The 230,686-nt window shown below is 49.6% G+C and carries 176 protein-coding genes, 3 tRNA genes, 3 rRNA genes, 4 pseudogenes and 1 riboswitch (1 of these 187 cut by a window edge); of the genes and pseudogenes, 84 read left to right on the top strand and 102 right to left on the bottom strand.

Annotated features, from left to right (window positions below):
- From MCB1EB_RS00925 to uvrA, 7 genes are all read right to left on the bottom strand, one after another.
- A protein-coding gene (locus MCB1EB_RS00925) for an EscC/YscC/HrcC family type III secretion system outer membrane ring protein (RefSeq protein WP_232034130.1) crosses the window boundary here: on the bottom strand, window positions 1-417 show its 5' end (the start). The gene continues 1,149 nt to the left of window position 1, outside the view; 417 of the gene's 1,566 nt are visible here — the first part of the coding sequence; its start codon is at window positions 415-417; its stop codon lies off the left edge, out of view.
- 7 nt (window positions 418-424) lie between these two features.
- Complete coding sequence (locus MCB1EB_RS00920) at window positions 425-703, bottom strand: EscE/YscE/SsaE family type III secretion system needle protein co-chaperone (RefSeq protein ID WP_232034129.1); 279 nt, start codon at window positions 701-703, stop codon at window positions 425-427.
- An 11-nt stretch (window positions 704-714) separates the two neighbouring features.
- Complete coding sequence (sctD, locus tag MCB1EB_RS00915) at window positions 715-1,980, bottom strand: type III secretion system inner membrane ring subunit SctD (protein ID WP_045363594.1); 1,266 nt, start codon at window positions 1,978-1,980, stop codon at window positions 715-717.
- 224 nt (window positions 1,981-2,204) lie between these two features.
- The gene (locus MCB1EB_RS00910) at window positions 2,205-2,567 is read right to left on the bottom strand and encodes a hypothetical protein (protein WP_045363597.1); all 363 of its coding nucleotides are present in this window, start codon (window positions 2,565-2,567) and stop codon (window positions 2,205-2,207) included.
- Window positions 2,568-2,610: 43 nt separating this feature from the next.
- The gene (locus tag MCB1EB_RS00905) at window positions 2,611-2,961 is read right to left on the bottom strand and encodes a hypothetical protein (RefSeq protein WP_045363600.1); all 351 of its coding nucleotides are present in this window, start codon (window positions 2,959-2,961) and stop codon (window positions 2,611-2,613) included.
- A 92-nt stretch (window positions 2,962-3,053) separates the two neighbouring features.
- The gene (locus MCB1EB_RS00900) at window positions 3,054-4,145 is read right to left on the bottom strand and encodes an AI-2E family transporter (RefSeq protein ID WP_232034128.1); all 1,092 of its coding nucleotides are present in this window, start codon (window positions 4,143-4,145) and stop codon (window positions 3,054-3,056) included.
- 25 nt (window positions 4,146-4,170) lie between these two features.
- The gene (gene uvrA, locus MCB1EB_RS00895; RefSeq protein ID WP_045363603.1) at window positions 4,171-7,080 is read right to left on the bottom strand and encodes an excinuclease ABC subunit UvrA; all 2,910 of its coding nucleotides are present in this window, start codon (window positions 7,078-7,080) and stop codon (window positions 4,171-4,173) included.
- 117 nt (window positions 7,081-7,197) lie between these two features.
- On the opposite strand from uvrA, the gene MCB1EB_RS00890 reads away from it, so the two are divergent.
- Window positions 7,198-8,376: an MFS transporter gene (locus MCB1EB_RS00890; RefSeq protein WP_026922120.1), complete on the top strand. Its 1,179-nt coding sequence runs from the start codon at window positions 7,198-7,200 to the stop codon at window positions 8,374-8,376.
- A gap of 17 nt (window positions 8,377-8,393) precedes the next feature.
- Entirely contained in the window at window positions 8,394-8,900 is a 507-nt protein-coding gene (locus tag MCB1EB_RS00885; protein ID WP_026922121.1) for a single-stranded DNA-binding protein, read from the top strand.
- On the opposite strand, the gene aat is transcribed toward MCB1EB_RS00885, so the two are convergent.
- Window positions 8,897-9,625, bottom strand: coding sequence for a leucyl/phenylalanyl-tRNA--protein transferase (gene aat / locus MCB1EB_RS00880; RefSeq protein ID WP_045363606.1), 729 nt, complete (start codon window positions 9,623-9,625; stop codon window positions 8,897-8,899). The genes MCB1EB_RS00885 and aat overlap by 4 nt on opposite strands.
- A 56-nt stretch (window positions 9,626-9,681) precedes the next feature.
- Window positions 9,682-10,227: an NUDIX hydrolase gene (locus MCB1EB_RS00875; protein ID WP_026922123.1), complete on the bottom strand. Its 546-nt coding sequence runs from the start codon at window positions 10,225-10,227 to the stop codon at window positions 9,682-9,684.
- Between the two features lie 139 nt (window positions 10,228-10,366).
- Here MCB1EB_RS00875 and MCB1EB_RS00870 point away from each other — a divergent pair, with 139 nt between their 5' ends.
- Entirely contained in the window at window positions 10,367-11,446 is a 1,080-nt protein-coding gene (locus MCB1EB_RS00870) for a quinone-dependent dihydroorotate dehydrogenase (protein ID WP_045363609.1), read from the top strand.
- Here the strand turns inward: MCB1EB_RS00870 and MCB1EB_RS00865 are convergent.
- Window positions 11,422-11,640, bottom strand: coding sequence for a hypothetical protein (locus tag MCB1EB_RS00865; protein WP_051214320.1), 219 nt, complete (start codon window positions 11,638-11,640; stop codon window positions 11,422-11,424). The two genes, MCB1EB_RS00870 and MCB1EB_RS00865, sit on opposite strands and share 25 nt — an antisense overlap.
- Before the next feature lie 27 nt (window positions 11,641-11,667).
- Complete coding sequence (locus MCB1EB_RS00860; RefSeq protein WP_052393856.1) at window positions 11,668-12,369, bottom strand: RpnC/YadD family protein; 702 nt, start codon at window positions 12,367-12,369, stop codon at window positions 11,668-11,670.
- Window positions 12,370-12,566: 197 nt separating this feature from the next.
- Here MCB1EB_RS00860 and MCB1EB_RS00855 point away from each other — a divergent pair, with 197 nt between their 5' ends.
- Window positions 12,567-13,358, top strand: a complete 792-nt coding sequence (locus MCB1EB_RS00855) for an IclR family transcriptional regulator (protein WP_045363612.1) — start codon at window positions 12,567-12,569, stop codon at window positions 13,356-13,358.
- 76 nt (window positions 13,359-13,434) lie between these two features.
- Here MCB1EB_RS00855 and hrpA read toward each other — a convergent pair whose 3' ends face one another.
- Entirely contained in the window at window positions 13,435-17,319 is a 3,885-nt protein-coding gene (hrpA, locus tag MCB1EB_RS00850; RefSeq protein ID WP_431311520.1) for an ATP-dependent RNA helicase HrpA, read from the bottom strand.
- 175 nt (window positions 17,320-17,494) lie between these two features.
- Between hrpA and argA the strand changes: the two genes are divergently transcribed.
- The 4 genes from argA to galU all read left to right on the top strand — a co-directional run bounded on the left by argA (window position 17,495) and on the right by galU (window position 23,011).
- On the top strand, window positions 17,495-18,853 hold the full coding sequence (gene argA / locus MCB1EB_RS00845) for an amino-acid N-acetyltransferase (RefSeq protein WP_081953591.1): 1,359 nt from the start codon (window positions 17,495-17,497) through the stop codon (window positions 18,851-18,853).
- Window positions 18,854-18,953: 100 nt separating this feature from the next.
- Window positions 18,954-19,229 (top strand): oxidative damage protection protein, encoded by a 276-nt coding sequence (locus tag MCB1EB_RS00840; RefSeq protein ID WP_026922127.1) that lies wholly within the window; start codon window positions 18,954-18,956, stop codon window positions 19,227-19,229.
- Between the two features lie 10 nt (window positions 19,230-19,239).
- Window positions 19,240-22,080: a valine--tRNA ligase gene (locus MCB1EB_RS00835; protein ID WP_045366038.1), complete on the top strand. Its 2,841-nt coding sequence runs from the start codon at window positions 19,240-19,242 to the stop codon at window positions 22,078-22,080.
- Window positions 22,081-22,114: 34 nt separating this feature from the next.
- Window positions 22,115-23,011 carry a UTP--glucose-1-phosphate uridylyltransferase GalU gene (gene galU / locus MCB1EB_RS00830; RefSeq protein ID WP_026922129.1) on the top strand — a complete coding sequence of 299 codons (897 nt, stop codon included), beginning with the start codon at window positions 22,115-22,117 and terminating at the stop codon, window positions 23,009-23,011.
- 115 nt (window positions 23,012-23,126) lie between these two features.
- Here the strand turns inward: galU and MCB1EB_RS00825 are convergent, their stop codons facing one another.
- The 4 genes from MCB1EB_RS00825 to MCB1EB_RS00810 all read right to left on the bottom strand — a co-directional run bounded on the left by MCB1EB_RS00825 (window position 23,127) and on the right by MCB1EB_RS00810 (window position 29,353).
- A complete protein-coding gene (locus MCB1EB_RS00825) occupies window positions 23,127-23,354 on the bottom strand; it encodes a sulfurtransferase TusA family protein (RefSeq protein WP_026922130.1) in 228 nt (75 codons plus the stop codon).
- 8 nt (window positions 23,355-23,362) lie between these two features.
- The gene (gene alaS / locus MCB1EB_RS00820; RefSeq protein ID WP_045363616.1) at window positions 23,363-26,029 is read right to left on the bottom strand and encodes an alanine--tRNA ligase; all 2,667 of its coding nucleotides are present in this window, start codon (window positions 26,027-26,029) and stop codon (window positions 23,363-23,365) included.
- 144 nt (window positions 26,030-26,173) lie between these two features.
- The gene (locus MCB1EB_RS00815) at window positions 26,174-27,478 is read right to left on the bottom strand and encodes an ABC transporter ATP-binding protein (protein ID WP_126353812.1); all 1,305 of its coding nucleotides are present in this window, start codon (window positions 27,476-27,478) and stop codon (window positions 26,174-26,176) included.
- A gap of 102 nt (window positions 27,479-27,580) precedes the next feature.
- The gene (locus MCB1EB_RS00810; protein WP_045363622.1) at window positions 27,581-29,353 is read right to left on the bottom strand and encodes an ABC transporter permease; all 1,773 of its coding nucleotides are present in this window, start codon (window positions 29,351-29,353) and stop codon (window positions 27,581-27,583) included.
- Window positions 29,354-29,667: 314 nt separating this feature from the next.
- Between MCB1EB_RS00810 and MCB1EB_RS00805 the strand changes: the two genes are divergently transcribed.
- The 10 genes from MCB1EB_RS00805 (at window position 29,668) to nusB (ending at window position 38,041) form a co-directional block, all read left to right on the top strand.
- The gene (locus tag MCB1EB_RS00805; protein ID WP_045363624.1) at window positions 29,668-30,441 is read left to right on the top strand and encodes an ABC transporter substrate-binding protein; all 774 of its coding nucleotides are present in this window, start codon (window positions 29,668-29,670) and stop codon (window positions 30,439-30,441) included.
- 19 nt (window positions 30,442-30,460) lie between these two features.
- The gene (locus tag MCB1EB_RS00800; RefSeq protein ID WP_045363627.1) at window positions 30,461-31,150 is read left to right on the top strand and encodes an ABC transporter permease; all 690 of its coding nucleotides are present in this window, start codon (window positions 30,461-30,463) and stop codon (window positions 31,148-31,150) included.
- Window positions 31,147-31,845 carry an ABC transporter permease gene (locus MCB1EB_RS00795; protein ID WP_045363630.1) on the top strand — a complete coding sequence of 233 codons (699 nt, stop codon included), beginning with the start codon at window positions 31,147-31,149 and terminating at the stop codon, window positions 31,843-31,845. Before MCB1EB_RS00800 ends, MCB1EB_RS00795 begins: the two co-directional genes overlap by 4 nt.
- Before the next feature lie 38 nt (window positions 31,846-31,883).
- On the top strand, window positions 31,884-32,663 hold the full coding sequence (locus tag MCB1EB_RS00790; RefSeq protein WP_045363633.1) for an ABC transporter ATP-binding protein: 780 nt from the start codon (window positions 31,884-31,886) through the stop codon (window positions 32,661-32,663).
- A 62-nt stretch (window positions 32,664-32,725) separates the two neighbouring features.
- Window positions 32,726-34,009, top strand: a complete 1,284-nt coding sequence (gene hemL / locus MCB1EB_RS00785) for a glutamate-1-semialdehyde 2,1-aminomutase (RefSeq protein ID WP_045363636.1) — start codon at window positions 32,726-32,728, stop codon at window positions 34,007-34,009.
- A gap of 5 nt (window positions 34,010-34,014) precedes the next feature.
- A complete protein-coding gene (gene ribD / locus MCB1EB_RS00780; protein WP_045363639.1) occupies window positions 34,015-35,172 on the top strand; it encodes a bifunctional diaminohydroxyphosphoribosylaminopyrimidine deaminase/5-amino-6-(5-phosphoribosylamino)uracil reductase RibD in 1,158 nt (385 codons plus the stop codon).
- Between the two features lie 28 nt (window positions 35,173-35,200).
- Window positions 35,201-35,836 carry a riboflavin synthase gene (locus MCB1EB_RS00775; RefSeq protein ID WP_045363642.1) on the top strand — a complete coding sequence of 212 codons (636 nt, stop codon included), beginning with the start codon at window positions 35,201-35,203 and terminating at the stop codon, window positions 35,834-35,836.
- Window positions 35,837-35,918: 82 nt separating this feature from the next.
- Window positions 35,919-37,043, top strand: coding sequence for a bifunctional 3,4-dihydroxy-2-butanone-4-phosphate synthase/GTP cyclohydrolase II (gene ribBA, locus MCB1EB_RS00770; RefSeq protein ID WP_045363645.1), 1,125 nt, complete (start codon window positions 35,919-35,921; stop codon window positions 37,041-37,043).
- Between the two features lie 63 nt (window positions 37,044-37,106).
- Window positions 37,107-37,613 (top strand): 6,7-dimethyl-8-ribityllumazine synthase, encoded by a 507-nt coding sequence (gene ribH, locus MCB1EB_RS00765; RefSeq protein WP_045363648.1) that lies wholly within the window; start codon window positions 37,107-37,109, stop codon window positions 37,611-37,613.
- Window positions 37,610-38,041, top strand: a complete 432-nt coding sequence (gene nusB / locus MCB1EB_RS00760) for a transcription antitermination factor NusB (RefSeq protein ID WP_045363651.1) — start codon at window positions 37,610-37,612, stop codon at window positions 38,039-38,041. The genes ribH and nusB overlap by 4 nt, the downstream gene beginning before the upstream one ends.
- A 44-nt stretch (window positions 38,042-38,085) precedes the next feature.
- Here the strand turns inward: nusB and MCB1EB_RS00755 are convergent, their stop codons facing one another.
- Window positions 38,086-39,132: a lytic transglycosylase domain-containing protein gene (locus tag MCB1EB_RS00755; RefSeq protein WP_431311519.1), complete on the bottom strand. Its 1,047-nt coding sequence runs from the start codon at window positions 39,130-39,132 to the stop codon at window positions 38,086-38,088.
- Between the two features lie 424 nt (window positions 39,133-39,556).
- Here MCB1EB_RS00755 and ubiD point away from each other — a divergent pair, with 424 nt between their 5' ends.
- Window positions 39,557-41,107, top strand: coding sequence for a 4-hydroxy-3-polyprenylbenzoate decarboxylase (gene ubiD / locus MCB1EB_RS00750; RefSeq protein WP_045363654.1), 1,551 nt, complete (start codon window positions 39,557-39,559; stop codon window positions 41,105-41,107).
- A 197-nt stretch (window positions 41,108-41,304) separates the two neighbouring features.
- Here ubiD and MCB1EB_RS00745 read toward each other — a convergent pair whose 3' ends face one another.
- The gene (locus MCB1EB_RS00745; RefSeq protein ID WP_045363657.1) at window positions 41,305-41,880 is read right to left on the bottom strand and encodes a hypothetical protein; all 576 of its coding nucleotides are present in this window, start codon (window positions 41,878-41,880) and stop codon (window positions 41,305-41,307) included.
- Window positions 41,881-42,159: 279 nt separating this feature from the next.
- Here MCB1EB_RS00745 and rsxB point away from each other — a divergent pair.
- From rsxB to MCB1EB_RS00725, 4 genes and pseudogenes are all read left to right on the top strand, one after another.
- A pseudogene (rsxB, locus tag MCB1EB_RS00740) lies at window positions 42,160-42,822 on the top strand (electron transport complex subunit RsxB); the annotation flags it as partial.
- 14 nt (window positions 42,823-42,836) lie between these two features.
- On the top strand, window positions 42,837-43,523 hold the full coding sequence (gene nth, locus MCB1EB_RS00735) for an endonuclease III (RefSeq protein ID WP_045363660.1): 687 nt from the start codon (window positions 42,837-42,839) through the stop codon (window positions 43,521-43,523).
- A 47-nt stretch (window positions 43,524-43,570) separates the two neighbouring features.
- Window positions 43,571-43,996, top strand: coding sequence for a DUF1841 family protein (locus tag MCB1EB_RS00730; protein ID WP_045363663.1), 426 nt, complete (start codon window positions 43,571-43,573; stop codon window positions 43,994-43,996).
- Window positions 43,997-44,038: 42 nt separating this feature from the next.
- Window positions 44,039-44,797: a 16S rRNA (uracil(1498)-N(3))-methyltransferase gene (locus tag MCB1EB_RS00725; protein ID WP_034957448.1), complete on the top strand. Its 759-nt coding sequence runs from the start codon at window positions 44,039-44,041 to the stop codon at window positions 44,795-44,797.
- On the opposite strand, the gene MCB1EB_RS00720 is transcribed toward MCB1EB_RS00725, so the two are convergent.
- Together MCB1EB_RS00720 and MCB1EB_RS00715 are read right to left on the bottom strand one after the other, a co-directional pair.
- Window positions 44,774-45,346, bottom strand: a complete 573-nt coding sequence (locus MCB1EB_RS00720) for a barstar family protein (RefSeq protein ID WP_431311518.1) — start codon at window positions 45,344-45,346, stop codon at window positions 44,774-44,776. The two genes, MCB1EB_RS00725 and MCB1EB_RS00720, sit on opposite strands and share 24 nt — an antisense overlap.
- A 268-nt stretch (window positions 45,347-45,614) precedes the next feature.
- Window positions 45,615-47,921 (bottom strand): NADP-dependent malic enzyme, encoded by a 2,307-nt coding sequence (locus tag MCB1EB_RS00715; protein WP_045363669.1) that lies wholly within the window; start codon window positions 47,919-47,921, stop codon window positions 45,615-45,617.
- Window positions 47,922-47,998: 77 nt separating this feature from the next.
- Here MCB1EB_RS00715 and thiL point away from each other — a divergent pair, with 77 nt between their 5' ends.
- From thiL to MCB1EB_RS00655, 12 genes are all read left to right on the top strand, one after another.
- Window positions 47,999-48,991 (top strand): thiamine-phosphate kinase, encoded by a 993-nt coding sequence (gene thiL, locus MCB1EB_RS00710; protein WP_045363672.1) that lies wholly within the window; start codon window positions 47,999-48,001, stop codon window positions 48,989-48,991.
- Complete coding sequence (locus tag MCB1EB_RS00705; RefSeq protein ID WP_045363675.1) at window positions 48,981-49,523, top strand: phosphatidylglycerophosphatase A family protein; 543 nt, start codon at window positions 48,981-48,983, stop codon at window positions 49,521-49,523. The genes thiL and MCB1EB_RS00705 overlap by 11 nt, the downstream gene beginning before the upstream one ends.
- A gap of 27 nt (window positions 49,524-49,550) precedes the next feature.
- Window positions 49,551-50,051: a CinA family protein gene (locus MCB1EB_RS00700; protein WP_045363678.1), complete on the top strand. Its 501-nt coding sequence runs from the start codon at window positions 49,551-49,553 to the stop codon at window positions 50,049-50,051.
- Between the two features lie 104 nt (window positions 50,052-50,155).
- A tRNA-Met gene (locus tag MCB1EB_RS00695) sits at window positions 50,156-50,232 on the top strand.
- Between the two features lie 174 nt (window positions 50,233-50,406).
- Entirely contained in the window at window positions 50,407-51,615 is a 1,209-nt protein-coding gene (locus MCB1EB_RS00690) for a tyrosine-type recombinase/integrase (protein WP_045363681.1), read from the top strand.
- A complete protein-coding gene (locus MCB1EB_RS00685; protein ID WP_052393863.1) occupies window positions 51,602-52,423 on the top strand; it encodes a hypothetical protein in 822 nt (273 codons plus the stop codon). The genes MCB1EB_RS00690 and MCB1EB_RS00685 overlap by 14 nt, the downstream gene beginning before the upstream one ends.
- 133 nt (window positions 52,424-52,556) lie before the next feature.
- A complete protein-coding gene (locus MCB1EB_RS00680) occupies window positions 52,557-52,778 on the top strand; it encodes a helix-turn-helix transcriptional regulator (RefSeq protein WP_045363683.1) in 222 nt (73 codons plus the stop codon).
- On the top strand, window positions 52,768-53,115 hold the full coding sequence (locus MCB1EB_RS12275) for a helix-turn-helix transcriptional regulator (protein WP_232034126.1): 348 nt from the start codon (window positions 52,768-52,770) through the stop codon (window positions 53,113-53,115). Before MCB1EB_RS00680 ends, MCB1EB_RS12275 begins: the two co-directional genes overlap by 11 nt.
- Window positions 53,112-54,023 carry a PriCT-2 domain-containing protein gene (locus tag MCB1EB_RS00670; RefSeq protein WP_052393866.1) on the top strand — a complete coding sequence of 304 codons (912 nt, stop codon included), beginning with the start codon at window positions 53,112-53,114 and terminating at the stop codon, window positions 54,021-54,023. The genes MCB1EB_RS12275 and MCB1EB_RS00670 overlap by 4 nt, the downstream gene beginning before the upstream one ends.
- Complete coding sequence (locus MCB1EB_RS00665) at window positions 54,020-55,552, top strand: DUF3631 domain-containing protein (protein ID WP_052393869.1); 1,533 nt, start codon at window positions 54,020-54,022, stop codon at window positions 55,550-55,552. The genes MCB1EB_RS00670 and MCB1EB_RS00665 overlap by 4 nt, the downstream gene beginning before the upstream one ends.
- Entirely contained in the window at window positions 55,549-55,998 is a 450-nt protein-coding gene (locus tag MCB1EB_RS00660; protein WP_045363686.1) for a hypothetical protein, read from the top strand. The genes MCB1EB_RS00665 and MCB1EB_RS00660 overlap by 4 nt, the downstream gene beginning before the upstream one ends.
- 586 nt (window positions 55,999-56,584) lie before the next feature.
- Window positions 56,585-58,051 (top strand): transposase, encoded by a 1,467-nt coding sequence (locus MCB1EB_RS00655; protein WP_126353811.1) that lies wholly within the window; start codon window positions 56,585-56,587, stop codon window positions 58,049-58,051.
- Window positions 58,052-58,371: 320 nt separating this feature from the next.
- On the opposite strand, the gene MCB1EB_RS00650 is transcribed toward MCB1EB_RS00655, so the two are convergent.
- The 5 genes from MCB1EB_RS00650 to MCB1EB_RS12610 form a co-directional block, all read right to left on the bottom strand.
- Entirely contained in the window at window positions 58,372-63,549 is a 5,178-nt protein-coding gene (locus MCB1EB_RS00650) for a HEAT repeat domain-containing protein (protein WP_126353810.1), read from the bottom strand.
- Between the two features lie 618 nt (window positions 63,550-64,167).
- Complete coding sequence (locus tag MCB1EB_RS00645) at window positions 64,168-67,260, bottom strand: NACHT domain-containing protein (protein WP_045363691.1); 3,093 nt, start codon at window positions 67,258-67,260, stop codon at window positions 64,168-64,170.
- 129 nt (window positions 67,261-67,389) lie between these two features.
- Window positions 67,390-72,330 carry a pentapeptide repeat-containing protein gene (locus MCB1EB_RS00640; RefSeq protein WP_052393872.1) on the bottom strand — a complete coding sequence of 1,647 codons (4,941 nt, stop codon included), beginning with the start codon at window positions 72,328-72,330 and terminating at the stop codon, window positions 67,390-67,392.
- A 36-nt stretch (window positions 72,331-72,366) separates the two neighbouring features.
- Complete coding sequence (locus MCB1EB_RS00635; protein ID WP_045363694.1) at window positions 72,367-73,140, bottom strand: YggN family protein; 774 nt, start codon at window positions 73,138-73,140, stop codon at window positions 72,367-72,369.
- 230 nt (window positions 73,141-73,370) lie between these two features.
- Entirely contained in the window at window positions 73,371-73,730 is a 360-nt protein-coding gene (locus tag MCB1EB_RS12610) for an ISAs1 family transposase (RefSeq protein WP_126354045.1), read from the bottom strand.
- 504 nt (window positions 73,731-74,234) lie between these two features.
- Between MCB1EB_RS12610 and MCB1EB_RS11935 the strand changes: the two genes are divergently transcribed.
- Window positions 74,235-74,582, top strand: a complete 348-nt coding sequence (locus MCB1EB_RS11935; protein ID WP_161566158.1) for a hypothetical protein — start codon at window positions 74,235-74,237, stop codon at window positions 74,580-74,582.
- A gap of 142 nt (window positions 74,583-74,724) precedes the next feature.
- Here the strand turns inward: MCB1EB_RS11935 and MCB1EB_RS11930 are convergent, their stop codons facing one another.
- Entirely contained in the window at window positions 74,725-74,895 is a 171-nt protein-coding gene (locus tag MCB1EB_RS11930; RefSeq protein ID WP_161566157.1) for a hypothetical protein, read from the bottom strand.
- A gap of 189 nt (window positions 74,896-75,084) precedes the next feature.
- Between MCB1EB_RS11930 and MCB1EB_RS11925 the strand changes: the two genes are divergently transcribed.
- Both MCB1EB_RS11925 and ltrA (MCB1EB_RS00620) read left to right on the top strand, forming a co-directional pair.
- The gene (locus tag MCB1EB_RS11925; RefSeq protein WP_161566156.1) at window positions 75,085-75,246 is read left to right on the top strand and encodes a hypothetical protein; all 162 of its coding nucleotides are present in this window, start codon (window positions 75,085-75,087) and stop codon (window positions 75,244-75,246) included.
- A gap of 20 nt (window positions 75,247-75,266) precedes the next feature.
- Window positions 75,267-76,907, top strand: coding sequence for a group II intron reverse transcriptase/maturase (gene ltrA / locus MCB1EB_RS00620; protein WP_232034125.1), 1,641 nt, complete (start codon window positions 75,267-75,269; stop codon window positions 76,905-76,907).
- Between the two features lie 304 nt (window positions 76,908-77,211).
- Here ltrA (MCB1EB_RS00620) and MCB1EB_RS00615 read toward each other — a convergent pair whose 3' ends face one another.
- The 4 genes from MCB1EB_RS00615 to MCB1EB_RS00600 all read right to left on the bottom strand — a co-directional run bounded on the left by MCB1EB_RS00615 (window position 77,212) and on the right by MCB1EB_RS00600 (window position 83,229).
- Window positions 77,212-79,224, bottom strand: a complete 2,013-nt coding sequence (locus MCB1EB_RS00615) for a HEAT repeat domain-containing protein (RefSeq protein WP_284271686.1) — start codon at window positions 79,222-79,224, stop codon at window positions 77,212-77,214.
- Window positions 79,202-81,817, bottom strand: coding sequence for an NACHT domain-containing protein (locus MCB1EB_RS00610; RefSeq protein WP_161566155.1), 2,616 nt, complete (start codon window positions 81,815-81,817; stop codon window positions 79,202-79,204). Before MCB1EB_RS00610 ends, MCB1EB_RS00615 begins: the two co-directional genes overlap by 23 nt.
- 852 nt (window positions 81,818-82,669) lie before the next feature.
- Window positions 82,670-82,954 (bottom strand): type II toxin-antitoxin system RelE/ParE family toxin, encoded by a 285-nt coding sequence (locus tag MCB1EB_RS00605; protein WP_045363710.1) that lies wholly within the window; start codon window positions 82,952-82,954, stop codon window positions 82,670-82,672.
- A complete protein-coding gene (locus MCB1EB_RS00600; RefSeq protein WP_045363713.1) occupies window positions 82,951-83,229 on the bottom strand; it encodes a hypothetical protein in 279 nt (92 codons plus the stop codon). The genes MCB1EB_RS00605 and MCB1EB_RS00600 overlap by 4 nt, the downstream gene beginning before the upstream one ends.
- Window positions 83,230-84,064: 835 nt before the next feature.
- On the opposite strand from MCB1EB_RS00600, the gene MCB1EB_RS00595 reads away from it, so the two are divergent.
- Window positions 84,065-84,463 carry a hypothetical protein gene (locus tag MCB1EB_RS00595; RefSeq protein WP_045363715.1) on the top strand — a complete coding sequence of 133 codons (399 nt, stop codon included), beginning with the start codon at window positions 84,065-84,067 and terminating at the stop codon, window positions 84,461-84,463.
- Here MCB1EB_RS00595 and MCB1EB_RS00590 read toward each other — a convergent pair.
- The 5 genes from MCB1EB_RS00590 to hemH all read right to left on the bottom strand — a co-directional run bounded on the left by MCB1EB_RS00590 (window position 84,458) and on the right by hemH (window position 91,486).
- Window positions 84,458-86,356, bottom strand: coding sequence for a chorismate-binding protein (locus tag MCB1EB_RS00590; RefSeq protein WP_045363718.1), 1,899 nt, complete (start codon window positions 86,354-86,356; stop codon window positions 84,458-84,460). The two genes, MCB1EB_RS00595 and MCB1EB_RS00590, sit on opposite strands and share 6 nt — an antisense overlap.
- 79 nt (window positions 86,357-86,435) lie before the next feature.
- Entirely contained in the window at window positions 86,436-87,557 is a 1,122-nt protein-coding gene (gene dnaJ / locus MCB1EB_RS00585) for a molecular chaperone DnaJ (RefSeq protein WP_045363721.1), read from the bottom strand.
- 135 nt (window positions 87,558-87,692) lie between these two features.
- Window positions 87,693-89,627, bottom strand: a complete 1,935-nt coding sequence (dnaK, locus tag MCB1EB_RS00580) for a molecular chaperone DnaK (RefSeq protein WP_045363725.1) — start codon at window positions 89,625-89,627, stop codon at window positions 87,693-87,695.
- Between the two features lie 102 nt (window positions 89,628-89,729).
- The gene (grpE, locus tag MCB1EB_RS00575) at window positions 89,730-90,308 is read right to left on the bottom strand and encodes a nucleotide exchange factor GrpE (RefSeq protein ID WP_045363732.1); all 579 of its coding nucleotides are present in this window, start codon (window positions 90,306-90,308) and stop codon (window positions 89,730-89,732) included.
- Window positions 90,309-90,424: 116 nt separating this feature from the next.
- Window positions 90,425-91,486 (bottom strand): ferrochelatase, encoded by a 1,062-nt coding sequence (hemH, locus tag MCB1EB_RS00570; protein WP_045363734.1) that lies wholly within the window; start codon window positions 91,484-91,486, stop codon window positions 90,425-90,427.
- A 244-nt stretch (window positions 91,487-91,730) separates the two neighbouring features.
- On the opposite strand from hemH, the gene MCB1EB_RS00565 reads away from it, so the two are divergent.
- Window positions 91,731-92,327: a coiled-coil domain-containing protein gene (locus MCB1EB_RS00565; protein ID WP_126353808.1), complete on the top strand. Its 597-nt coding sequence runs from the start codon at window positions 91,731-91,733 to the stop codon at window positions 92,325-92,327.
- Between the two features lie 63 nt (window positions 92,328-92,390).
- On the opposite strand, the gene hrcA is transcribed toward MCB1EB_RS00565, so the two are convergent.
- Window positions 92,391-93,422 (bottom strand): heat-inducible transcriptional repressor HrcA, encoded by a 1,032-nt coding sequence (gene hrcA, locus MCB1EB_RS00560; RefSeq protein ID WP_045366068.1) that lies wholly within the window; start codon window positions 93,420-93,422, stop codon window positions 92,391-92,393.
- A 199-nt stretch (window positions 93,423-93,621) separates the two neighbouring features.
- On the opposite strand from hrcA, the gene MCB1EB_RS00555 reads away from it, so the two are divergent.
- Both MCB1EB_RS00555 and recN read left to right on the top strand, forming a co-directional pair.
- On the top strand, window positions 93,622-94,545 hold the full coding sequence (locus MCB1EB_RS00555) for an NAD kinase (RefSeq protein WP_045366071.1): 924 nt from the start codon (window positions 93,622-93,624) through the stop codon (window positions 94,543-94,545).
- 129 nt (window positions 94,546-94,674) lie between these two features.
- A complete protein-coding gene (gene recN, locus MCB1EB_RS00550; RefSeq protein WP_045363737.1) occupies window positions 94,675-96,351 on the top strand; it encodes a DNA repair protein RecN in 1,677 nt (558 codons plus the stop codon).
- Here the strand turns inward: recN and glnE are convergent.
- Complete coding sequence (gene glnE, locus MCB1EB_RS00545) at window positions 96,348-99,215, bottom strand: bifunctional [glutamate--ammonia ligase]-adenylyl-L-tyrosine phosphorylase/[glutamate--ammonia-ligase] adenylyltransferase (protein WP_045363740.1); 2,868 nt, start codon at window positions 99,213-99,215, stop codon at window positions 96,348-96,350. The two genes, recN and glnE, sit on opposite strands and share 4 nt — an antisense overlap.
- A 153-nt stretch (window positions 99,216-99,368) precedes the next feature.
- On the opposite strand from glnE, the gene MCB1EB_RS00540 reads away from it, so the two are divergent.
- Genes MCB1EB_RS00540 through proC form a run of 5 tightly spaced genes read left to right on the top strand, consistent with a single transcriptional unit; the run spans window position 99,369 to window position 107,472 of the window.
- A complete protein-coding gene (locus tag MCB1EB_RS00540; protein WP_045363743.1) occupies window positions 99,369-103,295 on the top strand; it encodes a YhdP family phospholipid transporter in 3,927 nt (1,308 codons plus the stop codon).
- A gap of 9 nt (window positions 103,296-103,304) precedes the next feature.
- Window positions 103,305-104,771 carry a metalloprotease TldD gene (tldD, locus tag MCB1EB_RS00535; RefSeq protein WP_045363746.1) on the top strand — a complete coding sequence of 489 codons (1,467 nt, stop codon included), beginning with the start codon at window positions 103,305-103,307 and terminating at the stop codon, window positions 104,769-104,771.
- 33 nt (window positions 104,772-104,804) lie between these two features.
- Window positions 104,805-105,881 carry a 3-deoxy-7-phosphoheptulonate synthase AroG gene (gene aroG, locus MCB1EB_RS00530; protein WP_045363749.1) on the top strand — a complete coding sequence of 359 codons (1,077 nt, stop codon included), beginning with the start codon at window positions 104,805-104,807 and terminating at the stop codon, window positions 105,879-105,881.
- Window positions 105,882-105,912: 31 nt separating this feature from the next.
- A complete protein-coding gene (locus MCB1EB_RS00525; protein WP_045363752.1) occupies window positions 105,913-106,608 on the top strand; it encodes a YggS family pyridoxal phosphate-dependent enzyme in 696 nt (231 codons plus the stop codon).
- Window positions 106,609-106,659: 51 nt separating this feature from the next.
- Entirely contained in the window at window positions 106,660-107,472 is an 813-nt protein-coding gene (gene proC, locus MCB1EB_RS00520; protein ID WP_045366074.1) for a pyrroline-5-carboxylate reductase, read from the top strand.
- A gap of 3 nt (window positions 107,473-107,475) precedes the next feature.
- On the opposite strand, the gene MCB1EB_RS00515 is transcribed toward proC, so the two are convergent.
- From MCB1EB_RS00515 to MCB1EB_RS00465, 11 genes are all read right to left on the bottom strand, one after another.
- A complete protein-coding gene (locus tag MCB1EB_RS00515; protein ID WP_045363755.1) occupies window positions 107,476-107,742 on the bottom strand; it encodes a hypothetical protein in 267 nt (88 codons plus the stop codon).
- 375 nt (window positions 107,743-108,117) lie between these two features.
- Complete coding sequence (locus MCB1EB_RS00510; RefSeq protein WP_052393880.1) at window positions 108,118-108,558, bottom strand: cupin domain-containing protein; 441 nt, start codon at window positions 108,556-108,558, stop codon at window positions 108,118-108,120.
- Between the two features lie 573 nt (window positions 108,559-109,131).
- Complete coding sequence (ubiA, locus tag MCB1EB_RS00505) at window positions 109,132-110,019, bottom strand: 4-hydroxybenzoate octaprenyltransferase (RefSeq protein WP_045363758.1); 888 nt, start codon at window positions 110,017-110,019, stop codon at window positions 109,132-109,134.
- A gap of 62 nt (window positions 110,020-110,081) precedes the next feature.
- Window positions 110,082-110,570, bottom strand: a complete 489-nt coding sequence (locus tag MCB1EB_RS00500; RefSeq protein ID WP_026922167.1) for a Dps family protein — start codon at window positions 110,568-110,570, stop codon at window positions 110,082-110,084.
- Window positions 110,571-110,650: 80 nt separating this feature from the next.
- The gene (locus MCB1EB_RS00495; protein WP_045363761.1) at window positions 110,651-111,631 is read right to left on the bottom strand and encodes a LysR substrate-binding domain-containing protein; all 981 of its coding nucleotides are present in this window, start codon (window positions 111,629-111,631) and stop codon (window positions 110,651-110,653) included.
- Window positions 111,632-111,877: 246 nt separating this feature from the next.
- Window positions 111,878-111,990 (bottom strand): 5S ribosomal RNA (rrf, locus tag MCB1EB_RS00490).
- Between the two features lie 88 nt (window positions 111,991-112,078).
- A 23S ribosomal RNA gene (locus MCB1EB_RS00485) occupies window positions 112,079-114,959 on the bottom strand.
- Between the two features lie 216 nt (window positions 114,960-115,175).
- Window positions 115,176-115,251 (bottom strand) — tRNA-Ala (locus MCB1EB_RS00480).
- 32 nt (window positions 115,252-115,283) lie between these two features.
- A tRNA-Ile gene (locus tag MCB1EB_RS00475) sits at window positions 115,284-115,360 on the bottom strand.
- 46 nt (window positions 115,361-115,406) lie between these two features.
- Window positions 115,407-116,937: ribosomal RNA gene (locus MCB1EB_RS00470) — 16S ribosomal RNA — on the bottom strand.
- Together the 16S, 23S and 5S rRNA genes with 2 tRNA genes alongside form the textbook arrangement of a ribosomal RNA operon.
- Before the next feature lie 286 nt (window positions 116,938-117,223).
- Window positions 117,224-119,497: an NADP-dependent malic enzyme gene (locus MCB1EB_RS00465; RefSeq protein WP_045363764.1), complete on the bottom strand. Its 2,274-nt coding sequence runs from the start codon at window positions 119,495-119,497 to the stop codon at window positions 117,224-117,226.
- Window positions 119,498-119,717: 220 nt separating this feature from the next.
- Here MCB1EB_RS00465 and MCB1EB_RS00460 point away from each other — a divergent pair, with 220 nt between their 5' ends.
- Together MCB1EB_RS00460 and argC are read left to right on the top strand one after the other, a co-directional pair.
- Window positions 119,718-120,401: an orotate phosphoribosyltransferase gene (locus tag MCB1EB_RS00460; protein ID WP_026921795.1), complete on the top strand. Its 684-nt coding sequence runs from the start codon at window positions 119,718-119,720 to the stop codon at window positions 120,399-120,401.
- Entirely contained in the window at window positions 120,401-121,345 is a 945-nt protein-coding gene (gene argC / locus MCB1EB_RS00455; RefSeq protein ID WP_045363767.1) for an N-acetyl-gamma-glutamyl-phosphate reductase, read from the top strand. The genes MCB1EB_RS00460 and argC overlap by 1 nt, the downstream gene beginning before the upstream one ends.
- A gap of 53 nt (window positions 121,346-121,398) precedes the next feature.
- Here argC and glmS read toward each other — a convergent pair whose 3' ends face one another.
- The 4 genes from glmS to MCB1EB_RS00435 form a co-directional block, all read right to left on the bottom strand.
- The gene (gene glmS / locus MCB1EB_RS00450) at window positions 121,399-123,216 is read right to left on the bottom strand and encodes a glutamine--fructose-6-phosphate transaminase (isomerizing) (RefSeq protein ID WP_045363770.1); all 1,818 of its coding nucleotides are present in this window, start codon (window positions 123,214-123,216) and stop codon (window positions 121,399-121,401) included.
- A gap of 63 nt (window positions 123,217-123,279) precedes the next feature.
- Window positions 123,280-124,653 (bottom strand): bifunctional UDP-N-acetylglucosamine diphosphorylase/glucosamine-1-phosphate N-acetyltransferase GlmU, encoded by a 1,374-nt coding sequence (gene glmU, locus MCB1EB_RS00445; protein WP_045363774.1) that lies wholly within the window; start codon window positions 124,651-124,653, stop codon window positions 123,280-123,282.
- 51 nt (window positions 124,654-124,704) lie between these two features.
- Window positions 124,705-125,712 (bottom strand): tRNA 2-thiocytidine(32) synthetase TtcA, encoded by a 1,008-nt coding sequence (ttcA, locus tag MCB1EB_RS00440; protein ID WP_045363777.1) that lies wholly within the window; start codon window positions 125,710-125,712, stop codon window positions 124,705-124,707.
- Window positions 125,709-126,110, bottom strand: coding sequence for a dihydroneopterin aldolase (locus MCB1EB_RS00435; protein WP_045363779.1), 402 nt, complete (start codon window positions 126,108-126,110; stop codon window positions 125,709-125,711). The genes ttcA and MCB1EB_RS00435 overlap by 4 nt, the downstream gene beginning before the upstream one ends.
- A 76-nt stretch (window positions 126,111-126,186) precedes the next feature.
- Here MCB1EB_RS00435 and MCB1EB_RS00430 point away from each other — a divergent pair, with 76 nt between their 5' ends.
- Window positions 126,187-127,389: a class I SAM-dependent methyltransferase gene (locus MCB1EB_RS00430; RefSeq protein ID WP_045363782.1), complete on the top strand. Its 1,203-nt coding sequence runs from the start codon at window positions 126,187-126,189 to the stop codon at window positions 127,387-127,389.
- Window positions 127,390-127,463: 74 nt separating this feature from the next.
- On the opposite strand, the gene MCB1EB_RS00425 is transcribed toward MCB1EB_RS00430, so the two are convergent.
- Both MCB1EB_RS00425 and MCB1EB_RS00420 read right to left on the bottom strand, forming a co-directional pair.
- On the bottom strand, window positions 127,464-128,717 hold the full coding sequence (locus tag MCB1EB_RS00425) for a multifunctional CCA addition/repair protein (protein ID WP_045363785.1): 1,254 nt from the start codon (window positions 128,715-128,717) through the stop codon (window positions 127,464-127,466).
- A gap of 57 nt (window positions 128,718-128,774) precedes the next feature.
- Entirely contained in the window at window positions 128,775-130,802 is a 2,028-nt protein-coding gene (locus tag MCB1EB_RS00420; protein WP_045366080.1) for a lytic transglycosylase domain-containing protein, read from the bottom strand.
- 34 nt (window positions 130,803-130,836) lie between these two features.
- On the opposite strand from MCB1EB_RS00420, the gene MCB1EB_RS00415 reads away from it, so the two are divergent.
- The 6 genes from MCB1EB_RS00415 (at window position 130,837) to MCB1EB_RS00390 (ending at window position 135,914) form a co-directional block, all read left to right on the top strand.
- Window positions 130,837-131,436: a 5-formyltetrahydrofolate cyclo-ligase gene (locus tag MCB1EB_RS00415; RefSeq protein ID WP_045363788.1), complete on the top strand. Its 600-nt coding sequence runs from the start codon at window positions 130,837-130,839 to the stop codon at window positions 131,434-131,436.
- A 137-nt stretch (window positions 131,437-131,573) separates the two neighbouring features.
- Window positions 131,574-132,236, top strand: coding sequence for a 5-oxoprolinase subunit PxpB (pxpB, locus tag MCB1EB_RS00410; protein WP_045363791.1), 663 nt, complete (start codon window positions 131,574-131,576; stop codon window positions 132,234-132,236).
- A 68-nt stretch (window positions 132,237-132,304) separates the two neighbouring features.
- On the top strand, window positions 132,305-133,351 hold the full coding sequence (locus tag MCB1EB_RS00405) for a 5-oxoprolinase subunit C family protein (RefSeq protein WP_045363794.1): 1,047 nt from the start codon (window positions 132,305-132,307) through the stop codon (window positions 133,349-133,351).
- A gap of 21 nt (window positions 133,352-133,372) precedes the next feature.
- Window positions 133,373-134,122, top strand: a complete 750-nt coding sequence (pxpA, locus tag MCB1EB_RS00400) for a 5-oxoprolinase subunit PxpA (protein WP_045363797.1) — start codon at window positions 133,373-133,375, stop codon at window positions 134,120-134,122.
- Between the two features lie 104 nt (window positions 134,123-134,226).
- Window positions 134,227-134,958: a DUF969 domain-containing protein gene (locus MCB1EB_RS00395; RefSeq protein WP_045363800.1), complete on the top strand. Its 732-nt coding sequence runs from the start codon at window positions 134,227-134,229 to the stop codon at window positions 134,956-134,958.
- Window positions 134,955-135,914 (top strand): DUF979 domain-containing protein, encoded by a 960-nt coding sequence (locus MCB1EB_RS00390; protein ID WP_045363803.1) that lies wholly within the window; start codon window positions 134,955-134,957, stop codon window positions 135,912-135,914. Before MCB1EB_RS00395 ends, MCB1EB_RS00390 begins: the two co-directional genes overlap by 4 nt.
- A 15-nt stretch (window positions 135,915-135,929) precedes the next feature.
- Here the strand turns inward: MCB1EB_RS00390 and MCB1EB_RS00385 are convergent, their stop codons facing one another.
- Genes MCB1EB_RS00385 through MCB1EB_RS00370 form a run of 4 tightly spaced genes read right to left on the bottom strand, consistent with a single transcriptional unit; the run spans window position 135,930 to window position 139,362 of the window.
- Window positions 135,930-136,868, bottom strand: a complete 939-nt coding sequence (locus tag MCB1EB_RS00385; RefSeq protein ID WP_045363806.1) for a tyrosine recombinase XerC — start codon at window positions 136,866-136,868, stop codon at window positions 135,930-135,932.
- On the bottom strand, window positions 136,856-137,551 hold the full coding sequence (locus MCB1EB_RS00380; protein ID WP_045363809.1) for a DUF484 family protein: 696 nt from the start codon (window positions 137,549-137,551) through the stop codon (window positions 136,856-136,858). The genes MCB1EB_RS00385 and MCB1EB_RS00380 overlap by 13 nt, the downstream gene beginning before the upstream one ends.
- A gap of 5 nt (window positions 137,552-137,556) precedes the next feature.
- Window positions 137,557-138,447 (bottom strand): diaminopimelate epimerase, encoded by an 891-nt coding sequence (gene dapF / locus MCB1EB_RS00375; protein WP_045363812.1) that lies wholly within the window; start codon window positions 138,445-138,447, stop codon window positions 137,557-137,559.
- A 21-nt stretch (window positions 138,448-138,468) separates the two neighbouring features.
- Complete coding sequence (locus MCB1EB_RS00370) at window positions 138,469-139,362, bottom strand: lipid A biosynthesis lauroyl acyltransferase (RefSeq protein ID WP_045363815.1); 894 nt, start codon at window positions 139,360-139,362, stop codon at window positions 138,469-138,471.
- Between the two features lie 261 nt (window positions 139,363-139,623).
- Here MCB1EB_RS00370 and metK point away from each other — a divergent pair, with 261 nt between their 5' ends.
- On the top strand, window positions 139,624-140,802 hold the full coding sequence (gene metK / locus MCB1EB_RS00365) for a methionine adenosyltransferase (RefSeq protein ID WP_045363818.1): 1,179 nt from the start codon (window positions 139,624-139,626) through the stop codon (window positions 140,800-140,802).
- 612 nt (window positions 140,803-141,414) lie between these two features.
- Here the strand turns inward: metK and bcaP are convergent.
- Window positions 141,415-142,812 carry a branched-chain amino acid transporter BcaP gene (bcaP, locus tag MCB1EB_RS00360; protein WP_045363821.1) on the bottom strand — a complete coding sequence of 466 codons (1,398 nt, stop codon included), beginning with the start codon at window positions 142,810-142,812 and terminating at the stop codon, window positions 141,415-141,417.
- Window positions 142,813-143,017: 205 nt separating this feature from the next.
- Window positions 143,018-143,111, top strand: a riboswitch (S-adenosyl-L-homocysteine riboswitch).
- Window positions 143,112-143,142: 31 nt separating this feature from the next.
- Here bcaP and ahcY point away from each other — a divergent pair.
- Together ahcY and metF are read left to right on the top strand one after the other, a co-directional pair.
- Complete coding sequence (gene ahcY, locus MCB1EB_RS00355) at window positions 143,143-144,576, top strand: adenosylhomocysteinase (protein WP_045363824.1); 1,434 nt, start codon at window positions 143,143-143,145, stop codon at window positions 144,574-144,576.
- Between the two features lie 12 nt (window positions 144,577-144,588).
- On the top strand, window positions 144,589-145,425 hold the full coding sequence (gene metF / locus MCB1EB_RS00350) for a methylenetetrahydrofolate reductase [NAD(P)H] (protein WP_045363827.1): 837 nt from the start codon (window positions 144,589-144,591) through the stop codon (window positions 145,423-145,425).
- Window positions 145,426-145,524: 99 nt separating this feature from the next.
- On the opposite strand, the gene MCB1EB_RS00345 is transcribed toward metF, so the two are convergent.
- Window positions 145,525-146,772, bottom strand: a complete 1,248-nt coding sequence (locus MCB1EB_RS00345; protein ID WP_045363830.1) for an ATP-binding protein — start codon at window positions 146,770-146,772, stop codon at window positions 145,525-145,527.
- A gap of 148 nt (window positions 146,773-146,920) precedes the next feature.
- Complete coding sequence (locus MCB1EB_RS00340) at window positions 146,921-148,354, bottom strand: efflux transporter outer membrane subunit (protein ID WP_045366082.1); 1,434 nt, start codon at window positions 148,352-148,354, stop codon at window positions 146,921-146,923.
- Between the two features lie 230 nt (window positions 148,355-148,584).
- Here MCB1EB_RS00340 and MCB1EB_RS00335 point away from each other — a divergent pair, with 230 nt between their 5' ends.
- The gene (locus tag MCB1EB_RS00335) at window positions 148,585-150,153 is read left to right on the top strand and encodes a DHA2 family efflux MFS transporter permease subunit (protein ID WP_045363833.1); all 1,569 of its coding nucleotides are present in this window, start codon (window positions 148,585-148,587) and stop codon (window positions 150,151-150,153) included.
- A gap of 36 nt (window positions 150,154-150,189) precedes the next feature.
- Here MCB1EB_RS00335 and MCB1EB_RS00330 read toward each other — a convergent pair whose 3' ends face one another.
- From MCB1EB_RS00330 to gspG, 8 genes are all read right to left on the bottom strand, one after another.
- A complete protein-coding gene (locus tag MCB1EB_RS00330; RefSeq protein ID WP_045366083.1) occupies window positions 150,190-150,969 on the bottom strand; it encodes a type II secretion system protein N in 780 nt (259 codons plus the stop codon).
- 68 nt (window positions 150,970-151,037) lie between these two features.
- Window positions 151,038-151,541, bottom strand: coding sequence for a type II secretion system protein M (locus MCB1EB_RS00325; RefSeq protein WP_045363836.1), 504 nt, complete (start codon window positions 151,539-151,541; stop codon window positions 151,038-151,040).
- Complete coding sequence (gspL, locus tag MCB1EB_RS00320; RefSeq protein WP_045366085.1) at window positions 151,538-152,845, bottom strand: type II secretion system protein GspL; 1,308 nt, start codon at window positions 152,843-152,845, stop codon at window positions 151,538-151,540. Before gspL ends, MCB1EB_RS00325 begins: the two co-directional genes overlap by 4 nt.
- Window positions 152,846-152,870: 25 nt before the next feature.
- Window positions 152,871-153,977, bottom strand: coding sequence for a type II secretion system minor pseudopilin GspK (gspK, locus tag MCB1EB_RS00315; protein WP_045363839.1), 1,107 nt, complete (start codon window positions 153,975-153,977; stop codon window positions 152,871-152,873).
- A gap of 4 nt (window positions 153,978-153,981) precedes the next feature.
- The gene (locus tag MCB1EB_RS00310; RefSeq protein ID WP_045363842.1) at window positions 153,982-154,647 is read right to left on the bottom strand and encodes a PulJ/GspJ family protein; all 666 of its coding nucleotides are present in this window, start codon (window positions 154,645-154,647) and stop codon (window positions 153,982-153,984) included.
- Window positions 154,625-154,993, bottom strand: coding sequence for a type II secretion system minor pseudopilin GspI (gene gspI / locus MCB1EB_RS00305; RefSeq protein ID WP_232034124.1), 369 nt, complete (start codon window positions 154,991-154,993; stop codon window positions 154,625-154,627). The genes MCB1EB_RS00310 and gspI overlap by 23 nt, the downstream gene beginning before the upstream one ends.
- Window positions 154,994-155,000: 7 nt before the next feature.
- Complete coding sequence (locus MCB1EB_RS00300) at window positions 155,001-155,522, bottom strand: prepilin-type N-terminal cleavage/methylation domain-containing protein (protein WP_126353806.1); 522 nt, start codon at window positions 155,520-155,522, stop codon at window positions 155,001-155,003.
- Window positions 155,491-155,946 (bottom strand): type II secretion system major pseudopilin GspG, encoded by a 456-nt coding sequence (gspG, locus tag MCB1EB_RS00295; RefSeq protein WP_045366091.1) that lies wholly within the window; start codon window positions 155,944-155,946, stop codon window positions 155,491-155,493. Before gspG ends, MCB1EB_RS00300 begins: the two co-directional genes overlap by 32 nt.
- Window positions 155,947-156,067: 121 nt before the next feature.
- Between gspG and MCB1EB_RS00290 the strand changes: the two genes are divergently transcribed.
- Window positions 156,068-156,484, top strand: a complete 417-nt coding sequence (locus MCB1EB_RS00290; RefSeq protein ID WP_045363848.1) for a hypothetical protein — start codon at window positions 156,068-156,070, stop codon at window positions 156,482-156,484.
- Between the two features lie 4 nt (window positions 156,485-156,488).
- Here the strand turns inward: MCB1EB_RS00290 and gspF are convergent, their stop codons facing one another.
- Genes gspF through gspD form a run of 3 tightly spaced genes read right to left on the bottom strand, consistent with a single transcriptional unit; the run spans window position 156,489 to window position 161,499 of the window.
- Window positions 156,489-157,706 (bottom strand): type II secretion system inner membrane protein GspF, encoded by a 1,218-nt coding sequence (gene gspF, locus MCB1EB_RS00285; RefSeq protein ID WP_045363851.1) that lies wholly within the window; start codon window positions 157,704-157,706, stop codon window positions 156,489-156,491.
- Between the two features lie 53 nt (window positions 157,707-157,759).
- Window positions 157,760-159,244 (bottom strand): type II secretion system ATPase GspE, encoded by a 1,485-nt coding sequence (gene gspE / locus MCB1EB_RS00280; RefSeq protein ID WP_052393886.1) that lies wholly within the window; start codon window positions 159,242-159,244, stop codon window positions 157,760-157,762.
- Window positions 159,241-161,499, bottom strand: a complete 2,259-nt coding sequence (gene gspD / locus MCB1EB_RS00275) for a type II secretion system secretin GspD (protein WP_045363854.1) — start codon at window positions 161,497-161,499, stop codon at window positions 159,241-159,243. Before gspD ends, gspE begins: the two co-directional genes overlap by 4 nt.
- Window positions 161,500-161,619: 120 nt before the next feature.
- On the opposite strand from gspD, the gene MCB1EB_RS00270 reads away from it, so the two are divergent.
- A complete protein-coding gene (locus MCB1EB_RS00270) occupies window positions 161,620-162,063 on the top strand; it encodes a lytic transglycosylase domain-containing protein (protein ID WP_034957214.1) in 444 nt (147 codons plus the stop codon).
- 76 nt (window positions 162,064-162,139) lie between these two features.
- Here the strand turns inward: MCB1EB_RS00270 and MCB1EB_RS00265 are convergent, their stop codons facing one another.
- Window positions 162,140-162,427 carry an HU family DNA-binding protein gene (locus tag MCB1EB_RS00265; RefSeq protein ID WP_026921745.1) on the bottom strand — a complete coding sequence of 96 codons (288 nt, stop codon included), beginning with the start codon at window positions 162,425-162,427 and terminating at the stop codon, window positions 162,140-162,142.
- Between the two features lie 375 nt (window positions 162,428-162,802).
- On the opposite strand from MCB1EB_RS00265, the gene mnmC reads away from it, so the two are divergent.
- From mnmC to MCB1EB_RS00225, 8 genes are all read left to right on the top strand, one after another.
- Window positions 162,803-164,722, top strand: a complete 1,920-nt coding sequence (gene mnmC / locus MCB1EB_RS00260; RefSeq protein WP_045363857.1) for a bifunctional tRNA (5-methylaminomethyl-2-thiouridine)(34)-methyltransferase MnmC2/FAD-dependent 5-carboxymethylaminomethyl-2-thiouridine(34) oxidoreductase MnmC1 — start codon at window positions 162,803-162,805, stop codon at window positions 164,720-164,722.
- Window positions 164,723-164,787: 65 nt separating this feature from the next.
- The gene (bioA, locus tag MCB1EB_RS00255) at window positions 164,788-166,188 is read left to right on the top strand and encodes an adenosylmethionine--8-amino-7-oxononanoate transaminase (protein WP_045363860.1); all 1,401 of its coding nucleotides are present in this window, start codon (window positions 164,788-164,790) and stop codon (window positions 166,186-166,188) included.
- Between the two features lie 2 nt (window positions 166,189-166,190).
- Window positions 166,191-167,387, top strand: a complete 1,197-nt coding sequence (gene bioF, locus MCB1EB_RS00250) for an 8-amino-7-oxononanoate synthase (protein ID WP_045363863.1) — start codon at window positions 166,191-166,193, stop codon at window positions 167,385-167,387.
- Complete coding sequence (gene bioD / locus MCB1EB_RS00245; protein ID WP_045363866.1) at window positions 167,387-168,103, top strand: dethiobiotin synthase; 717 nt, start codon at window positions 167,387-167,389, stop codon at window positions 168,101-168,103. The genes bioF and bioD overlap by 1 nt, the downstream gene beginning before the upstream one ends.
- Before the next feature lie 14 nt (window positions 168,104-168,117).
- The gene (bioB, locus tag MCB1EB_RS00240) at window positions 168,118-169,146 is read left to right on the top strand and encodes a biotin synthase BioB (protein ID WP_026921740.1); all 1,029 of its coding nucleotides are present in this window, start codon (window positions 168,118-168,120) and stop codon (window positions 169,144-169,146) included.
- A gap of 193 nt (window positions 169,147-169,339) precedes the next feature.
- Complete coding sequence (locus MCB1EB_RS00235) at window positions 169,340-170,290, top strand: NAD(P)H-dependent flavin oxidoreductase (RefSeq protein WP_045363869.1); 951 nt, start codon at window positions 169,340-169,342, stop codon at window positions 170,288-170,290.
- Between the two features lie 9 nt (window positions 170,291-170,299).
- Window positions 170,300-171,298, top strand: coding sequence for a bile acid:sodium symporter family protein (locus tag MCB1EB_RS00230; RefSeq protein WP_232034123.1), 999 nt, complete (start codon window positions 170,300-170,302; stop codon window positions 171,296-171,298).
- A 54-nt stretch (window positions 171,299-171,352) separates the two neighbouring features.
- Entirely contained in the window at window positions 171,353-172,249 is an 897-nt protein-coding gene (locus tag MCB1EB_RS00225) for a DMT family transporter (protein ID WP_045363875.1), read from the top strand.
- Window positions 172,250-172,383: 134 nt separating this feature from the next.
- Here the strand turns inward: MCB1EB_RS00225 and MCB1EB_RS00220 are convergent, their stop codons facing one another.
- From MCB1EB_RS00220 to MCB1EB_RS00145, 16 genes and pseudogenes are all read right to left on the bottom strand, one after another.
- Entirely contained in the window at window positions 172,384-173,499 is a 1,116-nt protein-coding gene (locus tag MCB1EB_RS00220) for a branched-chain amino acid ABC transporter substrate-binding protein (RefSeq protein ID WP_431311534.1), read from the bottom strand.
- A gap of 126 nt (window positions 173,500-173,625) precedes the next feature.
- Window positions 173,626-177,330: pseudogene (putA, locus tag MCB1EB_RS00215) on the bottom strand (trifunctional transcriptional regulator/proline dehydrogenase/L-glutamate gamma-semialdehyde dehydrogenase); the annotation flags it as partial.
- A gap of 121 nt (window positions 177,331-177,451) precedes the next feature.
- Complete coding sequence (locus tag MCB1EB_RS00210; protein WP_232034122.1) at window positions 177,452-177,610, bottom strand: helix-turn-helix domain-containing protein; 159 nt, start codon at window positions 177,608-177,610, stop codon at window positions 177,452-177,454.
- Between the two features lie 166 nt (window positions 177,611-177,776).
- The gene (locus MCB1EB_RS00205) at window positions 177,777-179,849 is read right to left on the bottom strand and encodes a primosomal protein N' (RefSeq protein WP_045366101.1); all 2,073 of its coding nucleotides are present in this window, start codon (window positions 179,847-179,849) and stop codon (window positions 177,777-177,779) included.
- 408 nt (window positions 179,850-180,257) lie between these two features.
- Entirely contained in the window at window positions 180,258-181,352 is a 1,095-nt protein-coding gene (gene hemE / locus MCB1EB_RS00200) for a uroporphyrinogen decarboxylase (RefSeq protein ID WP_045363881.1), read from the bottom strand.
- Window positions 181,353-181,609: 257 nt separating this feature from the next.
- Window positions 181,610-183,007 (bottom strand): class II fumarate hydratase, encoded by a 1,398-nt coding sequence (fumC, locus tag MCB1EB_RS00195; RefSeq protein ID WP_045363884.1) that lies wholly within the window; start codon window positions 183,005-183,007, stop codon window positions 181,610-181,612.
- Window positions 183,008-183,141: 134 nt separating this feature from the next.
- Window positions 183,142-183,561, bottom strand: coding sequence for a F0F1 ATP synthase subunit epsilon (locus tag MCB1EB_RS00190; protein WP_045363887.1), 420 nt, complete (start codon window positions 183,559-183,561; stop codon window positions 183,142-183,144).
- A 24-nt stretch (window positions 183,562-183,585) separates the two neighbouring features.
- Complete coding sequence (gene atpD, locus MCB1EB_RS00185; RefSeq protein ID WP_045363890.1) at window positions 183,586-184,977, bottom strand: F0F1 ATP synthase subunit beta; 1,392 nt, start codon at window positions 184,975-184,977, stop codon at window positions 183,586-183,588.
- 82 nt (window positions 184,978-185,059) lie between these two features.
- Window positions 185,060-185,968 carry a F0F1 ATP synthase subunit gamma gene (gene atpG / locus MCB1EB_RS00180; RefSeq protein ID WP_045363893.1) on the bottom strand — a complete coding sequence of 303 codons (909 nt, stop codon included), beginning with the start codon at window positions 185,966-185,968 and terminating at the stop codon, window positions 185,060-185,062.
- 82 nt (window positions 185,969-186,050) lie between these two features.
- On the bottom strand, window positions 186,051-187,589 hold the full coding sequence (gene atpA / locus MCB1EB_RS00175; protein ID WP_026921732.1) for a F0F1 ATP synthase subunit alpha: 1,539 nt from the start codon (window positions 187,587-187,589) through the stop codon (window positions 186,051-186,053).
- A gap of 39 nt (window positions 187,590-187,628) precedes the next feature.
- Window positions 187,629-188,171, bottom strand: a complete 543-nt coding sequence (locus MCB1EB_RS00170; protein ID WP_045363896.1) for a F0F1 ATP synthase subunit delta — start codon at window positions 188,169-188,171, stop codon at window positions 187,629-187,631.
- Between the two features lie 2 nt (window positions 188,172-188,173).
- Window positions 188,174-188,644 (bottom strand): F0F1 ATP synthase subunit B, encoded by a 471-nt coding sequence (locus MCB1EB_RS00165; RefSeq protein WP_045363899.1) that lies wholly within the window; start codon window positions 188,642-188,644, stop codon window positions 188,174-188,176.
- A 33-nt stretch (window positions 188,645-188,677) separates the two neighbouring features.
- Entirely contained in the window at window positions 188,678-188,950 is a 273-nt protein-coding gene (gene atpE / locus MCB1EB_RS00160) for a F0F1 ATP synthase subunit C (protein ID WP_026921729.1), read from the bottom strand.
- A 33-nt stretch (window positions 188,951-188,983) separates the two neighbouring features.
- A complete protein-coding gene (gene atpB / locus MCB1EB_RS00155) occupies window positions 188,984-189,835 on the bottom strand; it encodes a F0F1 ATP synthase subunit A (protein WP_026921728.1) in 852 nt (283 codons plus the stop codon).
- 69 nt (window positions 189,836-189,904) lie between these two features.
- The gene (locus MCB1EB_RS00150) at window positions 189,905-190,255 is read right to left on the bottom strand and encodes an ATP synthase subunit I (RefSeq protein WP_045363902.1); all 351 of its coding nucleotides are present in this window, start codon (window positions 190,253-190,255) and stop codon (window positions 189,905-189,907) included.
- 85 nt (window positions 190,256-190,340) lie between these two features.
- Window positions 190,341-190,550 carry a hypothetical protein gene (locus tag MCB1EB_RS00145; RefSeq protein ID WP_045363905.1) on the bottom strand — a complete coding sequence of 70 codons (210 nt, stop codon included), beginning with the start codon at window positions 190,548-190,550 and terminating at the stop codon, window positions 190,341-190,343.
- Between the two features lie 105 nt (window positions 190,551-190,655).
- Between MCB1EB_RS00145 and MCB1EB_RS00140 the strand changes: the two genes are divergently transcribed.
- The gene (locus tag MCB1EB_RS00140; RefSeq protein ID WP_052393891.1) at window positions 190,656-191,297 is read left to right on the top strand and encodes a leucine-rich repeat domain-containing protein; all 642 of its coding nucleotides are present in this window, start codon (window positions 190,656-190,658) and stop codon (window positions 191,295-191,297) included.
- A gap of 72 nt (window positions 191,298-191,369) precedes the next feature.
- Entirely contained in the window at window positions 191,370-191,996 is a 627-nt protein-coding gene (locus MCB1EB_RS00135; protein ID WP_045363908.1) for a hypothetical protein, read from the top strand.
- Between the two features lie 25 nt (window positions 191,997-192,021).
- Here the strand turns inward: MCB1EB_RS00135 and MCB1EB_RS00130 are convergent, their stop codons facing one another.
- The gene (locus MCB1EB_RS00130) at window positions 192,022-192,273 is read right to left on the bottom strand and encodes a transposase (RefSeq protein ID WP_126353803.1); all 252 of its coding nucleotides are present in this window, start codon (window positions 192,271-192,273) and stop codon (window positions 192,022-192,024) included.
- A gap of 170 nt (window positions 192,274-192,443) precedes the next feature.
- Between MCB1EB_RS00130 and MCB1EB_RS00125 the strand changes: the two genes are divergently transcribed.
- Window positions 192,444-192,890, top strand: coding sequence for a plasmid pRiA4b ORF-3 family protein (locus MCB1EB_RS00125; RefSeq protein ID WP_052393894.1), 447 nt, complete (start codon window positions 192,444-192,446; stop codon window positions 192,888-192,890).
- Window positions 192,891-193,856: 966 nt separating this feature from the next.
- Here MCB1EB_RS00125 and MCB1EB_RS00120 read toward each other — a convergent pair.
- On the bottom strand, window positions 193,857-199,373 hold the full coding sequence (locus MCB1EB_RS00120) for a HEAT repeat domain-containing protein (RefSeq protein WP_126353802.1): 5,517 nt from the start codon (window positions 199,371-199,373) through the stop codon (window positions 193,857-193,859).
- Between the two features lie 303 nt (window positions 199,374-199,676).
- Between MCB1EB_RS00120 and MCB1EB_RS00115 the strand changes: the two genes are divergently transcribed.
- Complete coding sequence (locus MCB1EB_RS00115; protein WP_045366109.1) at window positions 199,677-199,931, top strand: recombinase family protein; 255 nt, start codon at window positions 199,677-199,679, stop codon at window positions 199,929-199,931.
- Between the two features lie 175 nt (window positions 199,932-200,106).
- On the opposite strand, the pseudogene MCB1EB_RS00110 reads toward MCB1EB_RS00115, so the two are convergent.
- A pseudogene (locus MCB1EB_RS00110) lies at window positions 200,107-201,257 on the bottom strand (IS3 family transposase); the annotation flags it as partial.
- A 73-nt stretch (window positions 201,258-201,330) separates the two neighbouring features.
- A protein-coding gene (locus MCB1EB_RS00105) for an IS3 family transposase (protein WP_438819611.1) occupies window positions 201,331-202,697 on the bottom strand; the annotation gives its coding sequence in 2 pieces (ribosomal slippage) (window positions 201,331-202,226 and window positions 202,226-202,697; 1,368 coding nt in all).
- A gap of 192 nt (window positions 202,698-202,889) precedes the next feature.
- Between MCB1EB_RS00105 and MCB1EB_RS00100 the strand changes: the two genes are divergently transcribed.
- The 3 genes and pseudogenes from MCB1EB_RS00100 to MCB1EB_RS00085 all read left to right on the top strand — a co-directional run.
- Window positions 202,890-203,486, top strand: coding sequence for a hypothetical protein (locus tag MCB1EB_RS00100; protein ID WP_045363954.1), 597 nt, complete (start codon window positions 202,890-202,892; stop codon window positions 203,484-203,486).
- Window positions 203,476-204,444, top strand: coding sequence for an ExeA family protein (locus MCB1EB_RS00095; RefSeq protein ID WP_045363957.1), 969 nt, complete (start codon window positions 203,476-203,478; stop codon window positions 204,442-204,444). The genes MCB1EB_RS00100 and MCB1EB_RS00095 overlap by 11 nt, the downstream gene beginning before the upstream one ends.
- Before the next feature lie 361 nt (window positions 204,445-204,805).
- A pseudogene (locus MCB1EB_RS00085) lies at window positions 204,806-205,003 on the top strand (HepT-like ribonuclease domain-containing protein); the annotation flags it as partial.
- Here the strand turns inward: MCB1EB_RS00085 and MCB1EB_RS00080 are convergent.
- From MCB1EB_RS00080 to mnmG, 4 genes are read right to left on the bottom strand one after another with little or no spacing between them, the layout of a single operon-like run.
- Window positions 205,000-205,890: a ParB/RepB/Spo0J family partition protein gene (locus MCB1EB_RS00080; protein ID WP_045363963.1), complete on the bottom strand. Its 891-nt coding sequence runs from the start codon at window positions 205,888-205,890 to the stop codon at window positions 205,000-205,002. The pseudogene MCB1EB_RS00085 and the gene MCB1EB_RS00080 sit on opposite strands and share 4 nt — an antisense overlap.
- A gap of 17 nt (window positions 205,891-205,907) precedes the next feature.
- Window positions 205,908-206,675: a ParA family protein gene (locus MCB1EB_RS00075; protein WP_026921722.1), complete on the bottom strand. Its 768-nt coding sequence runs from the start codon at window positions 206,673-206,675 to the stop codon at window positions 205,908-205,910.
- Window positions 206,676-206,691: 16 nt separating this feature from the next.
- Complete coding sequence (gene rsmG / locus MCB1EB_RS00070; RefSeq protein ID WP_045363966.1) at window positions 206,692-207,354, bottom strand: 16S rRNA (guanine(527)-N(7))-methyltransferase RsmG; 663 nt, start codon at window positions 207,352-207,354, stop codon at window positions 206,692-206,694.
- Window positions 207,355-207,411: 57 nt separating this feature from the next.
- Window positions 207,412-209,355 carry a tRNA uridine-5-carboxymethylaminomethyl(34) synthesis enzyme MnmG gene (gene mnmG, locus MCB1EB_RS00065; RefSeq protein ID WP_045363969.1) on the bottom strand — a complete coding sequence of 648 codons (1,944 nt, stop codon included), beginning with the start codon at window positions 209,353-209,355 and terminating at the stop codon, window positions 207,412-207,414.
- An 874-nt stretch (window positions 209,356-210,229) separates the two neighbouring features.
- Between mnmG and MCB1EB_RS00060 the strand changes: the two genes are divergently transcribed.
- The 4 genes from MCB1EB_RS00060 to MCB1EB_RS00045 all read left to right on the top strand — a co-directional run bounded on the left by MCB1EB_RS00060 (window position 210,230) and on the right by MCB1EB_RS00045 (window position 213,724).
- Complete coding sequence (locus tag MCB1EB_RS00060; protein WP_045363972.1) at window positions 210,230-211,420, top strand: cation:proton antiporter; 1,191 nt, start codon at window positions 210,230-210,232, stop codon at window positions 211,418-211,420.
- A gap of 56 nt (window positions 211,421-211,476) precedes the next feature.
- A complete protein-coding gene (locus MCB1EB_RS00055; protein WP_026921718.1) occupies window positions 211,477-212,592 on the top strand; it encodes a YbdK family carboxylate-amine ligase in 1,116 nt (371 codons plus the stop codon).
- Window positions 212,593-212,687: 95 nt separating this feature from the next.
- Window positions 212,688-213,137, top strand: a complete 450-nt coding sequence (locus MCB1EB_RS00050) for an SET domain-containing protein (protein WP_045363975.1) — start codon at window positions 212,688-212,690, stop codon at window positions 213,135-213,137.
- Window positions 213,134-213,724: a 3'-5' exonuclease family protein gene (locus MCB1EB_RS00045; protein ID WP_045363978.1), complete on the top strand. Its 591-nt coding sequence runs from the start codon at window positions 213,134-213,136 to the stop codon at window positions 213,722-213,724. The genes MCB1EB_RS00050 and MCB1EB_RS00045 overlap by 4 nt, the downstream gene beginning before the upstream one ends.
- Before the next feature lie 77 nt (window positions 213,725-213,801).
- Here the strand turns inward: MCB1EB_RS00045 and MCB1EB_RS00040 are convergent.
- Window positions 213,802-215,006, bottom strand: a protein-coding gene (locus MCB1EB_RS00040; protein ID WP_126353800.1) for an IS3 family transposase whose coding sequence is annotated in 2 segments (ribosomal slippage) — window positions 213,802-214,715 and window positions 214,715-215,006 — 1,206 coding nt in all. Because the reading frame shifts where the segments join, the coding sequence is not laid out codon by codon here.
- 489 nt (window positions 215,007-215,495) lie between these two features.
- Between MCB1EB_RS00040 and ltrA (MCB1EB_RS00035) the strand changes: the two genes are divergently transcribed.
- The gene (ltrA, locus tag MCB1EB_RS00035; protein ID WP_045363980.1) at window positions 215,496-217,217 is read left to right on the top strand and encodes a group II intron reverse transcriptase/maturase; all 1,722 of its coding nucleotides are present in this window, start codon (window positions 215,496-215,498) and stop codon (window positions 217,215-217,217) included.
- Between the two features lie 397 nt (window positions 217,218-217,614).
- Here the strand turns inward: ltrA (MCB1EB_RS00035) and MCB1EB_RS00030 are convergent, their stop codons facing one another.
- Window positions 217,615-222,192, bottom strand: a complete 4,578-nt coding sequence (locus MCB1EB_RS00030; protein ID WP_161566154.1) for a HEAT repeat domain-containing protein — start codon at window positions 222,190-222,192, stop codon at window positions 217,615-217,617.
- A gap of 1,004 nt (window positions 222,193-223,196) precedes the next feature.
- Here MCB1EB_RS00030 and MCB1EB_RS00025 point away from each other — a divergent pair.
- Entirely contained in the window at window positions 223,197-224,645 is a 1,449-nt protein-coding gene (locus MCB1EB_RS00025; protein WP_052393896.1) for a recombinase family protein, read from the top strand.
- 244 nt (window positions 224,646-224,889) lie between these two features.
- Window positions 224,890-225,201 (top strand): hypothetical protein, encoded by a 312-nt coding sequence (locus MCB1EB_RS00020; RefSeq protein WP_045363989.1) that lies wholly within the window; start codon window positions 224,890-224,892, stop codon window positions 225,199-225,201.
- Between the two features lie 15 nt (window positions 225,202-225,216).
- Here MCB1EB_RS00020 and gyrB read toward each other — a convergent pair whose 3' ends face one another.
- The 3 genes from gyrB to dnaA all read right to left on the bottom strand — a co-directional run bounded on the left by gyrB (window position 225,217) and on the right by dnaA (window position 230,440).
- Complete coding sequence (gene gyrB, locus MCB1EB_RS00015; RefSeq protein WP_045363993.1) at window positions 225,217-227,694, bottom strand: DNA topoisomerase (ATP-hydrolyzing) subunit B; 2,478 nt, start codon at window positions 227,692-227,694, stop codon at window positions 225,217-225,219.
- Between the two features lie 81 nt (window positions 227,695-227,775).
- Window positions 227,776-228,885 (bottom strand): DNA polymerase III subunit beta, encoded by a 1,110-nt coding sequence (gene dnaN / locus MCB1EB_RS00010; RefSeq protein ID WP_026921713.1) that lies wholly within the window; start codon window positions 228,883-228,885, stop codon window positions 227,776-227,778.
- Between the two features lie 103 nt (window positions 228,886-228,988).
- Window positions 228,989-230,440, bottom strand: a complete 1,452-nt coding sequence (gene dnaA / locus MCB1EB_RS00005; RefSeq protein WP_045363997.1) for a chromosomal replication initiator protein DnaA — start codon at window positions 230,438-230,440, stop codon at window positions 228,989-228,991.
- Window positions 230,441-230,686 lie beyond the last annotated feature (246 nt).

Raw genomic sequence — 230,686 nt, 5'->3', positions numbered from 1 at the left:
GAAATTACTTATGGTGCGCAATGAGCAATACTTTTGCTCTTTTGCACCACCTTGACTAAGGTATCGGATAAGTTTCTGCGTAGACAAATAACGTGGCGTAATAATCTGACTCTTGAGTTCATGCCCCTTATATACATAGAGAGCTTGGCCGTCATAATAGGTGGCCAGGTTAAATAGTTGGGTAAAACGCTCGATAATTGCATCCGGCATTTCATTGCGAATCGTGCCGACAAAATGATCGTTTACTTTAGGGCTTACAATCACGGGAACCCCGTAATTTGCGCCAATGTCTTTTAAAACATCGGCTACTTTTGCGCCACGCGTCGTAATAAAGTACGGCTCACCCTTCCATTGAATACGCGCCTGCACTGACCCGAAAGCTAGCAACATAGCTAGCAGCAACACCCATTGTTTCACGCTATTCCTATTTTTTTCTTACTGAAAGGGAAGAACCTACCTGAGCGTCTCTTCGCGCAAGCGGTTTATGATAAGTACGCCAAACTGCATCAATCACTGTTTGCGCATGTTCCACTGCCGCATGCTGCTGTTTGTAGATACGATATTGAGCCGGAGGACAAGATTGGCGCAAAAACCGCTGCAAACGATTTTTTTCGCGCTCAAGTTGAGCCGCGAGTTGAGCCCGATGCACGCCGTCCTGATCGGCGAATAAGCGCTCTTCAAGCTGCGTCACTGGACTACCCATTGGATTGCAGCTCATAAGTCAAGCGACAGATGAATCAACTGCCCTTCTTTGCGCAGCTCAACCCCGCCTTCGTCTAGCTGGGACACCACATAGCCACTCGGCAAGATACTGCCGATCTGTACTTTCATGCCATTGGCAAGTTGCAGAAAGGCCGTTTTATGATTGCCGCTAAACCCCGTTATGGCGGCAGGCAGTATGCTGAGCTGAAGCTTTGAGGTTGGGATATCCTGATAGACTACGCGGATACGTTCTTCATGCTGTTTTTGCCATGTGTCTAACACTTGCCGCAGTTGCTGTTGGCGCGCAACCGGCAACTGGCCTGTGACTGTCAAAATATCGCAGCCCTGGCGCGCCACGCTTAGCTTTGTCAGCAACTTGCATTCACGCAAAGTATCCACTAAATTTGTGATAATCGCGTCGGCGTCGTTACTGACCATCCAAGATGCCAAACCCGGCATTTGATTTAGCTGCTGGCTCACAGTTTCCCAACGTTTACCTGCATAGATGTTACCCGTAATTACGACCGAGCCTAGCGACGAACCTGCGCTTACCCGCGCATCCCGATACCCATTAGCTCGCAGTAGATAGGCAACGCCCTGCTGCAGGTCGTCTGCGCAGACGACCTGATTGCTATATGGAATGCGCGCATCGTCAAGCCGCACTAAAAACGGCGCTAATTCAAAGGTATGCTGGCATAAACCAGATAATGTCAACACGCCGCTTTCAGCGCGGACCACCTTTATTTGCTCAAGTCCGGAATTTAAGCGCAGCGCCTCTTGATAACGCTCTAGATTAAATGGCATATATTGCGACACTGAAGCGCGCAATTCTTGTCCTGCTTGCAACAAGCCGGCCACCAAGCCCGCCGCTATGATGCAGGGCAAGCCAACGCCCCATAAACGCAAACCGCGCACACGCGCAGCAGCATGCACTGGGGCAGCGGGCAAGGTTTCAACTGAACTTGCTGCATCTTCAGCCACTCGCGCCAAATTAAATTTGCAGCCGGCCAAATTTATGGTTTGCCCCACCTCCAATTTAACTTCATCCATTTTTAAGCGGCGGCCATCAATTTTGCAACGTATTCGCAAAGGTCGTAACGTAACACCATGCTCATCAACGGATAGCACGCAATGATCCCCCGGGGTATTCGGCAGAGGGAAATTTATATCGCACCCAGGCTGGTCGCCCACGGTTAACTCACCAGCAGGTAGATGTAATATTTGCCCAGCCAGGGGCCCCGATTGGAAAACTAACTTCCACAGAAAACGGGCTGTCATATTAATAAGCTTTGCCCTTCATTATCTTTAAATTGCTGCACCATAACATTCTCATACCTCAGCAGCGCACGTTATACTCGACAGCTTTCCAATTAAAAAAGCTTATTCTAATTTTACTACTTTTTTAGAGTCTTGGTCTCACTCATTACCGTTGCTACAACAACAATTTTAGCCTGCGCGCTCTATGCAGGCACGAGCAGAAGGACATGCTCTACATTCCGATTTTATCGGATTGCATCGAGGATTCTAGTGTTTAACTGTTGAATCAATTGCATGACTGTGTTCCATGCAGCCTCGTAATCCGAGAGAGCCTTTTCTGCTTGCGAAAGCTTCATCTGCTCTTGTTGCGAAACAACATCATTTGCCGTTAAGTTTTTTTTCGATGCCTCAACCTTTTCTCTCGATTCCTGAACCAATTGCTGCTGAGTGGCGCGTAATTGGCTTAATACTTCCAACACTAATCCAAATGGACCTTTGTCTCCAAAGGCAGAAGAAATACCCCAGTCAGCCGTTCCCTGCGAAGCCCTATGCTGGCTTACAGAAGTGGCGGCATTAAAAATCGGGGAGAGCGGAATACTATTCAGCATTTAAATACCTTTTTCGATAAAGTTATATCAAGAGCGTCATGCATCAGGCGAATTGCCGTGCTTTTTTACCGGGGGTCTTATCTGAACTTGCATTCTGGTCGGCAATTTCAGACTTATCCGCCTTAGCGCGCACCGCTTGCGTATATTCTTCACCGCAAGCAATGGCACGCTGCATATGTGCTTGAATCTGCTGAATCTGCTCCGGCACATTGCTGTTGCTATCGCTCCACTCTTGTTGCAGCTTGGCTAAACGCTCTTGCGCCTTAGGGTCACGCGCTGCATTTTCAGTCAAGCCGGCAACTTGCGCGCATAATTCACTTACACGTTCTGCTAGTTTATCCATATCTGACATCTGACGCAGCAGCACTTCGGTCTGGTTTGGTTCGCGGTTCATCCAAAATCCTTTGGTTAAATTGGTCTAATGAAACCCGTGCATATTTATTTAAATAATCTATATTCGCTTTAAAAATCCGGCGTATAAGCAGGCTAAATCAACTTCGCCGCAGAGAGTTCATATTTCAAATAAGCATAATAAATCGGCGCAGCCACTACGCCTGGCAAACCAAAGCCCGCCTCCATGACAAGCATTGCTAACAATAACTCCCAGGTACGAGCTTCTATTTCAATACCAATAATACGTGCATTTAAAAAATATTCAAGTTTATGAATCACCACTAGAAATATCAACGAAGCAAACGCCACCGTCGCCCCAGCCGCTGATAATGAAACCACGATAATAACGGTGTTTGAAATCAAGTTGCCCACTACCGGCAACAACCCTACCACAAAAGTCAATAGAACCAGCGTTTTGCCCAGCGGCAGGTTAATCTGGAACAGGGGCAACGCGAGTAATAAATAAATGCTGGTTAAACTCGCATTAATCAACGAGATTTTTACCTGTGCAAAGACAATCCGTTTAACCGCATCACTAAAATGGCTAATCCGCGCTACCAGGGCGGCGGCAAATGGCAAACGATAAACGCGGCGTGTGACGCTGACCGCAACAATTGCACCCAGAATGATGCCTAGCGCAATCCGCACGAAACCTAACACTACATTTTTGCCGCCTTGTCGCAATTCGCTAATATGCGCTCTCAACCACTCAAGAGCGCCGACGCGAATATCCTCTATGTCATCTGGCAAGTAATTTTGTAACCAAACTGGCAATTGGCCGCGCGCGCCATCGATGATTTGCAAAGTTCGCTCAAGCAGTTTTTGTTCACTTGGCGCACTATGTTGAAAATACGAGATAGCAGCAACAATCGCCGCGCTTAAAGCGCCCGTTACCAAAATAGAAAGCAACATGACTGACAACCAGCGCGCGCGTTGGCTGGACAAACGCTTTTCCAATAAGGGGGTCAACGCATGAATCAGCTGAAAGGTAAATAAACCAGCCAGGAGGCCGCCTAGCAGCTTTAACACCAGCACCAACCAAAGTGCAATCCCCGCCAGGATGTAGCTGGCCACCTCTACCGCCACCCATTTAGCTGGCGCATGGTTTATTTTCCGTCCTGGCGCATCCAGCATAGCACTGGCATGAGTATGACGTTTAGGCTGATGAGTTCGATTACCTTCCATCTTAATTTCCTTTCCCCTTCATACGCTACACATTAGACCCAACTGCAAGCTCACCCTCTCTAGGTTTTTTGCGCCGGTTTAATTTTAAGAGTGGAGCTAAATATTTTCCGGTAAAACTGACTTTTGATTTGGCAATTTGCTCCGGCGTACCGCAGGCAATGATCTGGCCGCCGCCGGCCCCGCCTTCTGGACCTAAATCTACCACCCAATCCGCTGTTTTGATGACATCCAAATTATGCTCAATAATCACGACCGTATTGCCTTGATCGCGCAGCCGGTGAATCACCTCAAGGAGCAACGAAATATCATGGAAATGCAGGCCCGTTGTGGGTTCGTCGAGAATATACAGGGTCCGGCCAGTATCGCGTTTAGAAAGCTCTAGCGACAACTTCACCCGCTGTGCTTCACCGCCAGATAAAGTAGTCGCTGCTTGTCCCAAACGAATATAACCTAGCCCAACATCTAGTAGTGTCTTCAGTTTACGCGCAACTAGCGGCACCGGCCGAAAGAATTCATGCGCAACTTCAACGGTCATCTCCAAGATTTCGCTGATATTTTTGCCTTTATACTGAATCTCAAGCGTTTCACGGTTGTAGCGCTTGCTATGACATACATCGCATGGCACATAGACATCTGGCAAAAAATGCATTTCAACTTTGAGCACCCCATCGCCTTGACATGTTTCGCAGCGCCCACCTTTGACATTAAAGGAAAAACGGCCCGGGCCATAGCCGCGCTCCTTCGCTGCCGGCACGCCCGCAAAAAGCTCACGAATAGGTGTGAAAAGACCCGTATAAGTCGCTGGATTCGAGCGCGGCGTGCGGCCTATTGGAGATTGGTCAACGTTAATGACCTTATCAAAATGTTCAAGCCCTTCAATTTCTTGGTAGGCCGCAGCTTCAGTGGTTGAACCATACAAATGGCGAGCGGCGGCGCGATATAACGTATCATTAATCAAAGTCGATTTGCCTGAGCCCGAAACCCCTGTAATACAGCTTAATAGTCCAATTGGCAACTCAAACGTCACCTGTTTTAGATTATTGCCCTGCGCGCCGATAATTTTTAAGCGATTGGCCCCCATTTGTTTACGCTCAGTTGGCACGGCAATTTGACGCTGGCCCGCAAGATAGGCACCAGTTAATGAATCATGCTGCGCCTCAATTTGCGCGGGCGTGCCTTGCGCAACTACATAACCACCATGCGCGCCTGCCCCTGGCCCCATATCTACAACGTAATCAGAAGCACGAATCATATCTTCGTCATGCTCCACTACAATCACCGAATTGCCCAAATCGCGCAGATGCTTTAGGGTTTTAATTAAACGGTCGTTATCGCGTTGATGCAGACCAATTGAAGGCTCATCAAGCACATACATGACTCCGGTTAAACCGGAGCCAATTTGTGAAGCCAGTCTAATACGCTGCGCCTCGCCACCCGATAAAGTATCCGCGCTTCGCTCAAGCGAAAGATAATTCAAGCCAACATCATTCAAAAAGGTTAAGCGCGCGGTAATTTCTTTAATCACGCGCTCCGCGATGCCTTGTTTGGCTCCGGTTAAATGCAAATTCTGGAAGTAATGCAGCGTATCTCGCAACGGCCAAGCGCCGATTTCGTAAATTGCGCGCGCGTTGTCGCCTTCGCCAAGTTTTACATAACAGGCTTCACGCCGCAAACGCGCACCCGCGCAAGCGGTACATTGCTGATTATTTTGGTATTTTGCTAATTCCTCGCGTACTGTCGATGACTCAGTTTCATGATAGCGACGTTCCAGATTCGGAATAATGCCCTCGAACGAATGCTCGCGAATCGTGGTGCGCCCACGCTCATTAAGATAGGAGAAAGGGATCACCTGCCGCTGTGAACCGAATAAGATAACTTTTTGGGTATCTTCTGGCAGATTCTCGAAGGGAACATCAAGTTCAAATTTAAAATGCGCCGCCAGACTTTGTAGCATCTGAAAATAAAAAGGATTACGCTGTTCCCATCCCTTAATTGCCCCTGAAGCTAACGACAGCGAGGGATAGGCAACCACTCGCTTAGGGTCAAAGAATGTAATTTGACCCAGGCCATCACATTCCGGGCAGGCGCCCATTGGATTATTAAACGAAAAAAGACGCGGTTCGAGCTCTGGCAGCGAATAAGAACAAATCGGGCAAGCAAATTTCGAGCTAAACGAATGTTCATGCTCACCCTCCATTTCAACCGCAATTACCCGCCCCGCAGAAAGCCGTAACGCGGTTTCAAATGATTCTGCTAAGCGCTGCTTTATATCTGGATGAATTTTGATCCGATCGACCACTACATCAATCGTATGTTTATCGTTTTTTTTCAGCTTTGGCAGCTCATCAACTTCATAAATATGGGCTTTGCCTTCATTTGCAGTCCCTCCGCCCGAACGTATGCGAAAGCGGACAAACCCCTGAGCTTGCATTTGCGTGAATAGCTCCGCATGCTCGCCTTTACGGTTAGAAACCACTGGAGCTAAGATCATCAATTTGGTTCCAGATGGCAAAGCTAGCACCGCATCAACCATTTGCGCAACGCTTTGCGCCGTCAACGCAAGGGCGTGGTCTGGGCAGTAAGGCGTACCGACCCGCGCGTACAGTAAGCGCAGATAATCGTGAATCTCCGTCACCGTACCTACCGTTGAGCGTGGATTATGTGATGTAGCCTTTTGTTCAATTGAAATCGCCGGCGACAATCCTTCGATCAAATCAACATCGGGTTTTTCCATTAACTGCAAAAACTGGCGCGCATAGGCGGACAAACTTTCTACGTAGCGCCGCTGGCCTTCAGCATAGAGCGTATCAAAAGCCAACGACGATTTACCTGAGCCAGAAAGTCCCGTAACCACAATTAAACGGTGGCGGGGCAAATCAAGGCTGATATTCTTTAAATTGTGCGTGCGCGCCCCACGAATGCGGATTTCTTCCATGACCAGTAGCAAAAAGAGAGCTTAAACCTGTTACTATAATCGTTTACTGAGCATGGTGCTCAATTCTAAAATTTATCTACTGCATTTGTTCGTCTTCCTTTGATTGCCTCCTTATCTATGAGCGCACAAGAAATTCGCGCTACCGTCTCGTTGGCGGCGATTTTTGCGCTGCGTATGCTGGGCCTTTTTTTAATTCTGCCGGTCTTCTCAGTGTATGCGAAAACCGTGCCAGGTGGCGATAATGCGCTACTGGTCGGGCTTGCGCTAGGGATTTATGGACTGGCCCAAGCGGTTTTTTATATTCCATATGGTTGGGCATCCGACTGGCTGGGACGCAAACCGGTGATCATTGCCGGTTTACTCATCTTTGCATTAGGTAGCTTAGTGGCGGCGCTAGCCACAGATCTCCGTTGGATTATCCTGGGGCGCGCTTTGCAAGGCGCCGGCGCGATTTCATCCGTGCTCGTCGCGTTGTTAGCCGACCTCACCAGCGTAAAAAATCGCACTAAGGCGATGGCTATGGTCGGGGCGAGCATTGGCCTATCGTTCACTGCGGCGCTGGTTATTGCGCCAGCCTTATTTAACTGGCTCGGCATGAGCGGCTTATTTGCTGTGATTGGCCTGCTCGCGATGGCCGCGATCGGCGTGACGCTATGGGTTGTTCCTACGCCCACCGCCCCGCCTACTCCGAGCCGAACCCCATTTGCACAAGTGCTCCAGAATGCGGAATTGCTGCGCCTCAATTTTGGTGTATTTGTTTTGCACTTCTCTCAAATCGCGCTTTTTATTGTGGTGCCACGCTTGCTAGAGGCCGCGGGTCTGCCCGTTGCCGCACATTGGAAGGTTTATCTACCTGTCATGGGGTTATCTTTTGTGCTGATGATCCCCGCAATTATCGTGGCGGAAAAATATGGCCGCATGAAAACCATCATGCTCGCGGCAATTCTGTGTATCCTATTTAGCCAATTGTTATTTGCCGAATTTCCGCCTACTCTATGGTGGCTGGGCACGATACTGCTCATCTACTTTACCGGCTTTAACATACTTGAGGCGGTGCAACCTTCGCTCGTTTCAACTTTGGCGCCTGGTGCGCGCAAAGGCGCTGCCATGGGTATTTACAATACCGTGCAAGCGCTTGGCTATTTTATGGGCGGCGTGCTGGGCGGCTGGTTGCTTAAAAATGCGGGGCAGCACACATTATTTATAAGCTGCGCGGGGCTTGTTATGTTGTGGCTTATAATCGCCGCCCATATGCAATACTCACGCGCAGCGCGCTTTCCTGAATCCATACACTGAATCAACAGGGGAAATGAATGGCATCTGTTAATAAAGTCATCCTGGTTGGCAATCTTGGCGCCGATCCTGAAATACGTTCTCTGCCGAATGGCGACCCCGTCGCAAACATCCGGCTGGCGACCGCAGAACGTTATAAAGACAAGAGCAGCGGTGAGATGAAAGAAATCACCGAGTGGCATCGCGTGGTTTTTTTCAACCGGCTCGCGGAAGTGGTCCGGGACTACCTCAAAAAAGGCTCCTCCGTTTATATTGAAGGACGCATTCGCACGCGGAAATGGCAAGACCAAAGTGGGCAAGATCGCTATTCAACTGAAATTATGGGCGATCAAATGCAAATGCTGGGCTCACGAAGCTCTGGCACAGCAGCCATGGATCAGGGAGGTTATGCGCCCGACCCTCAAGCGGCTCCGCGCGCTAGCAGCTATACGCCGGCCAACACAGCGGCAAACCGCCCGAGCAGCACGCCTCATAACGCTCCGGCTAGCGGCGGGTTTGATGAAATGGATGACGATATTCCGTTTTAAGCGACAACATCGCGCAGCAGGGTTTTATCAAAGCGCCACGGAATAGGTGTCTCATCAACCGCTTGGCGCAGATGGGCGATAAATCGAATACGGGGAATTTCACGCCCGCCGAGTGAAGCCAAATGCGCTGTATTTTGCTGGCAATCGATCATTTTTACATCATGCCGTCGCAAATGGCTCACCAGTGCGGCCAGCGCAATTTTTGATGCGTCAGCGCGTAATGCAAACATTGATTCGCCGAAAAACATGCGGCCAATGCTTACTCCATATAAGCCGCCCACGCATTGATCTGCGTACCAAGTCTCAATGCTATGCGCAAATCCTAACTGGTGTAGCGCTCCATAGGCAGCGAGCACATCAGCCGTAATCCAAGTCCCGTTTTGCGCGCGCCGCGCGACGCGAGCACAGGCTGTCATGGTATGAATAAAGTGGGTATCTACGCGGATTTCCCAAGCGGGCTCATGCAGTATGCGTTTGAGTGTTTTTTTAAGTGAAGTAGATACTTTAAACTCTGCCGGAACCAGAACCATACGCGGATCTGGACTCCACCATAATACGGGTTGACCTTCTTCGTACCAGGGAAAAATACCCTGCTGATAAGCCGTAAATAAGCGTTGCATATCTAATTTTTCACTGGCCGCAAGCAGGCCAGACGCGCCGCTATGGGTGCTCAGCGCACACTCAACGCTTGGAAACGGATCGTTATCGTGCAGCCAAGGCAACATAGTTTAAGCAAGGAAAGTAATGAACGCCAGCTCAGTAGAAGGCGCATGACTGAATCTTAGTCGGCATGCAAACTATGGACGACATCCCCGGTATGTAGACCGAAGTTTCCACTAGCGCTATCCGCAAAGAAAAAACGCAGGGTCTGTTCAACGCTTGCAAAAGCGAGTTCAGACCAAGGAACACTTGCTTCATCAAAAAGTTTCACCTCTAAACTTTCTTCGCCCGCAGCAAAGTCCACATCTAACAAGCGGGCGCGATAGAAAATATGGACTTGACGCGCACGAGGTACATTTAATAATGAAAAAAGTTCTTGTATTTCAACTCGGGCTCCCGCTTCCTCAAGCGTCTCTCGGGCCGCCGCTTGGGTTGTCGTTTCGTCAAGCTCCATAAAGCCGGCCGGCAGAGTCCAAAAACCGTAACGTGGATTTATAGCGCGGCGGCACAGTAAAACTTTACGGTCCCAGACCGGTACTGTGCCAACTATATTGCGTGGGTTTTGGTAATGAATTTCACCGCACTGAGCGCACACAAAACGCTCTCGGTTATCGCCAGGTGGAATCGCTAAATTCACCTGATTGCCACAGGCAGGACAAAATTTCATAATAGGTCGGTTGTTTGTTAAAGTGCTTGCAGTTTGACGGTTTCTCTTGCTTGCAGGCAAATTGCGTCTTTAATATAAAGAACTGACGACTGAAGCAATTCGTTCATAATAGCGAACTTTCATCATTTAATGGTCAATTGTGTTGAGTTCACTTTATCCATTTGCACGCTCATGTCTGTTCCGTATGGATGCAGAAACAGCGCATCATTTGACGCTTTCTATGTTGCGTACGGCTGGCCGTATTGGCTTCGCTAAACTCCCGGGTTTATGTACCGTCCACGCACCACGCACCGTCATGGGCCTCCATTTTGCTAACGCAGTGGGTCTAGCGGCAGGATTAGATAAGGACGGCGGCTGTATCGATGGCCTCGCTGCGCTTGGCTTTGGCTTTATTGAGGTAGGTACGGTAACGCCGCGGGCGCAACCTGGCAATCCGCGCCCGCGCTTATTTCGCTTGCCTGAGGCTGGGGCCTTGATCAATCGGATGGGGTTTAATAACGGCGGCGTTGAACAATTTGTAAAAAATGTTCAGGCGGCGCACTTTACAGGCGTACTTGGACTAAATATTGGCAAAAATGCTGACACTCCGCTTGAGCGGGCGGTTGATGATTATTTGTACTGCCTAGAAAGAGTGTATCCATTTGCCAGCTATGTAACGCTTAATATCTCATCGCCCAATACAAAAAATCTGCGTCAATTACAAGATAAGACGGCCCTTGACGCGTTACTGTCTACATTAAAAGACAAGCAACAACGCCTCGCCGACCAACATAAAAAATACGTGCCTTTGGTGTTAAAAATTGCGCCTGATCTTGATGATGAACAAATCAAATTAATCGCTGATTTGCTGCTACGCTACCGGATTGATGGAGTCATTGCAACCAATACTACATTAGCGCGCACATTGGTTAGCGAGCTTCAATATGCGGACGAAGCAGGAGGGTTATCCGGCAAACCGTTATTAGAGGCTTCTAATGCGGTTATTCGTCAGCTTTATGCCGCTTTAGGCGATGCGATTCCTATTATTGGCGTTGGCGGAATCTTTTCGGCAGAAGACGCGCGCGCAAAGCTGACCGCAGGCGCGTCACTCGTACAATTATATACAGGGCTGATTTATCAAGGCCCCGCACTAGTACGGGAATGTGCACAGGCGCTTGCAGAAACGCTATCCCCCGCCGCATCAAACGAAGCTCTTCAAAAAACTTCGTCGAGCGTTTGAGCGGTAAGAATACGTTGGCCCCACTGGCGCAAAGTCTTTATATTTGCCTTATCCAAGTAGCGCCGGTAAGGTTCGGTTAAAGCGCCAAACTTACTTTCTAATTGAGTTTTTAAAAACTCAGATTGGCCTCGCTGTAAACCTTCTGCAAGGCCCTGTTCTCTGCCGATGCGCTCGAAACTTATCATATACGGCATGTTACGTTCTCCTTCAAGCTGTTTAATTTAACTATTGTAGATAATTTCAAACTCTTTAGGCAATGTCAATACCCCTTCGATAAAATGACACAGATTGAAAATCGCTTCTCGCGTTAGCCCTTTTTGGTATAACTGCCGCATTAACGCAAATTTATGCTGGTAACGCGCATTCGGATCAGTACGCGTCTCTAACGCCGCAAGATGCGCGGCCACGATCGTGCCAAATGGGTTAGCGTGTTCTAATAAAGTGGCGCGTTGCGCTCGATAGTCGATGAGTTTGCTGGTTAGAAAGTGAAAATGGTTCACCTTATGACCGCAGACTTGCATCGGATAGCTTTTAGGGCGCCAGTTACAGCGCTCATCGGTTAAAACCGCCATCGTGAGGACCGGCTGTCGGTAACGATCATATAAGCGGTAAAAATATTCAAAAAGCCGCTGCGCAAAGTCAACCTCATAGTGGCCCTGAAACTCGACATGTAATAGCACGAAGCAGGTTGCCCCACTTTTTAAGCGCACTCTAAGCAATTTATCTACGAACTTTTTGCCCACTTGGCTTTTTACGCTCAGGCTTTGCAGCTCCTTATCCAACGTTTGATACTGGGCGTCCCAGGCAATTTGAGCCGCAATTTCCTGGTAGAAAAATTGCATGAACTCTCGAAAGTAGACATCTAATGCGCCCTTCCAGGCTTCATCGGCATGGGAACGGGGCGTACTGATTAAATTCGCCATTAGAATTTTTTAAGAACTCAGTGAATGGATGATTTAATCTACTGTATATGCTCGGCTTTGATTTTGATATATACCAAAAGGTTATAGTGTGTGCCGGCCTCAAGCATGAAGCTCCCGCCCCCAATATAAATCAAACGCAAAGACAATGCTCTTATGGTATAAGAAGAGCTCTCTTTTCATTCTTTTTGCACAAGCCAATGAGCGATAGTCATTCGCCAACCAAAACTTCGATTCAGGTGATTGAACGTATGATGTGGTTGTTAGACGCACTTGCCACACATGCTAAACCCGTTAGCCTAAAAGAACTGGCTCAGCAGACTCAATTGCATCCATCCACCGCGCACCGAATTTTGAACGATATGGTGAGCTGTCGCTTTGTGGATCGTTCCGAGCCAGGGATATATCGACTTGGGATGCGGTTATTGGAATTGGGTAATTTAGTTAAAGCGCGGCTCTCAGTACGCGATACCGCACTGGGACCTATGCACGAGCTGCGCCAACTCACCGGACAAACGATTAACCTGTCAGTCCGCCAAGGGGATGAAATTGTTTATATTGAACGAGCTTATAGCGAGCGTTCAGGGATGCAAGTCGTACGCTCTATTGGCGCGCGGGCGCCTCTCCATTTGACTTCGGTGGGCAAACTTTTTCTTGCCATGGATGAAGCAGAAAACGTACAGGCTTATATCGCCCGCACTGGATTAGCCGGCCACACGCAAAATAGCATTACCCATTCAGCTAAGCTCGCCCGTGAGCTAGAACATGTACGCCAACATGGCTATGCGCGTGATAATGAAGAACTTGAGCTAGGCGTGCGTTGTGTTGCAGCAGGCATTCATGATGATACGAACCAATTGGTTGCTGGGCTATCGCTTTCCGCACCTGCTGACCGCATGCAAAATGCTTGGCTCGCCCAGCTTAGTGAAACAGCGTCACGCATTTCACGCCTGCTCGGCTATCAAAAAGAAGCCGAAGATCACGCTCAGTAACGACCACGCACCAACCTGAGTGCGCGCTTTCAAGCCACATATTTTAGATAAAAAATTAGCAGTGGCAGGACGTTATTTAGCGCTCGATCGACTCCCAAACTGTATGCAGCCGTTTGATTGAGACCGGCATAGGAGTGCGTAGCTCCTGTGCGAAAAGCGATACGCGCAACTCTTCGAGCAACCAGCGAAAAGCTTGTAATTGTGGATCAACGGCATCGGCGCTTTGACGCCGCTGTGCCTGGGTGCGTGAATAACGCACCTGTAATGGAGAAAATTCAGTCCAAAGCCGTGCATCTCTCACGGCATCATTTTTTAATTTATCGCTGCGTAACGCTATCGCTTGTAAGTAGCGAGGGAAATGAACCAGCTGCTCATAAGGCGTGTCGGTCAAAAAATATTTCCCCATCAAAGCGTGTAATTGCTGCGTCATATCCGTATGGGCAGCCGTAAAGCTTTTTACTGAAGCGAGTTTTTTTACTACGGTTGTGTAAACCGTAAAAATTTGCGCCGCTAAGCGGCTAATTTCTTGAGCAAGTAGTGTAAAGCGGCTGCGCCCTTCATCGCAGCGTGTTGCAAAAGTTGTTGCATCGGTAGGTAATGGCTCGCGCAAGCACGCGCGCTCAAGCGCACATGTAATAATTTGCGCGCGCAGTTCATCTGCGGTGCCAAGCGGCATGTATTGCATCGCCATTTGCTGAAAGTTGGGTAGATTTTTCTCGATAAAACGAATGGCGTCACGCAATTGTAGTGTAAAAAGCCGCCGTAAACCGGTCCGATGAACACGCACAGCCTTTTGCGGTAAATCAAAAAGCTCCAGGTCGCAAACCTCACCGCGATCAACCAGCGCTGGATAGCCCATCAAAGTTTCACCGTCGCGCTCAATCTCCATGATTTCTGGCAAGCTGCCAAAACTCCAGTGAGTTAAGTTTTTGTAATGAACCGTCGGCGCCACCGATTTTTGCACTTCTTGGTGATTTTCTGCGTTGACTTTTTCTGCGGTCGCGCCAGTTATTGTTTTAACCGCAATTTTCTGGAAACTCTGCTGCGCTTGAGCCCCTAATTCGGCCCGCAATTGTGCAAGATTGCGGCCTGCGGCAAGCTGCCGGCCATATTCATCGATCACCTTGAAATTCATGAAAAGATGCGCCGGCAAGGTCTCAAGTTTAAAATCCGTAGGATGCAAAGTGAGCTGTTTTTGCGCGCGAATATCCGCACTTAGCGCCCCAATTAAATCGCCCACACCAAACGTTGCACGCTCAACAAAACTAGCCGCATAAGCTGGCAGAGGAATGCAATGCCGGCGCAATTTTTGCGGCAATGATTTAAGTAATAAATGAACTTTTTCTTTAAGCATCCCCGCAACTAACCATTCGCAACCATGTGCATCGACTTGGTTTAAAGCAAAAATGGGCACCGCCAAAGTCACCCCATCTCGTGGCGAGCCTGGCTCAAAGTGATATGACACCGCCATTTCAATGCCTGCCAGGGTCAGTTTTTTGGGAAAGAGCTCAGTGGTCACGCCCGCGGCTTCATGCCGCATGAGGTCATCGCGGCTTAAGAAAAGTAGCTTTTCGTTTTTAACTTGTTTACCACGCAGCGCTTGACGATACCAATGCTCAAAATCAGCTCCCGTATAAATATCAGCCGGAATAGCCTGGTTATAAAAAGCATAAATCAATTCATCGTCAATCAAAATATCTTGCCGCCGAGAACGATGTTCAAGTTGCTCAATTTCAGCGATCAATTGCCGATTATGTTTAAAAAATGGCAATTTAGTGTCAAATTCGCCTTCAACCAAGGCGGCACGGATAAAAATATCCCGTGCTTGCTGCGCAGCCTGCGCCGACTGTTTCCCAAAACTTATGCGGCGGCGATGATAAACCGTTAAGCCATATAATGTTGCGCGCTCGAAGGCGACAACCTGGGCGGCTTTCTTTTCCCAGTGTGGTTCACCGATGGAGCGCCGCAGCAAATGTGCGCCGGCACGCTCAACCCAAGTTGGCTCGATGATTGCGATGGTGCGCGCAAATAAGCGGCTAGTCTCAACTAACTCAGCCGCCATCATCCAGCGCCCGGCTTTTTTGGCTAAATGAGAACCAGGCCACAGATGAAATTTAATGCTACGAGCACCCAAATAATGAGGTTCACTCTCAGCTTTAAGTCCAAGATTTCCCAATAACCCGCTTAACAAAGACAGATGGATTTGTTCAAACGTTGCGTTTGCCTGGTTAATCCGCCAGCTTTGCTGCCCCACAACGGTTAACAGTTGACTATGCACCTCACGCCATTCACGTAAACGTAAATGTGACAGGAAGTTGGCGCGACATAGATCCAGCAACTGCCGGTTTGATTTTTTATGCGTCAACGCTTCGTCGAACCACTGCCAGATTTTTAGAAAAGATAAAAATTCTGATTTAGGATCAGCAAATTTACGGTGGGCGGCATCCGCCGCGCTCTGTTGCTCGAGCGGACGATCGCGTGGGTCTTGGACCGACAAGGCACTCGCGATAATCAATATCTCGTGCAAAGCGTGTTGTTCTTGCGCCGCAAGAATCATCCGACCGATGCGCGGGTCCAACGGCAATTTCGCCAGCGCTTGGCCCACCGCTGTCAACTCATGGGCGTTATCCACCGCGCCTAATTCAGCCAATAACTGATAGCCATCGGCAATAGCCTTAGCCGGCGGTGGTTCAAGAAAAGGAAATTTCTCGACCTCAGCTAAGTGTAGCGACTTCATTTTTAAAATGACGGCCGCCAGTGAAGAGCGCAAAATTTCTGGATCAGTAAAGCGCGGCCGCAATTGCCAATCCGCTTCATCGTATAAACGAATACAGATGCCATCCGCCACTCGCCCGCAACGACCCGCGCGTTGTTGTGCGGCAGCTTGCGAAATTGGCTCAATGCGTAATTGTTCGACCTTATTGCGATAAGAATAGCGCTTAACCCGCGCTAAGCCGGTATCGATTACATAACGGATACCAGGCACCGTTAACGAAGTTTCAGCTACGTTCGTGGCAAGCACAATCCTACGCGCATTGCCTGCTTTAAATACACGCTCTTGCTCAGTCATTGAGAGACGTGCAAATAGAGGCAAAATTTCTGTATGTGCCGGGTGATGTTGGCGCAGCGCTTGCGCTGTATCACGAATTTCACGCTCGCCCGGCAAAAATACCAGTACATCGCCAGACCCTGCGCGCGCGAGTTCATCAACCGCATCCACTATAGCGTCGGTCAAGTCACGCCCAGCAGCCCCTCCCTTTTCAAGTTTATCGGGCTCAGTCGCGGGCGTCTTACGCGCTGGCTCATCCGCTCCCCGTCGGACCTCTTGTTGCAGCGGGCGATAACGTATTTCAACGGGGTACAGGCGGCCACTTACTTCAATCACTGGCGCATTAACCCCCGCGTGACTAAAGTGTTTTGCAAAACGCTCAGCATCTAATGTAGCGGAGGTAATGATTAACTTTAAATCCGGCCGACGCGGCAGAATTTCTTTTAGATAGCCCAATAAAAAATCTATATTTAGGCTGCGCTCATGCGCTTCATCAATAATTAAGGTGTCATAAGCGCGCAGCAGAGGATCCGATTGCGTCTCAGCTAACAAAATACCATCCGTCATCAGTTTGACGGATGTGCTGCGACTGAGCTTGTCAGTAAAACGAACTTTATAGCCGACGACCTCTCCCACTGGCGTTTGTAGCTCTTGCGCAATGCGCCGTGCGGTAGCACTCGCCGCCAGACGCCGTGGCTGAGTATGGCCAATCAGCCCCTTGCCGCCTGCGCCTAAACCACGTCCAAGCGTCAGACAAATTTTGGGTAATTGGGTGGTTTTGCCAGAACCGGTCTCACCGCACACAATCACGACCTGATGCGCGGCAATGGCGGCCGCAATCACGGCGCGTTTGCCCGATACCGGCAATTCAGCAGGAAACTCAATCGGCGGCAAGCGACTCGCTAACCCTATGTCAGTTTCTTGCGCGAGCGCGGGCTTTTCCTGTAACGAAGGGGGAACAACTATCGACAATTTGCTAAAACCTGAGTAGTTTGCTTGAGACATAAATCTCAAGCCACGATTCAATCACTGAATGAAGCATTATAATCTGCGCATGAATTCTTTTAGCTCCTTTACTAACGACAAAATGCCCCCTCAGAAAGTGTCTGATGAAATAAATGAGAAAGCGCTCGAAATTGCTGATCAACAAGCTCGTTTTGTTGATTGGCTACGTTCTGTCGCACCTTATATCCATGCTTTTCACAATAAAACTTTTGTGGTCGCATTTGGTGGCGAGCTGGTGCAGCGGGGAGCGCTTAACGCCTTAATTCAAGATATTGCTTTTCTGCATGCCATGGGGATGCAAATTGTGCTCGTGCATGGCTCACGCCCACAGGTTGAAGAGCAATTACGCTTGCATCAAGTTGAATCATCGTTCTTTAATGGGATGCGCATTACGGATGCAGATGCCCTTGAATCCGCCAAGGAAGCCGCCGGCGAAGTGCGCCTAGATATCGAAGCGGCCATCAGTCAAGGACTACCCAATACGCCCATGGCTCATGCGCATATTAGCGTGGTTTCAGGCAATTTTGTCACGGCGCGGCCAGTAGGTATTTTAGATGGGGTGGATTTTCAGCACACGGGCATTGTGCGTAAAATCGATGCCAACTCAATTCATCACTCTCTCTCTCATCGTAAATTAGTGCTGCTCTCACCCTTGGGTTTCTCGCCCACCGGGGAAGCATTTAATTTGTCGATGGAAGATGTTGCTTCGTCTGCCGCAGTTGCACTGCATGCAGACAAGCTTATTTATCTGACCTCGATGCCAGGGATTGTCGAGGATAGCGATTTACAACGCGAATTGTCGCTTAACGAAGCTCAGCAGCTCCAAACTTCAAACACCTTAGATACTGAGACAGCAACTTATCTAACCCATGCAATTCGCGCGTGCCGCGGGGGTGTGACGCGTGTGCATTTAATTCCCTTCACGTTGGATGGCAGCATTTTGCTTGAGCTTTTCACTCATGATGGCGTCGGTTCGATGATTTCCGATAAAAATTTGGAAAGTCTGCGCGAAGCGGTAATCGATGATGTTGGCGGGATTTTGCAGTTGATTGAACCACTCGAATCTGATGGTACTCTGGTGCGGCGCGGACGTACTCAAATTGAACGGGATATTAATTATTTCTCCGTCATAGAGCATGATGGCGTGCTTTTTGGCTGTGCTGCGTTGTATCCATACCCGCAAGAAAAATTAGGCGAAATGGCGTGTTTAAGCGTCGCCTCAGACTCCCAAGGAGTCGGCGACGGTGAACGACTGCTAAAACATATTGAGCAACGGGCGCGGGCGCAGGGACTTACGCGTATATTCGTGTTAACGACCCGCACCGAACACTGGTTTTTAAAACGGGGGTTTAGAAAAGCCAGCATTGATAACTTGCCTGAAGATCGCCGCCGCCTTTATAACTGGCAACGTAAATCGTTGGTGCTGATGAAGCAGCTTTAACCAGCGGAAAATGCCTGCATAAAATATAGGTAGGTTATACATTGCAGGTCCAGCGCACCTGCTCCCTACCCTTAGACATTAATTTAATAGGATGTACTTTATGACTCGTACCGTTTATTGCGTAAAACTTGGCAAACAAGCTGATGGCCTTGATTTCCCACCTCTGCCGGGAGAATTAGGTCAACGCATTTATCAAAATATATCGAAAGAAGCCTGGCAAAGCTGGCTTAAACAGCAAACCATGCTGATTAACGAAAATCGTCTCAATATGGCCGATGCACGCGCGCGCCAATATTTACTCAAACAAACCGAGAAATTCTTTTTTGGCGAAGGTGCAGATACAGCCTCTGGCTATGTGCCCCCCGAAAATGCTTGAGAATATTGTAATGAATAAGATTGACACCACGCTAAGCAAAAGTTTTGAGCCCCACGCCATCGAAGCCCACTGGCGGCCGCAGTGGGAACAAAAAGGTTACGCCAAACCCACGTTCTCGCCTGGGTGTGAAGATTTTTCGATTTTACTGCCGCCCCCCAACGTCACAGGCACGCTGCATATGGGGCATGCGTTTAATCAAACGATTATGGATAGCCTGACGCGTTATCATCGAATGCAGGGTGCCAACACGCTTTGGGTACCCGGCACCGATCATGCCGGGATTGCCACTCAGCTTGTGGTCGAGCGCCAACTCAAGCAACATAATCTGTCGCGCCATGAACTTGGCCGACAGGCGTTTGTTGAACGAGTTTGGGCTTGGAAAGAAACTTCTGGCTCGATCATTACCCAGCAAATCAAACGTCTAGGCGCTTCGACTGATTGGAGCCGTGAGTATTTCACGATGAGTCCGCATATGTCGCAAGCGGTGGTCGAAGTATTCGTCCGTTTATATGAGCAGGGATTGATTTATCGTGGCAAAAGATTGGTTAATTGGGATCCCAAGTTAGGCACTGCCGTCTCCGATTTAGAAGTGATCAGCACCGAAGAAGATGGCTCGCTTTGGCATATCCGCTATCCTCTGGTTGACGATAGCTCTACTTACTTGACGGTCGCCACCACCCGTCCAGAGACCATGCTGGGCGACGCAGCCCTTATGGTGCACCCACAAGACGAGCGCTATCAAGCCTTTATTGGCAAAATGGTGCGACTGCCGTTGAGTGAGCGCGAGATCCCGGTGATTGCGGATGATTATGTGGACCCTACTTTTGGTAGCGGCGTAGTTAAAGTAACGCCAGCCCACGATTTTAACGATTACCAAGTCGGCCAACGGCACCAACTGCCACTCATCAATATTTTTACGCTTGACGCTAAAATTAATGAGAACGCCCCGGCCCGCTGGCGCGGCCTTGAGCAGCACGAGGCGCGGCGCTTGATTGTCGCCGAGCTTGAAGTCCAAGGACTGCTCGCTGCCGTCAAACCCCATAAATTAATGGTGCCACGCGGCGATCGGACGCAAGCGGTGATTGAACCTATGCTGACAGATCAATGGTTTGTCGCGGTGAATAAACCGGCCCCTGCCGGTAGCCTGCACCCGGGTCAGTCAATGGCTGCCACTGCGATTGAAGCCGTGCGCCAAGGGAAAATTAAATTTACTCCGGAGAATTGGTCCAATACTTACTATCAATGGCTGGAAAACATTCAAGACTGGTGTATCTCTCGGCAACTTTGGTGGGGCCATCAAATTCCCGCTTGGTATGGTGCAGAGGGACAAATTTATGTTGCACGCAATGAAGATGAAGCGCGTGAAGAAGCCCGTGCGCAGGGCTATACTGGGCCACTGACGCGGGATGCGGATGTGCTAGATACCTGGTTTTCGTCAGCCTTAGTGCCTTTTTCAGCCCATGGTTGGCCCAATCAGACTAAAGAGCTAGCGCATTTTCTGCCCTCCTCCGTGCTCGTCACCGGCTTTGATATTATTTTTTTCTGGGTCGCGCGCATGGTGATGTTGACCCAACATTTTACTGGCCAAGTCCCGTTTCATACCGTTTATATACACGGCCTTGTACGGGATGCCAATGGCCAGAAAATGTCAAAATCAAAAGGCAATATACTCGATCCAATCGATTTGATCGATGGCATCGACCTAGACGCACTGATTGCCAAACGTTTAGCCAGTTCGCAAGATCCCCAGCAGGCGGCTGAGCTTGAACAAAAAACCCGCGCCGAATTTCCGCATGGCATTCCGTCCTTTGGCACAGATGCGTTGCGCTTTACTTTCGCCTCACTGGCAACCCCGGGGCGCAATATTAATTTTGCGCTCGCCCGCTGCGAAGGGTATCGTAATTTTTGTAACAAGCTGTGGAACGCGACGCGCTTTGTGTTGATGAATTGCGAAGACCAAGACAGCAGCATAAATTTAGCGCATAACGAATCATCGCTAGCAGATCGTTGGATTCTCTCTTTACTGCAACAAGTCACGGACGAAATCGACAAAGGCTTTACTGAATTACGCTTCGATCTTATTGCAAACGCTTTATACAAATTTGTCTGGGACGAATACTGCGATTGGTACCTTGAATTCGCTAAGGTGCAACTGCAAACGGGAACGCCAGCCCAACAACAAAATACACGGTATACGTTGTTATATGTACTTGAAACCGTTTTGCGGCTAGCGCATCCGATTATTCCTTTTATCACCGAAGCACTGTGGCAAAAAGTCGCGCCACTGGCTGGCCGCTATCCGACTCCCGCTGCGTCGGAAGAAGCTTCTATCATGGTCCAGCCGTATCCTCGCGCACTAAAAGAAAAAGTCGATTTAGCCGCGGAACAATGGGCGACGCAACTCAAAGCCGTGATCGATGCATGTCGCAATTTGCGCAGTGAAATGAATCTCGGGCCGGCGCAGCGGGTACCGCTTTTCGCCAGCGGCGATACTCAATTACTCACCACCTTCGCGCCTTATGTGCGCGCCCTCGCGCGTCTCTCTGAAGTCACTCTCAGCGCGGATGAGGCAACTCTGGACGCCGCCACGGCCGGCGCTCCCGTGGCACTGGTTGGGGCGCTGAAACTCGCCCTAAAAGTTGAAATTGACATCGGCGCTGAACACGCGCGCCTCACCAAGGAAGTGCAACGAATTGAGCTAGAAATCTCAAAATGTAACGCTAAGCTACAAAATAATCACTTTGTTGCAAAAGCACCTGCAGAGGTAGTTGAACTCGAAAGAAAAAGGCTGTCAGAATACGCGTTAATACTCTCTAAGCTGAATACTCAGCTAACCCGGCTCGCCGGCTGAGCCTTATTTTGAATCGTCTGAAAGGATCGTAGTAATGTTAAAAGTCACTAAAGCAGTATTTCCCGTCGCAGGTCTTGGCACGCGCTTTTTGCCTGCAACTAAGGCCAGCCCCAAAGAGATGCTGCCGATTGTCGACAAACCGTTAATTCAATATGCGGTCGAAGAAGCTATCGCGGCTGGGATTACCGAAATGATCTTCGTGACTGGGCGCGGCAAGCGCGCAATTGAAGACCATTTTGATAAATCCTATGAAATTGAGGCTGCGCTTGAAGCGCATGGCAAAAAAAAATTGCTTGAAATCGTGCGCGGTATCAAACCGGCTCATATTAATTGCTTTTATGTGCGCCAACCTGAAGCGCTGGGCCTGGGCCATGCGATTTTATGCGCGGAAAAATTAGTTGGCGACAGCCCATTTGCCATCTTACTGGCAGATGATTTATTAGATGGCGCGCAACCGATTTTGAAGCAAATGATAGAAAAATTTAACCACTATCACAGCTCATTAATTGGAGTTGAGGAGATTCCACCTGAAGATTCACGCTCATATGGCGTGATAGAAGGCAAAGAATGGGAAGACAACATCATTAATTTATCCGGCATCGTCGAAAAACCTGCACCAGAGGAGGCTCCCTCTAGCCTTGGGGTAGTCGGCCGCTATGTTTTAAAGCCGCGCATTTTCGATCACCTGCGAGCGCTGCGCCCAGGCGCCGGCGGTGAATTGCAACTGACCGACGCGATTCAATCTTTAATGCAAGATGAACAAGTTCTTGCCTATCGTTATAAAGGCACGCGCTTTGATTGCGGCAGTAAATTGGGCTACCTAAAAGCAACCGTCGAATTCGCTTTACGCCATCCAGAAGTGAAAGATGAATTTGAGGCCTATTTACATGCACGTATGCCAATGCTGGCAGAAATGGATGCCAAGGCCTAAGAGTTTTCGTCTAAGTTACATGAACTTATTCGACTTGATCGAATTTATAAGGGTGAGCGCTTTTACAGGACGAGCGTCAGCCCTAAATCAAGGCGGCTAACCAACGACGTTGGACCTAACGTCGACGCATCAAAAAAGTAAAAACTTTATCCTGCGTCGATACTTCAATTATTTGATTACCGGTTTGCTTCGCAAACGCAGCAAAATCACGGGGCGCGCCAGGATCAGTTGCGAGCACTTTTAAAATCTGCCCGCTTTGCATATCAGCGAGCGCTTTTTTGGCGCGCAAAATCGGCAATGGGCAGATTAGCCCACGTGCATCAACTTCTTTATCAAAATGCAGCGCTTGCTTCATAATTGGTGCTCAACCCACTCCTTCACGGTAGCCAGTGCTGCGGGCAAAGCCGCTGGATGGGTGCCACCGGCCTGCGCCATATCCGCGCGACCGCCGCCTTTGCCGCCGACTTGCTGCGCAACAAAATTAACCAGCGCGCCGGCTTTAATTTTGCTATTCACCTGCGGCGTTACACCAGCAATTAGGTTGACTTTGCCGCTATTCACACTCCCTAATACAATCACCGCATTGATTAATTTATTTTTTAATTTATCTACTGACTCACGTAATATTTGCGTATCAGCGCCATCAAGTTGGGCAGATAACACATTGACTTCGCCCACTTTGACTGCCAGCGCCGCCAATACATCGAGTTGCTGGCCAACCAATCTTGATTTTAATTGCATCAGCTCTTTTTCAAGCGTTTTAGAGTATTCTTGGAGTTGTCCAATGCGCTGATTAAGCTCGGCAGGTTGTGCTTTTAATAAGTCAGCGGCACTAGAAATGCGCTCATCCAAGGCTTGCACAAAATGCAGCGCTTGCACTCCAGTAATCGCCTCAATGCGCCTAATGCCAGCTGCCACACCGCCTTCAAAAACAATCTTAAATAAACCAATATCGCCAGTACGGGCAACGTGTGTACCGCCACATAATTCACGCGAAAAGCCAATCTCGAGCACCCGCACCTGATCACTATATTTTTCGCCAAATAACGCCATCGCGCCACTTTTTAGCGCATCATCATAGGCCATTGTCTGCGCCTGGGTTGGCGCATTACGCAGAATTTCTGCATTCACAATGGTCTCGATGCTTTGAATTTCAGCTTGGCTGAGCGGGGCATGATGAGAAAAATCAAAGCGCGTCTTATCCGCGTCAACCAGCGAACCTCTTTGCTGCACATGCTCCCCAAGTACGTCGCGTAGCGCTTTATGCAGTAAATGGGTGGCTGAATGATTACGCATTATGTGTAGGCGGCGCTGACTATTTACCACCGCCTGCACCACATCACCCAGCTTTAATTCGCCTTGCTCAAGCAAACCATGGTGACCGATGACTTCCGCCTGAATTTTTGCCGTATCCGTGACCACAAAATGCACGCCCTCAGCCTGCCCTGCGCTGCTTTGCATCAATGTGCCTTGGTCGCCCGCTTGGCCACCTGATTCTGCATAAAATGGCGTGGCGTCAAGCACCACAATACCACTTTGTCCCGCTTGCAAACGTGGGCTAGAAACTCCATCTAAATAAAGTGCCGTAATTCTCGCCTCAGCTATGTTAAGCGCCTCATATCCCTTGAAAAGGGTTTTAGTTCCGCTATACCCAAGCGCGCTTGACAGATTAAATTTACCTGCGGCCCGAGCTTGTTCACGCTGACGCTGCATCGCTGCATCAAAAGCAGCTGCATCGACTTGCACCCCTCTCTCACGACATACATCAGCGGTCAAGTCGAGTGGAAAACCATAGGTATCATGGAGCTTGAAGGCGATCTCCCCCGCGAGCGCAATTGAATCCGGCTGGGCTTGAACGCTCGCCGCGTTAGCTTGGAGCTCATTGAGCGCGGTTTCAAGTAGCTGCATGCCATGCGAGATCGTCTCAAAAAAACGCTCCTCTTCTTGACGCAGCACATCGGTCACCCGCTCTTGTGCAGCGCTCAGCTCTGGATACGCCGACCCCATTTCAGCAACCAGATCTTGCACTAGCTTATGAAAAAATGGTTGGACGCAACCCAACTTATAACCATGGCGGATCGCACGCCGAATAATCCGGCGCAAGACATAACCGCGGCCTTCATTACTGGCAATCACGCCATCAGTAATCAAAAAGGCGCAGGCGCGAATATGGTCAGCAATAACTTTAAGCGAGTTATTCTTTATATCAGGAACTCCGGTTTCACGCGCCGCGGCCCGAATCAATACCTGAAATAAATCGATTGCATAATTACTATGCACGTTCTGCAAAACGGCGGCGATGCGCTCCAGACCCATGCCCGTATCTACGCACGGTTTAGGCAATGGCGTCATAACGCCTTGCTGATCCCGATTGTATTGCATGAAAACCAAGTTCCAGATTTCAATATAGCGATCACCATCCTCATCCGGGGAACCGGGTGGCCCACCGTCAACCTCAGGGCCGTGATCATAAAAAATTTCGGAGCAAGGTCCGCACGGACCCGTGTCGGCCATCTGCCAAAAATTATCAGACGCATAACGCGCCCCTTTGTTGTCACCGATGCGCACAATCCGCGCGGCCGGCACGCCAATTTCTTGCGCCCAAATCTGATAGGCCTCATCGTCTTCTTGGTAGACGGTAACCCACAGTTTTTCTGGCGGCAATTGATAAACTTGAGTTAACAACTGCCAGGCAGATTGGATCGCCTCGCGCTTGAAATAATCACCAAATGAAAAATTGCCAAGCATTTCAAAAAAGGTGTGATGCCGCGCGGTATACCCTACATTCTCTAGGTCATTATGTTTGCCGCCGGCGCGCACACAACGTTGGGAGCTAGTAGCACGCACATAAGGACGCGCATCCGTGCCAAGGAAAACTTCCTTGAATTGCACCATGCCAGAGTTGGTAAACAATAATGTTGGATCGTTAGCAGGGATCAAACTCGAGGAGCGGACAATCGTGTGTTTCTTTGATTCAAAGAAGCGTAAAAATTTCTCGCGGATTTCGGCAGCTTTCATAACGGCAGGGGTAGATATACGGTAAAACGTAATGGGTTTTAGTAAGCTATAGATTATACGAGATAGCATACTCGTTTCCGATGCGATCAAACACTCATCGGCATCTTCAATCGCCAGCCGCGCGTAGAGCTAGCTAGATTTTTTTCAATCATCTTCTAAACTGAAGGCCTCAGATTGATCGTCGTAAGAAAAAATTTCTGCGTAGCGGCCCCAATTGATGACTGCGTCCAGCGTCTGTTCAGCCGCGCTGTCCGATAAAAAATCCTCTAATTCTTGCTCAAATCGCACACGTGGCGCGCGGCGGCCAGGTCTCTCATGCAAGACACGTTTAATCCAAGCAGCCAGCGGTACATTGCGCAACAAATGCTCAGCAAAGAGCTTTTTGCGTTCCTGAGTACCGTACTCAGCAAATTTCTTGCCGGGCTGCGTGAGCAAAATATCGCCTTCGCGGACATCTGCAAAACCCAGGTATTGCATCATTTCAGCGACGGGAAATAGATCATCCACTTCAAGGTGAAGAGTGCGCGCAATTTCAGGCAAATCTGCTTTACCTCCGTAGGGAGGCGCCGCGACTGTTTCGATCAGACCCGCCATCAAGTTAGTGGAGACTTCTGGCAACCAACTCCCCAAGGTTAAACCTTTACGCATTGCGTCGGCACTCGGGCGAGCCGTCATGCGCGCATAAATATCATCAACCAAGCGCCTAAAAGCCGGGTCAAGCCGGTTACGTGGATGCTTAAAAGGTACCGGAATTTCAGCCATAACCCGGCCGGGATTGGAGGACAGCACTAAAATACGGTCGCACATAAAGACCGCCTCTTCTACATTGTGCGTGACGATCAATACGGCTTTAATGGGTAAGCTTTTTTCACTCCATAAATCCAATAAATCAGTCCGCAAAGTCTCGGCCGTCAATACATCAAGCGCTGAAAATGGCTCATCCATTAACAGTAAAGTTGGGTTAACCACGAGCGCCCGCGCAAACCCTACGCGTTGCCGCATCCCACCTGATAACTCACGCGGATAAGCGCTTTCAAAACCATCTAGGCCAATTAGATCAATCGCAGCAAGCGCGCGTTGGCGTCGTTCACGCGCGCTCACCCCAAGCGCCTCCAACCCAGCTTCGACGTTTTGCAACACGGTCAGCCAAGGAAATAGCGCAAACGTCTGAAACACCATCGCAACCCCCTCAGCCGGGCCAGTCAAGGGTTTGCCTAAATACTCAATTTCACCGCCGCTGGGTTCGATCAAACCCGCAATCAGACGCAGCAAAGTCGATTTGCCAGACCCCGAACGGCCAAGCAAGCCAACAATTTCACCACTTTTTAAGGTTAGGCTTGCACCATCAAGTACCAGTAGCTCTCCCTGCGATTTTTTAAAACCGCGCCGTACATTGGTTACGCGCAAAATTTCATCAGGTTGATTGAGGGCTGAATTGTGCATGGGCATCTATATATAAATCTTTCTAAAATGAAGCAAAATGAAGCGGCCGCTTAGCGCTAGCGCGTTGAGCAGTATATCGCGCCAGACCAACCGCATTTTGCGCCGTCCCTAGTTAAGACGAAACTTATTTTCAGCATAGGCATACAGTGGGCGCCATAACAGCCGGCTGAATAAAGTGACAAATAACACCATCACTGCGATCCCCAAAATAATCCGGGGATAATGACCCGCGGTAGTCGCCTCAGCAATATACGCGCCTAAACCATGTGCAACAAACTTCGTATCGCCCCATGAAACCACCTCAGCCACGATACTCGCATTCCATGCGCCACCCGCAGCGGCGATGGCACCTGTGACGTAATAAGGAAAAATGCCCGGCAGCATCACTTGCCGCCACCATTGCCAGCCACGGATCCGAAAGTTAGTTGCGACTTCTTTGAAATCATTGGGATAAGCACTCGCGCCAGCCACCACGTTAAAAAGGATATACCATTGCGTGCCTAAGATAATCAGCGGAGAAAGCCAGATATCCGGGTTGAGCTGAAAACGCGCAATCGTGACCACAAAAACCGGAAACAAAAGATTAGCCGGGAACGCGGCTAAAAACTGCGTCAATGACTGGACTTTTTCCGCCAAGGCGGGCCGCAGCCCAATTAAGACACCGATTGGCACCCAAACAATAGAGGCCAATGCAATTAAAATCAGCACTCGCAAAAAGGTGGCGAAACCCAGGCTTAATACGAGTAGCAAGTCGCTCCAGCCTACATCTGCGCAGATGTAATTTGATACTCGATAGACAAGATAGCCGGTGATAAAGAGTATCGCCCCTCCCCAGATCATGTCTACCGCCCGAGTACTTAAGCTAAGCGGGGCAAATTGGGTGAAGAACTTAGGCGTCAGCGCAAATGCCGGCTTTCTAAACGTAAACCGAATTGGCAAGCGCGCGATCTTCGCCAAAACCCAGCCGACCGGCACGAGCAAGCAACTAATTAAGCGCGTGCGGTGAATCAAATCAAGCAACCAAGATTCAGGCGCCAACCCCGAACTCGTCGTTTCAAGTCGGAATTTATCCGCCCACGCGACCAACGGACGAAACAGAAGTTGGTCATACGCCAAAATCACCGCCGCCATGGTCAAGATTACCCAGCCGACCGCGGTTAAATCACGCTGATTAATTGCCTGCGCCAGATAAGCGCCAACGCCGGGCAACGTGATAGTGTGATTTCCGACTGTAATCGCTTCCGATGCCACGACAAAAAACCACCCGCCTGACATTGACATCATCATGTTCCACACTAAGCCAGGCATTGAAAATGGAACTTCGAGCTTCCAGAAACGTTGCCACGCACTCAAATGAAAACTGCGCGAAACCTCATCCAAATCCCGCGGTACTGTACTCAGGGATTGATAGAAACTAAAGGTCATATTCCACGCTTGGCTGGTAAATATGGCGAAAATAGCCGCACACTCAGCCCCTATCACACGCCCCGGAAAAAGCGCCAAGAAAAAAGCCACGGTAAATGAGATATAACCCAACACCGGTACCGACTGCAAAATATCGAGTATGGGTATCAGGATTTTCTGCGCGCGGCGACTTTTAGCTGCGAGCGTGCCATAGATCAGGGTAAAAATAAGCGCTGCCACCATCGCCGCTAGCATACGCAACGTTGTGCGCAACGCATATTCGGGCAAATTGGCCGGATCAAGCGAAATCGCTTGGGTTTTTAATGTGGCGAGAGGCGCCATGGTTTGCTGAAAACCAAGCGCTGCCATTGCTATGACGCAAATGATTAATGGGAAAACCACGAAATCCCAACGATTTGGCAGCAACCGCCATGCCGAAGCAGCAGGCATCGGCAGCTTAAGAACAGGCAATTTCATGCACTCACCCGTTAAAATAGGTTAAACATAAATAACTGAAGGCCTAAAGCTAGCGATTACCTCTGGATTGATTCAAAGGCAATCTTCAAGCGTTTAGGCAAAATACGATGGATTATATTTTCTAAACTACCGCTGTCGCCGCCAATTCGATTGACGGGGCAGCGATTTCAGCATTAAATAAACTCTTTGCTAAGCGAACACCCCCCCATAGCGCCGGAATTTACCGATATTTGTTTGCATTATGCGACAGCATATGTCATCGCAGGCGCTCCTAGCTACGGTAAAATGCCGAGCTTTAATCAGAGATACCGATCATGAAAAGGCTGGCTATTTATCTAGCGCTCGCACTTGCCACTGCTAGTGTAAACGCGAAAGACTGGAAAGTCATTCGTTTCGGCGTCGACCCAAGTTACCCGCCGCTTGAATCTAAAGGCCCCGATGGTAAAGTGCAAGGCCTTGATATAGAACTTGGCGCAGCACTCTGCGCTCAATTGCAAGCACAGTGTATTTGGGTTGAGCAAGATTTTGACAGCATGATTCCGGCCTTAAAGGGACGCAAATTCGATGCTATTTTGTCCTCTATGACTATTACCGAGCCACGCAAAAAGCAAATCGATTTTTCCAATAAACTATTCGATGCTCCTGCCCGCATGGTAGCATTGGCGGATGCTAAACTAACGCCAGATGCCAAAGTGCTAAGAGACAAGCGGATTGGCGTGCAACAGGGTACCACCGCAGAAACTTATGCAAAACGGCAATGGGCGCCTAGAGGAGTTACCATTATCTCCTATGCAAACCAAGACCAAGTCTATGCCGATCTTTTGTCCAAGCGACTTGATGCCTCGTTGCAAGATGAAATACAAGCTGAGGTTGGCTTTCTAAAAACCCCGCGGGGCCAAGGTTTTGCCTTTGCCGGGCCATCTATCAAGGACCCTGAAACGTTGGGACAGGGCATTGCGATTGGCTTGCGTAAAGGAGATACGGATCTGAAGGAACAGCTCAATCAAGCACTTGCTGAGATTCGTCAAAACGGTACATATCAAAAGTTAACCCATAAATATTTCAACCGTAGTCACTATAGCAATTAAGTCGATTTTTTAAACTCTCATGCTTTTACAGGGATACGGCCCGCTTATTGCACAGGGCACATGGCAAACGATTCAGCTCGCGGTACTATCGCTGGCGGTCTCATTCGTGCTCGGGTTAGCTGGCGCCAGCGCCAAATTGTCAAAAAACCGGCTTGCCTCAGCCTGCGCCACCGCTTATACGACATTGATTCGCAGTGTGCCGGATTTGGTGCTCATGCTACTGATTTTTTACAGCATTCAAATTTGGCTCAATAACTTAACGGATTTGATTGGTCTTAATCCGCTAGAGATCGATTCGTTTTCCGCCGGCGTGCTAACCCTCGGTTTTATTTATGGCGCTTATTTCACCGAGACTTTTCGCGGCGCTTTTCAAGCCGTGCCGCGGGGTCAGCTAGAGGCGGGCGCGGCGTATGGCATGACGCGCTGGCAAATCTTTCGACGCATTCTTTTTGCGCAAATGATGCGCTTTGCGCTACCCGGTATTGGCAATAACTGGCAAGTGCTATTAAAAGCCACTGCACTGGTCTCAATTATTGGCCTTTCAGACCTTGTCAAAGCGGTACAGGATGCCGGCAAAGGCACATACAATATGTTTTTCTTTGTACTCATCGCCGCCCTCATCTATCTTGTGCTTACAGCGCTTTCGAATCTTGTGCTAATCGCTTTAGAGCGCCGTTATTTGGTTGGGGTCCGTAAAGCGGCGCTATGATCGAACTTCTACACGATTACTGGCGCGCTTATCTTTTCACGGATGGCTACCAAGCTACGGGGTTAGTCATTACGCTATGGCTATTAGTGGTGTCCATCGCTTTTGGTTTTTGCTTAGCGATCCCGTTGGCAGTCGCGCGGGTGTCGAGCCGGCGTTTGATTGCTGCGCCCGTGCGACTCTATACCTATGTATTTTGTGGCACGCCACTGTATGTTCAGTTGTTATTTTTTTATACTGGCATCTACACCCTGAATGTAGTGCAAACAACACCTCTGTTAAGCGATTTTTTCCGCGATGGCATGAATTGCACCTTACTCACCTTCGCGCTGAACACATGCGCCTATACCACAGAGATTTTTGCCGGCGCAATTAAAACCAGCTCACCCCATGAGATCGAGGCAGCGCGCGCGTATGGCATGAGCCAATTTACATTGTATCGGCGCATTATTCTGCCCTCAGCGCTTAGACGAGCTTTGCCGGCTTATAGTAACGAAGTGATTCTCATGTTGCATGCGACAACCATCGCTTTTACCGCAACCGTGCCGGATATTTTAAAAATCGCGCGCGACGCAAATGCGGCGACTTATCTGACTTTTCAGGCGTTTAGTTTAGCCGCGTTCCTTTATCTCTGTATTTCGTTTGCGCTAGTTTGGCTCTTTAGGCGAGCCGAGCGACGCTGGCTGGCTTATCTGTAAACGCGATACTACTCACTCTCTCTACCCATACGCTTCCTATGGACTCAGCTCACTATAAATTAGTCGTTACCGATTTGCACAAAAGATACGGTGCGCAAGAGGTCCTTAAAGGCGTATCGTTGCAGGCTAAGGCGGGGGATGTAATAAGTGTCATCGGCTCTTCGGGCTCCGGCAAAAGCACGCTTTTGCGTTGCATCAACTTCCTTGAGCAGCCCAACGCTGGAGGCATCATTATTGATGGCGAAGAAGTACACACCATCGCTAATCAGCAAGGCCAGTTGCAAGTTGTTGATCATAAGCAATTACAACGCCTGCGCACGCGGCTAGCAATGGTATTTCAGCATTTCAATTTATGGGCGCATTTAAACGTCCTGGAAAATATCACCGAAGCACCCGTGCATGTACTCGGCCTATCGCGCGCGCAAGCGCAAGAGCGCGCTCGTCTCTATCTGGATAAAGTCGGGCTCGGCCGCGAAATTGAAAAAAAATATCCAACGCATCTATCCGGCGGGCAGCAGCAACGCGTGGCGATTGCCCGCGCTCTTGCGATGCATCCAGATGTGCTACTCTTTGACGAGCCTACTTCCGCGCTTGACCCAGAGCTCGTCGGCGAAGTGCTCAAAGTGATGCAGACTTTGGCGAACGAAGGCCGCACCATGATTGTTGTCACGCATGAGATGGGCTTCGCGCGCCATTTATCCAATCACGTGATTTTTCTGCACCAAGGACGGATTGAAGAAGAAGGCCCCCCTGATGAGATCTTCTTGCATCCAAAAAGTGACCGGTTAAAGCAATTTCTGGCAGGCAGCCTTAAGTAAACTGTATCTTGTGCAGACGAATTTGACTTGTTCTTAAGCGCTTTTTTTCGAGAAATAACCTTATGTCCCGTAACCACGAACTGTTCGCGCGAGCCCAAAAAACCATCCCCGGTGGAGTTAACTCTCCCGTCCGTGCTTTTCGCTCGGTGGGCGGCACCCCTTGTTTTATCAAACGCGCGTTAGGACCTCATTTTTGGGATGCCGACGGTAAGCGTTACGTTGATTATATTGGCTCATGGGGGCCAATGATTCTCGGCCATTTAGATGCGCAGGTGCTGGCAGCAGTTGAAACTGCATTAACTCACGGATTTAGTTTTGGCACACCGACTGAGGCTGAGATTGAAATCGCGGAAGAGATTTGCAAGCTCGTCCCTTCAATTGAACAAGTCCGGCTTGTCTGCAGCGGCACCGAAGCCACCATGAGCGCGTTGCGGCTTGCGCGTGGTTTTACCAAACGCCAGCGCATTATTAAATTCGAAGGGTGTTACCACGGCCATGCAGATAGCTTGCTCATCAAAGCAGGATCGGGACTCTTAAGTTTTGGCCAGCCGACTTCGGCAGGCGTGCCGGATACGGTTGCGCAGCATACAACTGTGCTTGAATATAACAATCTAGAGCAATTGAGCGAAACTTTTGCGTCCATCGGGGCAGAAATTGCTGCTGTGATCGTTGAACCCATCGCTGGTAACATGAATTTGGTACGCGGCGCGCCTACCTTTCTTCAGAAGCTGCGCGAACTATGCACGCAACATGGCGCGCTTTTAATTTTTGATGAAGTGATGAGCGGCTTTCGCGTGGCGCTAGGTGGCGCGCAAGCACTCTACAACATTACACCGGATTTGACCTGCTTAGGCAAAATTATCGGCGGCGGCATGCCCGCCGCTGCATTTGGCGGGCGCCGCGAGATTATGGCGCATTTAGCCCCGCTTGGCGCGGTCTATCAAGCAGGTACGCTCGCTGGCAACCCACTCGCTGTGGCCGCCGGACTAGCAACCTTAAAGCGCCTGCAAGCACCTAATTTTTATGAACAGCTACAAACTCAAACCGCGCGCTTAACGGAGGGCCTCGCGCAGGCCGCTCGCGCCGCAGGCCTTGCCTTCTCAACCGATCATATAGGAGGGATGTTTGGCTTATATTTTACGGCTCGCCCTCCCACTTGTTTGGCTGAGGTTGCAAATTGCAATCTAGAGCATTTCAATGCTTTTTTCCATCATATGCTCGCTGCGGGGTTTTATTTCGCTCCATCCGCCTATGAAGCAGGCTTTGTCTCCATTACACACGATGCTGCAGTGATTGATGCAACGCTTACGGCAGCACGTGCCGCATTCTCAGCCTTAAATGACTAGAGTTCATGTTTTCTAACGCTGATTTCATGTATATGCAGCGAGCTTTGGCGCTTGCTGCGCGTGGCATGTATACGACGACGCCCAACCCGCGCGTCGGCTGCGTGCTGGTTAAAGATGGCGCGGTGATTGGCGAAGGATTTACGCAACCGGCAGGAGGCGCCCATGCGGAAATCCAAGCACTACACGATGCGCGCACGCGCGGACATGATCCCAGCGGCGCTACCGCTTATGTTTCATTAGAGCCATGCAGCCACTTCGGCCGCACCCCACCTTGTGCAAAGGCCTTAATTGAAGCGCAAATCGCCCAAGTCGTTAGCGCGTTGGAAGATCCGAACCCGCTAGTATCAGGTCAAGGCCTGGCTTTGCTGCGCGCAGCGCAAATTGATGTGCGTTGCGGTTTGCTCGCGCACGAAGCGTATGAGCTCAATCTGGGCTTTATTTCACGCATGACCCGCCACCGGCCATGGGTCCGCGTAAAAATTGCCGCCAGCTTAGACGGTCGCACCGCTTTGCCCAGCGGAGAAAGCCAATGGATTACAAGCTCTGCAGCACGCGCTGATAGCCATCTCTGGCGCGCGCGGGCGTGTGCCATCTTGACGGGCATTGGGACGGTACGCACGGATAATCCGCAATTGACCGTGCGTGGCGTTGACACGCCACGCCAACCACTACGGGTCTTAGTCGATAGTCGGCTTGAGGTGCCGCTCGATGCCCATGTATTAAATGGCCATGCTCCGCTACTGATTGTCTGCGCCTCGCTTGATGCTACGCGAGCGCAAAAAGCGCATGCATTACGCGCGCGCGGCGCCGAAGTCATTTCGCTTGCCAACCATTCTTCGGCTCAAGTTGATCTGCCTGCGTTGCTACACCTGCTGGGCGAACGTGGCATTAATGAATTACATGTTGAAGCTGGCCCAAGTCTAAATGGCGCACTTTTACAGCAGCATTGCATTGATGAACTGCTCATCTATTTAGCGCCCAGCTTATTATGCGATGCACTGGGTATGTTCAAACTTGCCGCACCCGCCTCCTTAGCGCAACGCGTCACGCTTTCATTTCAATCCGTTGAGCGAGTTGGCCGTGAGCTACGCATCCTGGCGCGAGTTGGCGCACTAGGCGATAACGATAAAACCGAGCGTGAGTGCGCCATCGATACCGCTTAACCCTTTTATTTTCAGAAAATTAAATCAAATGTTTACAGGCATAGTCGCTGCAATCGGTCAAATTGAAACGGTCAGTCCGCTTGGCGATAGCGCCGCCGGCGTGCGACTTGCGGTTAATCCAGGTTCTCTTAGCCTTGACGATGTTGCTCCGGGCGATAGCATCGCTCTGCAAGGGGCATGTATGACGGTTGTCGCAAAACAGCATACAGTCGACGGTCCGCGATTTATCGTTGACGTATCGCGAGAAAGCCTCGCGCGCACCGCAGGGCTCGATACACCCGGCGCAGTCAATCTTGAAAAAGCGTTGCGCGCTCATGATCGTCTTGGCGGGCATTTAGTGGCGGGGCACGTCGATGAAGTCGGCGCCGTGACTCACTTTGCGCCGGTTGGCGAATCCTATGAATTGCGTGTGCTTGCGCCCCCTGCACTAGGCCGCTACCTTGCCTATAAAGGCTCGGTCACCGTAAACGGCGTAAGCTTAACGGTTAACAGCGTGCACGATCGGGTTGATGGCTGTGAATTTTCAATCAATCTGATCGCGCATACGCTCTCGGCTACCACGTTAAAGCTACTCAAAGTAGGCGCCCGCGTCAATCTTGAGATCGATTTAATCGCCCGTTATGTTGAGCGTATTTTGAGTTCTTCAAAAGCCTCCTCACAATAAGCTAAAGCCTTACTAGAGCCAACAGCAATATCTCTTTTGACGCCAATAGCGTAAGATTCATATTTTACGTTTGCCCATCGTTATGTCCATTGCTTCTACTCAAGAAATTATTGCCGAGCTTAAAGCAGGTCGGATGGTGATTCTGGTTGATGAGGAAGATCGTGAGAATGAAGGCGATCTAATGCTCGCGGCAGACTTTGTAACCCCCGAAGCGATTAATTTTATGATCCGCTTTGCGCGGGGTTTAGTCTGCCTAACGCTTACGCAAGAGTGCTGCGAGCGGCTCAATTTGCCGCTGATGACCCCCAATAATGGGACGCAATACAATACCGCCTTCACCGTTAGCATTGAAGCCGCGCAGGGCGTCACCACTGGGGTCTCCCCAGCAGACCGCGCGCGCACCGTGCAAGCTGCCGTGGCGCGCAATGCGCGGGCGACAGATATTGTACAGCCGGGCCATATTTTCCCGGTAGCGGCGCAGCCTGGCGGCGTGCTCGTGCGCGCTGGCCACACTGAAGCGGGCTGCGACCTTACCCGACTAGCGGGCCTTACGCCGGCCGCGGTCATTTGCGAGGTCATCAATGACGATGGCAGCATGGCGCGTTTGCCCGATCTGATTGATTTTGCAGCCAAGCACTCCCTTAAAATCGGCACCATTGCAGATTTGGTGCAATATCGCAGCCTGACTGAGTCGATCATTGAACGTGTCGCCGAACGCCCCATGCACACCCCGCACGGGGCATTTCATGCGGTTATTTATCGAGACAAATCCAACGGAGCACCGCATATCGCACTTGTGCGTGGCACCCCCCAGCCTGACCGCACGACTTTCGTGCGCGTCCATGAGCCTATGTCGGTACTGGATTTACTTGAAATCGATGGCGCCACCCACTCTTGGACCCTGCATGCCGCTTTGCAAGAAATCGCGGCCAGTGAATGCGGCGTCATTGTATTGATGAACTGTAGCGCCTCAAAAGAGTATTTATTTAATGCGTTTGAAGCGTGCAATCAGCCAGAAAAAGCTGCGCAGCTTAAGCATCGACCAGCAGATTTCAAAACTTATGGCGTAGGCGCACAAATCTTGCGCGATTTAAACGTAGGTAAAATGCATGTGCTTTCGAGCCCACGCAAACTGCACGCTATGTCGTGCTACGGCTTAGAAGTGACAGGCTTTGCCCCGATGCCAGGGGTAACTGCTGTACAGTAAAAGCGATTGTCTATTGAGACATTCTCCAGGCTTCATAAACTACTATTTTTATAACCCGAAATTATGGAAATTAACCAATATCAACCCGATCTAGACGGTAATGACCTTTCGATTGGCATCGTGCAATCGCGTTTTAACGAAGCGGTTGGCAATAGCCTAACGGATGCTTGCCTTGAAGAGCTTGAACGGCTCGGGGTAGAGAGCGAGAATGTGCTCTGCATTACTGTTCCTGGCGCACTTGAAATTCCCTATGCTCTGCAAAAACTCGCTGTCAGTGGAGAGTTCGACGCCTTCATCGCTCTTGGCACAGTCATTCGTGGTGAAACGTATCACTTTGAAATTGTTTCAAATCAGAGCAGTGCAGGCATTCAGCAAGTTGCTCTTGAGTTTCAAATTCCGATTGCTAACGGAGTGCTCACGACAGATACGGAAGAACAAGCGATCGCCCGTATCGCGGAAAAAGGCCGTGACGTGGCGCGCGTTGCCGTTGAAATGGCAAACTTATCGACTGCGATTGATCTCTCTTTAATCCCCGAGGAAGGAGACGAAGACGAGGAAGACTTCGAATGAAAAGCGCCCGTCGCCGCTCCCGCGAATTTGCGGTACAAGGACTATATCAATGGCTGCTCTCTGGAACGGATGCTAGCGCTATCGTCGCCCAGTTACAGTCGGCCCCAGGGTTTGGCAAAGCTGATCGAGAGCATTTCGATACGCTATTGCAAGGGGTAATCCGCGATGCTAAAGCCCTGGATACACAGTTAACTCCCTGTATCGATAGGCCAAGCGCAGAATTATCCCCAATCGAGCACGCCGTCTTGCTAATTGGCGCATATGAGCTCATGCATCATATTGAAATTCCATACCGTGTGGTGATTAATGAAGCCGTCGAAGTAACAAAGACTTTTGGTGGCACGGATGGCTATAAATATGTGAATGGCGTGCTGGATAAACTCGCCGCACAGCTACGCGCGGTTGAAATACAACCGGCGAGCCGCTAACTTTATATGCACGCAGCACAGGCGCTATTGTTAGAATTTTTTTGCTATACGCCCAGCTCAGCAGACTCTCCCCTGCCATCGACTTTCTGATGGTTCTCACCGAGTTCAAGCTGCGCTGGCCTTGAGGCTGGGACAATCACGATCTTAGGGGGCTGAGCTGCCGTTGCTGCGACAACTTTCTTGGAATTTTTAGGCGCGGCATAAGCCGTTGCCACAAGCGATTTTTTGGGACGCGACAGTGCGGTGCCATTGGGCGTTTTATTATATGCTTGGATTACGGAGCGGCTGGGCTTTTGCGGTAGATGAATAGATATATCATGCCCTTGCGCAACACTGCGTAAACGCTCGCGCTCGGCTTGGACTTTAGCACCATAAATACCGTCATACTTTGACGTAGCGCCAACATATAAGCGCAGCCCTTGGGCCAGCGACCCACCTCTTATAATACAATCTTTTAAAATCAAAGCGCCGACCTTAAGATTAGCCAGCGGGTCAAAGGCCGCCGCAAGCCCGCCAAAATGGTCGAATTTATCCGCATGTAACTTAGACATGACCTGCATCAACCCTTGTGCGCCCACTCCACTTTCCGCATACGGATTAAATCTGGATTCAATCGCAATCACAGACAATAGGAGTAAAGGATCAAGGCCAAATTCTCGGCCCGTAATAAAGGCCTCTTTTACGAGCTTTTTGAGTGGCTCGCGCGCAACACGATAACGACGCGCAAGATAATCAACCACCCATTTCCGTTCCTCTACCGAAGCCAAAACTTGCGCATCGCATGCATCGGGCGCAATGCGGGCAGAGGTAATTTTACGTACGCGCGCTTCAAATGCAGAAAGTGGCATTGCCTTAGCCAGTTTTTTGACCTCAAGCACGTCGCCAGCCGGTTTATTAGAATGCAAAGACGGCTTAGCCTGCTGAGAAATTTCAGGCACTGGCGCGAGCCGCGCCATAAACGCTTGCCGCGAGGCCGGTGACAACCAACCTAGGATGACGCCCGCAATAACGACAAAACAGACTGAATAAGCAAAGTAACGACTGATATAGGCACTATGATGCAGGATTGCGCGCACCGCAGGCACAGACATCAGTCTCACGGCACCTCTTGCCGCAAGAGGCGAAAATTTCACATATAGCAGGCGTGCTGCCTGAATGCCCCACATGCCCAATTGGAAAACCCATTTCCGCTCCAGCCGACAAAGACAGCCATAACATACCCGCAGTCCCCTCATAAAGGCCGCGGCGAACGGAACTCTAAGGGTCGGTTGGTTAGAAGGAGGAGGTAAGTGAGCGTTCATGTAGAAAATTTTAGCAGGCTTTTATGTCCAGTCAATCTTACCAATAGACAAAATAATTACTTTTAGTAATAAAAGGAGGGTTTTTGAATAAATTACCTGCGTTTCTCTTGGCTTGATTTCGCCTCTCTGTCTGTCTTTTTTCTTCCACAATGAGCCTATTTAATTTTCCGCGCCTGAGCGAATACTCAGGGCTAGGGCAGGTTAAAATGACGCCATGAAATATAAAGACCTGCGCGATTTTGCCCACCAACTCGAAGCGCTTGGCGAGCTGCGCCGTGTAAGCGCCCCGGTTTCTCCGGTTCTTGAAATGACCGCGCTATGCGATCGCGTGCTACGCGCAGGCGGCCCCGCTCTACTCTTTGAAGCACCAACTGGCTATGCAATACCGGTACTCGGCAATTTATTCGGTACCACGCGGCGCATTGCGCTTGGCATGGGTATCGACGCAGCGCAGACAGAGACCGACGCGCTCACCTCGCTACGCGAGATCGGGCATCTACTCTGCGCGCTAAAAGAACCCACTCCACCGCAACGGCTTAAAGACGCTGGCAAGCTATTCACGCTGGTTAAAGCGGTATGGGATATGGCGCCTAAAACCATCAGCGCGCCGCCCTGCCAAGAAATTGTGTGGGAAGGCAACGACGTTGACCTGGCTCGGCTACCCATCCAGACCTGCTGGCCGGACGATGTTGGCCCACTGATTACATGGGGCCTCACAGTAACGCGCGGACCTCATAAAGCCCGGCAGAATCTCGGCATTTACCGTCAGCAAGTGATTGGGCGCAACCAGGTAATCATGCGCTGGCTTGCGCATCGAGGTGGGGCGCTGGATTTTCGGGAATTTGCGCTGGCCTTTCCGGGTCAGCCTTATCCCGTCGCCGTCGCGCTAGGCGCTGATCCAGCTACTTTGCTTGGTGCTGTGACTCCGGTGCCAGATACCCTCTCCGAGTACCAGTTTGCCGGCTTGCTGCGAGGGGGGCGCACTGAATTAGCCAAGTGTATAACGCCTGGCTTAAACGCACTACGTATACCAGCGCGCGCCGAAATTGTGCTAGAAGGCTTTATCTATCCCAAAGCGGATGCAACCGCGCCCGGTCCGGCAAGCTATGAGCACGCGCTCGAAGGTCCTTTTGGCGATCACACCGGTTATTACAATGAAAAAGCTTCATTTCCGGTGTTGACTATCGAACGCATCACGATGCGGCGGCAGGCACTGTATCACTCCACGTACACCGGTAAACCACCAGATGAACCCGCGATACTAGGGGTTGCCCTCAATGAAGTGCTGGTGCCTCTGCTGCAAAAGCAATTTACAGAAATCACGGATTTCTACCTACCGCCAGAAGGGTGTAGTTACCGTATGGCGCTGGTTCAAATTAAAAAAAGCTACCCCGGTCACGCTCGGCGCGTCATGTTCGGCGTTTGGGGTTTCTTGCGGCAATTTATGTACACGAAATTCATCATCATCGTAGACGAGGATGTGAATCTGCGCGATTGGAAAGAAGTCATTTGGGCCATCACCACGCGCGTTGATCCAACGCGCGACACGTTACTCGTAGATCATACGCCAATTGACTACCTTGACTTTGCATCGCCCACCGCCGGCCTCGGCTCGAAAATGGGACTTGACGCCACCCACAAATGGCCGGGCGAGACGCAACGCGAATGGGGACGACCCATCACGATGGACCCAGCCGTCACACGCCGGATCGATGCTCTATATGAAGAGCTAGCGCTGGCCGCTGCTGGCAACGCACAAAAATGAGGTGGAATACGCAATCAGCCACTTGATGGCGCTACACTTCATACCAAGCGCATCGACTTTCTCACACACGTGGTCCGTAAAACTGGCTCCCACAATACGAAATGGCAAATCGACTGAGTTCCGAGAATTCAGCCATGGCTACGACGTAACGTATGTAACACTAGTCATGTCATGAGCGCACAATATCAATTTGCCGCCTAATCTGGATAACTCGGTATCATTTTTGAGTACGCCGGATGTGATAACAAATAAATCGAAATCCAGGTAATGTCGTCTCCTTTCATATAGCTTATGTCTTGCTCTGACAACCCGTAAATTACCCCTCCTTCCACATTGGTTTTGTGTTGATCTAACAGCCCGTAGACGCTCTCTTGATCGAAAGGGGACATCGCTACTTCTATACTATCTGGTATTATCGACGTGGTTAGCGTGAATCCAAATTCAGTTTCGTCAGGATCATTCTGCAGTGACACCGAACTGGGCAGGTTGATTTTCAGGATAGCAGGACATTGATCAGTTGATACGCACCCTCTTTTTTCCAACAGCTTAAAATAATGGTCGACATAGCGTTTGGCCGTTGGATACGAGGAAGTCAGATGGATTTTTCCAGCCGAATTTTCCAGGAATTGCGTTGAGCCGTGCAAAGCGGATATTCCTCCGCTTCCGCCACCAAAACTTGGTTGAAGGCCCGAGTCCGCTATACTTTTCAGGTGACACTGTCTCGTTATGTGATAGAAAACAGAGGTGCTGGTGCTGGCATCGAGTCTTAGCATTTCGTATGGTCCTAAAAGGTGTGCCTAGCTTCCTGCCACGAGCACGTTAGCTTCAAGTGTTAGGTATAGATTCGTCCTGCAAGCAAAGAAGAAGGTTAAAGGTTTCTACGAATAAACCACCAGCTCTTATACAGAAGCTACCACAGCCCCGTTTGGCCCGTCAATTAGGTGTTGAATCGGAAACGCTACAGCAAAAAACTCGCGCTAGAATATCTATTTGAGTCTAAGCGAAAATTAGACGCTTTCTAATTAACATTATTTTTCTCGCCGCTTTATCCCGTGACACACGCCCAAACTCTTGCTGATTCAATCGAAGATCTACTGCCGCAAACACAGTGCACTAAATGCGGTTATGCGGGCTGCCGCCCGTATGCTGAAGCCATCGCCCACGGCTCAGCCAATTACAATCAATGCCCCCCAGGCGGCTTAGAAGGGATTCAACGGCTCGCCGCGTTATTGCATCAGCCCGTGATTCCGTTAAATCCAGTCAATGGCGTCGAACGACCTCGCCCGTTAGCCATAATTGATGAAAACATTTGTATCGGTTGCACGCTCTGTATCCAAGCTTGCCCGGTCGACGCGATTATCGGAGCCCCCAAACAAATGCATACAGTGATGGCGGCGCTATGTACCGGCTGCGATCTATGCGTTGCCCCCTGCCCAGTCGACTGCATTACCATGCAACCGATCACAGGAGCCACCACCGGCTGGCGCGCATGGTCACAAGAAGCTGCCGCTACGGCGCGCACCCGCTATCAGTTTCGGCGCGCACGAAAAGCTCGCGAGCAAGCGCCACGTGAAGCGCGCATAAGCGCCCGCCAGGCCACGGCCCAATTAGCCAGCCCAACCGCTGCGCAAACCGCTAACCCCAGCGCAGATCCGGCCGCCCAAAAACGCGCAATTATTCAAGCCGCGCTTGAGCGCGCACGCCAAAAGAAAGAAACCGCAAAAAATTCATGAATCTAGCCAAACGCCGTGCCATCTTTGAAACGCTGCAAAGTCTGAACCCACACCCAACGACTGAGCTTGAATATACAACACCGTTTGAATTATTGATTGCGGTTATGCTCTCTGCACAAGCAACGGATATTTCCGTGAATAAAGCGACGCGCCCTATGTTTAAGGTCGCCAATACACCACAAACCATACTGGAGCTTGGTGAAGCAGGGGTGATTCACTACATCAAAACCATTGGCCTTTTTCGCACCAAGGCAAAGAATCTAATTGCAACCTGTAAAATGTTGCTTGAGGATTATGCGGGTCAGGTTCCGGCCCAACGGGAAGCGCTTGAATCGCTCCCTGGCGTGGGCCGAAAAACCGCAAATGTGGTTTTAAACACAGCTTTTGGTCAGCCCACGATTGCCGTTGATACGCATATTTTCCGGGTCGCGAATCGCACCGGTTTAGCGCCAGGCAAAGATGTACGAGTTGTGGAAGCTGCGCTTGAGAAATATACGCCCAAAGAATTCCAGCATGATGCGCATCACTGGTTAATTTTACATGGCCGTTATGTCTGTAAAGCGCGCCGCCCAGAATGCTGGCACTGCATGATTGAACCCTTATGTGAATATAAAACCAAGACCCTCGCCCCGGATTTAGAGCTTAAAGCCTCCGCTCGGCAATCCCGAGTAAAGATAAATTGAAGCGCCCAGAGTTGAAATTAATTTTGCTTGTAGAATGAAACCAATCCATGTTTAACCCAAGTCAAACCGAAGTCCGCCAATTTTTTTGCGAAACCTGGCACAAACAATCTACTGGGGCGCTGCTCACCCCGCTTGAGAATATGGCGGCGCACTGGATTAGTGAGCACCCTGAATATCACAAGCTGCTTTCGGCGGCGGATGCACAACAGCAATCCTACCTTCCAGAGCAAGGCCAAACCAACCCATTTTTGCATTTATCGATGCATCTTGCCATCAGCGAGCAGCTCTCTATCGACCAGCCTCCAGGCATCTGCGCAGCGTATGAGCGACTTGCCGTCAAATTGGGGACCGCACATGCCGCTCAGCACAGTATTATGGAATGCCTTGGAGAAACCTTATGGCAAGCCCAGCGCAACCAAGCGCCTCTAGATTCCACCGCTTATCTTGCCTGCATTAAGCGGCGAGCCTCATAAAATTTAAACCTTTTTTCACGAGCGCAAAAGACCGGATTCGCCATGCCTGCCATACCTCGCTTCTTTGTAGCAATGCCGCTCGCCGCCGATACACCTATTAGCTTACCCAATGATGTGGCCCGCCATATGCGCGTCTTGCGCTTAGCTGCAGGCGACCCAATTATTTTATTTAACGGCACCGGCGGCGCATTTAAAGCCACCGTGTTAACGATTGATAAAAAGCACATCCTGGCGCAAGTGACCGCGCCTGATACCGGCAGCCTACAAAATACCGAGCCGCCCTATCAATTGATCCTGGCGCAAGGCATTGCCGCGGGCGACAAAATGGATTGGCTGATTGAAAAAGCGGTTGAATTGGGGGTACACCAGATCATCCCCATCGCCACCGCAAAAAGCGTCGTACGGCTAGTCGGTGAACGTGCAGCACGCCGCCATCATCACTGGCAGGCCTTAGTGCATGCTGCCTGCGAGCAATGCGGCCGGAACCGGCCACCGCTGGTTGCTGCGCCAGTTGAGTTCACGGCTTGGCTCAATGCCCTGCCCGCAACCGCGCCCGCCAACGAGGCGACCCGCTTTATGCTATCGCCACGCGCCACACGCAGTTTTCAGACGCTACCTGCCACACCTCCTAGTACGCCCATTATCATTCTAATCGGCCCTGAAGGCGGCCTCACTACAGAGGAAGAACAAGTAGCGGCCGCGCATGGCTTTCTTGAGCTGTCTCTTGGGCCTCGCATATTGCGCACCGAAACCGCCGGCATTGCGGCGTTGGCCGGCTTAGCTATACGCTGGAGTAGCTGATGAAGATAAGGCAAACGAGAAAAATACTCGAAAATCAACATCGCATTTAGCCCAAAATTCCGCCGCTTCGCGAAACACGTCAAGTAACGTCTCGCGCGCTTCTTTGTCAAATTTTTGTGTAGCGGGCAATCCTTCGAGCACAATCACAAATCCAGGCTGCGGGCCAGCTTTTCGAATCAATTCCGTTAGATTGTCATACAGCGCATCATAATTCTTGCTCTCTGGCTTAGGCAGCAGAAATGAAGCCGTGATCGTACTCAGCAGCTCCGCTTTCGTTTGCACATCAGAACAGGATGCATATAAAAAATGCTGGCCCAACTGCGCCGCTTCTTGCGCCAGATCAAGCACCCGAAAGGCGCGAATTGACTGCACAATATTAGGGCGCACGTTCTTAAAAAGACACAGGGTGGCTTTTTCGGGCAAAGGCTCACTACAAACGATGCTTTGGCGGCTCGACAAAATATATTGAAAATGATTAGCACTGCGCCCAGACAAGCCGCTCACGACATGCGTGTCGTGAGCCGTAAAGTTGTCGCTCATACGATTGATTCCATTATGCGCGTGAATATCGACTTCATCCTCATGCGGTGAATCATTGCTAACGGATGCATGCTAAGCGCTGTGAAAACCTGCGCACCGCACTCTTTTGCGTGATTGACATTCGTCAAGCAAGATTCGACCTTTGGGCACTTTCTTCTGTTAAAAGAAAAAGGATCCTTCCATTATGGCGCTTAACTCTTTCGCGCCAATAGATGAAATGCAATTTCAATTGCCGTTAAAAGCATAAGAGTAACGTTATTAGGGGCCAGAATCAACACTAACCCACTTCGCGACTAGCCGCGACCACATCCGCTACGACCAGCGCGGCCATATTAATAATCCGCCGCACCGTAGCCGACTCAGTTAAAATATGAACCGGCTTAGCCGCCCCCAGCAAAATCGGGCCAATCGCAATATTGTTACCCGCAGTGGTTTTTAGCAGATTGTAGGAAATATTGGCTGCGTCAATATTTGGCAACACCAATAAATTTGCCTCCCCGCTAAAAGTCGAGTCCGGCAAAATTTCCCGGCGCAAACGCTCATCCAGCGCACAGTCGCCATGCATTTCACCATCCACATCCAGCTCAGGAGCACGTTCCTGCAAAATTGCCAAGACTTCGCGCATCTTCTGCGCAGAAGGCGCATGACTTGAGCCAAAATTAGAATGCGAAAGCAGCGCAATCTTGGGCTGAATGCCAAACCGAGAAACCTCTTCTGCCGCCATTAAAGTAATTTCTGCGAGCTGGCTAGGGGTTGGATCCACATTAACATGCGTATCAACCAAAAAAATTTGCCGGCCAGGCAAAATTAAACCGTTCATCGCCGCATACACTGAGCACTCTGGGCGTTTGCCGATAACTTGATCAATAAAATGCAAATGACGATGTGTGGTGCTAATCGTGCCGCAAATCATGCCGTCGGCTTCGCCTTTATGCACCAACATCGAACCAATTAATGTCGTGCGCCGGCGCATTTCAACTTTGGCAAGTTGCTCAGTAATGCCTTTGCGCGCCATTTTTTTATAATAAGTCTGCCAATAGTCGCGATAACGTTCGTCATGCTCTGGATTAACAATACTACAATCTTGCCCAGGCGTTAAGCGCAATCCATAGCGCGCAATCCGCTGCTGAATCACAGCAGGCCGCCCCACTAAAATCGGGTAAGCAATTTTTTCATCGATAATAATTTGCACCGCGCGCAAAATCCGCTCTTCCTCGCCTTCACAAAATACAATGCGTTTTCTATTCGCGGCCGTGCTGCGGGCAACCGCAAAAACCGGCTTCATAATAGTGCCGCTATGGTATACAAATTGCTGCAGATGCTGCTGATAGGCATCCATATCCTCAATTGGCCGCGTGGCAACGCCAGCCGCCATTGCGGCACGGGCTACGGCAGGCGCGATTTTTACAATTAAACGCGGATCGAATGGCTTCGGGATCAAATATTGCGCCCCAAACGATAGATCTTGAATCCCATAAGCACTTGCCACAATATCGCTTTGCTCTTGCCGAGCCAGCTCAGCCAGCGCGTCGACCGCGGCAATTTCCATTTCACGCGTAATGGTGGTTGCGCCAACGTCGAGCGCCCCTCTGAAAATGAATGGAAAACAGAGCACGTTGTTGACTTGATTGGGATAATCCGTGCGCCCGGTCGCTAAGATCGCATCAGGACGTACCGCCAGCGCCAACTCGGGCAAAATTTCTGGCGTAGGATTCGCTAACGCTAAAATCAACGGCTGTGGAGCCATATGTTTGACCATTTCCGCTTGCAGCACGCCCGCGGCTGACAAACCCAGAAAAATATCAGCCTCGGCCATCACCTCAGCCAAGCTCCGCGCTTCAGTCGCTTGAGCAAAGCGCGCCTTATCTGGATCCATGAGTTCCGTTCGACCTTGGTAAACTACTCCGGCAAGATCGGTAACCCAAATATTCTTGAGTGGCAAACCAAGGTCCACCAGCAGGTCCAAACAAGCCAGCGCCGCCGCGCCCGCGCCAGACGTAACCAATTTGATCTCGCTGATTTTTTTGCCAACTACTTTAAGCCCATTAATAATCGCAGCCGCGACCACAATTGCCGTACCGTGCTGATCATCATGAAAAACCGGAATTTGCATCCGTTTACGGCATTCACGCTCGACAATAAAACAATCAGGCGCTTTCACATCTTCGAGATTAATACCGCCAAAAGTAGGTTCAAGCGCAGTAATGATTTCAACCAGTTTCAATGGATCTTTTTCATTGATCTCAATATCGAAAACATCAATCCCAGCAAATTTTTTGAAGAGAACCGCCTTACCTTCCATAACTGGCTTAGAAGCCAGTGGACCAATATCGCCTAAGCCTAATACAGCCGTGCCATTAGTCACAACCCCAACAAGATTGCTACGCGCAGTAAAACGCGCTGCGTTAAGCGGATTCGCTTTAATTTCTTCGCATGCAGCAGCCACGCCTGGCGAATAAGCCAAGGCCAAATCACGCTGATTCAGCATTTGTTTAGTAGGCGTAACAGAAATTTTTCCAGGAACGGGAAATTCGTGATAATCGAGCGCGGCTTCGCGCAGTTTACTGTTGTATGGAGTCGACATGAAAGAGCCAATTATTTGAATAAAGTCCTAATTCAGGATTCTTACCCAGCATTTTAGCGCTATTCTTCACTTTTCTCATGCTAACTGAATTTGACGTTATCGAGCGCTTCTTTACGCGCTCCCACTTAACCCGCCACACGCCAGGGATTACGCTTGGCGTGGGGGATGATTGCGCGCTGCTTAACCCTGCTCTTGGCTATCAGTTAGCCATCTCGACTGACATGTTAGTCGCGGGCCGTCATTTTTTTGCAGATACAGATCCACGTGGGCTAGGGCACAAAGCGCTCGCGGTGAATTTATCTGATCTGGCCGCAATGGGCGCCACCCCACGCGCCTTTACCCTGGCTCTAGCGCTGCCCGAAGCGCACGCACAGTGGCTCGCCCCGTTTAGCGAGGGTTTATTCGCCTTAGCCGATGAATACGACTGTGCATTGATTGGCGGTGATACGACTGCAGGCCCACTCAATCTTTGTCTCACTGTATTTGGCGAAGTCAAACATGGGCGCGCACTCACTCGCGCAGCAGCCTGTGTGGGCGACGATATTTGGGTCTCCGGCAGGTTAGGCGATGCCCGCCTCGCATTAGGCGTTCTTCGTCAAGAGTGGGCGCTTGCTTCTGATGATTGGCCTGCGGTGCAACGCGCGCTTGAATGGCCGCAACCGCGCATTCAATTAGGTCAGGCGTTAACAGATCTTGCCCATGCCGCCCTTGACTTATCGGATGGCCTCGCCGGTGATTTAATGCACCTGGTCAAACGCTCTAAAGTTAATGCCGTGGTTGAAGTTGAACAACTGCCGCGCTCCGCCATTTTAAAAAAGCAGCCTCTTGCCATCCAACAACACTGCACGCTCAGCGGCGGCGATGACTATGAACTCTGCTTTACCGCGCCCCCCAATGCCCGCGCTGCGATTACCGCACTTGAAAAAAATCTGGGCCTACCGCTCACTCGCATCGGTACAATAACCCCCTTTGATCCATCTCAGGCACCGATTATTTGGCGGACCGCCAATCATGCCCCATTGCTTACGCCATTGCGTGGATTTGACCATTTTGCACCTCATGCACCCTAAAACCTCAACCCACACCGCCAATCAGTCGAATGCTAAAAAACCTAGCCAACGGCTTACTGTGCGTTTTTTATTTTCACATCCGGCCCATATACTCTCGCTTGGCCTAGGCAGCGGGCTCTCGCCCATTATGCCTGGCACCTTAGGCACGTTATTAGGATGGGTATCATTTGTTGCCCTTGATCGGTATCTTACGCCAGGGCATTGGGTAGCCTTGATTTGCCTAGGTTTTTTGATCGGCATTCCAGCTTGCGCCTACACTGCGAAAGCACTGAATATGTCAGACCCAAGCGCCGTGAATTGGGATGAAATGGTCGCTTTTTGGTTGATTCTCCTATTTATCATGCCTGCCTCCTTTGGAGTGCAATTGGCCGCCTTCTTAATTTTTCGATTTTTCGATATGGTTAAACCCCCGCCAATCCGCTATTTTGATCGGCACGTTAAAGGCGGCTTCGGTATCATGCTAGATGACATCATAGCTGCGCTCTGTACTTTGCTGACTTTTGCAATATGGGTGCGATTAACCTCTTTTTGAGCTCTATTTATAACTGGCAATTTCTTCATGGAAACAGACAGCGTCATTCATCAGCTTGCGATTCGGGTCGGCAACCAACTCCGAGCTGAACGGCTTTTGCTCGCTACCGCAGAGTCCTGCACGGGCGGACTCGTAGCCACTGCAATTACAGAAATTTCTGGTAGCAGCCAATGGTTTGAGCGTGGCTTTATTACCTACTCCAATCAATCAAAAGCAGAAATGATTGGGGTACCAACTGAACTCATAGAACGCCACGGCGCAGTCAGCGAGCCGGTTGCTCGCGCCATGGCTGAGGGCGCGCTACGCAATAGCCGCGCGCAAATTGCCGTCGCCGTCACGGGCATCGCTGGGCCGGGTGGCGCAACTGAGCGCAAACCCGTTGGCACCGTTCATTTTGCCTGGAGCAATCGTCTGCATACGACCAGTGAAATGCTGCTATTCAAAGGTGAGCGTCAGCAGATTCGCCTACTCGCGGCAATTCATGCCTTGCGTGGCGTGTTGAAATTGTTAGACGAACAAGAAGTTTAAGGGCTTATTCGAAGCTTTTTTAAAAATAAAGGTGGCAAAAACCTGCCTGTCTAACGCATGCAATTTACATGTACCAAGGATTTTTGCTATACTGCCGGCTCGTTGGCGAATTAGCTCAGCCGGTTAGAGCGACGGAATCATAATCCGCAGGTCCGGGGTTCGAATCCCTGATTCGCCACCAAAGATACTTCAAGCAACACCCAAGTTTGACCACTAACCCGAATATCCATAAGGATTTTCGGGTTTTTTATTACATACAACGCCAAAGTTTACCAACTGACAACAAGCCAAAAGTGCGGGTAACTTCGAGACATGTTACCCTCACCCGTGAGAAAGTTACCCTCACGGACTCATTATGGCACTTACAGATACTGTAATTCGCAATACAAAACCAACCGCAAAGCCTATCAAACTAACCGACAGTGGCGGACTGGTGTTACTCGTGCAACCGAATGCTGCGCGTTGGTGGCGGCTACGTTACCGCTTCGCTGGAAAGGAAAAAATGTTGTCTTTGGGAACGTACCCCAACGTCAGCCTTAAAGATGCCCGCCTTCTTAGAGATCAGGCCAAGTCTCAATTGGCGAAAAATATAGACCCGTCATTGGCTAGGCAAGAAGCAAAGCTAACCAAGACCATGGCTTTCACCAACAGTTTTGAAGCCGTAGCAAGGCAATGGTGGACGGACTGGCGCGGAACGAAATCGCCGTCCTATGCCGAATGCCTTCTGCGTAGATTAGAAGTAGATATTTTTCCTGTTATTGGGTCCAGGCCGGTCACCGAAATTACTGCGCCATTGCTACTGATGGCAATTAAGAAAATAGAAGCGCGAGGCGCATTAGATATTGCTAAGAGAGCATTTCAGACCTGTGGGCAAGTTATGCGCTACGCAATTGCCCATGGTTTGGCCGAGCGTAATCCAGCAGCAGAGGTAAGGCCTTCTGATGTACTGAAACCTGCTAAAAAGACCAATTATGCTCGTTTAAACGCTAAAGAATTACCCGAGTTATTACGCAAAATCGACGCTTACGACGGCCAACCCTTGACTCGGCTTGCGATGCAGCTAATGGCGCTAACCTTTGTTCGTACCGGTGAATTGATTGGCGCTCAATGGAGCGAATTTGAGATGGATGCGAAAGTTTGGCGTATTCCTGCTGAGCGTATGAAGATGAGGACGCCTCATATTGTGCCGCTCTCTAAACAATCGATTGCAGTGCTGGAACAAATATATAAATTCTCTGGCGGGAAGACTTTGCTTTTTCCGAGTGAACGGGGCTATGGCAAACCTATGAGCAACAATACCATTCTGTATGCTCTCTATCGCATGGGGTACCATTCACGGATGACAGGGCATGGATTTAGAGGTATCGCCTCGACTATTTTGCATGAACAAGGGTATCCGCATGATCATATCGAGCTGCAATTAGCGCATCAAGAGCGCAATGCTGTTAGCGCATCATATAATCATGCTTTATATCTAAAACAACGCACTGAAATGATGCAAGCATGGGCGGATTATTTAACGGCGATGAAAGCAAGTGAAGAGAGTTCAAATGGGAATTCTTGAAGAGCTTAAAGAGCAAGATTATGCTTACGTGCTCATCGAAAATGCGGTCAAGATGTTAGCTGACATGGAGAAAATAGAAGTTGAAGATGCAGCGCAATGGTTATTTATGAATCATGCTTTTGAACAAATCGAATCGTTCGAATTCACTAATGGACGAGCAATTGCTTCAAACCAATATGTCCGAGATCTCTATTATCAATATCAATCAGATGTTAAAGCCATACTTGAATTCATAAAAGAACATGGCAAAGGTTTTCATAATGTAAAAAAATCGCCTAAGGTTGGACTATACAGATGGCGGCGTGATGATTTTTGGCGATGGGTAAAAACTAAAGGAATAAAGATTTCAAGAAGTTTCTTTACCGAGCCGTTCGATTGCCCAACATTCCTGCGGTCTAAAAATGCCAGAGAATCTGAAAAAGAAAATACTGAAACTCATCAAGCATCCAATAACTTAGTGCAAAAGCTTACCGATGCGGAAGCAAAAATTAAACAATTAACAGCAGTATTGCAAGCAAAAGAAAAAGAAAACTCTACCGAAAATATAATTGCTGGCGTGTCTATTACACTCCCTCATATAACAAAAACTCTCAACGCGTTATTTAACGTGATGCATACTCATTGGACAACTTATGATGTCCGTCACCCTCCAAAGTCAGTTGTTATTGCTTCCGATATTGATCATGCACTGGGATGGAAGGCTCAAAAAGATGGAAGTCCATCTCGGAGCGCTCAAACACTTGCCGCAGCGATTCGCCCGGATAATTTGAGCGAAGCAGATTTACGAAATCAAAAGCGTCGTACTTGACGCAACTCCCAGACGGTATTGACTGACGAGACTTAGCGACGATAAGACGGGTTTCCCCGTCAGTTTGCAATACCGTTTAAATACAGCCATGCCGCGCCATTCCGGCGCGCACCTAACTTAATGGAGGTGAAGCATGGCTGACCAAGCCGTCCCTATTCTTATTCCACGATGGAGAGTTTGCCAAATTACGGGCATGAAGCGCTCAGCATTATATGACCGTATTAAGCGCGGCGAATTTCCGAAGCCAGTAAAAATCGGCCGTGTAGCTGTGCGTTGGATCGAATCAGAAATCATTACCTGGGTACAGCAGCGTATCGACGTTAGCCGCAGCGTAGAGGTAAGCCATGAAAAATAGAAGGCTATCTGGCAATGCAAAATATTCCCAAGAGGATTCGCCAAGCTTAGAACCTAAACGGCAGCCTGCTCGCATCGTTGCCGGACATTCGATTGAGCACCCCTCGAGTTTAAGTTTGCCAATGGTCGGTTTGTTCCGTTTTGGACAAATTGGACCATTTTTGCTGTTCAGCCGCGAGACATGGCGCAAGCTAGTAAAAGCCGGCAAAGCGCCTGCGCCCATCCGTATAAGCAACCGTTGTACGGTATGGACTGCTGCCGCTATTCATGAATTTCTATGTGATCCAATCAATTACCGTGCACAGGTGGTTGCAAATATCGATGAGGCACTTAAATGATCGACGTATATTTCAATGATGCGGCACGTGCTAAAGCTGCTTTATCGTTTATCCCTGCGGATGATCGAGAGTTGTGGGTTAGGATCGGGATGGCGCTTAAGGCTGGGTTAGGAGAGAACGGTTTTGAGTTATTCGACCGTTGGAGCCAGTCAGCCCCCTCCTACAAGAAAGAAGCGGCGCGTGCTGTATGGAAATCGATTAAGCCAGGCGGTATCCGCTTTGCTACGCTTTTTCATGAAGCGCAACGGTGCGGCTTTGATCGGTGCCAGCATCGTATGGCTTTGACGCCTCCGCTCAATGCGGGACGCCACTGTGCGAAACGTGAGCGATCAGCCGAAGTTGAACGGAAGCTTGCCGCAAAGCAATGTGCCGCCGCCAAACGGGCTGTCGATATTTGGACAAAAGCCGAACTTGCTTCCGACACGCATCCCTATCTAGCACTTAAAGGCGTGAAAGCCCATGGCTTGCGATGCTATCGCGGTCAATTGACGATCGGCAACATGGCGTGCGATGGCGCACTCATCATTCCGGCATACGATGCGCATGGAGTGCTAACCACGCTAGCGTTTATCAACAAAGACGGCGAAAAACGCTTTTTGTCCGGCGGTAAAAAATCCGGTAGCTTTCATTGGATAGGTGAGCCAGTGAGCAACTTGCTCTGCATCGCAGAGGGCTATGCAACGGGGGCTAGCGTTTACGAGGCCACTCGTTATCCCGTAGCTGTTGCGTTCGATGCGGGCAATTTACTCGCGGTGGCAAATACACTCAAATTAAAGTTTCCAGATGCGCAGTTCGTCATCTGCGCAGACAATGATTTTGAAACACCTGGAAATCCTGGAGCCACTAAAGCAAAGTTAGCCGCGCATCAGGTAGGCGCTCGGCTGGCTATGCCGGAGAAACTAGGATGACTGATTTTAATGATTTACATCAGTCTGCCGGTCTAGCAACCGTGCGTGCGGCAATTGAAGCGGCAGTAGCACCTGCTGATCTAAGCCAAATTGAGCCTGGATCAGAAACCGATGAACACGCTATTACGAGATTAGCCGCTTTGTCGTCGATTGAATATGATCGCATCAGAAAAGACGAAGCGAAGCGTCTAAACATTCGAGAAATAACGCTAGATAAGGCCGTTTCTGCGAAGCGCAAAGAAGCCAAAAACGATGAATCTGGGCCCCTTAAAGTAGTGGAGCCCTGGCCTGAACCGGTCGATGGCGTGCAACTGTTGTCAGAAATTGAAAGTGCGTTACGGCGTTTCATTATCTGTCCGCCCGAAACAGCCTATGCTGCCACGCTATGGATCGCCATGACTTGGTTTATGGACGTGATCAATGTCGCTCCGATTGCCGTCATTACCGCGCCTGAGAAAAGATGCGGCAAATCACAATTACTGTTCTTAATCGGCAAACTCGCCAAGCAAGCGCTCACCGCAAGCAATATCACGCCCGCCGCGTTATTTAGGGCCGTGGAGCTATGGCGGCCCACTTTGCTTATCGACGAAGCAGATGCTTTTATGAAAGAGAATGAAGAACTGCGTGGTTTACTGAACTGTGGTCACACACGAGAGAGCGCTTATGTGGTCCGTACTGTCGGCGAGGACCATATGCCAAAACTATTCTTTGTGTGGGGGGCAAAAGCCATTGCGGGTATTGGGCATTTGGCCGATACCTTGATGGATCGATCCATTCCATTGGAGCTACGGCGCAAACTTCCCTCTGAGCAGATCGACAAGCTGCGTTATGCAGCCCCTGATTTATTCGATGTGCTTGCAGCGAAGCTAGCCCGCTGGAGTTCAGATCAATTCAATGCAGTTAAACAAGCCCGCCCACTTTTACCCAATACACTCCATGATCGTGCCCAAGACAATTGGGAGCCATTACTAGCGATTGCTGATGTGGCCGGTGGCAAGTGGCCTATTCTTGCCCGTGAAGCCGCGCTACGTCTTTCTGGAGAATCTGAGCAGGGACAAAGCACGGGTTCGGAATTACTGGCGGATATTCCAGATGTATTTGAAACTAAGCGAGTAGCTCGCCTCTTCTGTGCAGATCTACTCGCTACCCTATGCGATGATGAAGAAAAACCCTGGGTAACGTGGAATCGAGGAAAACCGATGACACTTCGGCAATTGGCAAACAGGTTGCGTGAATATGACATTGCTAGTAAGCAACTACGTATTGGCTATGAAAACAAAAAAGGATTTGAGGCAAGCCAGTTCTCAGATGCCTTCTCTCGTTATCTCTCTGTACCTCCCTGTACAAGCGAAACAACGAAACAAATCAATGCCAGTACGGGTTTAGATGTTTTTGATGGGGGTGAGTGTTTCGAAACAAACCCGCTAAATGAAACACATTATCCGACGTTATATCAAGGGTGTTTCGATGTTTCGAATAAAAAAGGAGAAATAGAGCAGCGAGAAGACTTTGTGGAGGAAGAATTATGACAGCCTTCCAAATTTTGAACCAATGTCAAAGTGCGGGTGTATTTGTTTCCCTTAATGGAGAGCGCCTGAAAATAATCGGACCGCAAAGCGTGGTTGCGGGTTTTCGTCCGCTACTGGCGGCCTATAAAAAAGGGATTATGGACTATCTAAAGTCAAGTCATACCGGAGGTGATTTAGCCACGAGCAATGGCTGGCCGATTGATTATGATAGCGGCGCGCCTTTCATGCGGATGCCAATGGTCACGCCAGAGCAATTACAGCAGTGGCAGCGCGATTTATATGAAGTAGTGAATAAACTTGCAACCTTAGAACAATGGGATAGCAGTAGGTTGAACAAAATATTACGTTGTATTAAGCGGCAGCCGATGAGTACTCTGCAACCTGACTTGCACTATTTTCGTGACAGGCTGGCAGCCGCTCTCGTGCGGAAAAATCGAGTGGAATGATCTCAAAGAAGTACTGTGTGAACATGTTCGTATTTGGATTTAGCAACTGCCACTTGCGCTGTTCAGATGCTGCTTGATGTATTTGAGCAAGCGCTGACCAGCCAGTGCACTGATGGGCATTGGCGGACGTTTAAAAACTGTTGAAAACTGTTCATTACGTTATCGTCGATTTGAATATCTTATGCGGTGGCAGGTAATATCCATAATTTCATCCGCTCGTGTATAATAACGCGCGCTCGCGCCCGCGCGTATTGCTCGCGAAACCAAGAGCGCCATTCATTTAATTTGAGCTTAAATCAGTAGCCTACGGATTAAAAGTAATCGGATAATCTACTCTGGAAAATGCCTAACTCTTCTAAAAAGGTCTGTTTATAAGGGATTTCGCTGAGTAATGCATTACTTGATATTCTATGTAATTCTTAATTTTTGTGTAATTTTCTAGGGAGGGTGTCGCGAAAGCTTCTCGAGCGTTAGAATTTAATTTTCTAAGTTAATCCAATAAAGATGAGCACATCGCGCAAAATACCTTTTGCTGATAATAAGCAGTTTGATTTATTTGAAGGGGTACCCTGCTGCATCAAAAGGAGTGAAATTACAAACGTCGGTGAAGACGGGCCGCCGGTTTGTAGCATGCGGTGCGCGAGAGATTTACCTTGGTAGTATGCGACTAGAAGATTATTTAAAGCACGCCAATCAGCGCATACCCTTGATCGTATCGCAGTTACTGGATGCCCAGGACTGGGAGCCTTTTGAACAGAGATATGCTGCGACGGGGCGTGCTCCGTATAGTCCACGTTATATGATGGGTTTGATTCTGTATGGGGTGATGCAAGGAGTGAGCTCATTGCGAGATTTAGAGAAGCTCGCGCGACTCGATTTGGGATGTATGTGGGTTGCGGGCGGAATTACGCCAGATCACGCCAATATCGGGCGTTTCATCGTGATGCATGAAGAGTCACTCACACAGGGTTTTTTTGAGTCCTTGACAGGATCGATCTTGAAAGCGAGCCACTCAAATGGAAAGCGTTTAGCGGGTGATGGAACGATCATTGAAGCACCGTGTTCACACTATAAATTATTGAAAGAAGAAGCGGTGCGTGAACGTGTAATCAAGGCACACCAGGCACTTGAGAAGGCGCCAGATAGTAAAGTTGGACAAAAGGAGCTAGAGAAAGCCAGGCAATGCCAGGCACTGTTTGATGAACGCCTAGCCGCCCGTAAAATCCATAATGGTAAAGGCGAAGTGTTTATCAGTGCCCAAGAGCCTGAAGCGGTGGTACAGCGTTTAAAGCGAGGCCGTGGCTTTGCAGCTTCCTATAAACCATCGGTGCTTGCTAATGAAGATCGCATTGTGGTTGCACATGCGCTGCATGCCTCAAGTGAAACCCGAGTCATGGCTACAATGCTTGAACAAAGCAAACGCACTACAGGGCAGCATGCAGCAGAACTGCTGCTCGATGCAGGGTATTTCGATAATACGGTTATCCAATGTACTTTGGATCGAGAGATCAGCTTATTATGCTCGCCAGATAAGTCCTCCGAAGAAGTTAAAGGGGAGAAAAAGTTTCGTAAGGGACAATTTCAATATGATGCTATCCAGGATACCTATCGTTGCCCCGCAGGCCAGGATTTGCATGTGATAACACAAACCAAGCCGACAGCACTAACGCGGGCACGCCGCATTTATGCAATTACCTCATGCGAGGGTTGTGCTTTACGCACGCGCTGCACGAAATCAGCAGTAGGACGGCGCATTGAACGCTACCCTGAAGATGAAGCACGAGATGCACTCAGAATAGTGATGCAGCATCCGCAAGCGCGCCGTATCCTTAGCCAGCGTAAAGTTATGGTCGAGCCGGTATTTAGTGCTTTGCGTAGGTGTGGTCTAGACCGCTTTCGCCGACAAGGGTTACAAGCAGTTAAACGCGAATTTGCGCTGCATATCCTCGCCTACAATCTATCCAAAGCAGTTGCCTTGCTATGGGGAAGGCTATTGCTTGCAACCATTTATTGTTTTTTAGATAACTTACGCCGCACACAAGTTTGCTATTAATACGCCAACACGATCTTACTTTTTATGTCGTACTAATTCGTTTGCGCTCTAAAATGAATGGTGAACTTGGCTTTTGCGACACCCTCTACGCACGATTACACAGAAATTACACAAATTTTTTAGTTGGTTCATCTTGATATTCATACGTTATTTGCGCACACTATTTGGCTAAATGGCTAAAATCAGACATTACTATCTAGCTGCTACATAAAACGGTCAAGAATGAACGGTTATGTTAAATCGAACAGTGATGCCGTAGCGCAAAAACCTTCGAGGACCTTGCGCTACGCCTTGTTAATACCCGACTCTCGATTATATTCTCACTCTTCTTCCTCAGAAAAATCCGCCGACTCTGACTCACTTTCCAACAAAGAGTCTTCATCAAGAATATAGCTTTCATCCGAATCAGAGACATGCCCCTGTACAATATTACGCTCGATTGCATTATCAATCAAAGCGAATGAATCCGGAATCGGTACTACATCATCCAGGCTCGATTTGCTTTGCGGCGGATTCGGATTATTTGAGCTAAACGTCCGGTTTGTATCCGATTCATTAGTCATTTCTCCAGAAGATCCAGCCGTATTTATTGAAATTGATTCTTGAAAATGGATGAGATCAGGATTGTTTCTTACTGCTTTAAAAGCATCAATCACAATATTCATTTTTTCTGGTGATGCAAGCTCTATGTGATTTAAACCACTTTTTGTATGAAAATATAGTTTATTGCCTTGAACATACAGGAACATCATCTGCTTCCCACTCCGTGGGAATAAGAATTTAGCATAAAGAGTTTGTATTTGTTCAGATACCAAGCTTGCAAATATAAGATAAATTTGGTCAATATGCAGATCTAAAATTCCAACTGCAGTGTCCCTGACGCTCTTGTCTCTATCTTTCAACCCGGTAATCAAAGCCTGGATTGCCTTAGCAGGCAGTGATTGCTGCTCTTTTAAAGCCTTTGCGGCCACATCCCTTACATTCTTATCTTGATTTTTTAAAGCATCGATTAAGACCAGCACGGCGTTGTCGGACAACGTGCTCTTGCCTCCTAACGCACAGGCTGCCGCAGACCTGACATACGAATCTTGATCCTGTAAAGCGTCGTTCAAGGCCAGCACGGCGGCGGCGGACAGCACACTCTGGCCTCTTAACGCATGGGCTGCCATAGACCTGACATACGAATCTTGATCCTGTAAAGCACCGATCAAGGCCAGTATAGCGGCTTCGGACAACGTGCTCTGGCCTCCTAATGCACGGGCTGCCGCAGACCTGACATCCTTATCCTGATCCTGTAAAGCACCGATCAAGGCCAGTATAGCGGCTTCGGACAACGTGCTCCGGCCTCCTATCGCACGGGCTGCCGCACCCCTGACATCCTTAACTTTATTCTGTAAAGCACCGATCAAGGCCAGCGCGGCGTCGTCGGACAACGTACTCTGGCTTCTTAACGCACTGGCTGCCGCAGACCTGACACCATTATCTTGATCCCGTATAACAACACCGATCAAGGCCTGCATAGCGGCTCCGGACAACGTACTCCGATTTCCTAACGAACCGGCTGCCGCAGACCTGACATCCTTATCTTGATCCTGTAAAGTACCGATCAAGGCCCGCATAGCGGCTTCCGATAACGTGCTCCGGCCTCCTAATGCCCAGGCTGCCGCAGACCTGATATCCTTATTTTGATCCTGTACAGCACCGATTAAGGCCTGAACGGCGGCGGCGGACAACGCACGCAGGCCTCTTAACGCATGGACTGCCGCAGATCTGACATTCGAATTTTGATCCTGTACAACACCGATCAAGGCCAACATAGTGGCTTCGGACAACGTACTCTGACTTCCTAACGCACTGGCTGCCGCAGACATGACACCCTTATCTTGATCCTGTAAAGCACCGATCAAGGCCAGTATAGCGGCTTCGGACAACGTGCTCTGGCCTCCTAATGCACGGACTGCCGCATCCCTGACATCCTTATCCTGATCCTGTAAAGCACCGATCAAGGCCAGTATAGCGGCTTCGGACAACGTGCTCCGGCCTCCTAACGCACGGGCTGCCGCACCCCTGACATCCTTATCTTGAGACTTTAAAGCACCGGTCAAGGCCTGCACAGCGGCTTCGGACAACGTACGGCTTCCTAACATCCAGGCTGCCGCAGACCTGACAACCTTATCCTGATTCTGTAAAGCACCGATCAAGGCCAGCACGGCGGCTTCGGACAACGTATTCTGGCCTCCTAACGCACTGGCTGCCGCATCCCTGACATCCTTATCTTGATCCTGTAAAGCACCTATCAAAGCCCGCACGGCAGCTTCGGATAACGTACTCTGGCCTCTTAACACACGGGCTGCCGCATCCCTGACATCCTTATCTTGATCCTGTAAAGCACCTATCAAAGCCCGCACGGCAGCTTCGGATAACGTACTCTGGCCTCTTAACACACGGGCTGCCGCATCCCTGACATCCTTATCTTGATCCTGTAAAGCACCTATCAAGGCGAGTATAGCGACTTCGGACAACGTGCTCTGGCCTCCTAATGCACGGGCTGCCGCATCCCTGACATCCTTATCCTGATCCTGTAAAGCACCGATCAAGGCCAGTATAGCGGCTTCGGACAACGTGCTCCGGCCTCCCAACGCATAGGCTGCCGCATCCCTGACATCCTTATCTTGATCCTGTAAAGCGCTGCTCAAAGCCAGCACGGCGACTTCGGACAACGTACTCAGGCCTCCTAACGCACGGGCTGCCGCAGACCTAACATACGAATCTTGATCCTGTAAAGCGTTGCTCAAGGCCCGCAAGGCGGCATCGGATAACGTACTCTGGCTTCCTAACGCACGGGCTGCCGCAGACCTGACATGCTTATCTTGATCCTGACAAGCACCGATCAAGGTCTGGAGTATATTAGTAGTGGACAGCGTTTTCTGCTCGTCTAATATTCTGGCGGCCGTTTTTCTGGCATCTCCGCTTCTATCCTTTAATGCAATTTCGAGCAGAGCATGGATTGCGTTAGCAGATAAATTTGGACGTGCTCTCAAGATTTTAATAATCTCATCCTTATCCTTATCGGAGTTCAGAGTTGTAATAAGTAGATGTTCTGGGAAAAGCCTGTGGCGACCTAATTGACTTTGACCAACTAGTTGTATTTCAAGATCAAAATGCTGTTTTAGCCTTGTTTCCAGCTTTTCAACTATTTCAGGTTTTTCCTTCAACTCAGGACGCGCCTCATTCAGGCATCCCATCATCACTTGCTGATGACGAATGCCGATCAGATCAAGCGGCTCTTTTTCTAATCTATCAAAAAAATACTGCAGTACATCGCCCTTCAACAACCCCGCCACCATCCACCACATAATTTCATAACGCGGATTATATTTGTGTATAGCGATAAATATTTCTAGTTGCGCTTGGCTGAACATTAACCCTAAATTGGTATAAGCAGATTTTGCTAGACCAGAATTTGTATTAATCTCTGCATAAGCCTGTAGATGTCGCACCAAGTATTTAGCCGCAAAAAATTCCTGAAACGTTAAATGCAGGAAATGATAGTATCGATCGGCCTCGAGCCGCTCAGCATCGAATGTATGTAAAAAAGAGGTCTTTTTAAGATTAATCGTAAAATCATCAGGTAACGTTGGTTTTAAAGACGGTTGATTTTCAAGTTCTGTCTGGTATTGGTCTAACTCCTCCGAACTAAATTCAATTTTCCCTGTCTCTAGTCCCTTAAAAGCTAGATAGCCTAAATAATAGATTTCAGAAGCCATCACTTTTTCTACTCTAGCTTTTGGCAAAGACCGGAGGGTAGAAGACATAAACGGTTTATCTTTTGGCCCCTTTTCTAAACGTTCCCCATCTTTCCACCATAATTTACTGACCATAGCCTCATATAAACTCGCCATGGTTACTGACGATAGTTCATTGGGGAGTTTATCCCAGCTATAACATAACGCATCCAACTGAATTGGGATATTCACCAATCCCTGAATCATTGGGGTACAGTGAATAAATCGCTCAATGGCCGCTTGGTTTGATTCAGGCGCAAATTTTTTAATGTATGCTTGCACATTGTCCGGGCTAAAACCGACCGTTTCTAACTCTAAGTCTAAGTGACTGAATAGAGAGGCATTGACCCCGGCAGGCCGCGACGTGATCACCACATGCGTTTGAGTGAGCAATTCTTTTAGAAATCTGCTCAAAGAATGGCTTTCATGCAATTCATCGACGACTTCATCCAAGCCATCTAAGATAAACAGTGTTTTGTCCTGATGCGTGTAAAAGACCTTTGATAACGCCTGCGCTTGGCTGCTTTCATAACCCGCAAAATACTGCGTGCAGAGCAAGTCTTCTACACGTTTAGGCGCATGCGTCTTGAGTTGTCGTAAGGGTACCCATAACACACTCTCAAATCGATCCTGCCAAAATCCATTCTCATGATATTCATAGACCAATTTTTTGCATAACGTGGTCTTGCCTATCCCAGCTCGTCCCTGAATTAAAATCCGTTTAGGAACCCCTTCTGATCCGTCTAGTAATTTTTGAGAATCAAAAAGCTTCTCTAGCGCAATCATTTTGTTTGGATTGGTCGCCTCAAGCCGCTGCCGCTCACTGCTAGGCAGGCGCTCAAAAGTCGCTGCTTGCTTTTCCAGTTCTTTTTTGTCTTTTTCACGTTGTGCCTGACTTTCGACAATCGCCAGATTGATATAACAGTCTTCCAGTGAGGCGGTCTCACCCGATACGCGCTGAATCGACAGATTAGATAATTGGTAATGCTGATACAGTGCATTACGCAAGCGGTCTAACGAGACAGTATGAGGTTGCCTAGCCTCTGAAACCGGTGAGTAGTAATGCACGTTGACCGTATTATTCTTGCCCTGGACGGGCGCATTAATCGTGCCATGGCAGCTTTGTACGAGCGTCTCCACCCCAACATAATCGGTACCGGCTGAATCAGTTAATATCGGTGTAAAGGAGAAGGTTTGGGCTTCGGCTGAACTCTCCTGGAGGGCTTCGAGCTTTGCCTTTGGATAGCTGAATAAAGAAGCATCCACCCCGGCAAGTCGTTCAATGGCAACGGGGTGGGGTTTTTTATTTAAAGGCAGACTACTTGACCCACCCTCAACCGGTCGCTTTTTAGAAAAGCCAGCGTTATTGAGTCTATATCGCTCAGAAAGTTGCTGTCTCTTTTGTTCTAGCGTCTCTGCTTCGGTCCTGCGCCCCTGTTCATTTAACAATAGGCCATAATTCAAATAAATAGACTCAATTATTTTTCCCGACTGAGGGTCAAGAGACAATTTTTCTGCTTCTTCTTCAAAAAGCTTTTGAGCCGCCTGATAAAGCTTTTCTGCTTCGTCAACCTGACCGCTTTTTTTATACCCATCCGCCACAGCTATATATTGTTCGGCTTGCTGAAGCATCTGCTGCGGAGTTTGCACAGGAAGCTGTCCCGGGGCAACAGGACGGGATCTCGACAACATGCCATTGATAGGTGTAAGCATCGTTTTCCTTGTACCGGTATTTTCTCAAGCCCGTTGAGTTCAATGAACGAACAGTGTAGAAAAGCCGAATTTTTTTAAGATTTTTAACAATAGTGAAGTCTGAAAATAAGAGAGTACGCGCATATTTTGTACACTACGCTCAAAGACCGCATCGTCTTCATCAACAATTTTTCCGAATTGTAACGATGGGCAAATGATTTTTGCAAAAAATCATGGCGTAGGGGTGGACGACCAGGTGTGTGGGACGCATACATTCACTTTTTTTGTCCTTGATTTCCGCGCCAGTCCCCGGTCAAAATCCTTTTTCCGGGCGTCGCCAAGTCTGATAATTCGTACACTCAAGCGTTGATCCCACAGCACCCGTCATTCGGTTTTTTAAGCGGTTTGGGCGCGTTACCGGGGGTAGTGACCACATAAGTGCAGAAAGTGCCATTTGACTGGACCTCTTTAATCAATAAGCTCTTGATGCTGAGTAAAAACCCCATCGAAATTCAAAAATAAGTCTATTGATCGGGTTTCGAGTCGTGAGGAGAAAATCTCAATTGGCCTGCTCATAGAAGGATACTCGATGAAAGGCTTATGAATAAAGGGCAGACTTACAGATGGCACTTTCTGCGCCTATGTGGTCACTATCCCGTTTTTGCCGAATTCTGCGTCTGTCCCAACTTCACTCTGCCGATTTGCGCTGCTTGATCCATTGGAATGCGATATATTGTCTTCAGATTGCAGCTTGCCTGCTTTAGCCAAGATAGCTCGCGCATTCGCCGCAGTATCGGTATGTGGTGGTAAGAGTAATGACTTTAACCGTTCTTCCAATTCTGTTACTTCTTTAACCCGATCAGCTAAAAAAATAAGCATATTTTTATTTATTGGCCACTTACCAAGTATCAGGTTGTCCTCTGTATTTTTGCCCTGGCTCCCAGAGTTTGATCTTAACTCGAGATCTGGCTCCCATAGAACCCGAGTTAAAAAATAGTCTCGTAAGGATTGATTGATAAACTTATATCCTCCCCCATCATAGATTAATGGCGCAGTTGAAAACAGCAACCAGTCCGCGTGTTTGCTTGCCGGCTCCCCCGCTTTTATTGGATAAGCTGTTTCTCCGTTCCCATTGGTTTTATACATTTCTAATGCAAGATATTTGTTAACCCGTATGGCGTTCATTTTAAAATTATCACGAGTAAGATTATCTGGGTTAGACTCCATTAAAGAATGGTAGACATGGTTATTCCATCTGTCTATAAGCTTGTCATATAATTTTACAGCAGTTTCCACCTTCGGGCAGGCGTCCAATGCCGCCTCCAATAAAAGAGGGTTCTCTAATAGCTTTCTTAGATCAGGTGTAAGTTGAAATTTCTCTTTATATTTCTCAACCGTCCATTTCGATGTATTCTGCGATGTATGCTGATCTATATATTTTTGGGTATATGTTTTAATATCACTCTCTGAAAATGGTTTTAATTCATACTCCTGGAGCACTCCGGGTTTTTCATATGGATGAAATATTATTCGATAATTTTCTTTATTTTGATTTAAAGGGGGGCGACTAGTGATAATAATTTTGGATGCGGTCCAACTGGCGAGTGTGCCATCAGCATAGATTGACCTTTGGGGATTCACAACTCTATCATAGCTATCTAAAATGAAAATAAGGCGCTTAGCTTTCCAAGCTTCGAGATGACGCTCTTGAAAGTTCTTACCTTTAAGGTATTTTCCAATTAAATTATCATGAGGCTTTTCTCGGGAAGGTAGGGAAATGCAGAGAGGAAGCCAAGGATCACTCGCGGTTGGGTCGTCGTACCTGTGCCATAGATGGTGGGCAAGACGCTGATTAAAAACCGATTTTCCAGAACCTGCTACACCTAACAATAGCAGTACTTTTTTGCTTTCTAAGCTGAGAAAATCATCGATGGCATGGATAAGCAAAGAGTTACCGTCGATGGTGTGTTCTACATATCTCTGGTCGAGCATTGTTCTGGCTTCATCTGTAAGAATTCCCTCTCGCAGACAGTTGGTACTTGGTGCTAACTGTAAGGATGACTGTGCAGCCAATAGCAGGCAATTACCTGGGGGCTGCTGCCAAATAGGATCCCAAATGGGCACCTTATTATAGTTAACTGTCGGAGTCGGAAGCTGGGGATTTTTACGTTGAATTTGGGTTTGGATATAGGCACTTAGTCTGGACTGATTTTCTAGCCATTTTAGAGCGTTTGACACACTCTGTGCTACACCCTTAGACTTACCCCATAAATTATTATTGCAGACCAAATCAATTAAAAAATCGATAGCTTTTTCCGCAATTTCAGTTTCCTGGACGGTGGTGGCAAGTCTTTCTAAGCGCTGACAAAAACTCTGTAAGAAAGTTTTCTCCTTACAAAAATTGTTTTTCCGAACAAAATATTCAAGCTGATCTAACTGGTTTTTCTCAAGTAAGAGATCTATAGTTTTTAACGCCATATACCACTTCTTATCGCTGAGAAGTCGCATATTATTGAATAATTTTATTATGCTATGGCGCTCCCTTTCATATAAACGGTCAAAAGCTGACAGAAATTTATCTGGATCCATGGAGATAACTCCAGCCCATACGAGAACAGCGCTTCCACCTATGTTATAAATGTGGCGCCATATTCGCCCCAAATTAGTTTCATCATTGGGAATATGCATAAGTGCTTGATACGCATAACGGGCTTGATGGGCCAGATCTGTATCCTTGTGTTTCCTAAATCCGTACAGAATTTTCCTGAGAGGGTCTTGCAATTCCTTGAGACTAATTTCGATGCCTTTCCCTTTTTCTATACTGCTCTGAAGCAACGCATCTAGTAGATGTGAGGTAGTTTGCAGCAAACCCAGGAGATACTCCGTCTGCCCCGAGTCGCAGCTGGCTTTTAGACAATCTCTTAAAATCCCCAATAGTTGTTTTATAGTGGCGGGTTCGGCCGCTTTTGGGCTGTTTCGAATCATCGCTACTAAGCCTGCTGCCACTGCTGGCTCTGTGAGAGAATTAGGAGTGGCTAAAATTTTCACGGTTTCAGAGATTAAACTTAAAGCGATATCAGAGATCTTTGATAACGGTACGATTTCTCGTATGATCTCTATAGATTTATCGGGTTCTCCTGGGAAAATTTTAATTATTTCCTTTGCAAAGTTACGTAAATCGCTTCTTTGCTTTTTAGAGAGATTTTTTTGTAAGCAATCAACCAAATGCTCAGTATCAATCATATTGGCTGGCTCCCAGCCAATATTAACCATATTAAATTCTCTATTCGGTCTAGGGTCAGGGTTTCGTGTAAAGATGCTTGGTAACCACGTTAACTTTTCGGCCACTGCTCGCTTACCTGCCAAGCATCCTTCTAAACCTGTGCGTATGCCGAACTCGTAATATTTTTGTGCTCTTTTGTAGTTCAAATTTGCCTTTTCAAATAAAGCAAACTCACATGAAATATCTCCAAGCTTCACATAAGATACGGCAAGATCATATTTTAGAGAGTTGGAAATAGGATTATTTTCAACTTGATCAAAAAATGCCTGTGCTTGATTGAGGTGGCGCCTTGCTTGTTCGAGGCTGTTTGCTTGGACGGGGTGCTTTTGCGCTTCTTCGTAGCGTTCGAAAGCGCTCCCTAAGGCTCTTTTGCCTTCATTTAAAGGATCGCTCTGACTGCTTTGACCAATATAGTTTTGACTTGCCCCTATTGGATTGACATTACTCATGGATTTTCCTTTGGTTATCGCTGCAATATCAAAGCACCTAGCTACTAGATTGCTGATGCTTTAACCACCCGCGTTTGCTTGTACACTAATGGGCAATAGCGTCTTTACTGTGCAATCATCATGTTAAGTTTATGCATAATCTTGGCGAGAAACCTTGCGAAAACTGGCTGCGTCGTTCTGCTGCTCTTTCTCTTTGATAGCTTTCTGCATGAGCAAACGTGTATTCACCTCGCTTAACCCCTTTGCCTTTTTGACAGATATATCAACAGCCGATAGCACAGTTTGATGCGAGGCCCAACATAAAATAACCTGGAAGTCAGCGTTTTCAGAGTCGGGTTTCACTACTTTCCAAAGGCGAATCGTTTTATCTTCTCCACCGGTTAGAAAACAGTCTTCTTTCTGCCAAACAATGGATGAGACGCTGCCATAAAAACCTCGAATCACGGCCAGACATTTCTTCGATGCAATAGACCATAACCTTACTGTCATGTCAGCACTACCCGAAACTAGCCATTCGCCGTTTGGAGAAAACGCCATGCTGTAAACCGAATTAGTATGCCCTTTAAGCGTTTCGGGCTCAGACGTGGATATATTGGTTTTGACATCCCATAATTTAATAGTTTCGTCGTAACTGGCCGAGGCTAACCACCGGCCTGTTGGCGAAAAGGCGATACTATAAATTTGATCACTATGACCTTTAAGGGTATGCTGAATCTCGGGCTTATTGGCGAGTGAATATAAGTGAATAGTTCCATCTTCATTGACAGAGGCCAACTGTGTATTGTCTGGCGAAAATGCGGCATAAACCGAATCAATATATCCTTTAAGTTTGGCGGTATTGGCTTCGAGCGACCATAGCTCCAGAGTTTCGTCCTCGCCAGCTACAGTTAGCCATTTGCTATCCGGTGAAAATGCTATGCTACAAATTGTCGAATCAATGAGCGTTTTTAATGTAGATGAACGTTTAAATAGAAGAGTTTCAATTGACCACAGTTTGATTCTTTCATGATTAGCTAGGGCTAACTCGTTATCCGGCGAAAATCCGACAGTTTCTTGTCCCCGAAACGTACGCGATAATGTATGCGTTTGCGCGTCCCACAGGTTGACTGTTTTATCAGCCCCACTTGAAGCAAACCATTTACCATTCGGAGAAAATGCTAAGCTCTTAATGCAATCGGTATGCCCTTCCAACACCGGGGGAGGCGTCTGTTTAACTTTCCTTAGTCTGACAGTTTTATCAGTACTGCTTGAGGCTATCCACTTGCCGTCCGGAGAAAATGCTACGCCTTCAACTGAATCGCTATGGCCTTCAAAGATATGCTGGAGTGCGCCTGATTTGACCACCCACAATTTGACAGTCTTATCGATGCTCGCCGATGCGAGTAATTCGGAGTTTTGTGAGAATGCTATATCCTTCACCGAATAGTTATGGGCTTCGAGAGTATGCTGGGGTTTTGGATCGGCACCGAGTTTCCACAGCTTAATGGTCTTGTCAGCACTGGCTGATGCTAGCCAATTTTTATCTGGTGAAAACGCAACACTATTAACCCAGCTAGTATGCCCTTCGAGGGAGTGCTCGAGCGTCCCCTTTTTAACATTCCAAAGTTTGACAATACTGTCGTTACTCCCCGATGCTAACCACTCGTCATCTGTTGAAAATGCGATACTCAAGACCCTATCAGTATGTCCTTTAAGCGTGTGAACGAATATGGGCATATCATTGAGATCCCATAGTTTAATAGTTTCATTATCACTTGAGGCGAGCAGATTGCCTTTTTGCGAAAATGCGATACTTAGAACATTATGTTCGTGTTCTTTAAGCGTGTGCTGGAGAGCGGGTGTGTCCTTGTCAATAGACCATAGCTGGATGGTTCCGTCATGCTTGCCGCAAGCAAGCCACTTATTGTTTGGCGAAAAAGCTATGCTATGAACTGCGCCGGTATCTCCTTTAAGGATATAGGGTTCTAAGGTTGTGGCTTGACGATACAGTTTCATACCCGTATTCGTTGCGACGGCTAACCAGAGGCCGTTAGGCGAATAGCGGCAAACAGAAGCTTCGGCTTTCAATGCTAGGGCGGGCATTTCTCCAAACTCAACACCTGCCAGCGTTGCTCCTTCGAAGTTAGCCCCTCGCAACCACGCACCTTGAAAATTGGCTTGACTTAAATCAGCATTTTCGAATTGGGTGTGATCAAATATTCCATAACTTAAATCTGCTCCTGGTACCCGAATACCACTGAAATCCTCGCCAGTCAAAGGCACTTTGGCTTTAACCAAGGTGGTGAGTGCGTTGGCTGCCGTAATTTGGAAGTGATCATCCATTTTCGAGCGCTTAACCAGAGCTAAGAGAAAATCTTTAAAATCAGAGTTTAGCTGGGCTTGCTTGGCCAGAGGTTGGAGGAGCTCTGGATCTTTTATTAAGTGCTGGCTAAGAGAAGGGAGTGTGCTAGAGTCGGTTTCACTTAACAGTTTCTGCACGTTTTTATCTATATCAGTTAGGTTAAAAAGAGATAGTGTCATATCATTGCCGGTTTCAGTTCTCGAACCATATGTTGTTATGCTCTTGTTATTGTTGCCCGATATCGCGCTGCTAGCCACGCCACTTGCGGGTTGAAACACAAATCTCCTCCCTTTTGCCAGAGAACCCGGGTAGAGCACAGTTGCCGGATCTAGAGCGGGCTGCAGGCTTGCTGCTAACAACTGCGCATCCCAGCGCGTTGGGCTGTAATGCACGGTGCGGATGTTATGCGAGCCCTCTATTATTATATTCGCCAAGCCCTCTGCTCTTTGCATGAGAACTTTCCCCCTTTTTTCTGACGGCAACTGTGTGCGCTGTCTCTGCTCAAGCTCAAACAGCATGGGTATTTTGTACTTCATCTCTTCGAGCTGCTGCGATATCTGCTGGACTTTGTCGTTCGAAGCAAAGAGAGTAGTCGCGACATCGTCTAAACCAAAATACCTGTTTCCCCCAGCCGTCGCCTGAACTTGCATCGCCCTATATGTCGCAAGCGCCCCCTTGATTTCACCGATTTCCTCCAAGCTCTTTAAATAAGCATCTTTCTGTTCTTTAAGATCTGTCGGTAAAGTCACTAATGGCGCTAACTCAGGAATGGGCCGTTGCGCCTGTTGCATTTCTAGGATGTACGACATTTGCTCCATCTGTTGCTCTAACATGCTTTGCGTTTGCTGCATCTGACGCTCTAATATGTCTTGCATCTGCTGCCTGAGCTCAGGCAGCGTCTCTAACATGAGGCTGATGCCTTCTAGCTGAACAGGTACCTGCTTGAGACGAATGGCCTCTCGCACCTCATCTAGCAATTGAGTTTTTGGCGGCTCCTGCCAGAGAGAAGACCAGACAGGAACGTAATCCTGGCCACCCTTTGGTAGAGGTTGCTTTAAGCGCTGTAAGGTGGCCTCTGCCATTTTTACAACGCGCTCGTGCCCGCCCCAGTGATCCTTGTGTTGCATAAGGCTTTCTAAAAATTGCTCCGCGCCTTCTTGCATTTCGGTACCCGGGTGCGTGCGGGCAATTTGTTCTAGACGATGACATAAACCTTGCAAGAATTTTTCGTCCTTACGATACCGAGAGTCGCGCGCGAGTTTCTCGAATGCCACCCACTGGTTTTCTTCAAGCAACAGATCAATAAACCGTAGCGCTCCATACCATCCATGCGGGCGGTTGAACTGCTCAACCCCTTCGCTAGCCGATTGGTACGCCGTCGTCAATGCCTCGACGGTAACTTTTGCTGCATCGCCGACTTGGCCTATCGCGAGCGCTACCTCGCGCACGCCGATAAACGCTTCTTCGAATCTACCCAGAGACTCCTCTAATTTATCCACATCAAGATTTTTAACCGCAGCGGCCAAGTTTAAAACACCCATCCCTACATTAAAGGTGTAACGTAATACGCTCCGCCAAACGGCTTCATCATTGGGAATATGCGCTAATGCCTGGCGCGCATAGCGTGCTTGCCAAGCCAGCGCCGGCTCAGAATGATCGATTAATCCATAGAACGTGGCGTAGAGCGGGGCTTGCACCTCCTCACGGTTGATACCTTTCACGCCCAAACACGTCATCACATCCAGCAACTGCGAAGTCGTTTGCAGCAAGGTCTGACACTGGACCTTATTGTCTTCTTTATGCACTTTATCCAAGCGCGCTCCAAGAACTTCAAGTGCGCCCACTAAATCCCCGGAGCGCACTTGGCTTAATAGCGCTTGTGGGCAGTGCCGGAGAATCACCGCCAGTCCTTGCGCCACCGATACATTCAGCGAGACTGACTGGTTCGCAGACAATGCATTCACCGTTTGGCTCATTAACTGCTGGTACAATTCAATATCCGCTATCGATGCGAGCGGCACAATTTCTCGTACCAATTCGAAGTAGTCTTGGGTTTCGGTGCGCGCAAACGCTTCCAATATGCTGCGGGCGAGTTGCTTAAACTGTTTTTCTTGTGCTTCAGAAAGATAGCCTTGTTGCAAACACCAAGCTAAATGCCTGGTGTCGACAAGCTGATCGAGATCAGTTACAGGGTCATAGATTTTGCCGAGTGCAGGCAGTGTCAAATTTTGATTTAGCTTAAAAAAGTTTGCGATGGGCTGAAATGTAGATGAGAACCGAGGCTTGATCGAACCTTGAGCTTCCTCCACTTTTAAGATAGATTGCCAAGGGGCCGGCGTATCTGGCAGTTTTAGTCTAGCTATTTTTTGATTCACCTCATCCGCACGCGAATTGTAGGGTTCAATAGTGGCCTTTTTATAGCTAGCGAGCGCTCGTTTGAATAAATTGTGAGCGCACACGATATCTTCCCTCATATAGAGCTGACCGCGCTCCTGATAAAGATCACCTCGCTCCACATAGACTGTGGTAATGGCTGTATTAATCGCTTGATCGGGTGAAGCAGCCTTTTTAAATTCGCTTTTCGCTCGATTGAACTGGCTGAGCGCGCAGTCAAACTCCTTATCCTTGCTATCTCCGTGCTCACGAGCGGTCTTGAGGTGTTCATGAGCGCTCTTTCGAAAAACTTCACCTCGTTGCAAAGCAGCCGCAGCATCTATTTTTCCCCACACCTTATTTCTCCTGTTAGTGGTAAATGGACTTGAAATTTATCCTTCCATTTCCTCCTCAGGTGGCGGCGATAATTCTTTAGATTGTTGCTTTACATCGCCTGGGATTGCTGAGGCGGGGGTCACTGCAGAAGTACTGCTCAAACCATATGTCGCGGTTATGTTAATATTTTCACCGGCTATGGCGCTGCTAAGCACGCCACCTGAGGCTTGAAACACTATTTTTCTCCCTTTTACAGCCGGCAGCTGGGAGAGCGTAGAAAGTGCAGTAGCCAAATTCTGAGAGTGGTGCCTTTGGCTTTCCGCTAATAACTGCCGATCCAAGGCCGTTGGATTGTAGTGCACATTGCTGGTGTGGCCCAAGCCCTCTACTGCACTGCCAGCCAAGCCACCTGCGAGTTGCATTATAATTTCCTCTCTTTCCTCATGCGCTATTTGCGGGGAAAATGATAAGGAAGATAATTTCTGCTCTATTTCTTCGTGCGGGCAATACGGCCGGGCTTTCTCATAACTAGCGCGCGCCTCTTCTCTCCTGCGGAGACTGCGTAAAATATCTCTGCTTTCAAAGTACGCTCGCACAAGACCCGCTTCAATATCTCGTCTTTCATTATAAGAGAGAGCTTTGTTCTGACGGAGCGCATCGCTGAAGTTTTCTTGTGCTAAGTTAAATGAATCGAGTGCGCCTTCTGGACTTTTCTGGCGCTGCTCCTCAGCACGCCTTAAAGCAGATTGGCCTTGTTCTAAAAGACTTAAACACGATACCACAGTGGTTTGGGTTGACGCCGAAGCGGCTATGCTTGACAGGTTGTTCATATAAACCCCATGAATCGGATACCGAAACGTAAACAATCCGCGCTTCGAAAATCCTCTAACACGTTATTAACTTATAGCCCCCCCCCTTTACATTCTGCTGCACTCTTAAAATAAGCTACTTACGACTCACTTCAGTTACGCTCAGCTTTTTTGAAAGAGCGCTTCATAATTAACATAGAAAGGAATTTTTTAAAAAGCAAGTAACGTTTTCACTCCCCAGGGCGATCGCGCTATGTGCGCTGCAGGCCAAAAAGCAGCATTTCCCGATACTCAGGATTGGTCAAAGCGCGCATTTTACGCCGCCTCATGCTGAGAGCAGAGGGATCTTGTCTTAGTAAATTGAGAGTTGTGCGCCGAATCATTGCCAAATTGGATGCGGCTTGCTTGTTGCGAGTCTGGTTGGCATCTTCCTTAAATCGGACATCGAGTATCCAATGCTGCTGATTTTCGATAGGCCAATGGGCTCGAATAACGTGACTGACCCGCTCTATATCTGCAAATGAACACAGGAAATAACGACGCTCACAGGTGCGCTTACTTGGATCTCTCGCTCGGCCTGCACCATTGCAATAGCCTTGAGCCCAGGCCAGATATTATAGGCTTTAAGCCATTCAATTTCGGTACTTAACGCTACCTGGCGAGTCTCAATGCTCGTGAAAAGGTCGGTACCGCTCGCTATATTGAGACTCTAGACCAAGTCACGACCAATGAAATTGTTTCGCATGTTTTGAGTATTATTGATCCAGAGATAGACTGACATTTATCAAATAATTTTTCTCTGCAAATAATTTGCGCAGCTGCTACCCGACCTAAAATACGACATTACAACTTTGGTGCGACCTGAAAAGTCGTTTGAATTTCTGTCTTACAGGAGAAATATAACCAGATAAGACCGATTGCTCCATCAATCGTTCCCTAGTCGGACATGCGGGGCTGGCAACGGTCCGGTGTGAAGCTCCGATGACAATGTAACCGCCGAGTAATCGGTAAGCCGAGCCGCGAGGCAAAGCCGAATCTGCTAGCACTAAAGCGGAGAGGGGCTAGGGATGTGCGAATACGATCAACACACGTGAATCTCTGTAATTGTCGTTAAAATGAACAGGCCAAAGGTGCTGGGCCTGAACCAAAATGGTACGCGGTTAGGTTTGGTCGCTCAAAGTTCGGCCAACATGGACAAACAACCGCCGGCAAAGAAGAGGGATCCGACTCGCACTGAAATTCAAGCGGAACAGGATAAGCCCGTAACGCTGCCAGAAATGGTAGGCAAACCGCGAGGAATGCTGTTGGCGCTGCGGGTACAGGAAGGAGCAAAAAGCGAAGGCCGCCTTGTAATGAGGGGGATAAAGAGTGAAACATTCTCTGGCGCGAAAGCGAGCAGACTTGCTCTTGGTCAGAGTGGGCAAGAAATCTTGGCAAACCGTTATACGCGGGAAAGCAGATGAGGCAGACCGTTTAGGTTTGTTGTGCGCTTGCGCGCCCAGGTGAATTAAGAAACCAGGTCAACTGGTTCGATTTTACCAGAAGGGCGAAATGGCTCCAGGCGTATATTGCTCAGGCAGCCAGTTTGTTAGACTGCCCGGTGCCTTAGCCAGCGCTGGACTCTTGGCTTGAGCCGTGTGCGAGGTGACTCGCCTGCACGGTTCTTAGGAGAGGGAGGGTTAGTAATAGCCCTTCCTTATCCGACGTGCGACCTGCAAGTCGTTCGAATTTCTGTTTTACAGGAGAAATATAACCGGATAAAACCGATTGCTCCATCAATCGTTCCCTAGTCGGACATGCGGGGCTGGCAACGGCCCGGTATGAAGCTCCGATGACAATGTAACCACCGAATAATCGGTAAGCCGAGCCGTGAGGCAAAGCTGAATCTGCTAGCACTAAAGCGGAGAGGGGCTAGGGATGTGCGAATACGACCAACACACGTGAATCTCTGCAATTGTCGTTAAAATGAACAGGCCAAAAGTGCTGGGCCTGAACCAAAATGGTATGCGGTTAGGTTTGGTCGCTCAAAGTTCGGCCAACATGGACAAACAACCGCCGGCAAAGAGGAGAGGTCCGACTCGCACTGAAATTCAAATGGAACAGGGTAAGCCCATAACGTTGCCTTAAAGGCAGGCAGACCGCGAGGAATGTTGTTGACGTTGTGGGTAAAGGAGGGTGCAAAAAGCGAATGCCACCCTGTAATGGGGTGGATAGAGAGTGAAACATTCTCTTGCGCGAAAGCGAGCAGACTTGCACTTGGTCAAGATGGGCAAGAGATCATGGCAAACCGTTACACGCAGGAACGTCAGATGAGGCAGACCGTAAAGGTCTGTTGTGCACCTGCGCACCCGGATAATTTGTGGAACCAGACCAACTGGCCTCGTATCATAAAACAGGTGAAACGGCTCCAGGAGCGTATTGCTCAGGCAGTTTTAGCAGGACAATGGGGCAAAGCTCGTGCTTTGCAACACCTGCTAACACGCTCATACAGCGGCAAAATGCTTGCCGTCAAACGCGTGACGGAAAATCGTGGTAAACGTACGCCAGGAGTGGACCGACAACTTTGGACCACTCCGGCTGCCAAATGGAAAGGAATGCTGTCACTGAGGCACCACGGATACCGTGCTCTACCTCTACGGCGCGTTTATATTTTAAAAAGCAACGGCAAACAGCGTCCGTTAGGCATACCCAGTATGCGATGTAGAGCGATGCAAGTTTTGTGGAAGCTCGCTCTCGAGCCCATTGCGGAATGCACAGCGGATCCGAACTCCTATGGATTTCGGCCTAAGCGTGGAACAGCTGACGCCATAGAACAGTGCTTTAACTGTCTTGCCCGTAAAAATGCAGCACAGTGGGTACTGGAGGGAGATATTAAAGGCTGTTTCGACAATTTTAGTTCGGAGTGGCTTCTTAATCATATCCCGATGGAAAAACGCATCCTACAACAGTGGCTACATGCCGGCTTTATCGATAAAGGAACCCTCTACGCGACCAAGGCTGGAACGCCACAGGGTGGTCCAATTTCACCCGTGATCGCCACGATGGCTTTGGATGGACTAGAAGCTGCTGTCTTCGCAAGCGTGGGGCCTCATCGTTCCATGCATCAAAAGCTTAAAATCCATGTTATCCGCTACGCGGATGACTGGGTGGTTACCTCAAGCTCCAAAGAGGTTCTGGAGCAACTGGTTCTCCCTGCAGTCAAACAATTCATGGCTGCTCGGGGATTAGAACTCTCTAACGAGAAGACGAAGATCACTCATATCGCCAAAGGGTTTGATTTCCTTGGGCAAAATGTACGCAAGTACAACGGCAAGCTGCTTATTAAGCCGGCCAAGAAGAGCATTAAAGCCCTTCTAGATAAAGTCCGGGAAATCATTAAACGAAGCGCCAGTGCGACCCAAACTCAACTGATACATAAACTCAACCCCATTATTCGAGGTTGGGCGCAGTATCACCGGCATGTGGTCGCCAAAGCCATCTTCGCCTTGATCGATAACGCTATTTGGCAGTGCCTTCGGAAATGGGCGAAGCGAAGACACCCATCCAAAGGAGCACACTGGATTAAGAAAAAATACTTCCACCGAGTAGAAGGGCGCAATGGAGTATTCGCTGCGCAAGAGCGCTGCAACGGGGAAACTCGTATCACAACGCTCTTTAACGCAGTCTCAGTACCCATCGTCAGACATATCAAAATACGTAAACTGGCGAACCCTTTTGATCCTCAGTGGAGAAACTACTTTATCCAACGTTACTATGCCACCAAGCCTCCGTACTGCCCGGTGCATTAAACAGCGCTGAATTCTTGGCTTGAGCTGTATGCGGGGCGACTCGCACGTACAGTTCTTGGGGGACGGCGGCGCAGTAATGCGCTGCTGTTACCCGACCCCTTACATCAAAGCTATTTTGAATGTAAATTATGTTAAATCATCGAAGAAAAGGCACAGGGGATGCCTATACCTATTTGGGCTACTCGACCAACTACCCGTAAAAATGCACCTTTTCAAGCCGAGGCAAATTTTTGTAGGGGAAGTGTAGCGTACGATTTTTTTCTTTTCGTGAGGTACACCCTCGACGGCCTTCCGCTATGCCTTGTTAAACGGGCCCCTCTTCGAGCCGTGAGAGTATTCCTGCTTTTGCTTGAACGGCCTTAAAGGTCTGCTTAATCATTTGACTTTGTTCAGCACTCAGATCAATCGGTTGCCCAGGCCCCGTTGCTGTATAAAAGTGAAGTTGCTTGTCTTGAATATAAAGCGGCGCGATTTGTTCACAGCTACGTGGGAACAAGACCTGACGATACAGTACTTCCACCTGATCTCGATCCAGACGCGCAAGCAAAGTAAAAAGCTGATCCATATGGGAGCCTAAGACACTGGCGGCCGCAGACCTGACATCTTCATCATCCTCCTTCAAGGAAGGGATCAAGGCCTGGACCGCGTCGGCTGACAGCGTACGCTGGCGGCCTAAGGCACGGGCGGCTGCAGACCTAACATCCCCGTCTTCATCCTTCAAGGAGGAGGTCAAGGCCTGGACCGCATCGGCTGACAGCGTACGCTGGCCGCCTAAGGCATCGGCGGCTGCAGACCTGACATACCCGTCTTCATCCTTCAAGGAGGAGATCAAAACCTGGACCGCGTCGACTGACAGCGTACCCTGGCAGCCTAAGACACTGGCGGCCGTAAACCTGACATTTTCGTCGCCCTCCTTCACGGAAGAGATCAAGGCCTGGACCGCGTCGGATGACAGCGTACGCTGGCCGCCTAAGGCACGGACGGCCGCAGACCTGACATACCTGTTTTCATCCTTCAAGGAGGAGATCAAGGCCTGGACCGCGTCGGCTGACAGCGTACGCTGGCGGCCTAAGGCACAGGCGGCCGCAGACCTGACCTTCTCATTTTCATCCTGACAAGCGCCGATTAAGGTCTGCACAGCGGCTTCGGACAACGTGCTCTTGCCTCCTAACGCCCAGGCTGCCGCAGACCTGACAGACCCGTTTTCATCCTTCAAGGAGGAGATCAAGGCCTGGACCGCGTCCGATGACAGCGGACTCTGGTTGCCTAAAGCACCGGCGGCCTCAGACCTGACAGACCCGTTTTCATCCTTCAAGGAGGAGATCGAGATCTGGACCGCGTCGGATGACAGCGTACTCTGGTAGCCTAAGACACTGGCGGCCACAGACCTGACATCTTCGTCGTCCTCCTTCACGGAAGAGATCAAGGCCTGGACCGCGTCGGCTGACAGCGTACGCTGGATGCCTAAGGCACGGGCGGCCGCAGACCTGACATCTTCGTCGTCCTCCTTCACGGAAGAGATCAAGGCCTGGACCGCGTCGGATGACAGCGAACTCTGGCGGCCTAAGGCATGGGCGGCTGCAGACCTGACATACCCGTCTTCATCCTTCAAGGAAGAGATCAAGGCCTGGACCGCGTCGGCTGACAGCGTATCCTGGCGGCCTAAGGCATCGGCGGCTGCAGACCTGACAGACCTGTTTTCATCCTTTAAGGAGGAGATCAAGATCTGGACCGCGTCGGCTGACAGCGTACCCTGGCAGCCTAAGGCACGGGCGGTCTCAGACCTGACATACCAGTTTTCATCCTTCAAGGAGGAGATCAAGATCTGGACCGCGTCGGATGACAGCGAACTCTGGCAGTCTAAGGCACGGGCGGCCGCAGACCTGACATACCCGTCTTCATCCTTCAAGGAAGAGATCAAGGCCTGGACCGCGTCCGATGACAGCGTACTCTGGTGGCCTAAGACACTGGCGGCCTCAGACCTGACAGACCAGTTTTCATCCTTCAAGGAAGAGATCAAAACCTGGACTGCGTCGACTGACAGCGTACGCTGGCCGCCTAAGACACTGGCGGCCTCAGACCTGACAGACCAGTTTTCATCCTTCACGGAAGAGATCAAGGCCTGGACCGCGTCGGATGACAGCGAACTCTGGCCGCCTAAGGCACGGACGGCGTCAGACCTGACATACCCGTCTTCATCCTTCAAGGAAGAGATCAAGGCCTGGACCGCGTCGGCTGACAGCGTATCCTGGCCGCCTAAGGCATGGGCGGCTGCAGACCTGACAGACCCGTTTTCATCCTTCAAGGAGGAGATCAAAACCTGGACCGCGTCGACTGACAGCGTACGCTGGCGGCCTAAGACACTGGCGGCCTAAGACACTGGCGGTCTCAGACCTGACATACCAGTTTTCATCCTTCAAGGAGGAGATCAAGATCTGGACCGCGTCGGCTGACAGCGAACTCTGGCGGCCTAAGGCACGGGCGGCCGCAGACCTGACATCTTCGCCGTCATCCTTCAAGGAGGAGACCAAGGCCTGGACCGCGTCGGCTGACAGCGAACTCTGGCGGCCTAAGGCACGGGCGGCCGCAGACCTGACATCTTCGCCGTCCTCCTTCACGGAAGAGATCAAGGCCTGGACCGCGTCCGATAACAAAACGGGACGTGCTCCAAGGGTCGCCATCACCTTATTCTTTTTCTCTCCCTTCGTCTGACTCAGACTCTCAAGCAATAGATGTTCCGGAAAAATCCTCTGGCTACCTAGACGACTGTAATCGCTTTTTTCATTCTTCATCTCAAAATCCAGCCACTGCCTGAATTCCTTTTCTAATTGTGTCCTGGTGACGGCCTCCAATTGAGCCCGAGCTTCATTTAAACACCCCACCATCACCTGCTGATGCCGCATCCCGATCAAATCTCGCGGCGATTGCTCCAGTACATGAAAGAAATTTTCGAGCGCCGCGCCCTTGAGCAAACCCGCCACCATCCACCAAACGATCTCATACCGCGGATTGTATTTATACGTGGCGATAAACGCTTCCAACTCATTGCGCTGCGGTATAACGTCTAAATCCTTTTGCACAATGTAGGCTGGGACTTTTTCCACTTTTGTATACGCTTGTAGATGCCCTGCCAGAAACTTTGCTGCAAAGAACTCCTGAAACGTTAAGTGGAGGAAATGATACTGGCGCTCCGATTCAGGCCGATGCCCATCCGCTGTATGTAAATACGACGTTTTTTTCAGATTCGTCGTAAAATTCAGGGGCAATTTCCCCTCTGTCTGAGCTCTTCCATTTAATTCTTTCCTACGCTGACTGAGCTCTTCACGACTAAATTCAATTTTCTCCGTTTCCAAGCCTTTAAACGCTAAATAGCCTAAATAATCGATTTCGGCTGTCATTAATTCTGCCAGATCCTCTTCTGACAAGCCGTCAATCACATGAGTCTCTATCTCTTTTTTCTCTAAACGCACGCTGTCTTTGCGCCATAATTTATCCACCATCGCCTCGTACAACATCGACATCGTCACGTCTTGATTTTGCGGGAGCTGATCCCAGCTATAACATAGTGCATCCAGCTGAATCGGTATATTCACCAGTCCCTGAACCAACGGCGTACGATGGATGAATTGCCGAATCGCTGCCCGGTTCGATGCAGGCACAAATTTTTCAATATAGGCCTGTACATTGGCCGGACTAAAGCCGACCGTTTCCAACTCCAAATCTAGCTGACCCAACAGTTTGGCATCCACCCCGGCAGGTCGAGAGGTAATCACCACATGCTCCTGATTGAGCAAAGTCTGTAAAAAATCCTTTAAAGGCTTGCCTTCATTGAGTTCCCCGACGACTTCATCCAAGCCATCTAAGATAAACAGTGTTTTATCCTGATGCGTATAAAAAACCTTTGATAACGCCTGCGCTTGGCGGCTTTCATGGCCTACAAAATACTGATTGCAGAGCAAATCTTCTAAGCGTCTAGGGGAGTGCGTCTTGAGTTGCCGTAAAGGTATCCACAACACGCTCTCAAATCGATCCTGCCAAAGTCCATTATGATGATATTCATACACCAGCTTTTTGCATAACGTGGTTTTGCCTATCCCTGCTCGCCCTTGAATCAAAATCCGTTTGGGAATGCTTTCTGAACCATCTCGTAATTTTTGAGAATCAAACAGCCTCTCTAACGCAATCAACTTATTGGGATTCGTCGCCTCAAGCCGCTGCCGCTCACTGCTGGGCAGGCGTTCAAACGCCGAGGCTTGCTTTTCCAGCTCTTTCTTATCTTTTTCCCGTTGCGCCTGACTTTCGACAATCGCCAGATTGATATAACAGTCTTCCAGTGAGGCACTCTCACCCGATACGCGCTGAATCGACAGATTAGATAATTGGTAATGCTGATACAGTGCATTACGTAAGCTGTCTAACGAGACAGCTTGAAGTTGGCTAGCCTCTGAATTCGGTAAGTAGCAATGCACGTTGACCATGTTATGCTTCCCATGGACTGGAGCATTAATCGTACCTTGGCAGCTTTGTATGACAATCTCTCCTTCGGGACGACCCGCTTGAATAGAAGAGAGTAAAGAGTCCGGTGAAGGATTGGGCTGATCCGCGGCAGATGCTGAATAGTTTATTGGGACCGAAGGGTGTTGTATTAAGGAGGAGGCTGACTCGTTCTCTCTAGACAAAAAAGCAGCGTATTCAGCGCTTATATTAGCAAGCGCCATTTCTCTTACATGGCCAGGATTTTTTGCGAGTTCCGCTGTCGCGAGTTGTATCGCGGCATTATAGGATGCTTCAGCATTGACCCGGTCCCCTACGGCGAGATGCGCCTGGGCCGCCGCCACATGGTTTTGGGGGGTTATTACCGGTGCCGGCAACGTTGCTCGCAAACTTTGCCCCCAACCTGATATGTTCAAAATGCGGTCTCCTGTCCATCTAAATTTTTTATAGTTCAAAAAGCGGTTTCTAGGACGCATTCTCTAGAATGCGAAAAGATCCTCTTTTCGGCTCGCCTAATAAATAGACAGCCGCCTTCCATTTCTGGTCCTGTTAGGTCGCAATGCGTCTTTATCCTCTATCCTTTTCTAAAGCTTAGCTTCAATCAACGCTGATGGCTAGCTCAGCGCGATTCTATAAGAGCATTTTGAGCGGATCTTAAGAGTGAGCACTCTCCACAGCCACGACCGATTTTCGGGCCGCCCCCCGGTCAAAATCTTCTCTTTTTTCCACAGGTCAAGTCTGATAATTCGTATTATCCGACTTGCATTTGCTGTGCAAAAACCCGTTTTTTAAAGGATAGGTTGATTTTGGTAAAGGTAATTAACCCAGTGAAAGCGAAGCTGCAATTACAGAAAATTTCTGTAAAGAACACGGATCGCCAATTCGTCCGAAAAGGAACCATTCCGGTCATGCATATTCATGGATGTACGAAAGTCAGCTAAATATATTTCGGACGTAAGCTTTAATTCGTACGCCGCTTTCGGACTAATTCAAAGCCATGCTACGCGTTTTTGCTTACTGGCAAATAGTTTTTGGCAAGCCTATTTTAAGCGGCTCGATGTTGGTGTCAGCATTGCCGCGGTCGCGCGCAAATTCAAGACGATTCGACAAACAATTATGTGTGCAAGGAAATTTGCTTTTAATTCTCCTTTGCGACGGAAAGATTGATATCCTCATATCCGAGAATACCACGCGCGGTAGATCTAACAGTCGCGTCACTCGCCGCCATTCATCTACTCCAATAGCGTATTCATACACCGGCTCATTTCTTAATCACGCACGGGCGACCATTGGCGGGCAGTATGAACCAAGGCTAAAACCCACACCGTTTCCAGCTCGATCTCATACACCAGACGATAGCTCTCACGGGGGATCAACTCTCGTGTGCCGGGTATCTTCCCTGATCGCCCTAACATGGGATGGTCGGCTAGTCTGGCAGCCGCGTCGCTGAAAAGCTCATCCATCTGGACGGCCGCACGTGGATTGTCGGCTGCAATGTAATCCCAGACATCGGTACGGTCTTGCTGCGCCTCTGGCGTCCAGATAACCCTCACACTTGCCTTACAGCTTGGGCGCGTCTGGCGGCGAATTCGGCTTCAACCTCGTCATTTGACTTGCCTAAGCCAGCGCGCATCGACGCACGGCCAGCTTCAACCTTGCTGTGCAGGAATTCATTATATTCCCGCGCTTTGCGCTGTCGCTGAACAAATTCACGCATTAGCTCGCGCAACACCTGTGACGCCGGCCGGTGGGCGGCGGCCGCCTCGGCTATGAACTCAGCGCGCAGATCGGGTTCTAGCTTCATGGTGAAAACCGCTTCTTTAGACATAATTCGCTCTCCTACGTTTTGATACTAACGTAGTATATACATTTTAATTACCACTGGCATGACGGAATACAGCATCTGTTTATTCGGTCAAAACGATAGAGCAGAAACCAGATGAGTATAAATTGCAGCGCTCCTATTTTTTCAAAGTCGTCTCTTTACGCTCTATCGATCATCAGAGGATTTGATTTTATTAGATGATCCGATTTTGCTTAGCTATGTATCGATGAGTTTCCTACAACCTTTCAAATTTATTATTTAATGGATAAACCAAAATTCCTCGCATCCATCATTACCTAGAGTTAACGTTAAACCCAGTTTTTAAGAACCCCTGACGCGTATCTATTTGTCAGGGGTAACAGCTAAAGTGAGGGATTAATTCGCCACCAAAGATACTTCAAGCAACACCCAAGTTTGACCACTAACCCGAATATCCATAAGGATTTTCGGGTTTTTTATTACATACAACGCCAAAGTTTACCAACTGACAACAAGCACAAAAGTGCGGGTAACTTTGAGATGGGTTACCCTCACGGACTCATTATGGCGCTTACAGATACTGTAATTCGCAATACAAAACCGTCAGCGACGGCTGAGCTACTCCTAATACGCTCTGCATTTACGGAAAATTCGTAAATGCATCGTTTGTTTAAAATAACTGCCTTGGGCGCTATTCGTCATTACTTCTGAAAGCTGGTTAGGGGGCTTTACGATGAAAAAATATAACGCTTGCATTGAGCTGACTACAAATTCTATCGAAATGAGCTTAGCTTGATTATTATAAATTCTTAACCTAAGCTATTGATAGATATAATTTATTCTGTTCCCAGAACAATTTATGATTGAAATAATCCAGAAGTATCAAAATTCAATCGCTGGATTAATTGCTATTGCAGGATGGATCGTGACATATCAACTCAATGTCCTTAAAGATCGTAAGAATAAACAGCGTGATCTCATTACTGCCCATCTACTCGATGCCTATCGAAAACTCGAATCTGCTTCTAGTCGAGGAAAATTAACCGAGAATCAAATCGCTAATGTTGAATCTGCGATAGCAGATATTCAGATTTTTGGGTCAAAAGAGCTCATTACTGCCATAGAAAAATTTATGGTAGATTTTATGCTGAATAAAAATATAGATTTAAGCGGAATCTTAGGACTATTGCGTGAAGACGTGCGAAGCGCCCTCCATTTACCTAGGACCAACAGCGCCGTGCGACATTTCAGGCTATGAAAATTGAGCCAGCTTTGCTTCCAATACACCATGCAGCGCATTACAAACAATAATTTTTTTTGCCGCATACAAGTCCGCAAGTGTCAGCACGCGCTCCGTAGCGCCCCAGCTTGCATCATCAAGTAATACTGCGCGCATGACGCCCGGCAAAAGCCCGCTGGTAACAGGTGGAGTAAACCAGTGGCCTTTTAATTGAATAAAAACATTACTGCGCGCCCCTTCAGTGATCTCGCCACGTGTATTGCAAAATAATAAATCAAATGCATTAAAGCGCTTTGCCTCGGCCAAAGCCCGCTCATAATTTCCCCGCACTGTGGTTTTATAACGTAGCCATATATCTTCCGCTGCTACCGGCGTGAAACCCACGTCTATAGCAAGCCGTAAGCTAACTGGTTGCGTCAGCGGAACAAAGGGCATACTGGTTATTTCAACTCTACCCGGTTTATCTAAAGTAACTCGCAACCGCTGCGCTGAGCCTACTGGCAAACTTGCAATTGCTGTATCGAGTGCCATACGCAACGCGTTCATATCCCACTTAAAACCAAAATAAGAGGCGGCTTTATACAAGCGTTCCCAATGTCGCTCAAGATAACGCACTCCGTGTTCGCGCGTTGCATACATCGTTTCGATGAGTGCAAAACCTGGGTCCATTTTAGTTAGAAAGTCCGCTTTTAATGCGCATTCAGCAGATTCATGCGCTGCCACGCTATCGTATACGATGCCCGCCCCAATACCTAAGCACCCATCACGCAGGCGGTCAACGCGCTGCGCGTCTAAGGTTAAGGTACGAATTGCAACCGAGAGGCAAAAATCCCCGCAAGTTGGCGAGGGTGACGCAGATGGGGAAGGCGCATCAAGCCAGCCGACCGCCCCTGTGTATAAACCACGTTGCGTATTTTCAAGCTCGCCGATTAATTGCATCGCGCGATATTTGGGCGCGCCAGTAATCGAGCCTGATGGAAAAAGGGCGCGCATAACCGTAGCGAAGTTAACCTCAGCGCGTAACTGCGCGGTCACGGTTGAGGTCATTTGCCAGACGGTCGCGTGTGGCTCAACTGAAAATAACTCAGGGACCTGCACCGAGCCAGTTTGAGCGATACGGCTAATGTCATTACGCAGTAAATCAACAATCATGAGATTTTCTGCGCAGGTTTTTGGATCAGACGCTAACGTAGCGGAAGCATTGGCGTCGGCCAAGTTCTCGCCGCTGCGTGCCGCAGTGCCTTTCATCGGCTGCGCAGTGATTTGTCCTGCTTGGTGACGTAGAAAAAGCTCGGGAGAGCAAGAAATGATCCAACGTTCATTCGGCAATGCAATAAGCGCGCCATAAGGCACGGGTTGCCGCGCGCGTAAGCGCCGGTATAAACCCATAGGCGCACCAAAAGCACTGAAATGCAGCCGGTACGTGTAATTAATTTGATACGCTTCGCCAGCGCTTAAGGCCGCCTGAATCGAGGACAGCGCCTGGTCAAAATCCGCCGGCTGCACGCTCGGGCGGACTTCGGCAATACCCGCAATGCTCGGCTCAGGGGTAACGGCGTCACGCATCACCAGCCATGCGTCAACTTCCGGCCGTGATAGGTGCGCACATTCGCGAAATAACAAGAAACGAAACGACGGTGCATTTGAACCGCTAGCGGCCGCTGCCTCGCCCTTTTGGGGCTTAAGTTGCGCCTGCACACCCCATTCATAATCCGCCAATACTACCCCATGCAACCCAGCACGCAAGTCAGCTTCTACTGCGCTACACACGCTCTCCCAAGCAGCTAGATCCGGGCATATGCGTTGATGCGCTAAATCAGTATACAAACGACTTGTCGGGGCCGCCTCGCTCGCATTGCAATCATCGAGCAAAGCAAAGCAATCAGGGTGTATTAACTCCGTGATTGCCATGATTTCAATTAAAAATGACCCTTAACGTCCCGGCTTGGGTTTGAGATTTAAGTTGCCGCGCCACGCTAAGGTTCTAGGTTTATTCAAAAAAACTTTTCACTCGCTCAAACCAGCCTTTGCTTTGCGGGTTATGCCGCTCGCCCCCATCTGCCAATGATTGTTCAAATTGCTTGAGCAATGCACGTTGTGCCTCGGTGAGTTTAACTGGCGTTTCAACTTGCACATGCACATAAAGATCACCCGGTATATTCGAGCGCACTCCTTTAATGCCTTTGCCGCGCAAGCGGAAAGTTTTCCCTGGCTGTGTGCCTTCTGGCACGGTAAAACTTGCGCGTCCGTGCAGCGTGGGTACTTCTATGTCCCCACCAAGCGCCGCGCTGGTAAACGGGATCGGCATCTGACAATGCAAATCATCGCCATCGCGCTCAAAAACGGAGTGTGCCTTGACATGAATTTCCACATATAAATCCCCGGGCGGCCCGCCGTTCAAGCCAGGTTCACCATTGCCGGCCGAGCGGATACGCATGCCATCGTTAATTCCGGCTGGGATATTGACGGCCAGGGTCTTATTTTTCTTGATTTTGCCAGCACCATGGCAAGAGCCGCATGGCTGCGCAATATAGCTGCCGCTACCATGACATTTAGGGCAAGTCTGCTGAATGCTGAAAAACCCTTGCGAGATCCGCACGGTGCCTGCGCCTGAGCAACCCGGACAGGTCTGCGGCTTAGTTCCTGCGGCGGCGCCTGAGCCACTACAAGTCGTGCAGGACTCCCAAGCCGGCACCCGAATTTGGGTCTCATAGCCGCGCGCAGCCTGTTCAAGCGTAATCTCCATGCCATAACGCAAATCGGCGCCCCGATACACCCGAGAAGCGCCCGCTTGACCGCGTTGCCCGCCACCGAAAATGTCACCAAAAATATCGCCAAAAGCCTCCGCGAAGCCACCAAAACCTTGCGCTCCCCCATTCATATTGGGATCTACGCCAGCCTGACCGTATTGGTCGTAAGCCGCGCGTTTTTGTGGATCAGAGAGCATTTCATAGGCTTCTTTAACCTCTTTAAAATGCGCTTCTGAGTCTTTATTATCCGGGTTGCGGTCCGGATGATATTTCATAGCCAGCTTACGATATGCCTTTTTAATTTCATCATCGCTTGCATTTTTGGCAACGCCCAAAACGTCGTAGTAATTCCGTTTCGCCATATTGATTCAATGTTCACTCACAGTTTTAGCGAACAGCTCCATGTCTACAAATAAAATTTGCCTGGCGAGCGCCAAGGCTCACCAGGCATTGTTTGTGCAAAACGCTCTTCCAAGCATGCACTATTTTTCAGTCAGTTAATTTTTCTTAACTTCCTTGAAGTCAGCATCGACGATGTCTTCTTGCGCGCCACTGGTTGCCGCCTCAGCCGCGCCCGTTGGCTCGGCTGCCGCTGCATCAGCTTGCATATTAGCGTACATTTTTTCGCCAAGTTTTTGCGACGCTTGAGCAAGCGCTTCAATCTTTACATCAAGCTCGGCTTTATCCACATCACTACGCTTGAGCGCCTCTTCCAGCGCCTTTAATGCATCTTCAATGCTGGTTTTCTCAGCCGCCTCAAGCTTATCGCCATGCTCGGTCAGCGCTTTCTTAGTGCTATGCGCTAATGCATCGCCTTGATTACGCGCATCCGCCAATTCACGCAGTTTACGGTCTTCTTCGGCATTGGCTTCAGCGTCTTTCACCATTTGTTCAATTTCAGCTTCAGATAGACCCGAATTGGCTTTGATCGTGACTTTATTTTCTTTGCCGGTTGCTTTATCTTTCGCCGATACATGCAAAATCCCGTTAGCATCAATATCGAGAGTCACTTCGATTTGCGGCAAGCCACGCGGCGCTGGCGCAATTCCTTCAAGGTTAAATTCACCCAGCAGTTTATTCGCCACCGCCATTTCGCGCTCGCCCTGGAACACTTTGATGGTGACTGCTGGCTGATTGTCGTCTGCGGTTGAAAATACTTGTGAGTATTTGGTTGGGATCGTCGTGTTCTTTTTAATCATCTTGGTCATCACGCCACCCAACGTTTCAATCCCAAGCGAGAGTGGCGTCACGTCAAGCAATAGCACGTCAGTACGATCGCCTGACAGCACTTGGCCTTGAATCGCGGCGCCCACGGCCACGGCTTCATCTGGATTAACGTCACGGCGCGGTTCTCTACCGAAAAATTCTTTGACCTTTTCTTGCACTTTGGGCATGCGCGACATGCCGCCAACCAAAATAACGTCATGAATTTCGCTTACGTTCACTCCCGCATCTTTGATAGCGGTACGGCAGGGCTCAATCGTGCGCGTGATCAAATCCTCAACTAATGCCTCAAGCTTAGCGCGGGTAATCTTCATGTTCAGATGCTTTGGCCCGCTTGCATCCGCCGTGATATAAGGTAAGTTGATCTCGGTTTGTTGCAGGCTTGAGAGCTCAATTTTGGCTTTTTCAGCCGCTTCTTTTAAGCGTTGCAACGCCAACACATCTTTTGACAGGTCGACGCCCTGCTCTTTTTTAAACTCGCCAATAATATAATCGATAATGCGTTGATCAAAATCTTCGCCACCTAAGAAGGTATCGCCATTAGTCGACAGAACTTCAAATTGCATCTCGCCATCAACATCGGCGATTTCAATGATCGATACATCGAAGGTGCCGCCGCCTAAATCATAAACAGCGATTTTACGATCCCCTTTTTCTTTTTTGTCTAACCCAAAAGCGAGCGCTGCCGCGGTGGGTTCGTTGATGATACGCTTGACTTCAAGCCCAGCAATACGGCCTGCGTCTTTGGTTGCTTGGCGCTGACTGTCATTAAAGTAGGCGGGCACCGTGATGACCGCCTCGGTGACAGGTTCGCCGAGATAGTCTTCTGCGGTTTTTTTCATTTTGCGCAGTATTTCAGCCGAAATTTGTGGCGGCGCAAGTTTTTCGCCACGCACGTCAACCCAGGCATCGTTATTATCTGCTTTAATGATTTTATATGGCATTAAGGCAATGTCTTTTTGCACTTCTTTTTCTTCAAAACGCCGCCCAATCAGGCGCTTAACGGCATAAATCGTATTATGTGGATTGGTCACGGCCTGCCGTTTAGCCGGTGCGCCGACAAAAATTTCGCCATCTTCCATATAAGCGATGATCGAAGGCGTCGTGCGAGCGCCTTCTGAATTTTCAATCACTTTAACTTGATTGCCTTCCATCACAGCAACACAAGAGTTCGTCGTGCCCAGGTCAATCCCGATAACTTTGCCCATTTAATTCTCCTAATCCTTTAAATCGTGGTAAGCACAGGGCTTACCTGTTTATTCAAACTATACTGAAAATAAGTACGATACGCTTATTTTCAAGGTGTTTATTTACGCCAAGTTAGCGTTATGCGCAGGCGGCGCGGAAGAGCTGGCGTTTTTGGGTTCGCAGACCGTGACTAATGCTGGACGCAAGACACGCTCCGCAATCAGATAGCCTTTTTGCAAAACGCTAACCACCGTATTCGGCTCCTGCTCAGCACTGACCATTGAAATGGCTTGATGCAAATGCGGGTCGAATTTCTCGCCAACTGGATTAATTGTCACAATCCGCCCTTTTTCCAGCGCGCTATTAAACTGACGCAAAATCAGTTCAATCCCTTCGCGCACTTTAACAAGGTCCGCGGAAGAATCGGCTAGCGCGGCTTCAAAACTATCCATTACCGGCAAAAGATGTCCAGCAAAACGCTCTAATGCGAATTTATGCGCTTTTTCAACGTCTTCTTGGGCGCGGCGGCGCATATTTTCGGTTTCTGCCTTGGCGCGTAGGTAACTGCCTTCAAGTTCAGCGATTTTTTCCTGTGCCTTAGCAAGCGCCTCTTCAGTCAGGCGAGAGCTTTCTTGAGGGGCAGTTTCGACATTGAGCGCAGCATCTGGCTGCATTGTTTGATCAGGCTGCTTTTCTTCCATATTCAATCTATTTATTCAATCCAAAAAATTATTTTACACAATGTAGATCTCCCGTTAGGAGAGAAGTTACATGTTTTTTATCGCAGAAACTTTATTTGGGGATCTAACCCTCTATTTCAAGAGATCGCGCCAGATGAATTTTGCACGGGCCAACCTTGTAAGTGCAAACGTACCAGGTCTGCTAGGCCATCGATAAACCACGGCGCAGCATTTAAGCATGGAATGTAATGATATGTCTCTCCTCCTGCCTGCAAAAAAATAGCGCGCCCCTCAATCCCGATTTCTTCGAGCGTCTCCAAACAATCCGCTGTAAAACCGGGACAAAGCACATCAACCCGCTTGACTCCTGCCGCCCCGAGCTCTTTAAGTACTATCGCTGTATCCGGCCGCAACCATTCAGCCCGGCCAAAGCGTGATTGAAAGGTGATGCGATATTCAGCGTCTGATAAATTCAGTCTTTGCGCCAGCAATGTCGCGGTTAACTGGCAGTGCATATAATACGGATCACCTAAATCGATGATGCGTTTAGGCACTCCATGAAAACTCAACAGTAACCGGCTGCCTGAGGCAAAGTCAGGCAAGCCGTGTACGGCCCAATGTGCGCGCACTTGCGCTGCAAGCGCATCAAGATACGGCATAAAATCCGCATAATGCCGAATCGTGCGTAATTCAGGCTGGTTACGCATCCGTTGTAATGCAGTAAACGCCATATCAAAAGCGGAGGCCGTAGTGGCTGCGCAATATTGCGGATACATCGGCAGCAACAAAACGCGCTCAACCCCGCTGCGTTTTAATTGCGTTAGCATCTCATGGATATTGCGCGACCCGTAGCGCATCGCGTACTCCACACTGACGGCATAGCCTTGCGCATTGAGCTGCTGCTGCAACGCTTGAGCTTGCTGTGCAGTATAGACCCGTAAGGGTGAACCCTCGGACAGCCAGATCGACCTATATTTAGCCGCTGCGGCACGCCCACGCAAGGGCAAAATAATCAAGCGCAAAATCAATTGCCAGATGAGTGCAGGAATTTCAATCACCCGCGGATCAGACAAAAATTCGGCTAGATAGCGCCGAACTGACCGCGGCGTTGGCCTATCTGGGGTGCCAAGGTTAATCAACAGCACTGCGACGCGCGATGCATGGCTTGGGTGGATCTGTGGTTCAAGCTCAAAATGCATGAGTACCCGTTATTAGCATAAAAAATCCATCGAATTATTAATCATACGTCAAAGCGAGTAGGACACTCGCAAAAATTTTGTCGCCTCGCTATGTTTTTATTGACGAACCCCACGATTCAATTTATATTTAAATCAATTAGGCTAAAAAATGGTTCGCGCCTTATCATATCAAGGCCAGCATCAAAAAATGATTGGGTTCACTATGCTACCTAGGTTAAATTTTAAGCAATTGAAGGAAATCGTTATGGCTATCGCTTTATTTGACACGCTAAAATTTGCTAAACGCTTGCAGGAAGCAGGTGTGCCAACTGCTCAAGCCGAAGCTGAGGCAGAAGTTTTGTCTGAAATATTTGCGGTCAATCTACAGGCGTTACCCACCAAACAAGACTTGCAAGCGGTTAAAGAAGAGTTACAGCATGACATAAAAGACGTACGCAGTGACATAACCGATGTGCGTGGGGAAATAAAAGGTATACGCAACGACATCACCGACGTGCGCAATGAAATGCGTATTGAAATAAAAGAGGTCCGCAACGACATAACCAATGTGCGTGGCGAAATAAAAGAGATACGCAGCGACATAACCAATGTACGTGGGGAAATAAAAGAGATACGCAGCGACATAACCAATGTGCGTGGCGAAATAAAAGAGATACGCGGCGACATAACCGATATGCGCGGGGAAATAAAAGGCCTTAAAAAGGACGTATCCGGTTTGCGCACCGAAGTAGATTCCAAGCTGGAAAAATTGGAGTTGCGGCTAACGATTAAACTCGCCGTCATTATGGCGACGCTACTCAGCGCTGCGGTAGGGCTCAACAAATTTTTAATTTTAAATTAATCCGCACCGACTCAATTTCACTTCGGCTCTAGACGGAGCAAAACGATGCGTTTTAACTTTGGATTAACGCTGACTCAGGGCTTGCGATAGCAACTTTGCAGTAATATCAACAATCTGAATGACACGCTGATATGCCATCCGCGTTGGACCAATTACGCCAAGCGTGCCTACAACCTGGCCATCAACCTCGTAGGATGAGGTAACCACACTCATTTGCTCAATCGGTACGAGATTGGATTCGCCGCCGATAAAAATCTGCACGCCTTGCGCGTGACTAGAGACTTCAAGAAGCTGTAATAAACTGGTTTTTTGATCGAATACATTAAACAGCTTGCGCAAGCGGTCCATATCAGACGACAAATCCGCGACCTCAAGTAAATTCCGCTCTCCAGAGATCAAGACAGCTTCGCCCAAATCAGAAGTCTCCTCCGTACTAGCGACAACCGCTTCCTGCATAACATGCATTAAATGCGTCATATCGCCGCGCAGCGCTTCCAGTTCTGCACGTAAGCGTTTACGCACTTCACTAAAGCTCAAGTTTGCATAATTTGCATTAATATAATTTGACGCTTCGCTTAGCTGTGAGGGCGAATACTCTTTTTGTGTCGCCATAATACGATTTTGCACATCGCCTTCAGGAGTCACAATCACCAGCAGAATGCGTTTTTCCGAAAGGCGCATAAATTCAATCTGCTTAAATATATGACTGCGCCGCGGCGTCAAAACAACCCCCGCAAATTGCGACAAATTGGATAGCACGCTCGCCGCAGCCGCGACAAGTTTATTCGGCTCGCCAGGCCGCAATTGCGTGCGCACCGTACTTTCAACCTGTGCATCATCTGTGGGCGGCTGAGCCACCAGCATTGTATCAACGAAGAGCCGATAGGCCCGTGGCGTGGGGATACGCCCGGCTGAGGTGTGCGGACTCACAATAAGCCCACTTTCCTCTAAGTCAGACATCACATTACGGATTGTTGCGGGACTCAGCTCAAGGCCAGAATATTTAGAGAGCGTGCGCGATCCCACCGGCTGACCTTCGGCAATGTACCGTTCAATCAGGGTTTTAAGCAAAGTTTTGGCGCGTGGGTCTAACATAGCACCAAATTGTAGCGCAATCGTCACAGTAACCGTGTATTCATCAGCGTTTTTTTGGCCGACTGGTCAAAATAAGATCAACTGCTTAAAAAGCCGTATTGCCTAGTTAGGCAAACATGGTATGTTCCCTTTTCTGGGCGCGGCGCAACTTTATTTCCAAATGGCGCATCGCCTTTTTCGATCACAGCATAAGCCCGCTATGCCAAACAACACTCCTTTTAAAACCATCGCTCTTATCGGTCGCACCGATGCTCCACGTATTGGAGAGTTATTAGCGCTCCTGGCTAAGCGCATTCAGCAAGATGGTTTTGAGGTGGTTTTTGAAGCCAACACCGCCCGCGTGATTAACTTGGCGGCCGATGATAATTTAACGCGCAGTCCAATTCTGACGCTTACTGAGATAGGCCACCGCGCCGATGTTGCGATTGTCTTAGGAGGTGATGGCACGATGCTTGGCGTGAGTCGCCAACTTGCGCCTTACGGCACGCCATTGATTGGCATCAATCACGGGCGACTTGGTTTTATTACCGATATTTCAATTAGCGAAATGCAGCAGGTGATCCCGACCATGCTAGCAGGTGATTTTGCACGGGAAGAGCGCGCCCTGCTTGAAGCACGCATCATGCGGGCTGGTGCACCTATTTACCATGCGCTCGCTTTTAATGATGTGGTGGTCAACCGTAGCGGCTTTTCCGGCATGGTCGAATTACGGGTTCAGGTAAACGGCTGTTTCATGTATGAGCAGCGTTCCGATGGCCTAATTGTCGCTACCCCAACCGGTTCCACGGCCTATGCATTATCATCGCACGGGCCGATTTTACATCCTCAGTTAGGGGGGATCGTCTTAGTGCCTATTGCTCCCCACGCGCTGTCAAACCGGCCAATTGTATTACCTGATCATTCTGAGATTGCCATTCAGATCACCAGCGGGCGTGATGTTAATGTGAATTTTGATATGCAATCATTCTCTGCTTTGGAGCTAGAAGACACCATCGAAGTCCGCCGCTCCAATCATACTGTGCCTTTTTTGCATCCACCAACGTATAGTTATTATGCAACTTTGCGCAGCAAGCTGCATTGGAGTGAACCACCTTCATATGGCTCTAACCCTAATGTTTATTGAACTGCGCGCCAAATTAGTACAGCACAATCTAGCGGCTGGCTAGCTGTGAATTAAATTTTGCGATATTCTCAAACTGCTTGCGATTTTTTTGATTGCACGCGGCGAATTTTTTATTAGTCTGAGCTTAAGATGTTACGCTATTTATCGATTCGCGATTTTGTTATCGTCAGCACACTTAAACTTGAGTTTGAGCCTGGTTTTACCGTATTTTCCGGCGAAACCGGAGCCGGCAAATCCATTCTCATAGACGCTCTAGCCTTGGCGCTCGGCGCACGCGCAGATGCGAGCGTGGTGCGTTCGGGCCAGCCACGCACAGAAATTACAGCTGAATTCACTGTCTCGGAGCAGGTGCGTTACTGGCTCAATGAACATGCACTGGATGACGCTGAGCAGGATAATTTGTTACTGCGCCGTGTCATTGATAGCAGTGGCCGGTCACGCGCTTTTATCAACGGCACGCCAGCTACGCTTGCGCAACTGCGGGAAATCGGCGAAATGCTAGTTGACCTCCACGGCCAACATGCGCACCAACTGTTAATGCGCCCACAGGCGCAACGCACCCTGTTTGATCTACATGCCGGTCTTGCGCCACTCGCGCAGGAAACAGCTCAAGCCTGGCATCGTTGGCACGATGCCATACGCGCAACGCAAACCGCGCATGACGCAAACCGCGAGACTCAGCTTGAACGCGAACAACTTATCTGGCAGTTAGATGAATTGGACCAACTGGCTCCACAGCCGGGCGAATGGGAGTCAATTAATACAGAACACCGACGCTTGACACATGCCGCCAGCTTAATTGACAGCGTTCAGCATGCGCTAGAAATATTATCTGAATCCGATCAAGCTCTGCTGCCACGACTTAGCGCTTTAATTAATCTACTCCGTAAGCAAACGCAAATTGATGAGCAGCTGGCTGATGCGTTAACCGCTCTGGAACCAGCCGAGATCCAAATCAGTGAAGCCGTGCATACATTAAATCATTATGTACAACGACTCGAACTTGACCCTGCTCGACTCGCCCAGGTTGAGACACGACTTAATGCACTCCATAGCAGCGCCCGCAAATTCCACGTGGCGCCTGAAACGCTAACTGCCGAACATGCGGCGCGGCGCGCCCGCTTAAAAGAATTTGACGCAGCAACCGATTTAGAGAGATTGCAGGCAGATGCAGCATCGGCTCAAGCACACTATGAGAAACTAGCGCGACAGTTATCCAAGGCGCGCGCGCCAGCGGCGCAGGCGCTCAGCGCAGCCGTCACCACAACCATGCAAGATTTAGCCATGGCGGGCGGGCGCTTTGAAGTTGCGCTCGTGCCCCTGACGCAGACGGCAGAGGAAACTCAGCCTTTAGGCCGCGCACATGGATTCGAGCACATCGAATTCCGGGTTGCGAGTCACCCTAGCGTACCCCTACGACCGCTAGCGAAAGTGGCCTCCGGCGGGGAACTAGCCCGGATTAGCCTCGCCCTTTCCGTCATTACCAGCACGGCTAACCCAACGCCGACTTTAATTTTCGACGAGGTAGATAGTGGCATCGGCGGCGCTGTAGCTGAGGTAGTTGGGCGCTTATTGCACCAGTTAGGGCAACAACGTCAAGTGTTGTGCGTCACTCATTTAGCGCAAGTGGCAGCGCGCGGCGATGTGCATTTGCGGGTGACCAAACAGACCACATCTGCTCAGCAAGTCGTCAGTTTAGTGACTTCATTAGATCCCGATGGTCGCATCGAAGAAATTGCAAGGATGTTAGGCGGCATTGAAATTACTTCAACCACGCGCCAACATGCACAGGAAATGTTAATTTAGGAAATTCGCTTAAACACGCGCGCCCAGAGCGCCAATACGGCTTCATGTTGAGTTTGCACCTGCGCGGCGGGCACCCGCACATGCTGCTCGATACCATCCAGTTGTAACCTATGTTGCCACCTACGATAGAAACGATATGCATCACCCACGATAGCCGCTTCGCTGCCCGTAATGGCAGCATAATGCGCCGCTGTGCGTAGCAACGCAATATTGCCTGTATTACGAATCAACTCAGGGCATGATCCGGCGTATAGCAAAACAAAATACTGCACCATAAATTCAATATCAACCATCCCGCCCCGATCATGTTTAAGGTCGAAGAGTTGGCTTAAATTCGGATGACCTTCTAAGACCCTAGCCCGCATCGCCACAATCTCTTGCGCTAACGTCGCCGCGCTACGCGGCAAGGTCAACACTTGGGTCCGAATCGCTTCAAACGCAGCGCCAATACGTGCATCGCCAGCACAGTAGCGGGCTCGCGTTAAGGCCTGATGCTCCCAGCTCCAAGCAGCGTTTGCCGCTCCCTCTTCATGCAATTGATAACGACGAAATGTATTCAGATCGGTTACCAGTAAACCTGATGCGCCATCGGGCCGCAGCCGTAAATCCACGTCAAAAAGCTGACCGGCTCCGGTCGAGCTCGTCAGCCAGGTGATTAAACGGCGTGCAAAACTTAAATAAATTTCTGGCGCGGCCTCGTCTGGGTCATCATATAAAAATATAAGATCCAAATCAGAACCATAAGCCAGCTCTTTACCGCCCAACTTGCCATAGGCGATCACCGCAAAACGCGGAATGGCACAGTGACGGCGTGGCACTTGCCGCCAAACTGCCTCAAGCGTGACATCTAATACCGCATCCGCCAGTTCAGACAGTCGGTCACTGACGTACTCAAGCGTCATACGCCCAGCCAGATCAAGCAAAAGAATGCGAAATAGTTCGGCATGGTGCGCATGGCGTAGCAGGTCCATCTGTTGCTCAACCCCATCAGCGGCGGCAAGCTGCGCGGCCAATGAAACTTTAAAGGCTGGCCAATCAAAGGTATTCGTCAGAAGTTCATCATCGAGCAATTCATCTAAAAGCTGCGGATGGGAGCACAAGTAATCCGCCGCCCAACGCGAAGCGCCCAAGGTGGATAAAACCCGAGCCAGCGCCGCTGGGTATTCGATTAATAATGCAAGGTAGGCGCCACGCCGATTAATTGCTTCGAGCAAATCGAGGAACCGCAATAAAGTTTCATCACGACGCTTAGCATCTAATTCGTGCATGGAATAAAGTGCGCGCTCAACGAGCGAATCAAAACGCAACCGGCTTTTTTCAGGCAAATTAGTATGCCGCACAGAACGCCATACTGTAGTTAAACGCGCCAAAATTTTAGCGGGCGCATTAAAACCTAGCACTGCAACGGATTCGAGCAATTCTGGCGTACTTTCATCGTCCAGCATTTCGCTCCAAACCAGCGCGGCCGCTTCTGCGACTGTCATCGTCTTGGTTGTAGCGTCGGCCGTTGGGGGCGTTTCTGTCGTAGATGCTGCAAGTGGAAGGGCAATACGGCTTGCCGCACCGTGATTCAGCCCATAATGAATCTCGTTTTTATCCGCAAAAATCGCATCAAACTGCCGCTCAACGTTAACGCGATGTTCATCTAGCGTGTGTTTAAATTCCGCATAATTGGCAAATCCAAGCACGACCGCTAACCGTGCGCGCTCAGCCTCATCGACAGGCAAAACATGGGTTTGCGCATCATCAGCATATTGCAAACGATGTTCTAACTGACGCAAAAAAACATAAGCTTGCACCAACTGCTCAGCTACGGCGGGCGTTAATAACCCTAGTGATGCGGCAAAGGCTAATGCTTGCAAGGTTGGGCGCACCCGAAAACCTGCATTTTGCCCGCCCCGGATTAATTGAAAGACCTGCGCGCAAAATTCAATTTCTCGAATGCCGCCGCGCCCGAGTTTGATATCGTCGGCCTTATCCGGTCGCAGCGCAGCCCGGCGCATAGCCTCTCGACGAATTTGTGCATGCAGTGCGCGCACTGCATCGATGACGCCAAAATCCAAATAACGCCGATAAACAAATGGCTGCACTAGAGTTTCTAGCTGCGCGGCTAGACGTTGGGCCGCCTCACTCTCCGTTTCGCTAACCAGTCGACTTTTAATCCAAGCATAGCGCTCCCATTCACGCCCTTGAACATAGAAATACTCTTCTAACATAGGCAAGCTACACACTAACGGCCCAGCTTCGCCGTTGGGGCGCAAACGCATATCTACGCGAAATACATACCCCTCTGCGGTCAATTCAGACAGCACGCTAATCAGTTTTTTGCCTAATTTTGAAAAATATTCATGATTTGAAATGGGTGAACGCTCGCCACCCGTGGTTTCCCCTTCGTCACCATAAACAAAGATTAAATCAACATCCGATGAGACGTTGAGCTCGCCTCCACCCAATTTGCCCATACCCACTACGCCCAGTGCTTGCGGCAGAGCATCCACGCCATATGGCGCGCCGTACAGGGCTTGCAGTTCGGTATCTAATACTGAAAGCGCACTTTGAATCGAGAGTTCGGCCAAATCACTCATGGCGCCCGTGACTTCGGCAAGTTCAGCAGCACCCGCCAGGTCACGCTCCATTACCGTGCAAAACACTTCTATGCGCAGTTGGCGCAATGCACTTTTAAGCTGGGCTTCGTTGGGGCGCACCTGGCCCACGGACAATAGCGCCTCCAGTCGCTCTGCCATTTTTTTTCTTGTTAGTGGAGTCGCGCTCCAGCGTGCAACCAAATCAGCGAGCTCGGGCTGAGCTAGCAAGATACGTTTGGTATAACGAGAATATGCAGCGCTGTGCAAAGTAGATTCCATTTCTAGCGTAGCCTAACAAAAAATTTAAATCAGCTTAACCTTCTAAATAAGGTCAAGGATAATACGAACAAGGATTGCGCCGCAGATCGTGTTACATTTATCCACCCGATCAGTTCCCGACTTTTACTGTTTTTATAGCCTCTTAGCCGCAGCATGCCCGCCTCACAACCAACGCCCTCCGTGCGCGTAGTTAAACCCTCTTCGCGCGCTAAGCGAATGCTGATCGCTTTTGCTGGACTGGCGCTGGTGCTTTTTACCGGCATTACAGCGGCCGCCCTCACATTACGCTATGGGATTTTGCCAAAACTTGACACGTTCAGACCTCGCCTCGAGCAAGCCGCTTCGCGCGCGCTTGGGATGCAGGTCTCGATCGGACAACTTAGCGGGCACTGGCAGGGGGTGCATCCGCAGATTGAAATTTCACAATTCACCCTACGAGACGCTAACGGACGCACCCATTTAACCATACCTTTCACTACCGCCACCCTATCCTGGCGTTCCTTACTTGTATTCAAACCGGTATTGTCGAAGCTAGATATTCAAGCGCCAGAAATTACGGCGTGGCGCACCACCACTGGCGAATTATTCATCGCCGGCATTGCCGCTAATCCTTCGCTTACTGCGCAGAATAACAACCAGCACGCATTATGGGACTGGCTATCCTTACAAAAAACCATCTCTCTCTATAACAGTACGCTACATTGGCAAGACCAGACGCAATCCAACTTAGCTTTTACGCTAACGAGCGAACAATTCACGTTATTGTTATTTAATCATAGCGATCAGCGGCGCGCGCAACTCGATATGTCGGTGCACGTGCGCCAGCTATCCGCTCGCTTGGACCAAAGCTCGGCCTTATTGGATGCAGCTCATAACGCGCCCATCAATCTTATTCAGCGTTTTGATGGCCGTTATCGCTCTCCATCTATAGGGCGTGGCGAGCGTATCACCGTGCAGGGCGATCTCGCCGATCTGCGGTTACTAAGTCAATTCGCTACGCTAGCACAGATAACACCGTCCCTAACCCACCCCATTACCCGCCTCAAACCACGGGGGATACTCCGTGATTACAGCATAGAATGGGAGCAAACCCCGCCTAATCAAAAAGGTCAAACGGCAATTGCACACTATCAGTTTAAAGCGCAATTTGAAAATATTGGCATCGCAACCTCAAGCCTCCCGTGGATCAACCAGCATGCAGACCACGTCCCCTCTATTTTATTTGGTTTGACACAGCTTTCCGGCTCCATTGACGCCAATGAGGAGGGCGGCACCCTAACCCTGGCATCAAAACAAGCCGCAATCACGCTCAATCCTGTATTTGACGAGCCGACTCTCAAATTCGACACGCTCGCCGGCACTATGGCGTGGCAGGTTAAACAGCTTGATTCACGTAAGCTATTTCAAATTCAGCTTGCTCACCTTAATTTTGCTAACGTCGATGCCGCTGGTAGTGTGCATGGGACCTGGTCGAATGAGACTTCAAAGCAAGGCGATTTAAAATTGTCCGCAAATTTTGAGCGCCTACTCGTAGCCTGCGTGCCGCGCTATTTACCTACCCACATTAACCCAAAGCTTCGGGCCTACCTTAAACATGCGCTGGTGAGTGGCATCTCGCGCAAAGCGCTCATCAAGGTCCAAGGCCCACTTGACGATTTTCCATTTCAAAACCCACGAAAACCTGGCGTTTTCTATATTTCGGCGCCGTTTGAACACGGCCGCTTCGACCCTTCCTCCTATCCAGCAGAAAATACCGCCACTCAGCCCAGTGCGCAATGGCCCGCATTGGAAGATATACGGGGTCGGTTTGAGTTAAATCGTACGCAACTGAAAGTCAGCGCCGAGTCGGCACGCTATCGCAATGCCACGCTAAAAGAAATTAAGGCTGAGATTAATGATATATCCACCCACACGAATAATTTAATAATTAGCGGTTTAGCGCATGGACCGCTGGATGATATGCTGCATTATTTCAATGCTAGCCCACTGCCGCAGTGGACCACGCATTTAACTGAGCAACTACGCGCACATGGCAATGCGCAACTTAAGTTACGACTTGAAATACCCCGCGATAGCCAAGCGCATACCCGCGTGAAGGGCGCATTGATTTTTTCCAATAACGGTTTAAATTGGGGAGTATTACCCCCGCTTACCGCGCTTACAGGTCAACTAGATTTTACTGAGCGCACCCTCACGCTGGCCAAACTCCAGGCCCAGTGGTTAGGTGGCAAGATAACCGGTGCAGGCGGCGTCAACAAAGATGGCTTTACCGCGATTACCCTAAATGGGAAACTATCCGCTCAAGCGCTGCATAATTTACCCGATGATCATCTACTCGCCACTCTAGCGCGCCACCTAAATGGAGCAGCGGATTACCAAATCAGCGTACAAGCGGCTAAAAACACTACCGCAACGGTTACTGCAACCTCTAATTTAAGCGGTTTAAGCCTTGGTTTGCCCGCGCCATTCTTTAAAGATGCAAATACCCCAATGCCGCTGCGGTTTGCGCTAAAACCCGTTTACCGCAACCAGGAAGTTAGATCTGCCGCTACCAGCGCCACGCGCGCAGTGCAGACACCGATCCCCCCCATGCTTTCCCATAGCCGCCTTGATCTGCAAATAGGCCCGCTTAACGCAACTTATTTACTCCATCAAGGCCAGCAACCCACTATTATCAACGGCCAAATTACGCTTAGCGAGCCGGCCTCAGCAAGAACCGAGCCCCCTTTCCGCTGGCCAGCACGCGGCATTAAAGCCACCCTCAATCTCGAACAGCTCAATTTGGATGCTTGGCGCACCACCATAAATCGGTTCCTCACTCCCCCAACGACCGTTAATTCACCAAACCACCGCACCCAGCCCAATCAACCAACCCCTTGGTTAGCTTGGCTACCCACTCATCTATCGGCGCAGATTAAAAAATTAACGGCGGCCAATCGGCATTGGGACAATACCGAACTCAGCGCACATCGCATCAGCAACGGTTGGGAGGCGCGCCTCGCTTCGCCTCAGGCTTTAGGCTATTTACGTTGGCACTCCTCTTTATCAGCTGCAAACGGGATCCTGCATGCACGCTTTAAACACTTTAACCTCCCAGCGCCGATTGCAACCCAAGCTCCTGCGCCGACCGGTACCAAACTAGAAGTTCAGGCCAGCTCTTTTCCAGCGATTGATTGGGTGATTGATCAGCTCACCGTGCACGGCCATGCGCTAGGACAAGTTGAAGTGGCGGCGCACAATGCGCTCGACAGCAACGGCTCTCCAGTTTGGCAGCTCGACAAATTACAACTCCAAAATCCCGCTGCAACTTTGCATGCAACCGGCCATTGGGACCTGCCGCGCCAGCGACAGCTCACGGCGCCGTCAGCCCTAGCAACAGATACTGCTGCGCGCCATACGGCGCTTGCCTTCAGCCTGGCCATTAATAATGTCGGTGATCTGTTAAATCGCTTCGGGTTACCGCGCACCCTACACCAGGGCAGCGGTTCCCTGACGGGCAAAATGAGCTGGCAAGGCACGCCCATCGCACTGGATTATCCAAGCTTAAACGGCTCATTGTCGCTGGCTTTAGAGCGCGGGCAAATTCTGCAAATTGAGCCGGGTATTGGTAAATTGCTTGGGGTATTGTCGCTGCAAAGTCTGGCACGTTTTCTAGTGCTAGACTTTCGTGGCGTATTTGGCTCTGGCTTAACCTTTGACCAAATTAATGGAGCTGGCACAGTCAAAAATGGCGTTGGCCACATAGATAAATTTGAAATCTTAAGTCCCAGCGCGCGCATCACCATGGTTGGTAACACGGAGATTCTGCAGGAGAAGCAGAATCTACTTGTTACTGTCATACCATCGATTGATGCCGGTTCCGCTGCATTAGCGACGGCCGCCATCAATCCCTTGCTCGGTGTTAGCAGTTATCTTGCGCAATTAGTCCTATCCGCCGCCATTTCCCATAATTTTTCGCTTCAATACGCTATTACCGGCTCATGGACCAACCCGCAGATTGAACGAATTCCGAGCGAAGCGAGTAAAATTGATACTCAAACCGAAGCGGCTCCTGCACAATCAACGCATAGCCGCCCTTAAATTACGTTTATGAACCGGATTAAAGCCAACTTGAACTCTCTTGCGATTGCCAAAAATACACTCCTGACGCCTTATGGACTTGATGAAGCACTGCTAACAGGTATGCTCTCTGATATTTTCACGCGCCGAGTTGATTATGCGGATTTGTATTTTCAAGCAACGCATAGCGAATCATGGGAGCTTGAAGAAGGCCAGGTTAAATCAGGATCATTTAATATCGACCAGGGGGTAGGCGTACGCGCAGTGGCCGGTGAGCGCACTGCCTTTGCGTACTCAGACGATTTGTCGCCCGCCGCCCTGAAACAGGCAGTCGCCACGACGCATGCATTAGGCCGCCAAGGCGGGGGACGCGCACGCGTCAAGCTGGCTAACTCGCCTCCTAATTCAACCGCCCATCAGCTTTATCTCGGCGTTAACCCGCTTGCCTCACTCAGCGCTAACGAGAAGATTGCATTACTGGAGCGAGTTGAGCGTATGGCGCGTAGCCGCGACCCACGCATTAAACAAGTGATGGCGAATCTAGCGGGTGAATACGATGTAGTGCTCATTGCGCGTGGCGACGGGACGTTGGCTGCGGATATACGGCCCCTCGTAAGAATTTCCATCACTGTGATTGCCGAACAAAATGGCCGCCGCGAAATGGGCAATGGCGGCGGTGGTGGTCGTTTTGCTTATGATTATTTTAGCGATGCCATACTAGCCGGCTATGTCGATGATGCGGTGCGCTCCGCCTTGGTCAATCTTGACGCGCAACCTGCACCGGCTGGCTTAATGTCCGTAGTTTTAGGTCCAGGCTGGCCCGGCGTTTTATTACACGAAGCCATCGGCCATGGCCTGGAAGGCGATTTTAATCGTAAGGGCGCTTCCGCCTTTGCCGGATGCATCGGCCAAAGAGTCGCCGCTAAAGGCGTCAGTGTCGTGGATGACGGGACCTTAGAGAACCGGCGCGGTTCGCTTAATATCGACGATGAAGGCAATCCAACTCAATGCACCACTTTAATTGAAGACGGAATCTTAACCGGCTATATCCAAGATACGCTGAATGCGCACTTAATGAAAATGCCGGTGACCGGCAATGCCCGCCGCGAATCATACGCGGATCTGCCGTTACCACGCATGACGAATACCTACATGCTAAACGGCGATAAAGATCCACGGGAAATTATTGCTTCGGTTAAAAATGGCATATATGCAGTCAATTTTGGTGGCGGTCAAGTAGATATTACAAATGGCAAATTTGTTTTTTCAACGTCCGAAGCGTACCTGATCGAAAATGGCAAAATCACTTCGCCGGTTAAAGGCGCAACCTTGATTGGCAGTGGCCCCGAATCGCTTAAATATATCAGTATGATAGGCAACGATATGGCCCTGGATACTGGCATTGGCGTTTGCGGCAAAGAAGGGCAAAGCGTTCCCGTCGGAGTCGGCCAACCCACTTTACGCATTGACCGGATGACGGTCGGTGGCACCGCTTAGCCACAATCCCCACTGATTCGTAGGAGAATTTTTATGTCCCCGCACAATACTGACGACGTCCGTATTCGTGAACTCAAAGAACTTACGCCGCCCGCGCAACTGATCCGGGAATTTCCCTGTACCGAAAAAAACTCGAAACTTATCTTCGAGACCCGGCAAGCGCTGCATCGTATTTTGCATGGCATGGAAGATCGGCTGATTGTGGTGATTGGCCCGTGCTCCATTCATGATCCCCAAGCCGCGCTTGAATACGCGCGCAAACTCGTAGTTGAGCGCAAACGCTTTGCAAGCGAGTTAGAAATTGTGATGCGCGTCTACTTTGAAAAACCGCGCACAACCATTGGTTGGAAAGGGCTGATTAATGATCCTTATTTAAACAATAGTTTCAAGATCAATGACGGTCTACGCGCTGCGCGCGAGCTGCTCGTGCAAATTAACCAGCTGGATCTACCAGCTGGTACTGAATATCTTGATTTGATTAGCCCACAATATCTGGCTGATCTGATTTCATGGGGCGCAATTGGGGCGCGCACGACAGAATCTCAAGTGCACCGCGAACTGGCCTCCGGCCTTTCCTGCCCAGTCGGTTTCAAGAATGGCACAGATGGGAGCATCAGGATTGCCGTCGATGCCGTTAAGGCGGCTTCGCGCCCTCATCATTTTCTCTCTGTCACCAAAGGCGGCCATTCGGCAATTGTTTCCACTATCGGCAACGAAGATTGTCACATTATTCTGCGCGGTGGCAAAGTACCGAATTATGATGCGACAAGCGTTGACGCCGCCGCGGCGGAAATGGCCCAAGCCGGCCTCGCAGCGCGCCTTATGATCGATGCCAGCCACGCCAATAGCCGTAAACAATACGCCAATCAAATTCCGGTCTGCGCTGACATTGGCCAGCAAATTGCCGGCGGCGATGAACGTATCGTTGGCGTGATGGTTGAATCACACCTGGTTGCCGGCCGGCAAGATCTTGAAGGGGACGGCCCGCTGACGTATGGACAAAGTGTTACCGATGCGTGCATTGATTGGAATGACAGCGTAGCCGTGCTAGAAGGCTTATCTGAGGCCGTCAAGCAACGCCGCCGCATAGCCGGCAGTCGCGGCAATTAATCCAGCGTGCCAGACAACTTCGGCTTCTTCTATGTCTGATATTGCTAGCCGGCTCAACACGATACGCCAACGCATTGCTAATGCGGCGCGCATAGCCGGCCGGAGCGAGGCTACCATCAGCTTACTTGCGGTTTCAAAAACGTTTTCTGCCGCGATGATTCGTTCCGCTTATGCTGCCGGACAAGCGTCATTTGGCGAAAACTATATGCAAGAAGCACTTGAGAAAATCGAGGCTTTGGCAGATTTGCGCGCGCAGCTAGAATGGCATTTTATTGGGCCGTTACAGAGCAATAAAACCAAATGGGCCGCTACGCATTTTGATTGGGTGCATTCAGTTGACCGCCTTAAGCTCGCCCAGCGGCTCTCCGAGCAGCGCCCTACCCATCTGCCACCGCTCAATATTTGCCTCCAAGTTAATCTTAGCGGAGAAGCTAGTAAAAGCGGTGTCGCCCCCGCCGACGCAATCTCGCTAGCACATGCGCTGACAACGCTACCACGGCTCAAATTACGGGGCTTAATGGCCATTCCCGCCCCAGCGGATACCCTTGATGCGCAGCGCTTGGCCTATCGCAAATTATCTCAACTGTTTGATGCACTCCGCACGGAGGGGCTTGCGCTTGATACTTTATCCGCCGGCATGTCGGCGGATTTAGAGGCGGCCATACTCGAAGGCGCAACACTTGTACGTATTGGCTCAGCAATTTTTGGTATGCGCGCCAGACATTAATTAAATTTAAGGGGAAATGATTCAATGAATCAGTCAGTCGACCAAACCTCTATGAAAATCGCCTTTATTGGTGGAGGTAATATGGCCAACGCGCTCATCGGCGGGTTGATTAAAAATGGCCTATCTTCATCGAATTTATATGCAATTGATGTCAATAGCGACGTATGTGCATGCCTCGAAGCGCAATGGCAGATCCACACCAATACCCTACTCAGTCCAGCTCTGCAGCACTATGACGCTGTCGTATTAGCGGTTAAACCACAGCGACTAAAAGATATTGCTCACGCACTCGCCCCGCATCTAAACCGGCAAATTGTGATTAGCATCGCGGCGGGCATCCGCGCGGCAACGATACAGGACTGGTTAGGCGGTTATACGCGTATTGTGCGTGCCATGCCCAACACTCCAGCTTTAATTGGGCAGGGCGTGACAGGCGTTACCGCTCTGCCAGAGGTTAATGCCGATGGCCGCAAGCTCGCTGAAACTGTGCTAGCCGCAGCAGGACAAGTCATCTGGTGTGACGCTGAAAAACAAATTGATGCGATTACGGCAATTTCAGGAAGCGGCCCAGCCTACGTATTTTATTTTATTGAAGCACTTGAAGAGGCAGCCCGGCAGCTTGGATTTAATGACGTACAAAGCCGTTCGCTTGCGCTTGCTACAATGAGCGGAGCCACTCAATTAGCGACACAATCGCATGAACCGGCTAGCATATTGCGAGAACGCGTAACCTCAAAAGGAGGCACCACCGCGGCGGCGCTTGCGTCATTTATGGCGGATGGTGTGAAAGAAGCTATTGTGCGCGGCGCGTTTGCTGCCCGGGCACGAGCTGAGCAAATGGCAGATGAGTTCGGACAAACTTAAAATTTAGACAACGACCACTTGGAGAAGCTTACTTAAGGCAAGTGCTGCACTGAGTAAAATACCCATGATAATGGTGAGTTTGACAATCATGTGCAGTTCGAGCTTCTCCAGTTTGGAATCTAATTTTTCTATCTTGAAATCCAATCTATCTATCTTTAGATCCATATCTTTACGCAAGCTGCTTATCTTATAACGCAAACAGCTCATCTCATGGCGCAAATCTTCTTTGGTTACCAACTCCTGCAAATTAAGCTCAAAGACCTCTGACAAAATTTCAGCCTCTGCTTCAGCTTGTGCAGGTGGAACGCCCTCGCTTTTTAAGCGATTAGCAAATTTAAGGTATTGAAAGCTGCAGCAACTATTATAAATTCGTTAGTTTTTTTGAATTTAACACATTAAGCATTTTAAACTCGAGCATTTTATTATAAGAGTGCGAGAGTGAACCAAACTGGAGGCTAACATAGTCAACTGATTCTTTTTCTTTGATTAGATTGTCGAGATTGTCGAGTGTGGTCTGGCTTTTCTGACGGCTGACGGTTGTTCGACATCGACAAAGTCAAAGCGCTCACTTCCACGAGTTCGACCGTCAGCTCCCAGAATGAAACACTCTCCCTATAAAGGAAAGCAATTTCATTTTTACTTTTACTACTCCCTTAAGGGCACTATATCAAAGCTGCCAACTTGATATATGAACATTAGACAGTCGTCACCTTTTGCGCAACCACTGTAGTGTGGCAGATCAGCAGGAATGCTCCAGAAAGAACCCGCCGGATACTCGACGCGCTTTCCATCAATAATTATGTAGAATATGCCCTTCAATACGACTGTCGTCACATCCCGAGAGTGTGTGTGGTATGGATTATCTACACCTGCTTTCACCTGGAGAAATGCCTCATAGGGTCCATTGCCGAAAATACTGCCACGTAAATCTGCGTAGCTGGCCTCCCCACCCATGTCAGGCACCTCATGCCACTGCAAATCGGACACGGGAATTGAAATAAATGGCGTTTCACCTGCATATGTCATTGAAGGGACAGAAAAAACAAATGCCCCGACTAGAGCAGCAAATTTTGTTAGGATTGGCATGATAAGCACTCCTATAAGTAATTTTACTCAAGTAGGTTTGCTTTCATCGCGCATACCCATATTCATAAGCAACCCACTTCTATTTGAGTATAGTTGATTTTTGCGAAGATGCCGTTGTGTCTTAAGCTGCGAATTGACTCAAATTAAAAGTAACCCAAGGGTGGTCAAACGTAATACGTTGACTCACATCATAGGTAACAAAAAAAGAAGGTTATCGATGATGAAAACACAAGAAAAACCGGCATATTTGGAAGCTGTCCAGAAGCGCTACCGCAAAGCGAATTCAGTAACCTAGGTTATAAGGCAACGCGACTGATATACCACCGTTCACCTTAGGTTGTGCAAGTGCCGCGCGCGCCAAATTGAAGATATCGATCGATCAACGATACGAGTAATCTGCCGAGTACTGTGACCGTTATTGTGGATGCTGCGAACCTGGTGGAGGCTGCTAGAATGACATGGGTTCGATTCGCTGAGCGGCAAAAGAGTTCGTTAATCTTCGTAGAATGCTACTGTTCCGACGCCAGTATTCATCGCAAGCGAATTGAGGACCATATACCCGGCAAATCGCATTTAAACCAACGCATAATGCGCAGCAATGCCAGCAAATAATAATCCGCCGAGCCAGTTGTTATGTTTGAAAGCGGCAAAACACCCTGACCGCTCACGAGTACGAATCAGCCTATAATGATACGCAGCACATATCGCAGCGCCTATCAGGCCGAGCCAAAATGCCAATGTGTAAGCCAGGGTTATACCTATTGCCGCGTAGATCAACAGAAATAACCCATAGCAGCCCATAATTGCTAGCACATCGAATTGACCAAAGGTCAGCGCTGAAGTGCGAATGCCAATTTTTCGGTCATCCTCACGATCCACCATTGCATATTCCGTGTCGTAAGCGATTGACCAAAATATATTCGCCATCAGCATCGCCCAAGCCAGCGGCGGCAGTTGATTTTGCACCGCGGCAAATGCCATTGGTATGCCAAAGCCAAAGGCGCAGCCTAGATAAGCTTGCGGTACTGCGAAAAAGCGTTTGGTCAATGGATAGCTGGCGGCAAGCAGTACAGCGATCAGCGCTAGCCATTTTGTTAATGCATTAAGCGATGCAATGAGCAAAAAAGCCAGGACGGCAATCGCAGCCGCCAGCGCTAACGCCTGCCAGGGCGCAATTTGCCCAGATGTGATAGGCCGCTCGCGTGTGCGCTCAACAAATCGATCAAAATCACGATCAGCATAATCGTTAATCGCACAGCCCGCCGAACGCATTAAGATCGTACCGGTCACAAAAATTAATAGCAACGACAGCGGCGGCGGGCCATTTGATGCAATCCAAAGCGCATTCAAGGTTGGCCACAACAATAATAAACTACCAACCGGCTTATCCAAACGCAGCAAACGCCAGTACGGAACGAGCTGCGAGAAACACGAAAGCAGCCGAGAACTTTTTTTAATCATTGATTGGATGCCCAAGCAGAAATGAGCTGCCCCATCGAGCAATTCGGTTAATCTGATTGGGTTTATTCAAGCATTGAGCGTAGCATCCAAGCTGTTTTTTCATGAGTTTGCATGCGTTGCGTCAGCAGATCCGCGGTCGGCTCATCGTGCGCGGCTTCAGTCACAGGAAATATCTTGCGCGCAGTTCTTACTACGGCCTCCTGACCTTCGACCAATTGGCGAATCATTTCCTCAGCCGTTGGCATGCCCTCCGCTTCAGGGATAGAGGAAAGTTTTATAAATTCACGGTAACTACCAGGAGCCGGAAAACCCAGAGCTCGAATCCGCTCGGCAATTTCATCAACCGCAACTGCGAGTTCAGTATATTGCGTCTCAAACATCAGGTGCAATGTGTTGAATTGCGGACCCGTGACATTCCAATGGAAGTTATGTGTCTTTAAATACAGCGTATAGGTATCCGCGAGTAAATGACTTAACCCCTCAGAAATTTTTTTGCGCTCTTGATCATTAATACCGATATTGATATGGGTCGCTGCATTCTTATTAGTCATACGCTCTCCTGAAAAAAGACAACTGGGGTAGATAGATACGTTAGGCCTTTCAGCGGTCGGAAGTCCAGATTGGGCTAGCCTTATGCCTGCTTAGCAGGTAATTCCAGCTTTTTGGTTCCAGATAAATCACAGGCTGCCACGGCAGAACAAATAACGTCAATTGCGGGCATACGTGTAAAGCTTTTGCGCCAGGCAAGCACCACACGGCGATCCGGCACCGGTTCGCCGAATGGAATATACGACAACATAGCATCATCAACAGCACTTTTATGCTGCATGATTCTACGCTTGCCGATTTGCTCAGCCGGCACTGAAGTACATGGCAACACGGTAATGCCAATTCCGCTTGCCACCATATGCCGAATCGTTTCAAGTGACGAGCCTTCAAAGGTTTTTTGAATACCGTCTGTATTTTGCGAGAAACGCATCAATTCTGGGCACACGCCGAGCACATGATCCCGGAAACAATGCCCGTTACCCAGCAACAGCATGGTTTCTTGCTTAAGATCGTGAGGATCGATGGAGGTTTGTTGTTCCCACGGATGTCCCTTAGGTACGGCGACAACAAATGGCTCATCATAAAGTGGACGCATCATCAGCCCGGTTTCGGGAAATGGCAAAGCGATCACAGCCACATCAATTTCACCTTGTTTAAGCAATTCAATCAGCTTCAAAGTAAAATTTTCTTGCAGCATTAATGGCATTTGCGGCGCCATTTTAATCATTTGTTTAACCAACTTAGGCAACAAATACGGTCCGATTGTATAAATGACGCCAAGGCGTATCGGACCCGTTAATGGATCTTTGCCTTGCTTGGCGATTTCTTTTATCGCTTGCGTTTGCTCCAACACGCGTTGCGCCTGCGCAATAATCTGCTCGCCAATCGGCGTTACGCTAATTTCATTCGTGCTACGTTCAAAGATTTGCACATTCAGCTCATCTTCGAGCTTTTTAATTGCAACAGATAGAGTCGGCTGGCTCACAAAACAAGCATCAGCCGCACGGCTAAAGTGCCGTTCACGAGCAATTGCAACGATATACTTAAGTTCGGTCAGAGTCATGTATTTGCAGTATACCAAAACAACACATCCCTGCTGAATTTAATTAATTTAATGCAAATAAAGCAGATATCGAATAAATACAAAGAGGCGGCAAGGTGTTATTCGAGCGCTAGGCCCAACCTGTTAAAGCAGAGATTGTTTTGTATTGGTAGGTGCAAGAGTGAGGGGGGTGCAGGTGTGATAGATGGGATGAGGACAGTAAAACAAAAAAGCCCCCATATTGGGGGCTTTTTGCTCAAGAGAGAAGCCTGACGATGCCCTACTTTCACACGGGAATCCGCACTATCATCGGCGCGGTGTTGTTTCACGGTCCTGTTCGAGATGGGAAGGGGTGGTACCAACACGCTATGGTCATCAGGCGTAAGGGGTAGAGAAATTGAGTTTAAGTCAATTTTTCAAAAGGGGTTGGAAGAAGAATGGGGTAATAGAGTAAGACACACAAGTTATAGGGTCAAGCCACACGGGCGATTAGTACTGGTTAGCTAAACGCATTACTGCGCGTACACACCCAGCCTATCGACGTCCTGGTCTCGAACGACCCTTTAGGGGAATCAAGTTCCCGGGAAGTCTCATCTTGAGGCGAGTTTCCCGCTTAGATGCTTTCAGCGGTTATCTCTTCCGAACATAGCTACCCGGCGATGCCACTGGCGTGACAACCGGTACACCAGAGGTTCGTCCACTCCGGTCCTCTCGTACTAGGAGCAGGTCCTCTCAAACTTCCAGCGCCCACGGCAGATAGGGACCAAACTGTCTCACGACGTTTTAAACCCAGCTCACGTACCTCTTTAAATGGCGAACAGCCATACCCTTGGGACCGGCTACAGCCCCAGGATGAGATGAGCCGACATCGAGGTGCCAAACACCGCCGTCGATATGAACTCTTGGGCGGTATCAGCCTGTTATCCCCAGAGTACCTTTTATCCGTTGAGCGATGGCCCTTCCATACAGAACCACCGGATCACTATGACCTGCTTTCGCACCTGTTCGACGTGTCAGTCTCACAGTTAAGCACGCTTATGCCATTGCACTATCGATACGATTTCCGACCGTACCTAGCGTACCTTCGTACTCCTCCGTTACGCTTTGGGAGGAGACCGCCCCAGTCAAACTGCCCACCATGCACTGTTCCCGACCCGGATTACGGGCCAAGGTTAGAACCGCAAACAAACCAGGGTGGTATTTCAAGGTTGGCTCCACGCGAACTAGCGTTCACGCTTCAAAGCCTCCCACCTATCCTACACAGACCGGTTCACAGTTCAATACAAAGCTACAGTAAAGGTTCATGGGGTCTTTCCGTCTAGCCGCGGGTAGATTGCATCATCACAACCATTTCAACTTCGCTGAGTCTCGGGAGGAGACAGTGTGGCCATCGTTACGCCATTCGTGCAGGTCGGAACTTACCCGACAAGGAATTTCGCTACCTTAGGACCGTTATAGTTACGGCCGCCGTTTACCGGGACTTCAATCAAGAGCTTGCACCCCATCATTTAATCTTCCGGCACCGGGCAGGCGTCACACTCTATACGTCCACTTTCGTGTTTGCAGAGTGCTGTGTTTTTATTAAACAGTCGCAGCCACCAATTTTTTGCAACCCTTTCTCCCTTCTGGCGCAGGCCAGTCAAGATACTAGGGCGTACCTTATCCCGAAGTTACGGTACCAATTTGCCGAGTTCCTTCTCCCGAGTTCTCTCAAGCGCCTTAGAATACTCATCTCGCCCACCTGTGTCGGTTTGCGGTACGGTCTCGTTAGACTGAAGCTTAGAGGCTTTTCTTGGAACCACTTCCAATTGCTTCGCAAACTTACGTTTGCTCGCCCCACACCCTTGAATTCCGCGCCCGGATTTGCCTAAGCGCCTTCTATAGTGCAGGGACCGGGACATCCAACACCCGGACAACCTTTAGCGATCCGTCCCCCCATCGCATCTAACGACGGTGCAGGAATATTAACCTGCTTCCCATCAGCTACGCATCTCTGCCTCGCCTTAGGGGCCGACTCACCCTACGTCGATGAACGTTGCGTAGGAAACCTTGGGCTTTCGGCGAGGGGGCTTTTCACCCCCTTTATCGCTACTCATGTCAGCATTCGCACTTCTGATACCTCCAGCATACCTTTCGATACACCTTCACAGGCTTACAGAACGCTCTCCTACCATGCATATTACTATGCATCCGCAGCTTCGGTGACTGGCTTGAGCCCCGTTACATCTTCCGCGCAGGACGACTCGATCAGTGAGCTATTACGCTTTCTTTAAAGGATGGCTGCTTCTAAGCCAACCTCCTGACTGTTTTAGCCTTCCCACTTCGTTTCCCACTTAGCCAATCTTGGGGACCTTAGCTGGCGGTCTGGGTTGTTTCCCTCTTGACGTCGGACGTTAGCACCCGGCGTCTGTCTCCCGTGATTGCACTCTTCGGTATTCGGAGTTTGCTATGGCGAGGTAATCCGCGATGGACCCCTCTACCATGACAGTGCTCTACCCCCGAAGGTGATACACGAGGCACTACCTAAATAGTTTTCGGAGAGAACCAGCTATTTCCGGATTTGTTTAGCCTTTCACCCCTATCCACAGCTCATCCCCTAATTTTTCAACATTAGTGGGTTCGGACCTCCAGTACGTGTTACCGCACCTTCATCCTGGCCATGGATAGATCATCCGGTTTCGGGTCTACACCCAGCAACTATCGCTCTATTCGAACTCGCTTTCGCTACGCCTGCCCTAATCGGTTAAGCTCGCTACTGAATGTAAGTCGCTGACCCATTATACAAAAGGTACGCAGTCACCCCTTTCGAGGCTCCTACTGTTTGTATGCATGCGGTTTCAGGATCTATTTCACTCCCCTTCCGGGGTTCTTTTCGCCTTTCCCTCACGGTACTGGTTCACTATCGGTCGATCACGAGTATTTAGCCTTGGAGGATGGTCCCCCCATCTTCAAACAGGATTTCACGTGTCCCGCCCTACTTTTCGTATCCTTAGTTCCACACACGAGTTTTCGCATACAGGGCTATCACCTTCTATGGCCGGACTTTCCATTCCGCTTTGCTAACTCATTTGCTAAAAAATACAGGCTCTTCCCATTTCGCTCGCCACTACTCTGGGAATCTCGGTTGATTTCTTTTCCTGCGGCTACTTAGATGTTTCAGTTCACCGCGTTCGCTTCTCTTGACCTATGTATTCAGTCAAGGATGACCCATTCGGGCCGGGTTTCCCCATTCGGATATCTTCGGATCAAAGCTTGTTTGCCAGCTCCCCGAAGCTTTTCGCAGGCTACCACGTCCTTCTTCGCCTGTGATCGCCAAGGCATCCACCACATGCACTTAATTCACTTGACCCTATAACTAGGGTGTCTCTAAGTACTGGTTGCCTTATCTCAACGGCTGACTTCCGTCTCGATAAGTCGATACAATCTATTACCCATGTACACTTCCACGTTCCATCTCAAGAACGCTTCTATGTACTTCTTCTTCCAATTTGTTAAAGAACGTGATCATCTTGCGACAATCTTTATCCGGTAAAATTCCTCAACAGAAACTCTACCGGATAACGATTGGTGGAGGCAGACGGGATCGAACCGACGACCCCCTGCTTGCAAAGCAGGTGCTCTCCCAGCTGAGCTATGCCCCCTGATTCTTCCTTCTACTCCAGGTCTGCGCTTTTGGTGGGTCTGGTAGGACTTGAACCTACGACCCCACGCTTATCAAGCGTGTGCTCTAACCACCTGAGCTACAGACCCGATTAACAGTCGATAAGTGTGGACACTTGAATCCAGCTTACTCTTGAAAGGAGGTGATCCAGCCGCACCTTCCGATACGGCTACCTTGTTACGACTTCACCCCAGTCATGAATCCTACCGTGGTGACCGCCCTCCTTACGGTTAGACTAGCCACTTCTGGTAAAACCCACTCCCATGGTGTGACGGGCGGTGTGTACAAGACCCGGGAACGTATTCACCGCGGCATGCTGATCCGCGATTACTAGCGATTCCAACTTCATGCAGTCGAGTTGCAGACTGCAATCCGGACTACGATCGGCTTTCTGAGATTGGCTCCCCCTCGCGGGTTTGCAGCCCTCTGTACCGACCATTGTATGACGTGTGAAGCCCTACCCATAAGGGCCATGAGGACTTGACATCATCCCCACCTTCCTCCGGTTTGTCACCGGCAGTCTCCTTAGAGTGCCCTTGCGTAGCAACTAAGGATAAGGGTTGCGCTCGTTGCGGGACTTAACCCAACATCTCACGACACGAGCTGACGACAGCCATGCAGCACCTGTGTTACATCTCTCTTTCGAGCACTCTGACCTCTCAGCCAGATTATGTACATGTCAAGGGTAGGTAAGGTTTTTCGCGTTGCATCGAATTAATCCACATCATCCACCGCTTGTGCGGGTCCCCGTCAATTCCTTTGAGTTTTAATCTTGCGATCGTACTCCCCAGGCGGTCAACTTCACGCGTTAGCTTCGTTACTAAGGATAGCTATCCCCAACAACCAGTTGACATCGTTTAGGGCGTGGACTACCAGGGTATCTAATCCTGTTTGCTCCCCACGCTTTCGTGCCTCAGCGTCAGTATTGGCCCAGGAGGCTGCCTTCGCCATCGGTGTTCCTCCACATATCTACGCATTTCACTGCTACACGTGGAATTCCACCTCCCTCTGCCATACTCTAGTCTGCCAGTCACGTATGCAGTTCCCAGGTTGAGCCCAGGGATTTCACATCCGTCTTAACAAACCGCCTACGCACCCTTTACGCCCAATAATTCCGATTAACGCTTGCACCCTACGTATTACCGCGGCTGCTGGCACGTAGTTAGCCGGTGCTTATTCTTTCGGTACCGTCATACATTAAGATTATTTACCCTAACGCTTTCTTCCCGAACAAAAGTGCTTTACAACCCGAAGGCCTTCTTCACACACGCGGCATTGCTGGATCAGGGTTGCCCCCATTGTCCAAAATTCCCCACTGCTGCCTCCCGTAGGAGTCTGGGCCGTGTCTCAGTCCCAGTGTGGCTGGTCGTCCTCTCAGACCAGCTACGGATCGTCGCCTTGGTAGGCCTTTACCCCACCAACTAGCTAATCCGACATCGGCCGCCCCTATAGCGCGAGGCCCGAAGGTCCCCCGCTTTCATCCGTAGATCGTATGCGGTATTAATCCGGCTTTCGCCGGGCTATCCCCCTCTACAGGACACGTTCCGATGTATTACTCACCCGTTCGCCACTCGCCGCCAGGCCGAAACCCGCGCTGCCGTTCGACTTGCATGTGTAAAGCATGCCGCCAGCGTTCAATCTGAGCCAGGATCAAACTCTTCTGTTTAATTCCTGTTTGCTCGCTCAAAGGTGTGACAGGTCGCAAATTTCTTTACTTCCTATCTAATTCTGAGTGAGACTTGATTTCTTCGTTTGCCCTACCCAGATTTTCATCCAAGTAGGGCCGCTTTCATCAAGTGCCCACTCTTATCGACTGTTCATTTTTAAAGATCGTTTACATCCCCCTTTCGGTAACTTCCCTTCCGGTTCGTGCCTCACTGCCGCAGCAGCAGAGGAACGAGATTATGCAATCCTCCACACAACCTGTCAACCCCTTTTCCACTAAATTTATTTTATTTAGCGAGATTAACATTTGCCGCGGCAATCGCCGTCATATTAATGATCCGCCGCACCGTGGAGGCGGGGGTCAAAATATGCACAGGTTTTGACGCGCCAAGCAGAAACGGACCGATAGTTAGCCCTTCGCCGCTGGTTATTTTTAATAAATTGTAGGCAATATTCGCTGCTTCAAGGCTTGGCATAATCAGCAAATTAGCTTCGCCAGTTAAGGTTGAGGCAGGAAATGCGGCTTTGCGTATCGCCTCAGACAATGCAGCATCGCCATGCATCTCACCCTCCACCTCGAGTTTAGGCGCGCGCTCAGCAATCAACGCACGGGCTTTAGCCATCCGTTGCGAGGACGCACTGGGCAGGCTGCCAAAATTTGAGCTGGATAGTAAAGCAATCTTTGGCGTGATGCCAAAGCGCTCGATTTCACGCGCGGCAAGAATCGCCATCTCAGCAAGTTGCTCCGAACTTGGCTCTGGATTGACGTAGGTATCGCATATAAATAAATTGCGTTTTGGCAACATCAGTAAATTCATCGCGGCAAAATGACTTGCCTGCGGCGCACAACCCAGCACTTGGTGAATAAATTTAAGATGGCTATGGTAAGTGTCAGTGAGGCCGCAAATCATGCCTTCAGCCTCACCTAAATGAACCAAAATAGCGCCAATTAGGGTGTTTGATTTGCGCATCGCAGCCTTCGCCACCTCAGGCGTGACGCCATCGCGCGCACTGAGTCGATGGTACTCTTGCCAGCTCTGGTGATAACGCGGATCATCTTCTGGATTAACAATGATTAAATCTTGCCCAAGTTTTAACTTTGAGCCGATCTTTTTTAAGCGCATTTCGATCACAGCGGGACGACCGACTAAGATAGGTTGCGCAATCTTTTCGAGCAGCGCAAATTGAGCTGCGCGCAAAACCCGTTCATCCTCGCCTTCGGCAAACACCATCCGCGCCGGCGCGGCTTTTGCCGCGGCGAAAACTGGGCGCATCACCATCCCCGTGCGGTAGACTGTCACGGCGAGCTGATCGCGATATGCATCCATATCCTCAATCGGCCGCGTTGCGACGCCTGAATCCATCGCCGCCTGCGCTACTGCCGGGGCAATTTTGATGATTAACCGTGGGTCAAATGGCTTGGGGATCAAATACTCGGGCCCAAATTCAAGTGAATGACCTTCATATGCTTTCGCCACTTCATCGCCTTGATCGCATTCTTGCGCCAATTCAGCGATCGCCTTGACACAGGCCAGTTTCATCTGCTCCGTAATAGAAGTTGCCCCTACATCAAGGGCGCCACGGAAGATAAAGGGGAAACACAATACATTGTTGACTTGATTCGGATAGTCAGAGCGACCCGTTGCAATCACCACATCTGGACGCACTTGTTTAGCGAGCTCAGGGCGAATTTCTGGCTCGGGGTTAGCCAGTGCAAGAATCAGGGGCCTAGCGGCCATATGTTCCACCATCTCGGGCTTCAGTACACCCGCCGCTGAACAGCCAAGGAAAACATCCGCCCCTTGCATTGCATCTGCTAGCTCACGCGCTTGTGTCTTAGCGACGTAACGTGCTTTAGTTGGATCAAGGTTGGAGCGCCCATCATGAATCACCCCTTTTGAATCGACGACAAGGATATGGGCTTTATTTAATCCAAGATCAACCAGTAAATCCAAACAAGCGATGGCGGCAGCGCCCGCACCTGAACAAACTAGTTTCACTTCGCTCAAATTTTTGCCAACGACTTTTAAGCCATTCAGGATAGCCGCGGAGGCGATAATCGCCGTGCCATGCTGATCATCATGAAAAACCGGAATTTTCATCCGTTCGCGCAACTTTTGTTCGATGTAAAAACATTCAGGCGCTTTAATATCTTCAAGATTGATGCCACCGAGCGTTGGCTCCAACATCGCAATCGCGTCAACCAGCTTATCTGGGTCGCTTTCCGCTAGCTCAATATCAAATACATCAATTCCAGCAAACTTCTTAAATAAACAACCCTTGCCTTCCATCACAGGTTTCGCGGCAAGCGGCCCGATATTGCCCAGGCCCAATACTGCCGTGCCATTCGTGATCACGCCCACGAGATTGCCGCGTGAAGTGTACAGTTGCGCCGCAAGCGGATCTTGATAAATCGCCTCGCATGCCGCCGCGACGCCTGGCGAATAGGCTAAAGCCAGGTCTAGGCTATTTGACAAGGGTTTCGTCGGCGTAACCGAGATTTTGCCGGGGCGGGGAAACTGATGATAAGAAAGGGCGCTTTGCTTAAGTTGTTCGTCCATACATCTAACCTGTAATTTCGTTGATTTTAAGCCCAAAGGAATTAGGCTGCCCGACGCTAGACGGAAATGAATTCGCTCATCATCGCGGGGGACTTAGTGTACACCGCAAGGCGGCAAATAAGAGTAAATGCAGTATTTTTGTGATTTATTTTCGCCATCAAGCGAAAATTTTTACGTATATTCTAGGTAAAATGAGAGTTCTGCTCAGATAGGACGTGCCATGATAGGCTTTGATCGCCAATTAATTGCTGATACCACAGCGAAAATTCTGCTAGAAGTACAAGCAGTGCATTTTAATACCGTCAACCCTTTTATGTTGACTTCTGGCCGAGCCAGCCCAGTGTATATCGACTGCCGCAAACTTATTTCGTTTCCACGCGCGCGCCGCATGCTCATGTCAATGGCTGAATCAACCATTCTAAATGAAATTGGGTTTGAAGAGCTTGATGCAGTAGCGGGCGGTGAGACCGCCGGCATCCCATTTGCCGCCTGGATTGCTGATCGTTTGATGCTGCCCATGCAATATGTGCGGAAAAAACCTAAAGGCTTTGGCCGGAACGCGCAGATTGAAGGCCATCTCACCGAAGGAGCGCGTGTTCTGCTGGTGGAAGATTTAACTACAGATAGCCGCAGCAAGCTTAATTTTTGTGCGGCGCTGCGTACCGCAGGCGCTCAAGTTAACCATGTCTTTGTACTGTTTCATTACGATATATTTGCCGAAAGTCGAACCGTGTTAAAAGACATCGGGGTTGAACTGCATGCGCTTGCCACCTGGTGGGATGTTCTGCGTGTGGCCAAGTCACTCAATTATTTCGATCCTGCTACGCTCGATGAAGTCGAGAAATTCTTACATGCGCCTGCCGCATGGTCAGCTGCGCACGGTGGCTCTGAAACGGTGGTGTAATGATTAAAGTATTTGTTGACGGGCAGGAAGGCACCACGGGTCTGAAGATTTTTGAATATCTTGCGGCCCGCAGCGAGATTGAAATCTTGCGGATTGATGAAGATAAGCGCAAAGATGTGGCCCAGCGGCGCGCGCTTATCAATGCCTCAGATGTGACCTTTTTATGCTTACCCGATACCGCAGCGCGCGAATCGGTCACGCTGGTCGACAATCCTGATACCTGCATTATCGATGCTAGCACCGCTTTTCGCACCCAAAATGATTGGGCCTATGGACTACCAGAGCTTAGTCCAGCACAACGCACCCGCATCCGTACGGCACAGCGCATTGCCGTACCCGGTTGCCATGCATCCGCGTTCATTCTCTCGGTCCATCCTCTCATCGCCAAAGGCATCATGCCGCCTGATTGCCCACTGAGCAGCCACTCAATTACGGGGTATAGCGGTGGCGGCAAACAAATGATTGCGGCTTATGAGCAAGGTGAAAACCCGCTACTGACGAGTCCGAGACCTTATGCACTTGGCCTTGAACACAAACATTTGCCAGAAATGACGCTGCACGCCGGACTTGCCGCAGCACCAATCTTCACTCCGATTGTGGCTTCTTTCTATCAAGGTTTGGCGGTTACCACTTGCTTTTACCCACGCCATCTTGCGCGCGGCATTGGCCCTCAGCAAATTCAGGCGGTGCTTGCTGAATATTATGAGAATGAACCGTTTATTCGCGTTGCGCCATTTAATCACGCAATTAATCTTGATGAAGGTTTTTTTAACGTGCAGGCATCTAATAGCACTAACCGCGTTGATCTTTTTGTATTTGGCAACCAGGACCGGATTATCGTCATCGCTAGACTGGATAACCTTGGCAAAGGCGCTTCAGGGGCGGCAATTCAATGCATGAATTTGCGACTTGGCGTAAATGAAATGACCGGTTTAAAGACGTAATCGCAAAAATATAGATCCAATTCTCAACCGTTAAAAATATAAGTTGATTCGTTTCACTCAACCGTCACGGATTTTGCAAGATTTCTAGGTTTATCAACATCGGTGCCGCGTGCGCATGCTGTATGATAGGCTAGCAATTGCAACGGTATGACGTGCAGAATCGGGGACAGCCAGCCGTAATGCTCAGGCAGCCTGATCACATGTAAACCTTCGCCATTGACGATGCGCGTATCGGCATCGGCAAACACATACAGCTCGCCACCGCGCGCGCGCACTTCTTGCATATTCGATTTCAATTTTTCAAGCAACGCATCGTTTGGCGCAACTGTGACAACAGGCATGGCGCGAGTGACCAGCGCCAGTGGGCCATGCTTGAGTTCGCCAGCGGGATAAGCTTCGGCGTGAATATACGAAATTTCTTTGAGCTTGAGCGCGCCCTCAAGCGCAATTGGGTAGTGCAGGCCACGCCCCAGAAAGAGCGCGTTTTCTTTAGAGGCAAATTGATCAGCCCAGGCAATGATTTGCGGCTCCAGCGCAAGCACATGGTTTAAGGCAACAGGCAAATGACGGAGTTGTTTGAGATAAATTTCTTCGGTATGTGCCGCAATTCGCCCTCTTAGTTTACCCAAGGTGACGGCCAGCATAAAAAGGGCGACCAGTTGTGTCGTAAAAGCTTTGGTTGAGGCAACACCTATTTCTGTACCTGCGTGCGTCAAAAATGCAAGCGCCGTCTGCCGCACCATTGCGCTGGTGGCAACATTACAGATCGCTAGCGTACGGGTGTGCCCCAGCGCTTGTGCATGCTTTAACGCAGCTAGTGTATCGGCGGTCTCGCCGGACTGCGAAATAACCACGACTAAACTATTTGGATTGGGTACTGAATCTCGATAACGATATTCACTGGCAATTTCAACCTGAGTCGGCAGCGCAACCATTGATTCAAACCAATATTTAGCCGTTAAGCCAGCGTAATAACTGGTACCGCAAGCCAGTATCAAGAGGCTATCAATCCCCTCAAATACCTGCTCAGCTTGTGCACCAAAATGTGCAGGTGTGAATGCCTCCGCCACTGGAAGGGTGTCCGCGATCGCACGCGGCTGCTCAAAAATTTCCTTTTGCATAAAATGGCGATAGGGTCCGAGCTCAACCGCACTGCCATAGGCTGTGACGGTACGCATTTCGCGCTCCACAATAGCGCCCGTGTGATCAGCAATGCGGGCTGTCGTACGTGAAAGTTGCACGACATCGCCTTCTTCAAGAAAAATAAAGCGCTCGGTGCTACCCGCAAGCGCCAACGCATCGGAAGCCAGGAAATGCTCATTGTCACCCACCCCGACTACCAGTGGCGAACCTTGCCGCGCACCCACAATATAGTGGGGTTCATCGCGACTAAAAACGGCGATTGCAAAAGCGCCATGTAGTTGCCGTACCGCTGCGCGTACCGCGCTAAACAAGTCGCCGTTATACAAACTATGAATCAAATGAGCAATGACTTCAGTATCTGTTTGACTGATAAACTCATAGCCCTGTGCTTGTAGCGCTTCACGCAGGGCCTCGTAATTCTCGATGATGCCATTGTGCACCAGCGCAATCGTATCGCGTGAGAAAATCGGATGCGCATTATCCGTGACCGGCGCACCATGGGTTGCCCAACGCGTATGCGCAATCCCTATATCGCCCGTTAAGTGTGTCGTTTGCGCCTCAGCGGCTAGATGAGCGACACGCGACACACTACGCGCGCGGCGCAGCGTTTTCTCGGCCAGCACGGCTACGCCACATGAATCATAGCCGCGGTATTCAAGCCGCCGCAGCCCTTCGATTAGGACTGGAACAATATTACGCTGCGCAACAGCGCCGACAATGCCACACATATAAGACTCAGGGTGATAAAAGTTGAATAACGAAAGTTGGCGAGCTGTGGATTTTAATCCTCATCAATCTTTTCTTTTGCTAGGCCGTACATAATCAGCTTTAGCGATTTGCGTTTTTTCGTTAAGCGCGAGGGCGCCAGCGGGTACATCCTTCCAAATGGTTGTACCTGCCGCGATCGTTACCCCCTGTGCAATCTTGACTGGTGCAACAAGTTGCGTCGCAGAACCCACAAATACATTATCTTCAATGACCGTGCAATGCTTTTGCGCACCATCATAGTTGCAGGTGATCGTACCCGCACCTAGATTGACATGCGCACCGACGGTTGCGTCACCGATATAGCTCAGATGGTTCGCCTTTGAACCCGTACCAAGCATGGCGTTTTTAACCTCGACAAAATTACCAATATGAGTATCTTCTGCAAGTCTTGCGCCTGGCCGCAGCCGTGCATACGGACCAATCACGGCACGCTCTCCGATGTGCGCACCTTCGATATGCGTAAATGCATTAATTTTTGCCCCAGCGCCAATCACGGCGTTTTTCAGCACACAATGCGGACCAATACTCACGTCATCCGCTAACCGCACAGCACCTTCAAACACACAATTCACATCAATTGACACCTCACGGCCACAGGTGAGTGCGCCACGTATATCAATCCGTGCTGGATCCGCCAGCATCACACCGTCATCCAGTAATGCGTCTGCTAACTGGCGCTGATAAATACGCTCAAGTAACGCCAGTTGCAGCTTGTTATTCACCCCCATCGTTTCGGATACATTGTCAGGCTGAGTCGTGACAACTTCTAAATTGTCGGCAATCGCACGTTCAATCACATCAGTTAGATAATATTCGTGCTGAGCATTATGATTGTTCAGTTCGGCAAGCCAATTGGCAATGCGAGCGCCGGGCAGCAGCATGATGCCGGTATTCACTTCGTTGATTTTGCATTCTTCAGGGCTGGCATCTTTTTGCTCCACAATACGCACCACGCGCCCCATCGGTTCACGCACGATACGCCCATAACCGCTGGGTTCCGCAAGTTTCGCCGTCAAAACTGCACAACGCTGCGCATTAGGGTCCGCACTGGCTTGTTTAATGAGCCGCTCAAGTGTGGACACGCTAATCAGAGGTACATCGCCATATAGCACCAGCACTGGCATAGAATGGTCCAGCAATGGCAGTGCCTGTTGCACTGCGTGGCCAGTCCCTAACTGTTGCTCTTGTATAACGAATTCGACTTCGGGCATAGCGACGGCATGCTGCACTGCCTGCGCACCATGCCCAACCACCACGACAATTTTTGCCGGCTGCAATGCACGCGCGGTATCAAGAACGTGACAAAGCAGCGGCTGGCCCGCCAACAGATGGAGCACTTTGGGTAAGGCTGAGCGCATACGCTTACCTTCACCAGCCGCCAGGATCACAATATTCACAATGCGCGCAGAGAGTTAAACTAGGGTGAGGAATCTAATAAAATTATTTTATCATGGCGCTGTGCGTAGCAGAGGCTGCAAACTGAGGGGAAACGTATCTTGTACTCCTGTTTCAATCTGCCCAACACTACACGGTTCATCATCGAATGCAATATCGCCATGGGCCGGCACAACGCCGGTTACACGTAGCTGAGCAAATTCAAATAGCTCGCGGTCCATCAGATGCGACGGAATCACATGCGCCAACGCATTGAACATGCTCTCAACTCGACCCGGATAGTTTTTCTCCCAATCACGAATTAAGCTTTTCATTTCAGCGCGTTTTAAATTGGGCTGGCTACCGCATAAATTACATGGAATGATGGGGAATTGTCGCAATGCGGCATAATCTTCTAGATCGGTTTCTTTTACATAGGCAAGCGGACGGATAACGATATGTTTTCCGTTGTCTGATTGTAATTTTGGCGGCATACCTTTGAGTTTGCCGCCATAAAACAAATTCAAAAGTAAGGTTTCAAGAATATCATCACGATGATGGCCAAGTGCAATCTTGGTCGCGCCCAACTCGCTTGCTACACGATATAAAATCCCGCGCCGTAGACGTGAACATAATGAACATGTGGTTTTTCCTTCCGGCACCAAGCGTTTAACAATACTGTAGGTATCTTGATTTTCAATATGAAACGGCACGCCCTTTTGGGTTAAATATTCAGGCAATATGTGGTCTGGAAAGCCCGGCTGTTTTTGATCCAGGTTAACCGCGACAAGATCAAAATGTACCGGGGCGCGTTCGCGCAATCTAAGCAAGATATCAAGCAATGCATAACTATCTTTGCCACCGGATAGGCAAACCATTACTTTATCGCCGGCCTCAATCATTTGATAGTCAGCGATCGCTTGACCAACCTGCCGCGCCAACCGCTTGTATAGTTTATTATTCTCGTAGGCATCTTTTTGGGCGCGGCGACTGAGTATGCGCGCGCCATTTTTGCCAGCCGCATGAGTTGCCGCCTCAGCAGACTCTGCATGCGCTTCCTGTATATTGTCAGGACCATTCATTTTACAACTTCCTTGCAACGAAACACTTCGACACCCACGGCTGCGCAATCAGGATAAATATCCGGCTTCTCGGCACACACCCGCACTGCGCGCACGTGAGGATGCGCAAGCATGCGCTTGGCCGCATCATCACATAATGTCTCCAATAAATGAATATGCTTGCCGTTAGCATACGATGCAATCGTATCGCGCATCAAATTGTAGTCCACCACTTCACTTAAGGCATCCATGGCAGGAGTAGAGGCAGTCAACGGAACCCATAATTCGACATTAACGACTACGCGCTGCGGACTTTTTTTCTCGAATGGATGGACGCCAATCAAGAGTTGAATGGCATAATCCCGCAGAAAAAGTCGTCGGCAATCGGCCCGTTGCGCATCGGTAAGAGAATTAAGCATAGTTTTTTATACATCTAATTGGCGCTATTTTTAACGGCCGCCTCCATCCAGCGCCGGGGTCATTTAAAATGACATGATGAAGACGAATTTTTACGAATCCGCTAGTTTACCTGCACCCGATGACGCTGCGCGAGCTCTCTCTCAAATGCTACGCGTACAGATTGATGCAGCCCTTGACCAGGCCGGCGGTTGGCTCCCATTTAATCGCTATATGGAGCTTGCCCTATACACTCCGGGCTTAGGGTATTACAGCAATAGCTTAAGCAAATTCGGCCGGCACGCAGGCGATGGCAGTGATTTTATTACAGCGCCTGAATTGTCCCCACTGTTCGCCCAGACCCTGGCGCGTGCTGTGGCTGAAGCGCTGACTGCGTCTGGCACGCAACAGGTGATGGAGTTCGGTGCCGGTAGCGGCGCGCTCGCGGCGCAATTACTGCCTGCCCTCGATGCGCTCGGCGTGCGCTGCGAACGTTACACGATTGTCGAATTGTCTGGCGCGTTACGCGCCCAACAGCGCTCGACACTGGCGACGCTGCCGGATGCCGCAACACGCGTACAGTGGCTAGATAGTTTGCCCGCTACATTTGATGGCGTGATTCTTGGCAATGAAGTATTAGATGCCATGCCGGTCAGGCTTTTTACGCGCAAATCAGGAATTTGGTTTGAGCGTGGCGTGACACGCCACAGCACCCCTGGCAGCCCATTAGAATGGCGCGATCAACCGCTCAGCCCAGACGCCAATGACCACGCTAAGGCACAATTTGCAGTAATCGACAGCGCAGGGGACTATCTGACGGAGCAGCACGAAGCGGCACATGCCTTTACCCGCACGGTTTGTCAAATGTTGCAGCGCGGCGCACTCTTGCTGATTGACTATGGTTTCCCGAACCACGAGTACTATCACCCGCAGCGCAGCACCGGCACCTTGATGTGCCATTACCGGCATTACGCCCATACTGACCCATTTTTTTATCCGGGCCTACAAGATATTACAGCCCACGTTGAATTCTCAGGCATCGCACAAGCAGCTCTTGAGACCGGCGTGGATTTACTCGGCTATACATCGCAAGCGCGCTTTTTGGTTAACTGCGGCATCACTGAGCTTCTTGCCCAGTTTGATGCAAACAACCCGCAAGAATTTTTGCCAATGGCCAATGCAATGCAGAAACTATTGTCAGAAGCTGAGATGGGGGAGCTTTTTAAGGTGATTGGGTTTGGCCGCGGCATGGAGCAAGGTTTATCGGGGTTTAGCCACGGCGACCGGGCGCTAACCCTATGAAATAGGCATGGTCAAAATAGCTCATCGCCTCAAGCTAAACGGCTGAAATTGGCGAGTGACGTCTATGCCAACCTTCAGAGCGCCAAATCATTAACCGGGTTAAGCGCTACCTCAACCGCGGCTATGCGGGCGCGATGCAAGGCGGCTTTAATGGCCTGCGGCGCTGCGTGGCAATATGCAGCAATGGCGCCTGCGTCAACCTGGCGCGCGGCATCCAGCGCATGGCTGAGGCGCGCGGCTTGCTGGTAGGCTAGGGTTTCAAAACCAAGCCGGCCCCGCGCGTCCGCTTTACATGCCTGCATAATTTCAACTAGACGCTCCGGTTTACGCCAGGCATCGCAGCGCTCGAGTAAACGCGTTAAGGCGCTCGCGCCAAATTCAAGCGAGCGGTGAATATTGCCATGTTCGCGTGCGACCAGCAGCGCCAAATCACGGCACGCTTTGGGTACCTTCAGACGATTACATAACGGCCGTAATAGAGTAACGCTACGCTCTTCATGACCCGTATGACGCGGCAGCATTTGCGTCGGCGTATTGCCTTTGCCTAAATCATGCGTCAATACCGCAAACCGCACTGTCAACGCATAATCACAGGCCGCTGCATAATCTAGCGCCATCATCACATGCACGCCTGTATCAATTTCTGGATGAAATTCAGGGCGCTGCGGCACGCCATAAAGCGCATCGACTTCAGGCAAGATACGCGCCAACGCGCCACAGTCGCGCAATACTGCAAACATGCGCGAGGGTTTAGCTTCCATTAAACCCCGCGCTAGTTCCTGCCAAATACGTTCAGGCACTAGCGCGTCGACTTCTCCATGCGCCACCATTTTGCGCATCAAACTCAGTGTCTCATCCGCTACAGAGAAATCCGTAAAGCGCGCCGCAAAACGCGCTAAGCGCAAAATTCTCACCGGATCTTCAGAAAAAGCATCCCCTACATGGCGCAAAACGCGCGCCGCCAAATCAGCCTGACCTTGAAAGGGATCCAGCACTGGGCCCAGCGGCGCTCCATTTGCATCGAGGACGCGCGCCATTGCATTAATTGTTAAATCGCGCCGCGCTAAATCCTGCTCAAGGGTTACATCTGGCGCATAATAAAACTGAAAGCCATGATAGCCACGTGCTGTTTTACGCTCAGTACGTGCCAATGCATATTCAGATTGCGTTCGCGGATGCAGAAATACAGGAAAATCACGCCCCACCGGCCGATAGCCCAATTGCATCATTTGCTCAGGGGTCGCCCCCACAACTACATAATCACGGTCCCGCACTGACAGGCCGAGTAGCTCATCACGCAGCGCCCCGCCTACCTCATAGATTTTCATCAGATCTTACTTATGTTTGAGAAGAACGAATTCATTTAACGGCCAGTCGTTCGCAAATCAATTAATTTGTTTCGTTGTATCTGGTTTTTGTGGCAGGGCTTCAGGCACATTCTGCGGTGCAATTACGCCAAGTCGCGCTTTAAGTGACTGTGGAGTCCCATTTAACAAGGTTGCATAGTAAACTGTATTCGCCAAAACTTTTTTCACATAATCACGTGTTTCATTGAATGGAATGGTTTCTGCAAATATAGCGCCTTCAATTGGCCTGGTTAATGCTGCGCGCCATTTCTGCGCACGATGTGGACCGGCATTGTAAGCCGCCGAAGCAAGCACGGGCGAAGCATCAAGCTCAGCATACATCATCGCCAAATAATTCATCCCCAACAGAATATTTGTTTCAACATCATTCATTTTTGCGCTAGATATTTTCCCTAAGCCAATTTTGCGCGCCACGAGTTGCGCCGTCCCAGGCATTAACTGCATCAAGCCGGTTGCCCCAACACTAGAACGCGCATCGCTAATAAAACGTGATTCTTGTCGAATTAAGCCATAGGCCCAAGCGGGATCTAGGTCAGTTAGTTTCGCATTGCGCTCCATAAGATCGCGCAATGGCGCAATATAGCGCAGTTTAAAGTCATGCTCTTGCCGCGTGCGCTCAGCCGTATTGACCGCGCGGTCGTATAACTTAAGCCGCCGCGCTAATTCTGCCGCCGCCAACAACTGGCGGTCGCTCATACCGCGCAAAGTCCAATTCCATTCCCGCGCACCTTCAAAGTACATCTGCAAGCGATAAAAATGCTCGGCAAGCTGAAAACCAGGCAGCGTTTGCAGACGCTTAATCTCTGCTTCACGCTCGGCAAGCGCAGTGGTCGGGGGCAAGGCAATCTGCCTGCCGAGCTCTTCAGTTGCCAATTGCCCGTAAAAATCAAAATTTGACGCAATTTTCCGCCAAGCCTGTACCGCCAAAGCACTTTCGCCGGTTGCGCGCAACCCGCGGCCCTGCCAGTAAATCCAAACAGGTTGATGACGTAAAGTGCCTGGCATCATTTCAATCGCCTTAAGCACCATCGGCCAATTTTCCGCCAACAAAGCTGCGCGCACACGCCATTCGTAAGCTGGATTAGACAACCAGCCATCCGTCGCTAATTGATACCAATCCGGCGCAAGGGGGATTTTTTCAAGCGCCGCCCGATAGGCAATCGTACCCCAACCCGTGGCCTGCTCTTGCGGCGTTAGGCGCTCTGCGATTGAGGTAAAAATTGCTGCGGCTAAAATCGGGTCCTGACGGGCAATGCGGGTAATCGCCAGGAGCGCCAACTGATGCGCCGCGGTATTAATTGGTACACCTTGCTCAAGCAAAGCCTGGGGTTGGGTCACCGCCATTGCAAATTGTTTTGGACTCGGACGCTGAGGCCCTAGTGCATCCGCAATCCGGTTACCTACTGCGACTTCATTGATTTCATAAGCCAGCCGGATCTGTTGCCAAATATCATCCTGCTCAAACTGTTTTTTTTGCGTTAAAACAGAAATAAGCTCTACACAGCCATTGCCATAACGGTTTGGCGCAACCAGTAAAGCGCGCGCGGCTTCAGCCACCTCTCTTCCGTGCGCCGCCTGCGCTTGCAATGCATAGCATTTAAGTTGCAGGTCATCTTTTAGCGCAAAGCGCTGGTATTGCTCATCAAAGTCATGCCAGGCATGACGCGCGCCCAGCACCAGCAAATAATCATTGCGCATCCGATCGGCAATCGCTTGCCCTTCATATTTTTGTAGGAAATTTAGAATCAACGTATCAGGCGCGTTTAAGCGCGCCTGGCCCGATGCATCGAAAAGTTGCGGCTTAAGCGCAAAATATTCTACGTAGGAGGGACTTGGATAAGCTGGCAGGCGGCGCGCGAGCTCAAACGCACGCGGGGCGTCATTTTTTTGGGCGGCTTCACGCAAGGCAAGGAAAATCGCGTCGGGTTCTGTCGGCAAACTTTCTGGCTGCGCACGCGCAGCATTCGCCGTACTGCAGCTCACAAGCGTTGCGAGTGCGCCGCCCACTAGCAGCACACGATATACTTGAGTTACGCGGCGAATCACGCTTTGCAGCATTTTTTTGACCTAGAGGCAAATAATGGGCTTACAAAGCATAGCATGTAAAGCTGCAGATGCAGCAGCTAATTCCTCAAAAATTTCATTACGCAACGCATTACTCGCAGCCAGACAAGCGCAGCAAGCTCAGTTGCATAGCGAAGCGGCCCTGGCGGCGCGTATTGTCACTGTACTCGCTGAACGTAAGCCGCATTGTGTGGCATTTTATTGGCCTTTTGCTGGTGAATTCGATACCCGTGCAACTCTGGTTAATTGGCTGCATGAAACGCCAACCCATTGTGCCGCGCTACCGGTTGTAACGGAAAAAGGGGGCGTATTGCGCTTTTATCGCTGGACGCCGGAAACGCCGATGCAAGAAGGTTATTTCAAAATTCCAGTACCGACTCACACCAGTGAAGTGCAACCTGATGTATTGCTCGTGCCATGCGTAGGCTTTGATCTAGCGCGCTACCGGCTCGGCTATGGAGGGGGCTATTACGACCGCACTCTAGCCAGGCTTGAGCCACGGCCATTTACCGTAGGCATTAGTTATGAGTGCGGCCGCGTGATGGATATGTTGCCACGTGAGCCGCATGACATTTCACTTGATTTGATACTCACTGAAAAGATGCGCTATGAATAAGGTTCATCCATGCATGATTAACGAATCCCTAAAAGCCCATGATTTTTTATCGATGATTGAGTAAATTGCCTTATATCCTTTATATTAGAGCTATGTAGCCTCCTTTAACTTCCCTCTTGAATCGAGGACAAAGCTTGATGGACTTACCGCGTATTTTCCCTTTTGGCGAGGGCGCACTCGTATGCGAGTCGCCGGCACCAGCCACGCTCGCCTGTCAAAAGCGCTTCTGGGCAATGGCGGCGGCGGCGCAGCAGTGGCCTTATGTGACCGAGATCGTACCGGGAATGAATAATTTAACCGTGCTTTTCGACCCATTAGCCGCTGACGTAGACGCTCTTGCAAAAATGCTTGCCAAAGCTTGGCGCGCCGCGGCTGAAAACCTAAAACCAGGCCGTTTAGTCGAAATTCCGGTGTGTTATGGCGGTGAATCCGGACCAGACCTCGCCGAAGTCGCGCAGCACACAAAGCTGAGTATTGAAGAAATCATTAAGCGTCATACCAATACCGAATACACCGTCTTTTGCCTTGGCTTCCAGCCCGGTTTTGCCTATTTAGGGGGCTTGGATCCAAAGCTTGCAACGCCCCGACGGGCTGAGCCGCGCGTCGCGATACCTGCTGGCTCAGTGGGCATTGGCGGCACCCAGACAGGCATTTATCCGGCCAGCTCACCCGGCGGCTGGCAATTAATTGGACGTACCGCAGCAAAACTGTTTGATCCTATGGGTAATCCGCCAAGTCTCCTCCAGCCCGGGGATCGAGTACGCTTTACCATAGCGAGCCAAACCACCATAACTATTTAAAGCCATCCTATAATTCATTTGGCTCATACTTTATCGAATATAGCTATAAAAGAGGAGCCAGCGTTACGATGATTGAAGTTTTGCGAGCAGGTTTACTGACCTCGGTACAAGACCTTGGCCGAAAAGGTTATCGTATGTCAGGGGTCTGTACTAGCGGGGCTCTCGACACGCTTGCCTTACATATCGCCAACCGAATGGTTGGCAATGCGCCTGAAGCGGCAGGGCTTGAATTGACTGCTGGGCCAGTCAGTTTGCATTTTACGCAAACGACACGGGTTGCCCTGAGCGGCGCTGATTTTAGCGCAACGCTTGATAGCCTTCCGGTTCATGCCTGGTGGAGCTTTCCGGTTGAAGCCGGACAGACCCTGCGCTTGCATACCCCTAAAATCGGCATGCGCGCTTATCTTGCGGTTCATGGCGGCATCGACGTTACGCCTATGCTCGGCTCGCGTAGTACAGATTTAAAAGCCGGCTTTGGCGGTCTGAACGGGCGCGCGCTAAAAGATGGAGACCAATTGCCACTGGGCACCACGCCGCCATCAAGGCATAGCTCTGACGCGTTACACATGCCGGCCTTCGGAATTAAAGCGCCTGGTTGGCACCGTTTTGAACGCCTTAACCCGCGCGCAGAAAATAAAACTTCGCTGCATGGTGCGCCAGGTACTAGCGTACGCGTATTGCGCGGCCCTGAATATGACCACTTTACTGCCGCTGCGCATGAAGCTTTCTGGTCTGAGCCATGGCTCATCACAACCAATAGCAATCGCATGGGCTACCGACTTGCTGGCCCTGAGCTAAAACGTGCAAAGAATCTTGAACTGCTATCTCATGCGGTCCTACCCGGCACCCTTCAAGTACCCGGCAATGGGCAGCCGATTGCGCTTATGCATGATGCACAAACGACTGGCGGCTACGCAAAAATCGGGGTCGTGATCCAAGCAGATTTATGGCGCTTAGCGCAAGCGCGCCTCGCCAGCAATTTGTATTTTACGGAATGCACCATTACTGACGCGCGTATCGCCTATGCAGATTTACAGCGCTATTTAGCCCAGATTGAATTCGCCATTGACCAGCAATACCAAGGTTACGCACAGCAAGCAAAAGCGCTAGCCTGATTTTAAAATGAGGGACTTGCCATGCAGATTGATCTAAATGCCGATCTAGGCGAAGGGTGTACCACGGACGAAGCTTTGCTGGATCTCATTAGTTCCGCCAATATTGCGTGTGGCTGGCATGCGGGTGGCGCCAACGAAATCTTGAATTGCACACGCTGGGCGCGGCAAAAAGGTACGGCTATCGGCGCGCACCCTAGTTTTAATGACCGCGAAAACTTTGGCCGCACCGAGCATCGCTTATCCGCGGAGGAGATCCATGCCGCGCTTCTCTATCAACTAGGAGCGCTCAGCGCTATCGTGCGCGCGCAAGGTGCCTGCGTTACGCATGTCAAGCCGCATGGGGCGCTGTACAACCAAGCGGCGCGCGAGCCTGCAGTGGCCCAGGCCATTAGCGCCGCGATACGTGATTTTGACCCGAAATTAGCCATTTTTGGGCTGGCCAATAGTGCATTAATCACGGCCGCACAGCAGGCCGGCCTAAAGGCCGTTGAAGAAGTTTTTGCAGATCGGGCTTATCGCGCAGACGGCTCACTGGTGCCCCGTGGCACACCGGGGGCGGTCCTCGAAGATGAAGATGAAGTCTTAGCTCGCACCTTAAAAATGGTTCGTGAGCAACGTGTGCAAGCAATCGACGGTCATTGGGTGACGCTTAAAGTGCAAACCATTTGCTTACATGGGGATAATCCTCATGCGCTTGCGTTTGCCCGGCGCATTCGCGCTCAATTTGATGCCGAGGGCATTCAGGTCCGTTCAACTGTAACCACGCCATAGGAGGGTCATTCGCTTTTTGTCTAGGGCTTAATGTACTGTAATGGTAGAGGTAGATAAAACAACCAATATACATAAAGATTTAAAACCAAACTTTGGAGACCCTCATGCAAACAATTGTCAATTTATGGCCGCTGCTAGGTGTAGCTGCCATCATCCTTGGTTTCTTGCTCCATTTTAATCCGCTGCTAGCCGTGGCCGCCGCGGCCGTGATTACGTGTCTTGCCGCCGGTTTCCCGGTTAGAGAAGTGCTCGCGACCATCGGTACGGGCTTTGTTAAAACGCGTAATTTACCGCTCATTATTTTACTGCCCTTAGTCGTGATTGGCCTACTGGAGCGGCATGGTTTACGTGAGCACGCACAAGCCTGGATTGGCCGGATTCGCTCAGCAACAGTTGGGCGCTTATTAATCGTTTATTTATTTGTGCGCGAACTGACTGCGGCGCTCGGTTTAACCGGCCTAGGTGGCCATCCGCAAATGGTGCGCCCGCTGCTTGCCCCCATGGCCGAAGGCGCAGCGCAAAGTCGCTACGGCAAAATTAGCGATGCATTACGCTACCGATTACGCGCATTTTCTGCGGCAACTGACAACGTCGGCCTCTTTTTTGGCGAGGATATTTTTGTTGCCTTCGGTGCTATTGTCCTGATGGCGACTTTCTTGCGTGAAGCAGGTATTGAGGTTGCGCCGATAAAGATTGCGCTATGGGGTATTCCAACCGCCATCTGCGCTTTCATTATCCATGCCTTCCGACTTTATCAACTCGACCGCAAACTGGATCGGGAATTCGGCCGGCCCTCTGACTCCGCTAAACGCAACGCAGACGGAGAGCCATCATGATTTTATCCATTAATTATCTATACTGGCTGGTCGGAGCAATCCTCGCCGTGATTGCTATTATGATCTTCAGCGATCGCACGCACCCTAAACGCTTGCAAACGGGCAGTTTTTGGGCAATTTATGCATTCATTTTTCTTATAGGCGAGAGATTACCTGCGGAACTGGTAGGCATTCTGGTTATCGTCATGGCCCTAATTGCTGGATTTGGCGGCGTCGTCGCTGGCCCAGCGCGCGCAGGTTTATCGGAAAGAGCGCGCCATACAAGCGTGCAACGCTTGGGTAACAAACTCTTTATCCCCGCACTCATGATTCCAGCCGTTACCGTGATTGGCACTTTGTTGGCGCCATATCTTGTGTTCCATAAGCTACCGTTATTTGACCCGAAAAATATTACTCTACTTTCATTCGGGTTAGGCTGTATCGTTGCGGCTGGCTTTAGCTGCTGGCTGACCCGTGATAACATTGGGCAATCCGTACGCGAAGCGCGCCGCCTAACCGAATCACTCGGCTGGGCGGTGGTGCTACCGCAATTATTAGGAACCTTAGGCTTGGTGTTTTCAGAAGCGGGCGTCGGCAAAGCTGTAGCATTTCTGACTACCGCCTATATCAATATGGATTTCCGCTTAATCGCAGTGATTGTCTACTGCGTTGGCATGGCGCTGTTTACCATGGTCATGGGGAATGCTTTTGCTGCATTTCCAGTGATGACAGGGGGGGTTGGAGTCCCGATCTTGGTTGGCATGCATCACGCCGACCCAGCCATTATGGCTGCAATTGGCATGTTCTCTGGCTATTGCGGCACCTTACTCACACCGATGGCCGCTAATTTCAATATGGTGCCTGCCGCTTTGCTTGAATTACCGGATAAAAATGGGGTCATTAAAGCCCAAGCACCGACCGCGTTTGCTTTACTCGCGGTCAATATCGTACTCATGTACGTATTGTTATTTCGTTAATGGGCCCTATCCTCATCAACTCCGCTTGCGCGCGCGCGGGTGTGCTTGATCGTAGATTTTAGCCAGATGCTGAAAGTCTAATGAAGTGTAAATCTGCGTCGTGGAAATGCTCGCATGGCCGAGCATTTCCTGCACTGCACGCAAGTCGCCGCTAGATTGAAGGACGTGACTTGCAAATGAATGACGCAAAACATGCGGGTGCACATTGGCGGCAATTCCAGCCGTCAGCGCAACTCGTTTGACGCGTTGTTTCACTGAGCTAGCTGAGATCCTACGGCCATGTGAGGATAGAAAAAGAGGGCGCGCATCCTCGCGTACAAACTGTGGACGCACGGTAAGCCACGCCAGAAGAGCTGTTATGGCTTTACGACCAATTGGCACAGTCCGCTGACGGTTGCCCTTACCCGTTACATAGACTTGCTTGCCGGGCAAATCTAGCCAACCTACCGAGCGATAACCGTCGGTCTGCTCTTTATATTCAAGATCTAAATGAATCAATTCAGCCAAGCGCAAGCCGGATGAATAAAATAATTCGACCATAGCGCAATCCCTTAAAGCGTGTGGCAGCTTGCTTTGGTTAGCTTCCATCATGGTTCTCGAATCATCTACGGAGAGAGCCTTGGGTAAGGTTTTGGCGCGTTTTGGCGCGCGCACTGCAGCCACAGGGTTATTCTCTAGCGCAGTATGCAGTGCTAACCAGCGATAAAAGCTACGCCAAACCGAAAGCCGGCGCGCAATTGAACGGGCGGCCAAACCTTGCGTGTGCGCGCGGATAACGCCTTCGCGAATATCCGCTGGAGTAAGCACATTGAGCGCCCGGGTGCCGGCTAATGCCACGAGCTGCGTTAACTCATAAGCATAAGTAGTCAACGTATGCTTAGAGAGCTTACGCTCATAGATTAGACTATCAAGATAAGCAGAAATTGGGTCAGCTAGCGCATTCACGGTAAGCACTGAGACTCGCTAGAGGCAAGTAAACGGCTTAGAGCCGCACTCACTAGCACCCCCATATAGGACAGAAAATCCGTTGCCATACCCTCCTGAAAACGCTGCGCATCAGGCGAACCCATCACCAATAGGCCAAATGCATTTGCTTCATCGCCCTGAGGATTGCGTAAGGCAACTAAGGCAAAAGACTCCGACGCTAAAACCGGCGCGGCGTCAGTCGTTAACCATTGCCTCACGTCAAGCTTAATCTCATTCCCGCAATATGGCGTCATCAATTGGTTGGCAAAAACGGAAATCTCATGGTTTGGCATACCCACAAAATCCTCTTGCGCATAAGGCGTCGCCACATCCCAGATACGCACTGCGGCGGTCACCCCAAAAGTCTCGCATAGAACTTGTTCAATCAGTTGCGGCGCTGCGGCGGGTTTTTGTTCAGTCAAGATTCGCTTAGCCAGTATGCCCAGTTTGAACATTAGTCCATCATTTTTTTGTCCTTGATGCATCAGTTGCGCCAAACGCAGCTCAAGTTGTTTATTTTTTGCGCGCAATATATCCATTTGGCGCTCGTGCAGTGACACCGCGCGCCCGCCATGTGGGTTGGCTAACCGCACGCTAGCAAGAAGTTCGGCCTGGTGCTCAAAAAATTCCGGGTGCGCTAGTAAATATTCAGCAATTTGATAGTCGTTCATGAACTTTAATTAAAATTTAGACGAGTGGATAGAGGGGCAAGGCCATCGAGCAGGTCAATTTCGCCATTAAAGACAATCATAGCGGAGCCAACCATATAAATTTCAGCGCCTTCCCATATAATCGTCAGCTGGCCGCCGCGCATAGACACCGTGACAGGCGAATCAACCAAACCGCGGCGCAGCGCTGTCACGGCAGCAGCGCAGGCACCCGTGCCGCACGCCAAAGTTTCCCCAACTCCGCGCTCGTAAACGCGGAGCTTGAGCAAATCACGCCGAATAATTTGCATAAACCCTGCATTCACCCGCTGGGCAAAACGAGGATGCGCTTCAATTAAGGCGCCATCACGCAACACTGGGGCCGTCTCAACATCCTCCACTTGCTGCACGGCGTGGGGATTACCCATCGATAAAACAGAAACCCATACTCGTTTACCGTTCAATTCAAGCGGCCACATGGTGTCATTGCCTGCAGCGCGGGGCTCGATTTGACTGGCATCAAACGGCACATGCGCCGGCTCGAAGAGAGGCGCGCCCATTTCAACGCAGACTTCGCCGTTTTCCTGCAAAGTCAATGTAATGAGGCCTTTTTGCACTTCTACACAGATTTGGCGCTTATGGGTGAGCCCAACCGCATGAACGAATTTAACAAAACAGCGGGCACCATTGCCGCAATGCTCTACCTCGCCGCCATCCGCATTAAAAATACGGTATTTGAAATCAGCCTCAGCCCTACTTGGACGCTCAACCAGCAATATCTGATCTGCGCCAATGCCAAACTGGCGATCCGCTAGCCAACGTATTTGAGCCGGCGTTAGCGCAAATGACTGACGAATGCCATCCAGCACAATAAAATCGTTGCCAGCGCCTTGCATTTTGGTGAATTGAAGCTTTTGCATATGGAATCAGGCCATGAGATATTAACAAGCATCATAAAAACCCGGCTCGCCCGGCGGCCGCGTCTTAAAACGTTTATGCACCCAGTAATATTGCTCGGGCATGAGTTCAATTTGCTCTTCAAGAAAAGCGTTCATTCGGCGCGCATCCGCAAGTGGGTCGTCACTCGGATAATTTTCCCATGGACGAAACACTTTTAGCCGATACCCTTTGTAATTAGGCAAAACTTCGCCAATAAACGGTACTACTTGCGCTTGGGCCGTTTTGGCAAGGCGAGAAACTGTGGTGAGCGTGCACGCCGGCACGCCAAAAAATGGCACAAAGGCCGAATTACGCGCACCATGATCCATATCAGAGGCCAGCATCACGGGCGTGCGCACACGCAACATGCGCAATATAGTGCGTGCGCTCTCAGGACGAGAGATCATTTGCGCATTAAAACGCGCTCGGGCTTGTTTCGCAGCCTGATCAATTTTGAGATTTGACATGGGTTGATAGAGAGCGCCACAACTACGCTTTAGCGCGTAATTCAGAGAAATCGAGCCCGCCTCAATCCCGACAAAGTGAAAACCAAGCAAAATGGTGGGCGGTAAATTCGGATCACTTAAATCAATCTCACTTTTTATTTCAACCAATTTTTCAAATTTCTTGGCCGAACCGAACCACTGCACGCTCCGTTCAACATAGCTGCGAATCACATGCCTAAAATGGTGCGCCGCTACCGCCTGACAACGCGTTTCGCTCCAATGTGGAAAACACAATTTGAGATTGGTGTAAACGATACAGCGCCGCTTACTAGGCAATTTATATAATAGGCGTCCTAATAGATCGCCAAAGCGGGCGACAAAACCATATGGCAAAACCGCTAGTAATTTTAATAAACTAAGCGCACACCCGACCATTAATTGTTTTAACATCGTTCTACTACTATGGGTTAACGCGCAATGTCAGACACTTCAAAAAAGGGTTTATGACATAACTGCGTGCTGAGCAATTTGAAAGAAACCGTTATAATACGATTTTCGCCGAGTTAAAGACAACTTGCGGGGCGCAAACCACGATTTATCGCGTGGTTAAAATCCGCTAAAGCGTCGCCACTTCGCACCTCCTTGAAGCCGGCTTCGTTCCCCGGATACTCTGCAAAAAATTGAACCGCAAATATTTAAGGAGCCATTCAAGTGGCAAATAATTACTTATTCACCTCTGAATCCGTCTCGGAAGGACACCCAGACAAGGTCGCTGACCAAATCTCGGACGCGGTCTTAGATGCCATTTTAGCGCAAGACAAATACGCGCGCGTGGCTGCTGAGACGTTATGCAATACGGGTTTAGTGGTGTTAGCCGGCGAGATCACGACCCATGCTAACATTGATTACATCCAAATTGCACGCGACACAATTAAGCGTATTGGTTACGATAACACTGATTTCGGCATTGACTATCGCGGCTGCGCGGTACTGGTCGCTTACGATAAGCAATCGCCAGATATCGCGCAAGGTGTAGACAACGCCCATGACGACAACTTCGACCAGGGCGCCGGCGATCAAGGTTTAATGTTCGGTTACGCTTGCAATGAAACGGTCGAACTAATGCCGCTCCCGATTCATCTTGCGCATCGCTTAGTCGAACGCCAAGCTAGCCTGCGCCACAGCGGCCAGTTACCATGGCTACGCCCGGACGCCAAAGCACAAGTGACGTTACGCTATATCGATGATAAGCCGTACAGCATTGACACGGTTGTGTTATCCACCCAACACGCGCCAGAAATGGACTTAGGCTCCCTGCGCGAAGCTGTCGTTGAAGAAATTATCAAACCGATACTCCCCGCTGCGCTACTTAAAAATAAGATTAATTATTTAGTCAACCCGACGGGCCGCTTTGTGATTGGCGGTCCGCAAGGTGATTGCGGATTAACCGGCCGCAAGATTATTGTCGATACCTATGGCGGCGCCGCACCGCATGGGGGCGGTGCATTCTCTGGCAAAGATCCCTCCAAGGTCGATCGCTCCGCCGCCTATGCTGGTCGTTATGTTGCCAAAAACATCGTTGCCGCCGGCTTAGCTGAGCGTTGTCTGATTCAAATTTCCTATGCAATTGGCGTTGCGCAACCCACTTCTGTAATGGTGAACACTTTTGGCACCGGTCGCGTGCCAGACGCCGTGATCACCAGCTTGGTGCAACAATATTTCGATTTACGCCCCAAGGGCATTATTCAGATGCTTAATTTGCTGCGGCCGATTTACGCAAAAACTGCTGCTTATGGTCATTTTGGGCGCAAAGAATCAGGATTTTCTTGGGAAATTACAGATAAAGCAGACGCCCTATCTGAAGCAGCGGGGATTAAGGCTGTCGCTTAAATTTTTATAGTTTCGTAAAACGTCGCGGCTTAAAAGAGACGGGCGATAACTCCTCCATTGAAAGCCGGGTATCGGCCCTGTAGCGCTTCGCGCGGTACAAGCAGTAGCAGGATATTCCGTCGCTAGACCGAATTGCCATCTAGCTTGGCTTTTATCGCTCGCTAAAGTCAGGGGTGTAGAATTTCTTTGCCTCATTTTGCTCAGCAACTCTTATCGGATAATCCATAAACCGTGCAAATTTCTGGTATGAAGGCGCGCCCTTAAATTTCTCTAAATCAGGATGTTATTTATGATTGAAATAGAATCATTCATCATATTTAGCCGTTGAGCATATATGAGAAATTTATTCAGAGAAGCGGCCTAAGGACATCACGACAACGGCGCCTAGCGGGCTCATCTGATTGATGCTGCTCAGCAAAGAAGCTGAAGATTAGGGCTAAACTTACGATGAGAGGCACTAACAGCAACAAGTTGTACCCACCACCTCTCTCAAAACGCGGAGAAACTGGGATGCACAACTTGTGCCTATATCTTTAACATGAGTTAAAAAAACCTTTAATAATCAATCGATTCAAGAAACAAACTTGAACCGATTGACCGTCTCAGGATTTATCAATCCGTTTGCGCCAGCTTCGCATGATGACGCGAATAGCCGAAGTAAATCAAAAGTCCAACAGCCAGCCAAGCGATGAAGGCAATCCATGTCGAAAGCTGGAGTTGAAGCATTAGGAATACGCAGAATAAAACCGAAAATATGGGCAAAAATGGCACGCCCGGGCAACGGAAAGCACGTGGCAATTCAGGATGCGTGCGACGTAAAATAAGCACAGCAAGAGATACCATGGAAAACGCCGCCAACGTGCCAATATTGGTGAGCTCAGCCAAGGCTTTAAGCGGAACCAACGCAGCGATCAAGCCAAAGAAAAGACCAACCAGCCAGGTGGCGAAAAAAGGCGTTTTGTATCGCGGATGAATTTTCGACAACGCTGGAGGCAGCAAGCCATCACGCGACATGGCAAACAAAATCCGCGTCTGACCGTAGCTCATCACTAGAATCACCGTCAGCATCCCGAATACTGCACCGAGATCAACAAAACCCGCTACCCATTTTTCCCCGGCAACTTGCAGCGCCATCGAGACCGGATGCCCGACGTCCATAAATTGCTGGTAAGGCACAATCCCGGTTACCACAGCCGCTACCGCCACATACATCACAGCGCAAGCACCGAGTGAGGCAATAATTCCGATGGGTAAATCACGCTTTGGATTTTTGACTTCTTCCGCCGCCGAACTCACCGAGTCAAAACCGATAAAAGCAAAGAACATCACCGCCGCCGCACTCAAGGTACCGGTCCAGCCCATTGGCATAAATGGCTGCCAATTCGTTGGCTTTACGTGAAAAGCGCCCACGACAATGACCAACAGCACAATGCTGATCTTAACAATCACCATCAAATTATTGATACGCGTCGATTCGCGCACGCCAATCGATAAAACCGCAGCAATCGCCATTACCACAAGAAAGGCCGGCAAGTTAAAGAGCGCCAGTTGCCCGGGCACGGTGCCAGGCGCTGCACTCAACAACGCCGGTAACGTAATGCCAAAGCCGGATAAAAGCGACTGGAAATAACCCGACCAACCCACAGCTACGGCCGAAATCGCTAGGCCATATTCGAGCAATAGATCCCAGCCAATCAACCAAGCAATCAGCTCGCCTAGCGTGGCATAGGCGTAGGTATAAATTGAGCCGGCGACCGGAATGGTCGAAGCGAACTCAGCGTAGGCTAGAGCCGCAAAACCGCATGCTAGAGCGGCAATAATAAAGGATATGGTCAACGCCGGACCAGCGGCCACGGCGCCCGTGCCCGTTAACACGAAAATGCCTGTGCCAACAATTGCGCCAATGCCGAGGAAAGTCAGATCGAGCGGCCCCATGGTTTTCTGGAGGCCGGTATTAGCAGCACTTGCTGCAATCATCTGTTCGACGTTCTTAGTGCGTAAAAGACTCATCGGGTATCTCTTTTGCAACAGCCGCTCACAAAGCCAGCCATCGTGTAAATTAAATTAAAAACGACTTACTCAAACTAACACGCTGCCAGATTAAGCATAGACAGATGTTCTGCGAAATCCGGTAAAAGATTACGCAATCACACAAACTATGCCCAGAACCTAGCAACTTATACTTGCGATTATTACTTTTGCTACAATAGGAGCTCGTTTCGAGGAGCGCTGCGACGGAATTTCCGCCAGGCTCGAAGCACAACCTTAGCCCGCCTATGGCGGGTCGTATCAAACGGCGCTCACGTCTTCAATCTTTTGTTTTTAAGAAAGGAGCGTGAAATGAGCGCTGCAATACAACCTACGCATAATCAATCAAGTATTCTCGGTGATTATACCATCGCCGATTTAAATCTCGCCGCTTGGGGGCGCAAAGAAATTCTCATCGCGGAAACCGAAATGCCCGGTTTGATTGCATTACGCGATGAATATGGGGTGAGCCAACCGCTCAAAGGCGCGCGCATTGCCGGCTCGCTGCATATGACAATTCAGACCGCCGTATTGATCGAAACCTTGCAAGCGCTTGGCGCTGAGGTCCGTTGGGCCTCGTGCAACATTTTTTCCACGCAAGATCATGCGGCGGCAGCCATCGCCGCACAAGGCACCCCGGTATTCGCCTTCAAAGGCGAAAATCTTGACGAATATTGGGCCTTCACGCACCAGATTTTCTCTTGGCCGAACGGTGAACACGCCAACATGATTCTGGATGATGGTGGCGATGCAACCTTATTACTCATGCTAGGCGCGCGCGCAGAACAAGATCGTTCTGTGCTAGCCGAACCAACCAATGAAGAGGAAGTTGCGCTATATGCCGCGATTTCCCAGCACTTAGACCGCGATCCGCATTGGTATTCGAGCCGCCTGGCTCATATTCGCGGCGTAACGGAGGAAACCACAACCGGCGTACACCGTCTCTATCAGCTAGAAAAAGAAGGGAAATTACGGTTTCCAGTAATTAATGTGAACGATTCCGTAACAAAATCAAAATTCGATAATTTGTACGGTTGCCGCGAATCCCTGGTTGATGGCATCAAACGTGCAACCGATGTCATGATCGCCGGTAAAGTGGCGCTCGTAGCGGGATATGGCGACGTTGGCAAAGGTTGCGCCCAGTCATTGCGAGGCTTAGGCGCAACCGTTTGGGTGACTGAAATCGATCCGATTTGCGCGTTGCAAGCCGCCATGGAAGGCTATCGTGTTGTCACAATGGACGATGTGGCCGATAAAGTGGATATTTTTGTCACGGCGACGGGCAATTTAAGCGTGATTACCCATGAGCATATGAAAAAGATGCGGCATCAAGCGATCGTTTGCAACATTGGACACTTCGACTCAGAAATTGAGGTGTCTTCATTACGCCAGTACAAATGGGAAGAAATTAAGCCACAAGTTGATCATATTGAGTTTCCCGATGGCAAACGGATTATCTTATTAGCGCAGGGTCGCTTGGTTAATTTAGGCTGCGCCACAGGCCATCCATCGTTTGTGATGTCAAATTCCTTCACAAATCAAACATTAGCGCAAATTGAGTTATTTACGCGCGGCGCGCAATATGCGAATAAAGTCTATGTGCTGCCTAAACATCTCGACGAAAAAGTGGCGCGACTACATTTACAGCGGATTGGCGCGCACCTTACGGAGCTGACTGCATCACAAGCAAAATATATTGGGGTTGAGCAAAGCGGTCCCTATAAGCCATCGCATTATCGCTACTAAAATGATGTTGATATGAGTCAAATCGAGCTGTCGTTTGAGTTTTTTCCACCTAGAACTGCGGAAGGGATGGATAAGTTGCGTGCCACGTGTACGCAACTTGCGGTACTGCAACCCCATTTCGTTTCCGTTACTTTTGGCGCTGGCGGTTCTACTCAACAAGGCACGCTCGATACCGTCTTAGAAATAGCCCGTAATGGGCTTAAGGCCGCTCCACATCTGTCGTGCATTGGCGCAGCCCGCGACAATGTGCGCGCCATTTTAGCCCGCTATCGCGCCCATGATATTCGGCATATCGTTGCTCTGCGCGGCGACTTGCCTTCTGGCATGGGCGAGATCGGAGCATTCCAATATGCATCAGAGTTGGTCGAATTTATCCGTACCGAACATGGCGACTGGTTTCACATTGAAGTGGCGGCTTATCCAGAATACCATCCGCAAGCACACTCGCCAAACCAAGATCTAGAAAGTTTTGCGCGCAAGATTAAAGCGGGGGCTAACGCGGCGATTACGCAATACTTTTATAATGCAGATGCGTATTTCCGCTTTGTCGATGACGTGCGGCGTCTCGGCATTAAGGTACCGATCACGCCTGGCATCATGCCAATTACCAATTTTTCTCAATTGATGCGCTTTTCATCGATGTGTGGCGCTGAAATACCCCGTTGGATTGCGCGTCGCCTGGAGAGCTTTGGCGATGATAAGGCATCGATTCGCGCTTTTGGGATTGATGTAGTCGCAAGTTTATGTCAGCGATTACTCAATGGCGGCGCACCGGGGCTACACTTTTATACATTAAACGGCGCGGTGGCAACCTCCGCCATTTGCCAACAAATCACGCTCAATAGATAGATAATTTATTCCGCAACAGCCTAGATGCCGGATACGGCAACTTATTCGCAGCATAAATTAAAAGTCTGAACTCGGAAATAGCCGATTAGCCGGCATCTTTTATGCAGAGGGACTCTCCGGCGCCCACCACATTGAGAGCGGAACAGCAAATAAATGAGGGCTAAACGGCACAATCTCTGGTCCGTCATACAGCACGATGCCACGCTGAAACGCCTGTGGCTCGTTTTGCTGCAAATGACGCAGCCCTCTAAAATCATTGCTAGTCACCGTGCTACTTGCTTTAACTTCAATCCCCGTAATCTGACCCAACCGATTTTCCAGCACAAAATCTACTTCATAATTGGTTTGTGTGCGGTAATGCCATAAAGTTAATTTTTGTTCTGCAAAAGCCAAATGTTTAAGCAACTCATTTAAGACAAAAGTCTCAACCAATCCACCCGGTAGCCCAGCCTTTTTCATCAAATGGTTTTTGGATAAATTATTGAAATGAGCCAGTAAACCACTATCTAGCACAAACACTTTAGGCGCTTTCACCAACCGTTTACCCGCATTGCGGTGCCAAGCCGGCAACCGATAGACTAAAAAGAGCATCTCCAACAGACTGAAATAGCGCTTTAGCGTGGTTTGCGTTAAGCCGATCGAGCGTGATAACTCCGCAAAATTCAACAAATTAGCGCTACGCACAGCAAGTAATTGGAGTAAATTAGGTATTTCAGATAATTGCTCGAGGTTTGCCAATTCGCGTACATCACGCTGCAAAATGGCGTGCAAATAACTATCAAACCATGCGGCACGGCGTTTTTCTGAGCTGCGGCTGACCGCTTCTGGGAACCCACCTGCGAGCAAAATATCAATCCATCGCTCACGTTTGCAGGCGGAAATGGCCAAAGCATTGAGTTCGCCATTAAACAACCAATCCGCGCGATTAAACTTTGAGATGCCAGCTAATTCCGCCGTTGATAAGGGCCAAAGCGACAATATTTCCATCCGCCCAGCCAAGGAATCAGCGATGGTAGGCAGCAATAAAACATGCGCCGAGCCAGTCAGCAAAAAACGACCCGGTCTACGATCTCGATCAACCCCAGCCTTAATTGGCAAAAAAAGTTCTAGAGCACGTTGCACCTCATCTAAGACCACTGGGCCATCCAGCGCCTCAATAAAACCGCTTGGATCATTCTTTGCCGCAGCCAACACCACCGGGTTGTCTAAGGTTAAGTAGCGATAGTGATGGATCTCCGGCACTTGAGCCAGCGTGCTCTTGCCCGTCTGACGCGCACCGTTGATGAGTATAACAGGCGTGTCAGCCAATGCTTCTAATAGCAAAGGAGTAATATGTCGTGCGTACATAGCGCCATTCTAATGGATGAAAATCATCCACGCAATGGACGATTTTCATCCATCAAAAACTTTTACATTGATTTAAAATTGATGGGCAGACAGAATTTTACCGAGCTCTTATTACCCCTCAATGTGCGGCTGCTGGGTCACCACTCGTCTATTTTTGACTTGGCGCTTGCATCTGGGATCCATCCCAACCGCCGCCAAGCGCTTTAATCAGCCCCGCTGTAGCAACCATCCGCTGCCCATTAATGCCTACCATTTTTTGCTCAACCGCAAACGCGGTCGTCTGTGCAGAAATAACGCTAAGGTACATCGTCATACCCGCTTTGTATTGATTTAAAACAATCTTGAGGGCGTGTTGGGCTGACTGCACGGCCTGTCGCTGCAGCACAGCTTCTTGTTCGAGGATACGCAATGCGGCTAATGCGTCCTCTACCTCTTGAAATGCATTCAATACAGTTTGCCGATAATGCGCCGTATCTTGTTCAAAGGAGGCGCGGGCTGCAGCTGTTTGCGCCTGCCGCGCACCTCCATCGAAAAGAACTGCCGCCAGTTGTGGGCCCAAGGACCAAATACGGGCAGGCGCACTGAGCCAGTCTGAAAACGCCGAGCTCTGATAGCCCCCCGTTGCTAAGAGCTTTAAGGATGGGAAAAATGCCGCCATGGTTACGCCAATTTTTTCGTTGGCCGCAGCGGCGAGACGCTCGGCGCTGGCAATATCAGGCCGACGCTCAAGCAGTGCGGAGGGGAGCATAAGAGGTATGCGCGGCGGCGCGGCGAACTTTAATGGTGCGGCGCTTAGCGAGAAAGTTGAGGCAGGCTCTCCCACCAATACGGCTATCGCGTGCTCGTATTGGGCCCGCGCAATCCCATTGTCAAGCGCTGCGGCTTGGGCTGCTTGGAGCGCCGTTTGCGCCTGTAGTACATCAGCCCGCGCGGCAACACCCTGAGCATAACGATTTTGCGTCAGTTTGAGAGCTTGCCGATAAGCCCGCACCGTATCGTTCAATAATTGTTGAATCGCATCTAGCGTGCGCAGTTGAAAATAATTTTGCACTAACGTCGCTTGAGCAGATAGGCGCGCATTTTCAAGTTCCGCTGCTGCACTTTGCGCCTGAGCTTTTTCAGCTCGCTCGGTACGCCGCAGCGTACCCCACAGGTCTGGCTCCCAAGACGCATCTAACGATAACCCATATGTCGTGCGTGGCGCATTTAAACCATTCACGGCGCGCGCCGTAGTGCGCGCACGCGTAGCATCCGCCGCTGCGCTGATTTGGGGCAAAAAAGCCGCGCGTGCCTGTCTCGCCAAGGCGCGCGCGCGCTGATAGGCGGCCGCGTAGGCGGCCACCGTTTGGTTCGAGATCTCGATTTTGTTAGCCAGCGTATTTAACTGGGAATCATTAAAGATCTTCCACCAGGCCCCACGCTCTAATTCATCAGCCGGCTGCGCCACTTTCCAGCCAGCCGGCGCTTCCTTAAAGTTTTCTGGCACAGCCAAGGTGGCGCGCGTGTAGTCCGGCCCCACCGCGCAACTTGCTAGCCCCCCGGCGAATAGGCTGATAACTAAGCATTGCTTAATGCGAGACATATATTTAATTAGAGAAGAGGGCCCTGCCACGGGCCACGGTTTTTTAAACAATTGCATTCTGTTGCCCTAAGTTGCAGCCATAGCAAGACAACGGTAAGGTTACACTTTTTCGCAAGCCAGTGATGCATAGCGCGATGCGCCATGTTATCGTTTTGTGGTTCACACTTAAGTTTTGAACATAGAAACTAGCGCTATTCTATGCGTATCTGTATTTGAAAATATACTAATCTATGTCAGATTCCGCGCCACCTACCTCCGCCGCTAACGCGTCGCCTCAAAGTATTCCGCTAGCCGGCAGCGCGCTGGTATTGCTCACCGTCGGGCTGGCGTTGGGTACGTTTATGGAGGTACTCGATACCTCGATTGCCAACGTCGCCGTGCCTACCATCGCCGGTAACCTTGGCGTGGCCACCAGCCAAGGCACTTGGGTAATTAGCTCTTACTCGGTGGCCTCAGCCATCGCGGTGCCACTCACGGGCTGGCTAGCGCGGCGCGTAGGCGAGGTCAAACTGTTTACTTTGTCGGTGCTGCTCTTTACGCTCACCTCCGCCCTCTGCGGACTTGCGCAGAATTTTGAAACATTGATTGTGTTTCGTTTGTTGCAGGGATTTGTTTCTGGCCCCATGGTGCCCCTGTCACAAACTATTTTGCTGCGCAGTTATCCGCCGGATAAAAGGGGGCTGGCGCTTGGGCTATGGGCAATGACGGTGATTGTTGCGCCGATTTTTGGCCCCCTTTTGGGGGGCTGGCTGACGGATCACTATAGTTGGCCCTGGCTTTTTTATATTAATGTGCCGGTTGGCCTTTTCTCTGCATTCAGCTGCTTCGTCCTGCTCCGCGGACGTGAGACTAAACTGGTTAAACAGCGTATTGATGCGGTCGGCTTGGCTTTACTTGTGATTGGCGTGGGCTGCTTGCAAACCATGCTTGATATTGGCAAAGACCATGATTGGTTTAGTTCGTCGTTAATCATCACGTTAGCGATTATTGCCGCCATCGCGCTTTCTTTTATGGTGATTTGGGAAATCACTGAAAAAGATCCCGTGATTGACTTCGCCCTTTTTAAAGACCGTAATTTTGCCCTTGGCGTGATTATTGTGTCATTCGGTTTTATGGCATTTTTTGGTTCGGTGGTGATTTTCCCACTTTGGCTGCAAACGGTGATGGGATATACAGCTAGCCTAGCTGGCTTAGCCACTGCGCCGATCGGCCTGCTTGCGTTAGTGCTCTCTCCGTTGATTGGCCGCAATTTACATAAACTTAATCTACGGCTCGTCGCTTGCTTCGCGTTTATGGTTTTTGCTGGAGTGTCATATTGGAACTCCCTCTTCACGCTCGATACGCCTTTTAATGCAGTCATTTGGCCGCGCCTGGTGCAAGGTCTTGGGATTGCCTGCTTTTTCGTACCGCTCACCACCATTACCTTGTCTAGCATCACCGAAGACCGACTAGCGAGCGCCGCCGGTTTATCCAATTTCTTCCGTACCTTAGCCGGGGCCATTGGCACTGCCGTCAGCACCACTTTCTGGGAAAACAATGCAGTCTATCATCATGCAGTATTGACTGAATCGGTTAGCGTCTACTCGCCGAATACCACGGCTTTTACGGATACCCTAACCTCATTCGGGATCACTGGATCGGTGGCCTATGCAAGCCTCGATAAAATCATTACACAGCAAGCCTATATGATTGCGACTAACAATTTTTTTCGCATTTCATGCATTGTGTTTATCGTACTCGCAGCACTGATATGGTGGACCAAACCGAAACCGGGAGCGGCGGCATCAAGCGGGCATTAATATTGGAGTGCGGTTGCTCTAGCCCCGAGGGCTTTTTTAAAGCTCTAAAACTAACGCGTACACATCGCGCTCCATACGATTACCAAGCAAACTGAGCAAAGTGCGTAAATTTTCTCGCTCGGTTTCTTCCGCCTGAGCTGTACCGCGAAAAGAAAATTTCTGCCGCGCCCATTGACCTGCTCCGTCAAGCAGCAAAGGCCCTTGTGTCGTTGTCAGTGCCAACGTCGCGTCGCGGCCTAGCGCCTGAATCACGACACGATATGAACCCAGCGGTTTTACGCGTGAAACGCGCGACGACATATCCGTTAAGTTCAATGTCAGTTGGCCGAATAGCTTATTTTCCAAAAAACGCCAATCGTTCCATTGAAGCTGCACCCCACCTTGCAAATTAAATGTATTAAACGGCGCGCCCAGCCCTGTTAATAAGCTGGCCGGAACCTCTAGCCGTCCAGAGGAAAGCATCGCGCCGCGTGGCGTTATGCTGAGTTGGACGGGCGCTGGACTGGCCTCATTCGCCAGCATTGTGATTTTCACTTTACCAGAAAAAAGCGGCCAAAACGCTGTGCGCCACTCAATCCGCCCAGCTAACGCGGTGGGGGTGCTGGCTTTAGGTCCAGCCGCTAACATCAGCACGGCTGAGCCATGCCATAACGAGCCCGCTGGAACCGCTAGGCTAACCCGACCCGCGGTTGCTTGCGCCACGAGCGGCAAAAACCAAGCGGCCGGCAAGAGCGCCAACACGGTTAATAAGGTTGAAACCAGCGCAGCCAAACCCCATGGCAGGGCTTCTTTTGATTTTTGCAAGAGTGAATGCATATTCCGCGCAGCGCTCATCTGATGGGTTGACTGCATAAATTCTTGGTAGAGAATGAGCGCATTAAAGATTAACGAACGCTCGGCGCTTGCAGTAACGCCGTAAGATTCACTTGCCCGTCTTCATTCAAACGGATTAGCTGAGCTTCAGCGATTTGCAATTTGTATTGTTTGCGTATTTCGTCAAGCCAACCGATCCAATCTGCGAAGAAAACGTTCGTTAATTTTATTTGCACCGCACCATTGAGCACCGATAGTTGGGCATTGGACATGCCGTGCTGCGCGAGCGAAGTCATTAGAGCATCCCGCAAACCATCGCCGAGAGGCGCTATATTTGCTGGCCGGCGGCCTAATTCCCGCGCTTGTCGCGCTTGCTCTTGCATTTGCGCTAACTCCCGCTCCATCACCGGTAGCTTAGCCATCAGCCGCGCACTCCCGCTGCGCGCAGGCATCCATAACAAGCTATATAGCAAAGCTATGCTGGAGATCAATCCTAACGTGATGCATAACATTTTCTCGCGGGCGTTGCGCTCGCTCCAAAAATCGCTCCACAGCGTTGTCAAAGCACTTTTCATCCGCGCCCCTTAATAATCCATTTGCCTTGCGCAAAATCTGCGTCCAGTCCTTGGTTAGCTAGCCGTTGCCCAAAAGTTTCATCAATTTTCACGTTCGGCTTAAATCTCACTTCAAGCGCGCGGTTGCGGTAATCCATCTGCGCAATAGCCGTCGGCGAGATGGTCCCTAGCGAGCGCGCCAAACCCTCCGCGAGGCTTAAAAAATCGGTGGGCGAAAGCTCGCCTACGGCCGTACGCAACGCATCGAGCTGGCGCGTCATTTGTTGCGGGGGATTCAGCACGACCGCGGTTTTTGGAAAAGCGCTCATCAACACCTCAATCTGCTGCGTGCTAAGCATGGTTTGCTGTCGCACCAGCAATAGCCATTGCAGGTTGACGCCGATGACCATCGCCAACAAACTGGCGAGCGCCAAACCCAACGGCCAACGCCAGTGCTTTAAAGCACCGCGCTTAAAGCGCCAGGGTTGCTGCGCAAATTCAAATTGGCATAAATTAAAAGGACAGCTTAACGCTTGCCGAGCCAGGGCCTCAAATGAGAGTGACGGCTGCTGCGCGAAAGGTGAGGGTGGCGGCAGCGCTGGCGCAGAGGACCTGCCGGGCACGTCCGTCAGTTGATATAACGCCAGCGGTCCAAGCGCCGCCAACGCGCTCAGCGTCTCGTTCAGCGCCGAGATTGGGACCGTCAGACCTTGGCCCAGGCCGGCGCGGAGCAAAGCAAGTTCAACGCATGGCTCGGCTACATCAGTCGACGAAGTTGCAGCGCTCGGTTCAGAATACCCAACCATCATGGCCAATAACGGCGCCGCTTTTTGCGCCGCGGCACGTTCAAGCTTGGCCTCAAGGCTTGCTGTGTCTTTAATTTCAGATATAGCCAAACAGCGTGTCATCGGCACTGCGCGTAAAGCGTGATGGCCCGCTTCGATAAAAGCCTCATACACAAAACGAAACCAAGCGCGATCAATCGTCGCCAGCACACGTTGATTATTTTCGACGGCGACTGGATCAAGCGCAATATGGCAAGTTTGTGGATCTCGGATCACATGCTCTTCAATCACATTGGGTAAAGCTTGCCGTAAACGCGCGCCCTTGAGTGGCGCAAGCGCTACGGTTAACATGAGTATATCGCGCGCCGCGATCAGCAAAATTGTGGTCCGCGCTTTAGGTAGCAACGCAAGTGAGGATTGGCCGGCGCGCAATACGCGCGCACGCCGATCAAAAAGAATAAAGGGCAAAGCCGACAACTGCCATTGCCCCGAAGTGAGCGCTGGGTCGCGGGCGGGTAGTTGAACCACAAGTGTCGTCAAAACGTTTATCCCTTTCGCAAAATAATCATACTGCATCACGCATGCTAATGATACGTGTACTACGCGTCAAACGGTGGCGATACACTAATACATCACGCAATAAGAGTGCGCGATTATGCTGAACATGCCCATGAATGACAAAGAAATCAGTTTTTACATCGAATTGGCTTGTATCGAACTCAAGCTGTGGCCCAGCAATGGCGCGCACGCGGTTGGTGAAATCACCTGTATTAACGAAAAAAACCTGCTCACGCAAGGTCAGCAACATTTGCGCATTAGGTACATCCAAGCCTGGAATCATCGCGGCTAGCACTTCGGCGCTTGCCGTATTCACATTGACTGCGCTGGGTTGCGGCAAGACCGTGACAAACGGTTTGAGTTGCGCAACCATGTCTGCATTAAAGCCAGGGACATCGAGCAAGGCTTCCACAGAATTTATTGATAACCACTGAGAATTAACCCCACCTTCAAAACTACTCGTATCAGAATCCGCCGCAAATGACGAATTGTCTGCTTGACTTTCTATGTTCTCTCTCCCAGCCGGCCCCTGCAATTTCGAAGTCCCCCCGCTTTGCAAGCCTTGCCTTGAATTCACCAGCGAAGCACGCAGCCGCAAAGCAGTGGCCTTTGCCAATTCTGGATTTAAATTGAGGATGGCTAACAAGCGCCCAAAGTTCGCGAGCTGCTCCAGGTTGAGTTCTAATTGTCCGGGCCGTGGCGTCTTGACCAAATTGCGTAAATTGAATTTGGCTTGTGCATCCTCAATCGAACCGGATAAATAAGTGTCCTGCTCATACGCATCGCCCGCTGCACCGGCGCGCCCGAGTAAATCGGATAAGCGCGTCTGGGCAATAGGTACGGCCCAAATGCCGCCGAGATAATCAATCGGTGAAGTATCTGCTGCCGCACGCAAGATAAAGCGTGTCCAATCAAGCGCGCCACGCTGCACCCATTGGGCCTGCATCATCATCTGTTGATTTTCGATACGGCGAATCTGAATTTGTTGTCGCCACAATAAACCGGACACCAGCAGCGCCGACAGCGTCACGACAAAAAGGGCCGTGATCAGCGCCGCGCCACGCGCCCGACGGGAATAGCCGCAACCGGAAGAATAACGTCGGACCGTATGCAAAGCCTCACTCCCCGACCAATAGAATTCGCGTGAGCGGATGCTGCGCTTTGACTATGTGCGCGGTCAATTCGATGCCCGTCATGCTGCGCTCAGGCGGAATTTGACGTGCTTGCAGCGCAGTCAATTGACTTAAATTTTTATTAAAAGCAGCTTGCACATCTTGCATATTGGCGGTCCAGCCGCGCTGCCGCACCCAGGCGCGCACACTCACAGCACGCACTCCATTGATGAGCTCAACCGTGCTCCACCCCTCCATTCCCGCCTCAACTGCGAGGGCAGCCCGCAACTGCCCAAACGTTGCGAGCGGCGGCGAAGCAAGACGCAATACCCTTCCCTGCGGCACTTGATAACGCACGACTTGTAAACGCGGCGCTTGTCCAGATACATTAAGCTGTCGCACAATTTGCAATTGCCCTGCGCCAAAAGCAATCGCTGGCTGACCGAGGTCTAGATCGAGCGCCGCTTGCCGCACATCAATCCCGACCTGGTCGAAGAACTGCGCTAGCGCGCGCTCGTTAGCCATGGATAAGGTCACCGCATCACGCGCGCGCACAATCTGATCAAGTCCACGCCAGGATAAGATGGCAACCAAGGCAAGTATGGTCATCGCGACCAATAGTTCAACCAACGTGAAGCCGATTTGATATTTATAACGGCCGTTGCGTTTCATTCGCTATCACTGTCATCAAATGCGCCAACTCACTATTAAACCCAACTTGCTTAACCACTATATCGACCCGTCGAAAACTCGGATTAGGAGTCCCAGACACGGTCCGTATGCAGATAAAATCAGCATTTCCCTGCGCACATGGAAAATTCACTGCGCCTAGCGGCAGCCAGGTGTGCTCCAAACGCAGTTGCGCCAGCGCATTATCTGCGCTAAAACCCGCTAATAGCCGCTCATGCAATGCACGCCCCCCCAGCGCCAAACTGCCTGAGGCACGCAACGAGGCAGCCAACGCAATCGCGATAATGGCAAGCGCAATCAGCGCTTCAATTAGCGTAAAACCCACCATAGTACGGCTAGATTTTGTTTTCTTGCACGTCATAACGGCCATTGCCATTGCTCGCCACACTCAGTTGGGTGGCATTTAAATAAAGCGTAACCGTCACGGCGACATCAATACTTTCGGTACTGAATATGACGCGCTCAGCCAGCTCTTGCCCACCCGCATAACGAATCGTTATAGCATTGAGCGGGGTACGCCATTGACGCGGGGCAAAGACATCGTCGCGCAACACCCGCCAATCCTTTTCGACCTGTATCAGGAAACGATAGCCCCCTAGCGTAGGCTCCCAGGCAATCAACTGCGCCCGAACTTGCGCTTCATTTGCCGCCGACTCAAATAATAATGCAAGCCGTTGCGCCTCTTCGGCAAACTCTGTGCGTGGATTACGCGTAATCGATAAAGAAGCCAAAGAAATCAGCAGGCCTGCAATAACCAGCACCACCAACATTTCGAGCAAGGTAAATCCGCTCTGTAAGCGTGCCGTTTGAGGCCCATGCGTCAAGTTATTGCCACGAGCCAATCTCAGTCCCATCATGATCTGACGGCCCACCTGTGCCATAACTAAAAATATCGACCTCGCCATGCACGCCTGGATTCAGGTATTGATACGGATTGCCCCAAGGGTCGTTTGGCAAACGCTCTAAATATCCATCCTCTTTCCAATTGCTCGGCACGGGTTCGAGGGATGGTTTTTCGACCAGAGCACGCAAACCCTGCTCTTGCGTTGGATAGCGGATATTATCGAGACGATACAACTTCAGTGCCTGCGAGAAAGTCTTAATGTCTTGTAACGCAGCAATGCGGCGCGCCTCATCTGGCCGACTCATGATTTTCGGCACAACTAGGGCGGCCAGTATGCCTAAAATCGCAATCACAACCATGACCTCGATTAAAGTAAACCCTCGCTGATACAGCGATATGCGGCGTACAGCGTTTGCCCTATTTGAATCATCGTGCATTTTTCCATTCATCATAATTAATTTCCAACCTTCAAAAATAAAACACCCAACCCAATACCGCAGTAAATTTACTATACTCTGCTTAGTTAATGCTGTTTATGCTTACTATTTCATGACTTCTATGCAAAACTCTGCTGCTGTGCGTATTACTTCGTTTGTATTAGTTGGACTTTTTTGCGCAACCGTAACCTACTGGGGCATTACTTTAACCTCTCATCAGACAACCCCTTTGGCTGCTGCCAGCGCAAGTCGAGCGCCGCTTAAGATCGATTACGCTGACCGATTATTTGGCGGACAAGCCAATCCCGTGCGCAGCGACTATCAACTAGCCGGCGTGCTGGCCCAAGAGCATGGCGCTGCAGCCATTATCGGACTAACCGGCCAACCCTTACGGGCCGTTTCCGTAGGACAGCCCATCGACCAAAATACGCGCCTGCATGAAGTACGCGCACGCTCAGTCATTATTGAACATAGCGGGGTTAAAAGTGAAGTATTTTTGCCAGCATTGACTGACGCGCCGACGATTTATATGCGCTAGCTTATCAGCCCACCATTTGATTCAGCTCGATAATCGGCATCATCACAGCTAAAACAATCACTAACACCACTCCGCCCATCGCCAGAATCAGCAACGGCTCCAGCAGACTTGTTAAAAACAATGTACGGCGCTCAAGTTCAGCGGCTTCACCCGCCGCCGCCCGTTCAAGCATCGTGGTTAAATCGCCCGTCGCTTCGCCTGCGCGAATCAGATGAATCAACACCGGCGCAAAGGTATGAGTGCCAGCCAGCGCGCGTGAGAGAGAAGTCCCTTCACGCACCCGCACAATCGCCTGATCGATATTTTGGCGCATCGCCACATTGTTAAGCGTCTCGCCGGCGGCTTGCAGCGCTCGCAAAATAGGCACTCCGGCGGCGGTCAAGATGGCCAATGTACTGGCGAAACGTACCGTGTTATAGCCCCGCACCAGTTTACCGAGAAGAGGTACATCCAACAGCCAGCGATGAAAAGCCAAACGGGAACGCGGCTGTTGCAAAATACGTCGCAGCACCCCGCCTATCAGCAAGGCGGCTATCAACATCCCCCACCAGCCCTGCTTAACGAAATTTGACAACCCAAGCATCGCGATCGTCAAAAATGGCAATTGCTGTTTCGTACTGGAAAATACACTGACGACTTGCGGCACCACATAACTCAGTAAAAACATGACGATGCCAAAAGCAACGATGGTCACAATGGCTGGATACGTAAAGGCCAATTGAATTTTTTGCCGCAATGTATTGCGCTGTTCAATATAGTCGGCAAGACGCGCCAAGACGATATCCAGCTTGCCAGTTTGCTCACCCGCAGAGACTAGGGCGCGATAAATCTCGGGGAAATCCTGCTGATGAACGCTCAAGGCCCCTGCCAGCGATTGCCCACCTAATATTTCAGCCCGAATCGCAGCCACCAGTTCACGCACATAATCCCGCTCAGCTTGCTCGGCCAGCACGCTAAGAATTTCATCAAGTGGTAACCCGGCGGTCAGCAAACTCGCCAGTTGACGCGTGAAAATGGCTTGCTCGCGCTGAGATAAACGCCGTCCGAATGCCAAGCGCGCGTGACGCGTATCGCGCATCTGGTTACCGGCGGCTTCAACTACAAGCGGAGTGAGGGCCTGCACACGCAATTGGCTGCGTGCCGCACGCGCACTATCGGCCTCCAACACGCCGCGCCGCGTCTTGCCAGATGAGTCAATCGCCTCAAAGCGAAAAGCGGGCATGAGCAGGCTACCTTATAGTTTGATCGATCAAAGAGTTTTAAATTCGGTGAGTTTTATCCGCCAGTCACCCGCATCACCTCTTCACGCGAGGTCACGCCGCTCTCTAGCCAGCGTTGCGCATCTTCGCGCAACGTGTGCATTCCGTTAGCCCGTCCCGCCGCTAGCAATTCAGTATCGGCGGCTTGCCGGTGGATCAAAGTCCGAATCTCGTCATTGAGCACTAGCAATTCATAGATGCCATACCGGCCTTGATAGCCAGATTGTCCGCATTGTTCACAGCCAGAGGCATGCCAGCCATCAGCGCGCTGGCTGCGGCAAGCTGAACATAAGCGACGCACCAGCCGTTGCGCGAGCACGCCGAGCAAACTGGAAGCCAATAAATAAGGTTCCACGCCCATATCTGTTAGCCGGGTGACCGAGGATGCGGCATCATTGGTGTGTAACGTAGCCAGCACTAAATGCCCGGTTAACGAAGCCTGCACAGCAATCTGCGCCGTTTCAAGGTCTCGAATTTCGCCAATCATGATGATGTCAGGGTCTTGCCGCAAAATCGAGCGGAGCGCCCGTGCAAAATTCATACCAATCCGCTCATTGACCTGCGTTTGGCCAATCCCAGGCAGATCATATTCGATCGGATCTTCAACCGTCATAATATTCGTGCTGGCAGTCTCAAGCCGCGACAGCGCCGCATATAAAGTGGTGGTTTTACCTGAGCCGGTCGGACCGGTGACTAATACAATGCCATGTGGATGCGCAATCAGTTTATCAAACTGCACTTGCGTCGCAGTAGCCATGCCAAGTGTATCCAGGTTTAGCCGTTGGCCATCTTTCTCAAGCAAGCGCAATACCGCGCGCTCGCCGTGTCCAGTGGGCAAGGTCGAAACCCGCACGTCGACGGGGCGGCCAGCGACCCGTAAGGTAATGCGGCCATCTTGCGGCAATCTTTTTTCCGCAATATCAAGCTGCGCCATAATTTTAATCCGCGAAATTAACGCGCCATGCAAGGCTTTTTTGGGACGCACCACATCGCGCAAAGTACCATCGATGCGAAAACGCACAACCGATGCATTCTCAAAGGATTCAATATGAATATCCGACGCCCCTTCTCGCGCAGCTTGCGTAAATAACGCATTGATCATGCGGATAATCGGCGCATCATCTTCCGCTTCAAGCAAGTCCTCAACCTCAGGAATATCTTGCATAAGCCGAGATAAATCTACCTCGCCTTCAACTTCGCCGACGACTTGCGCCGCACTTCCATCGTGGAGCGCATAAGCCCGGTTAATGGCTTGCGCCAGTTCGTCAGCCGCCAAATGGACTAGACGCAGCGCGCCAAATTGCCGCGCAATTTCAGCCAAGGCACTGGCCAGCGTGCGTTCACTCACCCAAACTTCAAGGCTGTCGCTATGTTGCTGCGCCGCCAAAACCTGCCCTGCCCGAGCGAAACTGTAGGGTATGCTGCGCGCCACCACAGGCGACGGCGCCTCGCGCGGCAACTCCGACGACAGACTCGCTTGGGCAGTATCTAAGGTTGTCACGGCCGCATCCCCGGCTCATCCTCCATGCCAGGAATCGCATTCAGCCAACGTGCATTAGGTGGCGCGGCTAAACCCGGGCCTTGATCTTGCTTAACCGGTGGGAGCGCGTTGCGCGACTGTGGAGCAAGCGCAGGCAACGCTGTTCCGCCTTGGTCAAGCGGTAGCGGAGCGCTTGGCATGAGTGGAGTATTTTGATCGCGCATTAACCAATTATCCGAGCCGAAATTCGCCGTCTGCGACCGCATATAATCATATCGGTCAAGCGAAACACGCTGCGCATCTTGGGAGTTACGTATAATCACTGGGCGCAGAAATACCATCAAATTGTTTTTGTCGCGTTTTTTGTTTTCGTAGCGAAAGAGGGCTCCGAGCACAGGAATATTGCCCAGCCAAGGTACTTTAGAGTTACCGTCGCTATATTTATCCTGCAATAACCCTCCCAACACAATGATCTGACCATCATCCGCCAAAACTGTTGATTGGATAGCACGCTTATGAAGCGTTACCCCAGCCGCACTGTTTAAAGAATTTTGCACCACGCCGGAGTCTTCCTGATAAATCTGGAGCTGAATCACGCCCCCTTCAGTGATTTTAGGTTTCACGTGTAGCGTAACGCCAACATCCTGTCTTTCAAACGTCTGAAAAGGATTAATGGATTGGCTTGTCCCCACCGTTTGCGGATATGCGCCGGTCAAAATAGGGACATTCTGGCCCACCACAATTTTAGCCTCTTCATTATCCAGCGTCACCATCGTTGGTGTAGAGAGCACATTCGTGTTGCCCAACGAATTCAGCGCCTGCAACAGCCCACCCAAGCCCAAAAATTTGCCATAGTTACGCAAATAACCAATATTCAAGCCTTCCGCTGGATAAACCAGCGATTGCCGCGGATCTTTCGCCGCAGCATAAGGACTAGTGGCTAATTTAACAATATTGGTGCCGGCCTCATTGTCCGTAGTGTAATTAGCACCGCCGAATACGGCGTTCGTTCCATCCATATTCAATAACGCTTGCCATTGAATACCAAAGCGCGCCATATCGATAGATGAAACCTCGACAATTAATGACTCAATATAGACTTGAGCGCGCCGCGTATCGAGTTGGTCAATCACTCTGCGCAAGTTCCGGTAAACCGGCTCAGAAGCCGTGATCACCAGCGAATTGGTAGCCGCATTAGCTTGCACCATACCACCGCCTGAACCGTCGCCAGCGCCCGCGCCACTGTTAGGCGCATTGCCAAATACGTTGCCTAACGAGGAATTGGCTTGAGCGCCAGCCGGGCCACGCGCGGTGCCGCTTCCTTTGCCAGTTGGCAATGGAGGCATGACGCCACCTGTCGCACCGCCGAAACCACCGCTCGAATTAAAAGAATCAAGCGCACTATTTGCCGTCGAAGCGCCACCACCTTTTTCGCCCAAGATACCGCGCAAAGTTTTAGCCAACTCGACTGCATCGGCATTGCGCAACGGCACCACATGGATATTGCCAAGCTCCTGCGTAGGCGCATCCAACTTTGCAATTAATTCTTTTGCCGCTTTCATCCGTGCGGGGCTAGCCGCGCGCAAAATTAGCGAGTTAGTGCGCACATCCGCTAGCACTGACATTTTCAGCGTAGCATCCGTGCCGCCAATTGGCGCGGGATCTAAGATTTTTTGTAATTGCGCTGCAAGGTCAAGCGCATTAGCGTTTTTCAGCGTTACAACTTCTATCTTCCGGCCCGCCATATCAATGCCGGTGATAATATTAGCGATCCGCCGCACATTATCCGCATAATCCGTCACCACTAATGTGTTGTTTGCTGGATATGCGGTAATTGCATTATTCGCAGAAATCAGCGGGCGGAGCACCGGTACCAGACTACTTGCCGCTTCATGGCGCAGCTGAAAAACTTGGGTAATAACCTGGTCGCCTTTTGCCTGTGGCTTATTCCCGATATAAACCGGCACACCTTGCTGCTTCGCATCGGCTTCGGGCACGACTTTCAACACGCCATGATCCTGCACTAAGGCAAAACCTTGCATGCGTAACGCCGATTGGAGAGTTTTTAGGGCCTGCGCCGCCGTCACGGAATGCTCAGACACCAAGTTAAGCCGCCCCTTAACGCGCGGATCGACGATAATGGTTTGTTGCGTCGCCGCCCCGATCGCTTTTGCAACCTGATCGACTTCCGCATTTACAAAATTGAGCGTAACTTGAGCACGCGCCGGCTGAATGGCAAGCCATGCAGTAAAAAGAACATAAATTAGACAACGCATTAGAATACAATTTTCAGATAATTTCGTTCATATAAGCTACAGTACGCATCAATGCCGCAAACCGCGAAGTCACTGATTATGCTATTCACATCCATTCAGCGTCAAAAACTAGGTATTGGAATGCTAAAGCCGCTCATTTACTTCATCATTTTGCTTAGTGCATCTGCTGCGTTGCCGGCACAGGCCGATTGTTTCGACGATGCAGCGCGCTACCAAGGCGTAAATCCAGTCATTTTGCGCGCCATCGCCTGGCAAGAGTCACGTTATCGCCCCAACGCGATGCGCAAAAATGATAACGGCTCAACCGATTACGGACTGATGCAAATTAACTCAATCCATCTTCGAGCGCTATCTAAATATGACATCTCATCTAACACACTGATGGAGCCCTGCGCCAGTGTCTATATTGCAGCTTGGCATTTGCGCCAAAAAATGAATAAATATGGCAATACTTGGCAAGCCATTGGCTCCTACCACTCCGAAACGCCGAAGTATCGCGACAAATATGCCGGCCAGATTATTAAAATTCTGACCAAGTGGGGCGTCACATCCCAACCGCGTTGAGCATCAGTTTTGCATAAGCACCGCCAGCGCAGACTAAAAAACCCGCGCGGGGCGGGTTCAAAGCATTAAAGCGTTCTTACTTTTTCGCCTTGCCATTCACCGCTTCTTTGAAGGCTTTGCCAGCGGTAAACTTAACGGTTTTAGTTGCGGCGATTTTGATTTTCTCACCGGTCTTTGGATTACGGCCTTCACGCGCTGCGCGCTTGCCTGAAGAAAATTTACCAAAGCCGACCAATTCGACCGAATCTCCTTTCGCCACTGTCTTTTTAACTAATTCGACATAGGTGCTTAATATTTCACCGATAGCGGCCTTGCTCGCTTCCGTTTTTGAAGCGATAGCATCAATCAGTTCCTGCTTGTTCATAAAAATTTCCTTCTCAGTTGAGTTAAAACAGCTAGCATAGCGGTCAGCATAAAATACTGACCGGCTTATCGCTGCGCCTACTTTTTGTAGCAACAGCGTCAACATAACATAGCATGGTCCGGCATAAAGCGCCACAAAGCTAGTACTGAGGCGGCTTTAAGCCCGCTTACAAGCTCCGCCGTAATGCAGCTACAGTGTATCAAGCTGCGTGTCTATCTTGCGGCAAACCATTGCTAATTCAAGGCAAACGTTGGTTTTTGCCAACGCTTTCTGCGGTTTTGTGCTTAACAATCAACCCGCGGACCGCCAAAATCAGAAAATTTAAGCCCAAACGCCCTCTTAAACGGCCGCTCCAATCCTCTCGCTCTGTCTAAAATGCCCATTATTCCGGCTCCACTTACCTTACTTGAAGACGGTACGCCTTATTCTGCCGCATTCTCAGATATGTACCATTGTGCCGCGGGTGGGTTTGCGCAAGCACAGCATGTATTTCTTACAGGGAATCAGCTTCCTGCGCGCTGGGCCGGTCAAACGATTTTTTCGATCGTTGAAACCGGTTTTGGCGCCGGCGTTAACTTTCTAGCAACGTGGGCCGCCTGGCGCGACGACCCGGCACGCTGCACGCGCCTGCATTTCGTCTCAATTGAAAAACATCCATTCACGCGCGAGGATTTACACGTCCTCCATCAACGCTTTGCCAGCGCCCGGCTCGCTCCATTGACGCACCATTTATGTGCCGCCTGGCCTATTTTGACACCAGGGTTACATCGCTTGGAATTTGAGGCAGGGCGCGTCATCCTTACTCTGGCCTTGGGAGATATTCAAGATTTACTGCCCCAGCTATGGCTGCGCGCCGATGCATTTTATTTGGATGGTTTTGCACCCGCAAAAAATCCGGATATGTGGCGCGCATCTATTTTTAAAGCGCTGGCCCGCCTGGCCACTCCCAATGCAACGCTTGCCACGTATACCACTGCTGGTGTTGTGCGGCACGGGCTGATTGCCGCAGGCTTTGAGGTAAATAAAGCGCAAGGCTTTGGGATGAAACGTGAAATGTTAATCGGGCGTTTCACTCCGCGCTGGCGAGTGCGACGCCATGAGCCGCCAACCGCTTATGCTGCAAGTGAACGGCATGCGCTGGTGATTGGTGCGGGCTTTGCTGGCTGCGCACTCGCTGAGCGGCTCGCCGCGCGCGGCTGGCATGTCTCATTAATTGAGCAAGGCAAAACCTGCGCCGCCGGCGCTTCCGGAAATCCTGTCAGCGTGTTCCATCCTTTCATGACACGCGATGACAATGCCGCTGCGCGTGCCTCACGAGCGGGTTTTTTGTACGCGTTGCGGCGCTGGCAAGTTTTGGCCCCGATAGATACATTTTTCTGGCGCGCCCAGGGTCTTCTACAAATTGCGGCCAATCAAAGCGCATTGGATGCCATGGGCGCAACGCTTTCCCACTTAGCTTATCCAACCGAGCTTGTCAGTTCTGTCACGCGCGCTGAAGCCAGCGCACTAGCCGGGTTGGAGCTAGCTCAGGGGGGGTGGTATTTTCCGCATGGGGGCTGGCTTGACCCAGCGTCCCTATGTCAGGCCCAACTCATCGCTGCTGGCGCTGCGCTGACGCCGTATTTTCAACGGAAAATCAACCAATTGGTTTACCGAGAAAATCTCTGGCACGCGTTAGATGAGACGGGCCGCAGCATCGTCGCGGCGCCCGTCGCTATCTTAGCGAATGCAAATGATGCCACGCGCCTAGCCGGTTTACATTATGCGCAGACTCACTCCATACGTGGACAATTAAGCGTATTGCCCACCCCGGTCAGATTACATATCCCCATCACCGGGAGCGGCTACCTCGTCCCTTTAACTTCAACCAGCCTACTGGCAGGCGCCAGCTATGAGCCAGACGACCCCAATCCGATGCCAAGCGTGGAAAGTCATCAACATAATCTAAGCCAACTGGCGCAGCTAGCGCCAACACTGGCTGACCGCTTTGATCCAAATACCTTAGCTGGATATGTTGCTTTTCGCTGCGCGGCGCATGACCGGATGCCATTTATCGGTGCGATCGCAGATGAGCATGCGGCTCAACCCCTTAACTCTCAGTTACGAGACGCGCCACGCGCGCCTGGTTTATTTGGCGCATTTGCTTATGGCTCACGCGGTTTAATTTGGGCTACGTTGGGCGCAGAATTGATCGCCTCGCAACTGGATGGCGAACCCATGCCAATTGAACGCTCACTCGTGCAGGCACTTGATCCAGCACGTTTTTTGCTGCGCGCTTTGCGCCAACAAAACTAAGCTTAGCCATCCATTCACGATAAAATGAGATTCGCACCTAACCTGCTGCCCATATAATCAAAAATATGATGAACCCTAACCAGACCTCAGTTGCAACCGAATGGATTGCGCGTAGCCGACGCGCTGTATGGCATCCATGCACGCAAATGAAACACCACGAACAATTGCCGCTGGTGCCCCTGGCGCGTGGCGCAGGCGCCTGGTTATATGACGTTGATGGCCAGCGCTACCTTGACGCCATTAGTTCATGGTGGGTCAATCTATTTGGCCATGCAAATACGTTCATCAATGACGCCCTCAAAGCACAGCTTGACACGCTTGAACACGCTATGCTCGCAGGCTGCACGCACGCGCCAGCGATCGAACTCGCCGAGCGTTTAAGCGCGCTCACAGGAGGCACGCTGGGTCATGCCTTTTTTGCCTCCGATGGAGCCTCTGCTGTTGAAATTGCGCTAAAAATGAGCTTCCACTATTGGCGTAATAGCGGACTGACCAGCAAGCAGGAATTTGTTTGCGTTGCCAATGGCTATCATGGGGAAACGATTGGCGCACTCGGCGTTACAGATGTCGCTTTATTTAAAACTGCGTATGATCCATTGCTGCGACATGCGCATATTGCGCCATCGCCCGATGCTCGCCAAGCGCAGCCAGGAGAGTCCGCGGCTGACGTCGCTCAGCGCAGCATTGCCGCCATTACTGAATTATTTGAAGCCAGACATACCCAGATTGCGGCCATCATCATTGAACCGCTGGTGCAGTGCGCGGCCGGAATGGCCATGCATGATCCAAGCTTTATTACCAAACTACGCGCCTTATGTGATCGTTATGCAGTGCATTTGATTACCGACGAAATTGCGGTTGGGTGCGGTCGGACCGGCACTTTCTTCGCCTATGAACAGGCAGGCATTCAACCTGATTTCTTATGCTTATCCAAAGGCATTAGCGGGGGCTATTTGCCTCTTTCCGTGGTGTTAACGCGGGATGCGATTTACGCCGCATTCTATGCGGATGACACCGCCCGCGGCTTTTTGCATTCACATTCGTATACCGGCAATCCGCTCGCCTGCCGCGCCGCACTCGCAACCCTTGATTTGTTTGAGAAAGAAGATGTACTCATGCGCAATCGCGCAAAATCGGAGCGGCTCGCCCAGCTTTTGGAACCGCTCACCGCGCATCCACAAGTACGGCATCTGCGGCGTTGCGGAACCATTATTGCGTTTGATGTAACTCCAGAAACCATCACGCCTAAGCAGACCCCGGATAAAAATTCCCCAAAAACTCCGACGCCAGCCACGAGCTTTTCGCGGCGTTTCTTCGAGACTGCGCTGCGCAACGAACTCCTGCTACGTCCAATTCACCGCACCGTATATTTGATGCCGCCCTATATTTTGTCTAATGATGAAATCACCTTGCTGGCTGAGCGCACCTGCGCCACGCTAGAGCAAGTACTTAGCGAGTTCTTCTAAAAATGGAAGCGCTAACCATTCTTGCAAACCATCTCCGTGAACTTGACGCCCAAGCTCTGCGCCGTCAGCGACGCTGCGCTGAAACCGGCTGCGCGGCGCATATGCAAGTGGATGGCCGTGCGGTGATTAACTTTGCCAGCAATGATTACTTAGGATTAGCCTCCCATCCTAAATTAATCGAGGCCCTTGCCGATGGCGCTACGCGCTATGGCGTTGGCAGCGGTGGTTCACATCTGTTAGGAGGGCATTCACGCGCTCATGCTTTGCTCGAAGATCAGCTCGCCGCCTTTGCTGGTGGATTTATTGATAAGCCACGCGCACTGTATTTTTGTACGGGTTATATGGCGAATTTGGCCACGCTGTCTGCCCTCGCTAGTCCAGCTAAAAGCTCCTCGGAACAAACGGCAACGCTTTTTTCAGACGCACTTAACCATGCTTCATTAATTGATGGCGCACGCCTAGCGCGCGCCAACGTGCAAATCTACCCACACGCAGATACCGTCGCGCTTGAAACTTTATTAAGCGCTTGCAAGACGCCATTAAAACTGATTGTGACAGATGCGCTTTTCAGTATGGATGGGGATCTTGCCCCGCTGCATGAACTACTCGCTTTAGCTGAAAAATACGGGGCCTGGCTGGTGGTGGACGATGCCCATGGCTTTGGCGTACTGGGCAGTCATGGAGCGGGGACTTTATCAGCATTTGGGCTGCGTTCGCCACAGCTGATTTATATTGCCACGCTCGGTAAGGCGGCCGGCGTGGCGGGCGCTTTTGTGATTGCGCACGATACCGTAATCGAATGGCTGATTCAACGCGCCCGGCCCTATATTTTCACCACCGCCTCGCCGCCAGCTGTGGCTCATGCCGCATCAGCTAGCCTGAGCCTTATCGCCAGCAGCGAAGGTCAAACCAGACGGCAACAATTGCAACAGCGGATCACCCAAACGCGCGCACTATTACAACAAACGCCCTGGCGAGCACTCGACTCTGTAACCGCGATCCAACCCTTGATTATCGGCGCCAACGCACCTACACTGGCATGCGCCGCACAGCTTGCCGCACAGGGACTATGGGTGCCTGCCATTCGCCCACCTACGGTAGCGCCAGGCGCATCACGGTTACGCATTTCTTTATCGGCCAATCATTCGTCGGCCGACCTTGAACAACTCAGCGCAGCATTACTGGCCTCTGAAATCTAATGGATCCATCTTATTCTTTTTTTGTAACCGGCACTGATACTGAAATTGGCAAAACGCTGACATCAGGCGCGTTATTACACGCATTCGGCAAGCGCGGGCTACGCACGGCCGCGATGAAACCCATCGCCGCCGGCGCGGAATATCGCAATGGCGCTTGGTGTAATGAAGATGCCGATTTTCTTGCGCAGGCAGCCAATGTTGCTTTGCCGCCGGCCTTGACCACACCTTATTTATGTCAAGAAGCCCTAGCTCCGCATATCGCCGCTAGACAAGACGGAATCCGTCTTGAGATTGAACAAATCATCCAATGTTATGCTACAGTAACCCAGGCGGCCAATTGTGTTGTGGTTGAGGGCGTTGGCGGTTTTCAAGTGCCGCTCGATGACCATTACGATACAGCCGATCTCGCCCGCGCGTTAAAGCTGCCCGTGGTGCTAGTAGTAGGCTTGCGTCTTGGTTGTTTAAATCATGCATTATTGACTGCTGCTGCCATCTGTGCAAACGGGCTCCCGTTCGTAGGTTGGGTCGCCAATCAAATCGATCCAACCATGCGCTACGTCGACGAAAACATTGCTACCTTGCGTGTACGTTTTGAGCAACAATACAACGCACCGCTATTAGGTAAAATTCCGCATTTAGAAGCTCCGTCGGCTGCGACTGCCGCGCTTTATTTAAATATCGATCCACTGCTCGCGCTCTGCGCTAAGCGCCTTTGATAAGGGAACACACAATGACACAAGCGACTTGTGCTTCGCATAATGCGGCACCAGCGACTTTAAAGCCGTTAACTTGCGCGCCTAGCGAGGCCAACCCAGCTCAGTGGAAAATCGCCGACGTCCTTGCGTTATACGAGCTACCGTTCAATGATTTATTGTTGCGCGCCCAGCAGACGCACCGCGCGCATTTCGATGCAAATGTAGTGCAATTATCTACCCTGCTGTCAATCAAGACCGGCGGTTGTCCAGAAGACTGCGCATATTGCCCGCAATCTTCACATTATGATACGGGCGTTGCGGCGGATAAATTAATGCCGCTGGATGAAGTCATCACCGCAGCTAAGGCGGCTAAGGCGCATGGCGCAACCCGTTTTTGCATGGGTGCGGCCTGGCGCAGCCCGAAAGAACGGCACTTGGCGCCAGTGCTCGAGATGATCCGCGCAGTTAAAGCGTTAGGGCTTGAAACTTGCGTCACGCTAGGCATGCTCGAAAAACCGCAAGCGCAAGCACTCAAAGAAGCGGGGCTGGATTACTACAACCACAACCTGGATACGTCCCCTGAGTTTTACGGGCAAATTATCAGCACGCGCACCTATCAAGAGCGCTTGGACACACTCGAACATGTGCGTGAGGCGGACATTAATGTTTGTTGCGGCGGTATCGTCGGCCTGGGTGAATCGCGCCGCGAACGAGCCGGATTGATTGCGCAACTCGCTAATTTAGATCCTTATCCAGAATCCGTGCCAATTAATAATTTAGTACAAGTTGACGGCACACCATTATCCGGCACAGAGCCGTTAGATCCATTTGAATTTGTGCGGACAATTGCCGTGGCACGCATCACTATGCCACGCGCGATGGTGCGCTTATCAGCCGGCCGCGAAGAGATGGATGCCGCTCTGCAAGCGTTGTGTTTTTTCGCTGGCGCAAATTCAATTTTTTATGGCGAAAAACTATTAACCACCGCCAACCCACAAGCAGAAGCCGACCGCACGCTACTCGCGCGGCTAGGGATGCGCGCTGAAGCAAATTGTGCGGCTTGATAAGCTCACGTAGCATTGGTTAAACTCAACCGGCAAAGATGCAAGTTTCAGATTCAATGCCAGGTTAGCAGTCTTTTAAGTTTTGCAGGTAAGCTGTAAAAATTTAAAAGGCTGCGCCGGATGTAAAGTACACGGTCTTTCCAGCAAACACATCAATCACGCTTTGCCGTGATCTTACAAAAGCGGAAATGCAATGGCTCTCCCCAAAGTTTTGCAAAACCTCGTATTGCCGGTTATCGCGGCACCCATGTTCACCGTGAGCTACCCAGAGTTGGTGTTAGCGCAATGCAAAGCTGGCATTGTCGGCGCTTTTCCCGCCTTAAATGCGCGGCCTCCTGAGTTACTAGATATCTGGCTTACAGAAATTAAACAGGCCCTTGCTGCCTATCAAGCAGCCCACCCTGAGGCATGTATCGGCCCACTTGCGGTTAATCAAATTATCCACAGCACAAATGCGCGGCTTGAGCATGACGTGCGGGTTTGCGTTGAGCATCGAGTGCCGATTTTTATCACCAGCTTGCGCGAACCAATTAAAGAGCTGATAGACGCCGTGCATGCCTATGGCGGCATTGTGTTCCATGACGTAATCAGTATTCGTCATGCACACAAAGCGCTAGAGGCTGGGGTGGATGGTTTGATTTTGGTCGCAGCTGGCGCAGGAGGCCATGCCGGCACTTTGTCGCCTTTTGCATTAGTCGGCGAAGTGCGGCGTTTTTTTGCCGGGCCGCTGGTCCTTTCTGGAGCCATCGCAACCGGCCAAGCGATTTTCGCCACGCAAGTAATGGGCGCTGACTTTGCTTATATTGGTACACGCTTTATCGCAACGCATGAAGCCAATGCTACCGATCAATATAAAAACGCGATTATTGAGGCCCAGGCAACCGATATTATCTACACTAACCTTTTTACCGGCGTACACGGTAACTATATTCGACAAAGCATTGTCAATGCTGGATTAGATCCCAACCAACTACCTAGTGCAGACAAATCAAAAATGGTTTTTAACCATAACCAAGCCAAAGCCTGGCGAGATATTTGGGGAGCAGGCCAAGGAGTGGGGTTGATAGACAACCTTCCTTCCGTCGCAGAACTCGTAGCACGTCTAAAAGGCGAATATAACCAAGCGCGCAGACAGTTTGACTGAGCTCGATTGATGCGCGCCAAATTTCTGCCGGATACTCTGACCTTATCGATCCTAAGTGCAGTTATTCTCGCCAATCTGCTGCCCTGTCAAGGTCAAGCCGCCGTGGCCTTCAGTTGGGCGGCGAATGGCGCAATTAGTCTTCTCTTTTTTATGCATGGGGCCAAATTACCGCGGGCAACATTAATCGCTGGAGCCATGCATTGGCGGCTGCATCTGCTAATTTTCGGCTGCACCTTTGCGGTGTTTCCGCTGCTGGGCCTGACGCTCAAACCGATTTTATCGCTGCTGGTTACCCCAATTCTGTATACGGGCATTCTGTTTTTATGCATATTGCCATCGACGATACAAGCATCGATTACTTTCACCGCAGTTGCCAAAGGTAATGTAGCGGCAGCGATATGTTCTGCGCCAGCCTCAAATCTGCTGGGCATTCTTATCACACCGCTATTCGCCAGCTTAATCTTCAGCCAGCATGGAGTAGACCATGCGTTATGGTTATCTGCGGTCAAACAAATTGCTTTCCTTTTACTCGTGCCTTTTATCATCGGACAGATGACTCGCCGTTGGCTCGCAGCCTCTTTTGAGCGCCATGCACGCCCCTTGAAATGGCTTGAACAATGCGTGATTCCACTGGTTGCTTACACGGCCTTTAGCGAGGCCGTGGTGCAAGGTTTATGGTCGCAGGTTGCACCGCGCTCACTCCTGGGCCTGATCATTGTGAATGGCGTGCTCCTTATGCTGGGACTTATCGTCACCGGTTATCTAAGCAAGCTCGCTGGCTTTAGCCAAGCCGATCGGATCACCATTTTATTCTGTGGATCGCAAAGAAGCTTGGGCTCAGGGGTGGCGATTGCGCAAATTGTTTTCGCCGGCTATACAGTAGGCGTTGCCATTTTGCCTCTAATGCTGTTTCATCCAATGCAGTTAATCGTTGGTTCGTTGTTGGCGCAGTACTATCGTGCGCGGGCGACGCCATATAAACTAGCGTCGCTATCCAGCCGAGATTAATCCCTCTCGTTAAAATCCCGCAAAATAAAACCACTGCGCACGTCTAATACCATGATGAACTTCATCGAATTAATTATTTTGGCCGCCATTTGGGGCGCATCGTTTCTCTTCATGCGCATTGGCGCACCTGAGTTTGGACCGATTGTTTTGGCTGCATTGCGCGTGAGTATTGGTTCACTGGTCCTGCTGCCAGCACTGCGCACCGCTGCTGCGCGTGCGCAGCTACGCCAGTTTATAGGGCCACTGCTGATTTTGGGCCTGACAAACTCGGCTCTGCCATTTTGCTTATTCGCTTATTCAACCCTTGCCCTCGATGCAGGATTTGATTCAATTTTAAATGCGACGACCCCGCTCTGGGGAGCACTGATTGCTTATTTATGGTTGCGCGCGCCCCTGACCAGAATCCAGGTATTAGGCTTAACAAGCGGTCTCATCGGTGTGATTATCTTGGTCGTCGGCCGAATGAACGAAGCAGAAACCGCAACCGAACCCAGCGTCCCGCTCTCTCTTGCGATTGGGGCTGTGCTCAGCGCAACGTTACTCTATGCTTTTGCGGCAAATTATTCTAAACAGCGGCTCGCCACGGTAGCACCCAATTTAGTCGCGTTTAGTAGCCAATTTTTTGCTGCGATCATACTCCTGCCGCTCGCATGGCTTTACTGGCCACAACAGCCGATTGCCGCCAGCACATGGTTTGCTGTTAGTGCGCTCGGTATCTTGTGTAGCGGGGTAGCGTACTTACTCTATTTTCGACTTGTCGCCCATGCCGGCCCATCGTATGCAATGTCAGTTGCCTTCTTGGTTCCGATTTTTGGCACCTTATGGGGGGTAAGCTTTCTGGGAGAACAGGTAACGACATTTATGCTGGTAGGGTGCACCATTATATTGGTGGGTACTGGATTAGCTTCGGGAAAGATTAAGCGACTCACATTTTCCGTAACTCGGCGTTGACCAGAATAAACCCTTTTGGAGATGCAACTCAAAAGCACATCAAGCTGCTGACACTACTACTCCGCGCTTTTTAGTATCCGCCCCTTGCCCATTTATTCCCGGGCAAGGGGCGGATGATTTATACGCTGGAAGATTTATTTATTATCAGATAACACTTTCCATTGTTCATTTTCCGCTTTATAAACCGTAATATCACCTTGTTTCAAATCCCCACGCGCATCATAAGCAAGCTTTTTCATCGTGACCGACTGCATATCAATTTTAGCCAAAAAAGGCAGGTATTTAACTGGGTCAGTTGAGTCAGCTTTTTGCATTGCGGTGAACATTGCCATCGCGCCATCATAAGCGTAAGGCGAATAAGTTTGCACATTTTCTTTAAAACGATTTTTATACTTAATCGCATACTCTTTGCCACCTGGCATTTCATCAAGCGGCCGTCCTGCCAATGAAACCACTGTGCCTTCGGCCGCTTTTCCAGCAAGCTTTAAAAATGTGTCCGATTTCACCATTTCACCCGCCATCAATACGGCTTTCATATCAAGCGTTTGCATTTGTTTAACCATCGGCGCAGCTTGTGCATCCGCACCGCCATAGAAAATAGCCTGTGGATTGGCGCGTTTAAGTTTGGTTAAAATCCCTTTAAAATCAACTGCTTTATCGTTGCTATATTCACGGCCAACGATTTTTGCGCCAGCCGCTTTAGCCGCTTTCTCGAATTGATTCGCTAAGCCTTGACCATAAGCCGTGCGATCATCAACGATGGCAATCTTTTTAAAACCGAGACGCTTAACTGCGAAAGCGCCAATCACCGCCCCCTGTTGAGTATCTGAAGTCATCATGCGAAAGGTCGTTTTAAAGCCTTGCTGCGTATATTCAGGGGCAGTAGCCATGGCAATTTGTGGAATGCCTGCATTGGCATAAATCCGAGATGCGGGAATCGTCGTGCCTGAATTGAAATGGCCTAACATTCCTTTAATGCCTTGATCAACAAGCTGTTGCGCAATAGTAGTGGCCGTGCGAGGGTCAGCTTGGTCATCTCCTGTCTTGAGCTCGATCCGAATCGATTTGCCGCCGATGATCGGTTTCGTTGCATTGAAATCTTCTACCGCCAGCAAAACTCCATTTCGGAAGTCTTCGCCGTAATGAGCTTGCGACCCCGTCATCGGAGCTGCGCACCCAATTTTCACCTCTTCGACAGACTGTGCAAAAACCGCCATGCTCGCGCACATGACTCCCCCTGCCAACATCATGCGTGCGATTTGCTTAATCATGGGTTGCATTCATTTCTCCTATTTTCTGATTGGTCAAATCGATATGGACTCATCTAGCCATCAAGTCGCTTTTAATACTGCTGCTTTAAATCCAGTTAGAGTCAACTACGTAATCGTCATTAAACTCGCATTACCGCCCGCTGCCGCTGTATTCTGGCTGATCGAGATTTCGATCAAAAGCCTTTCTAGTCTGTAATCTTCTGCCTCAGAGGCCAGTGCGTCGACCGCAACGCTTTGTACGCTAATGAGCGGTCCCGTGCGTTCCGCCATACTCTTAATCAGCGTTTGCAGCGCCGCTCGCTCCCCCTCAAATAATACCGCATCAAAAGGATCTGTAACGCAACGCTCTATACTGATCTGGCTTTTTAGGCTTTCAGGGAGTCGCTGAATCCATTCGAGGTTAGCCTTGCTATGCGCCGCAAATAATGCCTGATTGCCAGTCGCCAAGACCGCCGCCAGTTGCGCTCGCGCACCGCCCATCGTAGCCGCTTCACACCTTACGATACCACGGCATTTAAGCGCATACAGGTTTTCTTCGCCGGTTGGGCCAGATAGCACGAAGACTTTGCCCACTATAATTTGTTCTAAATAACGCTCGCACCGCATCGCCGTCAGCATATCATTTTGTGCGATGAGCCAAGTGCGGTATGCATTTAATCTCGCCACTGCAACATGCGTCAGATCCATCTCAACTCGATCTGGATTCAATGACAAGGGTTGCATTGTCGACTGGGCGAAGGCTGGCCGTGGAGATTGCGCCAGCAAGCGCAATAAATAAAGCGGCCCTCCCGCCTTTGGCCCAGTCCCTGACAAACCCTCACCGCCAAATGGCTGCACACCTACCACCGCCCCGACCATGTTACGGTTAATATAAAGATTGCCAACCCGCGCGTGCGCGCTGACATAAGCAATGGTTTCATCTATCCGCGTATGCAGACCGAGCGTTAAACCATAGCCCGTGCGATTAATCTCATCAAGCAAAGTAGGCAGCGCTGGGCGACGATAACGGACAACATGCAATACTGGCCCAAATACTTCATGCGTTAATTCGTTGATTGATTCAATTTCAATCAATGTTGGCAATACAAAAGCGCCATTTGTAAGTTGCTGCGTATGCGCTGCATCAGCCAGCAAAGGCTGAAATACTTTACCCCCTTTGGCACGCATTTTATCGATATGATTTTCAATGGTGGATTTGGCGGATGCATCAATCACCGGCCCCACATCCGTTGCTAAATAACTTGGATTGCCCATCACCAATTCTTGCATCGCCCCTTTGAGCATGGTCAAGATGCGCTCCGCAACCTCTTCTTGCAAGCATAAAACCCGGAGCGCTGAGCAGCGTTGGCCCGCCGAATCGAACGCGGATACAAGAACATCAAACACCACTTGTTCAGCAAGCGCGGATGAATCCACAATCATTGCATTTTGACCGCCCGTTTCGGCGATTAACGGAATTGGTTTGCCATCCGCACCGAGCCGATTAGCCAGCGTTTTCGCGATCAGTCGCGCGACTTCGGTTGAGCCGGTAAACATTACGCCACCAACGCGCTCATCAGCAACGAGAGCGGCTCCCACCGTCTCCCCTGCGCCTGGCAATAACTGCACGACGCCAATTGGCACCCCAGCTTCGTGCAAAATTCGAACCGCCTGCGCGGCAATCAGCGGTGTTTGTTCAGCTGGCTTGGCCAATACTGGATTGCCCGCTGCTAAAGCAGCGGAGATTTGTCCAATAAAAATGGCTAGCGGAAAATTCCATGGGCTAATACAGACGATTGGCCCCAGCGGGTGATGCGTGTCATTCGAGAATTCGAGGCGAATTTGCGCCGCATAATAGCGCAAGAAATCAACTGCTTCACGGATTTCAGACACCGCGCTCGCCAGTGATTTACCCGCCTCACGCACCAGCAAACTCATCAACGTATATCGTTGCGCTTCAAGTAGCTCCGCCGCACGCATCAGATACGTTGCGCGCGTGAGCGGCGGCGTCATGCGCCAAGCGGGTGCCGCCCTAGAAGCCACCACCAGAGCCGCCTGAACCGCCGCGCTACTCGCATCAATCAATGTACCAACAATGTCACTTTCATACGCTGGGTTAACACTATTACGCACTAAGCTATGTTCATCTGTATCTGTACCTACATCCCCGCCTAAGATCGGCGCAGCCTGCCATTTCAGATTCACGCCGGCGCGCAAAACCGCAGAGAGCTGAGCTAGTTGGTCTTCGCCTGATAAATCTAATCCACTTGAATTAACGCGCTCAGCCCCATAAAGCGCAGGCGGCAGTACAATTTTAGGATGAGGCGCTCCCAGCGGCGCCACTTTTAAAGCCTCTTCAACCGGATCAGCAATTAACTCATCAAGCGTTACCGCTTCATCCGCGATACGATTAACAAACGAAGTATTGGCACCATTTTCTAGCAAACGCCTAACCAAATAGGCTAATAAACTTTCATGCGTGCCTACGGGCGCATAAATCCGACATGGTCGTTTAATCTCGCAGTGTTTATACAACGCCTCATACAACGACTCACCCATGCCATGCAAACATTGAAATTCATATTGGCCCGCATAATAATTGGGGCCCGCCAACTGATAAATAGCCGCCACCGTATAGGCGTTATGTGTGGCAAATTGAGGATAGATCGCCGTGGGTGCAGCGAGCATTTTTTTGGCGCAAGCTAGATAAGAAACGTCCGTGTAAATTTTGCGCGTATAGACGGGGTATTCATTTAACCCGTCAATTTGCGCGCGCTTAATTTCGCTATCCCAATACGCGCCTTTAACCAACCGTACCATCAACCGGTGTTGGCTGCGCAAGGCTAAATCGATTAGGTAATCAACCACAAACGGACAACGTTTCTGGTAAGCTTGTATCACGAAGCCGATACCATTCCAACCGGCCAGCGCCGGATCGAAACATAACGCCTCTAGCAAATCCAGCGACAACTCAAGCCGGTCCGCTTCTTCAGCATCAATATTTAAGCCAATATCGTAATGACGAGCCAGTATTGCTAGAGCCTGTAAGCGTGGCAAAAGCTCAGCCATAACACGCTCTTTCTGCGCCCGCGCATAACGCGGATGCAGTGCCGATAATTTGACTGAAATACCGGCTTTATCATAAATATCCCGCGCCCCCGCCACTTTTCCAATCGCATGAATCGCTTGCTTATACGCCAAAAAATAGCGTTGCGCATCTTCACTCGTCAGCGCCGCCTCACCTAGCATGTCATATGAATAACGAAAATTCCGCGCCTCAAATTTACGACTGTTAGTGAGCGCTTGAGCAATTGTTTCACCACAAACAAACTGCTCTCCCATGAGCTGCATCGCGAGTCCCACCCCTTTGCGCACCAATGGTTCACACCCTTTGCCAATCAACCGAGAAAGCACCGCAAACAAACCTGTCTCGCTGTGGCTCGTCAATAATTTGCCGCTTATCATCAAGCTCCACGCGGCTGCGTTCACAAATAGCGAGGACTTTTGGCCGATATGTGATTTCCAGTCGCCGTGACTGAGCTTATCTCGAATCAATGCATCGCGTACGGCGCTATCTGGAATCCGCAAGAGCGCCTCCGCCAAGCACATTAACGCGACCCCCTCTTGGCTCGATAAGGAGAATTCGTGCAGTAATTCTTTAATGCCGCGGCTTACTGGTTTAGCGCGCAGTGCTTTAACCAATTCACTCGCAAGCGTGCGCGCAGCAATTCTTTGCTCAGTCGTTAAATGGGCGGCATCGATAAGAGGGATAATAGAATCAGATTCTGGACGTCGGTAGGAAGCGATAATCGCGGCCCGCAATGGCGCTTGAGATAGTGCAAGAGGTGTCAGCATCTTTTTTTGTTTCTTTATGAGAGGCGAATTCAGGCCAGTGTAATTAACCCCTCTAGCTTAGTAAAGAAAAAGTTTTCAAGACCAGACTGCAAGCCGTTTATCCATGATGATCAGACTCTAAACTTGGGTACATCGTCAAAATTAGCTGACTACTTAGAGCTTGGATAACGCGTAATACGCCCTCGAGCTGGATCGTGGGTTTTCCGGCTTCCAATTCAACCAAAAAACGCACGCCCACATTAGCAACTAAAGCCAATTGCAGCTACGTCAATTTGAGTTGTTTACGGGTGTGGCGAAGCGCCTCCCCCAAATCTGACGGGGTATGAATAACCGTCATAATAATTTCCTGCTCGGGAAATTTTCAGCTTAAATTTGAATAAATACATGGAAATTTCCTATTCGGGAAATTATTTTGAGGCCATTTAAATATCCAGCGGATCAACTTCAACCGACCAGCGCACGACTCCTTTGACCTTAAGCGTACGCAAATAAGGCTGCCATGCACGTAGGGCGCTTTGCAATGCCGTGCGCGATGCGCTTTCAAGCAACAATTGGGCCCGATGTACATGCATAACCTTAACTACAACTAGGGGCACAGGGTCATAGCAAGTGACATATTCAGCGCCAAGCAAACCTTTAAACAACGCGATGCCCTGCATCAGAAACGCTTGCGCCGCCTCTAACGTGCGCGCTTCAGCACGGAGGAGCGCTTGATAAACAAAGGGGGGCAAACGCGCCTGCTGCCGCTCAGCCAAGAGCGTGGCGGCAAAACCCGCATAATCATGCCGCGTCAGCGCCTCATACAGAGGGTGCTGTGGATAACGCGTTTGCAGCAAAACCTCCCCTTGCCCGGTACGGCCCGCTCGTCCACTGACTTGCATTAGCTGAGCAAAAAGTCGCTCGCTGGCGCGAAAGTCATGCGAAAACAGCGCAACATCCGTATTTAATACTCCCACCAGCGTTACGCGCTTAAAATCATGCCCTTTTGCGACCATTTGCGTACCCACCAGAATATCTGCGGCGCCTGCATGTACGTCCTCTAATAAGGCTTGCGCACTCCCTTTGCGGCGCGTGCTATCGGCGTCAATACGTAAAATCCGTGCGCTCGGCAAAAGCGCGGCAAGCGTCTCTTCAATCCTTTGTGTGCCTCGTCCAAGTGGGGCTAAATCAAGATTGCCGCACTCCGGACAGGCCCGCGTAATCGGTGCTTGCCAACCGCAATGGTGGCAACGCAATACTTGTTCAAGCTTATGCAAAACCGTATAAGCGCTGCAACGCACGCAACCAGCGACCCAACCACAGGCATCGCAAGCAAGCACGGGGGCATAGCCACGCCGGTTTAAAAAAATCAGACTCTGCTCTTGCCGTGCTAAACGTTCCCGTATCGCATGCATCAAGGGGGCGGATAATCCGGCAACCGGCACAGGTGTGGTTTGGCCCATGTTAATTAAGCGCATGCTTGGCAACACCGCGTCAGCATGTGCGCGCCGCGTCATCGTCAGCTGCGTATAACGGCCCTGTGCAGCTTGCCGCCAAGTTTCAAGCGACGGAGTCGCTGAACCCAACACAATTGGAATGCCGAGTTGTTTAGCACGCCAGATCGCCAAGTCACGCGCCGAATAACGCAGTCCTTCCTGCTGCTTATAGGCAACATCATGCTCTTCATCAACCACGATCAACGCCAGACGCGGTAAAGAGGCCAATATCGCCAACCGTGTTCCTAATATAATACGGGCTTGCCCAGTATGTGCAGCCAACCAATGCCGGGCCCGCACGCCTTCAGCTAGACCACTATGCAAAGTAACAATAGCCTGCGCTGGGCCGGCTGAAAAACGCGCGCGGAAGGCCGCCTCAAATTGGGGCGTTAGGTTAATTTCGGGAACCAGCACAAGCACCTGAGCCAGCGGGTCACGCGTTAGCAAATCCGCGATCATACGCAGATAGACTTCGGTTTTGCCGCTCCCGGTTACCCCATGTAATAAAAAAGGGGAAAAACCGCGAGCCGCATTAAGTGTGAGCAACACATCCGTTTGCTCTGGCGTTAGTGTCCTTTCCCCTGTTGGCAGCGCTTGAGCCTCAGCCGGGAGGCCGGTGACAGCAGGTAATTCTTGATTCGGCTCGCCACTCAACTGTAGCGGAGAGGTCGGTATTGCTAGCCGCCGCCAACGCTTCGCATTACGCAGCGCTGAGGGCAGCGACGCTAGCGCAACTTCACCTATTGAGCGTTGGTAATAACCCGCCGCAAAGGCCGCAAGCGCCAACCATTGGTTTGATAGCGCCGGCGCATCCGCCCAGACTGCTTCAATCATGCGTAAGCGTTCGGTGGGGATGTCACTCTGTTCAGCTAACTCACAAACCAACCCCACTAAGTAACGCCGGCCAAACGGCACATACACCAACTGCCCCGGTTGGGGGGCCGGCGAAATAGCGCAACCGTAATCAAACAAAATGGGGTTCGGTTGGTCTAGGGCGACACGGACAATTAAGCAACTCATTACAAATTCTTGCTGGTTACCCCTAAAGCAACGCGCTTGATAGACCAATTTGGCCAATCAAATTTAAAGTGTTGCATACAATAAGCTGCTAACTAGCGGATTTCTTGGCTTTTTTTGAGCTTTCCACAAAACCTGTGGATAACTTTGTTGAAAAGTCACGTTTTAGCCGCCGAAAAGGCCAAGGCAAGCGCTCTGGCTTAGTTTGCTCAGTTTTAAAGCAATTTTCACAAACCCTTATTAATCAACCACTTAGATAATATCAACAGGAGACTTTTGCAATTTATTAAAAAATTAATGTGCCCCTTGCAAGAGCTGCATTAATTGTGTATAAGTCCGATGCCTAGCCAATCGGCCGATCCCTTATAGAATCTATCTAAAAGCTGAATGAGCACTCACTCGAAAACCCGATTAAGCTTTGGCTGCAAGTCGCAATGAACGGCTATAAGAATGAACCTCATCGACCATTTCAGCCACATGCTCAGGAGGCGTTAAAGGCAAAATGCCGTGCCCAAGATTGAAGATATGCCCAGGTTGATTGCCATAACTATCTAAGATTGAACGCACTTCGGCACGAATCGTCGCTGGCGGTGCAAACAATACCGTTGGATCAAGGTTACCTTGCAAAGCCACTCGACCGGCTACACGCTCGCGGGCACGGGCGAGATCCACCGTCCAATCAAGGCCAACCGCCTGTGCGCCAATCGCTGCAATTTCTTCTAGCCATTGACCGCCACCTTTAGTAAACACAATCACGGGTATTTGCTCGCCATTATGTTCACGCTTGAGCTGCTGAATCACAGCTTGAGTATAGGCTAGAGAAAACCTCTGAAATTTCCCTTCTGCTAAGGCCCCACCCCAAGTATCGAAGATCATCACCGCTTGCGCGCCAGCCTCGATTTGCGCATTAAGATAAGCTGCCACAGCCTGCGCATTAATCTCAAGGATGCGATGCAGCCAAGCCGGGTGTTGATAGAGCATCGTTTTAACCCGGCTAAAATTATCCGAGCCGCCGCCTTCAACCATATAACAGGCAAGTGTCCAAGGACTACCAGAAAAACCGATTAATGGTACGCGTTGCACGCCATTGGCATTGGTTAAAGCGCGCCGGATCTGAGTCACCGCATCGGTCACATAAGATAAAGTCGAATCTATCGCCGGCACCGCTAAACGCATAATATCCGCTTCAGTCCGTAACGGATGAGCAAAACGCGGTCCTTCACCCGCTTCAAAACTTAGGCCAAGCCCCATCGCATCGGGTATGGTCAGAATGTCCGAAAAAAGAATGGCCGCATCCAAAGGATAACGCTCAAGCGGCTGCAAGGTCACTTCAGTCGCGTAATCAGGATTTTTCGCCAGCCCCAGAAAACTGCCCGCGCGAGCACGGGTTTGGTTGTACTCAGGCAAATACCGACCCGCCTGGCGCATTAACCAAACCGGCGTATAGTCGGTGGGCTCACGTTTAAGCGCCCGTAAGAATGTATCGTTTGATACAGACTGCAACATTTTATTACTCCTAAAACCGCGCACATCCACCACAATGCCATTAACGGTTTCAGCACAGATGGATAGCAACTGACAAGGTGAGAGCGGACATACTCGGCATACCCCTCACTGGTCGGCTTGACGCCAAGCTTTACCCTCTAGCGAGGGCATCTTTGCGGAGGCCGTTTTAACAAACGACTCTTAGTGTTGGTCTCCTCACGCTAACCCCGTAGCGTGTGGCTTCAGCGGGCCTTTTAGGCCCGCTTTTTTTATTCTCGTTAATGCGTGTCGCCCACCATTTTCCGTGGTTGCACCCAGGCATTAAACTCCGCTTCGCTCACATAACCCAAAGCCAGCGCAGCGCTTTTTAAAGTGGTTCCTTCGCGATGCGCTTTTTTTGCGATTTGCGCCGCTTTGTCATAGCCGATATGCGGATTTAACGCCGTAACCAGCATCAGAGATTCGTTTAGCAACGATTCAATCCGCTCGCGGTTCGGCTCAATGCCGATTGCGCAATGATCGTTAAAGCTGCGTGCGCCATCCGCCAGCAAGCGGATCGATTGCAGCACATTATGCGCAATCATGGGGCGAAAAACATTCAATTCAAAATTGCCGCTTGCACCACCGAAATTGACCGCTACGTCATTACCAAATACTTGACAGCACAACATCGTAACGGCTTCAGACTGGGTCGGGTTGACTTTGCCTGGCATGATTGAACTGCCCGGCTCATTTTCTGGGATCAATAATTCGCCTAAACCACAACGTGGTCCACTTGCCAGCCAACGAATATCATTGGCGATTTTCATCAAGCCAGCCGCCACGGTTTTAAGAGCGCCATGCGCATGCACCAGAGCATCAGCCGCCGCCATAACTTCAAATTTATTCGGCGCGCTAATAAACGGGAGTCCTGTCAGCGCGCTAATTTCGGCCGCGACTTTATCGGCAAAAGCCGGATGCGCATTTAGCCCCGTCCCCACCGCAGTACCACCTAAAGCCAGTTCATACAAATGTGGCAAAGCAGCTTCTAGATGGCGCATTCCCTGCTCAAGTTGCGCCACATAACCCGAAAATTCTTGACCCAGCGTAAGGGGCGTCGCATCTTGTAAATGGGTCCGCCCAATTTTAACGATGTCCGTAAAAGCCTGCGCTTTTGCCGCCAGCGTATCGCGCAGCGTTTTTAAGGCAGGCAATAATGTATTCGCAATGCCATCAGCCGCAGCAATATGCATTGCCGTTGGGAAAACATCATTGGAGGATTGCCCACGATTAACATCATCGTTCGGGTGAATTTTACGCGCTTCTCCGCGCTCACCACCCAGCAACTCACTCGCACGGTTCGCAATCACCTCATTCAGGTTCATATTCGTCTGCGTACCTGAACCGGTTTGCCAGACGACCAACGGAAATTCATCAGGGTGCAGGCCAGCGACGATTTCGTCAGCAGCCTGAACAATCACATTGGTTTTATCGGCAGGGAGTATCTCAAGCGCATGATTCACGGTGGCGGCTGCGCGCTTAACCTGAGCCAGCGCGCGGATTAATTCAGGCGCTTGCTTTTCATTTGAGATTTTGAAATTGTGTCGTGAGCGTTGCGTCTGCGCGCCCCATAAGTGGGCTGCAGGCACAGCAATGTCACCAAATGTATCACGTTCAATGCGAGTTTTTTCTTTCATGTGCGGAAGTCTGGACGGCTAAGAAGAACAAGCCGAACATTATATACCGACTCAAAAGACTGCAAACTGATTCAAAAGAGTTTATTGCAGGTGACAGCAGCACTCATTAAGCCAATTATAAGAGGGGGCGCCAGTTAACTTCGATTCCGACGTAAGCGCTGAATCGCCGCCAACTGAGCTGCCGCATAAGCAAGCTCTGCTTGTGCTGTCGCATATTCAACGTTTGAACCCGTATTTTGTAGGGCCTCTTCAGCCTCGCGGCGTGCTTGCTCAGCTTTTGCTTGATCAAGGTCTTGGCCGCGAATTGCGGTATCAGCTAAAACTGTCACCACGCCGGGTTGGACTTCTAGTATGCCGCCAGCGACAAAGATAAACTCTTCAGCGCCACCTTCCAGCTCAATTCGCACTGCACCGGGACGGATTCGGGTCAGTAATGGTACATGGCCAGGCAAAATACCTAACTCACCCTCTTCACCCGGAAGCGCAACAAATTGCGCCTGCCCCGAGAAGATCTGCTCCTCGGCGCTGACGACGTCTACTTTGATGGTTGCCATATAAATTCCTGCGTGAAGTCCGCTTTATTGGATTGTCTTCGCTTTTTCAAACGCTTCGTCAATCGTGCCGACCATATAGAATGCTTGCTCCGGCAAATGATCACATTCGCCATCGGCAATCATCTTGAAGCCACGAATCGTTTCGGCAAGCGGTACATATTTGCCTGGCGCGCCGGTAAAGACTTCCGCCACATGGAACGGTTGCGATAAGAAGCGCTGCATTTTACGCGCGCGGGAAACAGCTAACTTATCTTCTGGCGCGAGCTCATCCATGCCAAGAATTGCGATAATGTCGCGCAGCTCTTTATAACGCTGCAAGATAACCTGCACGCGACGGGTGATCGTGTAATGCTCTTCGCCAATCACGTTTGGATCAATTTGACGCGATGTCGAATCAAGCGGATCAACCGCCGGATAAATCCCCAATGAGGCGATGTCGCGGGATAATACAACGGTTGCATCAAGGTGACCAAAAGTCGTAGCAGGCGAAGGATCCGTTAAGTCATCGGCTGGCACGTACACGGCCTGCACCGAAGTAATCGAGCCGGTCTTAGTCGAGGTAATGCGCTCCTGTAGACGGCCCATTTCTTCGGCCAGCGTTGGCTGGTAACCCACGGCGGATGGCATCCGACCGAGCAAAGCCGAGACCTCAGTACCCGCTAACGTGAAGCGGTAAATATTGTCAACGAAGAACAATACATCACGACCTTCATCCCGAAAGTGCTCAGCCATGGTCAAACCCGTTAAAGCTACACGCAAACGATTGCCTGGCGGCTCATTCATCTGGCCGTAAACTAGGGCAACCTTGTCGAGCACATTGGAGTCCTTCATCTCATGGTAAAAATCATTACCTTCACGCGTGCGCTCGCCAACCCCGGCAAAGACAGAATAACCACCGTGCGCTTTCGCAATATTGTTAATCAGCTCCATCATATTAACCGTCTTGCCAACCCCAGCACCGCCAAATAGTCCGACCTTACCGCCCTTGGCAAAGGGACAGATTAAATCGATCACTTTAATGCCGGTTTCAAGCAATTCAGTGGATGGCGAGAGCTCGTCAAACTTAGGCGCTTTTTGATGGATCGAACGCTGATGCTCGCTCTCAATAGGACCCGCTTCATCGATCGGCCGACCTAACACGTCCATAATGCGGCCCAACGTTGGTTTGCCAACCGGCACTTGAATCGAGTTACCGGTATTTTTGACTGTCAGACCGCGCTGCAAACCTTCAGATGAGCCTAGGCAGATCGTGCGCACTACGCCGTCGCCAAGCTGTTGCTGCACCTCAAGGACGAGTTCGGATCCATCTAGCATCAGTGCATCATAAATTTTCGGCATCTGCGCGCGCGGAAATTCGACATCAATCACCGCACCGATGCACTGTACGATTTTGCCTTCTGCCATCGTGGTACTCATCAATTTTCCTTTAGCTATCTTTAAAGATTTTAAAATGGGTTGCTATGCCCATCAGATCATGTTTTGGGCCATCGAAAGGCCATTAAACTGCTGCCGCGCCACTCACAATTTCGGATAATTCCTTCGTGATGGCGGCTTGGCGGCTTTTGTTATAAACCAACTGCAAGTCGTTAATCACCGTCTTGGCATTATCCGAAGCAGCCTTCATCGCAACCATGCGCGCCGACTGTTCAGACGCCATATTTTCCGCTACGGCCTGATAAACCAGCGTCTCGACATAACGCAGCAGCAATTCATCGACCACGGCTTGCGCATCTGGTTCGTAAAGGTAATCCCATGCATGAGACTGACTCGTCTGCGGCGCCGTAGGCGACGCCACATTATGCTCACTGCGCGGGTTAAACCGTTCAGCGGCTAACGGCAATAACTGCTCGATCACCGGTTCTTGTTTCATTGTATTAACGAAACGAGTGTAGGCTAGGTATACTGCACTGAGCTTACCTTGCGCATAAGCGTCAAGCTGTACTTTAACCGCCCCAATTAATTTTTCCAGATGTGGAGTGTCGCCCAATTGCACGACATGCGAAGCTATTTTGACGCCCATGCGGCCCAAAAAACTAAAGCCCTTGCCACCAATTGCCGTTGCTTCGATCCGCAAACCTTGCGCTTCAAGTGTTTTAAACTTCGCCATCGCGGCACGCAAAATGTTTGTATTCATACCACCGCACAACCCTTTATCGGTTGTCACTAGAATGATACCAGCTTGCTTAGCAGCTTGATTTTGCGTAATGAACGGGTGCTTGTATTCGAGGCTCGCCTGACTCATATGAGCCGCGATCTCTCGTACTTTCTCGGCATAAGGACGAGCCGTGCGCATACGCTCTTGCGCCCGACGCATCTTTGAAGCCGCCACCATTTCCATCGCTTTGGTGATCTTACTCGTGTTTTGGACACTTTTGATCTGGCCGCGAATTTCTTTCATGCCTGCCATTCATTACTCCTGATTTTGCCTCGAAGACCAGCCCTTTCGTGCATCCGGCCTTCTATGCTCCGCATTTTGCGCATCAGAGACCTCAAGCAATTGACCGTTTAAAATCTTTAAGCACTGCATGTAGCGCCGTTTCATCACTTGCCGAGAGCTCTTTTTTCTGCTCAATGCGCTGCACCAAATCAGCATGGCTGGTTTTGAGGTGTTCGCGCAAGTTTTTTTCAAAGCTAGCGACTGCGTTGATTTCAACCTCGTCAAGGTAGCCATTATTTGCAGCAAAGAGTGCAACCGCCAGCTCCCATACTTGTAAGGGATTATATTGCGGCTGTTTAAGCAGCTCCGTCACACGCCGGCCCCGCTCAAGCTGTTTGCGCGTAGCTTCATCTAAATCCGACGCAAATTGCGCAAAAGCAGCCAACTCACGATATTGAGCCAGATCCGTGCGAATCCCGCCTGACAATTTTTTGATGATCTTAGTTTGTGCAGCACCGCCGACACGCGAGACCGAAACCCCAGCATTAATCGCCGGCCGAATCCCAGCATTAAAGAGGTCCGTCTCCAAAAAGATCTGACCATCCGTAATCGAGATAACATTGGTTGGCACAAAGGCGGTTACGTCACCCGCCTGGGTTTCAATCACCGGTAGCGCCGTAAGTGAACCACTTTTACCTTTTACTTTGCCTTCAGTAAATTTCTCAACGTAGGCTTCGCTGACCCTTGCCGCCCGCTCAAGCAAACGCGAGTGTAGATAAAATACGTCGCCAGGATATGCTTCACGACCAGGCGGCCGGCGCAATAGCAACGAAATTTGACGGTAGGCCCAGGCTTGTTTAGTTAAATCATCGTAAATAATTAATGCATCTTGGCCACGGTCACGGAAATACTCTCCCATCGTGCAACCTGCATAGGGGGCGATATATTGCATCGCCGCCGAATCTGACGCTGACGCAGTGACAACAATCGTGTATTCAAGCGCGCCATGCTCTTCAAGCTTGCGCACCACGTTCATCACCGACGCTGCTTTTTGCCCAATTGCAACGTAAATACAAACTAGATCTTTGCCTTTTTGATTAATAATGGTGTCGATTGCGACTGCAGTTTTACCTGTTTGGCGATCACCAATAATCAATTCACGCTGGCCACGGCCAATCGGCACCATCGCATCAATGGATTTCAGCCCGGTTTGCACGGGTTCTGAAACAGATTTACGCCAAATCACGCCTGGCGCAATTTTCTCAATTGCATCGGTTTCTTTGGCGTTAATCGGGCCTTTACCATCGATTGGCTGACCCAACGCATCCACTACGCGGCCAATCAGCTCTGGCCCAACCGGCACTTCCAAAACGCGGCCCGTACACTTTACGGTATCGCCTTCAGAAATATGCGTGTACTCGCCCAAGATAACCGCACCGACTGAGTCACGCTCAAGGTTGAGCGCAAGACCAAAAGTCTGCCCAGGGAATTCAAGCATTTCACCTTGCATCACGTCGGAAAGCCCATGAACGCGACAGATCCCGTCAGTTACAGATAATACGGTTCCTTGATTGCGAAGCTCCGTGTCAGCGGTAAGACCTTGAATCCGAGTCTTAATAAGTTCACTCACTTCCGCAGGGTTAAGCTGCATATTTTGCTCCTAATCATTCAATTCTGGAAAAACCATCTGCTATGCTGTGAGCACTGAACGCATCTGCGCTAGCCGTGTGCGCACCGAAGTATCGTGCACTTTATCGCCAACCGTGACACAAATGCCACCAATCAAAGCCGGATCTACTGTCACATGCGGCTTGAGCTTACAGCCAAATTTACGCTCTAGCGCTAAAATAAGGGAGGACAAAGCTTCGCCTTCAAGCGCAAAAGCACTGGCAATCAGCGCATCTGCGGCGCCTTCGCTGGCGTTTTTTAGCGCCTCAAATTGTGCTGCGATTTCATTTAAAACTTGCAGCCGGTGGGCGCCAGTAATGATGCGCACAAAATTTTTAATCTGCTCAGCCGATTCGTCAGCAGGCAGCGCCAACCCTGACAGCAGCAATTCGTAGATTTGCTCGTGCTCTATCTTAGGATTAGCCGCTAATGCACGCACTTCAGGCAAACTAGCCATCTGCGCCAACTGCTGCAACCGACCAGACCAGGCGGCAAGGTCACTGCCTTGCGCGACCTGAAAAAGCGCCTCAGCATAAGGCCGAGCGAGGGTAGCAAGTTCCGCCATAATTAAAGCTCGGCTTTAAGCTGCTGCAATAATGCAGCATGCGCTTTACTATCAATTTCGCGCCGCAGAATTTGCTCAGCGCCCTTGACGGCAAGATTAGCCACCTCATTGCGCAAGGTTTCACGCGCCGCGATTAATTGCTGGTCAGCTTGTGACAGCGCTTGCGCAATAATCCGCGCGGCTTCATTGTGCGCATTCTGCTTGATTTCCTCAGCGCTTACCTGGGCCCGCTTTTCAGCGTCAGCAACACGTTGTTGACCTTGCTCACGCGCTTGCGCAAGGGTCTGCTCAACTTGTTTATTCACAATGGCTAACTCAGCCTTGCCTTTTTCCGCTGCCGCCAAACCATCGGCGATTTTTTGCGTGCGCTCATCCAGTGCATTGATCAACGGAGGCCACACGAATTTCATCGTAACCCACGCGAGGATCAAAAACACCACCGCTTGCGCAACGAGGGTTGCGTTAATATTCACGATGTGCCTTTATTATCAAAATACACGGGATTTTTAGCTTGCTGCTAGCGGAGCCAGCAACGGATTCGCAAAAGCAAACAACATTGCAACCCCAACGCCAATCAAAAAGGCCGCATCAATCAAACCTGCCAGCAAAAACATTTTCGTTTGCAGTGGGTTCATCAATTCAGGCTGGCGCGCGCAAGCCTCAATATATTTACCACCCATCAGCGCAATACCAATACATGCACCAATTGCCCCTAGGCCAATAATAATGCCGATCCCTATCGCAGTAAGTCCTTGGATATTGGCGATAAAAGCTTGCATGACAACTCCTTTATTTAAAATTTAAAATGAAAATTAATGACCATCGTGTGCTTGACCCAGATACACCAGCGTCAGCATCATAAAAATAAATGCTTGCAACAATACAACTAAGATATGGAATATGGCCCACAAACTTCCCGCTATCACGTGGCCGACAAAGCCCAGAATGGAGGCATCCAAACCAAAACTCCATAAACCGCCAAGCAATGCAATCAGCAGGAATAACAGCTCTCCTGCATACATATTACCAAACAGCCGCATCCCCAACGAGACGGTCTTAGCCAGATATTCAATAATATTCAGTAGCAAATTAAACGGCCATAGTGCAGGGTGCTTACCGAAAGGCGCCGATATTAATTCGCGCGCAAAGCCCCCGAAACCCTTCACTTTAACGCTGTAATACAGCACTAAAAGTAGTACCCCAAGGGCCATCCCTAAGGTTGCATTGAGATCAGCCGTCGGCACAATTCGGTGATTAGGAATGACGCTAGCTAGACCAAGCCAACTAATGATTTGCGCAGGCAAATCGACCGGCAGCAAATCCAACGCATTCATGAATACAACCCAAAGAAACACAGTTAAGGCAAGTGGCGCAATAAAGCGGCGACTACCGTGAATCATTGATTTCGATTGGCTTTCAACCATCTCAACGAGAAGCTCAATCGCGCACTGGAAGCGAGAAGGCACTCCGCTAGTGGAGCGCCGTGCGGCAAAATAAAGCACGCCAATTGCAGCCAAACCCATGAGAATCGACCAAAATAAGGTATCCAGATTCCATACGGAGAAGTCCACAATTGAAGTTTGTGGCTTATTCGAAAAATTCTGCAGATGGTGCCCAATATACCCAGAAGGGTTTAGGGCCTGATTTGCTGTATCGGCCGTCATATCTCAAATTTACGTTTTTAACTCAATTCAACAAAATTCTCTGTGCGATTATCCGCAATTGGGTTACCTTTACCGCAGAATCAGCGCGGCCCAATATACTTTGAGCACGACAATATAAGTTCCCAGTAAAGCCAGCCAATTTAGAGCGGGAAAAAAAACCGCGGCCGCGACAAACATCGCGATGGTCAGGCCAATCTTCATTACCTCGCCTACCACCCAGCTTGCCACCGACACTTGCGCGCTTAAGCGCAATGCAAACAAAGCTGAGGGTATCCAACCTATTGCGCCACCGGTTAAAGCAGATAACGCGGCATTACTTGGCTTACTGGCAAACGCGCCACATAACATTGCCATCACAACGGACAACGCTATTTGCGCCTGCACAACTTTGAATGGAGTGATCCGCATTGAGCGCTTCATTTAAACCACTAAGCGGAAGAACAAGAGGATACTCATCTGTTGCCACTTTTACGAGGCTGGCAGCTAAGCAAGACTGTGCGCTTATTCAACAAACAGCGCCGGCAATTGTAAGCGATTCTTCGGTGGAGCTCAAGTTTTTGTGTCGGGCTACCACGGCGCTCGTATTATTGAAGTTAAGAATCGCTTCCACAAGTCCGGCCGTCAGCCCCGGAATGAAACACTCTCCCTTTCGACTTATAAAAAAATAAAAATTATTGCCTAACGCTTTTTCTTTTTCTATATTTAACACCAGCATAGTCTTTTCGTGGCGTTGCGCCCATGGGAGTCCCTATTTATGTATTCCTTGCTATGAAATTATTCAGAGTTTTATTAGTAAAGGTAATTCTTAGAGGATGAGGCAATGAAAAAGCGGCAGAAATGGTTAGGTTGGTGCGCACTGATTGGCATGTATCTCGCTTTGAGCAGCCAGGTTGGAGCTCAGCCCGTAGATGTAAGCACCACTGATATAAAGATTTCCCAAAAAGGCCTGAACTTTAGCCAAAATAACTCCTTACTAAACGTTTGGATAGATCAAGCAGAACAATATGAAATGGGAGCTAGAAAAGAAGCGGTACAAAGGATACGGGCTGCCTATGAGAATCAGGCAGTGTCGTTGGATCTTTCTGGCCTCAAAATTACCAGCCTGCCTCCAGAACTAGAAGCACTGTCAGAATTAAAAAATCTAAATTTATCGAACACATTAATTGACAGCTTTCCAAGTTTTTTATCTGGCCTGAAAAACCTTGAATGGCTAAATTTAGCAGACACGCCTATAACGATAATTCCAGAAGGCTTGGGAAATATGTCTAATTTACAAGTTTTAAACTTGTCAAAAACCAATATAAAAACATTACCAAATAGCATAGGAAATCTTATTAATTTGAAAAAACTTAACATTTCTAAAACACAAATTTTAGAAACAGAGTTACCAGAAACAATAATTTGTCTTAACTTAGAAGAAATGATATGGCCGGACGGAGAACGTACGGTTCCTAATTTATGAAATATACAGCAGTTAGTGCAAATAAAATTTACATTAAACCTGACTTTTTATATTTATGCAGAGGTCTAAACAATGGCTAGTGTGTTATTAAATATGGGGTGTGGGTATTTACCGTTAGTGCCAGACGATTTAAAAATTAATGGTCGAAATATATTTGACTACGTAATAAATTACGATCCTCTGTATCTCGTAAATAAAGAAGACCAAGAAAAAGATAAAATGATGACTGATATGAATTTTATTAGATGTTTTAATGGGGTTGAACGTGATAAAGCACAATTTACGCAATATGTACACGAAATAAAAAATGAAATTATAGATGTAATTTTAGCTATTTCTCCTTTCGGTTTTAGCGTAATAAATAGATGGAATCATAATTTATTAATATATGGAGGCTTTGTTATAATCATAGGAAATACTGCAAACCCTTATCTCAACAATGAGAAAAGATTATTCGACGAAGCAGATTTTCAGCAAGAGTACACAATGTTGGATGAAAATAATATACCAAGCATTGCAAAATCTATAATCGGAAAAGTAAAAGAGGTAGAAGAAGAAAAAAGGGGGATTTCTAACACAACTGGTTTGGATAATGCTAGAAAAACACCATTAAATTCATTCAGGGTGGCGAGAAAAGGAACTATTGGAGCTTCTTATCAGGCTGGATTGGTTGGATATGAAAATGGTATTATGCAATAAAAATATTTAGATGCACTTATTTTTTCTATATAACTGTGGGCTGCCCCCTTGTGTAAAAATCCAGCAATACTCCGAAGCGCTCGTGATCAAGTTCAAGCTGGCTGAGAGCGTTAGACAAATGATTTTCAAGAGTATCCAGGCTATCAAAAGCGCGATTGTAGAAGTATTTTTCGCACAATTCATTCCAGATATGCTCCTGAGGATTAAGTTCAGGAGAATAGGTAGGCAGAAAAATCAAGCGCAGACTCCCTAGAGCAGGAAGAAAAACCACAGCCATGGAATTTTGTAAGTGATTCTTTGGCAGAACTCAAATTTTTGTATCAAGCTACCTCTTCAAAAAATTTTTCATTAAAATGCGAATCTGTATGGCCAGCTTGAATTGAGGATGAGAGATCGTTTGCCAATTCATAGTGAGACAAGGGTTTTAGCCGTATAAAACTGCATGGCATGATTCAAATCGCTACGGGATGGACTGACTCGCACTTACATGCATTCGCCATCAACCATGAACGTTATGGCAATGCTGGAATGTTCGACGATTGGGACGATGGCCCCATAAATGGAAAGCGCGTGCGTCTAAATCAAATTACCGCTCCTTGTTCGCGCTTTATCTATCAATATGATTTTGGCGATAGTTGGGAGCACGAAATCAAGATAGAGAAAGCCGTCACCTCCGAAGCTGGGATAAAACCGCCCTATTGCGTGGCTGGCGAAAGGGCAAGCCCGCCAGAAGATTGCGGTGGTGTCAGGGGCCATGAGGAAATGCCGGAAACCTTAGCTGGACCTCTGTGCGAAGAACAATCCGAATTAATCGAATGGCTCGAAGTTGAATTTGATCCAGAGCAGTTTGATCTTTATAAGATCAATCGAAATCTCAAACATCTACAGAAATGAAGATACCTGTCATGGGTTCCAAAATTTAAGCCGGCAATCCAAATTCTTTTGTAATAATCTATGAATTTTGTTGTTACTTTTTTTATTGGCGCGATGCTATTCTTAAATTGAATTGTGTTGCTCAGGAATATTTGATATTAACCGAACAAAAAATGCCATAAAGCCATCCCTAGCTGTAACGGCTCGCATTTGAAACCAGCCATGCTCGCAATCAGTGCATTTTCTGGCTCAAATTAAGTGAAAATGAAAAGCTGTTCATGCTCAAGTTAACTGCAAATGAGCTTGCATTTATCAAGATCGGCTTGCATTCTATCGCCACGTGCTCAGATTAATTGCAAACTAAATTCCTCCAAACACTCTGTTATCTCACAGCCAACGGTGCCTGGCGCTTGCTTCTGTAGCGCAAATACGTGCATAACCGTAGAGCGCCATAATCCATAGAAACTGTTTCATTAGCCTTTAGAGGCTAAACAATGTCGTGCCGAAAAGCTAAAACAGGACCCTATTGAGACACAAAAAACGTCTCGTTGGCACGTCCTATTAGAGCGTACCTATACGATACAATCAGATCATGACGCATGATCCGAGGCAAATCCAAATGGGCCTAGAACAAGCAGTTGTGTCACCAGCCGCCATTTCGATCACAGCAATGCTAACCTAGCATTCATAATAAACAGGTCACCATTAAAATTGAATTTCCGTATAGTGGCTGATTACGACACTGTTTTTCGCCTATTTTTGAGAGCTTTGTGCAGGTGAATTTGTCGACCGTTGCCATCGTGTCGCAAAACTGAAATTTTACGACACGATAGGCAGAGCAAGCGAGCACATCCGCTATTATGCGAAACCCTGAACTAACCCTAAAATCTTTTTTCTGGCGGACAGACGAGGAGAAGATGATCGGTTGACTGATGCAACGGTCGGAAAACCCTCTGTCTGTATGCCTCGATCCGTCTTAGAAAGCCCCTATTGCCTTTGACTGATAGAAGGAACAACCATTGCCTCCTCCTCATTTTGTGCGTCCGGCTGCTCGACTTGGTTTCTCGTGCTTAGGTAAGTAGCGAAAGGAATACCCGCGGCTTGCTGGGCGTGTTGAAGCGCTTGCCTAAATTCAGTTTCCTGCTCTGGATTCCCAAAAGGAACCGTCTGCAGTCCTTGAGCGGTATGAAAATATAGGGTGCCGTCCTGTACATAGAAAGGTGCACTCTGATCAAAGCGTTGTTCAAGTAAGTATTCTTTATAGATAAATTCTATCTTCTGCCTATTAAGCGTTGGCAATAAATGATAGCACGTCGAGCGGTGTTTGCCTAACGCATCAGCAGCGCTGCTCCTCACTTCCTCGTCCCTGTCCTTCGTCAGCGCGATCAAGGCCAGCAGGGCCGACTCCGGTAACGAAGATTGCTTCCCTAACGCATCAGCAGCGCGGAGTCTCACGTCCTTGCTCTCATCCTTCGTCAGCGCGATCAAGGCCAGCAGAGCCGACTCCGGTAACGAAGACTGCTTCCCTAACGCATCAGCAGCGCGGCTCCTCACGTCCTTGCTCTCATCCTTCGTCAGCGCGATCAAGGCCAGCAGGGCCGACTCCGGTAACGAAGACTGCTTCCCTAACGCATCAGCAGCACGGCTCCACACGCTTCCGAACAAGCTCTCGAGCAAGCCCCCGTTCCGGTCCCGGTCCTTCAGCAGCGCGATCAAGGCCAGCAGGGCCGACTCCGGTAACGAAGACGGCTTCCCTAACGCATCAGCAGCGCTGCGCCTCACGTACCCGTTCTCATCCTTCGTCAGCGCGGTCAAGGCCAGCAGGGCCGACTCCGGTAACGAAGACGGCTTCCCTAACGCATCAGCAGCGCGGCTCCTCACGTCCTTGTTCTCATCCTTCGTCAGCGCGATCAAGGCCAGCAGGGCCGACTCCGGTAACGAAAACTGCTTCCCTAACGCATCAGCAGCGCGGCTCCTCACGTCCTCTTTCTCGTCCTTCATCAGCGTGATCAAGGCCAGCAGGGCCGACTCCGGTAACGAAGACTGCTTCCCTAACGCATCAGCAGCGTTGCGCCTCACGTACCTGTCCTTGTCCTTCGTCAGCGCGATCAAGGCCAGCAGGGCCGACTCCGGTAACGAAGACTGCTTCCCTAACGCATCAGCAGCGCGGCTCCTCACGTACCCGTTCTCATCCTTCGTCAGCGCGATCAAGGCCAGCAGGGCCGACTCCGGTAACGAAGGCGGCTTCCCTAACGCATCAGCAGCGCGGCTCCTCACGTACCCGTTCTCATCCTTCGTCAGCGCGATCAAGGCCAGCAGGGCCGACTCCGGTAACGAAGACTGCTTCCCTAACGCATCAGCAGCGTTGCTCCTCACGTCCTTGCTCTCATCCTTCGTCAGCGCGATCAAGGCCAGCAGGGCCGACTCCGGTAACGAAGACTGCTTCCCTAACGCATCAGCAGCGCTGCTCCTCACGTCCTTGCTCTCATCCTTCGTCAGCGCGATCAAGGCCAGCAGGGCCGACTCCGGTAACGAAGACTGCTTCCCTAACGCGTCAGCAGCGCTGCGCCTCACGTCCTCTTTCTCGTCCTTCATCAGCGTGATCAAGGCCAGCAGGGCCGACTCCGGTAACGAAGACTGCTTCCCTAACGCATCAGCAGCGCTGCGCCTCACGTCCTTGTTCTCATCCTTCATCAGCGTGATCAAGGCCAGCAGGGCCGACTCCGGTAATGAAGACTGCTTCCCTAACGCATCAGCAGCACGGCTCCACACGCTTCCGAACAAGCTCTCGAACAAGCCCCCGTTCCAGTCCCGGTCCTTCAGCAGCGAGATCAAGGCCAGCAGGGCCGACTCTGGTAACGAAGACTGCTTCCCTAACGCATCAGCAGCACTGCGCTTCACGCACCCGTTCTCATCCTTCGTCAGCGCGATCAAGGCCAGCAGGGCCGACTCCGGTAACGAAGACGGCTTCCCTAACGCATCAGCAGCGCGGCGCCTCACGTCCTCGTCCCTGTCCTTCGTCAGCGCGATCAAGGCCAGCAGGGCCGACTCCGGTAACGAAGACGGCTTCCCTAACGCATCAGCAGCGCGGCGCCTCACGCCCCTGTCCTCGTCCTTCAGCAGCGCGATCAAGGCCAGCAGGGCCGACTCCGGTAACGAAGACGGCTTCCCTAACGCATCAGCAGCGCGGCTCCTCACGTCCTTATTCTCGTCCTTCGCTAGCGCGATCAAGGCCAGCAGGGCCGACTCCGATAAAGAAGATCGATAATTGAATGCTGTTGCAACCGCTTGTTTTGTTTGCGCTGATGTCGCCTTCTGAAGGCACTGGAGCAATAAATGCTCGGGAAACGTAGGCTGATACGCTAGTGTGGATTCTTTTCTATTGTCGATTTCCAATTGCAGCCATTGCGCCAAACTTTGCCCCAGCTGCTCTCGAATTTTGGGCGGCAGCCCAACGCCTGGCGCACTGGACGCTTCATGCAGGCAGCTCATGATGAGGCGCTGATGATGCGCACCAAGCAAATCACGCGGTTCCGCTTCGAGCAAAATAAAGAACCGATTCAGGGCTTCTCCGCGTAACAGGCCTGCAACAAACCACCACAGAATCTCATAGCGTGGGTTGTATTTGTATTGACGAACAAATGCTTCGGGTGTCGCTTTCGTCCATTTCTTGGTGTCGATAGACAGCAGGGTGATCTCCCGACCCGCTTCCCAATGCTGAACAAAATGTTTGGCCGCAAAGAACTCCTGAAACGTCAAATGCATGAAGTGGTAGCTATGTTGGTTCTCCTCTGCATCATCGGTATGCAGGAACGAGAGTTTTTTGAGGTTAGCTTCCAACGTAAAGGGGAGCTTCATCCCTTGTGCCTCAAGCTGCTCAATGAGCGCATGCAGGTCTCGCTGATTAAATTCAATTTGATTACGCTGCAATCCCTGAAAAGCTAAGGTACTCAGAAAATTGTGCTCGGCTTTCACTAATCTATCGATACGGGATGGGCTTAGCGCGTTAATGTGGCTCGCGGTTAACAGCTCCCCCCCTTCCCGTTTACCCAAACGCAGCATATCCTTGCGCCATAATTTATTCATCATGGCTTGATATAAAGCGGTAACGGTCATCGCGCCTGGCGTCTCTTTTTGCATGCGCTTGATTTCATCCCAACTGTAACAGAGCGCGTCTAACTGGATGGGCACATTGACCAGTCCTTGGATGAAGGTATTGGTCTGGATGAAGTGCTTGATCTCCTTAGCGTCCGAAGTTGTCATTACGTCCCGATTGTCGAGATAGGCGGTGACGTTTTCCGGGCTAAAACCCACCGTCTCCAACTCCAAATCCATCGTTTGGGCCTGTTTCAAATCCACATAAGGCCGAGAGGTAATCAGCACAGCAGGCTGATTGAGCAACTGCTTAAGAAACTCAGACATAGGTTCGTGCTCTCCCCATTCCTGGGCGATCTCATCCCAGCCATCGAGCACAAAGAGGGTTTTATCTTTAGCGGGCCCGCTGATGTGTGTTTCGAGTGCCTTCGCTAAAGCCTGACCGTTGGGGTGGCTCTGAAAATAGGTTTCATGAAACAAGGTGAATAGATCACAGCTTGATTTGCCCTTTAGCGTGCGCAGCGGAATCCAGAACAGCCAGTCAAAGCGATCCCGCCATTGTGCTTTCTGCGTGTACTCGTAAACGATCTTTTTGGATAAGGTCGTTTTGCCTACGCCAGCCCGACCTCGAATCAGAATCCGTTGTGGGATCGCGGTCTTTCCATCGCTTAATTCTCGAGGATCAAACAGCTTCTCGAGTGGCACTAATTTCTGTTGATTGGAATCGATTGCCTCGAAACTCGGCAAGCGATGAAAGTGATTTTGCCCTGCCGCTTCGCCCTCTTTAGGCTTCTCCTCTTCCCTGCGCGCTTTGTTGTGTTCCACGATCGCCAGATTGATATAACAGTCTTTCATCGAGAGCGGTGGACCAGATAGCCGCTGAATCGCTAGACGGTCAAGAGAAGCATAGCGGGTTAAGGCCGTTTGCAGTGCGTGCGCATCTACTTGCGTTCGCAGCGCTTGCAGCGTGTCCTGGACACTCTGGGATATCTGCCCCCATACGCGTACATATTCCGCAGCCTTAGGCGCCGATGCTTCGCTGTTTAAGCGCTTAATCAAGTCGGCATAGGCTGTCCAAAATGTGCGTAGCAGCGCTTCTGCACCATTTTGCGCCAGCAGCCGCTCCAACAACTTAAAGAAAACTAGATGACGCCCCTGCTGCTGGTACACGGCCTGACCGCTCGCCTGCTGTGAGGCAAAGCGCGGCATATCTTCAATGCGAACCGTAGTTGCTTTGACAAAATCCTGAACGCAGAGTTCATACCCATTGGCACATAATGAGACAGGAATGATGCCGTGCTGATCCAAATAGTCCGTGCGGATTTTTAAAAAAGCCATTTCCGTCAAAACATGATGAAAGTCCGCTTTCTGGGAATATGTATTGACGACCTGCCGTATTTCGGCTTCAGCCTGTGCGGGGTCTTGTTGAGTCAGCCCGTAGGCTTTTTTCAGGTCTGTACAATAGGCTTGATAGTGTTTTCCCGCTTCTCCCCATTGCAGATAGTGCCCTAAGACCTGCGAACCACACACAATTACTTTATCGACCGGTTTGATCGCGCCGATGGGTGTAGGCAACAAACAGAGCTGACTGGTGAGAATATCGTCTACCCTGGCCGCGTCTGCTCGGGTGCTTAACGCAGTTGGCGCTTGCAACCCCTTTGGCCGTTGATCGGAATAGAGATTGATGCCTAGCTTGACCAGGTGATCAATCAGAAATTTCGCCGTACCTGCATCCGCCATGCCGTAATGCGGGTTGTCATGGGCGTACACTAAAAAGACACTGGGCCATACGCTCGATAAATTCAAACTCTGAAACGTCTTCAGCGTTTCCGTAAACAACTGGTTAACCAAGTCATTCTTTTCCTGAATGCTTTCGAGTATGCGTGACGAGAATGCTGCGTTCTGGACAGGTTCAGCCAATGTGGATGGGGTATCGGCGGAGATGGCAGAGGAGGGGTTGACGGTGGAGAGTGGCGCAAGAGCATGCAAGGTCTCGCTGGTCTGCGCGGCGATGAGAGGCCGGTTTGTCAGCGCAGCCGGGGGCAGCGTTGCACCGGCCGAGAGAGTGCTTGACCGAGGGGCTAGGCCAGGATGGCCCCACTTTTGCGCTTTTTTATAGCTTGCCTGCGCCCTATCGGGCTGCCCTAACTGGTCTAACATTTGGCCGCGCTCAAAGTAAGTCGCACCAATTTTATTGCGCAGTGTTTGATCGGCCAGTGTCTCAGGGGAAGACGCCTTTTTGAAGGCTTGCTTTGCTTGGGACAACGAGATTTCCGCATCGTCAAAGAAGATTGCAGCGAGATAGCTATCCTGGGTTTGTCGAGCGTTGTTTAAATAAGCGTTGGCAAGGCCAAGCATTTGCTCTGCAGAGAGCGCGCTGCGTGATGACGAAAAGATGCTGCCCAACATATCACTTCCCCTTTGTTATTTTTTGCTAGGATCAAGTGCGGTAAGAGCATGATGGGTATCGAATGATACGCGCGCTCCTTGATCAGTTGTTCCGGCACGGACGGCGAGTATATCTCTACTGTGCTAGTTCTGTCACCGGTTGAGCACGCAACTTAAGTGCTCAAAAGAGGGAAGCAATGTCCGGTTGATCGTTCCAATGCGTCATGCCAACGAGACGTTTTTTGTGTCTCAATAGGGTTGTTTTGCAATTTCCGGCATGATATTGTTTAAGCCTCTAAAGGCTAACGAGACGAATTCTGGACTATGGTGCTCTACGGATATGCACGTGTTTCCAGTAACGATCAAGACCTCACGCTACAGGAGCAAGCGCTACGTGCTGCCGGCTGTGAGGTAGTGCGAGCCGAGAAAGTGAGCGGAACCAGTCGATCAGGGCGGACAGAACTCCAAGTATTGCTAGATTTCCTGAGGCACGGCGATACTCTAGTCGTTACGCGGATTGACCGCCTTGCGCGCAGCATCAAGGATCTTCAGGACATCGTGTATATACTGAAGAAGTGAAGTTGCCCCCCTCCCGCGGACAGTAAATGGTTTCCCTTAATCAATTGGGAATGGACGTGAAATTATTGTGTAATTCAGCATGAAGCCTAGGCAAAATAGAATCTATTGTGCCCAGCTTCAGACCCTCTAACTCGTATAGAGAATCATCAGGCTGAATGTCGTTTTTTTGCAAATGTTTCCTTTCAAAATGAATCGGTGAAACATAATCGAGAGAGGAATGCCTACGTTTAGGGTTATACCAAGCCTCAATCCACGTAAATACAGCTAAGCGAGCCTCAGACTTGCTTTTAAAGCTACGCCGATCAAGCAATTCGCACTCAAGACTGGCAAAAAAACTTTCCGCCATCGCGTTGTCGTAAGCATCACCAACACTGCCCATAGACAGTTTCACGCCCGCTGCCTTGCAGCGATTGCCAAAGGCAAAACTGGTGTATTGACAGCCTTGGTCGCTATGATGAATCACATTCTCAGGCTGACGTTGTTCAATTGCCATATTCAAAGCATCGAGCATCAGTTCTGTAACAAGAGACTCACCAATCGCCCAGCCCACAACACGTCGACTCCACACATCTAGGACAATAGCCAGATAGATAAAACCAGCTCTAGTCGGCACAAACGTGGCATCCGCTACCCATAGCTGATTCGGCTCATCAGCAACAAATTGACGCTTCACCAGATCAGGTGCGGGCGGCTGCCGTAAGTCACGCCGAGTGGTCACTTGATAGCGACGACGGCACACGCCACGTAGACCCTGAAGGCGCATCAGCCGTGCTACTCGGCGACGGCTAACGGCCCAGCCTTGCTCCATCAGCTCAGCTCGAATACGGGGCATTCCATAGGTCACATCTGACTCTGCATGAAGGGTGCGAATCTCTTCTATCAACTGCGTATTCTCTTGTTGACGAGCACTCAGTTTACGCTTACTCCAAGCGTAATACCCACTGCGCGAAACTTTTAACACTCGGCACAGTACCTGCACGGGGAAGTCGGCCTGATTCGCCATCATGAGCTCGAAGATGGGGGGTATATCTTCTCGCCTTTGGCGGCAAACCAGGCCGTAGCCTTTGCCAAGATATCGCGCTCCATTTGGAGTTGCCGTACTTGACGGCGTAAGCGACTGAGCTCTTCTCCCTCTGCCCTACTTAGGCCCGCCTTGCTCGATGATTTAGGGGCTTGAGCTATTGAGGCTTGGGCTACCCAACTCAGAATAGTTTTAGTGCAGCATCCGAACTCTTTGGATAACTCTTTAGCGCTCTTGCCTGCTTGCACAAGCTCTATGATTTGTTGACGAAAGGCCAATGGATACGGCGCTTTGCTTTTACGCATTACAGACTCCTTTTACGTAGTTTAAAAGTGTCCGTGAAATGAACTGACCCCAGAAAGTTGGACGGTAAGTTAGTTAAGAATAAAAAGGCTGTGACCGTAGTCGATATTGAACAGGGCTCAGCCCATCCAATCTGAGTTTAATACGCTCATGGTTATAGTAATGAATGTAATCACTTAAACCTACTTGTAATTCGTCAATATTACAAAATTTATTCAGATAAAAGAACTCAGATTTTATTGTAGCGAAGAAGCTCTCCATGGCCGCGTTATCGAGGCAGTTGCCTTTACGTGACATACTTTGTGTAATGCCTTTTTGCGCAAGTTCCTCACGATAGGCTGCCATTTGATATTGCCAACCTTGATCTGAGTGCATGATTAGCTTGTCATCAGGCCCAAGGCAGGTAAACGCTTTACTTAACATAGTGCTAACCATCGCCAACGTAGGACGTGGGGCGATTTGATAGGAGATGATTTCTCCATTATATAAATCCATAATTGGAGAAAGGTATAATTTCTGGCCATAGACATGGAATTCAGTGACATCCGTCACCCACTTCTGGTTAGGTCGCTGGGCACTAAATTGCTGTTGCAAGAAATTGGGTGCAATGCCTTCTATCGAGCCTTTGTAGGACCGATATTTTTTGGGCCGCACAAGCGATTTTAACTGTAATTGTCCCATCAAACGCTGAACTGTCTTATGGTTAACGAGAAAGCTTTCCTGCCGAAGAACGCTTGTAATTCGACGATAGCCATATCGCCCCTTGTGATAGGTAAAAATAGTTTTAATCTTCGCTTTGAGCGTTGCGTATTTATCGATTTTTTGCAATCCATTCAGTTGGTAGTAAAAGGTACTACGCGCCAAACCGGCCACTTTAAGCAAGCCCATTATCGGATACTGTTGCCTTAATTCAAGCACTATTTGTGTTTTTTGCTTTGTGCTGATTTTTTGCTCGCTTGAATCAAGGCTTCTAGCTTTTTTAGATATGCATTCTCCATGCGTAAATAATTTAATTCTTCGAGCAACTGCTCTCGAGTGCGCGTCTCGTCATTTCCAGATTTGATTGCAATACTTGAGGTGCCTCGCATTTTCTTAGATTTTCCTCTTTTGCCAGGAGATAGGGCTTCTATACCTCCGATATGATACAGGCGCTCCCACTCCCCTAGAGCACTTGTCTTACGAATATCAAAGTACGCTGCCGTTTCGCGATACGATAGATGGTTATCCCACATGTGCTGGAGGGCTGTAAGCTTGAAATCCGCACCGTATCGTCTGTATTTCCTTTTGAGGCCTGACAGACCGTGTATTTGGTAAGCTGCTGCCCATCTACGCAATAGCGAAGGCTCAACATCATACCGCTTCCCCAGAGCAATGGCTCCAGCCTTACCTGCCAGATAAGCCTTCACGACTTTTAGCTTAAGTTGATCGCTGTATTTATCCATGAAAAAACCCAAAAAAGTTTAGATCGGTTTCCAACTTTCTGGGGTCAGTTCAAAAATGAGTCAACTCCAGCGCAGGCCAATGAGTGGCTGATGCGCTACTTGTTGCGCTACAACGATTAGGAACTTCGTTCCGAGAAACATTCTCGCCTGGCAGATTGGTTATCCAACCTTCCTTCGGATGGATTGCGTGACATGTGCACCTGGGAGCAATTCTGCCGCTTTGCACGTGAACCGGAACGTCGCAAGGTTGGCGTTGATGCACGCATTGTTATTGGCGGAACCTCCTATGAATTGGAGCCGGACATGGCAGGTGAAACCGTCGTTTTGCTATGGGGTTTGTTCGATGATGAAATGTATGTGGAATTCGACGGCAAAAAATTGGGGCCTTATCGCCCGGTATCAGGCCCAATCCCGCTGCACCGGTACCGCGCATTCAAGCGTGGCAAAGCCGATGAACGTGCCGATCGCATCCGAGTACTCGCGTCCCAGCTCGGCTTGCCGATTAGTGCGTTGGCTGGAAACGATGTGCAATTCACACCGTCAGTAGTTGCAATGTCGTTGCCTCACCAGCCATTTGATACCGATACGTACGAATATCGATTCTCTACCGTCATTGCAGCAAAACTGGCGATTGCCAACGAATTGGCGATTCCGCTGGCCAAAATGTCTGCCGACGATCGCTTTTTCATCGACCAGGTGCTCGCAGAGACACTGATGCGTAGCGTGGTCCTCTCGCGAATTAGAGACTATTTCCGAAACAAAAAATCAGGAGAGGATCATGCGGGTTGAAGTCATGCAATATTATGGACTAACTCAGCCACTGGATCAGGCTGGCTACTATGAAACCGAGCATCATCAACAGTTGCTCAAGGATATCAAGGGCGCTATTCATGACGGCCGATTGATTGCGGTATGTGGCGTCGTTGGTAGCGGCAAGACCGTCACAATGCGGCGTTTGCAGCAGACCCTTAAGGATGAGAACAAAATCATCGTCTCCAAATCTCTGTCCGTCGACAAGCACAGCGTCAAACTCGCTACCCTGATCACCGCGCTTTTTTACGACCTGGCGCAAGACAAACTGGTGCAGATACCAAAACAAGGAGAACGGCGCGAGCGCGAGTTACAGGAACTGGTAAAAAAGAGAAAGCGACCAGTGGCACTCTTTGTCGATGAAGCGCATGACCTGACCGGGCACACTCTGATTGGTTTGAAACGGCTGATGGAAGTGGTGGAAGATGGTGGCGGCAAACTGTCCGTGATCCTTGCTGGTCACCCAAAGCTACGCAATGACCTGCGCCGACCGACCATGGAAGAAATCGGCTACCGTACCGATATTTTCACGCTAGACGGCCTCACTGGCAGTCAGCGCGAATACATTCAGTGGTTGCTGAGTGCCAGTACTGCGAAATTGGATCCAGAAGATACTCTGACGGTAGAGGCAATCGACATATTGGCCGCCAAGCTACGTACGCCGCTGCAAGTACAATTGCACCTAACCCTTGCATTGGAGGCCGGCTATCAGACCGGTGAAAAACCCGTCACAGCAGCACTGGTGGAATCAGTACTATCGCGGCAGCTCGATGACCTGGAACCGACATTAACGCGCCACGGATATCGCCTGAAGGATATGGTCGAGCAGTTCGATGCCAAACCAGCAGAAATCAGAGCGCTATTCAATAATCAGCTTGATCCGACCCGAACGGCAGAGCTACGGGACCGGATGCTTGCAGCCGGATTACCTATATAAATGAGTCCAGCGCAAAAGAAGACGATGATCCGCTTAATCATGAACATGCTGACGCAGGGTGCCTGAAAGGATTTCATTTGCACTTAGTGTGAGCACGCAGTGATAGAATGCAAGCCGATCATGATAAATGCAAGCTCATTTTCAGTTAACTTGAGCATGAACAGCTTTTCATTTTCACTTAATCTGAGCCAGAAAATGCGCTGATTGCGAGCATGACTAGTTTCAAACGCGAGCGCTTACAACTAAGGATACCTGTAGACGTACTTACACCCAAGGCGCTGCCAGAAAAATCCCGGGCCGAAGTCCTATTGGAAGCAATCCCTGTATGAGTTGTGATAAGCAATGATTAGCGGCTCACCCCGAATTACCTTTGGCGTTTGCCTATCAGATGCGCAACGCGGTCGTGCATGGGTATTTCAAAGTGGACATAGAGATTGTCTGGAAAACCGTCCAGAATGAACTTCCCGGACTACATGGCACAAGGTGCCAAAGCCGTCACTTTAAGAGGGCATGCGCCGCTAAAAAAGCCCTTGCTGCGGGAATTTCTGTAATTCTCTAACTTTCCAGGTGAACACGTAAACGTTCAATAATCCCTTCAAGCGCATCAAGGCCACCAAAGTCAATGGTTAGCTGACCTTGGCCTTTGCGCTTTAACTTGATTTTAACCGTTGCCGCTAACGCATCGGATAATTCTTCTTCAAGCCGTAGCAGATCTTGCCCTTTTTGAGGCATACGTTTAGGCGCCGCTAAGGTCATTGATTTAAGCGAAGCCGTCACCAATTTTTCAGCCTCACGCACCGACAGTCGACGGTTAACGATCTGATGAGCTAACGTGATCTGCGAGGCCGCATCCACTGCCAATAATGCTCGTGCATGGCCCATATCTAGATCTCCCGCTACCAGCATCACTTGCACGGGTTGCGCTAGATTCAGTAAGCGCAGTAAATTCGATACCGCGCTACGCGAACGACCCACGGCTTGCGCCGCTTGTTCGTGCGTAAAATCAAATTCATTTAATAGGCGTTGAATTCCTTGAGCTTCTTCAAGTGGATTTAAATCTTCACGCTGAATATTTTCAATCAGCGCCATTGCCGCTGCCGCTTGGTCAGAAACTTCTCTAACCAAAACCGGTACTTCGTCCAACCCCGCTAAGCTTGCCGCGCGAAAGCGACGTTCACCAGCGATAATTTCATAGCTCTCGCTCTGTGCAAGCGGGCGCACTAAAAGTGGCTGGATTAAACCCTGGGCGCGAATGCTAGCAGCCAGTTCTTGCAACGCACTTTCATCCATTCTCGTGCGTGGCTGGTATTTACCTGGCTGCAATTGCGCAAGTCGTAATGTGGTTGGCTTACCTTCTACAAGTGTAGCCTCAAGCATACCAACGTCCGCGCCGAGCAAACTGTCAAGCCCACGCCCCAGACCCTTTTTTCTATTAACTGCTTTCATTTTGCTCTCTTTAGCCTCTATTTTGCGCGAATACGCTTGATCATTTCCGCGCCAAATTGCAAATAAGCTTTTGCGCCTCGAGAGCTTGGGTCAAAAACAATACCCGGCATACCATGGCTTGGCGCTTCTGCCAGGCGCACATTGCGCGGAATAATCGTATTAAATACTTTGTCCCCGAAATGTTGTTGAAGTTGATCCGACACTTGGTGTTGCAAGGTAATGCGTGAATCAAACATGACGCGCAATAAGCCAATAATTTGCAGCTCACGGTTGAGATTAGCGTGCACACGCTTAATTGTATCAAGCAAATCAGAAAGACCTTCAAGCGCAAAATACTCACATTGCATGGGGATAACCACGCCATTTGCGCAACATAACCCATTGAGTGTGAGTAACGATAAAGCGGGTGGGCAATCAATTAAAATAAAATCATATTCTGCCTGAACCACAGCGATCGCGGCGCCAAGTTGGCGCTCTCTTTGAGCACGATTAACCAGCTCAATTTCAGCACCAGCCAGCTCACGATTAGCTGGCAGCACATCGTAACCAGCCATTGATTTTAAACGCGCTTCGGCAAGTGCAACGCCATCCACCAAAACTTCATAGAGTGTATTTTCGCACTGTGTTTTGTCAATCCCGCTACCCATTGTTGCATTGCCCTGAGGGTCAAGATCAATCAGCAATACTCGCTGTTTCTGTTTAGCCAAGCTAGCCGCAAGATTGACCGAGGTGGTGGTTTTTCCAACCCCACCTTTTTGGTTTGCAACACAAAAAATTTTAGCCATTGTCTCGTCTTTTACTTCAAGCTCCAAATTTGATCTGAACTAGATGCCGTTCCGCATTAAGAAATGGGACCGTAAGTTCAATACTATTAACGACCCTCATATCAGCAGGTAAGGCCGCTATTTCTGTTGTGGGTTGCGTCCCCTTCATGGCCCAAATCGAACCACCAGGGGCCAATAAATGGCGGGCCAGTGACACAAAATCCGCTAACTTAGCAAAAGCCCGACAAAGGATCGTATCAAACGGCTGCTCAATCTCAATGCCTGGCCGCAATGATTCGACTCGCCCGGTCACAACCGCGACGTTTGATAATGAAAGCGTTGCTTTAGCCTGCAACAAAAAAGCCGTTTTCTTTTGCACAATATCGTTTAACGTCACCTTCCAAGTCGGCTGAGCAATAGCTAGCACTACTCCTGGCAAGCCGCCGCCGGAGCCTACGTCAAGCACATTGGATGGCTCACCATGGCGAAGATAAGGCAAAATCGTTAATGAATCGAGTAAATGCTGAACCAACATCTGGTGCGGATCGCGGATGGCCGTCAGATTGTAAACACGATTCCACTTCGCAAGTAAATCAAGATAGGCCAGTAAACGCATTTGTTGATGACCATCCAGCACAATACCTAGCGCCATAGCACCCTCAATAAGCGTATCAGCAAGCGCGGGTGAATTTATTTGCATAGGGTTTTAATAAGAGGCGTTGAATGAATCATGGCGTTTAATCTGCTGCACCGTCGATCATGAATTATCGTGTATTTCAGTCGCATTTAATGGGGTACCTTGATTGAATCCTTTTTTTAAGTGAACCATTAAAAGTGAAATTGCTGCCGGCGTCACGCCAGAAATTCGAGAGGCTTGCCCTAAGGTTTCCGGTTGATATTGATTTAACTTTTGGCATGCTTCAAATGATAATCCGCGCACCTTTGCATAATCGAATTGACTAGGTAGCCGGGTACTTTCGTGCGCTTCATTGCGTTCAATCTCGTTTGCCTGACGCTCAATATATCCCTGGTATTTAAGGCTAATTTCTATTTGCTCTTGGATCTGTTGTTGTAGATATTCGTCATCTGCAAGTGTTGCAGCGGGCGCATAAGCACTATTTTGCACAGCCATGAGGGCTGCATAGCTAACCCCTGGGCGTCGCAATAAATCGGCAAGGCTATACTCGTGTTCGATAGGTTTACCTAACAATGAAGTCGCTTCTTCGGCGGGTAGCGTTTTTGGCGTCACATGAATTGACTCTAGTCTTTTTGTTTCACGTGAAACCATTTCACGTTTACGGCTAAAAATTTCCCAACGAATTTTATCAACCACACCTAAATTCCAGCCGATTTCAGTTAAGCGCATATCCGCATTGTCTTCGCGCAAGCTAAGTCGATATTCAGCTCGGCTCGTGAACATTCGATAAGGCTCACATACGCCACGCGTTACTAAGTCATCAACCAATACCCCTAAATAAGCTTGATCACGGCGTGGAACCCAAGGTTCTTTTCCCTGAACTTTAAGCGCCGCATTTATTCCAGCCAACAGCCCTTGCGCAGCAGCTTCTTCATAACCGGTAGTGCCATTAATTTGTCCGGCGAAGAATAGATTTTGAATGGCTTTTGTTTCTAATGACACATTCAAGCCACGTGGATCAAAATAATCATATTCAATCGCATAACCTGGTCGCAAAATATGTGCATTTTCTAACCCAGGCATTGAATGCACGAGCTCTAGTTGAACATCAAAGGGCAAACTCGTAGAGATTCCATTTGGGTAAATTTCATGAGTTGTCAGCCCTTCCGGTTCAAGGAAAATTTGATGGGCAGCTTTATCTGCAAAGCGATGGATTTTATCTTCAATTGATGGGCAATAGCGTGGGCCCGTTCCTTCGATTGCCCCTGTAAACATAGGCGACCTGTCTAGGCTTGAACGAATAATGTCGTGTGTGCGCTGATTAGTATGAGTGACCCAACAAGGTAATTGAGCCGGATGCTGGTGAGCCTGTCCGATAAATGAGAAAGTCGGCGTTGGATTATCCCCTAATTGTTTTTCTAGCTTTGAAAAATCAATCGTACGGCCGTCAATGCGTGGTGGGGTTCCGGTTTTTAACCGGCCTTGCGCCAAGTTTAATTCTTTAAGGCGCGCAGAAAGCTGAACCGCAGCCGGATCACCCGCGCGACCACCAGCATGATGAGTTAACCCAACATGAATTTTCCCATCCAAGAACGTGCCTGCGGTCAGTATCACTGACTGCGCGCGAAAATGAATGCCTAACTGAGTTTGAACACCGGTTACACGATCACCTTGAACCGTCAAATCTGTAACAGCCTGCTGAAACAAACGCAAATTAGGTTGATTTTCTAGTCGGTGACGGATTGCTTGTCTATATAACAAACGATCTGCTTGAGAGCGCGTCGCCCGCACGGCAGGGCCTTTTGACGAATTAAGAATACGAAATTGGATACCCGCCTCATCTGCTGCTAGCGCCATAGCGCCACCCAATGCATCAATTTCCTTAACCAAATGTCCCTTACCAATTCCGCCAATTGACGGATTGCAGCTCATTTGACCCAAGGTTTCAATATTATGCGTCAGTAACAGCGTATTACAGCCCATACGAGCGCACGCTAGAGCAGCTTCAGTACCAGCATGACCGCCACCAACAACAATGACATCGAATTCTGTTGGATAAAACATCGCATTTCACACGCTGCTACAGCGTGAACCTTCAAAATTTATAGCTTTTCATTATAACGGTTAAAGAAACTCATATAAACCATCTTTTTTAGGGCGTTGTTTCACGTGAAACTTTTCCATATTTACCTGAGCACTCTTTCTTTTCTATTTACGCGATGCTGTGGATAAGTAGGCTTTAAACCTGTGGAAATGGTGTGGACCAATTCTGGATAACTTATTCTATTTCCAAATTAGCAAAAAGTTATCCAACTTGTCCACTTCTTCATACGATACTTTTTAGGTTACTTATACTAAGTCTATCTATTTGATTAAAAAAGAAAAAGTTTGTTTTTCCACAGAAAACATAGAGTGTTATTGTTATTACTATTTATATATAAGAAACTATTGTAAGAATATAAAGAACCTAGATGAGATTACGCCACCGGTTAATTTTTTAACCAAAAAGTTTTTATTTATTTCCCTGAGTAGTACTCGAGACAGCAATGGCTCGAGCTGCTTGGTCTAGCTTTAATAACAAACACTTTAGTCATCAGTGATGAATCCACTCATACTGGATTAAAGCCAAGAAAGCCTGTATTTCTTCGCAAAGCGCGAGATCACTTCCTTAAGTACCCTATTTTTTTAAAATTCGTACACACTTTTTAACCACGATAACTTCCGTAAATCCTGCATGACCCTTAAAAAGGTGTGGCACAATGATGGCTCTCCAAGTGCATCAAGTGACCTCTGTCTACTAAAGACTCAGGACAATCATTTTTTGATGCATTCGCTTAGCTTGAATAACTAATATGCGTCGTCATATGAACTACGCTAAGCGCTGTACAAACATGTACATTCAAAGCTGCAATACCATTTAACCAGGGAAAAGTTACTAATGAAATCGGCGTTTTCATATCTGCCTCATTGGCCGCTCGTTCCAGACTCAGTGTTTTGGGTCGGGTTGACTCTATTGATGGCCGGCTTATGTGGCGAATTGTGCTGGAAAGCATGGCGCTTGCCACGCATTACAGGCTATGGCGTCATTGGCTTGTTGGCGGGCTCCGCGGGCTTTGGCGTAATTGATGGCGCGCTGGCTAATGATGCACGATTTTTAATGGATGTTGCGCTTGGAATGTTGCTCTTTGAATTAGGGAGCCGACTTAATTTGCGGTGGATTCGCACAAATCCATGGTTAATTGCAACCAGCCTTGCTGAAGCCACATTGACCTTCGCTACAGTAGTCATCGCATTGCAGTTGATGAATGTTTCACTCATGACAACCACCGTAATTGCATCTATTGCGATTGCAACTTCACCCACAATGGTGATTCAGTTAAAAACTGAACTTAAAAGCGAAGGGCAAGTGACAGAAAGGCTGCTTGCCTTGACAGCGCTTAATAGTATGTATGCCGTGATCTTGCTAGAACTCGTATCAACTTGGATGCACCAAGAATATTATGGCAATTTATTTGCTACATTGACTGAACCGTTATATCTAATTTTAGGTTCGCTTGCTGTAGCCTATGTGCTTGCACGTAGCTGTCAGCGCGTTAATTTACAAGATGAGCATTCGTTTGTTATCTTGATTGGGCTCGTGCTACTCGCAATCGCTATTACGCACATGCTAGAGCTATCGACACTTCTGGCTTTGCTCACAGCGGGGATTATTCTTAAAAACTTTGATCCGCGTCCACAATTATGGCCAGCACATTTTGGCACGGCTGGCTGGCTGTTAACCGTCGTCCTTTTTGTGGTTACGCTTATTTCATTTCAATGGTCCTACATTGCACTTGGCGGACTTGCGGCGCTGGCAATGATTGGCGCGCGTATGTTAGCCAAACTGGCGGGGGTTCTAGCTTTTGCTAAACCAAGTGGAATTAGCATGAAACAAGGTCTAGCACTTGGTTTAACGCTAGCGCCAATGTCTGCTTTCGCTTATTTGCTAGTCGAAAATACTTATAATCTTTATCCAGATTTTGATCCGAATTTACGAGCCATTATGTTAAGCGCAATTCTCATCTTGCAATTATTTACGCCACTGCTTGTATATTGGAGTTTATCGTTTATCGGTGAACGCCGGCAGTAAAAATTATCCGAAATGGCTTTTTTGGAGGGTAGTTCTAAACAGGAGTTAGTTTTACGATGAATCTGGAAACTTTTAATCCGTCCAAACCGTTTACTTTTGGCATAGAGCTTGAGATTCAGATCGTTAATACGCACGATTATGACTTAACTAAAGCCGCCTCAGATCTAATGCGGTTGGTGAAAGACCAAAAAGTGCCAGGCGACATTAAGCTTGAGATCACGGAAAGCATGATCGAACTGGCGACAGGTATTTGTACTAACTACCATCAAGCATTGACAGATTTAGGTGTGTTACGCGATGTATTAGTGACGGCAGCTGAGAAGCTTAATATTGGTCTTTGTGGTGGTGGCACCCATGCCTTTCAACAATGGAGCGATCGGCAAATTTCCGATGAACCACGGTTTCACTATATATCGGAACTGTACGGTTATCTTGCGAAACAATTTACTGTATTTGGGCAACATGTGCATATTGGCTGCCCAGATGCTGACAGCTCGCTTTTTTTATTGCATTCATTATCACGCTATATCCCTCATCTGATTGCCTTGTCAGCATCATCGCCGTTTGTGCAAGGTATGGATACGGGTTTTCATTCAGCACGGCTCAACTCTGTATTTGCTTTTCCAATGAGTGGCCGCGCGCCTTTTACACTGGCTTGGTCTGGCTTTGAAGAATATTTTTCGAAGATGATTAGTACCGGCGTGATTACGAGCATGAAAGATTTTTATTGGGATATAAGACCAAAACCTAACTTTGGCACAGTTGAAGTTAGAGTGATGGATACCCCATTATCAATCGAAAAAGCCGCAGCCATCGCTTGCTATATTCAAGCGCTAGCGCGTTATTTGTTACTTGATAAACCATTAACGCTGCACGAAGATGATTATTTAGTCTATAACTTTAACCGGTTTGAGGCTTGCCGGTTTGGCTTAGCAGGAATGAATGTCAACCCACAAAACGGAGAACGGCGTACGATAGCGCAAGACATTCTAATTACGCTAGATGCGCTGGCTCCGCACGCGCAGGAATTAGATTGCACAGACGCACTTGTCGTGCTGCGTAAACTTGTGCAAGCACAAACAAATGATGCAGTTTGGTTGCGCGATATATATCGTAAAGAAGGTTCTTTGCATGAAACCGTGCGCCAACAATGCCTGCTTTGGAGTCATTGAGATCCTCTACGCCAGATGGATTACTTTACATTTGCTGAAAAGATTTATCGGATGAACAAAGTAAACAACTCAGCACTAGAAAAAAGGATGCTTGGATGAGTGCGCGCAAAATTACAGTACGTCGCTCAGGCATACATGGAAGAGGGGTATTTGCGGTGCGCCGGCTGGTTGCAGGCGAGCGTATTTTTGAATATAAAGGCGAGCATATTTCATGGGATGAAGCTGAAAAACGTCACCCTTGGAATCCCGATGAACCCAATCACACCTTTTATTTCGCCTTGGAAGACGGTGATGTAATTGATGCTAATTTTGGCGGCAATAGCGCGCGTTGGGTGAATCATTCATGTGCGCCAAATTGCCATGCTGAAGAAGTTGATGGGCGTGTGTATATTTATGCGTCACGCGTGATCGAAGCAGGCAAAGAATTATTTTATGATTATGGGCTAGTTTGCGATGCACGCCATACTAAAGCATTGAAACTTGCCTATGCATGTCACTGTGGCACGCGTAAATGCCGCAAAACAATGCTCGCGCCAAAAAGATGAATACTTCAGTAAAGGAAGAAATTTACGTAAGTACAGATGTCGAAGCAGATGGTCCAATTCCTGGACCGCATTCAATGCTCAGTTTTGCTTCAGCTGCTTACACTTCAGATAAGCGTCTAGTAGCGACTTTTAGCGCAAACCTCGAAACGTTGCCAGAGGCCACTGCGCACCCCGTGCAGGCCGCTTGGTGGAAAACACAGCCGCAGGCATGGGCTGCTAGCAGGCAGAGCTTACAAGCCCCTCAGCAGGCGTTGACGGACTATGTTGCGTGGGTTGAAGCACTGCCAGGTAAACCGGTATTCGTCGCTTTTCCGGCGGGTTTTGATTTCACCTTCATGTTTTGGTACATGATGCATTTTGTCGGCCGATGCCCGTTTTCTTGGTCAGCGCTTGATATTAAGACGCTGGCCTTTGCCATGACGGGCTTGCCCTATCGGAAATGCATTAAACCGCGTTTTCCCGCACATTGGTTTGATCAGCATCCACATACTCATGTTGCGCTGGATGATGCAATCGAACAAGGTGCGTTATTTTGTAATATGTTGGCTGAGTTGCGGGCGCAACAAAAAAATAGTTCTGACTTATGAAAATTAAAAAAAATCGCTTTACCTTGCCACTAGTTGCGATTGAGGTAGGTCGTCAATAGTGGACGCCATAAATAAAGTCATGCGATATAGAGTTGTTGATAAAATTGTTGTGCAAAGATAGCGGGAGGCAAATACCCAAGCCTTGAATGCCTACGCTGCCGGTTATAAAAGAGCTCGATATATTCGCTAATTTCGTTGCGAGCATGCTCACGAGTTAAGTATCGTCGGTGATGGACGAGTTCATTTTTAAGTGATCCCCAGAAGCTTTCCATTGGGGCATTATCATAGCAACTGCCTGTGCGACTCATAGAAGGTTGCATTTTGAATTGTCGTAATAAAGCCTGGTACTCATATGCGCAATATTGGCTCCCGCGATCGGAATGATGAATCAGTCCTGCGGCTGGCCGTTTTGCCGTAGTAGCCCGAAACAGCGCTTGGCTGACTAGGGGGACGGTCATGCGATCACTCATCGCATAGCCAACGATTTCGCAAGTAAATAGGTCTTTGATCGCCGCCAGGTAAAGCCAACCCTCTGCCGTCGCGACATAGGTTATGTCCGTTAACCATACTTGATTGGGGCCATTTGCTTCGAATTTTTGATTTAGCAGATTTTCAGCGATTGGCAGGCGATGCTTCGAGTGCGTCGTCGTTATGAATTTGCGTTTTTGTTTGGCTCTAATGCCAAGCTCACGGCGTAAGCGCTTGAGTCGTCCAAGTCCCACCATCCAACCACATTCCTTGAGTTCATGGTGCAGTCGTAGCGAGCCATAGACACCGCGTGTACGCTCGTGCGCAACTTTAATCTCTATCTCCAAACACGCATTTTCCTTGGATCGTGCTGAGGGCTTACGGCCTAGCCACATCAGATAACCGCTCTTGGATACATCCAGCGCTCGGCATAGCATTGGCAGCGTATACTCGTGTCGTTGTTTCTTGATAAATGCGTACTTCACATGGATTCCTTTGCAAAGTACGCGGCCGCCTTTTTTAGTATCGTACGCTCCATGCGCAGCTCAGCATTCTCTTTGCGTAGCCTTGATAGTTCCGCCTCTTGCTCGCTTATTTCTCGACGATTGGCCCCCATCTGATCGAGTTTCCCATTACGGGCCTGCGATAACCAATTCCCTATTGTCTTGATCGATAACGATAAACGCTTTGCCACATCTGTCACCCTCTCTTTACCTTCTAAGATCGGTTTGACTGCTTGTCTTCTAAATTCTTGCGTAAATTTCTGTCTTGGTAATTTTTCTATTTTGGTCCTTTCGACGCTTTTCTTCTTCATTCATGGCGTACACCAAAACGATACTAGCTCAAACTACTGATAAATGTCGATATGTTGAACAAGCCAAAGGCGCTGACAGGCTTGGCCAAATAGGCACACGATCGGTTATTTCTGTTTGCTCTAGGAGTACACGGACACATATGATCGTCGGCAAAAAGGTAGGACCTAAACTACTCGTGTCATTTATTCGGAACGCGGTAAGCCCGACTCATCGCCTTACCCTCTAGTCATTAGAAGGCGGCAGGCAACCTGCAAGGGAAGCTGTTGATGGAGCGGGTATGGGATTGTGGAAGAAGCGAAAGCCTGGGTGTAATGCCTCGGATAAGGATTCTAACTTTGTCCTGACCTGAAAGGGTGCCCACTTCCGCAGGGTATGACAGTCGTAAGCAACTGAGGCGACTCAAGTAATCAGTATTTAATGTTCTAACGAGGCGTAATCTCCCATGGGGACCAAAAGCCATCTGGCGACAAAGATTATCCGAGGAAAGCATGAGAGTAACTGGCAGCAAACAAGCCCGTTCTGCATCCTCGCATATTCCTACAGACTGGGTTTCGATTGATTGGAAGCGAGTCCAAAGAAATGTGAGAGTCGTGCAGCACCGCTTAGCGAAGGCAACACAGGAGGGCAACTGGCGCAAAGTGAAAGCCTTGCAACGGATGCTTACCCGCTCGTTTAGTGCGAAAGCATTGGCAGTCAAACGAGTTACGGAAAACCAAGGCAAACGAACCGCGGGTGTGGACAACAAGCTGTGGGATACGCCACAGAAGAAGTTCAAAGCAATTGCCGAATTAAAAAAGCAGCAGTATAGACCCTTGCCGCTACGCAGGGTCTATATTCCAAAATCGAATGGGAAAGAACGCCCGTTGGGCATCCTGACCATGCGTGATAGAGCAATGCAGGCTCTGTATTTATTAGCTCTTGATCCGGTGTTGGAATCAGTGAGTGATCCAAACTCATATGGGTTTAGGAAAAATCGCTGTACGGCGGATGCGATGGGGCAACTATTCACCCAACTGAGCAGAAAGAGCTCAGCCCAATGGGTGCTAGATGCGGACATCGAAAACTTTTTTGACCAAATTTCAAAAGACTGGATGCTCGATAACGTCCACGTGGACAAGTCGATGCTACGGAAGTGGCTGAAATCTGGGGTCATTGACCGAGGGCAATTGCAAAACACAACCGCAGGCGTCCCGCAGGGAGGAATTATTTCACCAGCAGCGGCGAATTGGACGTTGAATGGTTTGGAAACACAACTCATCGCACATCTGAAAGCGAAGTGGGGTGTACGCCAAACTAAGAAACTGAAAGTTGGGGTAGTGCGCTATTGTGATGATTTTGTTGTGACTGGCATCTCGAAAGAACTGCTAGAAACGGAGATTAAGCCTTGGATTGAAGCTTTCCTTGCTGAGAGAGGACTGCAACTGTCTACGGCTAAAACACGCATCGTGCATATCAACGAAGGTTTCGACTTCCTTGGGTGGCACTTCCGTAAGTATTCGGAAAAGCTGCTGATCAAGCCGAGTAAAAAAAATGCACAAGCATTCTATGAAAAGCTGAGGATAGTCATCAATGACAATTTAGGGGTTAGGCAAGAAGACCTAATCCGACTGCTGAACCCGATACTACGGGGCTGGGCTCAATACCATAGCCCAGTATGCGCCAAGAAAATGTTCTCCCGCATAGAGTCGCTGCTGTTCGAACGACTCTGGCGCTGGGCATGCCGCAGGCATCCAAAAAAGGGGCGCAGATGGGTACGCCTGAAGTATTGGCACAAAGTCGGCAATCGTCATTGGGTGTTTGCTGCAGAAATAGAACGAAAGGATGACAGTAAGGGACTAATGGAGCTGTACAACTTGTCCGGCACTCCCATAAAGCGACACAGAAAAGTTAAGCAAAACTATCACCCCTATAATCCCGAGTGGGAGCTATACGGCGAAACCCTCCGGCAAGAGCGCATGTTGAAAAACATGAGCTATCGTGCCCAATGGGCAAAGCTGTACGCTAGCCAAAGGGGTCTATGCGCATTATGTGAATGTGAGATGGATATGGACACCGGTTGGCATGACCACCATATCGTATACCGTATGGATGGCGGCTCCGATGCCCTTAGTAATCGGGCACTGCTCCACCCTAGCTGTCATGCACGAGCTCACAGCCTTGGTTTGAAAGTAGTGAAACCGGCCCCAGCATGGGGCTTATGTTGTGCTTGAGCCGTATACCGGGAAACTGGTACGTACGGATCTGAGGGGGCGGTGACGTAGTAATGCGCTGCTGCTACCCGACTCTAGCTTGGCTTTAGCAACATCGATACTTAGGTAAAACATCTTTGCCCTTTCAATTTTAATAGTTGAATACCAACTCACTCACTTAACTTGTACATACAGGGTCGAACCCTTGGCTACCGTGCAGTGTTCTGCTGGTGAGAAGAAGGTGGAGGGTTTAATCTTCTGTGCAAGGACTAGGTCTTAGTTAACCCCAAAAGCTCTCTTCACCTTGTATCATTGCTTTTGCGATGGTTAGCTACCATCACAGATAAAATGATACAAGTTAGCTCTTGCAGCTTAACCTTCTACTTTTAAAAAACTTTAAAAAGGGGAGAATTACCATTCAGGCATGAAGTCGCTCTTCTATCAGAAACGGTTTCTCTTTTAGCATCATCTCCGCCTGCGGTTGGGCAGCCAGCAAGGCTTGAGTCACCGTAACGGTTTGTTCAGGGGTGAGGGGATCGGATTGTCCCGGCCCAGTCTCTGTATAAAAATGAAGTCTGCGGTCTTGAATATAGAGTGGTGCAATCTGCCTATAGCTATGTGGAAATAAGACGCTGGTATAGAGGGTCTGGATCTGACCCAACGCTAAGCTTGGAAGTGCACGGTAAAGCTGATTAAGATGCAGACCTAACACCTCGGTAGCCGCAGATCTGACAGGCGCGCTATTGTCATGCTGTAGAGCACAAATCAAGGCGAAAATGGCGGCCTCAGGCAGCATTTTCTGGGTACGTAATGCTCGGGCAGCCACAGCCATGGCTTTCTCATTATCATGCCGTAGAGCGTGGATCAACGCAAAAATGACGGCCTCCGGCAGAGTGCCATATCGACCTAGTGCCTCGATAACCTCATAATAATGCTGACCATCCTTTCTGCTATTCTTTCTGTCATCGACAAGAGCGCGAATCAAGGCGGAAATAGCGGGCTCACGCAGCGCTTTCTGGCCACCTAATGCACTGGCAGCCGCCTTTTCGACCTCGTAATTATCGTACTGCAGAGCCCGGATCAACGCAAAAATAGCGGTATCAGACAATCCGTCTTGTCGGCCCAACGCCCGGGCAGCCTCAAGTATGACCCCCTCCATATTGTCATTTAGAGCTCGGATCAAGGCGGAAATAGCTGGCTCACCCAGCATTTTCTGCTCACCTAATGCACTGGCAGCCGCCTTTCTGACAACCCATTTTTCATCCGTTAGAGCGTGGATTAAGACGGAAATGACGGTTTCAGACCGCGTGTCCTGTCGAGCTAACGTCCAAGCAGCTACAGACTTGGCTCTCTCCTTCTCATTGTCATCCTGTAGAACGCGGATCAAGGCGGAAACGACGGGCTCATGCAGTATCTTCTGGCTCTTTAATGAGTTTACAGCCGCATCCCTGATAAACCAGTTTTCATCCTGTAAAGCACGGATGAACGCGGGAATAGCCGCCTCAGGCAGCATTTCCTGTTTACCTAATGCCCTAGCAGCTTCAATCTTGATATCTTTGTTTTCATTCTCTAAAGCGCGAACCAAGGCAGGAATGGCTGCCATTTGTAGCATTTTCTGTTTACCTAATACCTTCGCAGCTACAACCCTGACTTCCTCCCTGAGGTCATCCTGTAGAGCGCAGATCAAAGAGGAAATGGCAGACTCAGGCAGCGTTTCGTAATAGGCCTCTTCTAATATCGAGGCAGCGGCCCTCCTGACAAACCCTTTGTCATCCCGTAAAGCACAACAGATCAAGGCGGAAAAGGCAGGTTCAGACAGCGTCCTCTGACCGCGCAATACCCAGGAGGCTATACGCCTGGCAGACTCATTATCCCAATCCCATAGAGCGTAGATTAAGGTGGAAATAACGGGCTCAGACAGCGCTTTCTGTGCGCGCAATGCCGATTTGACTGCCTGCCCGACTGGCCAGTCTTCATCTGCGCAGATGCGGAGCAAAGCGGAAATAGCATCCTCAGACAGCGCTTTTTGTTTGCTTAATGCACTAGCAATCTCAGCTCTGATAGACAACCCGTTGCCATCCCGTAAAACGCCGATCAAGTTGGAGATGGCGGGCTCAGATAAGGTTTGAATGCCTAATGTCCTGGCAGCTGCAACCCTGGCATCCTCTTTCTGGTTGCCATCCTTTAGCATGCAGATCAAAGCGGAAATGGCAGCTTCAGACAGCGTTTTCTGGACACCTAATACCTCGACAAGTGCAGACCTGATCAGCGTATCCCCATCCTGCAAAGCGCAGATCAAGGCGGAAATGGCAGCTTCAGACAACGTTTTCTGGCCACTTAATACCTTAACAAGTGCAGACCTGACAGACGGCGTATCCTCATTCTGAAAAGCGCAGATCAAGGCGGAAATGGCAGCTTCAGACAATGTTTTCTGGCCACTTAATACCTTAACAAGTGCAGACCTGACAGACGGCGTATCCTCATTCTGCAAAGCGCAGATCAAAGCGGAAATGACAACCTCATACAGCGGATTCCGTTGATCTAATTCTAATCCATAGACTGCGGACGCCCTGATATTCTCATCATGGTCGTTCCGTAGAGTGCTGACCAAGGCAAAAATGATGCGCTTAGACAGCGGTTTCTGTTTGCGTAGTGCCCAGAGAGCCTCCCACCTGACCTGCTTATCATGGTGCCCCTGTAACGCAAAGATCAAGCCAGAAATGGCGTTGCCAGACAAAAAGGAGCGTTCTCTTAAGATTCGAATAATCTTCCCTTCCTTGCCCTTAAGCTGATTGAGCAACAGATGCTCCGGAAAAGTCCTCTGACGACCTAATCCGCTCCAGCTATTTTCGCTACATTCCAGCTCAAAATGAAACCACTGGATTAATCCTTTTTCCAGCATTTCGACCGTTGTTTTGTTTAATTGAGTGCGCGCCTCATTTAAGCACCCTATCATCACCTGCTGATGACGACTGCCGATCAGATCTCGCGGCGATTGATTCAATACATTAAAGAAATTTTCCAATGCAACGCCTTTGAGCAATCCAGCCACCATCCACCATACAATCTCATACCGTGGATTGTATTTATGTGTAGCGATAAACGCTTCCAGCTCATTCCGGCTCGGCGTAGCGCCCAAACCCTTTTGCACAATGTGGGAAAGGACGGATGCACTTTCCACTTTTGCATATGCTTGTAGCTGCTGTACTAGGAATTTCGCCGCAAAGAACTCTTGAAACGTTAAATGCAGAAAATGATAGTGACGCTCCGATTCAGGCCGATGCGCATCCGCTGTATGCAAATACGACGTCTTTTTCAAATCGTCTGTAAAGCTGAAAGAGAATTCTTTCCCTGGAAATTTATCCTCAAGTTCTGCTTGGAATTGATCCAGCTCTTCCGAACTAAATTCTATTTTTCCTTTCTCTAACCCCTTAAAGGCTAAATACCCTAAATAATGGATCTCATCCTCCATCAATTTTTCTAATTTAGCCTTTGAGGAAATTTGAATGACGTTAGACGCTAATGGTTTGCCTTTGTCTTGTTTCTCTAACCGAACGCCGTCTTTACGCCATAATTTATCGACCATCGCCTCGTACAGCATGGCCATAGTTGGGATCTCTTGTTCTTTGGGTAGGCTATCCCAGCTATAACACAGTGCATCCAGCTGAATTGGAATATTAACCAATCCTTGAATCAACGGCGTGCGGTCTATAAAATACTGAATGGCCGCTTGGTCCAATTTAGGCGCGAATTTCTGAATATACGCTTGCACATTATCCGGATTAAAACCGACCGTTTCCAACACCAAATCCAACTGCCCCAACAGTTTGGTATCCACCCCGGCAGGTCGGGAGGTGATCACCACATGCGCCTGATTGAGCAACGTCTGTAAAAAATCCTTTAAAGGCCTGCCTTCGTTGAGTTCCCCAACGATTTCATCCAAGCCATCTAAGATAAACAGCGTTTTATCCTGATGCATGTAAAAGGCCTTTGCTAACGTCTGCGCTTGGCTGCTTTCATAGCCCACAAAATACTGATTGCACAGCAGAACTTCCAAGCGTTTAGGGGAATGCGCCTTGAGTTGCCGCAATGGCACCCACAACACGCTCTCAAATCGATCCTGCCAAAGTCCATTCTCATGGTATTCATACACTAGCTTTTTGCACAGCGTCGTTTTGCCTATCCCTGCACGCCCCTGAATTAAAATCCGTTTAGGGACCCCTTCTGAGCCGTCTCGTAATTTTTGCGCCTCAAAAAGTTTTTCTAGGGCAATCAATTTGTTTAAATTCGTTGACTCAAGCCGCTGCTGCTCACTGCTGGGCAGGCGTTCAAAAGTTGCCGCTTGCTTTTCCAACTCTTTTTTGTCTTTTTCACGTTGCGCCTGACTTTCTACAATCGCCAGATTGATATAACAGTCTTTCAGTGAGGCAATTTCACCCGATACGCGCTGAATCGACAGATTAGATAATTGGTAATGCTGATACAGTGCATTGCGCAAGCTGCCTAACGAGACCGCATGAGGTTGCCTAGCCTCTGAATTCGGTGAGTAGTAATGCACGTTGACCGTATTATTCTTGCCATGGACTGGAGCATTAATTGTACCTTGGCAGTTTTGTACGACAATCTTTCCTTCGGTACCCGCTTGAATAGAAACGGGGGGAGAGTAAGGTGAAAAATTGGGCCGATGCGCTGCAGACGCTGAATTGTTTATTGGGACCGAAGGGTGTTGTATTGAGGAGGCGTCTGAGTCGTTCTCTCTGGCTAAAAAAGCGGCGTATTCAGCGCTTATATGAGCGAGCGCTATTTCTCTTGGATGGCCAGGATTTCTTGCGAGTTCCGCTGTCGCCAGTTGTATAGCGGCGTTATAGGATTTTTCAGCATTGGCCCGGTCACCTGCGGCGATATGCGCCTGGGCCACCGCCACATAGTTTTGGGGCGTTATTATCGTTGCTGGCAGAGTTGCTCGCAAACTTTGCCCCCAGCCGGATATGTTCAAAATGCTTTCTCCTGTCCATTCAAACTTTTTATATTTCAAAAAGCGGTTTCTAGAAGCTTCTCTAAAATGTGAAAAGTTTATCTTTTCTATTCGCTGAATACATAGACAACCGCCTTCCATTTCTCTTTCTGTCATGCTGCAACGCGTCTTTATCCGCGAACCTTTTCTAAGGCCTGGCTTTAAACAATGCTGATGGCTATCTCAGCGCGATTCTATCAGAGCATTTTGAGCGAGTTCTCAAGGGTGAGAGTTTTCCCACAGCCACGGCCGATTCCGGGCTCGTGGCCCGGGAAAATCTCTCTTTTTTGCTCTCGCCTTGTTTGATAACTCGTAATTTCAGTCAAAGACACCTGTTGAGGCAATGGGTTCGATAAAACGTTGAAATGCGGAAAATCTTTTTAAAGACCGCAGATCGCCAAATCGTCCGAAAAGTAACGATTTCGGTCATGCCTATTCATAGATGTACAGAAATAAGCTAAATGTATTTCGGATGTAAGCTTTAATTCGTACCTCATTTTCGGACTAATTCAGTCGTGCCAGTGGGTACTGCTGTATATCGAGAGATGGCTCAAGGCACCCGTACAGTTGCAAGGTGGGTCGGTGCAAACTAGGGATAGGAGCACGCCGCGAGGCGGAGTGATCACGCCCCCAACAAAATTGCAAACATTCTAGAATTTATCCTGCGCATTCCCCGCGCAGTGCTACGTCCCCCATACGGTATAGCGTTTAGCTACCAGGTTACCAATCCCCTTCCACTATGCAGTGCGCTACAAGTATTTATGGCGAATGATCAGCTATAAATCGTGAAGAGCACTTATGCCTATAAAAAAGAGGCGTATATCAATACGCATCACCTATGAACCGAATCGGTTATCAAAGGGTAATTTAACAGCGGCTTATGAAGTATTAATTCCAAAGATTAAATCTTCATTGGAAATAGATGTCATAAGCAGCAACTCTACGGAACACGATATGTTATTAAAGCAAGTGAAAGGAGAAGCGGCATGACCGTAGTTGCACTCTATGCAAGGGTTTCATCAGATAAACAGGCTAAAGCTGATACGATTGCGAGTCAAATCGTAGCATTGGAAGCTCATATTCACTCAGAAGGCTATGTGCTAGCTGATGCATTTAGATTTATCGATAATGGCTACAGTGGGTCGAATTTAAATCGTCCTGCTTTAGAGCAGTTACGTGATAAAGTCGCAGGAGGAGAAATTGACAAAATTTATCTTCATTCACCAGATCGTTTATCTCGTCGATATGCATATCAAATGATATTGCTTGAAGAATTTGAAAAAGGTGGAGCAGAAGTTATATTTTTAAACTGTCAAATAACGGATAGTCCTGAATCACATTTATTATTACAAATGCAAGGCATGATAGCCGAATATGAACGAGCAAAAATTATGGAGCGGCATCGTAGAGGAAAAATTCATGCGGCTAAAAAAGGCCATATAAATGTTTTGGGTGGTGCGCCTTATGGTTATCGATATATAGATAAATATACTGGTGCAGGACAAGCCCTTTATGAAATACATGAAGCAGAGTCTGTTGTGGTGCAACGTATATTTGCTTGGATAGGACAAGAGCGTCTCTCGATAGGAGAAGTATGTCGCAGGCTTAAGGAAGAGAATACCTGTTCTCCCACAGGCAAGCCTTATTGGGATAGAAGCGTCATTTGGACACTACTAAAAAATCCAGCGTATAAAGGTCTGGCTGCATTTGGAAAAACTAAAACGACAGCTATATTACCGAGAATCAGGCCACAAAAACATTCCTGTGTTCAGCCCAGAAGAAATTATTCTGTTTCTACAGTCGACAAAGAAAATTGGATTTATATTCCGGTTCCTGTATTAGTTAATGAGGATTTGTTCGAAATCGCGCAAGAACAACTCAACGAAAATAAGAAGTTAGCCCGGACGAGACAACGAGGGGCCAGTTATTTACTTCAAGGGTTAGTGGTATGTCAGTGTTGCAAGTATGCTTATTATGGGAAACCCGTTCGAAACAAACGAGGAGAAAAAATTGATCATTATGCATATTATCGGTGTATTGGAACGGATGCATATCGTTTTGGTGGAAATAGAATCTGCGATAATAAACAAATCCGAACTGATACTCTAGAAATGGCGGTATGGGAAGAAATCAAATATTTATTACAAAATCCAGATCGACTGGCGCAAGAATATCAATGTAGACTTGCAGAAATAGAAAATATACCTTTAGAGCAGAAAAGTATTACACTTGAAAAACAAATTTCTAAATTACAGCAAGGTATTTCACGACTCATTGATGGATATACTCAAGGATATATTAATAAAGAAGAATTTGAACCTAGAATTAAAACCATGAAACAACACTTAAGTAATTATGAGGAGAACAAACAAAAAATATTTGATAAAAAACGGGTAAAAAATGAATTGACGTTGATTATGACTTGTTTAGAATAGTTTGCTTTGAAGGTACAATCCAAGCTTGAGTGCGCCGATTGGTCCGCCAAACGTGAGCTCATCAGGGCCTTAGTCAAGCGGATTGAGATTAACCAACAGGATGTGAATGTGGTCTTTCGCATATCACCTCCTGACTTGCTGGACGTGCCACAAGGGGGTGGTTACGAATGTTTGCAACATTGTGAGGGGCGTAATCAGCCCAATTTTATCGAATCTATTTCTGCACTATGTGTTCGACAAATGAATGCAGCGCAACCACTCGGACAAACCTTTTGAACGATATGCTGACGGCGCGATCGTGCATTGCAAGTCACGGAAGGCGGCTGAACGCCTGCTGCAAGAAATCGATTCTTGCGGGCTTAGCATGCACTCGGGCAAGACGAAAGTGGTTTACTGCAAGGGTGGATCGAGGCAGGGTCACTATCCGGTGACCCACTCCGATTTTCTGGAATACAGATTCCAGCGGCGATGGCACGCTGTTCCTCAGCTTTCTGCCCGCAGTGAGCGTGAAGGCGGCCAAAGCGATGCGCGAGAAAAGTTCACGGCGGCTTTATAAAAGCCGCCGATAGAGTTAACCAATCGTATCAATATTCCTAGCCCGCAACGCATTCGACTCAATAAACGCGCGCCGTGGCTCAACTTCGTCGCCCATTAACGTTGTAAAGATATTATCAGCCGCAATCGCATCCTCAAGTTGCACGCGTAACAGGCGTCGCACATTTGGATCCATCGTGGTTTCCCACAGCTGACTTGGATTCATTTCACCCAGACCTTTGTAACGCTGTTTGCTAACGTTGCGTTCAGCATCGCTAAATAGCCATTTCATCGCACTCTTAAAATCATGCACGGCGCTGCTGCGTTCACCACGCTTAATGAACGCACCCTTATTAATTAAGCCTTTAAGAGTTTGTGCGGTGGTGTGTAATTGCTGGAAATCAGACGTGGCTAGAAATTCTTCATCAATCACGCTGATTTTTAGATTGCCATGATGGCTGCGTTCGATGCGCAGTGAATGAGATTCAAGGGTCTCATCATAGACCGGACGTACGCGAATTTCAGGCTTAAGTGGATCATCACGTAATGCTGCTTCGAGCATTTCTGCGCTGGCTTGAGCAGATACCAATGAGGATAGATTAACCTCGACCCCTTCCATAATGGCTTCCAGCGCGCCTGAGTCGATCATTTGGCGCAGGCGGTCAACCACTGCTTCAGAGAGTAAGTAAGAGCGTGTCAGCTCGCCTAGCGTATCTCCTGTGAGGGGTTCAGCGCCTTCTGCTGGCACAAGCTCAGCCCCTTGCAAGGCAAGCCGCAGCATATGTTGGTTTAATTCGTGGTTGTCTTTCAAATAACGCTCTTCTTTACCGTGTTTAATTTTATAAAGCGGAGGTTGAGCAATATAGATATAGCCACGTTCGATCATATCTGGCATTTGCCGGTAGAAGAACGTAAGCAGTAGGGTGCGGATATGCGCGCCATCGACATCCGCATCGGTCATGATGATAATGCGGTGATAACGGAGTTTGTCGAGGTTATAGTCTTCTTTGCCGATACCGCAGCCGAGGGCCGTGATCAGAATCACGATTTGTTCCGACGATAACAATTTGTCGAAGCGTGCTCTTTCGACATTCAGCACTTTACCCCGCAACGGTAAGATGGCTTGAAATTTACGGTCGCGCCCTTGCTTGGCGGAGCCGCCTGCCGAGTCTCCCTCAACAATATAGATCTCTGATTTGGCTGGATCCCGTTCTTGGCAGTCAGCTAATTTGCCAGGTAAGCCGCCACCTTCTAAAATTCCTTTGCGGCGCGTCATTTCGCGCGCTTTACGCGCTGCTTCACGGGCGCGGGCCGCTTCAAGAATCTTGCCGCAAATGATTTTTGCATCATTGGGTGTTTCCAGCAAAAATGCTTCGAGCGCTTTGGCAACTAACTCTTCGACGGGCGCTCGCACTTCTGACGAAACCAGTTTATCTTTGGTTTGCGAACTGAATTTGGGCTCAGGGACCTTCACCGATAAGACACAGGTAAGACCTTCGCGCATATCGTCGCCGGCGGTTTCGGTTTTGTTTTTTTTGCTTTGATCTTGACTCTCAATATATTTATTGAGGACTCGCGTCATAGCGGCCCGTAAACCCGTTAAATGAGCGCCGCCGTCACGTTGTGGGATATTGTTGGTGAAACACTGGACATTTTCGTTATAGCTATCATTCCATTGCATCGCTACTTCGACGCTCACATTCTCTTTTTCCCCGACTGCATGAAAAATCGTTGGATGTAGAGCTTGCTTTGACTTATTAATATATTCAACAAAGCCTTTCACCCCGCCTGAAAAAGCGAAGTCATCTTCTTTGCCCGTGCGCAGATCCGTCAGCCGGATAGACACGCCATTATTTAAGAAAGAAAGCTCGCGTATGCGTTTGGCTAAAATGTCGTAATGGAAGTCAATATCTTTAAAGATTTCTTCGTCGGCTAAAAAGTGTACTTCCGTGCCGCGTTGCTCGGTGGTGCCAATTACGGAAATTGGAGAGACGGGTTCGCCGTTGATTTGTTCGATAACCCGATTTTGTGCAACTCCGCGGTGAAATTCCATCAGATGTTTTTTACCATCGCGGCGAATGATTAGGCGTAGCCATTTTGATAAGGCATTGACGCACGATACGCCAACGCCATGTAAGCCGCCTGAGACTTTATAGCTATTTTGGTCGAATTTGCCGCCAGCATGCAGTTCAGTCATGACAATTTCAGCAGCGCTACGCTTAGGATCATGCTTATCGTTGAACTTTATATCCGTCGGGATGCCGCGGCCATTGTCGGTAACGGAAATCGAATTATCCGCGTGAATCGTGACATGAATGTTGTCGCAATGTCCGGCTAATGCTTCATCGATCGCATTGTCGAGCACTTCAAACACCAAATGATGCAGGCCAGTGCCGTCTGAGGTATCGCCAATATACATTCCGGGCCGTTTGCGGACTGCTTCTAGGCCTTCAAGGATTTGGATCGACGAGGCGCCATAGCTGGTGTCGGATTGCGGTTTTTGCTGATCGGTCATGAAATTCTTCCAGTTTTGCTGGCGTGTTAAAAACGGCAAAGGGGCGCATGGCCCCTGGTGTAATAATCTCTGTGTCTGGGCTTAAATCCGCATGGGCATGACGACGTATTTAAAATCTTCATTGCCTGGAATTGTAAGAAGCACGCTAGAGTTCGAGTTTTCCAAGCTAAATTGCAGCATATCAGCCTTTACATTGGAGAGTACGTCAAGCAAATAGGTTACGTTAAACCCGATATCTGCGGAGACGCCATCATAGGCGATTTCTAGCTCTTCTTGAGCTTCCTCTTGCTCCGCATTATTTGAAGTGATTTTTAATTGACCCGGTGAAATTAGGCAACGCACGCCTTTAAATTTGTCAGAGGTCAAAATAGCGGCGCGCATCAATGCCTGTTGGAATTCGTCGCGGCCGATCATGAAGTTATGAGTATAGCCTTTGGGAATGACACGCTGGAAATCCGGGAATTTACCCTCAACTAATTTAGAAATCAGCTCAATTTGATTAAAAGTAAAACGCGCTTGAGTTGGGGCGAGGTCAATACACAGCGCTTCGTCGCTATCTTCAAGTAAACGCTGTAATTCAAGAATCGTTTTACGCGGGATAATGACTTCTTGCCGCGCGCATGAGCTATCCACCGAAGTTGAAGCAAACGCTAGGCGGTGACCGTCGGTAGCCACAGCCATCAGTTGATCACCATCAATGATGAGTAACATGCCGTTTAAATAATAACGGATGTCTTGTTGAGCCATCGCGAAGTGCACATAGCCGAGCAATTGTCGAAAGGCTTTTTGGCTAACGCTGATGCTTGCCTCGAACGGTTGGCTTTGCGCAATCGTTGGGAACTCGCTTGCAGCAAGTGTTTGCAATGCAAAACGGCTTTTGCCGGATTGTACGGTCAAGCGTTTGTCAGAGAGATTTAGGCTGACTTCTCCAGCCGGCATGGCGCGCAGAATGTCGACCAACTTAAGCGCCGCGACGGTGGTGGCGGCTTGTTCTTCACCAGAGCTTAAATCGGCGCGCGTGGTGATCTGTAACTCAAGATCCGTCGACAAAAATGAGACCTCAGAGCCTTGTTTAGTAATCAGGAGATTAGTCAAAATAGGCAGAGTCGTATTATTGCGGCGTTTCACTACGCCGCTGACTGCTTGCAGTGGGCGCAAAAGCTGATCTCGTTCGGTTTTAACCAATTGCATACATATCCTTTTTAACTTAAACAGGTTGCGCTGAGCTTAGAGTAAGCGCTGATATGTTTTCTATTTAAATGGGCACAGAAAAACCTATATTGTGCCTGAAAAATCACCCTTTCAGGGTTTGTTCTAAAACGTGCAGCTCACGGTTGAGGAGCGCATCTTTGCCACGCGCATTCGCAATTTTGCGCACCGCGTGCAAAACCGTGGTGTGATCGCGCCCCCCAAAGAGCTCACCAATTTCGGGCAGACTCTTTTGCGTCAGCTCTTTGGCTAGATACATCGCAATTTGGCGCGCGCGGGCAATATCCGCCGGCCGTTTTTTCGAATACATGTCGGCGATTTTTATGCCATAACGGTCAGCTACCGTCTTCTGGATATTTTCGACGGAGATTTGCCGATTTTGCACCGTGAGCAAATCTTTCAGCGCTTCTTTCGTCAGCTCAATCGTAATTTCACGTCCATGGAACTTGGCATAGGCGAGGATCTTGCGCAAAGCGCCTTCAAGCTCACGCACATTTGAGCGTAAATGTTTAGCAACAAAAAATGCCACATCTTCGGATAGGCCAACGACGCCCTCTAAAACCGCCTTGCGCAGCAAAATAGCCACGCGCATTTCGAGTTCAGGCGGTTCAATGGCTACGGTTAAACCTGAATCAAAGCGTGAAATCAGCCGATCATCTATGCCAGAAATTTCTTTGGGATACGTGTCACTGGTAATAATAACTTGCGCCTTGTTAGCGACCAGCGCTTCAAAAGCATAGAAAAATTCTTCCTGGGTGCGCGATTTACCGGAAAAAAATTGAATATCATCAATTAGCAAAAGATCAAGCGAATGATAATAACGCTTGAATTCGTCGAAGGCTTTGCGTTGGTAAGCTTTTACCACGTCTGATACATATTGTTCTGCGTGAATGTAGCGAATGCGCGCGCCCAGTTTCTGTTGTCTGAGCTGGTTGCCAATCGCATGGATCACATGCGTTTTGCCTAGACCTACGCCACCATATAAAAAAAGCGGATTATAAGAAACTCCGGGGTTATCGGCGACTTGAATCGCGGCCGCGCGCGCGAGTTGATTGGCTTTGCCTGTGACAAAATTTTCAAAGGTGAGCATCGGGTTAAGTTTAGAGCGCTCTTGCGCGCCGCTGCCCTCGCTCGCAATGGGTAAGGCGCTTGAGCGGTCCGCGTCATCGGCTCCGCCCATCGGCGCAGAGTTAGACAAAGCGATTTGAGTGGAGGAGGCCGCTTCTGCGCGAGGCGTGGAACGGGAATCCGACGCGCTGGCTGTTTGGTTTCCGTTCGCGCGCTGCCCCGTTTTGGGATCAAGGACAAACTGCACGGCTACCGGCTTACGCCAAAAATTGCATGCTATATCAGTAATCCGGCCAGAAAATTGGCTTTTGACCCAATCGAGCTTAAAGCGATTTGGCGCGGCAATGCGCAAAGTGTTGGCCTCAGTATCAAATTCAAGCAAAGAGAGTGGCTTGATCCAAGTCAAATATTGTTGGGAGGGAAGCTCTTGCTCCAGTAAGGTGGAACATTGTTGCCAAAAATCATTCATAAATTCAATCGAAGCGCGGGCCAAATGAATTCAGCGCAGCAAAATAGGGCGAGAAATGCGCGCCGCGCATAACAAAAACAACCAAAAATAGCCGGGATAAGTAGCCTAACATGAAGCGGCAACCCATTTAGACGAGGCTGGAATTCCAGCGTAAATGCAATTCTACCGCCAAAACCATCGGACGGGACACTTATCCACAAGACAACGAGACCCTTGCAAGTGGTATGCGCCACCTTACACGACCAG

The organism is Mycoavidus cysteinexigens (assembly GCF_003966915.1).
Lineage (GTDB): Bacteria > Pseudomonadota > Gammaproteobacteria > Burkholderiales > Burkholderiaceae > Mycoavidus > Mycoavidus cysteinexigens.
Note: the sequence above shows the minus strand (reverse complement) of the source record. Positions and strands in the feature narration are given on the sequence as shown.

What these genes read in the sequence shown, in the direction of transcription:
- MCB1EB_RS00920 (WP_232034129.1), bottom strand. Translation starts at nt 703, where the DNA reads ATGGGTAGTCCAGTGACGCAGCTTGAAGAGCGCTTATTCGCCGATCAG.
- sctD (WP_045363594.1), bottom strand. Translation starts at nt 1,980, where the DNA reads ATGACAGCCCGTTTTCTGTGGAAGTTAGTTTTCCAATCGGGGCCCCTG.
- MCB1EB_RS00910 (WP_045363597.1), bottom strand. Translation starts at nt 2,567, where the DNA reads ATGCTGAATAGTATTCCGCTCTCCCCGATTTTTAATGCCGCCACTTCT.
- MCB1EB_RS00905 (WP_045363600.1), bottom strand. Translation starts at nt 2,961, where the DNA reads ATGAACCGCGAACCAAACCAGACCGAAGTGCTGCTGCGTCAGATGTCA.
- MCB1EB_RS00900 (WP_232034128.1), bottom strand. Translation starts at nt 4,145, where the DNA reads ATGGAAGGTAATCGAACTCATCAGCCTAAACGTCATACTCATGCCAGT.
- uvrA (WP_045363603.1), bottom strand. Translation starts at nt 7,080, where the DNA reads ATGGAAGAAATCCGCATTCGTGGGGCGCGCACGCACAATTTAAAGAAT.
- MCB1EB_RS00890 (WP_026922120.1), top strand. Translation starts at nt 7,198, where the DNA reads ATGAGCGCACAAGAAATTCGCGCTACCGTCTCGTTGGCGGCGATTTTT.
- MCB1EB_RS00885 (WP_026922121.1), top strand. Translation starts at nt 8,394, where the DNA reads ATGGCATCTGTTAATAAAGTCATCCTGGTTGGCAATCTTGGCGCCGAT.
- aat (WP_045363606.1), bottom strand. Translation starts at nt 9,625, where the DNA reads ATGTTGCCTTGGCTGCACGATAACGATCCGTTTCCAAGCGTTGAGTGT.
- MCB1EB_RS00875 (WP_026922123.1), bottom strand. Translation starts at nt 10,227, where the DNA reads ATGAAATTTTGTCCTGCCTGTGGCAATCAGGTGAATTTAGCGATTCCA.
- MCB1EB_RS00865 (WP_051214320.1), bottom strand. Translation starts at nt 11,640, where the DNA reads ATGCCGTATATGATAAGTTTCGAGCGCATCGGCAGAGAACAGGGCCTT.
- MCB1EB_RS00860 (WP_052393856.1), bottom strand. Translation starts at nt 12,369, where the DNA reads ATGGCGAATTTAATCAGTACGCCCCGTTCCCATGCCGATGAAGCCTGG.
- MCB1EB_RS00855 (WP_045363612.1), top strand. Translation starts at nt 12,567, where the DNA reads ATGAGCGATAGTCATTCGCCAACCAAAACTTCGATTCAGGTGATTGAA.
- argA (WP_081953591.1), top strand. Translation starts at nt 17,495, where the DNA reads ATGCCCCCTCAGAAAGTGTCTGATGAAATAAATGAGAAAGCGCTCGAA.
- MCB1EB_RS00840 (WP_026922127.1), top strand. Translation starts at nt 18,954, where the DNA reads ATGACTCGTACCGTTTATTGCGTAAAACTTGGCAAACAAGCTGATGGC.
- MCB1EB_RS00835 (WP_045366038.1), top strand. Translation starts at nt 19,240, where the DNA reads ATGAATAAGATTGACACCACGCTAAGCAAAAGTTTTGAGCCCCACGCC.
- galU (WP_026922129.1), top strand. Translation starts at nt 22,115, where the DNA reads ATGTTAAAAGTCACTAAAGCAGTATTTCCCGTCGCAGGTCTTGGCACG.
- alaS (WP_045363616.1), bottom strand. Translation starts at nt 26,029, where the DNA reads ATGAAAGCTGCCGAAATCCGCGAGAAATTTTTACGCTTCTTTGAATCA.
- MCB1EB_RS00815 (WP_126353812.1), bottom strand. Translation starts at nt 27,478, where the DNA reads ATGCCCATGCACAATTCAGCCCTCAATCAACCTGATGAAATTTTGCGC.
- MCB1EB_RS00810 (WP_045363622.1), bottom strand. Translation starts at nt 29,353, where the DNA reads ATGAAATTGCCTGTTCTTAAGCTGCCGATGCCTGCTGCTTCGGCATGG.
- MCB1EB_RS00805 (WP_045363624.1), top strand. Translation starts at nt 29,668, where the DNA reads ATGAAAAGGCTGGCTATTTATCTAGCGCTCGCACTTGCCACTGCTAGT.
- MCB1EB_RS00800 (WP_045363627.1), top strand. Translation starts at nt 30,461, where the DNA reads ATGCTTTTACAGGGATACGGCCCGCTTATTGCACAGGGCACATGGCAA.
- MCB1EB_RS00795 (WP_045363630.1), top strand. Translation starts at nt 31,147, where the DNA reads ATGATCGAACTTCTACACGATTACTGGCGCGCTTATCTTTTCACGGAT.
- MCB1EB_RS00790 (WP_045363633.1), top strand. Translation starts at nt 31,884, where the DNA reads ATGGACTCAGCTCACTATAAATTAGTCGTTACCGATTTGCACAAAAGA.
- hemL (WP_045363636.1), top strand. Translation starts at nt 32,726, where the DNA reads ATGTCCCGTAACCACGAACTGTTCGCGCGAGCCCAAAAAACCATCCCC.
- ribD (WP_045363639.1), top strand. Translation starts at nt 34,015, where the DNA reads ATGTTTTCTAACGCTGATTTCATGTATATGCAGCGAGCTTTGGCGCTT.
- MCB1EB_RS00775 (WP_045363642.1), top strand. Translation starts at nt 35,201, where the DNA reads ATGTTTACAGGCATAGTCGCTGCAATCGGTCAAATTGAAACGGTCAGT.
- ribBA (WP_045363645.1), top strand. Translation starts at nt 35,919, where the DNA reads ATGTCCATTGCTTCTACTCAAGAAATTATTGCCGAGCTTAAAGCAGGT.
- ribH (WP_045363648.1), top strand. Translation starts at nt 37,107, where the DNA reads ATGGAAATTAACCAATATCAACCCGATCTAGACGGTAATGACCTTTCG.
- nusB (WP_045363651.1), top strand. Translation starts at nt 37,610, where the DNA reads ATGAAAAGCGCCCGTCGCCGCTCCCGCGAATTTGCGGTACAAGGACTA.
- MCB1EB_RS00755 (WP_431311519.1), bottom strand. Translation starts at nt 39,132, where the DNA reads ATGTCTGTGCCTGCGGTGCGCGCAATCCTGCATCATAGTGCCTATATC.
- ubiD (WP_045363654.1), top strand. Translation starts at nt 39,557, where the DNA reads ATGAAATATAAAGACCTGCGCGATTTTGCCCACCAACTCGAAGCGCTT.
- MCB1EB_RS00745 (WP_045363657.1), bottom strand. Translation starts at nt 41,880, where the DNA reads ATGCTAAGACTCGATGCCAGCACCAGCACCTCTGTTTTCTATCACATA.
- nth (WP_045363660.1), top strand. Translation starts at nt 42,837, where the DNA reads ATGAATCTAGCCAAACGCCGTGCCATCTTTGAAACGCTGCAAAGTCTG.
- MCB1EB_RS00730 (WP_045363663.1), top strand. Translation starts at nt 43,571, where the DNA reads ATGTTTAACCCAAGTCAAACCGAAGTCCGCCAATTTTTTTGCGAAACC.
- MCB1EB_RS00725 (WP_034957448.1), top strand. Translation starts at nt 44,039, where the DNA reads ATGCCTGCCATACCTCGCTTCTTTGTAGCAATGCCGCTCGCCGCCGAT.
- MCB1EB_RS00715 (WP_045363669.1), bottom strand. Translation starts at nt 47,921, where the DNA reads ATGTCGACTCCATACAACAGTAAACTGCGCGAAGCCGCGCTCGATTAT.
- thiL (WP_045363672.1), top strand. Translation starts at nt 47,999, where the DNA reads ATGCTAACTGAATTTGACGTTATCGAGCGCTTCTTTACGCGCTCCCAC.
- MCB1EB_RS00705 (WP_045363675.1), top strand. Translation starts at nt 48,981, where the DNA reads ATGCACCCTAAAACCTCAACCCACACCGCCAATCAGTCGAATGCTAAA.
- MCB1EB_RS00700 (WP_045363678.1), top strand. Translation starts at nt 49,551, where the DNA reads ATGGAAACAGACAGCGTCATTCATCAGCTTGCGATTCGGGTCGGCAAC.
- MCB1EB_RS00690 (WP_045363681.1), top strand. Translation starts at nt 50,407, where the DNA reads ATGGCACTTACAGATACTGTAATTCGCAATACAAAACCAACCGCAAAG.
- MCB1EB_RS00685 (WP_052393863.1), top strand. Translation starts at nt 51,602, where the DNA reads ATGGGAATTCTTGAAGAGCTTAAAGAGCAAGATTATGCTTACGTGCTC.
- MCB1EB_RS00680 (WP_045363683.1), top strand. Translation starts at nt 52,557, where the DNA reads ATGGCTGACCAAGCCGTCCCTATTCTTATTCCACGATGGAGAGTTTGC.
- MCB1EB_RS12275 (WP_232034126.1), top strand. Translation starts at nt 52,768, where the DNA reads ATGAAAAATAGAAGGCTATCTGGCAATGCAAAATATTCCCAAGAGGAT.
- MCB1EB_RS00670 (WP_052393866.1), top strand. Translation starts at nt 53,112, where the DNA reads ATGATCGACGTATATTTCAATGATGCGGCACGTGCTAAAGCTGCTTTA.
- MCB1EB_RS00665 (WP_052393869.1), top strand. Translation starts at nt 54,020, where the DNA reads ATGACTGATTTTAATGATTTACATCAGTCTGCCGGTCTAGCAACCGTG.
- MCB1EB_RS00660 (WP_045363686.1), top strand. Translation starts at nt 55,549, where the DNA reads ATGACAGCCTTCCAAATTTTGAACCAATGTCAAAGTGCGGGTGTATTT.
- MCB1EB_RS00650 (WP_126353810.1), bottom strand. Translation starts at nt 63,549, where the DNA reads ATGCTTACACCTATCAATGGCATGTTGTCGAGATCCCGTCCTGTTGCC.
- MCB1EB_RS00645 (WP_045363691.1), bottom strand. Translation starts at nt 67,260, where the DNA reads ATGAGTAATGTCAATCCAATAGGGGCAAGTCAAAACTATATTGGTCAA.
- MCB1EB_RS00635 (WP_045363694.1), bottom strand. Translation starts at nt 73,140, where the DNA reads ATGAACAACCTGTCAAGCATAGCCGCTTCGGCGTCAACCCAAACCACT.
- MCB1EB_RS11935 (WP_161566158.1), top strand. Translation starts at nt 74,235, where the DNA reads ATGAACAGGCCAAAGGTGCTGGGCCTGAACCAAAATGGTACGCGGTTA.
- MCB1EB_RS11930 (WP_161566157.1), bottom strand. Translation starts at nt 74,895, where the DNA reads ATGGAGCAATCGGTTTTATCCGGTTATATTTCTCCTGTAAAACAGAAA.
- MCB1EB_RS11925 (WP_161566156.1), top strand. Translation starts at nt 75,085, where the DNA reads ATGAACAGGCCAAAAGTGCTGGGCCTGAACCAAAATGGTATGCGGTTA.
- ltrA (WP_232034125.1), top strand. Translation starts at nt 75,267, where the DNA reads ATGTTGTTGACGTTGTGGGTAAAGGAGGGTGCAAAAAGCGAATGCCAC.
- MCB1EB_RS00600 (WP_045363713.1), bottom strand. Translation starts at nt 83,229, where the DNA reads ATGTCTAAAGAAGCGGTTTTCACCATGAAGCTAGAACCCGATCTGCGC.
- MCB1EB_RS00595 (WP_045363715.1), top strand. Translation starts at nt 84,065, where the DNA reads ATGATTGAAATAATCCAGAAGTATCAAAATTCAATCGCTGGATTAATT.
- MCB1EB_RS00590 (WP_045363718.1), bottom strand. Translation starts at nt 86,356, where the DNA reads ATGGCAATCACGGAGTTAATACACCCTGATTGCTTTGCTTTGCTCGAT.
- dnaJ (WP_045363721.1), bottom strand. Translation starts at nt 87,557, where the DNA reads ATGGCGAAACGGAATTACTACGACGTTTTGGGCGTTGCCAAAAATGCA.
- dnaK (WP_045363725.1), bottom strand. Translation starts at nt 89,627, where the DNA reads ATGGGCAAAGTTATCGGGATTGACCTGGGCACGACGAACTCTTGTGTT.
- grpE (WP_045363732.1), bottom strand. Translation starts at nt 90,308, where the DNA reads ATGGAAGAAAAGCAGCCTGATCAAACAATGCAGCCAGATGCTGCGCTC.
- hemH (WP_045363734.1), bottom strand. Translation starts at nt 91,486, where the DNA reads ATGCATTTTGAGCTTGAACCACAGATCCACCCAAGCCATGCATCGCGC.
- MCB1EB_RS00565 (WP_126353808.1), top strand. Translation starts at nt 91,731, where the DNA reads ATGGCTATCGCTTTATTTGACACGCTAAAATTTGCTAAACGCTTGCAG.
- hrcA (WP_045366068.1), bottom strand. Translation starts at nt 93,422, where the DNA reads ATGTTAGACCCACGCGCCAAAACTTTGCTTAAAACCCTGATTGAACGG.
- MCB1EB_RS00555 (WP_045366071.1), top strand. Translation starts at nt 93,622, where the DNA reads ATGCCAAACAACACTCCTTTTAAAACCATCGCTCTTATCGGTCGCACC.
- recN (WP_045363737.1), top strand. Translation starts at nt 94,675, where the DNA reads ATGTTACGCTATTTATCGATTCGCGATTTTGTTATCGTCAGCACACTT.
- glnE (WP_045363740.1), bottom strand. Translation starts at nt 99,215, where the DNA reads ATGGAATCTACTTTGCACAGCGCTGCATATTCTCGTTATACCAAACGT.
- MCB1EB_RS00540 (WP_045363743.1), top strand. Translation starts at nt 99,369, where the DNA reads ATGCCCGCCTCACAACCAACGCCCTCCGTGCGCGTAGTTAAACCCTCT.
- tldD (WP_045363746.1), top strand. Translation starts at nt 103,305, where the DNA reads ATGAACCGGATTAAAGCCAACTTGAACTCTCTTGCGATTGCCAAAAAT.
- aroG (WP_045363749.1), top strand. Translation starts at nt 104,805, where the DNA reads ATGTCCCCGCACAATACTGACGACGTCCGTATTCGTGAACTCAAAGAA.
- MCB1EB_RS00525 (WP_045363752.1), top strand. Translation starts at nt 105,913, where the DNA reads ATGTCTGATATTGCTAGCCGGCTCAACACGATACGCCAACGCATTGCT.
- proC (WP_045366074.1), top strand. Translation starts at nt 106,660, where the DNA reads ATGAAAATCGCCTTTATTGGTGGAGGTAATATGGCCAACGCGCTCATC.
- MCB1EB_RS00510 (WP_052393880.1), bottom strand. Translation starts at nt 108,558, where the DNA reads ATGCCAATCCTAACAAAATTTGCTGCTCTAGTCGGGGCATTTGTTTTT.
- ubiA (WP_045363758.1), bottom strand. Translation starts at nt 110,019, where the DNA reads ATGATTAAAAAAAGTTCTCGGCTGCTTTCGTGTTTCTCGCAGCTCGTT.
- MCB1EB_RS00500 (WP_026922167.1), bottom strand. Translation starts at nt 110,570, where the DNA reads ATGACTAATAAGAATGCAGCGACCCATATCAATATCGGTATTAATGAT.
- MCB1EB_RS00495 (WP_045363761.1), bottom strand. Translation starts at nt 111,631, where the DNA reads ATGACTCTGACCGAACTTAAGTATATCGTTGCAATTGCTCGTGAACGG.
- MCB1EB_RS00465 (WP_045363764.1), bottom strand. Translation starts at nt 119,497, where the DNA reads ATGGACGAACAACTTAAGCAAAGCGCCCTTTCTTATCATCAGTTTCCC.
- MCB1EB_RS00460 (WP_026921795.1), top strand. Translation starts at nt 119,718, where the DNA reads ATGATAGGCTTTGATCGCCAATTAATTGCTGATACCACAGCGAAAATT.
- argC (WP_045363767.1), top strand. Translation starts at nt 120,401, where the DNA reads ATGATTAAAGTATTTGTTGACGGGCAGGAAGGCACCACGGGTCTGAAG.
- glmS (WP_045363770.1), bottom strand. Translation starts at nt 123,216, where the DNA reads ATGTGTGGCATTGTCGGCGCTGTTGCGCAGCGTAATATTGTTCCAGTC.
- ttcA (WP_045363777.1), bottom strand. Translation starts at nt 125,712, where the DNA reads ATGAATGGTCCTGACAATATACAGGAAGCGCATGCAGAGTCTGCTGAG.
- MCB1EB_RS00435 (WP_045363779.1), bottom strand. Translation starts at nt 126,110, where the DNA reads ATGCTTAATTCTCTTACCGATGCGCAACGGGCCGATTGCCGACGACTT.
- MCB1EB_RS00430 (WP_045363782.1), top strand. Translation starts at nt 126,187, where the DNA reads ATGAAGACGAATTTTTACGAATCCGCTAGTTTACCTGCACCCGATGAC.
- MCB1EB_RS00425 (WP_045363785.1), bottom strand. Translation starts at nt 128,717, where the DNA reads ATGAAAATCTATGAGGTAGGCGGGGCGCTGCGTGATGAGCTACTCGGC.
- MCB1EB_RS00415 (WP_045363788.1), top strand. Translation starts at nt 130,837, where the DNA reads ATGGGCTTACAAAGCATAGCATGTAAAGCTGCAGATGCAGCAGCTAAT.
- pxpB (WP_045363791.1), top strand. Translation starts at nt 131,574, where the DNA reads ATGGACTTACCGCGTATTTTCCCTTTTGGCGAGGGCGCACTCGTATGC.
- MCB1EB_RS00405 (WP_045363794.1), top strand. Translation starts at nt 132,305, where the DNA reads ATGATTGAAGTTTTGCGAGCAGGTTTACTGACCTCGGTACAAGACCTT.
- pxpA (WP_045363797.1), top strand. Translation starts at nt 133,373, where the DNA reads ATGCAGATTGATCTAAATGCCGATCTAGGCGAAGGGTGTACCACGGAC.
- MCB1EB_RS00395 (WP_045363800.1), top strand. Translation starts at nt 134,227, where the DNA reads ATGCAAACAATTGTCAATTTATGGCCGCTGCTAGGTGTAGCTGCCATC.
- MCB1EB_RS00390 (WP_045363803.1), top strand. Translation starts at nt 134,955, where the DNA reads ATGATTTTATCCATTAATTATCTATACTGGCTGGTCGGAGCAATCCTC.
- MCB1EB_RS00380 (WP_045363809.1), bottom strand. Translation starts at nt 137,551, where the DNA reads ATGAACGACTATCAAATTGCTGAATATTTACTAGCGCACCCGGAATTT.
- dapF (WP_045363812.1), bottom strand. Translation starts at nt 138,447, where the DNA reads ATGCAAAAGCTTCAATTCACCAAAATGCAAGGCGCTGGCAACGATTTT.
- MCB1EB_RS00370 (WP_045363815.1), bottom strand. Translation starts at nt 139,362, where the DNA reads ATGTTAAAACAATTAATGGTCGGGTGTGCGCTTAGTTTATTAAAATTA.
- bcaP (WP_045363821.1), bottom strand. Translation starts at nt 142,812, where the DNA reads ATGAGTCTTTTACGCACTAAGAACGTCGAACAGATGATTGCAGCAAGT.
- ahcY (WP_045363824.1), top strand. Translation starts at nt 143,143, where the DNA reads ATGAGCGCTGCAATACAACCTACGCATAATCAATCAAGTATTCTCGGT.
- metF (WP_045363827.1), top strand. Translation starts at nt 144,589, where the DNA reads ATGAGTCAAATCGAGCTGTCGTTTGAGTTTTTTCCACCTAGAACTGCG.
- MCB1EB_RS00345 (WP_045363830.1), bottom strand. Translation starts at nt 146,772, where the DNA reads ATGTACGCACGACATATTACTCCTTTGCTATTAGAAGCATTGGCTGAC.
- MCB1EB_RS00340 (WP_045366082.1), bottom strand. Translation starts at nt 148,354, where the DNA reads ATGTCTCGCATTAAGCAATGCTTAGTTATCAGCCTATTCGCCGGGGGG.
- MCB1EB_RS00335 (WP_045363833.1), top strand. Translation starts at nt 148,585, where the DNA reads ATGTCAGATTCCGCGCCACCTACCTCCGCCGCTAACGCGTCGCCTCAA.
- MCB1EB_RS00330 (WP_045366083.1), bottom strand. Translation starts at nt 150,969, where the DNA reads ATGCATTCACTCTTGCAAAAATCAAAAGAAGCCCTGCCATGGGGTTTG.
- MCB1EB_RS00325 (WP_045363836.1), bottom strand. Translation starts at nt 151,541, where the DNA reads ATGAAAAGTGCTTTGACAACGCTGTGGAGCGATTTTTGGAGCGAGCGC.
- MCB1EB_RS00310 (WP_045363842.1), bottom strand. Translation starts at nt 154,647, where the DNA reads ATGAAACGCAACGGCCGTTATAAATATCAAATCGGCTTCACGTTGGTT.
- gspI (WP_232034124.1), bottom strand. Translation starts at nt 154,993, where the DNA reads ATGGTGGGTTTTACGCTAATTGAAGCGCTGATTGCGCTTGCCATTATC.
- MCB1EB_RS00300 (WP_126353806.1), bottom strand. Translation starts at nt 155,522, where the DNA reads ATGATGGGACTGAGATTGGCTCGTGGCAATAACTTGACGCATGGGCCT.
- gspG (WP_045366091.1), bottom strand. Translation starts at nt 155,946, where the DNA reads ATGCACGATGATTCAAATAGGGCAAACGCTGTACGCCGCATATCGCTG.
- MCB1EB_RS00290 (WP_045363848.1), top strand. Translation starts at nt 156,068, where the DNA reads ATGCAAAACTCTGCTGCTGTGCGTATTACTTCGTTTGTATTAGTTGGA.
- gspF (WP_045363851.1), bottom strand. Translation starts at nt 157,706, where the DNA reads ATGCCCGCTTTTCGCTTTGAGGCGATTGACTCATCTGGCAAGACGCGG.
- gspD (WP_045363854.1), bottom strand. Translation starts at nt 161,499, where the DNA reads ATGCGTTGTCTAATTTATGTTCTTTTTACTGCATGGCTTGCCATTCAG.
- MCB1EB_RS00270 (WP_034957214.1), top strand. Translation starts at nt 161,620, where the DNA reads ATGCTAAAGCCGCTCATTTACTTCATCATTTTGCTTAGTGCATCTGCT.
- MCB1EB_RS00265 (WP_026921745.1), bottom strand. Translation starts at nt 162,427, where the DNA reads ATGAACAAGCAGGAACTGATTGATGCTATCGCTTCAAAAACGGAAGCG.
- mnmC (WP_045363857.1), top strand. Translation starts at nt 162,803, where the DNA reads ATGCCCATTATTCCGGCTCCACTTACCTTACTTGAAGACGGTACGCCT.
- bioA (WP_045363860.1), top strand. Translation starts at nt 164,788, where the DNA reads ATGATGAACCCTAACCAGACCTCAGTTGCAACCGAATGGATTGCGCGT.
- bioF (WP_045363863.1), top strand. Translation starts at nt 166,191, where the DNA reads ATGGAAGCGCTAACCATTCTTGCAAACCATCTCCGTGAACTTGACGCC.
- bioD (WP_045363866.1), top strand. Translation starts at nt 167,387, where the DNA reads ATGGATCCATCTTATTCTTTTTTTGTAACCGGCACTGATACTGAAATT.
- bioB (WP_026921740.1), top strand. Translation starts at nt 168,118, where the DNA reads ATGACACAAGCGACTTGTGCTTCGCATAATGCGGCACCAGCGACTTTA.
- MCB1EB_RS00235 (WP_045363869.1), top strand. Translation starts at nt 169,340, where the DNA reads ATGGCTCTCCCCAAAGTTTTGCAAAACCTCGTATTGCCGGTTATCGCG.
- MCB1EB_RS00230 (WP_232034123.1), top strand. Translation starts at nt 170,300, where the DNA reads ATGCGCGCCAAATTTCTGCCGGATACTCTGACCTTATCGATCCTAAGT.
- MCB1EB_RS00225 (WP_045363875.1), top strand. Translation starts at nt 171,353, where the DNA reads ATGAACTTCATCGAATTAATTATTTTGGCCGCCATTTGGGGCGCATCG.
- MCB1EB_RS00220 (WP_431311534.1), bottom strand. Translation starts at nt 173,499, where the DNA reads ATGATGTTGGCAGGGGGAGTCATGTGCGCGAGCATGGCGGTTTTTGCA.
- MCB1EB_RS00205 (WP_045366101.1), bottom strand. Translation starts at nt 179,849, where the DNA reads ATGAGTTGCTTAATTGTCCGTGTCGCCCTAGACCAACCGAACCCCATT.
- hemE (WP_045363881.1), bottom strand. Translation starts at nt 181,352, where the DNA reads ATGTTGCAGTCTGTATCAAACGATACATTCTTACGGGCGCTTAAACGT.
- fumC (WP_045363884.1), bottom strand. Translation starts at nt 183,007, where the DNA reads ATGAAAGAAAAAACTCGCATTGAACGTGATACATTTGGTGACATTGCT.
- MCB1EB_RS00190 (WP_045363887.1), bottom strand. Translation starts at nt 183,561, where the DNA reads ATGGCAACCATCAAAGTAGACGTCGTCAGCGCCGAGGAGCAGATCTTC.
- atpD (WP_045363890.1), bottom strand. Translation starts at nt 184,977, where the DNA reads ATGAGTACCACGATGGCAGAAGGCAAAATCGTACAGTGCATCGGTGCG.
- atpG (WP_045363893.1), bottom strand. Translation starts at nt 185,968, where the DNA reads ATGGCAGGCATGAAAGAAATTCGCGGCCAGATCAAAAGTGTCCAAAAC.
- atpA (WP_026921732.1), bottom strand. Translation starts at nt 187,589, where the DNA reads ATGCAGCTTAACCCTGCGGAAGTGAGTGAACTTATTAAGACTCGGATT.
- MCB1EB_RS00170 (WP_045363896.1), bottom strand. Translation starts at nt 188,171, where the DNA reads ATGGCGGAACTTGCTACCCTCGCTCGGCCTTATGCTGAGGCGCTTTTT.
- atpE (WP_026921729.1), bottom strand. Translation starts at nt 188,950, where the DNA reads ATGCAAGCTTTTATCGCCAATATCCAAGGACTTACTGCGATAGGGATC.
- atpB (WP_026921728.1), bottom strand. Translation starts at nt 189,835, where the DNA reads ATGACGGCCGATACAGCAAATCAGGCCCTAAACCCTTCTGGGTATATT.
- MCB1EB_RS00150 (WP_045363902.1), bottom strand. Translation starts at nt 190,255, where the DNA reads ATGAAGCGCTCAATGCGGATCACTCCATTCAAAGTTGTGCAGGCGCAA.
- MCB1EB_RS00145 (WP_045363905.1), bottom strand. Translation starts at nt 190,550, where the DNA reads ATGCTGGTGTTAAATATAGAAAAAGAAAAAGCGTTAGGCAATAATTTT.
- MCB1EB_RS00140 (WP_052393891.1), top strand. Translation starts at nt 190,656, where the DNA reads ATGAAAAAGCGGCAGAAATGGTTAGGTTGGTGCGCACTGATTGGCATG.
- MCB1EB_RS00135 (WP_045363908.1), top strand. Translation starts at nt 191,370, where the DNA reads ATGGCTAGTGTGTTATTAAATATGGGGTGTGGGTATTTACCGTTAGTG.
- MCB1EB_RS00130 (WP_126353803.1), bottom strand. Translation starts at nt 192,273, where the DNA reads ATGGCTGTGGTTTTTCTTCCTGCTCTAGGGAGTCTGCGCTTGATTTTT.
- MCB1EB_RS00125 (WP_052393894.1), top strand. Translation starts at nt 192,444, where the DNA reads ATGATTCAAATCGCTACGGGATGGACTGACTCGCACTTACATGCATTC.
- MCB1EB_RS00120 (WP_126353802.1), bottom strand. Translation starts at nt 199,373, where the DNA reads ATGTTGGGCAGCATCTTTTCGTCATCACGCAGCGCGCTCTCTGCAGAG.
- MCB1EB_RS00115 (WP_045366109.1), top strand. Translation starts at nt 199,677, where the DNA reads ATGGTGCTCTACGGATATGCACGTGTTTCCAGTAACGATCAAGACCTC.
- MCB1EB_RS00100 (WP_045363954.1), top strand. Translation starts at nt 202,890, where the DNA reads ATGTGCACCTGGGAGCAATTCTGCCGCTTTGCACGTGAACCGGAACGT.
- MCB1EB_RS00095 (WP_045363957.1), top strand. Translation starts at nt 203,476, where the DNA reads ATGCGGGTTGAAGTCATGCAATATTATGGACTAACTCAGCCACTGGAT.
- MCB1EB_RS00080 (WP_045363963.1), bottom strand. Translation starts at nt 205,890, where the DNA reads ATGAAAGCAGTTAATAGAAAAAAGGGTCTGGGGCGTGGGCTTGACAGT.
- MCB1EB_RS00075 (WP_026921722.1), bottom strand. Translation starts at nt 206,675, where the DNA reads ATGGCTAAAATTTTTTGTGTTGCAAACCAAAAAGGTGGGGTTGGAAAA.
- rsmG (WP_045363966.1), bottom strand. Translation starts at nt 207,354, where the DNA reads ATGCAAATAAATTCACCCGCGCTTGCTGATACGCTTATTGAGGGTGCT.
- mnmG (WP_045363969.1), bottom strand. Translation starts at nt 209,355, where the DNA reads ATGTTTTATCCAACAGAATTCGATGTCATTGTTGTTGGTGGCGGTCAT.
- MCB1EB_RS00060 (WP_045363972.1), top strand. Translation starts at nt 210,230, where the DNA reads ATGAAATCGGCGTTTTCATATCTGCCTCATTGGCCGCTCGTTCCAGAC.
- MCB1EB_RS00055 (WP_026921718.1), top strand. Translation starts at nt 211,477, where the DNA reads ATGAATCTGGAAACTTTTAATCCGTCCAAACCGTTTACTTTTGGCATA.
- MCB1EB_RS00050 (WP_045363975.1), top strand. Translation starts at nt 212,688, where the DNA reads ATGAGTGCGCGCAAAATTACAGTACGTCGCTCAGGCATACATGGAAGA.
- MCB1EB_RS00045 (WP_045363978.1), top strand. Translation starts at nt 213,134, where the DNA reads ATGAATACTTCAGTAAAGGAAGAAATTTACGTAAGTACAGATGTCGAA.
- ltrA (WP_045363980.1), top strand. Translation starts at nt 215,496, where the DNA reads ATGAGAGTAACTGGCAGCAAACAAGCCCGTTCTGCATCCTCGCATATT.
- MCB1EB_RS00025 (WP_052393896.1), top strand. Translation starts at nt 223,197, where the DNA reads ATGACCGTAGTTGCACTCTATGCAAGGGTTTCATCAGATAAACAGGCT.
- MCB1EB_RS00020 (WP_045363989.1), top strand. Translation starts at nt 224,890, where the DNA reads ATGCAGCGCAACCACTCGGACAAACCTTTTGAACGATATGCTGACGGC.
- gyrB (WP_045363993.1), bottom strand. Translation starts at nt 227,694, where the DNA reads ATGACCGATCAGCAAAAACCGCAATCCGACACCAGCTATGGCGCCTCG.
- dnaN (WP_026921713.1), bottom strand. Translation starts at nt 228,885, where the DNA reads ATGCAATTGGTTAAAACCGAACGAGATCAGCTTTTGCGCCCACTGCAA.
- dnaA (WP_045363997.1), bottom strand. Translation starts at nt 230,440, where the DNA reads ATGAATGATTTTTGGCAACAATGTTCCACCTTACTGGAGCAAGAGCTT.